Source organism: Marinomonas spartinae, assembly GCF_016461715.1.
Classification (GTDB): Bacteria; Pseudomonadota; Gammaproteobacteria; order Pseudomonadales; family Marinomonadaceae; genus Marinomonas; species Marinomonas spartinae_A.
Genome location: NZ_JAEMUI010000001.1, coordinates 115,344 through 346,029, shown reverse-complemented (window position 1 = coordinate 346,029; position 230,686 = coordinate 115,344). Strand labels below are relative to the sequence as shown.

211 protein-coding genes and 1 riboswitch (2 of these 212 only partly in view) are annotated in these 230,686 nt (G+C 44.5%); of the genes, 92 read left to right on the top strand and 119 right to left on the bottom strand.

Annotated features, from left to right (window positions below; all coding sequences use genetic code 11):
- From eno to JHD45_RS01545, 4 genes are all read right to left on the bottom strand, one after another.
- Nucleotides 1-458 carry the start of a phosphopyruvate hydratase gene (gene eno / locus JHD45_RS01560; RefSeq protein WP_199474396.1) on the bottom strand. 844 nt of this gene lie to the left of the window's left edge, so the window shows 458 of its 1,302 coding nt (coding positions 1-458); its start codon is at nucleotides 456-458; its stop codon lies beyond the left edge, outside the window.
- Between the two features lie 51 nt (nucleotides 459-509).
- The gene (locus JHD45_RS01555) at nucleotides 510-2,144 is read right to left on the bottom strand and encodes a CTP synthase (RefSeq protein ID WP_199474394.1); all 1,635 of its coding nucleotides are present in this window, start codon (nucleotides 2,142-2,144) and stop codon (nucleotides 510-512) included.
- Nucleotides 2,145-2,331: 187 nt separating this feature from the next.
- Nucleotides 2,332-3,288, bottom strand: coding sequence for a PDR/VanB family oxidoreductase (locus tag JHD45_RS01550; RefSeq protein WP_199474393.1), 957 nt, complete (start codon nucleotides 3,286-3,288; stop codon nucleotides 2,332-2,334).
- Between the two features lie 167 nt (nucleotides 3,289-3,455).
- Nucleotides 3,456-4,574, bottom strand: coding sequence for an aromatic ring-hydroxylating oxygenase subunit alpha (locus tag JHD45_RS01545; protein WP_199474392.1), 1,119 nt, complete (start codon nucleotides 4,572-4,574; stop codon nucleotides 3,456-3,458).
- 331 nt (nucleotides 4,575-4,905) lie between these two features.
- Between JHD45_RS01545 and JHD45_RS01540 the strand changes: the two genes are divergently transcribed.
- Complete coding sequence (locus JHD45_RS01540; RefSeq protein ID WP_199474391.1) at nucleotides 4,906-5,625, top strand: GntR family transcriptional regulator; 720 nt, start codon at nucleotides 4,906-4,908, stop codon at nucleotides 5,623-5,625.
- 38 nt (nucleotides 5,626-5,663) lie between these two features.
- Here JHD45_RS01540 and JHD45_RS01535 read toward each other — a convergent pair whose 3' ends face one another.
- Nucleotides 5,664-5,963, bottom strand: a complete 300-nt coding sequence (locus tag JHD45_RS01535; RefSeq protein WP_199474390.1) for a DUF6482 family protein — start codon at nucleotides 5,961-5,963, stop codon at nucleotides 5,664-5,666.
- Nucleotides 5,964-6,166: 203 nt separating this feature from the next.
- Here JHD45_RS01535 and JHD45_RS01530 point away from each other — a divergent pair, with 203 nt between their 5' ends.
- Entirely contained in the window at nucleotides 6,167-6,847 is a 681-nt protein-coding gene (locus tag JHD45_RS01530; protein ID WP_233407495.1) for an AAA family ATPase, read from the top strand.
- Nucleotides 6,848-6,922: 75 nt separating this feature from the next.
- Here the strand turns inward: JHD45_RS01530 and JHD45_RS01525 are convergent, their stop codons facing one another.
- The 22 genes from JHD45_RS01525 to rpsB all read right to left on the bottom strand — a co-directional run bounded on the left by JHD45_RS01525 (nucleotide 6,923) and on the right by rpsB (nucleotide 31,349).
- A complete protein-coding gene (locus tag JHD45_RS01525) occupies nucleotides 6,923-8,968 on the bottom strand; it encodes an FUSC family protein (protein ID WP_199474389.1) in 2,046 nt (681 codons plus the stop codon).
- A gap of 10 nt (nucleotides 8,969-8,978) precedes the next feature.
- On the bottom strand, nucleotides 8,979-9,839 hold the full coding sequence (locus JHD45_RS01520; protein ID WP_199474388.1) for an HlyD family secretion protein: 861 nt from the start codon (nucleotides 9,837-9,839) through the stop codon (nucleotides 8,979-8,981).
- Nucleotides 9,836-10,048: a DUF1656 domain-containing protein gene (locus JHD45_RS01515; protein WP_199474387.1), complete on the bottom strand. Its 213-nt coding sequence runs from the start codon at nucleotides 10,046-10,048 to the stop codon at nucleotides 9,836-9,838. Before JHD45_RS01515 ends, JHD45_RS01520 begins: the two co-directional genes overlap by 4 nt.
- A 249-nt stretch (nucleotides 10,049-10,297) precedes the next feature.
- The gene (locus JHD45_RS01510) at nucleotides 10,298-11,236 is read right to left on the bottom strand and encodes a D-2-hydroxyacid dehydrogenase family protein (RefSeq protein ID WP_199474385.1); all 939 of its coding nucleotides are present in this window, start codon (nucleotides 11,234-11,236) and stop codon (nucleotides 10,298-10,300) included.
- Nucleotides 11,237-11,247: 11 nt separating this feature from the next.
- Nucleotides 11,248-12,591, bottom strand: coding sequence for a tRNA lysidine(34) synthetase TilS (gene tilS, locus JHD45_RS01505; RefSeq protein WP_199474383.1), 1,344 nt, complete (start codon nucleotides 12,589-12,591; stop codon nucleotides 11,248-11,250).
- A gap of 72 nt (nucleotides 12,592-12,663) precedes the next feature.
- Complete coding sequence (accA, locus tag JHD45_RS01500) at nucleotides 12,664-13,611, bottom strand: acetyl-CoA carboxylase carboxyl transferase subunit alpha (RefSeq protein ID WP_199474376.1); 948 nt, start codon at nucleotides 13,609-13,611, stop codon at nucleotides 12,664-12,666.
- A gap of 114 nt (nucleotides 13,612-13,725) precedes the next feature.
- Entirely contained in the window at nucleotides 13,726-17,202 is a 3,477-nt protein-coding gene (gene dnaE / locus JHD45_RS01495) for a DNA polymerase III subunit alpha (protein ID WP_199474375.1), read from the bottom strand.
- A gap of 4 nt (nucleotides 17,203-17,206) precedes the next feature.
- The gene (rnhB, locus tag JHD45_RS01490) at nucleotides 17,207-17,806 is read right to left on the bottom strand and encodes a ribonuclease HII (protein ID WP_199474374.1); all 600 of its coding nucleotides are present in this window, start codon (nucleotides 17,804-17,806) and stop codon (nucleotides 17,207-17,209) included.
- Entirely contained in the window at nucleotides 17,806-18,960 is a 1,155-nt protein-coding gene (gene lpxB, locus JHD45_RS01485; RefSeq protein WP_199474373.1) for a lipid-A-disaccharide synthase, read from the bottom strand. The genes rnhB and lpxB overlap by 1 nt, the downstream gene beginning before the upstream one ends.
- Before the next feature lie 70 nt (nucleotides 18,961-19,030).
- On the bottom strand, nucleotides 19,031-19,807 hold the full coding sequence (lpxA, locus tag JHD45_RS01480) for an acyl-ACP--UDP-N-acetylglucosamine O-acyltransferase (protein WP_199474372.1): 777 nt from the start codon (nucleotides 19,805-19,807) through the stop codon (nucleotides 19,031-19,033).
- A complete protein-coding gene (gene fabZ, locus JHD45_RS01475; protein ID WP_067013819.1) occupies nucleotides 19,808-20,245 on the bottom strand; it encodes a 3-hydroxyacyl-ACP dehydratase FabZ in 438 nt (145 codons plus the stop codon).
- Nucleotides 20,242-21,282, bottom strand: a complete 1,041-nt coding sequence (gene lpxD, locus JHD45_RS01470) for a UDP-3-O-(3-hydroxymyristoyl)glucosamine N-acyltransferase (protein WP_199474370.1) — start codon at nucleotides 21,280-21,282, stop codon at nucleotides 20,242-20,244. The genes fabZ and lpxD overlap by 4 nt, the downstream gene beginning before the upstream one ends.
- Nucleotides 21,283-21,285: 3 nt before the next feature.
- Entirely contained in the window at nucleotides 21,286-21,780 is a 495-nt protein-coding gene (locus tag JHD45_RS01465; protein WP_199474368.1) for an OmpH family outer membrane protein, read from the bottom strand.
- 32 nt (nucleotides 21,781-21,812) lie between these two features.
- Complete coding sequence (gene bamA / locus JHD45_RS01460) at nucleotides 21,813-24,134, bottom strand: outer membrane protein assembly factor BamA (RefSeq protein WP_199474366.1); 2,322 nt, start codon at nucleotides 24,132-24,134, stop codon at nucleotides 21,813-21,815.
- A gap of 10 nt (nucleotides 24,135-24,144) precedes the next feature.
- The gene (rseP, locus tag JHD45_RS01455; RefSeq protein ID WP_199474364.1) at nucleotides 24,145-25,491 is read right to left on the bottom strand and encodes a sigma E protease regulator RseP; all 1,347 of its coding nucleotides are present in this window, start codon (nucleotides 25,489-25,491) and stop codon (nucleotides 24,145-24,147) included.
- Nucleotides 25,488-26,663 carry a 1-deoxy-D-xylulose-5-phosphate reductoisomerase gene (gene ispC / locus JHD45_RS01450; protein WP_199474362.1) on the bottom strand — a complete coding sequence of 392 codons (1,176 nt, stop codon included), beginning with the start codon at nucleotides 26,661-26,663 and terminating at the stop codon, nucleotides 25,488-25,490. The genes rseP and ispC overlap by 4 nt, the downstream gene beginning before the upstream one ends.
- A gap of 1 nt (nucleotide 26,664) precedes the next feature.
- Nucleotides 26,665-27,468: a phosphatidate cytidylyltransferase gene (locus JHD45_RS01445; protein WP_199474360.1), complete on the bottom strand. Its 804-nt coding sequence runs from the start codon at nucleotides 27,466-27,468 to the stop codon at nucleotides 26,665-26,667.
- A gap of 3 nt (nucleotides 27,469-27,471) precedes the next feature.
- Nucleotides 27,472-28,203: an isoprenyl transferase gene (locus JHD45_RS01440; RefSeq protein WP_199474358.1), complete on the bottom strand. Its 732-nt coding sequence runs from the start codon at nucleotides 28,201-28,203 to the stop codon at nucleotides 27,472-27,474.
- Nucleotides 28,204-28,253: 50 nt separating this feature from the next.
- A complete protein-coding gene (gene frr / locus JHD45_RS01435) occupies nucleotides 28,254-28,811 on the bottom strand; it encodes a ribosome recycling factor (protein WP_199474356.1) in 558 nt (185 codons plus the stop codon).
- A gap of 7 nt (nucleotides 28,812-28,818) precedes the next feature.
- On the bottom strand, nucleotides 28,819-29,541 hold the full coding sequence (gene pyrH, locus JHD45_RS01430) for a UMP kinase (protein ID WP_067013801.1): 723 nt from the start codon (nucleotides 29,539-29,541) through the stop codon (nucleotides 28,819-28,821).
- 126 nt (nucleotides 29,542-29,667) lie between these two features.
- Nucleotides 29,668-30,528: a translation elongation factor Ts gene (tsf, locus tag JHD45_RS01425; protein ID WP_199474355.1), complete on the bottom strand. Its 861-nt coding sequence runs from the start codon at nucleotides 30,526-30,528 to the stop codon at nucleotides 29,668-29,670.
- Nucleotides 30,529-30,614: 86 nt separating this feature from the next.
- On the bottom strand, nucleotides 30,615-31,349 hold the full coding sequence (gene rpsB, locus JHD45_RS01420; RefSeq protein ID WP_199474354.1) for a 30S ribosomal protein S2: 735 nt from the start codon (nucleotides 31,347-31,349) through the stop codon (nucleotides 30,615-30,617).
- A 381-nt stretch (nucleotides 31,350-31,730) separates the two neighbouring features.
- Between rpsB and map the strand changes: the two genes are divergently transcribed.
- The 5 genes from map (at nucleotide 31,731) to JHD45_RS01395 (ending at nucleotide 38,146) form a co-directional block, all read left to right on the top strand.
- Entirely contained in the window at nucleotides 31,731-32,588 is an 858-nt protein-coding gene (gene map / locus JHD45_RS01415) for a type I methionyl aminopeptidase (RefSeq protein ID WP_199474353.1), read from the top strand.
- A 100-nt stretch (nucleotides 32,589-32,688) separates the two neighbouring features.
- Complete coding sequence (gene glnD / locus JHD45_RS01410; protein WP_199474352.1) at nucleotides 32,689-35,382, top strand: [protein-PII] uridylyltransferase; 2,694 nt, start codon at nucleotides 32,689-32,691, stop codon at nucleotides 35,380-35,382.
- A gap of 6 nt (nucleotides 35,383-35,388) precedes the next feature.
- Entirely contained in the window at nucleotides 35,389-36,603 is a 1,215-nt protein-coding gene (gene dapC, locus JHD45_RS01405) for a succinyldiaminopimelate transaminase (RefSeq protein WP_199474351.1), read from the top strand.
- A 40-nt stretch (nucleotides 36,604-36,643) separates the two neighbouring features.
- The gene (dapD, locus tag JHD45_RS01400) at nucleotides 36,644-37,681 is read left to right on the top strand and encodes a 2,3,4,5-tetrahydropyridine-2,6-dicarboxylate N-succinyltransferase (protein WP_199474350.1); all 1,038 of its coding nucleotides are present in this window, start codon (nucleotides 36,644-36,646) and stop codon (nucleotides 37,679-37,681) included.
- A gap of 120 nt (nucleotides 37,682-37,801) precedes the next feature.
- Complete coding sequence (locus JHD45_RS01395) at nucleotides 37,802-38,146, top strand: ArsC family reductase (RefSeq protein WP_199474348.1); 345 nt, start codon at nucleotides 37,802-37,804, stop codon at nucleotides 38,144-38,146.
- Nucleotides 38,147-38,236: 90 nt separating this feature from the next.
- Here the strand turns inward: JHD45_RS01395 and JHD45_RS01390 are convergent, their stop codons facing one another.
- A complete protein-coding gene (locus JHD45_RS01390; RefSeq protein ID WP_199474346.1) occupies nucleotides 38,237-38,437 on the bottom strand; it encodes a hypothetical protein in 201 nt (66 codons plus the stop codon).
- Between the two features lie 77 nt (nucleotides 38,438-38,514).
- On the opposite strand from JHD45_RS01390, the gene dapE reads away from it, so the two are divergent.
- From dapE to panD, 4 genes are all read left to right on the top strand, one after another.
- A complete protein-coding gene (gene dapE, locus JHD45_RS01385) occupies nucleotides 38,515-39,651 on the top strand; it encodes a succinyl-diaminopimelate desuccinylase (RefSeq protein ID WP_199474344.1) in 1,137 nt (378 codons plus the stop codon).
- 11 nt (nucleotides 39,652-39,662) lie between these two features.
- Nucleotides 39,663-39,935: a hypothetical protein gene (locus tag JHD45_RS01380; protein ID WP_199474335.1), complete on the top strand. Its 273-nt coding sequence runs from the start codon at nucleotides 39,663-39,665 to the stop codon at nucleotides 39,933-39,935.
- A gap of 3 nt (nucleotides 39,936-39,938) precedes the next feature.
- Nucleotides 39,939-40,313, top strand: coding sequence for a hypothetical protein (locus JHD45_RS01375; RefSeq protein WP_199474333.1), 375 nt, complete (start codon nucleotides 39,939-39,941; stop codon nucleotides 40,311-40,313).
- Nucleotides 40,314-40,464: 151 nt separating this feature from the next.
- Nucleotides 40,465-40,845 (top strand): aspartate 1-decarboxylase, encoded by a 381-nt coding sequence (panD, locus tag JHD45_RS01370; protein ID WP_199474332.1) that lies wholly within the window; start codon nucleotides 40,465-40,467, stop codon nucleotides 40,843-40,845.
- Nucleotides 40,846-40,929: 84 nt separating this feature from the next.
- On the opposite strand, the gene tpx is transcribed toward panD, so the two are convergent.
- Together tpx and JHD45_RS22475 are read right to left on the bottom strand one after the other, a co-directional pair.
- Nucleotides 40,930-41,424, bottom strand: a complete 495-nt coding sequence (gene tpx, locus JHD45_RS01365; RefSeq protein WP_199474327.1) for a thiol peroxidase — start codon at nucleotides 41,422-41,424, stop codon at nucleotides 40,930-40,932.
- Between the two features lie 115 nt (nucleotides 41,425-41,539).
- On the bottom strand, nucleotides 41,540-42,010 hold the full coding sequence (locus tag JHD45_RS22475) for a cold shock domain-containing protein (protein ID WP_325097252.1): 471 nt from the start codon (nucleotides 42,008-42,010) through the stop codon (nucleotides 41,540-41,542).
- Between the two features lie 277 nt (nucleotides 42,011-42,287).
- Here JHD45_RS22475 and JHD45_RS01355 point away from each other — a divergent pair, with 277 nt between their 5' ends.
- A complete protein-coding gene (locus JHD45_RS01355) occupies nucleotides 42,288-42,509 on the top strand; it encodes a SlyX family protein (RefSeq protein ID WP_233407494.1) in 222 nt (73 codons plus the stop codon).
- 39 nt (nucleotides 42,510-42,548) lie between these two features.
- Here the strand turns inward: JHD45_RS01355 and JHD45_RS01350 are convergent, their stop codons facing one another.
- The 9 genes from JHD45_RS01350 to cysM form a co-directional block, all read right to left on the bottom strand.
- Entirely contained in the window at nucleotides 42,549-43,334 is a 786-nt protein-coding gene (locus JHD45_RS01350) for a class I SAM-dependent methyltransferase (RefSeq protein WP_233407493.1), read from the bottom strand.
- A complete protein-coding gene (locus tag JHD45_RS01345; protein ID WP_199474324.1) occupies nucleotides 43,327-43,608 on the bottom strand; it encodes a hypothetical protein in 282 nt (93 codons plus the stop codon). The genes JHD45_RS01350 and JHD45_RS01345 overlap by 8 nt, the downstream gene beginning before the upstream one ends.
- A gap of 212 nt (nucleotides 43,609-43,820) precedes the next feature.
- Complete coding sequence (tsaB, locus tag JHD45_RS01340; RefSeq protein WP_199474322.1) at nucleotides 43,821-44,561, bottom strand: tRNA (adenosine(37)-N6)-threonylcarbamoyltransferase complex dimerization subunit type 1 TsaB; 741 nt, start codon at nucleotides 44,559-44,561, stop codon at nucleotides 43,821-43,823.
- 4 nt (nucleotides 44,562-44,565) lie between these two features.
- Nucleotides 44,566-45,225, bottom strand: a complete 660-nt coding sequence (gene adk / locus JHD45_RS01335; protein WP_199474317.1) for an adenylate kinase — start codon at nucleotides 45,223-45,225, stop codon at nucleotides 44,566-44,568.
- Nucleotides 45,226-45,450: 225 nt separating this feature from the next.
- Nucleotides 45,451-48,081, bottom strand: a complete 2,631-nt coding sequence (gene ppc / locus JHD45_RS01330; RefSeq protein WP_199474315.1) for a phosphoenolpyruvate carboxylase — start codon at nucleotides 48,079-48,081, stop codon at nucleotides 45,451-45,453.
- Nucleotides 48,082-48,164: 83 nt separating this feature from the next.
- Nucleotides 48,165-49,025, bottom strand: a complete 861-nt coding sequence (gene mazG / locus JHD45_RS01325; protein ID WP_199474313.1) for a nucleoside triphosphate pyrophosphohydrolase — start codon at nucleotides 49,023-49,025, stop codon at nucleotides 48,165-48,167.
- A gap of 17 nt (nucleotides 49,026-49,042) precedes the next feature.
- Nucleotides 49,043-51,292: a GTP diphosphokinase gene (gene relA, locus JHD45_RS01320; RefSeq protein WP_199474311.1), complete on the bottom strand. Its 2,250-nt coding sequence runs from the start codon at nucleotides 51,290-51,292 to the stop codon at nucleotides 49,043-49,045.
- Between the two features lie 16 nt (nucleotides 51,293-51,308).
- Nucleotides 51,309-52,625, bottom strand: a complete 1,317-nt coding sequence (gene rlmD / locus JHD45_RS01315) for a 23S rRNA (uracil(1939)-C(5))-methyltransferase RlmD (protein ID WP_199474309.1) — start codon at nucleotides 52,623-52,625, stop codon at nucleotides 51,309-51,311.
- 84 nt (nucleotides 52,626-52,709) lie between these two features.
- On the bottom strand, nucleotides 52,710-53,603 hold the full coding sequence (cysM, locus tag JHD45_RS01310; RefSeq protein ID WP_199474300.1) for a cysteine synthase CysM: 894 nt from the start codon (nucleotides 53,601-53,603) through the stop codon (nucleotides 52,710-52,712).
- 133 nt (nucleotides 53,604-53,736) lie between these two features.
- Between cysM and JHD45_RS01305 the strand changes: the two genes are divergently transcribed.
- Together JHD45_RS01305 and JHD45_RS01300 are read left to right on the top strand one after the other, a co-directional pair.
- Entirely contained in the window at nucleotides 53,737-53,967 is a 231-nt protein-coding gene (locus JHD45_RS01305; RefSeq protein ID WP_199474298.1) for a hypothetical protein, read from the top strand.
- A gap of 55 nt (nucleotides 53,968-54,022) precedes the next feature.
- Nucleotides 54,023-56,875, top strand: coding sequence for a response regulator (locus JHD45_RS01300; RefSeq protein ID WP_199474296.1), 2,853 nt, complete (start codon nucleotides 54,023-54,025; stop codon nucleotides 56,873-56,875).
- Here the strand turns inward: JHD45_RS01300 and acpS are convergent.
- The 8 genes from acpS to glgC all read right to left on the bottom strand — a co-directional run bounded on the left by acpS (nucleotide 56,856) and on the right by glgC (nucleotide 64,791).
- Complete coding sequence (acpS, locus tag JHD45_RS01295) at nucleotides 56,856-57,239, bottom strand: holo-ACP synthase (protein ID WP_199474294.1); 384 nt, start codon at nucleotides 57,237-57,239, stop codon at nucleotides 56,856-56,858. The genes JHD45_RS01300 and acpS overlap by 20 nt on opposite strands.
- 27 nt (nucleotides 57,240-57,266) lie before the next feature.
- Nucleotides 57,267-58,004 carry a DNA repair protein RecO gene (gene recO / locus JHD45_RS01290; RefSeq protein WP_199474292.1) on the bottom strand — a complete coding sequence of 246 codons (738 nt, stop codon included), beginning with the start codon at nucleotides 58,002-58,004 and terminating at the stop codon, nucleotides 57,267-57,269.
- Nucleotides 58,005-58,031: 27 nt separating this feature from the next.
- Nucleotides 58,032-58,934, bottom strand: coding sequence for a GTPase Era (era, locus tag JHD45_RS01285; protein ID WP_199474290.1), 903 nt, complete (start codon nucleotides 58,932-58,934; stop codon nucleotides 58,032-58,034).
- A complete protein-coding gene (gene rnc, locus JHD45_RS01280; RefSeq protein WP_199474288.1) occupies nucleotides 58,934-59,611 on the bottom strand; it encodes a ribonuclease III in 678 nt (225 codons plus the stop codon). The genes era and rnc overlap by 1 nt, the downstream gene beginning before the upstream one ends.
- 13 nt (nucleotides 59,612-59,624) lie before the next feature.
- Nucleotides 59,625-60,449: a signal peptidase I gene (gene lepB, locus JHD45_RS01275; protein WP_199474286.1), complete on the bottom strand. Its 825-nt coding sequence runs from the start codon at nucleotides 60,447-60,449 to the stop codon at nucleotides 59,625-59,627.
- A 59-nt stretch (nucleotides 60,450-60,508) separates the two neighbouring features.
- Entirely contained in the window at nucleotides 60,509-62,314 is a 1,806-nt protein-coding gene (gene lepA, locus JHD45_RS01270) for a translation elongation factor 4 (RefSeq protein WP_199474284.1), read from the bottom strand.
- A gap of 241 nt (nucleotides 62,315-62,555) precedes the next feature.
- The gene (locus JHD45_RS01265) at nucleotides 62,556-63,188 is read right to left on the bottom strand and encodes a riboflavin synthase subunit alpha (RefSeq protein ID WP_199474282.1); all 633 of its coding nucleotides are present in this window, start codon (nucleotides 63,186-63,188) and stop codon (nucleotides 62,556-62,558) included.
- A gap of 349 nt (nucleotides 63,189-63,537) precedes the next feature.
- Nucleotides 63,538-64,791, bottom strand: coding sequence for a glucose-1-phosphate adenylyltransferase (gene glgC / locus JHD45_RS01260; protein ID WP_199474280.1), 1,254 nt, complete (start codon nucleotides 64,789-64,791; stop codon nucleotides 63,538-63,540).
- An 89-nt stretch (nucleotides 64,792-64,880) separates the two neighbouring features.
- Here glgC and glgA point away from each other — a divergent pair, with 89 nt between their 5' ends.
- Nucleotides 64,881-66,314, top strand: coding sequence for a glycogen synthase GlgA (gene glgA, locus JHD45_RS01255; protein WP_199474278.1), 1,434 nt, complete (start codon nucleotides 64,881-64,883; stop codon nucleotides 66,312-66,314).
- Between the two features lie 136 nt (nucleotides 66,315-66,450).
- Here glgA and JHD45_RS01250 read toward each other — a convergent pair whose 3' ends face one another.
- Both JHD45_RS01250 and JHD45_RS01245 read right to left on the bottom strand, forming a co-directional pair.
- On the bottom strand, nucleotides 66,451-67,311 hold the full coding sequence (locus JHD45_RS01250; RefSeq protein WP_233407491.1) for a substrate-binding periplasmic protein: 861 nt from the start codon (nucleotides 67,309-67,311) through the stop codon (nucleotides 66,451-66,453).
- A gap of 109 nt (nucleotides 67,312-67,420) precedes the next feature.
- Nucleotides 67,421-69,697, bottom strand: coding sequence for a transglycosylase domain-containing protein (locus JHD45_RS01245; RefSeq protein ID WP_233407490.1), 2,277 nt, complete (start codon nucleotides 69,695-69,697; stop codon nucleotides 67,421-67,423).
- Between the two features lie 396 nt (nucleotides 69,698-70,093).
- On the opposite strand from JHD45_RS01245, the gene JHD45_RS01240 reads away from it, so the two are divergent.
- The 6 genes from JHD45_RS01240 (at nucleotide 70,094) to JHD45_RS01215 (ending at nucleotide 74,544) form a co-directional block, all read left to right on the top strand.
- Complete coding sequence (locus tag JHD45_RS01240; RefSeq protein ID WP_199474276.1) at nucleotides 70,094-70,444, top strand: Rieske (2Fe-2S) protein; 351 nt, start codon at nucleotides 70,094-70,096, stop codon at nucleotides 70,442-70,444.
- A gap of 103 nt (nucleotides 70,445-70,547) precedes the next feature.
- On the top strand, nucleotides 70,548-71,219 hold the full coding sequence (grxB, locus tag JHD45_RS01235; RefSeq protein WP_199474267.1) for a glutaredoxin 2: 672 nt from the start codon (nucleotides 70,548-70,550) through the stop codon (nucleotides 71,217-71,219).
- Between the two features lie 37 nt (nucleotides 71,220-71,256).
- Nucleotides 71,257-72,000, top strand: a complete 744-nt coding sequence (gene modA / locus JHD45_RS01230) for a molybdate ABC transporter substrate-binding protein (protein WP_233407489.1) — start codon at nucleotides 71,257-71,259, stop codon at nucleotides 71,998-72,000.
- Between the two features lie 75 nt (nucleotides 72,001-72,075).
- Nucleotides 72,076-72,771, top strand: coding sequence for a molybdate ABC transporter permease subunit (gene modB, locus JHD45_RS01225; protein ID WP_199474263.1), 696 nt, complete (start codon nucleotides 72,076-72,078; stop codon nucleotides 72,769-72,771).
- Nucleotides 72,771-73,859, top strand: a complete 1,089-nt coding sequence (gene modC, locus JHD45_RS01220) for a molybdenum ABC transporter ATP-binding protein (protein WP_233407488.1) — start codon at nucleotides 72,771-72,773, stop codon at nucleotides 73,857-73,859. The genes modB and modC overlap by 1 nt, the downstream gene beginning before the upstream one ends.
- Before the next feature lie 238 nt (nucleotides 73,860-74,097).
- Entirely contained in the window at nucleotides 74,098-74,544 is a 447-nt protein-coding gene (locus JHD45_RS01215; protein ID WP_199474255.1) for a MarR family winged helix-turn-helix transcriptional regulator, read from the top strand.
- Between the two features lie 67 nt (nucleotides 74,545-74,611).
- On the opposite strand, the gene JHD45_RS01210 is transcribed toward JHD45_RS01215, so the two are convergent.
- Together JHD45_RS01210 and JHD45_RS01205 are read right to left on the bottom strand one after the other, a co-directional pair.
- Nucleotides 74,612-76,882 (bottom strand): EAL domain-containing protein, encoded by a 2,271-nt coding sequence (locus JHD45_RS01210; protein ID WP_199474248.1) that lies wholly within the window; start codon nucleotides 76,880-76,882, stop codon nucleotides 74,612-74,614.
- A 218-nt stretch (nucleotides 76,883-77,100) separates the two neighbouring features.
- Nucleotides 77,101-77,715: an OmpW family outer membrane protein gene (locus tag JHD45_RS01205; RefSeq protein WP_199474243.1), complete on the bottom strand. Its 615-nt coding sequence runs from the start codon at nucleotides 77,713-77,715 to the stop codon at nucleotides 77,101-77,103.
- A 330-nt stretch (nucleotides 77,716-78,045) separates the two neighbouring features.
- Here JHD45_RS01205 and JHD45_RS01200 point away from each other — a divergent pair, with 330 nt between their 5' ends.
- Nucleotides 78,046-78,924, top strand: coding sequence for a carboxylate/amino acid/amine transporter (locus tag JHD45_RS01200; protein WP_199474241.1), 879 nt, complete (start codon nucleotides 78,046-78,048; stop codon nucleotides 78,922-78,924).
- A 12-nt stretch (nucleotides 78,925-78,936) separates the two neighbouring features.
- On the opposite strand, the gene JHD45_RS01195 is transcribed toward JHD45_RS01200, so the two are convergent.
- From JHD45_RS01195 to JHD45_RS01185, 3 genes are all read right to left on the bottom strand, one after another.
- Nucleotides 78,937-80,352, bottom strand: a complete 1,416-nt coding sequence (locus tag JHD45_RS01195; RefSeq protein ID WP_199474239.1) for a mannose-1-phosphate guanylyltransferase/mannose-6-phosphate isomerase — start codon at nucleotides 80,350-80,352, stop codon at nucleotides 78,937-78,939.
- 119 nt (nucleotides 80,353-80,471) lie between these two features.
- Nucleotides 80,472-81,215 carry a DUF2057 domain-containing protein gene (locus JHD45_RS01190; protein ID WP_199474237.1) on the bottom strand — a complete coding sequence of 248 codons (744 nt, stop codon included), beginning with the start codon at nucleotides 81,213-81,215 and terminating at the stop codon, nucleotides 80,472-80,474.
- Nucleotides 81,216-81,455: 240 nt separating this feature from the next.
- Nucleotides 81,456-81,725, bottom strand: a complete 270-nt coding sequence (locus JHD45_RS01185) for a hypothetical protein (protein WP_199474235.1) — start codon at nucleotides 81,723-81,725, stop codon at nucleotides 81,456-81,458.
- Nucleotides 81,726-82,040: 315 nt separating this feature from the next.
- On the opposite strand from JHD45_RS01185, the gene JHD45_RS01180 reads away from it, so the two are divergent.
- Nucleotides 82,041-82,499, top strand: a complete 459-nt coding sequence (locus tag JHD45_RS01180) for a superoxide dismutase family protein (protein ID WP_199474233.1) — start codon at nucleotides 82,041-82,043, stop codon at nucleotides 82,497-82,499.
- Nucleotides 82,500-82,570: 71 nt separating this feature from the next.
- On the opposite strand, the gene JHD45_RS01175 is transcribed toward JHD45_RS01180, so the two are convergent.
- The 4 genes from JHD45_RS01175 to JHD45_RS01160 all read right to left on the bottom strand — a co-directional run bounded on the left by JHD45_RS01175 (nucleotide 82,571) and on the right by JHD45_RS01160 (nucleotide 90,003).
- The gene (locus JHD45_RS01175) at nucleotides 82,571-83,980 is read right to left on the bottom strand and encodes an esterase-like activity of phytase family protein (RefSeq protein WP_233407485.1); all 1,410 of its coding nucleotides are present in this window, start codon (nucleotides 83,978-83,980) and stop codon (nucleotides 82,571-82,573) included.
- A gap of 133 nt (nucleotides 83,981-84,113) precedes the next feature.
- Nucleotides 84,114-85,919, bottom strand: a complete 1,806-nt coding sequence (locus JHD45_RS01170) for an ATP-binding protein (RefSeq protein WP_199474229.1) — start codon at nucleotides 85,917-85,919, stop codon at nucleotides 84,114-84,116.
- A gap of 261 nt (nucleotides 85,920-86,180) precedes the next feature.
- Nucleotides 86,181-87,785, bottom strand: a complete 1,605-nt coding sequence (locus tag JHD45_RS01165) for an isocitrate lyase (protein WP_199474227.1) — start codon at nucleotides 87,783-87,785, stop codon at nucleotides 86,181-86,183.
- 49 nt (nucleotides 87,786-87,834) lie between these two features.
- A complete protein-coding gene (locus tag JHD45_RS01160) occupies nucleotides 87,835-90,003 on the bottom strand; it encodes a malate synthase G (RefSeq protein ID WP_199474225.1) in 2,169 nt (722 codons plus the stop codon).
- A gap of 167 nt (nucleotides 90,004-90,170) precedes the next feature.
- Here JHD45_RS01160 and JHD45_RS01155 point away from each other — a divergent pair, with 167 nt between their 5' ends.
- On the top strand, nucleotides 90,171-91,703 hold the full coding sequence (locus tag JHD45_RS01155; protein ID WP_199474223.1) for a DUF3612 domain-containing protein: 1,533 nt from the start codon (nucleotides 90,171-90,173) through the stop codon (nucleotides 91,701-91,703).
- A gap of 85 nt (nucleotides 91,704-91,788) precedes the next feature.
- On the opposite strand, the gene JHD45_RS01150 is transcribed toward JHD45_RS01155, so the two are convergent.
- Both JHD45_RS01150 and JHD45_RS01145 read right to left on the bottom strand, forming a co-directional pair.
- Nucleotides 91,789-92,946, bottom strand: coding sequence for an MFS transporter (locus JHD45_RS01150; protein WP_199474221.1), 1,158 nt, complete (start codon nucleotides 92,944-92,946; stop codon nucleotides 91,789-91,791).
- A gap of 21 nt (nucleotides 92,947-92,967) precedes the next feature.
- Nucleotides 92,968-93,858, bottom strand: coding sequence for a LysR family transcriptional regulator (locus tag JHD45_RS01145; RefSeq protein ID WP_199474219.1), 891 nt, complete (start codon nucleotides 93,856-93,858; stop codon nucleotides 92,968-92,970).
- 63 nt (nucleotides 93,859-93,921) lie between these two features.
- On the opposite strand from JHD45_RS01145, the gene JHD45_RS01140 reads away from it, so the two are divergent.
- From JHD45_RS01140 to JHD45_RS01130, 3 genes are all read left to right on the top strand, one after another.
- Nucleotides 93,922-94,947, top strand: coding sequence for an NAD-dependent epimerase/dehydratase family protein (locus JHD45_RS01140; RefSeq protein WP_233407484.1), 1,026 nt, complete (start codon nucleotides 93,922-93,924; stop codon nucleotides 94,945-94,947).
- A gap of 190 nt (nucleotides 94,948-95,137) precedes the next feature.
- Nucleotides 95,138-95,341, top strand: a complete 204-nt coding sequence (locus tag JHD45_RS01135; protein ID WP_199474217.1) for a tautomerase family protein — start codon at nucleotides 95,138-95,140, stop codon at nucleotides 95,339-95,341.
- 183 nt (nucleotides 95,342-95,524) lie between these two features.
- Nucleotides 95,525-96,742 carry a ribose-phosphate diphosphokinase gene (locus JHD45_RS01130; RefSeq protein WP_199474215.1) on the top strand — a complete coding sequence of 406 codons (1,218 nt, stop codon included), beginning with the start codon at nucleotides 95,525-95,527 and terminating at the stop codon, nucleotides 96,740-96,742.
- An 86-nt stretch (nucleotides 96,743-96,828) separates the two neighbouring features.
- On the opposite strand, the gene JHD45_RS01125 is transcribed toward JHD45_RS01130, so the two are convergent.
- Nucleotides 96,829-97,797 carry a TDT family transporter gene (locus JHD45_RS01125; RefSeq protein WP_199474213.1) on the bottom strand — a complete coding sequence of 323 codons (969 nt, stop codon included), beginning with the start codon at nucleotides 97,795-97,797 and terminating at the stop codon, nucleotides 96,829-96,831.
- Nucleotides 97,798-97,921: 124 nt separating this feature from the next.
- Between JHD45_RS01125 and JHD45_RS01120 the strand changes: the two genes are divergently transcribed.
- Nucleotides 97,922-98,818 (top strand): LysR substrate-binding domain-containing protein, encoded by an 897-nt coding sequence (locus JHD45_RS01120; protein WP_199474211.1) that lies wholly within the window; start codon nucleotides 97,922-97,924, stop codon nucleotides 98,816-98,818.
- Between the two features lie 405 nt (nucleotides 98,819-99,223).
- On the opposite strand, the gene JHD45_RS01115 is transcribed toward JHD45_RS01120, so the two are convergent.
- The gene (locus JHD45_RS01115) at nucleotides 99,224-99,808 is read right to left on the bottom strand and encodes a hypothetical protein (RefSeq protein ID WP_199474209.1); all 585 of its coding nucleotides are present in this window, start codon (nucleotides 99,806-99,808) and stop codon (nucleotides 99,224-99,226) included.
- A gap of 227 nt (nucleotides 99,809-100,035) precedes the next feature.
- Nucleotides 100,036-100,299 carry a DksA/TraR family C4-type zinc finger protein gene (locus JHD45_RS01110; protein ID WP_199474207.1) on the bottom strand — a complete coding sequence of 88 codons (264 nt, stop codon included), beginning with the start codon at nucleotides 100,297-100,299 and terminating at the stop codon, nucleotides 100,036-100,038.
- A gap of 287 nt (nucleotides 100,300-100,586) precedes the next feature.
- Here JHD45_RS01110 and JHD45_RS01105 point away from each other — a divergent pair, with 287 nt between their 5' ends.
- Entirely contained in the window at nucleotides 100,587-101,675 is a 1,089-nt protein-coding gene (locus tag JHD45_RS01105) for an outer membrane protein transport protein (RefSeq protein WP_199474205.1), read from the top strand.
- Nucleotides 101,676-101,705: 30 nt separating this feature from the next.
- Here the strand turns inward: JHD45_RS01105 and JHD45_RS01100 are convergent, their stop codons facing one another.
- Nucleotides 101,706-103,022 (bottom strand): MFS transporter, encoded by a 1,317-nt coding sequence (locus JHD45_RS01100; protein ID WP_199474198.1) that lies wholly within the window; start codon nucleotides 103,020-103,022, stop codon nucleotides 101,706-101,708.
- A 211-nt stretch (nucleotides 103,023-103,233) separates the two neighbouring features.
- On the opposite strand from JHD45_RS01100, the gene yiaY reads away from it, so the two are divergent.
- Nucleotides 103,234-104,382 carry an L-threonine dehydrogenase gene (gene yiaY, locus JHD45_RS01095; RefSeq protein ID WP_199474196.1) on the top strand — a complete coding sequence of 383 codons (1,149 nt, stop codon included), beginning with the start codon at nucleotides 103,234-103,236 and terminating at the stop codon, nucleotides 104,380-104,382.
- A 163-nt stretch (nucleotides 104,383-104,545) separates the two neighbouring features.
- Here yiaY and JHD45_RS01090 read toward each other — a convergent pair whose 3' ends face one another.
- Nucleotides 104,546-105,178: a LysE family translocator gene (locus tag JHD45_RS01090; protein WP_233407483.1), complete on the bottom strand. Its 633-nt coding sequence runs from the start codon at nucleotides 105,176-105,178 to the stop codon at nucleotides 104,546-104,548.
- Between the two features lie 117 nt (nucleotides 105,179-105,295).
- Nucleotides 105,296-105,877, bottom strand: a complete 582-nt coding sequence (gene nudK, locus JHD45_RS01085) for a GDP-mannose pyrophosphatase NudK (protein WP_199474194.1) — start codon at nucleotides 105,875-105,877, stop codon at nucleotides 105,296-105,298.
- 265 nt (nucleotides 105,878-106,142) lie between these two features.
- On the opposite strand from nudK, the gene JHD45_RS01080 reads away from it, so the two are divergent.
- Entirely contained in the window at nucleotides 106,143-106,841 is a 699-nt protein-coding gene (locus JHD45_RS01080) for a helix-turn-helix transcriptional regulator (protein ID WP_199474193.1), read from the top strand.
- Between the two features lie 361 nt (nucleotides 106,842-107,202).
- On the opposite strand, the gene JHD45_RS01075 is transcribed toward JHD45_RS01080, so the two are convergent.
- Nucleotides 107,203-108,552 carry a hypothetical protein gene (locus JHD45_RS01075; RefSeq protein ID WP_199474191.1) on the bottom strand — a complete coding sequence of 450 codons (1,350 nt, stop codon included), beginning with the start codon at nucleotides 108,550-108,552 and terminating at the stop codon, nucleotides 107,203-107,205.
- Nucleotides 108,553-109,119: 567 nt separating this feature from the next.
- On the opposite strand from JHD45_RS01075, the gene urtA reads away from it, so the two are divergent.
- From urtA to JHD45_RS01005, 14 genes are all read left to right on the top strand, one after another.
- Nucleotides 109,120-110,400 carry an urea ABC transporter substrate-binding protein gene (urtA, locus tag JHD45_RS01070; RefSeq protein ID WP_199474190.1) on the top strand — a complete coding sequence of 427 codons (1,281 nt, stop codon included), beginning with the start codon at nucleotides 109,120-109,122 and terminating at the stop codon, nucleotides 110,398-110,400.
- A gap of 176 nt (nucleotides 110,401-110,576) precedes the next feature.
- Nucleotides 110,577-112,202: an urea ABC transporter permease subunit UrtB gene (gene urtB / locus JHD45_RS01065; protein ID WP_418903768.1), complete on the top strand. Its 1,626-nt coding sequence runs from the start codon at nucleotides 110,577-110,579 to the stop codon at nucleotides 112,200-112,202.
- Nucleotides 112,199-113,365, top strand: coding sequence for an urea ABC transporter permease subunit UrtC (urtC, locus tag JHD45_RS01060; RefSeq protein ID WP_199474189.1), 1,167 nt, complete (start codon nucleotides 112,199-112,201; stop codon nucleotides 113,363-113,365). The genes urtB and urtC overlap by 4 nt, the downstream gene beginning before the upstream one ends.
- A complete protein-coding gene (urtD, locus tag JHD45_RS01055) occupies nucleotides 113,362-114,234 on the top strand; it encodes an urea ABC transporter ATP-binding protein UrtD (protein WP_199474188.1) in 873 nt (290 codons plus the stop codon). Before urtC ends, urtD begins: the two co-directional genes overlap by 4 nt.
- Nucleotides 114,231-114,962: an urea ABC transporter ATP-binding subunit UrtE gene (gene urtE, locus JHD45_RS01050; protein WP_199474187.1), complete on the top strand. Its 732-nt coding sequence runs from the start codon at nucleotides 114,231-114,233 to the stop codon at nucleotides 114,960-114,962. The genes urtD and urtE overlap by 4 nt, the downstream gene beginning before the upstream one ends.
- 66 nt (nucleotides 114,963-115,028) lie before the next feature.
- Nucleotides 115,029-115,970, top strand: coding sequence for an urease accessory protein UreD (locus JHD45_RS01045; RefSeq protein ID WP_199474186.1), 942 nt, complete (start codon nucleotides 115,029-115,031; stop codon nucleotides 115,968-115,970).
- A gap of 218 nt (nucleotides 115,971-116,188) precedes the next feature.
- Nucleotides 116,189-116,491: an urease subunit gamma gene (locus JHD45_RS01040; protein WP_067013674.1), complete on the top strand. Its 303-nt coding sequence runs from the start codon at nucleotides 116,189-116,191 to the stop codon at nucleotides 116,489-116,491.
- Between the two features lie 24 nt (nucleotides 116,492-116,515).
- Nucleotides 116,516-116,833, top strand: coding sequence for an urease subunit beta (locus JHD45_RS01035; RefSeq protein ID WP_199474184.1), 318 nt, complete (start codon nucleotides 116,516-116,518; stop codon nucleotides 116,831-116,833).
- On the top strand, nucleotides 116,833-118,539 hold the full coding sequence (gene ureC, locus JHD45_RS01030) for an urease subunit alpha (protein WP_199474177.1): 1,707 nt from the start codon (nucleotides 116,833-116,835) through the stop codon (nucleotides 118,537-118,539). Before JHD45_RS01035 ends, ureC begins: the two co-directional genes overlap by 1 nt.
- Before the next feature lie 25 nt (nucleotides 118,540-118,564).
- Entirely contained in the window at nucleotides 118,565-119,011 is a 447-nt protein-coding gene (gene ureE, locus JHD45_RS01025; protein ID WP_067341716.1) for an urease accessory protein UreE, read from the top strand.
- The gene (locus tag JHD45_RS01020) at nucleotides 118,989-119,666 is read left to right on the top strand and encodes an urease accessory protein UreF (protein ID WP_199474175.1); all 678 of its coding nucleotides are present in this window, start codon (nucleotides 118,989-118,991) and stop codon (nucleotides 119,664-119,666) included. The genes ureE and JHD45_RS01020 overlap by 23 nt, the downstream gene beginning before the upstream one ends.
- A gap of 150 nt (nucleotides 119,667-119,816) precedes the next feature.
- Nucleotides 119,817-120,461, top strand: coding sequence for an urease accessory protein UreG (gene ureG / locus JHD45_RS01015; RefSeq protein WP_199474173.1), 645 nt, complete (start codon nucleotides 119,817-119,819; stop codon nucleotides 120,459-120,461).
- 28 nt (nucleotides 120,462-120,489) lie between these two features.
- A complete protein-coding gene (locus JHD45_RS01010) occupies nucleotides 120,490-121,074 on the top strand; it encodes a HupE/UreJ family protein (RefSeq protein WP_199474172.1) in 585 nt (194 codons plus the stop codon).
- 218 nt (nucleotides 121,075-121,292) lie between these two features.
- Entirely contained in the window at nucleotides 121,293-123,512 is a 2,220-nt protein-coding gene (locus JHD45_RS01005; RefSeq protein ID WP_199474170.1) for an EAL domain-containing protein, read from the top strand.
- Nucleotides 123,513-123,656: 144 nt separating this feature from the next.
- Here JHD45_RS01005 and JHD45_RS01000 read toward each other — a convergent pair whose 3' ends face one another.
- The 5 genes from JHD45_RS01000 to ectA all read right to left on the bottom strand — a co-directional run bounded on the left by JHD45_RS01000 (nucleotide 123,657) and on the right by ectA (nucleotide 128,704).
- Nucleotides 123,657-125,096, bottom strand: a complete 1,440-nt coding sequence (locus tag JHD45_RS01000; RefSeq protein WP_199474168.1) for an aspartate kinase — start codon at nucleotides 125,094-125,096, stop codon at nucleotides 123,657-123,659.
- A gap of 87 nt (nucleotides 125,097-125,183) precedes the next feature.
- The gene (gene thpD / locus JHD45_RS00995) at nucleotides 125,184-126,182 is read right to left on the bottom strand and encodes an ectoine hydroxylase (protein WP_199474166.1); all 999 of its coding nucleotides are present in this window, start codon (nucleotides 126,180-126,182) and stop codon (nucleotides 125,184-125,186) included.
- 80 nt (nucleotides 126,183-126,262) lie between these two features.
- Nucleotides 126,263-126,652: an ectoine synthase gene (locus JHD45_RS00990; RefSeq protein WP_067013657.1), complete on the bottom strand. Its 390-nt coding sequence runs from the start codon at nucleotides 126,650-126,652 to the stop codon at nucleotides 126,263-126,265.
- A 185-nt stretch (nucleotides 126,653-126,837) separates the two neighbouring features.
- The gene (ectB, locus tag JHD45_RS00985) at nucleotides 126,838-128,151 is read right to left on the bottom strand and encodes a diaminobutyrate--2-oxoglutarate transaminase (RefSeq protein ID WP_199474164.1); all 1,314 of its coding nucleotides are present in this window, start codon (nucleotides 128,149-128,151) and stop codon (nucleotides 126,838-126,840) included.
- Between the two features lie 64 nt (nucleotides 128,152-128,215).
- Nucleotides 128,216-128,704, bottom strand: a complete 489-nt coding sequence (gene ectA / locus JHD45_RS00980) for a diaminobutyrate acetyltransferase (protein ID WP_325097251.1) — start codon at nucleotides 128,702-128,704, stop codon at nucleotides 128,216-128,218.
- A 494-nt stretch (nucleotides 128,705-129,198) separates the two neighbouring features.
- On the opposite strand from ectA, the gene JHD45_RS00975 reads away from it, so the two are divergent.
- Nucleotides 129,199-130,545, top strand: a complete 1,347-nt coding sequence (locus JHD45_RS00975; protein WP_199474160.1) for a sodium-dependent transporter — start codon at nucleotides 129,199-129,201, stop codon at nucleotides 130,543-130,545.
- A gap of 101 nt (nucleotides 130,546-130,646) precedes the next feature.
- Here JHD45_RS00975 and JHD45_RS00970 read toward each other — a convergent pair whose 3' ends face one another.
- Nucleotides 130,647-130,886, bottom strand: a complete 240-nt coding sequence (locus JHD45_RS00970) for a DUF2061 domain-containing protein (RefSeq protein WP_199474158.1) — start codon at nucleotides 130,884-130,886, stop codon at nucleotides 130,647-130,649.
- A gap of 154 nt (nucleotides 130,887-131,040) precedes the next feature.
- A complete protein-coding gene (locus JHD45_RS00965; protein ID WP_199474157.1) occupies nucleotides 131,041-131,922 on the bottom strand; it encodes a MerR family transcriptional regulator in 882 nt (293 codons plus the stop codon).
- A gap of 183 nt (nucleotides 131,923-132,105) precedes the next feature.
- Between JHD45_RS00965 and JHD45_RS00960 the strand changes: the two genes are divergently transcribed.
- From JHD45_RS00960 to JHD45_RS00930, 7 genes are all read left to right on the top strand, one after another.
- Nucleotides 132,106-133,143 carry an NAD(P)/FAD-dependent oxidoreductase gene (locus JHD45_RS00960; RefSeq protein ID WP_233407481.1) on the top strand — a complete coding sequence of 346 codons (1,038 nt, stop codon included), beginning with the start codon at nucleotides 132,106-132,108 and terminating at the stop codon, nucleotides 133,141-133,143.
- A complete protein-coding gene (locus tag JHD45_RS00955; protein ID WP_199474155.1) occupies nucleotides 133,140-134,138 on the top strand; it encodes a YbgA family protein in 999 nt (332 codons plus the stop codon). The genes JHD45_RS00960 and JHD45_RS00955 overlap by 4 nt, the downstream gene beginning before the upstream one ends.
- 27 nt (nucleotides 134,139-134,165) lie before the next feature.
- On the top strand, nucleotides 134,166-135,569 hold the full coding sequence (gene phrB / locus JHD45_RS00950) for a deoxyribodipyrimidine photo-lyase (RefSeq protein ID WP_199474153.1): 1,404 nt from the start codon (nucleotides 134,166-134,168) through the stop codon (nucleotides 135,567-135,569).
- 225 nt (nucleotides 135,570-135,794) lie between these two features.
- Nucleotides 135,795-136,274 carry a MarR family winged helix-turn-helix transcriptional regulator gene (locus tag JHD45_RS00945; RefSeq protein WP_199474151.1) on the top strand — a complete coding sequence of 160 codons (480 nt, stop codon included), beginning with the start codon at nucleotides 135,795-135,797 and terminating at the stop codon, nucleotides 136,272-136,274.
- Nucleotides 136,275-136,566: 292 nt separating this feature from the next.
- On the top strand, nucleotides 136,567-137,571 hold the full coding sequence (locus tag JHD45_RS00940) for an ABC transporter substrate-binding protein (RefSeq protein ID WP_199474148.1): 1,005 nt from the start codon (nucleotides 136,567-136,569) through the stop codon (nucleotides 137,569-137,571).
- Nucleotides 137,572-137,634: 63 nt separating this feature from the next.
- The gene (locus JHD45_RS00935; protein ID WP_233407479.1) at nucleotides 137,635-138,531 is read left to right on the top strand and encodes an ABC transporter permease; all 897 of its coding nucleotides are present in this window, start codon (nucleotides 137,635-137,637) and stop codon (nucleotides 138,529-138,531) included.
- Complete coding sequence (locus JHD45_RS00930; RefSeq protein WP_199474146.1) at nucleotides 138,524-139,729, top strand: quaternary amine ABC transporter ATP-binding protein; 1,206 nt, start codon at nucleotides 138,524-138,526, stop codon at nucleotides 139,727-139,729. The genes JHD45_RS00935 and JHD45_RS00930 overlap by 8 nt, the downstream gene beginning before the upstream one ends.
- Nucleotides 139,730-139,832: 103 nt before the next feature.
- On the opposite strand, the gene dapB is transcribed toward JHD45_RS00930, so the two are convergent.
- From dapB to rpsF, 7 genes are all read right to left on the bottom strand, one after another.
- Nucleotides 139,833-140,633, bottom strand: coding sequence for a 4-hydroxy-tetrahydrodipicolinate reductase (dapB, locus tag JHD45_RS00925; RefSeq protein ID WP_199474144.1), 801 nt, complete (start codon nucleotides 140,631-140,633; stop codon nucleotides 139,833-139,835).
- A gap of 171 nt (nucleotides 140,634-140,804) precedes the next feature.
- Entirely contained in the window at nucleotides 140,805-142,367 is a 1,563-nt protein-coding gene (locus JHD45_RS00920) for a methyl-accepting chemotaxis protein (protein ID WP_199474142.1), read from the bottom strand.
- 90 nt (nucleotides 142,368-142,457) lie between these two features.
- Nucleotides 142,458-143,834 carry a replicative DNA helicase gene (gene dnaB / locus JHD45_RS00915; protein ID WP_199474141.1) on the bottom strand — a complete coding sequence of 459 codons (1,377 nt, stop codon included), beginning with the start codon at nucleotides 143,832-143,834 and terminating at the stop codon, nucleotides 142,458-142,460.
- Between the two features lie 123 nt (nucleotides 143,835-143,957).
- Nucleotides 143,958-144,401 carry a 50S ribosomal protein L9 gene (gene rplI, locus JHD45_RS00910; RefSeq protein ID WP_199474139.1) on the bottom strand — a complete coding sequence of 148 codons (444 nt, stop codon included), beginning with the start codon at nucleotides 144,399-144,401 and terminating at the stop codon, nucleotides 143,958-143,960.
- Between the two features lie 19 nt (nucleotides 144,402-144,420).
- Nucleotides 144,421-145,287, bottom strand: coding sequence for a hypothetical protein (locus JHD45_RS00905; RefSeq protein ID WP_067013625.1), 867 nt, complete (start codon nucleotides 145,285-145,287; stop codon nucleotides 144,421-144,423).
- A gap of 22 nt (nucleotides 145,288-145,309) precedes the next feature.
- Nucleotides 145,310-145,540 (bottom strand): 30S ribosomal protein S18, encoded by a 231-nt coding sequence (gene rpsR, locus JHD45_RS00900; RefSeq protein WP_067013623.1) that lies wholly within the window; start codon nucleotides 145,538-145,540, stop codon nucleotides 145,310-145,312.
- A 23-nt stretch (nucleotides 145,541-145,563) separates the two neighbouring features.
- Nucleotides 145,564-145,974, bottom strand: coding sequence for a 30S ribosomal protein S6 (gene rpsF / locus JHD45_RS00895; protein ID WP_199474137.1), 411 nt, complete (start codon nucleotides 145,972-145,974; stop codon nucleotides 145,564-145,566).
- A gap of 267 nt (nucleotides 145,975-146,241) precedes the next feature.
- Here rpsF and JHD45_RS00890 point away from each other — a divergent pair, with 267 nt between their 5' ends.
- A complete protein-coding gene (locus tag JHD45_RS00890; protein ID WP_199474135.1) occupies nucleotides 146,242-146,982 on the top strand; it encodes a MipA/OmpV family protein in 741 nt (246 codons plus the stop codon).
- A 212-nt stretch (nucleotides 146,983-147,194) separates the two neighbouring features.
- Here JHD45_RS00890 and JHD45_RS00885 read toward each other — a convergent pair whose 3' ends face one another.
- From JHD45_RS00885 to hldE, 7 genes are all read right to left on the bottom strand, one after another.
- On the bottom strand, nucleotides 147,195-148,067 hold the full coding sequence (locus JHD45_RS00885) for a DMT family transporter (protein ID WP_325097250.1): 873 nt from the start codon (nucleotides 148,065-148,067) through the stop codon (nucleotides 147,195-147,197).
- Between the two features lie 173 nt (nucleotides 148,068-148,240).
- Entirely contained in the window at nucleotides 148,241-148,942 is a 702-nt protein-coding gene (locus tag JHD45_RS00880; protein WP_199474131.1) for an ATP-binding cassette domain-containing protein, read from the bottom strand.
- Nucleotides 148,929-150,533 (bottom strand): thiamine/thiamine pyrophosphate ABC transporter permease, encoded by a 1,605-nt coding sequence (gene thiP, locus JHD45_RS00875; protein ID WP_199474117.1) that lies wholly within the window; start codon nucleotides 150,531-150,533, stop codon nucleotides 148,929-148,931. The genes JHD45_RS00880 and thiP overlap by 14 nt, the downstream gene beginning before the upstream one ends.
- On the bottom strand, nucleotides 150,533-151,534 hold the full coding sequence (thiB, locus tag JHD45_RS00870) for a thiamine ABC transporter substrate binding subunit (protein WP_199474103.1): 1,002 nt from the start codon (nucleotides 151,532-151,534) through the stop codon (nucleotides 150,533-150,535). The genes thiP and thiB overlap by 1 nt, the downstream gene beginning before the upstream one ends.
- Nucleotides 151,535-151,582: 48 nt before the next feature.
- A riboswitch (TPP riboswitch) is annotated at nucleotides 151,583-151,693 on the bottom strand.
- A gap of 22 nt (nucleotides 151,694-151,715) precedes the next feature.
- A complete protein-coding gene (locus tag JHD45_RS00865; protein WP_199474100.1) occupies nucleotides 151,716-152,942 on the bottom strand; it encodes a 3-deoxy-D-manno-octulosonic acid transferase in 1,227 nt (408 codons plus the stop codon).
- Nucleotides 152,943-152,944: 2 nt separating this feature from the next.
- Nucleotides 152,945-154,753, bottom strand: coding sequence for a lipid A export permease/ATP-binding protein MsbA (gene msbA, locus JHD45_RS00860; protein WP_199474097.1), 1,809 nt, complete (start codon nucleotides 154,751-154,753; stop codon nucleotides 152,945-152,947).
- Nucleotides 154,754-156,181: a bifunctional D-glycero-beta-D-manno-heptose-7-phosphate kinase/D-glycero-beta-D-manno-heptose 1-phosphate adenylyltransferase HldE gene (gene hldE / locus JHD45_RS00855; protein ID WP_199474094.1), complete on the bottom strand. Its 1,428-nt coding sequence runs from the start codon at nucleotides 156,179-156,181 to the stop codon at nucleotides 154,754-154,756.
- 97 nt (nucleotides 156,182-156,278) lie between these two features.
- Here hldE and JHD45_RS00850 point away from each other — a divergent pair, with 97 nt between their 5' ends.
- The 7 genes from JHD45_RS00850 (at nucleotide 156,279) to JHD45_RS00820 (ending at nucleotide 162,712) form a co-directional block, all read left to right on the top strand.
- Entirely contained in the window at nucleotides 156,279-157,427 is a 1,149-nt protein-coding gene (locus tag JHD45_RS00850; protein WP_199474092.1) for an AGE family epimerase/isomerase, read from the top strand.
- 51 nt (nucleotides 157,428-157,478) lie between these two features.
- On the top strand, nucleotides 157,479-158,426 hold the full coding sequence (gene rfaD, locus JHD45_RS00845) for an ADP-glyceromanno-heptose 6-epimerase (RefSeq protein WP_199474088.1): 948 nt from the start codon (nucleotides 157,479-157,481) through the stop codon (nucleotides 158,424-158,426).
- Nucleotides 158,419-159,423, top strand: a complete 1,005-nt coding sequence (gene waaF / locus JHD45_RS00840) for a lipopolysaccharide heptosyltransferase II (protein WP_199474086.1) — start codon at nucleotides 158,419-158,421, stop codon at nucleotides 159,421-159,423. The genes rfaD and waaF overlap by 8 nt, the downstream gene beginning before the upstream one ends.
- 251 nt (nucleotides 159,424-159,674) lie before the next feature.
- Nucleotides 159,675-160,361: a glycosyltransferase family 9 protein gene (locus JHD45_RS00835; protein ID WP_199474084.1), complete on the top strand. Its 687-nt coding sequence runs from the start codon at nucleotides 159,675-159,677 to the stop codon at nucleotides 160,359-160,361.
- Between the two features lie 10 nt (nucleotides 160,362-160,371).
- Nucleotides 160,372-161,157: a glycosyltransferase family 2 protein gene (locus tag JHD45_RS00830; RefSeq protein ID WP_199474082.1), complete on the top strand. Its 786-nt coding sequence runs from the start codon at nucleotides 160,372-160,374 to the stop codon at nucleotides 161,155-161,157.
- Nucleotides 161,158-161,168: 11 nt separating this feature from the next.
- The gene (locus tag JHD45_RS00825; RefSeq protein ID WP_233407477.1) at nucleotides 161,169-162,203 is read left to right on the top strand and encodes a glycosyltransferase family 4 protein; all 1,035 of its coding nucleotides are present in this window, start codon (nucleotides 161,169-161,171) and stop codon (nucleotides 162,201-162,203) included.
- A gap of 191 nt (nucleotides 162,204-162,394) precedes the next feature.
- Nucleotides 162,395-162,712: a hypothetical protein gene (locus JHD45_RS00820; RefSeq protein WP_067341754.1), complete on the top strand. Its 318-nt coding sequence runs from the start codon at nucleotides 162,395-162,397 to the stop codon at nucleotides 162,710-162,712.
- Nucleotides 162,713-162,815: 103 nt separating this feature from the next.
- On the opposite strand, the gene JHD45_RS00815 is transcribed toward JHD45_RS00820, so the two are convergent.
- Nucleotides 162,816-163,649 (bottom strand): sulfurtransferase, encoded by an 834-nt coding sequence (locus JHD45_RS00815; RefSeq protein ID WP_199474080.1) that lies wholly within the window; start codon nucleotides 163,647-163,649, stop codon nucleotides 162,816-162,818.
- An 84-nt stretch (nucleotides 163,650-163,733) separates the two neighbouring features.
- On the opposite strand from JHD45_RS00815, the gene JHD45_RS00810 reads away from it, so the two are divergent.
- A complete protein-coding gene (locus JHD45_RS00810) occupies nucleotides 163,734-164,501 on the top strand; it encodes a TlyA family RNA methyltransferase (protein WP_199474078.1) in 768 nt (255 codons plus the stop codon).
- A 16-nt stretch (nucleotides 164,502-164,517) separates the two neighbouring features.
- Here the strand turns inward: JHD45_RS00810 and JHD45_RS00805 are convergent, their stop codons facing one another.
- Complete coding sequence (locus JHD45_RS00805) at nucleotides 164,518-165,900, bottom strand: MATE family efflux transporter (RefSeq protein WP_199474076.1); 1,383 nt, start codon at nucleotides 165,898-165,900, stop codon at nucleotides 164,518-164,520.
- Nucleotides 165,901-166,080: 180 nt separating this feature from the next.
- Nucleotides 166,081-168,519, bottom strand: coding sequence for an endopeptidase La (lon, locus tag JHD45_RS00800; RefSeq protein WP_199474074.1), 2,439 nt, complete (start codon nucleotides 168,517-168,519; stop codon nucleotides 166,081-166,083).
- Between the two features lie 321 nt (nucleotides 168,520-168,840).
- Here lon and upp point away from each other — a divergent pair, with 321 nt between their 5' ends.
- Entirely contained in the window at nucleotides 168,841-169,497 is a 657-nt protein-coding gene (gene upp / locus JHD45_RS00795; protein ID WP_199474071.1) for a uracil phosphoribosyltransferase, read from the top strand.
- A 120-nt stretch (nucleotides 169,498-169,617) separates the two neighbouring features.
- On the opposite strand, the gene JHD45_RS00790 is transcribed toward upp, so the two are convergent.
- From JHD45_RS00790 to JHD45_RS00780, 3 genes are all read right to left on the bottom strand, one after another.
- Entirely contained in the window at nucleotides 169,618-170,238 is a 621-nt protein-coding gene (locus JHD45_RS00790; RefSeq protein ID WP_199474068.1) for a LysE family translocator, read from the bottom strand.
- The gene (locus tag JHD45_RS00785) at nucleotides 170,238-170,885 is read right to left on the bottom strand and encodes a TetR/AcrR family transcriptional regulator (RefSeq protein WP_199474065.1); all 648 of its coding nucleotides are present in this window, start codon (nucleotides 170,883-170,885) and stop codon (nucleotides 170,238-170,240) included. The genes JHD45_RS00790 and JHD45_RS00785 overlap by 1 nt, the downstream gene beginning before the upstream one ends.
- Nucleotides 170,886-171,327: 442 nt before the next feature.
- The gene (locus JHD45_RS00780) at nucleotides 171,328-172,503 is read right to left on the bottom strand and encodes a GGDEF domain-containing protein (protein WP_199474062.1); all 1,176 of its coding nucleotides are present in this window, start codon (nucleotides 172,501-172,503) and stop codon (nucleotides 171,328-171,330) included.
- A 107-nt stretch (nucleotides 172,504-172,610) separates the two neighbouring features.
- Here JHD45_RS00780 and JHD45_RS00775 point away from each other — a divergent pair, with 107 nt between their 5' ends.
- From JHD45_RS00775 to JHD45_RS00765, 3 genes are all read left to right on the top strand, one after another.
- On the top strand, nucleotides 172,611-173,588 hold the full coding sequence (locus JHD45_RS00775; RefSeq protein ID WP_199474059.1) for a glutathione S-transferase family protein: 978 nt from the start codon (nucleotides 172,611-172,613) through the stop codon (nucleotides 173,586-173,588).
- A gap of 177 nt (nucleotides 173,589-173,765) precedes the next feature.
- Entirely contained in the window at nucleotides 173,766-174,698 is a 933-nt protein-coding gene (locus JHD45_RS00770) for a glucosaminidase domain-containing protein (RefSeq protein WP_199474056.1), read from the top strand.
- A 160-nt stretch (nucleotides 174,699-174,858) separates the two neighbouring features.
- On the top strand, nucleotides 174,859-176,775 hold the full coding sequence (locus JHD45_RS00765; RefSeq protein WP_199474054.1) for a beta-ketoacyl synthase: 1,917 nt from the start codon (nucleotides 174,859-174,861) through the stop codon (nucleotides 176,773-176,775).
- A 557-nt stretch (nucleotides 176,776-177,332) separates the two neighbouring features.
- On the opposite strand, the gene JHD45_RS00760 is transcribed toward JHD45_RS00765, so the two are convergent.
- From JHD45_RS00760 to JHD45_RS00750, 3 genes are all read right to left on the bottom strand, one after another.
- Nucleotides 177,333-178,214, bottom strand: coding sequence for a sugar nucleotide-binding protein (locus JHD45_RS00760; protein WP_199474051.1), 882 nt, complete (start codon nucleotides 178,212-178,214; stop codon nucleotides 177,333-177,335).
- Complete coding sequence (locus tag JHD45_RS00755) at nucleotides 178,211-179,008, bottom strand: TatD family hydrolase (protein WP_233407476.1); 798 nt, start codon at nucleotides 179,006-179,008, stop codon at nucleotides 178,211-178,213. The genes JHD45_RS00760 and JHD45_RS00755 overlap by 4 nt, the downstream gene beginning before the upstream one ends.
- A 122-nt stretch (nucleotides 179,009-179,130) precedes the next feature.
- Entirely contained in the window at nucleotides 179,131-180,687 is a 1,557-nt protein-coding gene (locus JHD45_RS00750; RefSeq protein ID WP_199474036.1) for a phosphoenolpyruvate carboxykinase, read from the bottom strand.
- A 498-nt stretch (nucleotides 180,688-181,185) separates the two neighbouring features.
- On the opposite strand from JHD45_RS00750, the gene gndA reads away from it, so the two are divergent.
- Nucleotides 181,186-182,709 carry an NADP-dependent phosphogluconate dehydrogenase gene (gndA, locus tag JHD45_RS00745; protein ID WP_199474033.1) on the top strand — a complete coding sequence of 508 codons (1,524 nt, stop codon included), beginning with the start codon at nucleotides 181,186-181,188 and terminating at the stop codon, nucleotides 182,707-182,709.
- A gap of 120 nt (nucleotides 182,710-182,829) precedes the next feature.
- Here gndA and JHD45_RS00740 read toward each other — a convergent pair whose 3' ends face one another.
- Nucleotides 182,830-183,552: an RNA methyltransferase gene (locus tag JHD45_RS00740; RefSeq protein ID WP_199474031.1), complete on the bottom strand. Its 723-nt coding sequence runs from the start codon at nucleotides 183,550-183,552 to the stop codon at nucleotides 182,830-182,832.
- Between the two features lie 299 nt (nucleotides 183,553-183,851).
- Between JHD45_RS00740 and JHD45_RS00735 the strand changes: the two genes are divergently transcribed.
- Nucleotides 183,852-184,640: an inositol monophosphatase family protein gene (locus tag JHD45_RS00735; protein WP_199474028.1), complete on the top strand. Its 789-nt coding sequence runs from the start codon at nucleotides 183,852-183,854 to the stop codon at nucleotides 184,638-184,640.
- Nucleotides 184,641-184,774: 134 nt separating this feature from the next.
- Here the strand turns inward: JHD45_RS00735 and galU are convergent, their stop codons facing one another.
- Together galU and JHD45_RS00725 are read right to left on the bottom strand one after the other, a co-directional pair.
- Complete coding sequence (gene galU / locus JHD45_RS00730; protein WP_199474026.1) at nucleotides 184,775-185,605, bottom strand: UTP--glucose-1-phosphate uridylyltransferase GalU; 831 nt, start codon at nucleotides 185,603-185,605, stop codon at nucleotides 184,775-184,777.
- A 51-nt stretch (nucleotides 185,606-185,656) separates the two neighbouring features.
- Nucleotides 185,657-186,547, bottom strand: coding sequence for an ArgP/LysG family DNA-binding transcriptional regulator (locus JHD45_RS00725; protein WP_199474024.1), 891 nt, complete (start codon nucleotides 186,545-186,547; stop codon nucleotides 185,657-185,659).
- A 108-nt stretch (nucleotides 186,548-186,655) separates the two neighbouring features.
- Between JHD45_RS00725 and JHD45_RS00720 the strand changes: the two genes are divergently transcribed.
- On the top strand, nucleotides 186,656-187,261 hold the full coding sequence (locus JHD45_RS00720; protein ID WP_233407474.1) for a LysE/ArgO family amino acid transporter: 606 nt from the start codon (nucleotides 186,656-186,658) through the stop codon (nucleotides 187,259-187,261).
- Between the two features lie 69 nt (nucleotides 187,262-187,330).
- Here JHD45_RS00720 and JHD45_RS00715 read toward each other — a convergent pair whose 3' ends face one another.
- Both JHD45_RS00715 and JHD45_RS00710 read right to left on the bottom strand, forming a co-directional pair.
- Nucleotides 187,331-188,614, bottom strand: a complete 1,284-nt coding sequence (locus JHD45_RS00715) for an MFS transporter (protein ID WP_199474022.1) — start codon at nucleotides 188,612-188,614, stop codon at nucleotides 187,331-187,333.
- 533 nt (nucleotides 188,615-189,147) lie between these two features.
- The gene (locus JHD45_RS00710) at nucleotides 189,148-190,080 is read right to left on the bottom strand and encodes a LysR substrate-binding domain-containing protein (protein WP_199474021.1); all 933 of its coding nucleotides are present in this window, start codon (nucleotides 190,078-190,080) and stop codon (nucleotides 189,148-189,150) included.
- A gap of 161 nt (nucleotides 190,081-190,241) precedes the next feature.
- Between JHD45_RS00710 and JHD45_RS00705 the strand changes: the two genes are divergently transcribed.
- From JHD45_RS00705 to JHD45_RS00680, 6 genes are all read left to right on the top strand, one after another.
- Complete coding sequence (locus JHD45_RS00705) at nucleotides 190,242-190,763, top strand: TRAP transporter small permease (protein WP_199474019.1); 522 nt, start codon at nucleotides 190,242-190,244, stop codon at nucleotides 190,761-190,763.
- A 1-nt stretch (nucleotide 190,764) separates the two neighbouring features.
- Nucleotides 190,765-192,063 (top strand): TRAP transporter large permease, encoded by a 1,299-nt coding sequence (locus JHD45_RS00700; protein ID WP_199474012.1) that lies wholly within the window; start codon nucleotides 190,765-190,767, stop codon nucleotides 192,061-192,063.
- Between the two features lie 44 nt (nucleotides 192,064-192,107).
- The gene (dctP, locus tag JHD45_RS00695) at nucleotides 192,108-193,112 is read left to right on the top strand and encodes a TRAP transporter substrate-binding protein DctP (protein ID WP_199474010.1); all 1,005 of its coding nucleotides are present in this window, start codon (nucleotides 192,108-192,110) and stop codon (nucleotides 193,110-193,112) included.
- Between the two features lie 68 nt (nucleotides 193,113-193,180).
- Nucleotides 193,181-194,302, top strand: coding sequence for an NAD(P)/FAD-dependent oxidoreductase (locus JHD45_RS00690; protein ID WP_199474008.1), 1,122 nt, complete (start codon nucleotides 193,181-193,183; stop codon nucleotides 194,300-194,302).
- Nucleotides 194,280-194,606, top strand: a complete 327-nt coding sequence (locus tag JHD45_RS00685; RefSeq protein WP_199474006.1) for a (2Fe-2S)-binding protein — start codon at nucleotides 194,280-194,282, stop codon at nucleotides 194,604-194,606. The genes JHD45_RS00690 and JHD45_RS00685 overlap by 23 nt, the downstream gene beginning before the upstream one ends.
- A 50-nt stretch (nucleotides 194,607-194,656) precedes the next feature.
- Nucleotides 194,657-196,045, top strand: a complete 1,389-nt coding sequence (locus JHD45_RS00680; protein ID WP_199474005.1) for an NAD(P)/FAD-dependent oxidoreductase — start codon at nucleotides 194,657-194,659, stop codon at nucleotides 196,043-196,045.
- 80 nt (nucleotides 196,046-196,125) lie between these two features.
- Here JHD45_RS00680 and choV read toward each other — a convergent pair whose 3' ends face one another.
- From choV to betI, 4 genes are all read right to left on the bottom strand, one after another.
- The gene (choV, locus tag JHD45_RS00675; RefSeq protein WP_199474003.1) at nucleotides 196,126-197,313 is read right to left on the bottom strand and encodes a choline ABC transporter ATP-binding protein; all 1,188 of its coding nucleotides are present in this window, start codon (nucleotides 197,311-197,313) and stop codon (nucleotides 196,126-196,128) included.
- A gap of 2 nt (nucleotides 197,314-197,315) precedes the next feature.
- On the bottom strand, nucleotides 197,316-198,161 hold the full coding sequence (choW, locus tag JHD45_RS00670; RefSeq protein WP_199474001.1) for a choline ABC transporter permease subunit: 846 nt from the start codon (nucleotides 198,159-198,161) through the stop codon (nucleotides 197,316-197,318).
- Nucleotides 198,162-198,265: 104 nt separating this feature from the next.
- A complete protein-coding gene (locus JHD45_RS00665) occupies nucleotides 198,266-199,210 on the bottom strand; it encodes a choline ABC transporter substrate-binding protein (RefSeq protein ID WP_199473999.1) in 945 nt (314 codons plus the stop codon).
- Nucleotides 199,211-199,322: 112 nt separating this feature from the next.
- Nucleotides 199,323-199,910 (bottom strand): transcriptional regulator BetI, encoded by a 588-nt coding sequence (betI, locus tag JHD45_RS00660; protein ID WP_199473997.1) that lies wholly within the window; start codon nucleotides 199,908-199,910, stop codon nucleotides 199,323-199,325.
- A gap of 335 nt (nucleotides 199,911-200,245) precedes the next feature.
- Between betI and JHD45_RS00655 the strand changes: the two genes are divergently transcribed.
- The 9 genes from JHD45_RS00655 (at nucleotide 200,246) to yjfF (ending at nucleotide 209,715) form a co-directional block, all read left to right on the top strand.
- The gene (locus JHD45_RS00655; protein ID WP_199473995.1) at nucleotides 200,246-201,400 is read left to right on the top strand and encodes a MalY/PatB family protein; all 1,155 of its coding nucleotides are present in this window, start codon (nucleotides 200,246-200,248) and stop codon (nucleotides 201,398-201,400) included.
- A 94-nt stretch (nucleotides 201,401-201,494) separates the two neighbouring features.
- On the top strand, nucleotides 201,495-201,887 hold the full coding sequence (locus tag JHD45_RS00650) for a DUF1801 domain-containing protein (protein WP_199473987.1): 393 nt from the start codon (nucleotides 201,495-201,497) through the stop codon (nucleotides 201,885-201,887).
- A 181-nt stretch (nucleotides 201,888-202,068) separates the two neighbouring features.
- Nucleotides 202,069-202,878, top strand: a complete 810-nt coding sequence (locus JHD45_RS00645; RefSeq protein WP_199473985.1) for a sterol desaturase family protein — start codon at nucleotides 202,069-202,071, stop codon at nucleotides 202,876-202,878.
- Nucleotides 202,879-202,915: 37 nt separating this feature from the next.
- A complete protein-coding gene (locus tag JHD45_RS00640; RefSeq protein ID WP_199473983.1) occupies nucleotides 202,916-203,593 on the top strand; it encodes a YceH family protein in 678 nt (225 codons plus the stop codon).
- Between the two features lie 76 nt (nucleotides 203,594-203,669).
- On the top strand, nucleotides 203,670-204,710 hold the full coding sequence (locus tag JHD45_RS00635) for a Gfo/Idh/MocA family protein (protein WP_199473981.1): 1,041 nt from the start codon (nucleotides 203,670-203,672) through the stop codon (nucleotides 204,708-204,710).
- A gap of 241 nt (nucleotides 204,711-204,951) precedes the next feature.
- Nucleotides 204,952-205,941, top strand: a complete 990-nt coding sequence (locus JHD45_RS00630; protein WP_199473979.1) for an ABC transporter substrate-binding protein — start codon at nucleotides 204,952-204,954, stop codon at nucleotides 205,939-205,941.
- Nucleotides 205,942-206,039: 98 nt separating this feature from the next.
- Nucleotides 206,040-207,614 carry a sugar ABC transporter ATP-binding protein gene (locus JHD45_RS00625; RefSeq protein ID WP_199473977.1) on the top strand — a complete coding sequence of 525 codons (1,575 nt, stop codon included), beginning with the start codon at nucleotides 206,040-206,042 and terminating at the stop codon, nucleotides 207,612-207,614.
- Between the two features lie 11 nt (nucleotides 207,615-207,625).
- Nucleotides 207,626-208,747, top strand: coding sequence for an ABC transporter permease (locus tag JHD45_RS00620; RefSeq protein ID WP_233407473.1), 1,122 nt, complete (start codon nucleotides 207,626-207,628; stop codon nucleotides 208,745-208,747).
- Nucleotides 208,744-209,715, top strand: a complete 972-nt coding sequence (yjfF, locus tag JHD45_RS00615; RefSeq protein ID WP_199473975.1) for a galactofuranose ABC transporter, permease protein YjfF — start codon at nucleotides 208,744-208,746, stop codon at nucleotides 209,713-209,715. The genes JHD45_RS00620 and yjfF overlap by 4 nt, the downstream gene beginning before the upstream one ends.
- Nucleotides 209,716-209,789: 74 nt before the next feature.
- Here the strand turns inward: yjfF and JHD45_RS00610 are convergent, their stop codons facing one another.
- Together JHD45_RS00610 and JHD45_RS00605 are read right to left on the bottom strand one after the other, a co-directional pair.
- Nucleotides 209,790-210,743 carry an AEC family transporter gene (locus JHD45_RS00610; RefSeq protein ID WP_199473973.1) on the bottom strand — a complete coding sequence of 318 codons (954 nt, stop codon included), beginning with the start codon at nucleotides 210,741-210,743 and terminating at the stop codon, nucleotides 209,790-209,792.
- Nucleotides 210,744-210,802: 59 nt separating this feature from the next.
- Nucleotides 210,803-211,708, bottom strand: a complete 906-nt coding sequence (locus tag JHD45_RS00605) for a LysR substrate-binding domain-containing protein (RefSeq protein WP_199473972.1) — start codon at nucleotides 211,706-211,708, stop codon at nucleotides 210,803-210,805.
- A 180-nt stretch (nucleotides 211,709-211,888) separates the two neighbouring features.
- Here JHD45_RS00605 and JHD45_RS00600 point away from each other — a divergent pair, with 180 nt between their 5' ends.
- Complete coding sequence (locus JHD45_RS00600) at nucleotides 211,889-212,599, top strand: pirin family protein (protein ID WP_199473970.1); 711 nt, start codon at nucleotides 211,889-211,891, stop codon at nucleotides 212,597-212,599.
- 60 nt (nucleotides 212,600-212,659) lie between these two features.
- On the opposite strand, the gene JHD45_RS00595 is transcribed toward JHD45_RS00600, so the two are convergent.
- Nucleotides 212,660-213,394 carry an alpha/beta fold hydrolase gene (locus JHD45_RS00595; RefSeq protein WP_199473968.1) on the bottom strand — a complete coding sequence of 245 codons (735 nt, stop codon included), beginning with the start codon at nucleotides 213,392-213,394 and terminating at the stop codon, nucleotides 212,660-212,662.
- Between the two features lie 248 nt (nucleotides 213,395-213,642).
- Between JHD45_RS00595 and JHD45_RS00590 the strand changes: the two genes are divergently transcribed.
- On the top strand, nucleotides 213,643-214,407 hold the full coding sequence (locus JHD45_RS00590) for an EAL domain-containing protein (RefSeq protein ID WP_199473966.1): 765 nt from the start codon (nucleotides 213,643-213,645) through the stop codon (nucleotides 214,405-214,407).
- 287 nt (nucleotides 214,408-214,694) lie between these two features.
- On the opposite strand, the gene JHD45_RS00585 is transcribed toward JHD45_RS00590, so the two are convergent.
- On the bottom strand, nucleotides 214,695-215,873 hold the full coding sequence (locus JHD45_RS00585) for a methyltransferase (protein WP_199473964.1): 1,179 nt from the start codon (nucleotides 215,871-215,873) through the stop codon (nucleotides 214,695-214,697).
- Nucleotides 215,874-216,040: 167 nt separating this feature from the next.
- Here JHD45_RS00585 and JHD45_RS00580 point away from each other — a divergent pair, with 167 nt between their 5' ends.
- Nucleotides 216,041-217,237 (top strand): aromatic amino acid transaminase, encoded by a 1,197-nt coding sequence (locus tag JHD45_RS00580; protein WP_199473962.1) that lies wholly within the window; start codon nucleotides 216,041-216,043, stop codon nucleotides 217,235-217,237.
- Nucleotides 217,238-217,364: 127 nt separating this feature from the next.
- On the opposite strand, the gene JHD45_RS00575 is transcribed toward JHD45_RS00580, so the two are convergent.
- The 3 genes from JHD45_RS00575 to prs all read right to left on the bottom strand — a co-directional run bounded on the left by JHD45_RS00575 (nucleotide 217,365) and on the right by prs (nucleotide 220,516).
- Complete coding sequence (locus tag JHD45_RS00575) at nucleotides 217,365-217,985, bottom strand: UPF0149 family protein (protein ID WP_199473960.1); 621 nt, start codon at nucleotides 217,983-217,985, stop codon at nucleotides 217,365-217,367.
- Between the two features lie 181 nt (nucleotides 217,986-218,166).
- The gene (locus JHD45_RS00570) at nucleotides 218,167-219,660 is read right to left on the bottom strand and encodes a nicotinate phosphoribosyltransferase (RefSeq protein WP_199473958.1); all 1,494 of its coding nucleotides are present in this window, start codon (nucleotides 219,658-219,660) and stop codon (nucleotides 218,167-218,169) included.
- A gap of 25 nt (nucleotides 219,661-219,685) precedes the next feature.
- Nucleotides 219,686-220,516: a ribose-phosphate diphosphokinase gene (prs, locus tag JHD45_RS00565; protein WP_199473956.1), complete on the bottom strand. Its 831-nt coding sequence runs from the start codon at nucleotides 220,514-220,516 to the stop codon at nucleotides 219,686-219,688.
- 128 nt (nucleotides 220,517-220,644) lie between these two features.
- Between prs and JHD45_RS00560 the strand changes: the two genes are divergently transcribed.
- Nucleotides 220,645-221,367 carry an NUDIX domain-containing protein gene (locus JHD45_RS00560; RefSeq protein WP_199473954.1) on the top strand — a complete coding sequence of 241 codons (723 nt, stop codon included), beginning with the start codon at nucleotides 220,645-220,647 and terminating at the stop codon, nucleotides 221,365-221,367.
- Nucleotides 221,368-221,437: 70 nt separating this feature from the next.
- Here JHD45_RS00560 and parE read toward each other — a convergent pair whose 3' ends face one another.
- The 4 genes from parE to JHD45_RS00540 all read right to left on the bottom strand — a co-directional run bounded on the left by parE (nucleotide 221,438) and on the right by JHD45_RS00540 (nucleotide 225,427).
- Nucleotides 221,438-223,339, bottom strand: coding sequence for a DNA topoisomerase IV subunit B (gene parE, locus JHD45_RS00555; protein ID WP_199473952.1), 1,902 nt, complete (start codon nucleotides 223,337-223,339; stop codon nucleotides 221,438-221,440).
- A 184-nt stretch (nucleotides 223,340-223,523) separates the two neighbouring features.
- Nucleotides 223,524-224,111: a YqiA/YcfP family alpha/beta fold hydrolase gene (locus tag JHD45_RS00550; protein WP_199473950.1), complete on the bottom strand. Its 588-nt coding sequence runs from the start codon at nucleotides 224,109-224,111 to the stop codon at nucleotides 223,524-223,526.
- Nucleotides 224,112-224,150: 39 nt separating this feature from the next.
- A complete protein-coding gene (locus tag JHD45_RS00545) occupies nucleotides 224,151-224,603 on the bottom strand; it encodes a DUF1249 domain-containing protein (protein ID WP_233407471.1) in 453 nt (150 codons plus the stop codon).
- Between the two features lie 206 nt (nucleotides 224,604-224,809).
- On the bottom strand, nucleotides 224,810-225,427 hold the full coding sequence (locus JHD45_RS00540) for an NUDIX domain-containing protein (RefSeq protein ID WP_199473946.1): 618 nt from the start codon (nucleotides 225,425-225,427) through the stop codon (nucleotides 224,810-224,812).
- Nucleotides 225,428-225,554: 127 nt separating this feature from the next.
- Here JHD45_RS00540 and JHD45_RS00535 point away from each other — a divergent pair, with 127 nt between their 5' ends.
- From JHD45_RS00535 to pseF, 4 genes are all read left to right on the top strand, one after another.
- Entirely contained in the window at nucleotides 225,555-226,124 is a 570-nt protein-coding gene (locus JHD45_RS00535; protein ID WP_199473945.1) for a DNA-3-methyladenine glycosylase I, read from the top strand.
- Between the two features lie 133 nt (nucleotides 226,125-226,257).
- Complete coding sequence (gene pseB / locus JHD45_RS00530; RefSeq protein WP_199473944.1) at nucleotides 226,258-227,253, top strand: UDP-N-acetylglucosamine 4,6-dehydratase (inverting); 996 nt, start codon at nucleotides 226,258-226,260, stop codon at nucleotides 227,251-227,253.
- Nucleotides 227,240-228,427, top strand: coding sequence for a UDP-4-amino-4,6-dideoxy-N-acetyl-beta-L-altrosamine transaminase (pseC, locus tag JHD45_RS00525; RefSeq protein ID WP_199473938.1), 1,188 nt, complete (start codon nucleotides 227,240-227,242; stop codon nucleotides 228,425-228,427). The genes pseB and pseC overlap by 14 nt, the downstream gene beginning before the upstream one ends.
- A gap of 3 nt (nucleotides 228,428-228,430) precedes the next feature.
- Nucleotides 228,431-229,159: a pseudaminic acid cytidylyltransferase gene (gene pseF, locus JHD45_RS00520; protein WP_199473933.1), complete on the top strand. Its 729-nt coding sequence runs from the start codon at nucleotides 228,431-228,433 to the stop codon at nucleotides 229,157-229,159.
- Here pseF and JHD45_RS00515 read toward each other — a convergent pair.
- Both JHD45_RS00515 and pseI read right to left on the bottom strand, forming a co-directional pair.
- Nucleotides 229,145-230,128 carry a PseG/SpsG family protein gene (locus tag JHD45_RS00515; RefSeq protein ID WP_199473931.1) on the bottom strand — a complete coding sequence of 328 codons (984 nt, stop codon included), beginning with the start codon at nucleotides 230,126-230,128 and terminating at the stop codon, nucleotides 229,145-229,147. The two genes, pseF and JHD45_RS00515, sit on opposite strands and share 15 nt — an antisense overlap.
- Nucleotides 230,125-230,686, bottom strand: partial view of a pseudaminic acid synthase gene (gene pseI, locus JHD45_RS00510; protein WP_067013475.1) — the 3' portion only. Its footprint extends 458 nt past the window's final position; only the last 562 of its 1,020 coding nucleotides appear in the window; its start codon lies off the right edge, out of view — the gene reads right to left on this strand; its stop codon occupies nucleotides 230,125-230,127. The genes JHD45_RS00515 and pseI overlap by 4 nt, the downstream gene beginning before the upstream one ends.

Sequence of the window (230,686 nt, the reverse complement as noted above, 5' to 3'; positions counted from 1 at the left end):
ATATTCATCATTGGAACTGGCATAGAAAACACGCCAGGTGTGCCATTGAGATCAGCGATATGTGCGTACAAAGGCACTTTTTTCGAAATTGCAGCGGCTTTAGCGGCCGCTAAAGACACTGCTAAAATAGCGTTTGCGCCAAAAGTCGATTTGTTTTCTGTGCCATCAAGCTCGATCATAATATGATCAAGTTCTTTTTGTGCTGCGGCATCCTTACCGATTAACGCATCACGGATAGGACCGTTGACGGCAGCAACCGCTTTTAGAACACCTTTACCCAAATAACGGCTTTTATCGCCATCACGTAATTCTAAAGCTTCACGAGAACCGGTAGAGGCACCAGAAGGTGCACACGCTGAACCTACTGAGCCATCAGCCAAAATGACATCGGCTTCAACAGTAGGATTACCACGAGAGTCCAAGACTTCTCTGGCTTTGATATCAACGATCTGACTCATAACAAACCTCTTAAAATAAATGAAAAATCACAAACTGCCTGTTTGCTCGACTTATTTTTCTTTACCTGCATGTTTCAATGCTGCGTGAACAAAGGCACTAAACAGGCCGTGTCCGTACCTAGGAGTAGACGTAAATTCTGGATGGAACTGACAAGCAACAAACCAAGGGTGATCGGCAATTTCCACCATTTCCACCAAAGAGTTGTCTTCTGAACGACCGGAGATCGTCAAACCAGCTTTTTCCAACGCTTCAACGTAGAAGTTATTTACTTCATAACGATGACGATGACGCTCTGTAATCACCGCTTGACCATAAGCTTCAAAAGCTTTTGTCCCTTCGACTAGATTACAGTTTTGCGCGCCAAGTCGCATCGTCCCACCTAGATCGGATTCCTCTGACCGGATTTCTTTGGAACCCTCTGCATTGGTCCATTCGGTGATCAGACCAACAACTGGGTTCTCTGCTTTTAAATTAAACTCTGTACTGTGCGCACCAGCAAAGTTAGCCACGTTACGAGCATACTCGATAACGGCAACTTGCATCCCTAGACAAATCCCCAGATAAGGGACTTTATTCTCACGAGCGTACTTAGCAGTGGTAATTTTGCCTTCTACACCACGCTCACCAAAGCCGCCAGGAACCAATATGGCATCCATACCGTTGAGTATGTCCGTGCCGTTTTCTTCTATTTTCTCAGAATCGATGTAGTGCAGTTTTACCTTAGTTCTAGCATGAATACCAGCATGGTCCATGGCCTCGATTAGAGATTTATACGCATCCAGCAACTCCATGTATTTGCCCACCATGGCGATGTTGATCTGCTTCTCTGGGTTCAATTTTGCTTGCGTTACTTTATTCCAGATACTTAAATCTGGCATGTCACAATCTAGATTGAAACGTTCCACAATTAAACTATCCAATCCCTGATCATTAAGCATCTGAGGAATACGGTAAATAGTATCAGCATCAGGAAGGGAAATAACGGCTCGTTCTTCTACGTTCGTGAACAATGAAATTTTCTTGCGCTCAGGCGCTTCAATGGACACTTCAGAACGGCACACCAAAATATCGGGCTGAATACCAATAGAACGCAGCTCTTTAACAGAGTGCTGGGTGGGTTTCGTTTTGGTCTCGCCAGCGGTACGGATGTACGGCACCAAGGTCAGGTGCATAAACAAAGCACGGTGTGACCCCACTTCGACTTTCATCTGACGCACCGCTTCCAAGAAAGGCTGAGACTCAATGTCACCGACCGTTCCGCCAATTTCGACCAAGGCAATATCCGCACCTTGAGCTCCTGCGATAACGCGTCGTTTGATTTCATCTGTAATATGAGGAATAACCTGAACCGTTCCCCCTAAGTATTCACCACGACGCTCTTTCTTCAGAACATGCTGATAAACACGGCCCGTTGTGAAGTTGTTACGCTTGCCCATTTTAGTAGATATGAAACGTTCGTAGTGACCAAGATCAAGGTCAGTTTCTGCGCCATCTTCTGTAACGAAGACTTCGCCGTGCTGGAAAGGACTCATGGTGCCGGGATCTACGTTGATGTATGGATCCAATTTAAGCATGGTGACCTTTAGTCCACGTGATTCAAGGATAGCAGCCAAAGAGGCAGCCGCTAAGCCCTTACCAAGTGATGAAACCACGCCGCCGGTGACGAAAATATATCGTGTCGCCATGAGTATTTAACCCGCCTTAAAATATGAAAAAGTGACATTTAATGATGAAAGGAATTACCCCTTCAGGACGGGAGGATATAATAGCATCGCCAGCCAGTTGGCTCAATGTAAAACACAACGGATTTACGTCAAGCCAACAGAATGTATTACAAACAAAGACAATAAGGATAACTAGCGCGAGTTATCGCTATAAATCCAGCTCAATCACTGGACTTTTCGAGCGCGAACAACAAGGCATAATAAACTTCCCTTCACTATGCTCCTTATCCGTTAGAAACACGTCACGGTGATCAGGGGTGCCACTAATCACCCCCGTTTGGCAAGTGCCACAGACACCGGACTCACAAGAGACGGGAACAAAGATGCCGTTGTTTTCCAATACCTGAAAAATCGTTTGATCTTCTGCCACCTCTAACAGCTCACCCGTGCTGGCAATTTTTACTTTGAAAGCCGTATTGGTCGCATCGCCTTCAGCCAAATCAGGAGCTGTGAAATATTCACGATGCACCCGTTCATCAGGCCAACCTAAATTCTCTGCCTGCTGAATAATATGACTGATAAAATCAGCGGGGCCACAAACATACAACTCACCGTCCATAGCATTTTGAGACAGTACATTGACCACATCCATACGACCGGATGACGGTACTTGACTGTAGTGAAAATGCATTTTATCGGCAAACGAACCGGACTCAAGCGCCCTAGCAAATGCGGCGGTATCAGGAGACTTAGCACAATAATGAAACTCAAACGGCAGCCCCATTTTGTGCAACTGCTGAGCCATTGGAAGCAATGGCGTCACACCAATGCCACCGGCAATTAACAAGGCTTTGCGCTTAGTTTTCGCTAGTGAAAAATGATTACGCGGGGCACTAATATTGAGCTCATCCCCAACCTTTAAGGTGTGCACTTCACGGGAGCCGCCTCGGGATTGGGCATCTTTCAGCACAGCAATCTCATAATATTGCGCTTCTGACTGCATACGACACAAGGAATATTGACGAATCAAACCGCTTGGCAAATGAAGATCAATGTGTGCACCCGCTTCATATGGAGGTAAAGCAGAGCCGTCTTGGCTACCTAGAACAAGACGCACTACATTCTCAGCTTCTTCTACACAATTTCTAACAACAACAGGAATCATCCATCCCCCTACATTTAAAGCCAAACTAAGCAAAGGACCTCATGCGCATCCCTTCACACTCTGACTATAACATTTACACCACTCGTCTAAGGCTTTTACGATAGAAAACCACATGGCTAATATATCGCAAAAGCCCCACCATTTAATCTAGCTCACATTACGTGCTTTTAAAAAGACACTTCTTGTAATGGGGCCGATTGCTGTGCTCCAGACGAACGTTTAGACGGATTTGCCTGCTCTTGCTGAGCTCTTTCTTCATTGATAATACGGTTGATCACACGACGGGATTGTACCCCTCCGGCATCAATATCAAGTTTTAATAGCTGGTAATCAGGAAAAGCCAGTAAATTCTCTTGTTGACGTTCCAACACCTCTAAATCTTCTGCAAAGATTTTGCCTTGTCCTTCACGAATAGAATCCGTTAAGGCTTGATCTTCGGGCTTAAAGTGTCGCGCCATTCCCCAAAAATACCAAATAGAGGTTTCGGTTTCAGGGGTAATGAAGTCCACCACAATACTACCGGCTTTTTTGTTTTCTGGCGCTTCAAAACCACCATGACCGGCATGGGCAACACCAACATCAATTAACACATGGGAAGGCGGAGTAAATCGACAGATTTGCCAACGATCTACTGGCACATCATCAGCTAAACCATTAGCTCGAAGAGCGGCTTTCCAGAACGGCGGAGCCATAATATTTTCCATAAAGCGACTGGTAATAACAGTATCGCCGTCTACTTTGGTTGATACCGGTGATTCATCGATTTCTTTTTGGCCGATACTGGTGGCGTGTACATAGGTTTCGTGGGTCAAATCCATCAGGTTATCAACCATTAAGCGATAATCGCAATTGATATGGTATAACCCACCACCATAAGCCCACTCAGGGTTAACGGCCCATTCTAGGTGCGGAATCAACTCTTTATCGGCTTTGGTTTGGTCGCCTGGCCACACCCAGATGAATCCGTAGCGCTCTTCAACCGCGTAAGATTTCATACAAGGAAAGCCTTGCACACGCTGGAGTGGCATCTCTTTTGTTTTACCATCCGCGCCCATCTTCAAACCATGGTAACCACAGACTAACAGTCCGTCTTCCACATAACCCAACGATAAAGCAGCTCCACGATGAGGACAAAAGTCCAATACAGCCGCGATTTCATTATTATGCGAACGGTAAAAAGCGATATTCTCGCCACAGATCTTGCGACCCAGTGGTTTACTACCCGCCACTTCGTCAGACATCGCAGCCACATACCAAGCATTCTTAGGATAAGTTTGTTCTTTCATGTTTTCTCTCCTTTTTATTTTTCTTTTTAAGCGCTTCACACGACGGCAGTGCATTGAAGCGTCTTACCAGAATACCAAACATTGGATCCAATATAGACAAAAAACAGATAAAATAAAACAGATTAAGCTAAAATGGATCCAATAATAAAGAGAGAAAATAATGTTTTAAACCACAACAGTTTGATTAATAAGCGTTTATTGCACCTTTCTTATTTCTCATCTTTACACTTTTTTTAAGATAAAATAGGAGCACATTGCACTGCCCCCCATACAGCGCATCGACATAGCAATGCATTCAATTAATTTCAACCGATACGAACAAAGGACAACCATGAGCAAACCCGGTCAACAAGTTATTAGCCGCCTACGACAAATGATTCTTTCTGGTGAGCTTCCCGCTGGGCAGCGTCTGGCCGAAATTCCTACATCGGAAGAACTAGGCGTCTCGCGAACCCCTGTGCGTATCGCGTTTCGAACGTTAGAGCAAGAAGGGCTATTAACGAAGCTACCAAGGCGAGGCTATATCGTTAGGCAAGTCACTCAAGAAGAGATAACAGGCTCAATTGAGGTAAGAGGAGTATTAGAAGGCTTGGCTGCTCGACAAGCCGCTGAAATTGGGTTATCTGACGCTCATAAGGAAGAGCTAATCTATTTGTTAAAACAAGGGGATGCACTCTTCCTAAATGGCACCATTGACGAACAAGACCTTGAGCAATACCACGACATCAATAAACGTTTTCATCAAATTATTATTACGGCAAGCCATAATCCAGCCATAGAAGAAGCATTGAGTCGCAATGAACACCTACCCTTTGCCTCCATCAGTGCATTAGCGTTTGATAAAAATAACTTATCACGGGAATATCGACGATTTAACTTTGCTCACATGCAACATCATGCTGCCGTCGACGCCATCATTCATGGACAAGGAAGTCGAGCGGAAGCCATCATGCGAGAACACGCCAATGCCACCCTAGGTTATGCCAAGATTTTCTGTGAACAAGAAGGCAATGAAAACGAAATGCAAGTGATTGGCCGAACTAGCCTGTAGACCTTTTTCAACCATTCATTGCATGACATCATGACAATCTAGGACAGGTTAGGATTGCCTAATGACACCTCAAGAACATTGCTGCCTTCTCGAACGGGTTGTCCCACCATTTCGTCATAGGCACTTTGGTGGATTAACACCATCTTAGCGACTTGCTTGTCTTTAAATAACGACTGTAAATCCAGCTTATTATGACTGGTCAGACAGCGCCCTTTATCATTCATCACAAACACTTCTTCGCCATCTAAAACCACCGATACTTGATATAAATTCGACTCAAGGGAATGGATCTTAACCTTATCAAACATGGCAACCTGACTAATCTCATCTAGAGTCATAACGTCGTCCTATCTTCTAGTGAAAAATAAAACCTTCTTAACAACCAATACGTTGTCATTATGTCGCTGGTTTACTTTTTTTGCGTCACATCAAATGAAATGTAAACCCATCACGTTTTCACAGAATAACCGTTTATCTCATGCTATGGTTAAAGAGTGAATATTAAAAAAAACGTCTACCCACTAGAAAAGGAGAATTCCCTTTGAACAAAGAGCAGCTGCATGAATTATATGCCTACTCTAGCGATGTCGAACACGCACTCAAACGCATGCAATGCGCCATTGAAAAGCCTGAGAGAACGCTAATCGGATTAACAGGTGGCCCAGGGTCGGGGAAAAGCACGTTAGCAAGCTATCTTTCATCACGTCTGGAAGAAATCCAACCGGGGCAAATGATTTGTCTCTCTATGGATGGCTTTCACTACTCAAAAAAAGAGCTCAGCTTATTACCTAATCCAGAAGAAGCCTTTTCGCGTCGAGGTGCCCCATGGACATTTAACAGCGCCGCTTTTATCGAACGCCTTAAGAAAGTAAAGAATGGCTATCAAGAAGAGGATGTGGCTTGGCCAAGTTTCGACCATAAAGTTGGCGACCCTGTCGAAAATGATTGTCTTATTTCAAAAGACATTAAACTAGTCTTCGTGGAAGGCTTATATTTACTTCACCAAGAAGATGGCTGGGCAGAGTCTACTGCACTTTTTGATCAGCATTGGTTTTTAGACGTTCCTCTTGAAATTGCCATAGAACGCTTAGCTCAGCGACACATGAAAGCATGGGGATATACGCACGCTCAAGCGATGTCAAGGATCCAAAACAATGATGGCTTAAACGCTGGCATCGTCGCAAAAAGCAAACCAAGAGCAGATTGGATAATGACTATTTAATCATCGGCTTCTTCCAACATAAGCTAACGAAATTCAGTTAGCTTATTCCACCTGTTAACCTTCACGTTATATGTGTCATGTCTTCTGGTCTGCAATGGTCTCAGCACTGCGCTCAAAGGTGAGATTAAGGCGAATAAACATACCTTTGATGGCTTCGACTTGTGGCGACTCTCCAACAGCGGCAACTAATTCATTGTAGAGCACCGCACTCGTTTTACTAAACTCATCATCATGTTGACCTTTTGTCGCTAGTAAGAAGGCATCGGCTAAGGCATTTTGCCATTGATCTAAGGACGTTAAATGTTTGCCTGCTAGATTTTCACAGATTGCATGCAGACGAATCGAAACATGGCCAAGATTAAGCGCACTCAAAGCAAGATCCGTAATGGCACGAGACTTAGAGCCCTGATCATAAGTAGTTAACCGTAAAAGTCGATCCGCCATGCGTCGGTTATACCATGCCACAGGCGTCGTTTGTTGGTTAATATCCAACAAGTCTTGGTAGGTCGCCTTAAAAATTCGATGCACCAATAACTGAACACTCGGCCCTCTGATTAAGTGAAACACCCAAAACAGAATACATACCCCAGTAAAAATAGCCATGCCTGCACTTAGGGTATAATCAATCGAAAAAGGTCGAGTCATCCCTCGACCTGGACTGACCAAAATGGAAAAAGGTATACAAAAACCCAACCCATAGGGCAAGGTTTGTCGGTCTGCAAGCAGCAACAAGCCAATAAAATAAGGCCCAGCTAATACCAGAAGAAGAATTTCCAATTGCCCCGAGCTTTGTGACAGTAAATTAAGCGCATAAAAAAGCGTGACGAACACCGCTACTACCACGCCAATCAACAAACGCTTCAGCATTACTCGCAATATAATCAGCGGAACGCGAGCCAACATAATAGAAAAGATGACAGGTAAAATCATAATCATCAAGGCTGCATTCGATCCGGTGCTCACCCAAATAGCGGCACCGATTAAAAACACCACACTGGTACGAAACCCAGTCATTAGCCCTGCTAATGGGTCACGGTAACTCTGCATCCTCGGTTCATTAAGTAAGGTACTGTCCCGCGCTTCTAGCGCTCGATAAGCCCTTAATAGTACGGTCAAATCTGAGGTGATTTCCGAACCGATATTGATCACATGTCTCTCAAAAGGTTGGTCTGCATCATTATTGGCGCGAAAATCCGTCAGCTCTCGACGCAGGATTTTTACTTGATCTAAGCAATAATTAAAATCATCAGATTCTGCAATCTGGGCAAATGCGGTTCTCAACCGATCAATCATCTGAGCCAGAGTGGGAGTCATTAACTCATAATGGCGTCGCTGCAAGCGACCAAAGATTTGTATCAACGCCAACAAAGACAGCACTCTCTGACATATCTGATTGGCTGCTCGGGAGCGTCCCGGCCCTTTTGGTCCTTCATAACTCACCGCACTAGAATTCTCACTAACGACCCCGAGCGTCATCATAATGGCATCGATTTGCTGATGTCGTCCCTCATGAGAGCCTTCTTTATCCAGCTCCGTGACAAGATAGCTTAATGTCTGATTAATGACTGATCGAGATTGGTGTTGTAGGCTGGTTTTTACTTTCATTGGCCAAAACAAATGGCTGACAATACCCGCGCAAATCGCGCCTATGATAATCTCACTCATACGAGCTTGCGCCACATTAAAAACCGCCTGACTACTGGCGGCAGTGGGATTGGCCATCACTAAAATAACAACAATCTCTGCGGTTACTGCCGCCATGGCAAACGCATAAATAAAATTCGCTTGACGTACCATCACAGATAAAGCGGAATTAATACCTAACCATAGCGCTAGAACCCCCAACCCCAAATAAGGGTATGGCATCAGCTGAGTCAACACCAAAATGCCAAACAGCCCCCCAACGATTGTGCCGACAATCTGACAAATGGCCTTCTCAACAACCAACCCCGTTTCAGGACGCATTTGTAAAAAGACTGCCGAGACCAATGCCCAGTAGGGTCGATCAAGGTTTAAAAACAGCGAAACGGTGAGCGCCATCGCCATTGCGATGACACCTTTTAACGCAAAAATGACCGCCTGCTTTTCGGGAAAAAACAGATTCCGTAATACGAGGCTCAAATTCGTCTCCTTAGTGCTGCGCGAGATGAATCGTAGCCGTCATACCCGCGCTGAGTTGAACACCTTTAGGCAACGGATCCAATTTGATATCAACCGGAATACGCTGGGATAAACGAACCCAGTTGAACGTTTGCTGAATTTGCGGCAGAAGCTGCCCATTACTTTGTGTATTCGTATCGGCAATGGCTTTACCAATACTCACCACATGACCGGTTAATGGTTTACCACCACTTAATAACGTTATCTTCGCCTTCTGATTTAAATGAATTAACGGTATTTTGGTCTCTTCAAAATAGCCTGTTATATAAAAAGAGTCAGACTTAACAATGGCAAAAACTGGCTTACCTTGGCCAACATAATTCCCTTGGTGTAGGTTTAAGTTAATGATATAGCCAGAGACAGGAGCATAAACTTGTGTACGGTTTAAATTTATTTGCGCCGATTCCTGTTCGGCCTTGGCCAAATCATACTTAGCCTTGTCTACTTCTGCACTGATGCGCGAGGATTGTAAATCTTCTACACTGATGGCTTTTTGCCGACTCAACTCAGAACGTCGCTCGTATTTATGCTTCGCTAGTTGCCAAGAATACAATGCTATTTCAGTGTTGGCCTTACTCTGATCTAGTGCCGCTTGATAGCGTTTTTGATCAATAGAAAAAAGCAAATCCCCTTTTTTCACTGGTTGATCATTGACAATGTCCAGCTTAGTCACCCAGCCAGAGACATCCGGTGCAACCGTAATAATATTGGCCCGTACACGTCCATCACGCGTCCATGGAGAATGCATATAATCATTCCAAACCCAGCGTCCTGACAATATTGCACACACTATCACCAACAAAGTGATCAACATTCTTATTGACTTCGTCATTGAGAAAACCTTCCACCTAATAAATACACGGTTAGAGCCAAATAACAAACAAACAAAGACACTTCAAACCATGCCACTTTCCAAATACGATCATGCCAATCTAAGCGATGTAAAACAAAACGGGTACAAGCCGACATTAAGAAAGCAATAGGACAATAAACGACCAGCGGGCTAAACTCTAATCCACCTAAAACAACAGCCTGAAGCATAATGAATATCCTGTCATTATAGAATTCGGGAGGGAGATCGAGGAAATCAGTCGCTTGCCAATATCAAAACAAGCAGAATAATCTCCCCTCTCTAAGCATAGAATTATATCGGTCTGATACCAAAAAATTGTGCAGCTAACAACGAAATAAAAAACAATTATAAGCGGTATATCATAACCAAATAACAATGGGAAAACGCAACCATCGCTCATGCCATACAATACTAATAATTTAAGTAAAACAGAACGATTAGCTAGTGAAAAAGCGCACGATATTTTCAAATGCCACTCGGCAATATAACTCGTAGCTCTGTTTCTCAACATAACCAATATGTGGCGTTGCCAAGACATTTTGCAGCGATAGCAATGGATCTGCCGCCCCTAGAATAGGCTCTTGCTCAAATACATCCACAGCGGCAAAGCCAGGATGACCAGAACCGAGTGATGCCAATAACGCCCCATGCTCCACTAATTCAGCACGACTGATGTTTACAAACAACGAATCCGGCTTCATTAATGAAAGGTCGGCCTGTGTTACCACACCGGTTGTCGCTTCGTTTAATCTTAGGTGCAAAGACAGTACATCGGCTTGAGCAAAGAAGGCCTGTTTAGACTCAGCCGCTAAATAGCCCATTTCCTCTGCTTTTTGGCGAGAGGATTCACTCCCCCATACCATTACCTTCATACCAAATGCCGTCGCATATCGGGCAACACGCTGACCAATTTTACCAAAACCCCAAATCCCGAATACTAGACCGTCCAGTACTCGTCCTAATCCCAGAGAACCTGCTGCTTGCCATTTCCCCTCTTTTAATCCACTGGCATAAGGCACAATATGACGTGATGCCGCCATCACCAATGCCCAACACAACTCTGCGGGCGCAACAGGTGATCCCACTCCTTCAAGAATGGTAACACCATGACGTTGGCAAGCTTCTACATCAATGTGGTGACTGATTTTTCCGGTTTGACTGATGACCTTTAAGTTGGGCAGAGCGGACAAAAACGCTTCATTAATTTGCGTTCTTTCACGAATCAACACCACCCCATCTACTGAATCTAGCGCTTGAATTTTTTCTTCTTGCGTCAATATATCACTGACAATCATCACCTCATGCTCCACCAAGAGAGACATGCAATTCAGGTCTTTAATCACATTTTGATAATCATCCATAATGGCAATTTTCATACTAGCTCCACTCACATTACATCATTAGGGAAAGGCAAACGAGTATCCATTTGCCATTCAATATTAAGATCCGCATACTCAGGATGACGCCATAAAGATCCGATCGCCACCAGCTTCTTTTCGCCAGTTGCATCACTAATAAAAATATAGGGAAGATGATCTCGCCACCAATTAGGAATCGACAAATCATTAAGCCATTTCTTTAGCTTACGGTGCTGACTGTTATCCATCAATAACTCTCCTCCTTGAGGACGCGCCAGCAACTTACAAAATCGACTTTTACCCAGTCCTGTGATGCGTATTTGATCAAAGGCACGGCGTAACCATTCCCCTTCTAATAGAGGTGCTAGGATAACCGGTTCATCAGCAGGAAGAACGTACATCGCATCATGATGACGCCGAATACGTGCACTGGGTAACACAAACTCTGGCTGTTTATCCTGCTCTCCCATCATCATTCTCTCGATGCTCTCTAACTGGGGGTGTGATAAAGAAATATGCTGTGTTTGCAAGAAACATCTCAACCAAAACAGACGCTCGGCCCGTGTCTTATTTTTCAAGAAGGAAAGAACCAAGCCATTCCACTGATTACACCAGTTATTTAACTGCTGCTCAGAGAGCGCCTCTAACATGGCATAGTCTGTCGCAATACGCTGTGAGCTTGAAACAATGCGTTTCTCAAGATGAGAAAAATGCTCTTCCAGTTTAGGTAATATTTTATGCCGTAAAAAGTTCCGGGAGAAACGGGTGTCTAAATTGGACTCATCTTGAATCCAGTGTAATTTGTGTTGCTTGGCATAACGCAGAATGTCACCTTTTGAGACATCGATAAATGGTCGAATCAATTGCGACGCTCCTAGCTTCCTTTCCATCGGCATACCCGACAAACCTTTCCCCCCCGTACCACGCAATAAGCGAAACAATACGGTTTCTACTTGATCCCCCCGATGGTGTGCCAACAATAGAATATCGTTCTCACCAAGGGTTTGTTGAAACGCTTCATAGCGAGCGTTACGGGCCGCGTCTTCAATTGAGGCCTGAGTCTGTAACTGCACACGGTGGGCAACAAAACGCACCCCTAAGTCTTGGCAAACCGTCTGGCAATGCGTTAACCACTCATCAGCATGCTCGCTTAACCCATGATGCACATGCACTGCTGCCAGTTTTTGGCGTTGCTTATCATTAAGTGACTCACATAAAGCATGCAATAAAACATGAGAGTCCACTCCACCGCTGAACCCGACCCACACTGTATCCGCAGAAGAAAACACGCGGTCTATCCAATCTACGCAAAAACTCAGTGAATCAGATGCACTCATTGGCGAGATGAATAAGGACACATCACACTTCAACATTCTCTCCTAGAAATAAACAAAGCCTACAAAAAAGCCCCCTTAAATTAGGAGGCTTTTCGCGTCACACAATGATTATAAACCGTAAGACATCAAGCGATTATAACGACGAGCTAAGAGCTCCTCTTCTGTCAGAGCATCCATACGCGCCAACGCGGCTAACACGCTTTCTTTTAAACTATGAGCAATTTGCTCATGGGCCACATGCGCGCCCCCCATTGGTTCTTCAATGATGGTATCCACAAAACCTAATTCTTTCAGACGCTGTGCTGTGATTCCCATGGCTTTGGCCGCGTCGGCAGCACGCTCAGCACTCTTCCAAAGAATGGAGGCACACCCCTCTGGAGAGATAACAGAGTAGGTACCATATTGCAGCATCATTAACTCATCACACACCCCAATCGCTAAGGCACCGCCTGATCCACCTTCACCGATTACCGTGGAGATAATGGGTGTTTTAAGACGTGACATCACCGCTAGATTGTAAGCAATCGCTTCGCTTTGACCACGCTCTTCCGCACCGATACCAGGATAGGCCCCAGGTGTGTCTATCAAGGTAATAATTGGCATGTTAAAACGCTCTGCAGTTTCCATCAGACGCAACGCTTTACGATACCCTTCTGGACGAGGCATACCAAAGTTTCGCAACACTTTTTCTTTCACTTCGCGACCTTTTTGGTGGCCAATGACCATCACAGGACGCCCATCTAAACGCGCAATACCACCGACAATGGCACGATCATCGGCATAATGGCGGTCGCCATGCATTTCTTCAAAATCGGTAAACACATGCTTGATGTAGTCCAGAGTGTAAGGACGTTTAGGATGACGTGCCAATTGTGACACTTCCCAAGCACCAAGATTGCTAAATAAACTTTGTGTTAAGGCGATCTTTTTCTCTTCAAGACGACTGATTTCATCACTGATGTTCAGTTCATTATCGTTGCCGACTAAACGCAACTCTTCAATTTTTTGTTCAAGCTCAGCAATCGGCTGCTCGAAGGGGAGATAATCTAAATTCATAGTTAATTACACTGCTGTTTGGTTGCCATCAAATACAAAGGCAAAGGACATTTCGCCATTTGCTCTGTCGGCGCGCTCATTGCCGCGCTCTATTGTACAAATTATAAAATGGGGCTAAGTATACACTAGCTGAACATTTTGTTTACCGTATTGTTTCTGAAGTTCGTGAATTAATTCATCATCTGGACGAATTTTCCAATTCGAACCCAGCCGAATGTCGCCACAGGCCTGATCGGTATCAAAGCCAATCACCACATCACAACCGTCACCACGAAAAGGTTCCATGCATTTCGCCAAATTCTGAATGGCAGATTGGGTAACACTTTGCGCTGTCCACGTTATACGCAATGCTTCCACATAACGCACTCGTGCTTGCGCAATATCTAAGATGTTTCGGGCAATGACTTTTTGTCCACCACGAAACTCATCGACCGTAATTTCCCCTTCTACCACCACCACTTCATCTTTCACAATGACGTTTTTAAAGGTTTCAAAGTTATCAGGGAAGACCGTTACTTCAATTCGAGCCGAACGGTCATCCAACGTTACAAAAGCAATATTGCCTCCTTTCTTACTTTTGGTAATACGAAGATCAACAATCAAGCCTGCCATGACTTGGGTATCCCCTCGTTTCGGTTGTAGATCCACTATGCGGGCACGTGCAAAGCGACGAATTTCCTTTTCGTACTCATCTATTGGGTGGCCTGTTACATATAGACCTAATGTATCTTTTTCACCATCTAAACGCTGACGGCCAGGCCACTCATGTCTAATGCCTATTTCATCGTAGGCATTTTCGGTGGTTTCCTCCACTGTAATACCAAATAAATCCATCATACCGGCATCATTATCTTTAGCGGCTTGATCGGCTCGTTTCAAGGCTTCATCGATAGAAGCAAACAAGGTTGCCCGGTTTGGCCCTATTCTATCAAACGCACCTGAGCGAACCAGTGCCTCCATAACCCGCTTATTTACCTTACGACCAACCCGCTGGCAAAAATCGAAGATATGCTTAAACGGCCCGTCTTTACGCGCCTCAACAATCGCTTCAATCGGCCCTTCCCCGACGCCTTTAATCGCCCCTAGTCCATAAACAATCACCCCCTCTGGGGTAACGGTAAATTTATACATAGAAGCATTTACTGAGGGAAGTTCGAGCGGCAGCTTCATGGATCGACACTCTTCCACGAAGATCACGATCTTATCGGTGTTTTGCATATCAGCTGATAAAACCGCTGCCATGAATGGCGCAGGATAATGTTTTTTCAGCCAAGCCGTTTGATAGGAAACTAAGGCATAAGCGGCAGAGTGGGATTTATTAAAACCATAACCAGCAAACTTCTCCATCAAATCAAAAATGTTACCGGAAAGATCTTTATCTATATTGTTCTTGAGCGCTCCCTCCATGAAAATCTGACGCTGCTCAGCCATGACCTCCGGCTTTTTCTTACCCATAGCACGGCGCAATAAGTCGGCGCCCCCTAGGGAGAATTTTGCCAATACCTGGGCAATCTGCATAACCTGCTCTTGATACAAAATGATGCCATAAGTTGGCTCGAGAACAGGAATCAAATCTTCATGCTGATAATCTGGATGAGGGAAAGCAAGCTCAGCACGGCCATGCTTACGGTTAATGAAGTCGTCCACCATGCCTGACCCCAGCGGACCAGGACGAAACAAAGCCACCAAAGCGATAATATCTTCAAAGCGGGACGGCAATAGTTTTTTAATCAACTCTTTCATGCCACGGGATTCAAGCTGGAACACTGCTGTGGTTTCCGCTCTCTGTAATAAGTCGTATACCGACTTATCTTCTAGATCAATCAGGGCAATATCAAGTGGTGGTTTACCAGCTGCCTCATGGATGGTATTAATGTTTTTTACCGCCCAATCCACCACAGTCAGAGTCTTCAGACCTAAGAAGTCGAACTTAACCAGCCCAGCTTCTTCCACATCGTTTTTATCGTACTGTGTGACGAGACCAGAACCATCTTCTTCACAGTAAAGCGGAGAGAAATCTGTCAATTTGGTCGGTGCGATGACCACCCCACCTGCGTGCTTACCAAAGTTACGCACTACCCCTTCAAGGGAAAAGGCCATTTCCATGACTTCGGCAGCGTCTTCATCCCCGGCAAGAAACTCAGGCAACGCGGGTTCTTCTTCCAAAGCTTTCTTAAGAGTCATACCGATTTCAAACGGAATCAGCTTGGACAATTTATCCCCTAAGCTGTAGGGCTTTCCTTGAACACGCGCCACATCTCGCACCACCGCTTTCGCCGCCATTGCACCAAAAGTAATGATCTGAGACACGGCATCACGGCCATATTTACGGGACACGTAATCGATAACTCGGTCTCGGTTATCCATGCAAAAGTCGATATCGAAGTCAGGCATGGAAACACGCTCTGGATTCAAGAACCGTTCGAATAGCAAATCGTATTCAAGGGGGTCCAAATCGGTAATTTTAAGCGCATAAGCCACCAAAGACCCGGCACCAGAGCCACGACCAGGACCAACCGGAATGTCGTTATCTTTTGCCCATTGAATAAAATCCATTACGATCAGAAAGTAGCCTGGAAACCCCATCTGATTGATGATATTGAGCTCAAAATCAAGACGATCCCAATACTCCTGGCGACGCTTCTCGATCCGCTCTCCGTATTTATTCACCAAAAAATCAAGGCGCTCTTGCAAACCATCATAAGAGATTTTTTTGAAGAAATCTTCCATGGTCATGCCATCTGGTACCGGGAAGTCAGGTAGGAAATATTTCCCGAGTAAGACATCCACATTACAGCGCTTGGCAATCTCCACGGTATTTTCTAGCGCCTCTGGAATATCTTCAAACAACGCCTGCATCTCGTCGGCAGTTTTAAAGTATTGCTCTTCAGAATAAAGACGTTTACGACGAGGATCATCCAGTGTCACACCATCATGAATACAAACGCGCGCTTCATGCGCTTCAAAGTCTTCACGTTTCAAAAATCGTACATCGTTGGTGGCCACAACAGGACACCCTAGCTCATTTACCAACGGCACCACAGCATGGATAAAGCGCTCTTCCCCCGGACGACTGGTACGCTGTAGTTCAACGTAGAAACGATCTGGAAACACCGACATCCAATAAGCCAAGCGCTCCTTGGCTTCCGCTGTATGTTCTTTTAACAACAATAGACCTATGTCACCAAACATCGCACCAGATAAGGCAATAACATCTTCGCTGTTTTCTTCCACCCACTCACGTTTGATAATCGGGCGGCCCTCTACTTGACCAATCTGATATCCTTTGGAGATGACCTTAATGACGTTTTTGTAGCCCTTATTCGACATGGCAAGGAGAGTCAGGCGAGATCGTTCTTCAACCACACCATCGGCTTCAAGAACAATATCCGCTCCGCATATTGGCTTAATGCCTTTGTCCATCGCGCCTTTGTAAAAACGCACAAAACCACAAAGGTTATTCTCATCGGTAATCGCTACAGCGGGCATGGCCTGAGCTTCTGTCGTGCCCAGCAGACCTTTAATTTTCACCAAACCGTCTACTAGAGAAAACTCGGTGTGGACACGTAAATGGATAAACGATGTCGACAAAATACTATCCTTCTAAGATTTTCTTTACAGGACCAAATGATCGCCTATGAATAGGCGTGATACCATGCTCTTTTAGCGCGGCAAGGTGAACCGCCGTAGGGTAGCCTTTGTGCTTTTCAAAACCGTATTGTGGGTAACACTCAGCCATGGCGATAATCGCTCTATCTCGAGTCACTTTTGCTAAAATAGACGCTGCAGAAATAGCCTCATGACGGGCATCGCCTTTCACCACCGCTTCGGCGTCACACTTCAATTGCTTCGGTACTCGATTGCCATCCACCAAAACATACTCAGGCGCCACCGATAATTTGTCAACCGCACGACTCATTGCCAGCATGCTTGCATGCAAGATATTCATCTCGTCAATTTCTTCAATACTGGCACTGGCAATACCATAAGATAATGCCTTTTCCGTGATTTCTTCAAATAACATTTCACGTTTTTTTTCACTGAGTTTTTTAGAGTCAGCTAACCCATCGATTTTGTTATTTGGGTCTAAAATCACCGCTGCCGCAACCACTTCACCAGCAAGAGGGCCACGCCCTGCTTCATCCACCCCAGCCACAAGATCGCCGAAATACACACTACTAACAAAAGGTTCCATTAATTAATTTTTCCTTGCTGCAGGTCCACTATCGCTTTAGCGGCAACCGCCCCAGCGTCTTTACGCAACAATTGGTGCAACTCTCGGTAATGTTGCTGAATCGATTGATCTCCCCAAAAAGACTGCCAAGTTTGCAATAAACGACGAGCTAGATGAGTCGGCGTTGCATCATCTTGTAATAATTCCGGCACCAAGGCCTCGTTTGCTAACAAGTTTGGTAAAGAGACATAAGGTACTTTCACCATACGAGACACGATCGCATAAGTCAGTTTATTAAAACGATAAGCGACAACCATTGGTCTTTTTACCAGCATGGCTTCCAAGGCAGCCGTTCCCGACGCTAATAAAATGGCATCGCTAGCCGCCATTACTACTCGTGATTTACCGTCAATAACAATGGCTTCCATATGCGCTTCGTGTAAGAGTGCCTCAATTTGCTTTTGGCGCTCATTGTTGGCAGCGGGTATCAAAAAAATGGCCTTAGGCTGCTGTTGCTTAACAAGCTTCATCGCCTCAATAAACAAAGGGGCCAAGCGCCCGACTTCCCCACTACGAGACCCAGGCAAAATACCAAAAACTGGCCCCTCAAGATGGGTTGGTAAATTAAGCAGCTCTCTGGCTTTTTTAGCGTCACTTTCTAGGGGAATCTCATCTGCCAGCGTGTGTCCGACACACACAACAGGGATATTATGCTCATGATAAATAGGCAGTTCAAAAGGAAATAAGGCCAACATTAAATCAACCGATTTTTTAATGTTGAAAATACGTTTTTTACGCCACGCCCAGACAGATGGGCTCACATAATGAATGGTTTTAATACCCTGAGCTTTTAGTTTACGTTCTAGGGGTAAATTAAAATCAGGCGAATCAATACCAATAAAGGCCGTCGGCGGGTTCATCACACAATCATTGTATATACGTTTGCGAATTTTTAACAATTCACATAGACGTCCCAGAACCTCGATCAACCCCATGACCGACAAGCGCTCCATAGGCACTACAGTCTTTAACCCCTGGGCCTCCATTAACGGCCCACCAATTCCTTCAAATACGGCATCAGGTTGCAATTTCTTTAAATGAGCAATAAGACTCGCTCCTAGAATATCACCTGAAGCCTCACCAGCCACTATTACATAACGTGTCACTGACGCCATTTCATATCTTCCATCTTTAATAATAAAAAACCCCGAAATAATCCGGGGTTTTTATAGAGCGATTATTGGGCTATCGGATGATGCCACGTTTAGAGCGCCGAATTGACAAGACAAATTCCGCCACATCCGAAATATGATGAATATCATCTTGCTCAATGTCGTGCAAAGCCTGCTCTAAGGTTAAACCTTTTAAATAAATGATTTTATACGCTTTTCTTAAAGCTCTAATAACATCTTGCGGCACACCGCGGCGACGCATCCCTTCGAAGTTCATTCCATGCGCCTTTGCTGGACTACCAGACACCATCATAAACTGAGGGATATCTTTTGCTACCATGGACCCCATGCCGCACATGCTATAGGAGTTAACCTGACAAAACTGGTGGATTCCCGTGTAGCCACCAAAAATCACAAAATCCCCCACTTTTACATGTCCTGCTAAGGCAGCATAATTGGCAAAAATATTATTATTGCCAATAATACAATCATGCCCAACATGAGTGCTCGCCATAAAGAGATTATGGTCACCGATCTGAGTTATACCATTATCTTGGATCGTACCACGATGTATTGTTGCGTTCTCTCGAATGACATTATGGTCACCAATCACGAGCTTAGTCGGCTCACCTTTGTACTTCTTATCTTGGTTTGCTTCACCAACAGAGGCAAATTGATAAATTTCATTATTCTGACCAATGGTCGTATGGCCGTTGATCACCACATGAGATTTAACAATGCTATTAGAACCAATCTTTACATCAGGCCCAATAACGGAAAAAGGCCCAATCTCTACACTTGGGTCGATTTCGGCTTTTGGGTCAACTAAAGCTGTTGGGTGTATTGCCACTTAAATCTTCCTATCTGCACACATGATCGTTGCGGCACAAACTAACTCACCATCAACCGTTGCTTCACATTCAAATTTCCAGATACCACGCTTTTGCGTGAGAATCTTTGCTTCTAATTGTAGACGATCTCCAGGCACAACAGGACGTTTAAATCGTGCTTTGTCTGATCCAACAAAATAATAAATCGAACCATCAGCGGGTGTTTTATCACTCGTTTTAAAGCCGAGGATACCTGCAGCTTGCGCCATGGCTTCAATGATCAACACCCCAGGCATCACAGGGTGATTAGGGAAATGACCATTAAAAAATGGTTCGTTAATAGTAACATTTTTATAAGCTATAATGGACTCATTCAAATGCAGTTCAACAACACGATCCACCAGTAAAAACGGATACTTATGAGGTAAGTATTGGCGGATTTCATTCACGTCCATCATTTATTATCAACCTTCTCTAAAAACTTATTAACTTGTTGTTTCAGTTGCGCAAATTGCTTTGCCATGTCATCAATTCTTCTAATACGAGCCACGGTACGACGCCATTTACTCGTTGGTTCCATTGCAATTCCAGAAGAGTAAGATCCTGCTTCTAAAATAGAATTAGTGATCATACTCATACCCGTGATATGTACTTTATCTACAACCGTAAGGTGTCCAGCAATACAAACGCCTCCTGAAATAGTACAAAACGAACCAATTTTTGTACTACCAGCTACCACTGTACACCCAGCAATGGCGCTATTATCGCCAATTACAACGTTATGAGCAATTTGTACTTGGTTATCAATTTTGACCCCATTACCAATAGTGGTATTATCTAGAGCCCCTCGATCAATAGTCGTACTAGCACCGACTTCTACATTATCACCAATAATAACGCGACCAATCTGGCTGATTTTCTCCCAACCGTCTTTTTTTGGCGCAAAGCCAAATCCATCGGCACCTATGACAGCACCACTGTGTATGATAGCGTTAGCGCCTATAGTAACATCATGGTAAATGGTCACATTAGGATAAATCGTGGAATTGGCACCAATTTTGGAGCCTCGACTGATCACACAGCCGGCACCTATGACACAACCATGCTCAATCACCACATCATCATCAAGTACTACATTAGGGGCCAACACTACATCTTCTGCCACGGTTGCCGTTTTGGATACAACACAGGTCGAATCTATACCAGACCAACCATGTGTTGCGGGCGCAAATAAGTGAGAAAGTTTAGCAAAGGCTAAATAGGGATTCGCGACAACAATTGCGTTATTGACCAACTCAGCAACCTCATCACTTTTCACTAATACAGCCCCTGCCGAGGTATCGTAAAGTTGGCTTTGATACTTAGGGCTCGCCAAAAAACTTAGCTCATGACTTAGCGCTTTTTCCAACGTCCCCAATCCAGAAATCTGGAGATCGGGATTTCCCTTTACTTTACCTTGAACTTTTTCTGCTAACTGCGCCAAAGTATAGCCCATGATTTACTTACCTTTATTCAGACGATCAATTAATGCTTTTGTAATATCGGAATCGGGTGCAGCATACACTGCAACGTCGCGGTTTATCACTAAATCCAACTTACGTTCTTTAATGATGGCTTTCAGTGCCGCTTCACCTTGTGGTGTCAACTTCTCAATGACACTTTGTTCCAAACCTTGGGCCTGATGTTGCATACCAGCTGCCATAGAACGCAATTGGTTTTCACTTTGCATCAACTCCATACGACGTTTTTTTAAATCTGCTGGACTTAAAGTTAGTTCATCTCGCTTTAATGCGTCGGCTTTTTTCTGAACTTTTTCTTGTTCACTTTTCAAGCGCGCATCCATTTCAGCAACTTGTTTTCTTGGTTCGGCTGATGCTTTTTGACCGATATTGCTTTGCAACAACGCTGCTCTAAAATCCACAACCGCAACATTGTTTGCATGCACACAACCAACCATGAATAAACCAACAAGAGCACCCAATACTTTTTTCATTCTTTATCTCCTCACATACCCATTAGTAATTATTAAAATGTTGTCCCTAACTGGAACTGGAAGAAGTCGGTTTTGTCACCTTCTTTCGCATTCAATGCTTTGGCAATATTAAAGGACAGTGGAGCGATAGGCGTAATCCAAGTCCAACTCAACCCCAAACTGTACCTCAATTCGGAGGGATCAAACCCCTCTTTACACATATTATTTGAAGGCAAACAATGGGATGCAAAGACGTTACCCGCATCTAAAAATAATGCCGTCCGAACCGATTTGTGATCTTCAACACCAGGCATTGGGAAGATCAACTCAGCTGTCGCTGTGGTTAAAATATTTCCCCCTAATGCGGAAGGTGTACTCGTCGATCCTGGTGGATAAGAGTTTTTAGGCCCAAGTGATGAGGCGCTATAACCGCGAACAGAATAACTACCACCAGCAAAATAGTTTTCAAAGAATGGTAATTCATCGCTTGACCCATAGCCACTACCATATCCCAAACGTCCTTTTAAGTGGAATAACCAGAGGTTTGAATGGTCAATATTCCAATACCTCTGGGAATTTAGTCCTACTTTATAATATTCTTGGTCACCCAATGGCGTTGACACTTGCAAACTCGCCGAAGTCGAATAACCGTTCGTCGGCAGTACACCACCAATCAAATCACTATCTGACCAAGTAATGGACCCCAACACATCATTATAAGTATTGCCGTATTTATCGATATAAGAACTGGTTTCAAGCGACGGCGTAGAGCCAAGCTTAACGGTGGTTTTCTTCACCGTTGTACCAAAGGTCAAACGCTGCGTATCAGAAATAGGATAACCGTAGCTTAAACCCAGCCCAATTTCATCTAATTGATAATCCTCAACATCATCAGCGGCATAATCACTGGTTTGATAGAACAGCTGTACGCCTCGGCTAACCCCATTCACGGTAAAATACGGATTAGTGTAATTAATCGCATAGTTCGATGTTTTATTCGATCGCTGCGCATTAAAAGCCAGCTTATTACCTGTGCCTAAGAAATTGGATTTAGAAATACCAAAACCTAGTACAACCCCATCAGAGTCAGAGAAACCAATACTCGCCTGAATACTCCCGGAAGCCTGCTCTTCTACCGATACATCCAAATCCACCTCATCGGTTGTTCCAGGCACACGACGTGTTTTAACATCCACATTACTAAAGAAACCAAGACGCTCAATTCGACGCTTCGAGTCTTCAATTTCAGAGCGTGTTGCCAATGCCCCTTCAAACTGTGTCATTTCACGGCGCAATACTTCATCTTGTGTCTCACTGTTACCGCTAAACACGATGCGGCGAACATACACTTTTGGTCCTGGCGAAATTTGGTAGGTCAGATTCACCTTATGATCAGGTAGCTTTTCCGGAATCACATTCACATTAGCAAACAGATAGCCAAAATCCCCTAACTTATTGGTAATATCTTCAATGGTCTTAGTCACTTTACTGCGCGAGAACAAATCCCCTTTTTTCTGATCGATCTGTTTCCAGACCAAATCTTCTGAAATCGGCAAGCTACCATTCAGTGAAACCTTATTAATTGTATAAGGCTGACCCTCGCTCACATTGATAACGATGTAGACATTACGCTTATCTGGAGACACACTCACTTGGCTCGACACAATCTGGAAATCCAAATAGCCGCGATCAAGGTAAAAACTTTTAAGACTGTCTAAATCCCCTTGCAGCTTCGCTTTAGTGTATTCATCCGCAGAACTAAAGGGGTTCCAAGAAGCACCTTCAATACCGGACTTAAAATCTTTTGTGAGTTGTTCATCAGTAAAATGCTTATTACCAATAATATTGAGGTGAACGATTTTGGCCGTTTTTCCCTCATCAATTTTAATAGCAACATCGACACGATTACGCGGCATTTTTGTTGTCGTCACATCGACTTTGGCACTATAACGTCCCAGCGCATAGTATTGGCGCTGAAGCTCTTGCTGAATTTTATTCAAGGTTTCGGGCTTATAAATTTCCCCAACCTCTAAGCCAGATAATTTTAAACCGCGCTTTAAGTCTTTGGTTTTTATCAGCTCATTACCCTTGATGGTTAAATTACCGATAGAAGGACGCTCCACCACTTTAAAAATCAGCACGCCCTTTTTATTTTCGTAAGCATCAATATTACTGAAGTACCCCGTACCAAAAAGCGATTTAATCGCTTTATAGACTTCATCAGAATCATAAGGTTGCCCTTGCTGAAAACCGATAAGATCAAAAGCCCTAGTTGATGGCATTTGAACCAAGCCATCAATACGAACATCCTCTACATTTTTCGCGACACTTTGCACGCTTATTAAAGCCAACAATACAGCTGAAACGACTTTCACAAATACCTCTCTACAAACGGGCAATATCGTTAAAAATGGCGATTGCCATCAAAGTAAACAATAGAGAAGCCCCAACGCGATAAGCCAGCCCCTGAACTCTCTCAGATACCGGCTTACGACGAATCGCTTCAATGCCAAAAAATACCAAATGCCCCCCATCTAACACGGGAATAGGTAATAAATTAAGCACACCTAAACTCACACTTAGATACGCCATAAACGTCAAAAATGATTGCAAACCAGACTCGGCAGAAGCACTTGCTACTTTTGCAATGGTGATAGGGCCAGACAAATTGTCAATAGAAATTAGCCCATGCAGCATTTTCCCAATAGAAGAAACTGTTAACGATACCATCTTCCATGTTTGATCGGCACCATAAACAAGTGACTGAAGCAGACCAAATTCACGCTCTCGAATCAATCCCGGATCCCACGTTGGAGGAACGACCGCCAACCCAGCATACCCAACATCGGTATTACCCCGGGCGACAGATTGAGGTATCAGGGTTAAATTCACCTGACGACCTGCCCGATCGACCGTTACCGACAAGCTTGAACCTGGGTGATTCTGAACCAGCTGAACAAATTGCTCCCAATCCGTCACGGGCTGATTATCAACCTTTATGACCTTATCCTTGACTTGAAAACCCGCTTTTTTCGCGGCACCATCCTTCAATACTTGCGCAATAACGGGCTCCACTTTAGGCTGCCAAGGCTGTAACCCAAAAGAGGCAATCAAGTTTGTTGGCTCTTTACCCGCCATCCAACGATTTAAAAGGATTTTATCTTCTTGCTTTGCTGACTTTTCATCAGCTTGGTAGCGAACGGTAATGGTTCCACTATCACCAATCAAGTCCGCTAACACTAAATTTACATCTTCCCATGAAGAGACAGGCTTATTATCAATCGCGAGCAACTCATCACCGGGACGCAGATGAGTTTGCGAAACAGGTGAATCGGGCAGCACATTACCGACTTTTGGGACCAGATACTGAATCCCCATTAACGCGACTAAGGCGTAGATGAGGATGGCCAAAATAAAATTAGCAATGGGACCTGCGGCGACAATCGCAATTCGCTGCCAAACAGGTTTATGGTCAAAGGCCTGTTCTTTTAGCGATTCAGGAACATTGCCTTCGCGTCCATCCAACATACGAACATACCCGCCTAACGGGATCATCGCCAAGGTATACTCTGTTCCAGTTTTTCCTACATAACGAAGAATGGGCTTGCCAAAACCGACCGAAAAGCGCAGTACTTTCACTCCACAGCAGCGCGCGATAAAAAAATGTCCAAATTCATGAAAGGTGATCAACACCCCTAAGGCAACGACAATCGACAAAATACTTTCGATCATATCCAGTTTCTCTCAGCAATATACTGTTTCGTCATTACCCGTGCTACTTTATCCGCTGCAAACACAATATCAAGGGAATCAACGGATTGAATGTCAACAGAATGTAAAACCGCCCGATTTACCGTAGCGATATCCAAAAATCGGATATGGCCCTTAGCAAACGCATCAACTGCAACCTCATTTGCTGCGTTAAGAACCGCCATTGCGGTCCCACCAAGATACCAAGCCTCCGCCGCAAGCTGTAAGTTAGGAAAGCGTTCTAAATCGGGCGCTTCAAAATGCAACGACGCCACTTTCACAAAATCCAATGGTTCAACATTGGTTTCCACTCTATTGGGCCAAGTCATGCCATAAGCAATAGGCACCCTCATATCAGGATTACCCATTTGCGCAATCACAGACCCATCTCGATAAGACACCATGGAATGAATAATGCTTTCTGGGTGGACAACTACATCCACTTCTTTTGGCGTGACATTAAATAGCCAACACGCTTCGATTAACTCAAGGCCCTTATTCATCAAACTGGCCGAATCAATGGAAATCTTTTGTCCCATAGACCACTTGGGATGAGCACACGCTTGCGCCAATGTCACCTCTTTCATCGCCTCTAATGACCAGCGTCGAAATGGCCCACCGGAAGCAGTCAAAATAATTTTACTAAAGTCTCGCTTATGGGCCCCATGTTCATCCTGAGGTAGGCTCTGGAAAATAGCGTTATGCTCACTATCAATCGGCAACAAAGTCACACCATACTTAGCCACCTCATCCATAAATAACTGCCCAGCAGTCACTAACGCTTCTTTGTTCGCTAACAAAATGCGTTTTTTGGCTCGAATACCCGCGAGGGTTGGCTTAAGCCCAGCAAACCCCATAATAGCGGCCATCACTTGATCAACTTGACTGTCTTCAGCAATACTGTCTAACGCGTCACTGCCAAACTCAAAAGAAATAGGCAAACCATCGCACAGAGCTGCTACGCGATCTCTAGCCGCCTGCGTCCCCATGACAATCCGCTTTGGCAAAAAACGGCGGCAAATATCTGCCATTTTCTCAACACTTTCGTTGGCCGACGCGCAAGCCAAGAAAAATTTATCAGGGTGCTGCTCAATAATATCCAGTGTGCTTTGACCAATAGAGCCAGTCGCCCCTAACAAACAAATACCTTGCATATTACAGCCACCCAAAGATCGTTAAAAGCAAAACAAAAATGGGAGCGGCGGCAGTCAGGCTATCCACTCTATCCATTACACCGCCATGGCCCGGAATAAGATGACTGGAATCTTTCATGGACTCATGCCGTTTTAACAAGCTCTCCATTAAATCGCCCAATATAGACACAAATACCGTCACTAAGCCGATTATAACCAAAATCCCCCATGCTCTCACATCAAACCCAACTTGATAGGAAAACAGTGCCACACCGATTTGAGTAAAAACCAAACCACCAAGCACACCCTCCCAAGATTTGCCTGGGCTTACTTTAGGGGCTAATTTATGTTTACCAAATGCTTTACCAGAGAAATACGCGCCCGAATCCGCTCCCCAGATAAGTCCCATTAACACCAGAACCCACACAACAAAATTATTGGACTCTTTTAACACCACCATAGCAGACCAAGTTGTAGTCAATACTAAAGCCCCCAAAACAATCCGACTCAAACTAAATCGCCACAGTTTCAAAGAGGGGTAACAGACCACCCAGTAAAGGGCAATCAACCAAACAAGAGGTGCAACATATAAAATACTTTTTTGCCATCCCCACACATGAACAGCAAAACATAACCCAGCGATTACAATGGCGAAGACAAGGCGGGCCAACACTGATTGCACACCGGATAAACGCGCCCACTCCCAGCCAGCAACCAAGACAACCGCTCCCATCGCCAACATAAAACTGGTTGGCCCAAGAATAAACACTGCACAGATAAAGAGAGCGGCCATCACAATGGCGCTTAGAATACGAGGAAATAACATGGTTTACCGACCACCATAACGACGTTGGCGATTTTGATAAATCGAAATGGCATCATCAAAATGCGTTTGATCAAAATCCGGCCATAAAACAGGCAAAAAAACAAACTCGGTATACGCAGTTTGCCACAATAAAAAATTACTTATTCTCTGTTCACCAGAAGTACGAATGAGTAAATCCGGTGCCGGCAAATCCGCCAATTGAATATGCTTTGCCAGCATAGTTTCGTCAATATCATCCACGTTAATATGACCAAGGACAGCCTGTCTAGCCAGCTCTTTGGCAGCTTGGGCTACATCCCAACGCCCCCCGTAGTTAGCCGCAATCACCAATACCATCCCATTATTATCAGCGGTCAACGCTTCAGCCTTGGCAATCTCTTCTTGTAAAAGAGCACTAAAGCCAGAGATTTCCCCCATAATTCTTAGGCGAATCCCATGCTGATTCATACGCTTTACCTGCTTTCTCAATGAACGTACAAACAATCTCATCAAGCCGTCTACTTCGGACTTAGGACGCTTCCAGTTTTCACTGGAAAAAGCAAACAAAGTTAATACCTTAACGCCAGCTTTGGCTGCTATTTCAACGACACGTCTTACCGCCCCCCCTCCCGCTGAGTGGCCAGCGATACTCGGAAGGTGTTTCTTTTTTGCCCAACGATTATTACCATCCATTATAATGGCAATATGAGCAGGAACGACGCCAGAACGATCTTCTGACTCAGCCAAATCTGACATAACTCTACCTTAGTCAATAAAAAGGGCAGGACAGTACCTGCCCTTTTTATTTAGATTTCCATCAAGTCTTTTTCTTTCGCAGCAAGACGCTCTTCTACCAAAGCAACGTACTTATCTGTGACTTTTTGAACTTGATCCTGACCACGACGCTCGTCGTCTTCGGAGATCTCTTTCTCTTTGACTAAATCTTTCAAACTGCCGTTCGCATCACGGCGAATATTGCGGATTGCAATACGACCGTTTTCCGCTTCTGCTTTGGCTTGTTTGAAATAGTTACGACGTGTCTCTTCGGTTAGCGCTGGCATAGGAATACGAATCAAACTACCGTTAGTAGCAGGATTCAAACCAAGATCCGATTTCATAATGGCCTTTTCAATCTCAGGCACCAAGTTACTCTCCCAAGGAGAAACCCCCAAGGTACGAGCATCTTCTACCGTGATGTTTGCCACTTGATTTAACGGTGTTTCAGAACCGTAATAATTCACTTTTACAGAATCAAGAATACTGGGATGCGCACGGCCTGTACGAATTTTATTAAAAGAAGACTCAACCGCTGCAACAGCCTTGGCCATTCTCTCTTCTGCATCTTTAAGAATGTCGTTAATCATAATTTCCTCACTTAATTAGCGTACCTTCATTGCCACCCACAATGATATTAACCAAAGCACCTGGCTTACTCATATTGAATACACGAATTGGCATCGAATGGTCACGAGTCAAACAGATTGCTGTTAAGTCCATGACGCCTAACTGTTTTTCCAAAACCTCATCATAGCCTAATGTATCATATTTCATGGCGGATGGATCTTTCATTGGATCAGAAGAGTAAACCCCGTCGACTTTTGTTGCTTTCAATACAACATCAGCATCAATCTCAATGCCGCGTAAGCAAGCAGCAGAGTCTGTTGTAAAGAAAGGATTCCCTGTACCCGCTGAAAAGATCATCACCTCACCTTCTTTCAGCAAACGCATTGCTCGGCGACGATCATAAGGCTCAACTATCCCCGTCATGGTAATAGCCGACATGACTCGGGTTCGAATATTCGCACGCTCCAAGGCATCACGCATAGCCAAGGCATTCATTACCGTTGCCAACATCCCCATATGGTCACCTGTGACGCGATCCATACCCGCTTGACTCAGAGCTTGACCACGGAACAAGTTACCACCACCAATGACGATCCCAACTTCGACGCCAATACCACGCAATTGACCAATTTCTAACGCAATGCGATTTAATATTTTAGGATCAATACCAAACGGCTCTTCACCCATCAAGGCTTCACCACTTAGTTTCAACAAAATTCGTTTGTAGTTTGGATTTTTTTCTTTTGGCATCTCAATCTCCGGCAATGGTGTTATCTAAAATAACAGACGTGGGCCACTTTCACGACTATCTATAACGCTTGTTTCATAAAAAGGGGCAGATAAACTGCCCCTTTTATAAAAACCTTACAGCAAAAATTAACCTTTAAGCTGAGCCGCCACTTCGGCTGCGAAATCGACTTCGGCAACTTCGATACCTTCACCCACTTCTAAGCGAACGAAAGAAGTGACTGTTGCACCAGCGTCTTTCACAAGTTGACCCACTTTTACTTCTGGGTTTTTAACGAAAGGTTGCTCAACAAGGCTGTTCTCTGCCAAAAATTTCTTCATCCGACCAACAATCATTTTGTCAACAATTTCTGCAGGTTTGCCAGCCATATCAGGCTGAGCACGGATAATTTCTTCTTCTTTAGCCAAAACATCAGCAGGCATATCATCCCCACGGACAACACGAGGAGCCACCGCTGCAATGTGCATAGACACATCTTTAGCTAGCTCAGCATCACCACCTTCTAGCTGTGTCAATACAGCGATTTGACCATTACCGTGCAGGTAACCATTGATCAGACCACCTTCAACAATCACAGCACGACGAGGCGTAATGTTTTCACCGATTTTTTGAACCAACGCTTCACGAGCTTCAAGCATCTCACCTGAAATCACTTTAGCCATATCGGTTTCTTTTGTTTCAAACACAACGTCAGCGACTTTGTTTGCAAAAGAAATAAAACCTTCATCACGAGAAGCAAAGTCAGTTTCAGAGTTCACTTCAACCAACACACCGTAAGAAGCATCGTCAGCCACACGCATGATAATGGTACCTTCAGCAGCAGTACGACCCGCTTTTTTAGCTGCTTTCATACCACTTGATTTACGTAGCTCTTCAATTGCCACTTCAATGTCAGCGTTTGCCGCTGCAAGTGCTTTTTTGCACTCCATCATACCCAAGCCAGTGCGTTCACGTAGCTCTTTTACCAATGCTGCAGATACTGCCGCCATGTCCAAATCCTCTTAATACTATTTCAAATTTAAAAAAGGGGGCGAGATGCCCCCCTTTAGAAACCAGAGCAAACTATAGGGTTCGCTTATGCTTCAGCCGCTTCGTTTACTTCAACAAACTCATCTGCATTTCCAGCCGTCGCAGCGCGACCTTCTAGAACTGCATCAGCGAAAGCGCCAACGTACAACTGAACAGCACGGATAGCATCATCGTTTGCAGGAATAACGTAATCGATACCATCTGGATCACTGTTGGTATCTACAATACCGATAACCGGAATACCAAGCTTGTTTGCTTCTTTGATTGCAATACGCTCGTGATCAACGTCCACAACAAACATAACGTCAGGAAGACCGCCCATATCTTTGATACCACCCATAGAAAGCTCTAGTTTTTCAAGCTCACGAGTACGCATCAAGGCTTCTTTCTTAGTTAGTTTATCGAAAGTACCATCAGACATTTGAGTTTCAAGGTCACGAAGACGCTTGATAGAAGCACGAATGGTTTTGTAGTTTGTCAACATACCACCCAACCAACGGTGGTTAACGTATGGCATACCAGAACGAACAGCTTGTTCTTTGATCGTTTTAGATGCGGCACGTTTTGTACCAACAAACAAAACCTTGTTTTTGTTTTCAGCCATTTTCTTAACAAGCTCAAGCGCTTCGTTAAGAGCTGGAACAGTGTGCTCAAGGTTGATGATATGAATCTTGTTACGAGCACCAAAAATGAAAGGCTTCATTTTTGGGTTCCAGTAACGAGTTTGGTGACCAAAGTGTGAACCAACCTGCAATAGGTCGCGCATAGAAACTGTAGGCATTTTACTATCCTTTAAATTTGGGTTGTTTAAGCTTACCAACCAAGTGCGTCAGCCAGACAAGGTTTCAAGCAACCATTGGCACCCCAGACACACTCACTTTAATGCGGCAAGATCGTTAGTTTTCGTCATTAAGTTTTTGCTTTACTCAGACACAAGTCCAGCAAGCGGGCGATTTATACCATATTTCACCCCAAACCTAAAGACTAAAAGCGAGCTTTTATTCCCCAAGAGTTTGTGTTTTTTTCACTCTAACAGGGGCGATTCTAGGCATTAAGTCATGTAGAATACGATCTATATGTGACAATTTTTACGTTGTGTTATTGCTTGCCGCTAAATCGCAGCAAAACACCAACCCTACATTTAAAAGATATATTACTTATTATGAGCAATGAAATACTAAACAAAATTGAAGAATTAACCCGCAACGGCCGTAGTGATGTACCCAGCTGGACTCCCAAAGCCCCTTCCACGCGATTTACTGATATTAGCGATATCGAAGGCATGCGCGTAGCAGGCAAACTGGCGGCAGATGTACTGGTTATGCTCGAAGAGTTTGTCGTGCCAGGCGTCACCACGGAACAATTGGATATTATTGCCCACAACTACACAGTCGATGTACAAGGGGCCATTCCAGCGCCATTAAACTATCACGGCTTTCCTAAATCCTGTTGCACATCGGTTAATGATGTCATCTGTCATGGCATTCCTAATGACAAGCCACTGAAAAAGGGTGACATTGTTAACATTGACATTACTATCATTAAAGACGGCTACTATGGTGATACCAGTCGCATGTTCTTTGTCGGTCCAGTCGCACCTCATGCAGAACGCCTTTGCGCCGTCACTCAAGAATGCCTTTACTTGGCCATTGACATGGTCAAACCTGGCGTACGTCTTGGTGACATCGGCGCTGCTATTGCCGCTCACGCCCATAAAAATCACTACTCAGTAGTCGAGGAATACTGTGGGCATGGCGTTGGAACGACTTTTCATGGGGAACCACAAGTGGCTCATTACGGCAAACCTGGTACGGGCGTCGTGCTAGAAGAAGGTATGACGCTCACTATCGAGCCCATGATCAATGCAGGAAAAAAACAGGTAAAACACACAGGACCAGACAACTGGATTGCTAAAACCAAAGATGGACGACTTTCTGCACAGTATGAACACACGTTATTAATCACCCAGACTGGCGTCGAAGTATTAACAAGACGTCCTGAGGAAACACGCTTCTTTTAAGAGAAGCGTGGGCTCTTTAATCGTGAGTACTTTTTAAGTATAAGTACTGTAATCACCATAGCCAAACCGTCATCTTGATAACGCTTTTCTGAGGCCTCATATGGATTTTCCTGCTTTTCCTGATGCTCCGCCGCTGCTAACTCCTGAAGAGAAACAAGAGTTATCACAACCTAATTGCTCGGTTTCTCGCTACAAAGCAATTCTGGAAGAAAAAACGGCCGCTTATGATGACCTATTCCATGCTCTTTATCCGATCGAGAAGCTAGTAAAAGGGCTAGCAGCAGTCTACGATGAAGCCTTACAGGCCGCTTGGATTGCCAAAGGGTTAGCCCTAGAGAACAACATAAGCTTATTGGCTGTTGGCGGCTATGGTCGCAGCGAACTCCACCCCAAATCCGACATAGATCTACTCATTTTACTCGATGATGATGCCTCACCCGAAAATGAGAAGATCGAATCCTTCATTACTTTTTTGTGGGACATCAATTTAGATGTCGGCCATAGTGTCAGAACGGTAACTCAATGTACAGAAATGGCGGCCCATGACATCACCATCATCACCAACCTAATCGAATCCAGGACACTGATTGGCCCTGCCGATCTATTGGCAAACCTAAAACTCAATATTGATGTCGCCCACATGTGGGATGGCCACACGTTTTACAAAGCCAAAATAGAAGAGCAAAAACAACGTCATGCAAAATATCAAAATACCGCCTACAACCTTGAACCTAATCTGAAAGAATGTCCAGGTGGCCTCCGCGATATGCAAGTCATCGACTGGGTAGCTAAACGCCATTTACATACCCATCGACTCAGCGCCCTGATTGATAAAAACTTCCTTTCCGAAGATGAGTATATTCAGCTCAAAGGCGCGGTAGGCCATTTATGGCGTATTCGCTGGGCCCTCCACATGATTGCCGGCCGGAAAGAGGATCGCCTTTTATTCGATCACCAACGCACCCTATCAAAAGTCTTTGGCTTTGAGGATGACGACCTAAAACGCAATGTAGAACGCTTTATGCAAGGCTATTATCAAAGCGTGGCCGCCATCCAGCAACTTAACGACTTACTACTTCAACACTTTGAAGAATCGTTTTTGCTGATTGATGAAGAAGACACCATCGAGATCATCAATGAGCGTTTCCAGATTTGCAATGGCCAACTTGAAGCCACCAGCCCCACTCTTTTTCAAGATACACCATCCGCTATGCTCGAAATGTATGTCTTAAGAGGCAATCGAGAAGATATCAAAAGCATTCGTGCCAACACCATGCGCCAATTACGCGACAGCTTAGATCTAGTTGATGACGATTTTAGAACCAATCGCCAGAATACTGATTTCTTTTTAGACATTATATCAAGCCGTTATCGACTGACCAGCACACTTCGTTCCATGAAACACATTGGTTTGTTAGGCCGCTATCTTCCCGAATTTGGTGCCATCATTGGGCAAATGCAGCATGACCTTTTTCACATTTATACGGTTGACGCTCATACCCTACAATTAGTAGAAAACCTGCGCCGCTTGTGGCTACCGGAAGCCAAGCAGCAGTTTCCCATTTCAACTCAAGCCATGCGCCATATCCCGAAACCTGAGCTGCTATACATTGCCGGCCTCTACCATGACATTGCAAAAGGACGCGGCGGAGACCACTCGGAGCTTGGCTGTGTTGATGCACAAGCCTTTTGCGAACGCCACAGACTGCCAAAAAAAGACACAGATCTCGTCGTTTGGCTTGTTCGCAACCACCTATTTATGTCCGTAACCGCACAACGTAAGGACATCTCTGATCCTGAAGTCATTTGGGAATTTGCAAGTTATGTTAAAGATCAAGAGCACCTAGATTATCTCTTTATCTTGACAGTCGCCGACATCAATGCCACTAACCCAACCATGTGGAACAGTTGGCGAGCTTCCCTGATGCGCCAACTGTATTTAGAAACCAAACGCGCTTTGCGCCGTGGGCTTGATTACCCTATTGATGCCGACATGCAAAGCGACGAACACAAACAGCGTGCTTTGGAAATCATTATTGAGCGCAACGTTGATATTGTGGATGCGGAAAATGTTTGGAACAAAATAGAGGAAGAATATTTTATTCGCTCCAATGGTGAAGAAATCGCCTGGAACACGGAAGCCATTCTTCGTCACCGCCCGAGCGAAAAACCTCTCGTCGCAATCAGTCCACTAGGCGGAAGAAACTTTTCAGGGGCAAGCAAAGTCTTCATTTACACAAAAAACAACAAACACCTGTTCGCGGTGACAGCTACCCTATTCGAACAGCTCGGGCTCACCATATTAGACGCAAAAATCAGCAACACCACGGACAACTATACACTTGATAGCTTTGTGGTCATGGACATTAACGACAACGAAACCAGCTTACATCTGGACAAAGGACGCATTACCTTTATCCGCGAAACCCTAACCGAGCAATTGGACAACCCATCTTTATACGAAAGTGTGATTCAGCGCTATACACCACGCATCTTAAAAATATTTAATTCACCCGCCACCGCACATTTTGTCAGCCAACCTGAAGAAGTTTGGTCCGCAATAGAAGTAACCGCACCAGATCGACCAGGGCTACTCGCCTTAATTGGGCAGCTTTTTATGAACCAGAATATTATGCTACATAAAGCGAAAATTGCTACATTAGGTGAACGTGTAGAAGATACCTTTTACGTGACAGAAGAAGATGGCAGGTTGATTACCGATCCAGAAAGGATGGACACCATCTGCACTCTATTAAAAGAAAAAATTGACCGTTTTTCACAAGCCATGGATTGAGACAAAATGAACCCATTTATTCGCTCTTTACACCCATACCCTTTTCAAAAACTTGCTGAGCTTTTGGAAGGACTAACACCCAATCCAGAGAAACCGCTTATTCGGCTGACCATTGGCGAGCCCCAACACGAGTCGCCTCAGTGCGTACTTGATAAGTTAGCAGACAGCCTAAAAAGCGGTGTCAGCAAATACCCCAATACAAAAGGCGAACTGCCTCTACGCAAAGCCATCGCAGAATGGGCAAAAAAACGTTTTCACTTGAGTGCAATCGACCCTGAGAGTCAAATTTTACCCGTAACAGGCACACGAGAAGCCCTTTTTGCCATTACACAAACTTTAGTCGGCGAAAAATCAAACGCCCTTGTGGTTAGCCCAAATCCATTCTATCAAATCTACGAAGGCGCAGGCATTTTAGCGGGTGCAGAACTGCACTACTTACCTTGCGGCCCTGAAACGAATTATCAAATTAATTACCAAGACATCAGTGATGACGTGTGGCAACGCTGCGAAGTGCTATTTGTCTGCTCACCAAGCAACCCCAGCGGCAGCGTCACAACACTCGATGACTATGCTTACCTACTTGAAAAAGCCAGAACATTTGATTTCACCATTGTTGCCGACGAATGTTATTCGGAAATTTATTTTGACAATAAACCACCACTGGGCCTCCTTGAGGCCTGCCAACAATTAGGTAATACCAGCTACGACCATTGCTTAATTTTTCAATCGCTATCGAAACGCTCCAACCTCCCCGGCTTACGATCCGGTTTTGTTGCTGGTGATGCCAACATTTTAAAACCTTTTTTACTCTATCGCACTTATCAAGGCTGTTCGATGCCGATTCACCATCAAGAGGCCTCGATAGTCGCTTGGCAGGATGAAGAGCACGTCGAGAAAAACCGTGACATATATACGCGAAAATTTACTAGTGTGTTAGAGATATTGGCCCCTATTATGAAAGTCAGCAAACCCGAAGCAGGCTTCTATTTGTGGCCAGAACTCGAAATAGATGATGAAACATTCTGCACCGAACTCTATCAGCAAGAAAGTGTACTGGTACTGCCCGGCAGCTATCTAGGACGCCAAATTAATGGCTACAACCCTGGCAGCAAGCATATACGCATGGCTCTGGTTGCAGAGGAAGCGCAATGTGTTGAAGCGGCACAACGAATCCGCCATTTTATCACCAATAATCAACATCTTATAACCAAACATCAATAACTTAACCCTATCCCCTTAAAGCAACTCAACGGAGAACATAATGAGTGATCAAATTTTTGCATTCGGTCTTGGTATCGGAACACAAAACAAAGAAGGCAATTGGCTAGAAGTCTTCTACTCCGCACCCTGCATTGATGTAGAAAAAAGCACCCTCGATGCACTACTAGAAAGCACAAATTACGAAGGTGGCAACAGCACTTTAGTACTAGATGACAGCGACCTAAACCGCCTACACATGAGCCTACTAAAAGCGGGCAACATTGAGCAAGCCGAACTGGCCTCACGCCTGAAAGCGTCTTCTCAACCGATTGTATTGTGCATCCTAGCAACCGATGAGGCCCCAACGAATCCTGCTGAAGTTTACTTAAAGCTCCAACTGATCTCTCATCGTTTGGTAAAACCTCACGGCACCGTGCTTGATGGCATGTTTGGTCTACTGATCAACACTGCATGGACCAGCGAGGGCCCTATCGATGTGCGCGAACTTGCTGACCGTCAACTAACCGCCCGTATGCAAGGCCGCACTATTGAAGTATTCAGCGTTGATAAGTTCCCTAAAATGGCCAACTTTGTAGTACCAAGCGGTATTCGTATCGGCAACGCCGCCCGTATTCGCTTGGGGGCTCACCTTGGCGAAGGCACAACCGTCATGCACGAAGGATTCTGCAACTTTAACGCAGGCACATTAGGCAACAGCATGGTTGAAGGACGTATTTCTGCTGGTGTCGTTGTTGGCGAAGGCTCTGATCTTGGCGCTGGTTGCTCTACTATGGGCACGCTTTCTGGCGGTGGCAACATCGTCATAGGCATTGGCGAAAAATGCCTTGTTGGCGCCAACGCGGGCATCGGTATCGGCCTAGGAGATCGCTGTACGGTTGAAGCTGGACTGTATGTGACAGCTGGCCAAAAAGTACTGGTTCGTGACAGCAATGGCGAGCACGTTGCAACCGTTAAAGCTCGCGAGCTTTCTGGCAAATCAGATTTGCTCTTTATCCGTAACTCCGAAACCGGCGCCGTTGAATGCCGCACGAATAAAACAGCCATTGCCCTAAACGAAGAGCTACACACTCATAACTAAATCCAAGTCATGATTTTGATTTGACTGCTCAACGAAACAAGCTTGAGCAGTCAATGATGACCAGCACAAAAACCAACATTCGACTAATGACTAAACAGATATAAGATAAGGAAACAAAACATGGTCGACATTTACGGCATTAAAAATTGCGACACCATGAAAAAAGCATTTCACTGGTTAGACGAGAACAACATCGAGTACACCTTTCACGACTACAAAAAAGAAGGTGTGGATGAAACACAGACAAAACAGTGGCTTGAGCAATTAGGCTGGGAAAGCATCATCAACAAACGCGGCACCACATGGCGAAAACTAGACGATGAAACCAAACATGCCATGAATAATGAACTGGCGCTAAGCACCATTCTAGAACAACCTTCGATCATTAAGCGTCCATTGCTAATTAAAAACAATGAGATTATCTTAGGATTCAAGCCATCTGATTATCAAGCTATCTTTCAATAAAATAGGACTCAGGTTTATCCAATCACAGCATTTGTTAATACAGCTAAGCGCCAATGAGGTGACAATGATCCATTGGTAAAATGGTCGGCTTTAGCGAAGGACTGGCGTGTATATTTGTGGAGATGACGACGGTTGTCTTACAACAGGCGTAATACTGGGTGTATATCCATTAATCGAGTCATCAGAGCGTATAACAGGAACATAATAAGATTGCTCAACAACGGGCTGGGGCATAAGCCAGCTACAGCCACTGGCCAACAGCCCTAACATAATAACCATACTAAATTTCATAACCCACCTTGTGATAACACCCGAGCTAATACAGTAATGTTATTATAAGGTAGCTAAATCGAACGCAAAGGTAAAGAATGTCTAACTTGTCACCCACGTTAAAACTAGCTCTGGATCTCATATCCCGACCTTCCGTCACCCCTGAGGACGCAGGTTGTCAGGATGTCATGATCGAGCGACTTAAACGCATCGGATTCCACATCGAAATGATGCCATTCGGCGACGTAAAAAACTTTTACGCCAAACGCGGCACATCAGGCCCTAACCTCTGCTTTGCAGGCCATACAGATGTGGTACCAACCGGCCCGGAGAAGGAATGGAAAGTCCCTCCCTTTGCCCCCGAAATTATCGATGGCATTCTCTACGGACGCGGTGCCGCAGACATGAAAGGCAGCCTAGCGGCGATGGTCACGGCCGTTGAGAGCTTTATTGAGACCAACCCTAATCACACTGGACAGATCTCCTTTTTGATTACCAGTGATGAAGAAGGGCCATTTGTGGATGGCACGACACGAGTTGTTGATGCTCTTATGGCAAGAGAAGAAAAGATCGACTGGTGCATCGTTGGCGAACCATCCAGCACCCATACGCTGGGAGATGTGATTAAAAATGGCCGTCGAGGCTCATTTAGTGGCGACTTAACAGTTTATGGCAAACAAGGCCATGTGGCCTATCCCCATTTAGCACAAAACCCCATTCATTTGGCAGCGCCTGCCATAGCCGAACTGGCAAGCACCCACTGGGATGACGGTAATGACTTTTTCCCCCCTACCAGCTTTCAGGTATCAAATTTAAACGCTGGTACTGGAGCGACTAACGTCGTACCGGGCACATTAAAAGCGCTATTTAACTTCCGTTTTTCATCCGAGTTGGATTTTGACGCATTAAAATCCCGTGTTATTGAGATTCTAGACAAACATCAGCTGCGATACGATGTGGAATGGACTTACAATGGCCTACCTTTCCTTACTCGTCCTGGAGAACTGGTCGATGCCATTAAAAATGCCATTGAAACCACCGTGCAAATTACGCCAGAACTATCGACCTCAGGTGGCACATCGGATGGACGCTTTATCGCCAAAATGGGCACCCAAGTGGTCGAGCTTGGTCCTATCAACGCGACCATTCATCAAATTAACGAATGCGTTGAAGCCGAAAGCCTAAACCAGCTCAGTACCATTTATGAGCGTATTTTACATAATTTATTTAGCTAAATAGCCCCATTATGACTCTAAAAAACCGCCTTCATAAACTTGCGATGAAACTTGGTAATAATCCTCGACTCGCATTGCTCAAAATGATACAAGGCGGTCTTTTATTTGCTTTTGGCTCATTAATGATAATGGTCGCAAATCGTGTTTTGAAAGACTCCATACAAGCAGAGCTAATTGCTCTGCTTGGGCTGGTGATTGCGGGAGCTGGTGTCATTTGGACACTAGTAGGCTATTTATCCATGAGCATTTTGCGGCTCTACAATATGATCAACAAAAAGGATTAAACGATGCAACCTGACATCGAGATTTACCTTTTATCCTGCCCAACTGAGAAAATTATCGCTTGGCTGAACGACAGGTTCACCTTGTTAGACAAGCAAACGCCATCGACGATTTGCACCAAACTGGTCATGGCAGACAAAAATCAAGTTATTCCAGTGACCATCATAGAACAGGCAGCAGGAAAGCGCTTTACCTCGGTCCTGTTTGATACCGACAAAACACCTTGGGATGACGACATCAGCTGCGCAAAAGAAGCTTACCGCGCTCTACAATGTGAAATTCGCTGCAACCTTCAGAGCTGGTCTGAAGACGACAATCAAGACCCTGATCAATGGTGGAAAATCAACGATTACGAAGAAGGCCCATTTATTTGGAAATAACAGAACAGCTCATCTCAATCAACCATAGCTAAACACCAATACGCACTATCAATGCTGAGAAAGACACTTTTTTTCATAAGCGAACGTTAAGTTAAGCTGATTATGATGATCTTACAACACAACAAACCATTATTTAAAAGGGAAACTATTCATGCAAATTACACTCTTAAAAGGCAAACTCCATATGGGCAGCGTCTCGCAAGCAGAACTTTGGTACGACGGCTCTTGCGCGATAGATAAAGACCTTGTTGAATTGGCAGGCTTTCGTGAGTTTGAACAAATTGACATTTATGATGTGGATAATGGTGAACGTTTTCATACCTATATTATTCTTGCGGAAGCAGGCTCAGGCACTATTTCTATGAATGGCGCAGCTGCTAGAAGAGTACAAGTCGGTGACCGAGTCATTATCGCAGCATATGGCACCATGGACGAAAGTGAGGCAGATAATTTTAAACCCAAATTGGTCTACTTAAATAAAGACAATACCGTTGAGCGCACCACCAATACTATCCCAGTGCAGAAAGATTAATGCCTTCTATCCTGAGCAAAAAAAAACCAGCTATGTCGACATAGCTGGTTTTTTTAAAAGCGCTAAAAGTCTTAACCAACCTACTTAGAGAACCGCAAGTGCGGCATCATAATTCGGCTCATCAGCAATTTCAGCTACCTGCTCGCTAAAAAGCACTTTGCCATTCTCATCCAATACAATAACGGCACGAGACAACAAACCAACCAGAGGGCCAGTTTTAAAAGTTAACCCGTAATCATCGCCAAACGTTGAACGAAAGCTGGATCCCATATCCACATGATCAATCCCCTCCGCGCCACAAAAACGAGCCGCCGCAAAAGGTAAATCTGCAGACACACAAAGCACATTTACGCCCTTTAACGAGGCAGCCGACTCATTAAACTTACGGACAGAGGTCGCGCAAGTTGGCGTATCAACTGACGGAAAAATATTTAGTACAAGTTTTGTACCTTGATAATCTTTTAAAGACACCAATGACAAATCGGTTTTCACTAATTCAAAATCTGGTGCCATGGATCCCACGGCAGGCAGTGAACCAACGGTTTCAATTGAATTACCTTTCAATGTAACAAATGCCATACTATCCTCTTGCTATTAATGAATGTGATGATTAATAAAAAAACGAATTATTGAGCGGCTTACTCTACAAAAAGCACAACGAAAGACCCAATAAGCGCTACCCACATACTAAACCTTAGCCTCGCACAATAGACACGTTTTCGGCTTGTTTTCCTTTCTCACCCTCTGTCACGTAAAACCGAACCAACTGGCCTTCTACCAGAAAACGACGGCCACGCCCCCGAATGGCACGGTAGTGAACAAACACATCGTCGCCATTTTCCATGGTTAAAAAACCAAACCCTTTTGAAGAGTTAAACCATTTCACTGTTCCCTGCTCGCGGTCGTCGTCCTCATCCTCATCGGATTGAGATTGACTAGCAGAGGCATTGCCTTGACTAATAATGGCACCGACATAAACAGAAACCAAAGTAAATGCGAAGTAAACTAAATAGTTTGTTCCAAGCACTTCACCTAATACACCGGCAATCAGCAAAGGAACAATAAGCGCAATAACTAAACTTGTAATAAATGCACGTACTGAAAACAAGCTTGAACCAACAGAAGAGCCTTTCGTACTTGCAACATTATCCTGATGATCATTCATAACTGTATCTCTTATTAATGTGTTGAGTTGTTGATACGAGGCGATTATTTACCAAAACAAGACACCTCGTTTATTTTATACAAATGTGGAAAATTAAAAATTTTACTACACTCTTTCAAAATTGCCATGTGAAGCGAAAGGTGATCGTAGTAAGATAATCACCTTGTTTAAAAGAGCAATTTTTCGCCTTTTCTATTTTTACGCGCAATCAATTGCAAGTAATCCATAGAGAATGGCTCCCAAATTAAGAGCTTAGCTCATTAAGGTTACCATACTGATGCCATCCATGAACACCTCAGATATCGAGCAGCGGATCGATGAACTCGAATACCAACTACAATTCCAAGAAGACACAATCGATAGCCTAAATAAAACCATCGCCCTTCAGCAAAGAGATCTTTTATTGATACAAGAAAAATTATCTTTTCTCGCCAGACAATTAGAAAACTATCGACAACAACAAACTATCCACGGCGACGACAAACCACCCCATTATTAGACATAAAGCGAACTCGCGATAACAACGCAGATAATAGGATTAACTGGCCTCTAATGATTTTAGAACATGGACGTCAAATCGCCCAGCTTTTCCCTCAAGTTGATAGGTTGGCACCATCCCATTTAAAAAAGGCGCCCCTTTAGGTCGCTTTACAACGACTCGATATTCTGCCAATTCAAGCGCCTTTGGCAAAAGTGCATCAGCATCCTCATCTTTACCCACCAAATCACGAAAAAAGGCCATTTCTTTTTTAGCAGCCGCAGACGATTTATCAGTATGCGGATACATAGGGTCGAGATAAATCACATCAAACGTTTGTCCGGTAATGGAATGAATGTCTCTATCCAGTAACGCCATTCTAGCGACTATCTCACCCACCTCCTGATGATCTAAAGCACGAGTTATGCCATCCTCCAGCATTGCCCTAACAAAGCCCACACGCTCACACAAGGACAACTGACAACCAAGGCTAGCTAACACAAATGCATCACGTCCCAATCCCGCCGTTGCATCCAATACATGGAGCCCATTACGCTTATTCAAGCCAACCGCTTTGGCAATATCTTGACCTTTTCCACCGCCAAATCGTCGTCGGTGGTCCGTCGCACCGGAAGTGAACTCAACCTGCACAGGTTTAGGTGCCCCCTTACCCGTTTTAGCCAGACTTACGCCATTTTCTCCCATTAATAACAAATAATCGTATTCATCCACATATTTCAGCGGCTTATCAAGGCGATAAAGCGGTACATTTAATTCATCAGCAAGTTGTTTGATAGAGAGATCGAATCCAGCCTCTAATGAGGCGACAGCAAAACGACTAAGCAAAAACATCTACTCCAATTAATTGATTTCGAGGATTATCCGCTGCCATTGCCTCGGTATTATGGTACGCCTGAAGAGCGGATTGCGCTTTGGCCGATAACCCCTCTATACGCCGAAAACGAGAAGCATTGTCATGAGAATGTACTTTTTCAAGGCGCGATACTGAGGCGGAGACTGATAAATCAGCGGCACCTGATGGCTTTTTTATTATAGAGGAATCAAGAGACGGCGCATTCTTATTGCTTATCGCTGCAGGAAGCGGAGGACTAATTCGCATGGTAAAAAGTACTCGTAATTCACATCAATGGTAATGAAGTATAAGTAATCAATATAGCTTTTTCTCATGAAAACACCTATTTAACAGATGCCAAAAAAACATCTACAAATCGGTATTTACTACTCCAATAAAAGACACTTTAAAAAAATCACCTCTAAAGAGGTGATCACAAAATCATTACAAATCGCGAACTAAAGAACAATAAAATCCAGTTAGCGCTTGCCTATTCTAGGTGCCTGCTTCTCCCAGGTAATTTCATCCCTTAAATAAATAGGAATAGCATCATAAGCCGACACCGTTTCCCCTTTTTCAAAGGCTGTAACAGCCAGTTGTGCGATGCAAGCGGCTCGGGGAGCAACCTCCATCAGCACCTGCTCAGGTTTAACTGGCAATAAACCATTGAGTATCTCATCATATCGCCAACCAGACCCGACACCTTGATAGGGTAACGAAAGAGCCTCCAGACGTTCCGGATGAATCACACGCTCATCGAGTAAGGTCTTCACACTATATTGCTCAGTTGCTTTATCACCCCGAGCTACTTTATCGACACTCACTTTATCAACAAAGTACCCTGCCACATAGATTTCGCCCATGCGAGCATCCAGTGCAGATAACCAATGATGCAGCCCGGTTTTCTGGAAGCCCTCCAATGCTTGAGCGGCCAACGTCGAGATAGGAATGACTGGTAAATCCGCACCATAAGCCAATCCTTGCACAATGCCGGCACTGATACGAAGCCCCGTAAAGGATCCTGGACCTCGTCCAAACGCAATGGCATCCAAATCCTGCAAAGCCATCCCAGATTGCTGCAAAATTTGTTCTACCATAGGTAGAATCAAATCATTATGCTGGCGTGGTGCCATACGAAAGTCTTCCAGCACCACACCATTTATGTTCAATGCAACAGAACAAGCCGAGGTTGATGTATCTAACGCTAAAATTGCCGCCATCGAATCATGATGCCTTTAAAGAAGTCAGCAAGCTTTGCTTAATGTCGTTTAATTCACCAACACCATTGACTTTGACAAATTGTGGCGCCGTCGCAGGATCTTCTTTCAACCATTGTTGATAATACCCAATCAGTGGCGCTGTTTGCTCATAGTATACTCCTAAGCGTTTACGCACGGTTTCTTCCGTATCATCAACACGCTGAATAAGATCTTCACCCGTTACATCATCTTTACCTTCCACTTTAGGTGGATTGTAAATCACATGATAAGTACGGCCTGAGCTTTCATGAACTCGACGGCCACTCATACGCTTCACAATCTCTTCATCTGCAACGTCAATTTCCACCACATAATCAATTTGAACACCCGCTTCTTTTAGCGCATCGGCCTGTGGAATAGTACGAGGAAAGCCATCAAATAGGGCACCATTGGCACAGTCTTCTTCTGTAAGACGCTCTTTAACAAGACCAATAATAATATCATCGGACACCAATTGACCGGCATCCATAACCGCTTTCGCCTTTAAACCTAACTCCGTTCCGGCCTTAACCGCTGCACGTAACATATCACCAGTTGAAATTTGCGGGATACCAAACTCTTCAGTGATGAATTGAGCCTGAGTCCCTTTACCAGCGCCTGGGGCACCTAATAATATTACTCGCATAACATGTCTCCAAAAGTCAGTCTATAAACTGGAAAGCAACCATCTGCCACATGAAAAAACACGCACAAAAAAGGCGCAAAAAAAGCAACAAAAAACAGATGACTTGCGTTGTAAAAAATCGAATGGCCGCTTAGCATACCCAAGCAAGCCTTCAAGATGCAAATTTACTGTCTTATTTTCGCTATTTTAGCGCCTATATTGAATGTTTTTTAATCAAATGCTGATTTAGCCCGTATTTTGCATACCACTGGCAATACCAGCCATTGTAATCATTAACGCCTTATTCACTTCTGGGTTATCTGGGTTTTTACGGCTTCTATACAGCAATTCGGCCTGCAGATAATGCAACGGATCAATGTAGGGGTTACGAACATCAATCGACTGGCGAATGGTTTTATTGTCTTCAATCAGTCGGTCTTGTTGCTTCAACTCTTTGACCAACTCACTCACTTGTAATAACTTGCTACGCAACAAACGGCCTAACCCTTTAAGCTCTTCATCCACGAGACGCTTCTCATAGTACTCGGCAATATCTGGCTCAGCCTTGGCTAGTACCATATCAAGCATATCCAAATAAGCCCCAAAAAATGGCCATTTTTTATGCATTTCCCGCAGTTTATCTAAATTACCCGACTCGATGGCTTGCTCTAACGCACTTTCAGCTCCTAACCAAGCCGGCAACATAAGACGAATTTGCATCCACGCGAAAATCCAAGGAATAGCTCGCAAGCTCTCGACACCACCGTCAGAACGCCGACGAGCAGGTCGGGATCCCAAAGGCAGCTTAGCCAACTCCTGTTCCGGTGTAGTCGCCCTAAAATACGCCACAAAATCCTCATGACCTCGAACAATAGAGCGATATTGGTTCATCCCAACTTCTGCCATCTCATCCATAATAGCTCGCCATTCTTCTTTTGGTGGTGATGCTGGAATTAGGGTCGCTTCCAATACGGCGGAACAATAAAGCTCCAATGAGCGAACGGCAATATCAGGGATACCGAATTTAAAGCGAATCATCTCCCCTTGCTCTGTGACGCGAATCGAGCCATTTACCGAACCAGGAGGTTGGGACAAAATGGCTACGTGAGCAGGACCGCCACCACGCCCCACAGTACCGCCACGTCCATGGAACAAGGTTAAATGCACCCCATGACGCTTACACAGCCCTGTTAAGGCCTCTTGGGCGCGATATTGCCCCCATGTTGCGGCAATTTGTCCCGCATCTTTGGCAGAGTCAGAATAACCAATCATGACTTCTTGACGACCATTGATATAAGCCTTATACCATGGGATGGTGAAGAGCTGTTCAATGATTGGCTCAGCATTATCCAGATCCGCTAAGGTTTCAAACAGCGGCACGATACGCATAGGAAAACGTACACCGGACTCTTTTAGCATTAAAGCCACTGCCAACACATCTGACGGTGCACTGGCCATTGAGATCACATAGGAACCAAATGAGCTGGCTTCACCTTTGGCAATCATGGCAAATGTGTCCAATACCTCTTTAACCTCAGGCGTTGGTGACCAATCTAACGGCAACAAAGGACGTTTGGAGTTCAGTTCTGTTAACAAAAACGCTTGGCGAGAAGCCTCATCCCACTCGGCATAATCTCCGACGCCATAAAAACGAGTAATCGCCGACAAGGCCTCAATATGACGAGAGGCATCTTGACGAACATCTAACTTCACTAAGGTTAAACCAAACGTGGCAGCACAGCGAATCAAGTCTAACAGGGCCCCATTCGCGATCACTTTCATGCCACAGTCGATAAGAGACTGATAACACAAAGTCAGGTCATTCATTAATTCCTGACTGTTCAGCATAATATTCTCGGCGCTCTCCGGGCGACCATCCAAGCGTGCTTGAGCCCACTCTTTAGTCGCGATCATGCTTTGCTCTAAGCGACGTAATACTTCTCGATAAGGCTGTGGACTATCACCCACACGCTCACGTAATGCCGCGTTACACTGGGTCATCGAAAACTCAGAACGCAAAACGTTCAAATCTTTAATATATAAGTCAGCGGCCATCCAACGAGCCAGTAACGTGACTTCTTCAGTAATTTTGTGGGTGACATTAGGGTTGCCATCTCGATCTCCCCCCATCCAGGTCGCAAAGTGAATAGGAGCTAGATTTAGCGGCAAATGCTCCATATCAGAATACTGACGATACTGTTTGTCTAATTGACGGAAAAAACCAGGTACCGCTTCCCATAAAGATTGTTCTATTACCGCGAAGCCCCATTTTGCTTCATCAACTGGCGTAGGACGCTGTTCACGAATTTCATCGGTATGCCATGCTTGGGTAATGATTTCTTTAAGGCGACGAATGTGTTTCGCTTCTTCTAAAGGGAGAATATTATCTTTATCTAATGCTTCAAGTTGCGTTGAAATATTATCGTATTTGCGGATAAGAGAACGGCGTACTACTTCGGTTGGATGAGCAGTGAGCACCAACTCAATTGACTGCCCTTGCAAGGCGTTAAGCATTTGTTCCGATGAAAACCCTTCTTTTGACAAGCGTCCCAGTAAATCTCCTACCGGATTTTGATAGATGCCAAGGCTTTCGTTAGTACGGCGACGATGAACACGATGATATTGCTCAGCGATGTTTGACAAGTTCAAAAACTGATTAAACGCACGGGCCACTGGCACGATGTCTTTTTCATCCAGCGCTTCCAGTGCTTCAATCAATGCCGCTGAATCCCCTGAGTGACGACCATCTTTTGATAACTGACGGACCTTCTCGACAGTTTGTAAAAAATCCTCTCCCAAGTGATTGCTCATGGTTTCCCCTAAACAATCTCCTAGTAATCTCACATTTTCACGCAATGATGCTTGACGGTCACTCACTTCACCCCTCCTTTCAAACAAAAGACAACACAAGATATCTGCGCCTTTTGGCTTCAATAGTTATCATTATTGTTAACGAGAGCTTATAAGCCTTCTCGTTTCGCTTGCTCCCATAAAACATCTAACTCTTCAAGAGAACAATCAGTTAGGCTTTTTCCACTCTCTGATACTAACGTTTCTATGCGAGCAAAGCGACGACGAAATTTTACATTGGTACGATTTAAAGCCACATCAGGTGACACGTTCAAATGACGCGCCAAATTACTCATGGCAAACAAAACATCGCCCATTTCAGCTTCGATGTGCGCTTGCTCTGCTTGCTGAATGGCTTCTTCTAGTTCGGCTAACTCTTCACGAATTTTGGCAAAAACTGGCGCTACATCTGGCCAATCAAAGCCCACTTTAGCGGCTTTTTTCTGCAATTTATCAGCTTGCATCAACGCTGGCATGGAGACAGGAACCGCAGACAATAGACTCTCTTCTTCATAGGAATGATCTTTGAGAATACCATCGTTAGGAACATTGAGTTGAGAGCGCTGACTTTTTAGCCGTTTTTCTTCTGCTTTGATGCGGTCCCACTGACCTCGTAATGCCTCTTGTGAAACTGGGGGAGCCTCTCCAAAACGCGCTAAATCCCCATCAGGAAAAATATGAGGATGGCGACGCAGCATCTTATTGATGATTTCATTGACGACATCATCAAAATCAAAGCGCTGTTCCTCTTTACCTATTTGTGCGTAAAACACTACTTGAAAGAGTAAGTCGCCAAGCTCTTCCTTTAGATGCTCGTAATCACGACGCTCAATCGCGTCTAACACTTCGTATGCTTCCTCCAAAGTGTAAGGCGCAATGGTCTGATAGGTCTGCTTCTTATCCCAATCACAGCCATGCTCTTTATCCCGCAAACAGGCCATGAGTGTTAATAAGCGATCCATGGACGTCATAGTGGACCCTAACGCACTCAAAAGTCTTTTTCCCTAAACACGTTCAGCACATTGGGTAGCTGATCAATACGATGTAACAGCTTACTCAACACGCCTAATTCCCCCACCTCTATAGTGAAACGAATTACCGCCGTATGACTTTCTTTTGTCGATAATGTGTTCATGGACAGCAAGTTGACTTTTTCATTCGCCAACAGCGCGGTGATATCATTGAGCAGACCCGTTCGATCATAGGCTTCCACCTGAATGTTCACTGGGTAAAGATTATCCACCTCTTCACCCCAGCTGACTTCTACCATACGTTCAGGCTCTTCACCACTCATCTGAATGATATTCGTGCAATCTTGTTTGTGAATCGATACGCCCCGACCTTGTGTGATGTAACCGACAATCTCATCCCCTGGCACTGGCGAACAACATTTCGCCATTTGTGTCAGCAATTTGCCGACTCCCAAAATATGCACATCATTATCGGAGGATTTATGACGACTTTTCTTCAGTCTAACTGGACGTACGACAGGGGCATTACCATCTAGACTCATCAGGTCATCAATCGCATGAAGCACACGAGATAACTGAATATCACCAGCCCCTAAAGCCACGTAGACTTCATCTGCGTTAGAAAAATTAAAGCGAGAAGATAACTTCATTAAATCAAGACGACTTTCATCTACACCAAGTCGTTTGATCTGCTTATCGAGAATCAGTTTCCCTGCCTCTAAGTTTTTCTCACGATCTTCTTTTCGAAACCAATTTTGAATTTTCGCTCTAGCACGATTGGTTTGCACATAACCAAAGGTAGGATGCAGCCAATCTCGACTAGGTGATCCTTCCTTCGAGGTAAGAATTTCAACTTTATCGCCAGTTTTAAGATGGGTAACCAAAGAGGCTATTTTGCCGTTTATTTTGGCGCCACGGCAACGATGGCCAATTTCCGTATGCACCCGATAGGCAAAATCGACAGGGGTAGCATTGACTGGCAAATCCACAACATGCCCATCTGGGGTGAACACATAAATACGATCTTGCTCAATTTCACTGCGAATTTGCTCTGATAAAGATTCAAAGTCGTCTTGAACTTCATGGAAGTCCAAAATCGTTCTTAGCCACTGAAGCTTTTCTTCATAGCTTGTGCTATTAGAACTTAAATCCGTTCCCTTGTACTTCCAGTGGGCACACACTCCCAACTCGGCATCTTCGTGCATGGTTTTGGTACGGATCTGAATTTCTAATGCTCGGCCCTGTGGCCCAATAACCGCCGTATGTAAAGACTGATAACCGTTACTTTTTGGGTTACTAATGTAGTCATCGAATTCCTGAGGGATGGGCTTCCATAAATTATGCACCACCCCTAGAACCCCATAGCACTCCATGGTTTCATCCACCAAAATGCGCACCGCTCGTACATCGTACACTTCATCAAAGCCGATGTTTTTGCGCTTCATTTTGCGCCAGATGCTGTAAATATGTTTTGCACGGCCCATTAAATCCGCATGAATATTAATACCTTCTAGACGCTTACGTAGTACGTCAATCACGTCATCGATGTATTGCTGACGATCAAGACGCTTTTCATCCAACCAAGTAGCAATACGCTTGTATTCCAGTGGATAAAGATAGCGAAACGATAAGTCTTCCAACTCCCATTTAATATGACCAATCCCCAAACGATGGGCCAACGGGGCATAAACACTTTGTACTTCTAGGGCAACGGCAACACGACGCGCTTCATCTTGGTGCTTAGCTTCCTTGATGGCGCAGGCACGCTCTGCCAGCTTGATCAACACCACACGCACATCATCGATGATCGACACCAGCATCTTACGCAACGATTCCAGCTGGTTTTCACTGCTACCTAATACTTCCGCGGCGGAATCAAGGGTTAGGTTTTTCGACACCTCTCCCATTCGCACTACGCCTTCAATGATAGAAGCGACTTTACGCCCAAACATATCGACCACACGAGAAATTGGCAGCTGATCTTCTCGAACCACACGGTATAAAGCCGCTGCGACCAAAGAGTCCTGATCAGCACGGAAGCTAGACAGTATCTCGACCATCTCAAGCCCAGCTCGGAAGGTGCTCGCTTGCGGCCCCCAGTAAGAAGGGCGAGGAGACTGAAACTCAGCTTTACGGGCCAGCTCACATGCCATACGTAGCGGCACTCTTGAGCCGTCATCAACTGTATTGGCAAACTGCGCCATCCATAGATCAATATCAACCGTTCCGTCTGCTGAAATCGGGTGATCTTTTCTTACTGTTACCATTGCCTTACCCTTAAAATTACTTCTTTTGCAGTAACATCATAGTCTCTACATGTGAGGTTTGAGGAAACATATCCATCAAACCTGTACGTAAAACACGATATCCTTTCGTGACTAAATATTCAGCATCTCTTGCTAAGGTAGAAGCATTGCAAGAAACGTACAAGATTTGCTTAGGATGCATATTAATTATTGCCTCCAAAAACTCAAATGCCCCCGCACGAGGCGGATCTAACAATACTTTCGTAAACGACATATTAGCAAGTTCTTGATGCACTGGCTTGGTTAAATCGGCGGCAACAAAACGTGCATTGTCAAGATGATTAGCCAACGCATTTTCCCTCGCCGCCACAACCATCTCTTCTTGAAGCTCAACCCCCACTACCTGTTTTGCACGCTTAGCCAAAGGCAAAGAAAAGTTACCAACTCCACAAAACAAGTCTAATACGGTATCTTGCTCGCTGGGAGCCAACCAATCCATAGCCTGTGCAACCATTTTTTCATTCATGGGCGCATTAACTTGAATAAAATCTTGAGGATGATAATGCAGTGTTAAACCATCAAGCTGATAAAAACGTCTAGCCCCATCGCCAATCAAGGCCCTTTTCATCTCAGGTGGTTGCCAATACAGTGCGACTTGCTGTTGTTGAGCCCATGCCTCCCACTGAGCTTTGAGGCGATCGTCCAACGCATGAGTTAAACGAAACGTCACGGCAAGGCCTTTGCTGTCCTCTAACAATTCGATATGACCCAATTTTTTGGCCAGATCATCATCAATAAGCGATGTTTTAAGGGACTCGAAAACCGCTTGCAAAGGTGTCGTTAGCACCAAACAACGATCAATTGGAACAATATCACTAGAGGATTTTCCACGAAAACCAAACAGCACCTTCTGTTTTTTGACCTGTACCGATAAACGAGCACGTCGACGATATGCCATCGGCTGATCCGCTAGCACCGATAAGGCATCGTCAGAGTCAACCAATTTTCGAACCTGCCCCTTTAGCCAATCATACTTGGCCTCCAGTTGCTTTTCTTGAACCAAATGCTGAAAGCTGCACCCGCCACACTGTGAAAAGTGTGGACAAGCAGGCGTGATCCGATGCGGACTTTGGCGGACAATCTGCTTGAGTGACGCCTCATCAAAACGACGCCCTGCTTTGCTGACTTGTGCCTCTACCGTTTCACCCGGTAAGGCACCCGAAATGAAGGTGACTTTACCCTGTTGACGAGCCACCCCCTTTGCATCATGCGTTAGCCCGTCAATCTCAAACAACTGGATAGGACCAAGTGACGGGGGACTAGGTGGGCGTCGCGTTGGGTGTCTTCTTCTCAAGGGAATGTCTCTTCAACAAGATAAATATAAAGGATGCCCTATTCTAACGCATATTGGCGCAATACCCTACCTTGCTACATAACGTCACGAGTCAAACACTCCTGTGGATAAATAGCGGTCACCACGATCACACACAATCGCAACAATCACCGCATTATTAAGGACTTTAGACAACTCTAACGCTGCATAAACAGAGCCACCAGACGATACTCCCGCAAAGATCCCTTCTTCTTTAGCTAAGCGTCGCATGGTTATCTCCGCATGGTTTTGCTCGACATCCATCACTCGATCAACTCGTGTTTCGTCAAAGATGGTCGGTAAATACTCTTTCGGCCAGCGGCGAATTCCAGGAATACTGGCCCCATCGGCAGGCTGCAAACCAACAATTTCAATGCTTGGGTTTTGCTCTTTAAGATAATGAGAGACCCCCATAATGGTGCCAGTTGTCCCCATTGAGCTAACAAAGTGAGTGACCGTGCCTTGAGTTTGCTGCCAAATTTCAGGACCCGTTGTTAAATAGTGCGCATTAGGATTGTCCTGATTACCAAACTGATTCAGCACTTTACCAAGGCCTTGCGCTTGCATCTCCATGGCCAGATCCCGCGCTCGCTCCATACCTTCTTCTTTTGTCACCAGATGCAAAACAGCACCATAGGCTGTCATAGCAGATTTACGCTCCTGGCTCATATTGTCAGGCATGATAAGGTGCATTTTATAACCTTTTATCGCCGCTGCCATCGCCAAGGCAATCCCTGTATTACCACTGGTTGCTTCGATCAAGCTATCACCTGGCGCAATCTCACCACGCAGTTCTGCTTGTAAAATCATATTTAATGCGGGACGATCTTTAACCGATCCTGCAGGATTTTGTCCTTCGAGCTTTAATAACACCGTGTTGTTTGGGTTTGGGTTGATTCTTTGCAATCGCACTAAAGGCGTTTGCCCAACAATAGACTCTATACTAGGATATTCAATCATAAAAAACTTCATTGACATTAATGATGTAGGAAAAGAAACTTAACGTTATAACGCATTAAAAAACACTTCATTAAAAGAATAAAATAAGAAAGCGTTATAAACTTAGCTCACACTCTCTTTTCTGGAGCCACTAATGACGAACAACGTCCTAAAATCAGGCACTTTGATGTTGACCATCGCCTTACTAGCAGGCTGTGATTTATTTGAGAGCGATATGGATAAACTATCAGATGACACTCTCAGAGCCAAATGGAAAGAATGCCAAAGCATTAAAGACATATCGCGACTCAAAGCCACGGCCTGTAGTAATTATGAGAAACAATGCAATAAACGCAAAAAAGCAGGAACACTTGCTTGCTACTAGTCAGCTTGCTGACTAGTAGCCACAAAAACAGCAAGCCAAAACGGATCATGACAATATGAAGCCACTGGGAAAGATCAAAACACTTTCACCAAGCAAGACACTCTTTTGGGTCATTTTTACGCCCCCTCTTATCCTTTCATTGGCTGCTGTGTGCTTTTTATTTTTTTCAAGAATAAGTGATTTAGAGCAACAACTCGACAATAAAGCGCTGATTATTTCCGATTTATTAGTCTCTACCAGCCAAGTAGCGTTGGCTTCAAACAACACCCCTATTTCGCCTCAGCTATTGCAAAATGCCCTAAGCTACGGCGATGTCCACAATATCGAGATTTTTAACAGCAAATACCGCATCGTTGCCGAAACAGGGGCTGCGCCTTACTTACCTTCCCCCACTCTAACAGAGCAGGCAGTCAGTGAGCAAAAAGACGATGCTATTATTCGCATCACTCCGATCTATCATATTATCCCTACAGAAGTTGATGAAATCAGTGGCCAACCCGATTTTGTCAATTTGCGCACCCCAAATCATTTAATTGGCTGGGTTAAAGTGGAAATAAGCAAAGACAAGCTTGCCATACAAACCTATCAGCTCATTAGTCTTTTGGCCTTGTTCTTCGCGTTTTTCAATAGCATCACCGCCTACATCGCTTGGCAAGCGTCCAATTACTTGGCTCGTCCATCAGAAATCATTACTGGGGCAATCAACAACCTCGTCAAAGGACAATTTGCGTCGGCTAAATCCCTTAAACTTTCTCCCCAATTTAGCTTACTGGAAAAAGGCATTCGAGATTTAGCCGAGCGCTTAGAAAGCCACAAAGAGGAACTTAATGCTGGCATAGAGCAATCTACTGAGGATCTCAGAAGCAATTTGGATAGCCTCGAAGAAAAAAGCGCCCAACTTCATATTGCTAATAAAGAAGCCATGGAGTCCAATCGCCTTAAATCGCAATTTTTAGCCAATATTAGCCATGAAGTTCGCACCCCTCTCAACGCCATCTTGGGCTATACAAAAATACTGCAAAAGAACCTAGTCGACGATCAGCAAAAGATCTATATAGACACTATAGAACAATCGACGAACAGCCTATTAGCCATCATAGGCGACATTCTTGACTTCTCAAAAATCGAAGCTGGCAAACTCAGCTTAGACCATGGCGACGTCAATCTAAGAGAATTAGTTGATGATGTGTATCAAATTCTGAGTGCTAGCTTACTGACCAGTGAAAAACAAATAGACCTCGTGCCGGAATTTTCTGAAGATGTGCCACAGTGGGTTACTGGTGACGCAGTACGCATCAGACAAATCCTTAACAACTTAATCGGTAATGCCATCAAATTCACCCACAAAGGCTCCATTCGAACCAAAGTCACAGTTGTTAAACAAACCAGCGAGCAGCTTTTACTCTCTTTTAAAGTCATCGATACTGGTATCGGCATTCCTGAGAATAAATTAAATCGCCTATTCAAACCCTTCTCTCAGGTCGATAACAGCACAACACGCCAATTCGGCGGCACAGGGTTAGGACTTGTCATCACCAAAAAGCTCGTTGAACAAATGGATGGCAACATCGATGTTTACAGTGATCAAAAAAATGGCTCCACTTTTTACTTCACGTTGAATCTTCAACCCTCTGAAAAAACCGACCAAACACCGGAAAAACTGAATAAGCAGTTTATTCTACTTGAGCCAAGCCATCTCTATCGCCTTTATCTTACCCATTACCTAAAAAGTATTGGGGTGCAGTGCACCGCTTGCTCCACTTTAGAACAAGTCATCGCCAAATTAGGCCAACAGGACACTGACATTGACGGCCTTTTAATCAGCATCACACCGTCAGACAAAAGCGCCAACGAAGCACATGAGCTAATCAGCTACGCCAGCTTACAATTTCAGATACCCAGCATTTTGATGATCCAACCACCTGGGCAAACAACACACTACCCTGCTCTCAAAGCCATTTGCAGCAGCACGCTACTTAAACCGATCAGTCATAAGCACTTATACCATGCGCTAAAAACCATTTCGTTGCCGATACAAATTGACGCGGCGACGCCTTTATTGCCAAAGCAACAACCCAACATTGCCGAAGCACAAACACCAATAGAGTCTCAACCAGCCATAGATTCCCAAGCACAACAAACTGAGTCAGAGCAGCAAACACATGGTTTGAAAGTGCTTGCTGTAGACGACACCCCCATTAACTTGCAGCTTATGTCTCATTGGCTAACCCCTAACGGCATTGAAGTCACCTTGGCATACAGTGGACAACAAGCCATCAATATTGCCAAAGAAAACACCTTTGATCTTATCCTCATGGACATCCAGATGCCAGAAATGGATGGAATTGAAACCACAAAACAGCTACGTACTCTTGAAGCCTACCAAGACATTCCCATCATTGCCGTCACCGCCCATGCCCTCGGTATAGAACGAGAAAAAATGCTGCTTAGTGGCATTAACGCCTATCTAACAAAGCCCATTGATGAAAATATTTTATTAAACACCATCGTGAAATGGTGTACCAAAAAAGGCAATTATCAAGAACAACTCAATAGCGAAATAGCCAACGCCTTTGATGTAAACAAAGCGCTAGAGATTGTGAATCATAAAACCGACATTGCTAAAGAAATGTTCGATATGCTGGCAGATACCCTAGAAGATGAGAAACGCCTTATTAAGCACCATTTCGAACACCAAGACCTTGAAAAACTAATCCATGTTGTGCACCGCATCCATGGTGCGTCCAAATACACGGGCACCATCAATATGACACGACACGCAGGCTATTTAGAAACACATTTAAAAGAGTTGGGGTTTGAGGAGGTCGAGGGTGTCCTTGAAGACTTCTTGGACGCCATCGATCAGGTCATTAATGCCAGACATTGGATTAAATGGCCTCAAGAATAACAAAGGCTTGTGCATAGGCCTTTTCGTCGGTCAAACTCAAATGCCAGTTTATAGGATGATCAAAACGTGCCGCTATTTCATCATCAACCCATAATGTAGGCTGACCTGACGGCAAATTGCGCACAGAAAAATGCTGAAAGCTCACACCACGGCCAATCCCAGTGCCAAGTGCCTTCACCGCCGCCTCTTTTGCAGCAAAGCGCTTAGCAACAAAGGCGTTCCCATTGTCTACATTGCTAATCGCCGACCACTGGGCTTTTTCTTCAGCGGTTAAAATACGATCAATAAACCGCTCTCCTAAACGCTCAATTGACTTTGCCATCCGCGCAATATCCACTAAATCGGTACCTATACCAACAATCACCTTCAACCTCTATCAATATCAATGTCTTTATATAGCACGGAAGATGGGCACCCCTAAAAGCCGCTCCCCTTGAAAGAGTTGCTTTGGCAGTAAACGACGAGCATTAACAGGCTTGCCATTTAATAGACTGTCCAACCAAGCCCTATGCAACTCCTTCGCCAAACTCAGCACCTGCTTATCCGACCAATGGCCAGCATGATAATCTAGTGCAACTTTCCCCTCAACAAACAACAGTGGTGTCAGTTTTGGAATATCCCCAAAGTAAGGACGTAAACCAAATTTTTCATGGAATTGATACAGCTGCTTGGGATCAAGCGGTTCTCCACGCCCTGTAGCCGACAAGTTAATCGCCGACCCCAACTCACTAAACAGACCCACTTCAAAACGCCGCAGTAAAGGGGCAATTGCTACCCCAGAATGCAAGTTTTCAATCAGCCACTGATAGAGGTAATACACATCCGACAAAGGTAAGTTCAAAGGCAGCAACTTAGACAGAATCTCATGAGCATATAAAGCCGCATACAGAGGCATACCCTCTAATGATCTCTGTCGTTGCAGACTTTCCATGCTTTTCAAGGTTTTAAGCTCACCTCGTCCGGTTAACTCAACTTCAAAACACAAAAAAGGCCCAGGTATAACCCGAGCCTCTTTTTTTGGTAAGCGCCATACACCACGCACTAACCCTTGCTCAAGACTCAACAAATCCACCAGAATTTTACTGTCTTGAAAAGGACGTGTATGAATAACATACGCACTGGCGCGCATTCTACCTACCCTTCTTAAACATCCACACTACTCTTCTTGATACCCTAAGCTCGCCAAGGCGCGCTCGTCATCGGACCAGCCAGAACGAATTTTAACCCATAAATTCAACATCACTTTATGCTGAAATAAGTTTTCCATGTCAATACGGGCTTCTTTGCCAATCAGTTTAATTTTCTCACCACGCTCACCGATAATGATGCGCTTTTGCCCATTTCTCTCAACCAAAATTAATGCACTGATGTGTATTGCCGTTTCTTCATAGACAAACTCTTCAATCTGCACCGCAACTTCATAAGGCACTTCCTGCCCCAATTGGCGAGTAATTTTCTCACGTACAATTTCGGCCGCCAAAAAACGTGAGCTGCGATTGGTAATTTGGTCTTCTGGATAAAACGCAACCCCTTCAGGGATATAGCTTTCCACCAAGCGCTCAAGACGGTCCAAATTATTGTTGCGCAATGCAGAAATAGGCACAACTTGCGCAAATTCCATACGCTCAGATAAGTTCGCTAAACGCGGTAAAATCGTTTCCTTTTCTTTAACTTGATCCACTTTATTGACCACAAGAACCACAGGGCAGCGAGCATACTTCACTTTTTGCAACACGGATTCGTCTTCTTCGGTCCAACGATCGACATCCACCACAAACAAAATCACATCCACGTCTTTCAGAGCGGCCGTGGCGGTTTTGTTCATAAAACGGTTGATTGCTTTGGTTTCACCAAGATGCAATCCTGGGGTATCCACATAAATTGCCTGAATATGACCCTCTGTTTTTACCCCTAATATCTGATCACGAGTTGTCTGAGGCTTACGAGAGGTAATCGATAATTTTTGCCCAAGAATATGATTGAGTAAGGTTGACTTACCAACATTAGGACGACCGACTATCGCCACATAACCACAATGAGTAATCTCAACTTCAGACATTATTTTTGTTCCAATAATTTAAGGGCGGCTGCCGCAGCATTTTGCTCCGCAATGCGACGACTATTACCTGTACCTTCTATCGCCTGATCACAAAGCTCAACCAGACAGTGCACATGAAACGTTTGATCATGGGGCTCCCCCAAAATTTCGACGACCTCATACTGTGGCAAGGCGTGTTTACGAGCCTGTAAAAACTCCTGCAAACGTGTCTTGGCATCCTTGGTTACTACCTTAAGAGAGGTTGCATCCAAGCGATCTTTGTACCAAGCTAATATATGCTGACGGGACACATCCATCCCGGCATCCAGATACATGCCACCGATAATCCCTTCTACCGCATCGGCTAAAATAGAGTCCCGACGAAACCCTCCGCTTTTCAGCTCTCCGGCTCCCAACTTTAAAAAGTCCCCTAGCTGAAATTCGCGAGCTAACTCCGCTAAGGTGTCGCCTTTTACCAAGGAAGCTCTTAGTCGACTTAACTCGCCTTCCTTCGCCTTTGGAAAGCGATGGAACAACTCTTCAGCTATGACATAATTTAAAATGGAGTCACCCAAAAATTCAAGGCGCTCATTGTTTTTGCCACCAAAACTGCGGTGCGTTAGCGCCAATTCGAGTAATCCAAGGTCGGCGAAAAAGTACCCTATTCGCCGACACAACTTCTGATACAGTGAACTCAAAATCTCTCCAACATTATTTAATCAAACCGTTATATTCAAAACTTGGAAGACTGAAAAACTTATTCCAATACAGCCATACATAAAAAGCTCGACCTTTTAGATCAGACTCTGGCACAAATCCCCACACTCGACTATCAGCGCTATTATCACGATTATCACCCATCACGAAATAGTGGCCTTTTGGCACCACATAATCCCCTTGGAGTGGATTTGGATAGTGATTGTTATAGATATAATGAACCGTGCCGTCTAAGTCTTCTTTAAACAAACTCACCGCCTCTTGGTTTTGGTCTGGTGAGGGTGGTAAATCCGCAATAAACTGTTTGCTGACCTGTTTGCCATTGATCTTAAGAATTTTATTGTGATAGCTAATATGGTCCCCAGGCAAACCCACTACCCGTTTAATATAGTTGATACTCGGATCTCGTGGGTATTTAAAGACAATCACATCGCCACGCTTTGGCTCCGTTGTTTTGATCAAGGTGGTATTCAATACAGGCAAACGAATACCATAATCAAACTTATTCACTAGAATAAAATCACCAATTTTCAATGTCGGCAACATTGAACCAGACGGGATCTGAAAAGGCTCCACTATAAAGGATCGCACAATAAAGATGACCGCAATGATGCCAAAATACGACTTCACTTCTAATACAAATTTCGGTGTATTCGCTAATCGCTCTTTTTCCGCTTTACTCAGTGCTGAGCGCGCCTCTTCTGGCATACCAGCCAACAAGGCTTTACGTTTTGGCGCAAAAACCAGTCGATCATACAACCAAAACGCCCCGGTAATTAAAAAAGCCAAGGTCAGTATCAACTCGAAATCAAAACTCATACATCTGTCTCCATTACGGCGCACACTGTGGGTGGGCCAAATCTAGGTTCATGCTGCGCTTAGCTATCTATTTGCAATGCTGCAAGGAAGGCGGATTGTGGAACTTCCACATTACCAACCTGCTTCATGCGTTTTTTACCTTCTTTCTGTTTCTGTAACAGTTTCTTCTTACGGCTTACATCGCCACCGTAGCACTTAGCAATTACGTTTTTACGCAAGGCTTTTACAGTTGTACGAGAAATGACTTTGGCGCCAACGGCCCCTTGAATCGCCACATCAAACATCTGACGCGGAATCAACTCTTTCATTTTTTCACACAAAGCACGGCCTTTATATTGCACATTATCTTTATGCATGATCAACGCCAAAGCATCCACACGTTCACCGTTAATCAGAATATCTAAACGGCATAATGGAGCGGGTGCAAAATGCGAAAAACTGTAATCCAGCGACGCAAATCCACGGCTACAAGATTTCAACTTATCAAAGAAATCCATCACCACTTCGTTCATCGGTAATTCATAACGCAATTGCACCTGCTTACCAGCAAACTGCATATCTTTTTGGACACCGCGCTTTTCGACACATAAGGTAATCACACTACCCAGGTATTCCTGCGGCACTAAAATATTGGCTTCTACAATCGGCTCACGCATTTCCTTGATCGAACCGGGGTCTGGCATCTTAGAAGGGCTATCAACATTAATGACCTGACCATTTGCCAATTCGACCTCAAAAATAACCGTCGGTGCGGTCGTAATTAAATCAAGATCGTATTCACGTTCTAAACGCTCTTGAATGATTTCCATGTGTAGCATCCCCAAGAAGCCACAACGGAAACCAAAACCTAATGCATCGGAACTTTCGGGTTCAAAGAAAAGTGAGGCATCATTCAAGGTTAATTTATCCAGAGCCACACGAAAATCTTCATAATCATCAGCACTGACAGGGAACAGACCGGCATACACTTGAGGTTTCACCTTTTGGAAACCCGCTAATTGGGCAACGTCCGGAGTGGCAGCGTGGGTAATAGTATCCCCCACTGGTGCACCATGAATGTCTTTGATCCCAGCAACAACAAACCCTACTTCACCCGCTTTGAGAACATCGGTTTCTTTACGCTTCGGAGTGAAAATACCTGCCATATCCACAAGGTGCGCTTGCTTAGTCGATTTAATAAAAATCTTGTCTTTTTTGCGCAAAGTACCTTGTTTAATACGCACTAAAGACACAACGCCTAAGTAGTTATCGAACCAAGAGTCAATAATAAGAGCTTGTAATGGCGCATCTATATCCCCTTCCGGTGGCGGAATGGTTGCGACTAATCGCTCTAATACATCCTCAACTCCCATTCCTGTTTTGGCAGAACAGGTTACGGCATTCATAGCATCGATACCGATGATTTCTTCAATCTCGCCGCTCACACGCTCAGGTTCAGCTTGAGGTAGATCGATTTTGTTCAATACAGGCATAACCTCAAGGCCTTGATCAATCGCAGTGTAACAGTTCGCTACGGATTGAGCTTCCACGCCCTGCGCTGCATCCACCACCAAAAGCGCCCCTTCACAGGCTGCTAATGAACGGGAGACTTCGTAGGAAAAATCCACATGTCCCGGCGTATCGATGAAGTTCAGTTGATAGGTTTGACCATCTTTGGCATGGTAATCCAAGGTCACACTTTGTGCCTTAATAGTAATGCCACGCTCGCGCTCAATGTCCATAGAGTCAAGAACCTGCGCCGACATTTCACGCTCACTCAACCCCTCACAGATTTGGATAAAACGGTCTGCTAGGGTCGACTTTCCATGATCAATATGGGCAATAATACTGAAATTGCGTATGTGCTTAAGATTTTTTGAAGACACTATTTACTCACACTTTAAAAGCGATATTTGGTTGAATACGGCGTTCTTTATTCGAGATTGCTGTCCTTGGGTCGCTTATTGCCAAAATAAAAAAACACTATGACGGCAAGCGTCACAACAAAATACGAACCAGACGGCATTCGGATCAGAAATTGGCGAGCATTCTACCGAAAATCAACCAAGGACTCCATTTATTTAAATGAACAAACAGACAAAGTCATCATAAATAACACAGTTAAAATCAGGGTAAAACGATCCCCCGTTGTTTTAAGACACGTTCAACCGTATCCACTGTCGCTTGTGTATGAGCATCAATTTCTAAATTCACTTTATCGCCCGCGTTGAGCTGACCAAAGGTGGTTAAACGAAGGGTTTCTGGAATCAACGACACTTCAATCCAATCATCCCCTATGTCACTAATGGTTAAACTGGCACCATTGAGGCCAACATAACCTTTATCGAACAAGTAACGTCGTGCATCCACTTCATCTTGACGATCAATCACAAAACGAATATGCACACTTTCGTTGATCTGCTCTACTCGCGACACGGTTACCGTGGTCATGATATGCCCAGACATAACATGCCCGCCCACTTCGTCGCCCATTTTGGCTGCACGCTCAAAATTAATGTTGTCGCCGTCATTCAATAAACCGATATTGGTTAATTTGAGGGTGGTATCAATAACATCAAAGGATAAAACATCCTGCTTGATTTCAGAAACGGTTAGGCAGACACCATTGATCGCGACACTGGCGCCCAACTGTTGATCTAACATCGTGCCCATCGGAAACTCTATGGCCAGTTTTTTATTCCGGCCGTCCGCTTTAAGAGATTTAACGACCGCAACACCTTGAACAATTCCGGTAAACATAAGAAGCCTTTCACACCATTTATCATTGATCAGAACCTATACAATACGGGCAACTTATGCTCAACTGGAGAAGAATTAATCACCTCCGCACAAAGCACCGCCAACTCTACCTTCACAAGAGTTATCATAGATTCACTAATAGGGTTATCCACAGCATGCGGGGATAACAAATTGTAACACTCATTATCTTGAGTTATGCGTCTAAAATCCTCTTTTTCAAGCTGCTTTATTTGTCAAACACCCTAATGAACCATTCATTTACTTTACTATTTAGACCAGCCCTGAGACGAAAAAGCCGCTTTAGTTAGCGGCTCAATCTCTGCAACATGACAAATGAAGCTAAGAGGACTTATTTATTCAACGCCTCAATCATATCTTGAGTCACTAAAGTAATACCGTCAGAATTACGATAAAAACGTGCAGAATCCGCAGCTGGATCTTCCCCAATGATGGTGCCTTCTGGAATCCGACAGTCAGAATCCACAACCACACGATGAAGACGGCAATGACGCCCAATATCACAGCGAGGCAGTATCACAGATTTATTCACATGAGAGTATGAATTCACACGTACGTTATTAAAAAGAATCGACTGCTCGACCGTTGAGCCAGAAACAATACAACCAGCAGACACCACGGAATTTAGCGCGGTACCGATGCGTTCTTCATAATTATAGTTAAACTTCGCTGCCGGACGCTGATACTGTGCAGTACGAATTGGCCAGCTTTCATCATACAAATCCAACTCAGGCACCAACTTAGTCAAATCCATATTTGACTCCCAATAAGCCGTCAAAGTCCCCACATCTCGCCAATAAGGCTTTTGTGGATAACTTTCGTTTGGAATAACACTATGGGAAAAGTGATGGGCTTTTATTTTAGAACGGCCAACAAAGATCGGAATAAGGTCTTTACCAAAATCATGGCTGGAGTCGTCATCCTTTGCATCAGAGCGTAAATTGTCACATAAGAACTTGGTATTAAAAATGTAGATTCCCATACTCGCAAGAGCAACATTGGGATTACCAGGCATGGTTGGAGGATGGGTCGGTTTTTCCTCAAAAGCGATGATATTATCGTCCTCATCCACATGCATAATGCCAAATTGATCGGCTTCTTGGATGGGGACTTCAATACAGGCCACAGTCACATCAGCACCGCTTTCGATATGTTCTTTCAACATCAAACTGTAATCTTGTTTGTACACATGATCACCCGCAAGAATGAGCATGTATTCACTCCCCAGACCATCAATCATGGCTAAGTTCTGATACACCGCATCGGCCGTTCCGCGATACCAATCTCCCCCCGTTTGTTGCTGGGCTGGCCAAAGTTCAATAAATTCATTGAAGTCTGAACGTAAAAAGTTCCAGCCTCGCTGTACATGCTGATTCAAAGTATGGGAACGATATTGAGTCAGCACGGCAATTCGGCGCATGCCCGAATTGATGCAATTAGAGAGTGGAAAATCAATGATCTTGTACTTACCTGCAATGGGAACAGCAGGCTTCGCACGGTTGTCGGTTAATTGCTTCAGCCTTGAGCCACGCCCACCCGCTAAAATAATTGACAGGGTTTTCATGCATGCAGTGTTTAAATCCATATTTCACCCTTAAATATTATCTGCTAACTCTACATTGTTTTATATTTAGGTATACTCTTGAGACTGTGCTAAATCAATAAGATACTTATATGAAGAAGATTCTATTTGCTGCATCCGAAATACATCCTTTAATCAAAACTGGTGGGCTTGCTGATGTTGCAGGCGCACTCCCCATAGCGCTTAGAAAAAAGGGTCTCGATGTCAGACTCATAATGCCAGCTTACCAAGGCATACTCGACCAAGTCGAGCCTATTTATCATAGCACCAACTTGGGAAATCCGTTTGGTGTTGGCGATATTATTCTCTTAGAAACTCGCCCCCATAAGAATGACATTCCTATTTGGCTTGTTCAATGTCAAGCACTTTATGAACGTGATGGCGGGCCTTACCTAGATACGAATGGCCTAGATTATGTCGATAATCACTTGCGTTTTGGCGCCTTTTCTTGGGCGATTGCCATGCTGGCTCAGCATGGCAATCTGTTCGGATGGCAAGCCGACATTCTTCATCTAAACGATTGGCAAACTGGATTTGCCGCAGCCTATCTAGCAAGCTGGAAGCTCGATCACCTGCCCATTGTCAGCACCATTCACAACCTACGTTACAATGGCAGTTTTGATATGGCTAAATACGGTGACATGCGCCTCTCCAACGAATTATTAGACATACACGGTATGGAGTTTTATGGTCGTTTTTCTGGACTTAAAGCAGGGTTAGTCTACGCTGATCGCATCACCACCGTCAGCCCAACTTATGCAAAAGAAATTCTCACCAGCGAATACGGCGATGGAATGGATGGCACGCTGCGGGCCATGCGCCATAAACTATCAGGCATTCTAAATGGCGTAGACTATGATCAATGGTCACCAGAAAAAGACGATCACATTACCACACGCTATTCGCCAGACACCATTGAGAAAAAATTGGACAATAAACTGGCTTTATTAAGAGAAAACGGCCTTTCAGAAGACCCAACTAAACTGGTCTTTGGGGTGGTGAGTCGACTCACGGAACAAAAAGGCTTGGATCTGATCCTTGAGGCCATTCCATCAGTACTTAACAAGGGAGCCCGTTTAATCATTCTTGGTTCGGGTGATAGCGCTCTTGAGACAGCCTATCAAGCCTTACAAGCGTCCTACCCTGAACAAGTGACCATTCGCATTGGCTACGACGAAGCGTACTCACATCGTATTCAGGCTGGCGTTGACGCACTTCTGATACCATCTCGATTTGAGCCCTGCGGTTTAACACAGTTGTATGCGCTAAAATACGGCACGCTTCCTGTTGTTAGAAAAACAGGAGGATTGGCTGACACTATCTTTGAGGACACCGAACAAGCCAATGGTTTTGTCTTTGAAAACGCCACGGCCCTGGATTTAAGTAAAGCACTTGAGCGCTGCTTAACTTGCTTTGCTGATATGCAAGCATGGCGAACACGACAATTCAACGCCATGCAATATGATTTCAGTTGGGAAACCGTCACCGATGAGTGGATAGAACTTTATAATCAGCTTATTCGATAAAGCGTCGACAACGGAGTTATTTCTGTAGGAAGAAGCACAATCGAATTGTGTTTCTTCACATTTTCCTACTGCTATTCTTTTTCCAACCTTATACTCTGCGTCAACCATAGGCCCATTCCTGAAGCTTCAGACTCGTTTAAGGAAGGGATTGAAATGCTTTTGCCTCTTTTACATGGGTTGCATCCCACTCTTTTAAGCCTTTCATCAAAGACGCCTCTGCGACGCCGTCCTGACGCATATCCCGCAGTGCCTTCGCAATTTTTTGTTTCAGTTCATCTGTATTACAAGGCGAATCTTTAGACATGGTCAAATACAAGCCTTCACTGCTAATAGATGGCTCGACGGGCACGATTTTCCCACTCAAACCAAGCATTGCGACATAAGCCTCTCCAGGGTTTTTCTCGTATAGCACATAATCGACACGATCTGCAGCGAGCATCAAAAACGCCTGAGACAAACTGGCCACACTGAGAATATTGAGGTGGCGCTGGGCAAATTCATCAAACACCTGCCCAAAACTGTTATTAATCACCGTCACACCCCATTTTCCAATCAGGTCCTCTTTGGAGTGAAACGGAAATTGATTGCCTTTTCTCTGCCAAACGACACTCGTGGTATGCAATATTACCGGGGAAAAATAGTCCATATAATCCGCACGGGCACTGGTATAAAAGGCGCCAGCCATCAAATCAATACGACCACTTTTCACTTCCGATTGCGCTCTGGACCACGGACCAACATGTTCCAACTTAATTGGCACACCAATGCGCTTACTCAATGCCTCGATAAAGAAGGCATTCGCCCCTAATAAATCATGATCATTGTTCGGGCTACGCCATAAAAAGGGTGGATACTCAGAGTTGCCCGTCGCAGTCAACGAGTGGCACTGCTCTTTACTCGTTGACGTCTGAGCCAAAACGCTTTGGGCCCCCAATAAGACCCCTAAGAGTCCCATCAATGGCACAATGCGCAAAAGCTGTTTATTGTGTAAACGCATAACCTGAGAACACTCCTCAAACAAACACCAATTAGGTGGCAAACTCATCAGCAACAAATAAAGCATACAATGAAAATGAATTTATGCATTACTTTGTATGACATCTTTTCTAAAAAGGCCAGAAGCACGAACTCGAACTGGTGGGTTGAGTCCCCTCAATAAAGGCTAAGGACTCACGATTTTTACAACGTTTTGCGGCTATTTCAAACGAATCATCCAGAACATCATACCTTACCGCGCCATTAGGCAATGTTTCAGGTAAGGAGCGAGGGTTCATGTGTTGAGTAAAATCAATCCACACCTTTTGTGCTCCAGTGGCCCCCGTAATATCCAAAGGCGCATTATCATCATCTCCCAGCCAAACCGTACTGGCATAATCCCCCGTAATCCCCTCGAACCAACTATCCCGCTGGCCATTAGACGTCCCCGTCTTTGCTGCAAACGTCAAATCAGGAAAAGCATGCTGAGCCGCCTGAGCAGTACCAATTTCCGGAACTTTGGTCATCCCATCCAACGTGACCGCCAATAAAGCATCCGTGAAAGGTACTTTGGTTGAGCGGTCAAAACGCTTTAATAAATGATCATGTTGATCCATGACGGCCAACACCACCCCAAGCTCACTACTTTTTCCACGAGAGGCAATCGGTTGATACATACGCGCCACCTCAAAAGGCGATAACTCAAGTGCGCCCAACGCCATGGCCGGATGCATAGTAAACGGGCGCTTCACCCCCAGTTGTCGAAGGGTATCACCGACTCGATCAAAGCCAATTTGCTGAGCCAAATTCACCGTCGCTAAGTTATAAGAGTGGGCCATGGCCTCATATAGATGCACCACACCATGAGTCTTACGCGAGTAATTTTCAGGTTCCCAAATCTGACCATCAACGTTAAAGCGCATGCGCTTGTCATCGATGCGACTCCACCAAGTATAGTGCCCTGTGGCTAATGCAGCCATATACAAAGGTGGTTTCACCAAAGAACCAATGGGCCTTACCGCCCCCAGCGCTCGATTGAACCCTGAATACTGTTTATCGCTAGACCCCACCACAGCACGTACCTGACCATTTTGCCGATCCGTCACCACCATGGCCCCTTGCAAGCCAGCCAAACGTTTGTCATGTTTTTCAAGAAGTGCAACCTGACGCCGCATAGCTCGCGTCGCTGCTAACTGAGCACGAATGTCAACACCAGTATAAATGCGCAAGTTTTTCGTCGCTAAGGTCTCTTTGTCAAAATCCCGAGACAACTGCAAAGATACAAGGTCTAAATAATCACCATAAATTGAACGGGTCCTACGTTTGTCCGCTAAACGAATGGGCTGCTTCACCAGTATTTGATAGTCTGTGGGCGTCAACCGTCCTTGATCTTTTAAAATCGCTAAAACAGTATTACGTCTTGATAGCGCTCTTTTGGGGTGACGCTCAGGGTTATAGTAAGAAGGTCCTTTCACCATGCCCACCAGTAGCGCCATTTCGTCAATATTCAGCTCTTTTAGAGGTCGACCAAAAAAGTGCTGACTGGCTGCTGCAAAACCATGTAACCCTTCATTGCCCACTTGCGCCAAGTACACTTCATTCATATAAGCGGTAATAATCTCTTGCTTGGAGTAGTGATACTCCAACAATAAACTCATGACGACCTCTGTCAGCTTTCGCGTGTAAGTGCGCTCAGAGCTTAAAAACATGTTTTTTACTAACTGCTGGGTCAAGGTAGATCCCCCTTGACGACGAGAGTCATGAGTAAGGTTGACCCATGCCGCCCGCGCAATCCCCGTCAAAGAAATCCCCCAGTGGTGGAAAAAATCTCTGTCTTCCACCGTGGTTAAAATATCAATTAAGGACTTAGGAATATCATGATAGGTTAAGATTTGCCGGCGCTCAGTGTTACCACCATATAAGAAGCCAATACGCTGAGGTTCAATACTGGCTTCTGCCACTGGCTCACCGCTTAAGGACTGAATTTGTAGCTTGCCATCCACAAACGAGAAAATACGCCTTTCACTAGGATGAAAGCCGTTGTAGTAGACATAAGATCTTAAGTGGGCACTCACTTTTGTACGACTTCTTGCCGCCCAGCCGACTTTTTGGCTGTTACGACCAAAACGATAACCCGTTTCTTTCAACAATGCTTCAAGTTCCGCTTTTTTCCAAGGGGCGCCACTTTTCAAATAAATCGGTGCACTCAGTACTTCAGAAGGCACTTGCCATTTTTGGCCTTCAAAACGCGTCACCACCTTTTGATCCAGCCACCAGACCCAAATAGCAAAAGGAATACTGCCGATCAAACAAAGCACTAGCCCCCATTTAAAAAATGCACGCCATGCTCGCCCCAAAAATCCACGGGATTTTTTCGGGGGAGATTTCTTTTTCGTTTTTGAAGTCATAGACTTACGAGAAGGTTTCGAAGGGGGTTTAATAGCCATGGTGCCAAGTATAAGTAGCTTGGCAAAGGCAAGCAACATGACAGAGCAACAAACAGAAACTCTTTATACCAAACGTAAAAAAAGATACCTTTGTTACCTTGATATTGACAAGGTATAGGGTAATCTGACATTTTCACCCCCTAGGGAAAATAACAGTCATGGAGAGTAAGGACGTGATGAGCGACACGAAACGACAATACATTAATGCCATAACCACACAATATGATGGCTTGATTCAGTACAATAGTATCAGTATGACAAGAGTAATGTTCCTTATGAGGAAACACTCAACGAACAAAGTCTCTGCCCATAACAGGCATAAATAGTACTTTTTACTTGGAAGAATGTGGTGAATGTATGTTTTATAAGCATCTAATCCCTAATGCACAACGATTATCTGAAGGTAAAGCGCTTCACTTCAAAGTAAATCAAAGCGAATTTGTTATTATCAAACAACAGGGTGAGTTGCGCGCCTACGAAAACCGCTGCCCACATCAAAAACGTGCGCTAAACTGTCATACAGAAGAGATTTTTGATGACGATGGTGATTACATAAAATGCCATCATCATGGTGCTCTTTTTTCACCAAATGATGGCCAGTGTATTGCTGGGCCATGCCAAGGCAAAACCTTAAAAAAAGCCACGCTTGGTGTAGAAAAGGGCAATTTTTATATACTGATCGGAGAAGGCAGTCCTGCCGTGGCGTAACAAGTAATGAGATTTTGCTTGTTTCCACTATGATGACACCTAAATACAGCCTAACTGTGTCGTATGCCTTAGACCAATCAGCATAATGCTTGCGGAGAGTACGATGCAGTTATATCAGTATGATCATTGCCCAAATTGTGTTCGTGCCGATATGGTGGCCAATTACAAAGCGCTTTTCCATGAAAAAATTTATCTTCTTCATGGTGACGATGACGAATGTTATGCCTTATTAAAAAAGCTCCCCTCTTCGAAAAATAGGCAATTACCCATTTTTAAAAGTGACGATAACACCATCATCACGGATGGATTAAAAATTGCCCGATATTTAGATAAAATTGGCGACTCAGAAAAACCGATCCGCCCCTCAGCTCAGGATATCACCGCACACAGCATCCTTGAGGAAGCAGAACTTCATATCAATTGTCTTGTTTTTCCCCGTAACATTCTATTAGGGCTCCCTGAGTTTTCATCACGTCAGTCTCGCGATGAGTTCCGCATCAAGAAAGAAAGTGAAATACGTCGCTCCTTTGAGAAAGCCCTCGAAGAAACTCAGCACCATAAAAAAATCGTTGAAATGGCATTACAAAGGCTCCCCGAACAGACGTTGCCTTCAGATCATAGTCACACCATTAGCTGGGATGATGTGATGCTATTCCCAAAACTTAGAAACCTAACCATGGTATTAAATCTACAATTCCCTGATCATCTACGCCAATATATCGACGAGGTAGCACACGCCACTTCTATTCATACTTACTACCACTTTGAGATCTAATTAAATGCGTTTTCTAACCCTTTTATTAAGAGTACGTTTGCTGAGCCCCACTATATTGCTCGGCAGCGTCTTCATCATGCTAACCAACAATGTGTTTGCTGCTCCTCTGCGTATTGCAGTTGCCTCTAACTTTACCGCCCCTATGCAAATACTAGCGCCTCTTTTCGAACAAGAAACGGGTCAGAAACTGCAGTTATCCTTTGGCTCCTCAGGAAAATTTTACGCACAAATACGTAACGGCGCGCCTTATGATGTCTTTTTATCAGCCGATCAAGCCAAACCAGATAAATTAATCAAAGCAGGTTTAGCTCAAAAAAGCAGTAAAATCATTTATGCAAAGGGAATACTCGTCTTATGGTCCGCGACTCAACAGCGTGTAGAACCCGTTAAAAGCGCCTTAGAGCAAGCCCGCAAAATAGCCATTGCCAACCCCAAACTGGCCCCATATGGTTTAGCTGCCAAAGAAACCTTAACCAAATTAGGCTTATGGAACGTTCTACAAAGCAAACTAGTACAAGGCGAAAACATAGGACAAACCTATCAGTTTGCTTATTCGCAAAATGCCGAATTGGGGTTCGTTGCCTTATCCCAAGTTTTGGCTGGGCCTGTCAAAGGCCATTACTGGCAAGTCCCAAATAACGATCATAGCCCCATCAAACAAGCGGCAGTCTTGTTAACTCACAGTCAACATAAAACACAGGCCCAAAAATTCCTTAACTTTTTAGTACGAAAGGATATTCAAAAGCGTATTAAAAACTTTGGTTATGACTCTGGTCAGTAAGTCACCCTAGACAAACACCAATGATACGATTCACTTATCTTCTTCAATATAGTCTTGCCTTAAGGTGATAACCCTATGTTATTAAGCTCAGGAGATTGGACGGCTATATGGTTAACGCTCAAATTAGCGACCAGTGTCACCATACTGCTGCTTATTCTTGGCACGCCATTAGCTTGGTGGCTTGCGAGAACATCCTCTTGGCTTAAGGCACCAATCAGTGCCATTGTAGCAATGCCCCTTATTCTCCCTCCTACGGTACTGGGGTTTTATTTGTTAATATTCCTAAGCCCTAACGGAGCGCTAGGCCACTTTTTGACAAACATTGGGATATCGCCTCTGCCCTTTAGTTTTACTGGCTTAATCTTTGCCTCAATAATCTATTCTCTTCCCTTTGTGATTCAGCCTTTACAGAATGCCTTTGTCGCTATGGGAAACCGTCCTCTGGAAGTGGCCGCTACCTTAAGAGCCTCTGCATGGGACCGTTTTATTCATGTTGCTCTCCCCATGGCAAAGCCTGGTTACCTTAGTGCGGCGGTCTTAGGTTTTGCTCATACTGTCGGTGAGTTTGGTGTGGTACTGATGATGGGCGGTAATATAGAAGGGGAAACTCGCGTGCTATCGGTTCAAATATACGATCATGTAGAAGCTCTTGAATATGCCCAAGCCCATACATTGTCTTTACTCATGGTGTTGTTTGCTTTTGTAGTATTAGCCTTTTTATATGCAACTCAAAAAGTGAATAAGCAAAAAGCAAACATAGGATCATGGTGATGAACGCAATAAACATTCGCTTGAGTCGATCTAAGCAAAGCAGGTCAGACTTCGCTTTAGAAGTTGATCTCACTTTACCAAACCAAGGCGTCACAGCGTTATTTGGCCGCTCCGGATCGGGTAAAACCACCCTATTACGCTGTTTAGCGGGTTTAGAGAAAAACCATCAGGGCCAAATCGCCTTTAACGAGGCTATTTGGCAAAGTGAAGCTGGGGATTTTTTGCCCGTTCATAAACGTCCCATCGGTTATGTCTTTCAAGAAGCCAGTCTATTTCCCCATCTTTCCGCTCGCGATAACCTCGCTTTTGCTACGAAAAGGGCTAACAAAGAAGAGAGTGTCATCGCTTATCAAGACGTGATTGATCTATTAAATATTGCCTCGCTACTGGAACAATTCCCCCATCAACTCTCCGGTGGTGAAAGGCAACGCATTGCCATCGCACGTGCCTTATTGATTCAACCAAAGCTTCTCCTTATGGACGAGCCATTATCTGCCCTTGATGAGGGCCTAAAAAAGGACATTCTTCCTTACCTAGAAGCCGTTTGCTCAAACATGTCCATTCCGATTCTTTATGTGAGCCACTCTTTAGACGAAGTCATTCGCTTAGCTCAATATACGGTCATTATGGATCAAGGGAAAATCGTCGATCAGGGAGAAACGCAATACCTTCTTGGAAAATTATCAACGTCCCGATATACCTATCAGAACACGCGTTTTATGATCATCGGTCAGATCACGCAACAAGATGAACAATGGGGATTATCCACCTTATCCTTTGGTCAACACAGCTTGATGATTTCACGTACACACGAAGTCATTGGCGACACAGTAAAGCTGCAAATTCAAGCACGAGATGTCAGCATCGCACTCTCAGCTAATGAAGACTCTAGTATCATCAACCGACTAGCGGTTTATATTGATGATATCAGCCACAATGAAGCTGACCCAAACACAGTATTGGTCAGAATGATGGCAGGTCAAACCCCGATTCTCGCAAGCATTACGGCCTATTCTGCCCAAAAACTGAATTTAGCCATTGGCCAACATGTCATAGCACAAATCAAATCCGTCGCGGTATTAAGGTGAGACCTTTGCTCGATGTCACGAGCGACGCCAAGACGCGGCAAAAACAGATGAGAAAGCGGAGTTTATACCTATAAATGAGCATTTTGAGTCGGTTTTTAACAAAGTATTGGCAAGCGCAGTAGTCGTGAAAAAGTCTCAAGGAAATAGTTAATACTAATGAGTTCTATGTATTCTTTAGATGAGACAAACCTGAAACAAAAAATAATAATGATACAAATTAATAAAAAGACAGTATTCTATGGAAGATCAAGCATTAGCAATTAGATCCCTCTTTATTGGATCAATCGATAGCCTAAAAATCGCGATGAAAAAAGCCATGGTAGAAAAAAACCTCTCTGGTTCACCACTGCTTTTTTTTGTATTAGACCATATCCAAAATACCCCAAACTGCACCGCCCAAGATGTCAGCCAAAAAATGCATCGTGATAAAGGACAAATTACGCGGATTATCAAAGAGCTGATTACCAAGGGATTAATCACTAAACAACTCAATCAGAACGACAAACGTAGCCACTTTATTTTCCTAACAGAGCAAGGTCAGGCGTACTATCAAACACTAAAGAATGCCGACAATGAAGCCATCGCCCTGATGAAAGCCAGCATCAGTCAGGAAGAGCTTGATACTTTTCTAAGAGTAGGGCAACGCATGCTGCAAAATATTCAAAGCCACATTAACGAGCCATAAATTGGCGACGTTGACGCTATAGTCTGCACTAAACCAATGAAATGAATTATTCATTCATCGTTTTTTTCTATGATGAGTGCTTATTGGCTAAGTGATTTTGTTGAAGTGGAGCCCCTGTTAATGGATTCAATCGACTAGCTGACGCTTTTTTCGATAACATATAAAAGGCTAACATCTCCTTTTTCATAGGTTTTGAGTACAAATACCCTTGCCCAATATCGCACCCATAATGATTTAATAATGCGACTTGCGTATCCCGTTCAACCCCTTCCACGACCACTTTCACGCTCGCTCTATGGGCAGCAGAAATAACACCACTCACTAGACGTTGCTGCTCTAGAGAACTTTCTATATGTCTTATGAATTGCGGCGCAATTTTGATCATATCGATTGGTAACCTTGTCAACGTTGATAAAAGTGTGCCTTCTGTACCAAAACTATCTATCGAAATTGAAATGCCCATTTCCCGTAGCGCCTTCAATGTCGAGATCACCGACGTTGAACCATTTATCACAATGGACTGATCTAACTCAAATATGAAGTAATGAGCAGGCAAATTACGAGTCTCCAGCATAGAAGCAATGACATCAATAAAATTAGGATTAATTAAATGGTCAAAGGCAATGTTTAAACAAACGGGTTGAGCAACGCTGCCTTCTTTCGCTAATTGAGATTGAACCATTAAACAGGCCTGTTCAAACATCCAAAAACCGACATCGACGACCTTCCTCGATTCCTGAACCAAAGCCCAAAATGCTGCATGATGGAATACACCTTTTTCAGGATGATGCCAACAGATTAGCGCTTCGCATGCCACCACGTTTCCCTCTTTCATGTTAATTAGAGGCTGGTAGCAAAGCGTTAACTCATGGTTTTCTACTGCTGAGATCAACTCGTCATCAATGTTCTTCAAACAATCCACGCACTTTTGTTTTCGCCCATCTTGTTTGAACTCTTTCTGTTTCAGCCCTTCTTTGAAAAAGTAAACGTTATTGCGTCCTGACTCTTTCGCCTTGTACATGGCCATATCCGCACGACCAAGCACCTCTTCCGATGAATCACCATCTTCAGGAATCAAAGTAACACCAATGGAAGCAGATACAGAATAGTTTTTCCCTTGTAAAACGACAGGCTCATTGATGGATTTAAGCAGTCCTTGAGCGAATAACTTAATCGTTTGACGATCATGGTAATCGGACAGCAGAATAGCAAACTCATCCCCCCCAAGACGAGCGACTACCCCTTTTCCATTCACAATATTTGTTAAACGTGACGCCATAACCGTTAACAGCAAATCGCCAGCACCGTGCCCAAGCCTGTCGTTGATATCTTTAAATCCATCCAAATCTAAGTACATCAGTGCACAACGACTCTTATCACTGTTTAAACAGGCGATGAACACCTTTTCAAGAAAAAGACGACGATTTGCTAACTGTGTTAGAGGATCATAAAAAGCGAGTTTTTCCAACTCACGGGTTTTAAGGCGAATAATGGCCTCAAGCCTTTCTGGTTGTAGCAAGATATAACGCAGACTCCCGCCAACGAACAAGGCGACGAGTAAGGTGACTCCGTAGCCAATCACATAGACCATTAAGCCATTGGATTCTTTTTGTGATAAAAACAACCTCCACATATTATTGGACACATTGATATTGCTCCAAGCCACAATGCCATCTAGAGGCTGAGCAGACTTCGCAAACACATTATCCTGCCCTTTATCTGGGTCAAAATAGCTAAGCTGATAACGAAACCCCTTCTTTTCAAGAGCGGGTAAACTGCTTGCCTTGATCAAACCATCCAAATTAATCAGAACAGAAATGACACCCCAAAATTCTTCAACCCCATTTTTTTGGATAAAGACCGGATTATAGCCAGTGACTGCTTCCCCTCCTTGAGTCAAATTAAACGGGCCATCTAAAGTGAGAGTTTTATTTCTAATGGCATCAAGCACACTTTTTCGATGCTTATCATCTTTTAAAATATCGTGCCCTAAGGCGGCTTCATTACCTTTTAATGGATAAATCATTGACACCACACCATTAGGTGCCAGCTGTAAGTTGGATATGCCTCCAATGGACTCAATCATATGATGGGCATAATCAGCAAAGCGTTCAGGAGAGTCTAAGCTCTTTCGCTCCAGCGCTAAAAAATACGTGGCGGATAATGCGCTAAGCAGACGACGTTCAATGACACGAGCCTGTGAGACCGCAACTTCCTGAATCAATGCGGCCTGTTCTTTACGCTTAATATCTTCTGTTTGCTGGGTAAAAAACACGCCAACACATAACAGAGAGAAAAAGACGCCATAGCAGATAAAATTTCGTTTGCGTCGGGTCAAGAATACGCTCCCACCCCCATAAAAAAGTAAAGGAAGTATGAAACAGAACCGGCATATTCTCGTTATAGAATTAGTGAAAAGATGTAGCGAGAATTACATATCAATACGTAATACAACATCTTGTGGCGGAATAGATTAAAATCAACAAAGCTCTGATAACAAAAACCCTGACCTCTTTCGAGTATCAGGGTTTCCAGACTTAACTGTGTAACGACTGCTTAGAAGGTATAACCAACACCCACCATAACAGCAAGAGGGTTCACTTTGGTACTGATTGTCTGATTAGGTATATGAACATCGGTATCAATATTCATGTACCAAACAGAAGCATTGGCAAACAGTTTATCGTTAATCTTCATATCGACGCCCGCTTGTGCAGCAACCCCCCAAGTACCATCCACACTCACATTCTTGCCAGCTAACGCTCCTTTGCCTTTCGCATCAAAAAATACTGTGTGGTTTAAACCCACCCCTAAATAAGGGCGAATATCACTGTTTGACTTGCCAAAATAATACTGTGCCATTAAAGAAGGTGGTAGTTCAGAAACCTCTGCCACTTTTCCGAGACCAGAAACGGAGACATCGTGTTTAAAAGGCGTCGCCAATAACAACTCAGTCCCAATATTATCAGTTATCATATAAGTCAATGTGGCAGCCAATTGGGTATCATTACTGATTTTTAGTTCTTGGTTAGTTCCAGCAACGTCATCACTGCTTTCGTTTGGCATCACGGTAGCGACACCACCACGAACGAAGAAATCGCCTGCTTGATGCGCCAAAGCAGCGGTAGAACAAAGAGCAGAAACAAGAGCCACAGGTAGTAAAGCTTTCATGATAGATTCCTTTTTTTTCTTGATCAAACAAAGTTTCAATGACAAGAAAAGTAACAAGGATCTAACATTAAAATATTAATCTAGATCAATTTTTCTCTTTCCCAGCTTTTTTATAGATAAGAAATACCCACCCAGATCAATAAAATACAACTTGATAACCCAGAAAACATCGATTCATCATCTCTCTTTGTCATACAGCCGAGGCTCATATCTCTTTTTCCAAGCTTGAAAAAACAGCCAGTAAACCTAAAAAAATTTATGAGTTTACTAATTTACCTAATATACTGAAATCGGTAAACTTACGCCATCATCACACTGGAAACCAGATTCATGCCAATACTACTTGCCGTCACCCTGTTATGGGCTTTTTCCTTTAGCTTAATCGGTGTCTATCTTGCTGGGCAAGTTGATGCCTGGTTCTCTGTATTAATGCGAGTATCACTTGCGACCTTGGTGTTTTTACCCTTTTTGAAATTACGTCAAATTGAAGCCAAAGTAGCACTACAGCTCATGGTGTGTGGCGCATTGCAACTTGGCATCATGTACGGTTTTTACTATCAATCCTTTCTCTTTTTGACGGTACCCGAAGTCTTACTCTTTACCGTCATGACACCTATTTATGTCACCTTACTGAATGATCTGTTAGACCGTCGTTTGAATATTGGCTTTATTATCAGTGCCTTACTTGCCATCCTCGGTGCCGTCGCCATTCGCTACCAAGAAGTGAATGATGGATACATAAAAGGTCTTTTGATCGTTCAAGGAGCAAATATATGCTTTGCCGCTGGTCAAGTGGGCTATAAGCGCATCATCGCCAAAGAGCGTCCAGACCTCCCCCAACGCACAGTATTTGGTTGGTTCTTTCTTGGTGCTCTTGCCGTCGTGATTCCTTGTTTCTTAATGCTGGGGAATATCAACAAACTCCCCACCACCCCTTTACAATGGAGCATCCTTGTTTATCTTGGAGTGGTCGCCTCAGGAGTCGGTTATTTCGCTTGGAACAAAGGGGCGACAATGGTCAATGTGGGAACCTTAGCCGTTGCCAATAATCTACTGATTCCTGCTGGTATTTTTGTCAATGTGGTTTTTTGGAACCATAATGCCGACATACTGCGGCTCTCTATTGGCGGTTCAATCATCCTATTAGCCTTAGTCGTGAACGATAAATTCAACCAGAGGTTCCACAAAAACCTTACCAAAATGGCGTAAAAAGACGATGCTTTAACGTCCATAGTGATCATGGAATCGAACGATATCATCCTCGCCAAGGTAACCTCCAGACTGTACCTCGATCAGTTCTAGGGCTATCTCTCCTGGGTTTTCAAGAGAATGAGTTTCCCCTAAAGGAATATAGGTGGACTCATTCTCCGAGAGAAGAAAGCTTTCATCACCCTTGTAAACTCTAGCCGAACCAGAGACCACAACCCAATGCTCAGCTCGATGGTAATGCATCTGCACACTGAGTTTTCTCCCTGGTCTGACGACAATACGCTTCACCTTGTAACGCTCACCCATCGCAATAACTTCATAAGTCCCCCAAGGACGATGCACTTTTTTATGAAAACGATGCTCCTCACGACCACTGGCCTGAATACGTTGCACAATTTTCTTCAGTCCTTGTGAGTGCTGCTTATCCATTACCAAAACGGCATCTGCCGTTTCAATCACCACCAGATTGTCAACGCCGACCGTTGCCACTAAACGACTATCTGCTCTGACCAAACTATTTGAGGTAGTTTCAAGCATCACATCCCCCATTAGAGCATTATGACGTTCATCTTTCTCAGCGTGGTCGAATAGTGCCTCCCAAGATCCTACATCACTCCAATCGCCCTTATAAGCAATCACTTTGGCTCGTTCGGTTTTTTCCATAAGCGCATAATCCATGGACTCATTGGGGCAGGTCGAAAAACTCGCTTCATCAACACGAATAAAATCTAAGTCTTCTTTACGCTCCTGATAAGCCAAGCTCACCGACTGAAGTATCTGTGCTTGATGTAATGCCAATTCAGTTAAGTAACACTCTGGTTTAAAAACAAACATGCCACTGTTCCAAAGATACTCTCCAGATGAGTAATAACGCTGAGCAGTGTCTTTATCTGGCTTTTCAACAAAGGCAGTAACGGATGCGCCATCCAGTGACTGAATATAGCCATAACCCGTTTCAGGTCGGGTAACTTCTATACCAAAGGTCACCAAATTCCCCTTTTGGGCTACTTCAATGCTTTGCTTGATGGCCTCACCAAAAGCATCCAGATCCTTAATAAGGTGATCTGCAGGCAGCACTAACATGATGCACTCTTGCTCCGAGTCATTGTCTTGCAGATGTCGTCGCTTAGCTTCTAGCGCCGCCAATGTAATAGCTGGTGCTGTATTACGCCCCACTGGCTCTAGCATAATACTGGCATTTTTTATGCCAACTTCTTGTAACTGTTGAGCTACTAAGAAACGATGCACCTCATTGCAAACAATGATAGGCGCATGCCCAGATAGCCCCTGCACGCGTAACAAGGTTTCTTGAAAAAGCGTATAAGTAGAACCGAATAAGTCAATAAACGGCTTGGCGGTATGGTGACGAGATAACGGCCATAATCGCTCGCCACTTCCCCCCGCTAAAATCACAGGAATGAGAACCACATTTGCTCCTTGTACACACAACGTAAGCCACTATTCTACCTAGATATAAAAAAACCCTGTCAAAACAGGGCTTTTTATACAAGCGCATTGGCGTTTATCACCTAAGCTATTATTTCATTTTATTGAAGCAACCAAACCTGAAAAGCTTTACGCTCAGCCTTATTAGCTTTGTTATACCAGAACTGCAACATTTCATATTGTGTATTCTTCACTTTAGTTTGATAGGTATGATCCACTATCCAAATACGAAAATTTTTGCGGGTCTGCTCGTCTGACTTATTAAACCAAAATTGCATCATCTGGAATTCGTTAGTCTGCGTAACAGACTTAGGAGCCGGAGCAGGAGCCGAATAAGAGGCATTAGCAGAGGTATTCGCTTGCGGCTTCGTAGCACCTTCACCGGTAAACTCTTTGATTTCTTCTCGATAATTACGTAGGGGTTGGAAACCTGGCTGAAGCGGCAACATACTGACTTTATATTGAACCTCATCGCCTTTGCTGTTGACAATGTCAAATGTTGGCTTTTGAGAATACTTCTCTGCTCGGTCTTTTTGGTGAATAAAAGGCGCTTTTAATTCAAGATTTGCGCCTTTTTTGACATCCATATCAATGATCAGTGGCTCAGACTTAATCATATCAACATCGCCACCATGACGAAGCGATTGGTTATAACGAACAACGATTTGGTGATGACCTGATGGAATGGTCACTTCAAAATCATCGCCATAATTATTACCATCTTTTAGGTCGATGTACATGATTTGATAAGATGTTGGCACTTTAAATGTGGCCGCCATAGCATGGGTGGTAACAGCTCCAAGAAGAAGTGAGCTGGCAAGGAAAATTGATTTTTTAAAGCGCATATATTGGCTCCCTAAAAAGCGCGATCTGTGTTATCACGAACTTATATAGTAAAAATATTATTATTCGAAACTGGTTCGAACTCCGTATCGAGCGTCAATTTATCACAAACAGATGGCAAGTTAAGAGAAAACAGCACTTTTTATACACGCTTTCCCAATTTTGACTTGATTCGATACTACAAGCTATCCTGATAAGACTATCTTTTATAATATTTTTTTATAAAATTAAGAGCATTCAACTTAACCCAGCGGGCCGTGTGGGCCACCACCACGGTGATCTCCCCCAGTATAAATGTCCTCTTGCACTTGCTTAGCACTTTCTTTTTTCTCTACTTTGCCCGAGGTCTCAGGACTGGCCTTAGCATCAGGTACACCATAAGCCCCTGCTGGACCACCGCCACGATGATCTCCTCCTCTATAGCCAGTGTTATCCATAGACGCGCATGCCGTTAACCCAAACATCGCAGCGGCCAATATGATCACCTTATTCATTTTTAAACAATTTGTCATTTCAACGCCTTATTCCATTTTTCATAAAGCGAATCCTAAGAGGCTTAGTCGGTAAAAGCAAACAATCAAAACCGCTCCTCAAGTGTCGTTTTTTTGACAAACAAGCTCCATTAGAGACAAATCTTGCAAAAAAATCGTACAGACAATGAAAGAACATCAGCACCGCCATTAAGAACATGCAAACAGGGTAAAAGAAAGCGTAGTGTGATGGAGGTTGAACGATTTTCAGAAAACCATAGGATCAATACTCGTTATGGCTGAAGACATTCTTCAATCTCATTAACGTTCATATCAATGATTCAAGGAGTGCTTATCATGATGATATCTCGCAACCGGAAACTGACCATTCTTGGAGTGGGCTTGCTTGCCAGTACGCTGTCTTTTGCTGTAAGTGCACATTCACTACACGCTAAGATAGGTGCTTACCCTGGAACGAAAACAACGGTAACAGGCCATGTCTCAGTCCATTTTGATAAAAAAGATATGACGGTCAAATACAACTTAAAAGGATTGAAGCCCGTTAATGACGGCGGTCTTCATATTCATGTTGGTACCAGCTGTAAAGAAGCTGACAAAGTTGGTGGTCACTATTTCTCTCCGAAATCTGGTGGCGACTACTGGAAAAGCGCTCAATGGGTATCTGACTCTAAAGGTCGTGCAAAAGGCAGCTTTCGCTTGATATCAGGATTAGATTACAAAGCCAATTTGGGGCACGCTGTCGTGATTCATGATGCAAGCGGGGCTCGGATTGGCTGTGGTATTTTAGAAAAGTAATCCTCCCTAAGGTAGTCAATGTCAAAATGGGATGCCGAAACATCCCATTTTTGGTTAATCACTAACAGCCGTTAGTTCCCCATCAAATTTGCCTTAATAATATACAATTGCGCTGCGTCTATTGTATTACCATCCAAGTACTTCTGTTCTAGCTTGCCCTTGGTAGACCAAGTGGCAAAATCATCGTCGTTTAATACCCCTAAATGATAGGGATCAATCACCCACATACCTTCCATTTTATCATGTGGATAAGAGACCGCTTTGGCCACATCGACAACCAGTGACTTACTAACAGGATAAATGCCTTTTTGGGCCAACGCCTCCCAGCCATTTTTCTCCGTATACTGCTCAAGGGTCAGACCATCAATCATCAAGCCATAGCTGGCATCGCGGGTAATGGATGATGACAAAGCCACTGTGGACAAGGGGGTACCACGGTTAAGATCAATTCGATAAATTTTCTTTTGCACATTAGGGTTCGCCTTACCATCTGGGCCGCCCAACAAGAACCCTCCGTCGCGCTCATCAACCAAAAACTCATGGCTATTTAAATCTGCTAACTCAGAGTTCGAATTTTGCGCTTTATCTTGACGATAGAGGTATTGCTCCGTTTTACCTGTTTCAAGGTTCACTGTAACAATACGCGTTAGATCCCCCTTTTGGGCCGCTTTATTTGGATTGCGCATTGTTGATTGCATAATGCCGACCAAGGTTTTCTGATCTGGTGTCACAGCCAACCCTTCCATACCTCGGTTAGGGCGACGATGGGCAAATACTTCAGGCAAATGGAAGACATCGCGGGCATCATTTTTAAATGGGTTAATACGACCAATCTCAACACCATTACTATCGTAATGCACGATATGTGGCCCATATTCATCACTCACCCAAAAGGTGCCATCTTTCAAGGCAACAAGGCCTTCACTGTCTAATCCGTAATCGTCCACTTTTATCGGATTAGTGACTTTGTTATAAGGTTTAGAGTCGTCCATTAAAATAGGCTTACCATCAACATGATAAGGGGTCTCTCCAGTACCACCCAGTGCAGGAGAGTTTGGCAACCCAGTAATAGGCTGCCCATCAGGGCGGCGCAATAAAATCGTATCCACTTGACGAATTTGGCCGTTATCTTCTACCTCAAACAACCCAATCCGAGGAGTATAATTTGGCACAGGGAAAATCTTGCCTTTGCCATAGTCCCCATTATAACTTGCATTCGGGCCGCGATCCGTCAGGGCGTAAAACTGATTGGCTTGATTTGGGTTGCCTGTCATGGAAGAGCCATAACCGCCATTTCGAATCTCAAATGGCTTATGGGTTTTGTCATCAATCAAATCATGACGTAATACGGTATAGGGTAAGTAACTCCCCGTTTTCGGAAAAGACTCAACAAACTGGGGAGTTTTTGACATAGAAGACTGACTAGCACAACCTGATAACACGCCTGCACAAAGCACACCAGCAAACCACAACTTATTCATAACGCTTCCTCTTATGTTTATAAGGCGTTTGAGCGAACGCCAATTTGTCAACATAAAGTAAAGAGTTAGCATGACAGTTTGATTAAAAAGCCAACAGATGTGTTAAAAGCACGCTCATAACACTGTATACGGTCTAAAAAAATGTTCCCATTCGAATACGGTTAATAATGGCCTCTAGATCTTCAAACAAAAAAGGTTTACTCAAAAAATCGTTCATCCCAGACTCTAGGCATTTGCGTTTTACCTCCTCTTCAACATGAGCAGTCAGAGCAATGATCGGCGTTTCACTCCTCCCAGCATTTTTCTCCGCTCCTCGAATAGCGGCTGTGGCTAAAAAGCCGTCCATATCAGGCATATTACAATCCATAAAAATGGCATCGTAGGGCTTATTATCAGTAACCTTTTCCAGCGCAATCCGTCCGGTTTCAACCACATCAACAACACACCCCAATTTTACGAGCAGTTGTTCACAGATCATTTGATTGATTCGGTTATCTTCCGCTAACAATATATGTAAAGTGTGCAATGAATCAGTATGAATACCTGATTCACACCCTAAAGCGGGTAATAATCCCTTTTGAATCTCATCCGTTACAGTAAACGGAAGTTCAACCGTAAAAACACTTCCCACACCAATGGAGCTCTCTACGGAAATTGTCCCCCCCATAAATTCAACTAGGCGTTGCGTAATACTCAACCCCAATCCAGTCCCACGAATATTTGAATTAAATTGATTGACTTGGTAGAACTGATCAAAAATATGTTGCCGATGTTCTGGAGCAATACCAATCCCCGTATCACTCACGGTAAAATTGAATGTCAGAGTATTATCATCATGATTTTTTTGACAAGAGACCTTAATGGTTATTTCGCCTTCATCAGTGAATTTGAAGGCATTGCCAATAAGATTATAGAGCACTTGATGAAGTCGATAAGGGTCACCCTGCACCCATTCAGGGATATCATCCATTATGCAATTCAGCTTTATCGGCTTTTTTTCAAACTGTACTGACAATAACAACACCGCCTCATTAACCACATTACGAGGGTTAAATAGCAGCTGTTCTAATGCCAGTTGTTTTGCATCCATTTTAGAGTAATCAAGAATATTATTAATAATGTGCATCAATGTTCGACCAGCATTATTGATCACATTTACCTGTTGCTGTTGTTGCTCATTCAGATCACTCAGAGCCAACAATTGAGCCATACCAAGCACACCATTCATGGGCGTTCTTATTTCATGGGTCATCGACGCGAGAAAATCCGCTTTCGCCTGAGCCGCCTGCTCGGCGGCAATTTTCGCCTTTTCCAATTCAGCGGCCTGAGCGGATAGGCGCAAATTATCATTCAGTGCTTGCCAGTAAGTGCGATGTTGCTGCTTTCCTGTCTCGAAAATAAACAAGCCATAACCCAATATTAAACAAGCAATGGTATAGCTCCCAGGTGCCTCTAAAAATATTCCGGCGGCTAAAGCAAAGGGGACACAGATAAGAAAACAATAGAGGCGCAATATTTTATAACTAGGAGCCAAGACATTAACGCCCCCAATACTGAGACAGGCCGCTGACATCATATTAATCGTCACCGCGAGATCAACTGAGGGATTAACAAAAAACAACCATGCAGAACAGCTCCCCCACACGATTGCAGATGCCAAATAGAGAAAACAGTAGTGCGTGTAGTAAGGAGAAACGTTTATCTCATTGGCTGAAAAGAGCTTATTAAACAAAGCCAAGCGATAAATCTGCAATACCAAAAAGCACACAGAAAAAACACCAATAATAAATAGGTGCTCGCGCGCAGTTGTTGAGCTAAAAACCGCTCCCCAAAAGGCAAATAGATAAAATATCCCGCCGTACCTGGAACGTCTGGCAATATCTTTTAAGCTAATATCACTAACTTGACTATCATCAAGCCTATAAAATGCATTCTTCAAAAAAGTTCTCAGAATTTCATGGGGGTTAAGAGTCTTACCTGCATCAACAAAAAGATACCAATGGACTCAATCATAGAACATTTCAAAAATATTGAGAACTAATAAGTCAGTTTTCCCTTCTTAAAAAAAGCCACTTTGATTGACTGACGATAGTAAACATGGCACTGGAAACGATCCACAAAAAAAGGCTAACTGAGGGGAAACAGCTAGCCTTTTGCTTACTTGCACACTTCGCTAATTTGTATTGGACTCACTATCCAATCAAATGGCCGCGAATTGGTTCATGGTATTATCTTTACCAGACGCTTTAAGCGCTTGTTCACCAGAGAAATACTCTTTGTGATCATCCCCAATGTTGGAACCAGACATGTCTTGGTGTTTTACACAGGCCAAACCTTGACGAATTTCTTGACGCTGCACTTCCCTGACATACCCCAGCATACCCAACTCTCCGAAGTAATCTTTTGCCAGATTATCCGTAGACAACGCAGCAGTATGGTAAGTTGGCAAGGTAATCAAATGATGGAAGATCCCAGCCTGAGCGGCGGCGTCTTTTTGGAAGCGGCGAATACGCTCATCTGCTTCTTCTGCCAATGCACTACCATCGTAATCTTCTGACATCAGTCTTTCACGTTGATACTGACTCACGTCTTTGCCTTCTTCCAACCAAGCATCAAATACTTGTTGACGGAAGTTCAATGTCCAGTTAAAAGACGGACTGTTGTTGTAAACCAACTTAGCATTGGGAACAACGTCACGGATACGATTCACAAGATTAGCAATTTGCCCAATATGCGGCTTCTCTGTTTCAATCCATAATAAATCCGCCCCATTTTGCAAAGACGTGATGCAATCCAGCACTACACGATCCTCACCTGTATTAGGTTTAAAACGCACCAACCCATTGGCTAAACGAGTGGGTTTGATCACTCGATCACCCTGTTTAATAGCCATATCGCCAGATTTCATTTGCTCAAGGGAGGTCACTTCTTCTCCATCAATAAAAGCTGTGTATTGCTCTGCCAAATCCCCAGCACTGCGAGACACAGGGATTTTTTGAGTTAGACCTGCGCCCAAAGAGTCGGTACGGGCAACAATCACACCATCATCCACCCCTAGCTCCAAAAAGGCATAGCGAACGGCATTAATTTTTGCCAGGAAGTCTTCATGAGGCACGGTCACTTTCCCATCTTGGTGACCACATTGTTTTGCATCAGACACTTGGTTTTCGATCTGAATACAACACGCCCCTGCCTCAATCATCTTCTTCGCGAGCAAATACGTGGCTTCTTCGTTACCAAATCCCGCATCAATATCGGCAATAATCGGCACCACATGAGTTTCAAAGTTATCGATTTTTTGCTGAGCCGCTTGCTCACGGACTTGATCGCCCGCCTCTCTCGCCTCGTCCATTTCTTTAAACAAATGTTGTAACTCACGCGCATCGGCTTGTTTCAAAAAGGTGTACAGTTCTTCGATTAAAGCCGGTACAGACGTTTTCTCATGCATGGATTGATCAGGCAGAGGACCAAATTCAGAACGCATGGCGGCCACCATCCAACCAGACAAATACAAGTAACGACTGCGCGTGGTACCAAAATGCTTCTTAATTGAAATCATTTTTTGCTGTCCGACAAAGCCATGCCAGCACCCTAAAGACTGGGTGTAATTCGCTGGATCTTTATCATAGCTTGCCATGTCTTCACGCATGATCTTAGCTGTGTACCTGGCAATATCTAGCCCCGTATTAAAACGGTTTTGTAATTGCATTCTCACCACATATTCTGGGTTCATCGCCGCCCAAGTTGGGCCTTGTTGAGAAAGACTTTGGCTTACTTGTTGAGTTTTATTTTTATACGTCATCATGTGATTTCTCGCTCTTCAGGTTGTTTAAGATAAAATTAATGTATTTGGATCAAACTTTTGCTCTTAGACGATAAGCATGTAACAAAGGCTCGGTGTAACCGTTAGGCTGATCCGTTCCTTTAAAAATCAAATCTTGCGCCGCTTGGAAGGCATAACTGGTCGATGGATTTGCAGCCATCGGTTGGTAACCGTCAGTGGCTTTATTTTGCTCATCCACGACTTGAGCCATGCGCAGCATTACCTCATCAATTTGCTCTTTAGAGCACACGCCATGCAGCAACCAATTAGACAAATGCTGACTGGAAATTCGCAAAGTGGCGCGGTCTTCCATCAAACCAACGTTATTGATGTCTGGCACTTTGGAACACCCCACACCAGCCTCAACCCAACGCACGACATACCCTAATAAGCCTTGTACATTGTTCTCGATTTCTCGGTCGATTACTTGGCGAGACAAGGTTAAATTGCTTGGAATCGTCGGGATAATGAGTAGATCCGTTAGACTCGCTTGCGGACGGTGCTTAATACGTTCTTGCACTTCAAACACATCTACTTGGTGATAATGCAAAGCATGCAATGTCGCTGCGGTAGGAGAAGGCACCCAAGCCGTACTCGCCCCCGTTTTTGGATGCGCAACTTTTGCCTCCATCATGGCAGCCATCTCATCCGGCATGGCCCACATGCCCTTGCCAATTTGTGCTTTTCCAGACAAACCACATTGCAAGCCAATGGTGACATTGCGATCCTCGTAGGCTTGGATCCAAGGCTGATGCTTGATTTGTTCTTTTGGTAAAAAAGGCCCCGCTTGCATACTGGTATGAATCTCATCGCCAGTGCGGTCCAAAAAGCCGGTATTAATGAAAAACACCCGAGATTTCGCTTGACGAATACATTCTTTTAAATTCACTGTCGTGCGACGCTCTTCATCCATAATGCCGATCTTAATGGTGTTCTCTGGTAGCGCCAGCATTTGCTCAACTCGACCAAACAGCTCACAACTAAACGCCACCTCCTCGGGTCCGTGCATCTTAGGTTTCACAATATAAATGCTGCCTGTACGACTATTGCGAATGCCCTCTGATCTTTGCAAATCCAACGCGCCGATTAACGCCGTGACGACCGCGTCCATGATGCCTTCGGGGGCGAAGTTGCCCTGCGCATCCTGCATCAAGTCACATTCCATCAAATGCCCAACATTGCGCACCAACAACAAAGCGCGGCCTGGCAAACGATATTCATTGCCCTCTAAATCTGTATACACACGGTCTGGATTCATTCTGCGAGTTTGTGTTTGACCCCCCTTCTCAAAGGTGGCTTCTAGGGTACCTTGCATCAAACCTAACCAGTTTCGATAAACTTCAATCTTATCCTCTGCGTCCACGGCGGCTACCGAATCCTCACAGTCGATAATGGTGCTTAGAGCCGACTCAATAACAATGTCGTTGATATTCGCTTTATCCTTAGCACCGTTCAGACCATTACGATCAAACTGAATTTCCACATGCAAACCATGGTTTCTTAACAGGATGGCTTCCGGCTCGCTACGCTGCCCATTCACCGCGACCAACTGACAGGGTTGTTTCAAGCCCGTTTGACTGCCATCCTCAAAAAAGGCCAATAGGTGGCGGTAGTACACCATGTAACTGATCACGTCTTTATGGGAGCCAGACTCCAGTGGAAAGACGTCATCTAAAAACCCTTTGGCTTTCGCAATGACCCGTTCACCACGAACCGCGTTATAACCTTGACGGCTGCCTAATTCCGCGTTTTTTGGGATCACATCAGTGCCGTAAAAGGCATCGTACAAGCTACCCCAACGAGCATTGGCCGCATTCAACGAAAAACGGGCATTCTTCGCAGGCACCACTAATTGAGGTCCTGCCAAAGTCGCGATTTCATCGTCCACATTCACTGTGGTAATAGTGAAATCTTCCCCTTCAGCGACCAGGTAGCCAATCTCCCGTAAAAAAGCCTCATAGGCAGGTATATCCAATGGTTGTCCTTTATGAGCAAGGTGCCATTGATCAATCTGACGTTGCATCTCATCTCGAGTCGCCAACAATTGACGATTCACAGGCGATAAATCGGTAATCAACTGATCAAGATCACGCCAAAATTTATCAGGCTCGATAGTATGAAGGGGCAACACGTCGTCATTGATGAAACGGTAAAACCCTGAGTGAATCACACTGTTATTTTTTGGTAAGGGCATAGTCATCTCACTTTCCTTCTTAAATCGGTCTGTTCATAGTTACCTACGGCAAAACACCAAGGTTTATCAGGTAGCAAAGGGGTCACTCGTGTTAACCATTGCTTGATTTATAGACTACTCTCTAATAATCTAAAATTTCACAATAAGAATTACACAGTGTAAATTTCACAAAAATGAAAAATAAAAATAGCCTCAACCGTAAAGCCCATTTTTTGGGCACTAAGATCCGCAACCTGCGTAAACGTAACCGTTTGACAATGGAAGACTTATCCGCCCGCTGTATAAAAATGGATGCAGAATCTGCCCCATCGGTGTCTTATTTATCCATGATCGAAAGGGGAAAACGCATTCCTAGTGAGGAGGTATTGGAAGTCATTGCCAGTGTTTTTCAAAAAAATGTGGCTTGGTTTTTAGACGATATTCCCGAGGAAGAAGCCATTACCCCGACAAAAGGCTCGGGTGGCGGCATCAATGGCATGGCATTAGAGCCAAACTTTCTCTTCTCCAAAGAAATTTTACAAATCGCCATTCCAGAAATGCTTTCTCAAACGGGCACCAGTGGCCGTCAATTTGCCCATTTGCTGATTCGTGCTCACCAAGAGCATCATCAAAATCACTTTCCGGATCTAGAGCGAGCTGCCGAAGAAGTAGGGCTCAAGCGCTTACCCTTAAGTCTCGATGACCTGATCGCTATCACCAAGCAAATGGGGCTACAAATCAAATGGTTCCGAAAAACGCCCATAGCAGTCCTACAAGACATGGGCATTGATGGAAGCCATGTAGTGACCTCATTTTTTGATCCGCCAAGCACCATCTACATCAATCAGATTATGAAAAACCAACCGCAACGTTTGAAATACAACCTTGCGGTACACATCGGTCACACGGTATTACACGATAAAGACGGGATGAAAAACGTCTTAGTCACTGGACGTAATGAAATCTCGCCACTTCAATCAAAAAGCACTAAGACCCACTCATCAGGCGCTGGTATGGATGCCCAGGACATTCTGTATGCCTGGCGAGACTTCGAGTGCAGCTTTTTTGCTGGCGCCTTACTGTGTCCTAAAGTGCCCTTTCGGCAAATGCTGGATCGCAATGGCTATGAAATCAATACCGCAAAGCTGGCAGATGTGTCTGAATCGGTCACCATGCGGCGCATGACCGCTGCTTCGCCTTATCCCCATTGGCATTACTTTGACGCCTACGCGCCAGGGAAGCTCAAAGCCGTGTATCGAGGCAATGGCATCCCTCTGCCTTGGGGAAATATGAGTATGGTGGAAGACCCTTGCCAGCATTGGTCGGTGTTTCGCAAAATCAGCGAGCCAAGTACTGGCACCTCCGCGCAAATATCCATACTCAATGTTGGGGATGAGCCACGGATTTATGCTTGTGAATCCATTAAAGTGCACGACCTAGCGGGCAACAGTCATGTACTTTGTTCCGGCATCGATTTAAACCCAGCCATTGACGCTCAGAGTAAAGATGCCCTAAGCATTGCCGCCGATTTACGCCAAGCCTGCGTAACCAAAGGAGGCTCCTCAGCCATTCCGAGAAGTATCAAAAAAGACTTAATGAGCGTGGCGAAAATTCTCAATATTAATTGGATAGAACGGGGAATAGACAATGATGCACGATTGATTTGCTCCCGTGGCGCCGTCTGTCCAAGATCGCCAAGTTGCTATCAGAAATGTGAGGCGAAGTAGTTGACTCGTTTGGGGAAGTTGATCTTGGAAGCCAATACAATAAAGATTTAATTTTGTCAAAAGCTAGAACGACTCGTTACTGTAATTAAATGCTTCGATAACGCCTTAATCGCTCGGTGGTCAGCAATATTATAGCCGTCATGATCATTAGAATGACGGGCAATGAGGCGAAGGTGAAAAACCTTGCAACCGCCCCAAGAACGGGGGGCACTAACATAAGCCCAACATAAGCAGAAGCCATGGATAACCCAATGATGGCTTGGGAAGCGGAAGAGCCAAAGCGTTTTGGCGTCATATGAATAGTATTTGGAAATATAGAGGCACAACCTAACCCAATCAATATCAAACCTATTTTTGCCAGCGCACTGGAAAACGGCAGAGCTAACAAGAGACAGCCGAACAATATAATGAGCCCCCCAGATCGAATAAGGGTTTCTTCCGCGATTTTTTCAGCAATCAGCCCACAAGCAAAACGCCCAGCGGTGATCCCCAAATAATACATGGCGACCCAAAAGGCTGCGGTCGAAGGCAGGATGTTTTTTTCTGTCGTGAGATAGCTTGCTGACCAAAGGCCAGTACTCATTTCGATTGAGCAATAACAGAAAAATACCGACATTTGCAGGGAAACACCTTTCATCTTCAGAACGCTAATATTCGAGACCAATGGAGAGTTCGTTTCATGACTTTCTAACGGTTTAACGACAAACTTTTTCCACAGCGGAAGCGCTGCAAACAAAACAATGACAAGTAAAAATTGCACCACTGCAATTGCCATATAACCATCACGCCAGCCCTGCTTTACCGCTAAAAAATTGGCCATCAGCAACGGTCCTGCCGTTGCTCCCACGCCCCAGAATGAATGCAGATAATTCATGTGCTTGGCTTTATAGTGCAATGCGACGAAGTTATTTAACGCCGCATCCACAGCACCAGCACCAATACCCAATGGAACCGCCAAGAACACAAGCACCACGGTCATATTGGCTATACTGAAGCCAAGTAATGCCACCGCAGTCAGCAATACACTCAATGCAACGACCTTACCGATTCCCAGATAATGAATGGCTTTCGTCACATAAAGGCTAGATATCACAGTGCCAGCACTGATGATAAAAGAAATCCCCCCCGCAAATTCTAACGAGGCATCTAAATCATTTTTCATTACAGGCCAAGAGGATCCCAACACGGCATCCGGCAGGCCTAAACTAATAAAAGCAATATAGATAATAAAAAGGAGCAGCATGATGACGTATACACATTGAAATTAATAAACATATCCTTGTAAGCCAGCAACCAGCTCTCTGAATACCGTTTTACAAGCTGGACTTTTTCTTAGATCCTCATGCATCGTCACCCAAGTATCCATTTCAAAACAAAAATCCTCGGCCAATAAGCGTACCAAACTCTTGTCTCGCTCTGCCAAACCTATCTGACAAAGGCCAATTCCCGCCCCCGCACGAATCAAAGCCAATTGCGCGACATTGCTATCGGTACGCAACACAAAACTGTCTTTTTCTAAGGGAAAAGGAAGCTTTTTTGCCACAGAACGAATGTAATCCGTTAGTCTGTCAAAGCCAATCAAACGATGCGCTTCAAGATCCGCCAGAGTGGATGGCGTACCATGTTTTGTTAGATAACACGTATGAGCAAAAAAACCGACGCCTATATTACCAATACGTCGTGCAATCAACTGGGTTTGCTTAGGACGAAACATACGTATCGCTATATCAGCCTCCCGACTCAAAAGATCTTGCACCTTATCCGACAATGCCAATTCTAGATGAATATTCGGAAAACGCTCGGCAATATCGGCAAAGATCGTCGGCAAAATTTCGATTCCTATTACATCGCTGGTGGTGACACGTACCGTACCTTGAATATCGTCACCATGACGACTCGTAACACGCTCCATAGCAGCGGCGATATTCGCCATTTCACTAGCAGGCAGTAATAGAGCATTGGCGGCATCGGTAGGCGTTAATCCCCCTTGAGTACGAATAAACAGAGTGATATTCAGTACCCGCTCTAACTCAGCAATATGTCGCCCAATGGTTGGCTGAGTGGAACCAAGGGCACGGGCTGCTGCCGATAAAGACCCCTCTTGCATGACGCCAAGAAAGGATCGATACAATTCCCATCCAATGTCTTTATTCATACAAAAATGTATAGCCACTCTATTGTTTTCGTTAATTTCATTTAGCTAGAAGAGTATCTAACCTTGCTTGATCAAGCTACTTATTTAGAAAACCGTCACTTGGAGAAAATGATGATTCAGCAAAAAAATGACACACCAAAGGCCTTAATACTTGGCGCAACGGGCGGTATTGGACGCGAAGTCACACATCAACTAAGCAAAGCCGGATGGCTCATTAATGCCCTCAAACGTGGCGCTTACCACCCTACGGAAAACGACAATATTACTTGGTTTCAAGGGGATGCACTCAATCAAGCAGATGTGGAAGCCGCAGCTCAAGGTTGTTGCGTGATATTGCATGGCGTCAATCCACCAGGCTATAAACATTGGGAAGACTTAGTGTTACCTATGCTGAACAACACGATTGCTGTCGCTAAGAAAATCGGCGCTTGCATCATACTCCCTGGTACGGTCTACAACTACGGACCAGATGCTTTTCCTTTATTGAATGAGCTATCCTTACAAAACCCAGTGACTAAAAAAGGTCAAATTCGCGTAGAAATGGAACGACGCTTACAAGATTTTTCCGAACAAGGTGGACAGGTAATCATAGTCCGAGCAGGAGATTTCTTTGGGCCAAATGCCGCCAACAATTGGTTTTCTCAAGGGTTAATCAAGCCAAACAAACCAGTAAAAAACATCAAAAACCCTTCAACCACTAATGTGGGGCACCAATGGGCTTACTTACCCGATGTCGCAGCCACCATGCTCAAATTGATTGAAACTCGCCACACATTAGACGCCTTTGCCACTTTTCATATGAGTGGATTTTGGGATCAAGATGGTACGCAAATGGCAAAAGCCATTCGTCGGGTAGTAGAAAAGCATACCCGAAAAGCGCCTAATATTTCGGTCTTTCCTTGGTGGCTAATGCCCCTCATTGCCCCCTTCAACGAAACCCTAAGAGAAATGATGGAAATGAAATACCTATGGCAACAACCTATCCGAATGAACAACAGTAAACTGCTAGCACAGTTAGGAGAAGAGCCCACCACCCCCATAGATCAAGCCGTAGAGAACACATTAAAGGGGTTAGGCTGTTTACCTTAAGGGAGCAGGGACTTAGCTAGCAGAAAATAACAAAACGCTTTAGTATCGTTGAAGCTCTTGTATTGCCCTACTTTATTCCACAAGGGACATAAAGACATTATTTAGTGTTAGCGAAAATAGAACCATTAGGAAGCCGTACTACCCACAACGAATCAAATAACAGCAGTATCCTTCAGTAGGGAGATAATCTATGCCAGTCATCACCATCCAGCAATCACCTGGTCGAAGCAAAGAGCAGAAGCAATTGTTAATAAAACGTATAACAGAAGCGTTTGAAGAAGCCTATGAGTTACCTCCTGAAGCGGTGACGGTCTTCTTTCAAAATTTCGATGATGAACATTGGGGAAAAGCAGGAAGGTTACATTGCGATAAAAAAGCCGCTCAACAGGACTAAGCTATAAGATTTATCCGCTGAATGGGCTCCGTTTACGCTCATTGACAGATGCTTTAGATGTTTTGTGGATAGCGATAGGAAAACGCCATTTATTGGTAATTGGCTCTATCGACTCTATCAAAATAAACCTACAAGTATTAAAATTGTCGCAAACTCCCCTCCCTTCAGTTAAGGATTTTTTTCATGACTTTGTCGACCGGCCAGTCAACGAATGTTGTCGTTGTTAGTAACTCTTCCGATAATCCATTTGCTATTGATATTGCCTATGCAATGGGTCAGTACGATGATATTGATGATATTATCAGTATGAAACAATTCATGAACTCCGAGTTCTGCCCGCGTTTCATCTCTGACGAACATGACTTCGACAACATTGGTCGCAAACTAAGAGGCAAGTCTGTGATCATTGTGAGTACCACCAGCCATGTAAAAAGTCGCCAAGAATTGGCCATGGCAAACTTGATCATCGCTCGAGCAGCAAAAGAGAACGGAGCGGCTCGCGTGATCCTTGTCGAGCCAGACTTATTTTACAGCGCACAGGATCGTGGACCTCATCTGAGCTTAGGCGAAACCAGTTTTCAACGTGACATTAAAGACGTAAAGAAATTCGATGGCCAACCTTTTACCGCTAAGCTCTATGCCCAAATGCTCAAGCTATCGGGCGTCGATACGGTTATGACGATACATAATCACTCCGATTCAGTACAAAAGATGTTTAACGAGGTCTTTGAGGGAGACTTTCATAATCTCATTCCTTATGAAATTTACGCCCACTACTTGTTAAACTCCGATATGTTGGATTACGGTGAAAACGGTGAAGGCTTGGTATTGTGTGCACCTGATAAAGGCGCTCGTGATTTCGTCAAACAGATGTTCCATACCCTTGGCTTACCAAAAGCGAAGTTCATCATGCTAGACAAAGAGCGAACCGATGAGCGTAAAGTCGAAATCACCCTACACAAAGAAAGCGAACACACCTTTGATGGGTTGGATGGTGCCAGCATTGTCTTATTCGACGACATGGTTCGAACCGGTTCTACGGTGGTGAAATCCTGCCAATTCCTACAACAAATAAACCCCAAACGTATGGTATTCGCTGTATCACACTTTTATGCCAGCGACGAAGGCCGCCAACGTATGGCGCACCCATCCCTTGGTGAAATCCTTACCTTGAACACTCTACCAACAATTCTAAACCGTGACGAACAAGGTCGCTTGCGGAAAAAAATGGTGGTGCTAAAAGTCGAAAAATGGCTGGCCCAAGAGCTTTGCAATATCCTTGATTTGCCACAGAACCATGAGCCAAACCCTTATAAAATCGACATGTCGTCTAAAAACCCTCGCTTCAAACGTAAAATCTGGTTTAGCGAAGAATTACAAGAACTAAAAAATAAAAAGTAAGCCTTTTAAAATCACGCCTTACTATTGAACAAAAAAAGCCCAGATAAGACTTTGTCTAATCTGGGCTTTTTGTTCAAAGAAGACCCTTAAGAAAATACTAATTCACGCTGTAAAGTAATGCCATAATAGTAAGCATAACGAGTGATAACATAAGCAACAACAAACGTAGCGATGACAAGCTCTACCTCTGCGATAACCCCCAAAAGTTGAATCACAGCAACATCCATTCCCCATGCAATGCACTGCGCTTGTACTTTAAACAAAGCCGTCGCACCAATCGCTAAAGGAAAAGTAAAAGCGGCATAACCTGGGCTAAAAGGCAGTCTTAATAAACGCAGGGCAAATCGATAAATCGTTGCTGTTTTCAGTAGTGCTATTCCTAATAAAACCAACACAAACCATTTAGAGGGTACATCCACAACGGTTAAATAGCCCGCCAAACAGACACTGGCAGGTGCTGCCATAATGGCAAAAGTGGGTTTGGCGTTATCCGGTAATTCTCCACAATACCTCAAGCGATACACCATGAGAGGCAAAAGAACCAAATAACAAGCAATGCCAAACCAAAGAACGCCTTCTGCCAAGGGCTGAAATAAAGACGTTGGATAACTAATCGCTGCGACGATAATGCCCACTGGCGGCACAAACCAGCTTGGCACCATATCCGCCAAAGTAAACCCTTTGTATCTGTGATACACAAAAGTCACAAGAAACACCGTATGAATCGCAATCGCAAACAACCACAAAGCGACCGCCAGCTTCGGCATAAAATGATGAAGCGACATGGTAATCACCATCAATGCCATCGCGAACGTTGGCACCACACTTCCCACGACAGGATGCTGTAGATCCTGTACCAATAATCTCGGGTGCAAGGAGAATTTCCCAACCAGCAACATCAATAAAAAGGCGCCAATAGTCGCAGAGAAATACGGTAAAAAAGAAGACTCTTGAACAACAAAATGCCAGCTACACCCTAAACTGGCAATACCCAGAGCAAGACCCGCTATGGGGGTTGGCGCAAAAGACAATCGATGACGCAATAATGTAAACATAACCTGACTCCAAGCTATCAATTAGGAATAAGATTATGGTAAAAGGATATATGTAATCGTAAAATCTAAATGTTTTTAATAAGTCGTTCGGTTTTACTAAACAACACATATAAGATTCAATCAGATGAAAATCACACTACAACAAATCCGAGTGTTTTCCGCTGTGGCTCGCCACGGTAATTTAACCACTGCGGCAGACATTCTTTGCCTTAGTAAAGGTGCCCTATCTCAATCCCTGCAGCAACTTGAAAGCCATTTAGATACCCCTTTGTTTGATCGCGTTCACCCAAGGCTGCAGCTCAATCAACAAGGTAAACGCTTATTACCCATGGCTGACGAATTAATTGAACGGGCAGGCGAAATCGAGCACACCTTTGGCAAACACACAGATAACCTAGGAGCCCTTCACATTGGTGCCAGCCAAACAATCGGGAATTATTTGTTACCCCACTTGTTAGCAGAGCAAGGTATCGAGCAACAACAGGAAACCAAAGTTACCATCACCAACAGCCAAACCTTATGCCAAATGCTGCTCAACTTCGAATTAGACATGGCATTAATTGAAGGACAACACGGCTATCAAGAACTCGTCACAACAAAGTGGATTCAAGATACTATGCTACTGATTTGCTCAGCAGAGCATCCTTTAGCACAAAAAACATCGCTAACACTCAATGACCTAAACGATCAAGATTGGGTGTTGCGAGAAACGGCCTCTGGTAGCCGACAACAATTCGAACGACGTATTCGTCCATCCCTGAGTAATATCACATCTGTTTTGGAGCTAAGTAGTTTAGAGTCCGTACTATTAGCGGTAGAACGAGGCTTAGGAATCAGCTTTATCTCCAACCTCGCAGCGAAAGACAAACTAGCAATAGGACGAATTCATAAAATAAACATCGAGCAAAATTTTCCCCGTCAATTACACCTTGTCTGGCATAAACAAAAATACTTAACGGGACGATTACAGCATTTCAGTCAATTTTTAAAAGACTGGGGGGAACATCACAACCTGTCATAATGTTATAGAAACAGGCTTGTCATGATTGATTCAATTAATAGTGATAAAGGGCAACTTTTCATGCTGACGATCAAAATAAATTTATCATATAGCGCTTTCTCTTCTTCCCCAATAAGCACATACTCATCTCGTTACATAGCCCCGTAACACAGCCCTTAGGTTGGCCTAAAGCGACTTCAGGTTTATTGAGTGATAACAAATGGTGACTATCATGAGTAAGGGTCAAGACAGCAAAAAGAACGCTAAGAAAAAGCCTCTTTTAACAGCAAAAGAAAAAAAAGCGGCTAAGAACACTAAGAAAAACGAAACCAGTATCTTAGGCAGCAAATAAGAATCAAAAGGCCACCACAATATTGTGATGGCCTTTGTTATATAACCTTGCTAATCAGCACTCACGCAGGTATGTCACCCACGAAATGCCAGTAATAAAATATCTTTGATTTTTCGGTCTATTTCTATGTCTGCGCTCTCAAAATCCACTTTCTCAACTAGATACAAAAAAGGCTGAATAGCACGCAATTTTTTCACTGCCTGAGGGTCATCACTCAGTAGCACCGACACATATGAAAAAGCATCATAATAGGCAAAAGCCTGTTTTTTTAGTGCATTAAGATAGGAGTCAACCGCTTCATCGCCAAATACCTGTTTAATCGCCATAATCGAGCCATAAACAGTAGCGCCTTCATACAATGCATTCGTCTCAGCGCCTGCTTTCCCCACAGGATTCAAGCCACGAACCATTTCTTGAATCACGTCTGCAAGTAGCATCACATCATTGGTGAAGCTTCTCGCGGGTATTTGAATTTTATATTGATAAGGGGCATTATCATTTTCGAACAACAGCACAGGTTTAGCCGAGTTATCATCGATTTCAAAACCCACAAACTCTGCTTGGGAAGGCGCTTTGCCAAATAAAAATTCAACCGCTGGCAACCAAGCCGTACGTAATTTTTCTAACTGTTCAATCTGTACCGATTTTGACTCAGTCACAACCTCTTCCTTCTTCAAACTTTTATACAATGGGTGTCATCAACTTGGCTGACACCTTAGATGAGCAGAACCTTATCACATACACAAGATTTCGGCAGTTGAAATTGTCCCATGGTCTCACCCTACTACGATGCATCGGAAGCCAATGACATAAGCCATTCATTTGCCACTATTGGGGACTCTTCTTCAAGAGTGAACAGCGGCCACGACAGTCATAGCCCAAAAAACTACCTTAATTGGCTATCTTTACTACCAGCACGGTTATATAAAGAAGAACGACCTTTCTTCTCCTGCTCGGACTGACACGCTATACACAAACGGACACCAGGAATCGCCTTGCGCCGTTTCTCAGGGATTAGGGCATCACACTCTTCACAATGGGTCAAACTCTCTCCTTTGGGCAGGCTTTGCTTAGCACGCTCAACTTCAGAATCTACCGTTGCATCTATTTGATCTTGTACTGCGCCATCTTGCGCCCACCCACTGGCCATGATCCCCCCCTTACTAACGTACCTTGATGAATATCTTACCGCCCTTTTCTCACGACAAGATAGGGGCATTCACACTATCGCCATCAATAAAATGGCCATATAATACATATTTATAACACTATTTTTACACCAATCTTTCCCCTCTCGTTCGACTAAACACACAAGAATACATAAATGAAACATAATACACTTAGAATTCACTGCATACGCTCGTTGTCCTCTCTCATAAAAATGCTCTCGGTAATTATTAAGCGGTTGTGGATCGTCAACAAAACAGGGGAAATATAATGAAAAAAACACTTTTAGTGGTTAGCTTAGGCAGCCTCAGTATAACAACTGTTTATGCAGGTGGTATGGACCGCTCAGGTCAGCCCATTACAGCCCTGTTTGAAAAAGGCACCTATTTAGAGCTCAACTCTTATACCGTTAAACCCAATATCTCTGGTTCTTTGGGTCCTCTCCACTCTGGTGATGTCAGCAAACGCTTTACACAATTTGGCGGTGCTTATAAACAAGATCTTTCAAACGACTGGTCGATGGCAATCATAGTCGATCAACCCTATGGCGCCGACCTTCGCTATCCATCAGGGACTGGTTATCCACTTGCAGGCACCACCGCCTCGGTAGACTCGGTGGAAGTAAGCGGCATCTTGCGCTACAAAATTAATACGCCTTTTTCGGTCTACGCAGGCGCACGAAATCTGACCTCCAAGGGAAAAGTGCATTTACCCAGTGCAACCTACTCGATGAAGACCGACACTCAAAACGATTGGGGCTACTTAGTAGGGGTAGCCTATGAAATTCCCGACATAGCTCTACGGGCCGCACTGACATATAACTCACCAATAAAGATCCACTTTCACAATAAAGAAGCCATCACAAGCAATTCACTGGCCGCCGAAACACCACTTAATGTCACCATGCCGAAATCCATCAATTTTGACTTTCAAACGGGCATCACTCCCACCACATTATTACTGTTTTCAGCACGTTGGGTCGAATGGAAAAAAACGCAAATTACGCCCCAGTTTTACACAAACTTTGTCAGTCCAGGAGAAAATATCGTTGATTACAGCGAAAATACGATTTCTTACCGCTTAGGCATTGGCCAAAAACTCACAGACACTTGGTCCGGCTCCTTGGCGGTGGCCTATGAAAAATCGTCCGGTAATATCGTCAGTAACCTTTCCCCAACCGATGGCTATAAAGCCTTAATTGCCGGACTGAAATATCAAGCAACACCAAGTACAGCCATTGCGGCAGGAGTCAGCTACTCATGGATTGGTGATGCCAAAACCAGCCTATCGGGAAACGAAACCAAATTCGATAATAATCATGCCACTGGATTGGGGATAAAAGTGTCCCATCATTTCTAAACACACTCACGTTAGATTTATGAAAAGACCTCAGGCGAGGTCTTTTTTTGCTTCACGATCGGCCATCACCAACACCACGCCACCGACGATAAAAAAGACCATCAACGACAACACGCCAAGTGAATATCCTGTAAACTGCAGGCCAGCGAACGCAAGTACATGCCCCTTCATAAAATAAGTAAACAACGCAATCAAAGCGGGCCCTAAAATAGCGGCAAACTTACCAAAGATATTAAAAAAACCAAAGAATTCCGCCGATTGCTCAGGCGGAATCAAAGAGCCAAAATACGATCGACTCAAAGACTGAACCCCGCCCTGCGCGGTACCAATCAACACCGCCAGTAGAATAAAAGCGCCATTAATCCAAGACGATGGCATAGACTCCATCAAAGCCGCCACAAGGGTAATCACCCCATAGGTAGCAATGCCAAAAAGAATCATGGTGCGCGTTCCAAGGGACTCAGATAAGCGACCGTACAACAAGGTACTAGGCCAAGCGATAATCTGGATAGCTAATACGATCAGCACTAAATCCACCTGTCCCATGGTCGAGTTTTTCATACCAAAGTCCATCGCCATAACAATGATGGTATCGACCCCATCAATATAAAGAAAATAGCCAATTAAAAAGAGATAAATCGCCCGTTGTTGTTTGATTTTTGCCACTGTCTGCGCCAGTCGACGCCAAGTATCTTTTAAAGGGGTTGTAGAGGGCGGGATACCGTACTTTTGTTCGACATTTTTTAGCAAGGGTACAGTGAAAATCAGCCACCAAACAGCGGTAATCAAAAACGCCGAGGCAAATCCCATCATCGTAATGCCATCGTCATTTTTGAAAAAAGCAAAAATAATACCTAGCGCGATAACAAACGGAATGGTCGAACCGATATAGCCCCATGCAAACCCTGCCGCAGACACTTTATCCAAACGATCTTTGGGTGAAACATCCAACAAAAAGGCATTATAAAAAATATTCGCCCCAGCAAAACCCAACATGGCAATATTGTAAATCACCGCCGCTAACAACCACTGAGTATCCCCCACTAATATCATGGAGGTAACACTGATAATTCCTAAAAAGGCAAACACACTAAATAGCTTTTTCTTATTCCCTTGGTAATCAGCAAAGGTGCCAAGCAACGGAGAAATAATAGAAATCAATAAAAATGCGGCTGCATTAATCAGACCAATAGCGGTGGTACTGTCTTCCGGTGCCAAGCCAGCACGCTGACTGATGGTATTAAAAAAAATCGTATAGATCGTCGTTGAGATGATTAACGCAAAAGCCGAGTTACCGACATCATAGACAACCCAGCTACGTTCAGTTTTCGTAAAAGCATTGGACACAATGCGACTCCCTTAATAAAGATGACAGATCTTTAGAAAATGACAAAACATGTCGACCCTATCATGTACTACAGCCAACCACCCCAATCAGATGTCCCTCTTTATGCTGAGTTCTTGTCATAAATCAAATCATTCTGTGGCCAGCAGGGCCACAATAGCATCAAAGATCACGAAAAAACATGTGGCCTAAATATACAAAGAGGTAAACATCATGAGTAGTACATTCTATATACCTGCTGTAAACATCATGGGCGAAAACGCGCTTAATGATGCCGTCAAACAAATTCAAGCATTAGGTTTTACGCAAGCGCTGATAGTGACGGACCCAGGCATGACCAAACTAGGCGTGACAACCGAAGTCCAAACCCTTCTGCAAGAACAGGGGATACAAAGCTTGGTATACGATGGCGTTCAACCTAACCCAACGGTTGAGAATGTGAATGCGGGTCTTGATGTTTTGCATACGCACAAATGTGACTGTGTTATCTCTCTTGGCGGTGGCTCTGCCCATGATTGCGCCAAAGGTATTGCACTGGTTGCGACAAATGGTGGTCACATTAGTGACTACGAAGGCGTGGATGTTTCTAAAAAGCCACAGCTACCATTAATCAGTATCAATACCACCGCAGGCACCGCCTCTGAAATGACACGCTTCTGTATCATCACAGACCAAGAACGTCATATAAAAATGGCCATTGTCGATCAAAATGTCACACCAATCCTATCGGTTAACGACCCAAGATTGATGGCGGGAATGCCCTCAGCTCTTACCGCAGCAACGGGGATGGATGCCTTAACCCATGCCATTGAAGCCTACGTATCTACCGCAGCCGATCCGATTACTGACGCTTGCGCCATTAAGGCCATTGAACTCATCCGTGACAACCTACACGAAGCGGTTCACAACGGATCTAATATGGAAGCTCGCACTCAAATGGCTTATGCACAGTTTCTAGCGGGGATGGCCTTTAATAATGCCTCTTTGGGCTATGTACATGCCATGGCGCACCAACTTGGTGGATTCTATGACCTACCACACGGCGTTTGTAACGCTGTTTTATTACCCCATGTGCAACGCTACAACAGCCAAGTGGCGGCCCCTCGTCTGAAAGACGTTGCGAAAGCCCTAGGTGTGGAAGTACAGGGAATGAGTGACAAAGAAGGCGCGGATGAAGCCATTGCTGCCATCGTCAAGTTATCTCAGAGCGTGAATATCCCTGCAGGCTTAAAAGAGCTAGGTGCGAAAGAAGAAGATTTCGCCACATTGGCAAGCAATGCGATGAAAGACGCCTGTGGATTCACCAACCCAATTCAACCAAGCCATGAAGACGTCGTCGCCATCTTCAAAGCGGCTTTCTAACCCAACCGCGACGAAAACACCGGCCTTGTAGCCCATCTACAAGGCCTTTTTTCCAAAATTTGATATGTGCCTTTCATTCCGTTTCCAAGCACCGAAAGCCTTTCCTATTAAGCATATACAAGAGCACTTTTAAGTGTCACGCCTCATTTTTTCAGGATAAAGCTTAGCGATTACTTAACAAAATCCCACCGCCCATAGTGATAAATAAACCACCTGTCACTTTAGATATTTTGGTTTCCATGTTCTTCAAAGAGAAGTGTTTCCCTAAACGAGCTATGCCAAAAGCGTAACCGATGTGGACGCAGGTAACGATAGCGCAAATGGTGACAAACATAACGGAAAACTGTTGGTAGGCAGGCGAATCAAGCGTTAAAAACTGAGGTAAAAAAGCCGATAAAAAGATCAATGTTTTGGGATTACTTGCGGACACCAAAAAAGCTTCGACAAAAAGGGCTCCGCCTGTTTTCGTTTGAGTGACTGTTGTCTCCAATGCATCAAACGCTGACTTTTTGTTCGACCTAAGCGCCTTGATACCAAGATAGATCAAATAGGTTCCACCCATGATCTTCATCACCAAAAACCAAGTGGGTAACGTTTGCAAGAGAGCACCCACCCCCAACGCCACAAGACAGACAATAATAAACTGACAAGAGAGATTCCCCAAAATGGTAATAAAAGCCGACTTCCAACCAAACTGGATGCTATTTTTAAGCACCAATAAAACGTTCGGGCCAGGAGAAAGCGTGGTTACTAAATACGCTAAGAAAAACACCGTCCATATGTGAAATGCCATCATTCATCCCTCTCTATTGATAAAAATCCGCTAAAAATATAAAACCAAAAATCCAGACCGACAGGTTAAGATAAGGCACCATGACCGACATAATCGTGGTCATGATCCACTATTTACTGATCACCCAAATAGACTATTCAACTTGGCATATTGCAATAACATGATGGTTTTCCCATCTTTGATTTCGCCAGAATCCACCATATCGCAAGCCTGCTTGAAGTCCAACTCCAGCACGTCGATGTTTTCTTGCTCGTGCTCAAGACCACCGCCTTGGGATACTTTCATCTCGTCTGAGTATTCCGCCACAAAAAAATACAACAACTCCGTTACAGCACCAGGGGACATATAGGCTTCAAACACCTTCTTCACCTTGTCCACTTTAAAACCAGTTTCTTCTTCTGTTTCTCGTTTAATACACTCTTCGGGATTGTCTTGATCCAAAAGTCCGGCACAGGTTTCGATCAACATACCATTGGCATTACCATTCAAATAGGTCGGTATCCGAAACTGACTCGTCAGAATCACGCTTCTTTTCTTCAGGTTATAAAGCAAAATTGTCGCCCCATTGCCCCGATCGTAGACTTCACGCTCTTGCCGTTGCCACTGCCCTCGCTGATTCTGCAAGTCAAACGACACCTTATTTAAGGTGTACCAGTTATCAGATAAAAGCGTCTTTTCTAGATTACGAATATCCACACCCATAGTTTTCCCTTTCATTCATACGATAGATACCAGATGAGATTAATAACACAAAAAATTGACTTTGTAGCCTGCCTGACACCACCAAGGGTGAAACAAAAAATAAGAAAATCACCAATAAAAGCAGATACTTCAACAGTTTTTTCTAAAAAATATCATATAGAGATTTTACTATTAGTTAAGTAGAGAGTAAGTTAATGAATCCCATTCTCTTTAACGCTTTGCCTGACTTAAGTGAACGGCCAATAGACTACAATAACGGTGATTTATGAGCGAGCCACATCCAACGGAAGAGTTTGAGCAAGAGCTGTTTTCGCTCATTCATCGGTTGCTACCCGTTGATGGCATCCGTTTTTTTATCTACGTGCCATGGGCACAATTAAAGCAGGAACTCAGCTCAGACCACGATCTTGATGATATGATGGAGGATTATCCAAAGAAGTATTGGTCCATCGATCCCATGCATCCCTCTCATTATGAGGGTACTGATAAAGCCGTCATTAGTAATTCTCAACTTATGAGCCATGAAGCATGGTCGCAAACCGAAATTCTCAATAAGTTCTACCGCCCAAATGGCTATTTCCACAACTGTGATATGTTTTTCCGACAAAAAGATCGCATTGTCGCGATTCTATCCATGGTACGTAAAAACCCTGCTTCGCCCTTTACAGACGCAGAAATGGATCTGCTTCGCCACACCCAACCCTTTATCGAATATTGCTTGGAAAAGATGTATATCTCTGAACGAGCGCATAACCGCTCAAGTTTAATTGACGAATACCATCTCACGGCCCGCGAAGTCGACGTGATCGAAATTGCCCTCACAGGAGTCAGCAATAAGGTTCTCTGCCGACATTTGGGGATATCATTACCCACCCTTAGAACCCACATGCAACGCATCTATAGCAAATTAGATGTTCATTCAAATGCAGAACTGATCTCAAAACTCGCCAAATACGCTCTTTAACCTTTGTAACGGTTCGTAACCTTAATCAGAGATGAAACAGAGCATTATCCTACCAGCGTCCGCCACTTTCAAAAGGCTATTTGCTTGGTACTCAAGCGTTAGAGAAAATCTTAATTAAAAACCAAAAGTCTACGAAAAGGTACTAGCAGAAGGCATGAAAAAGCCATACTGGAATGCGAAGAAGATGAACAGCATAACTGCCGACCGACCTGAAAACGAATACTAGGAATAGAAACCTCCCTTCCATCACCACAAAATGAAAATCGCATTTTTTTGTGATGGAAGGGAGTAGCTCGCATCATTTGAAACAATAATATCCTAGAGTTTTACGACTCTAGCTTAATTACTTGACAGGGATTCCCTAATGAGAACTGTCGATTACATTTTTAATTGTATCATCTTCATCTTTATTGATGAAAAAACCATAGTCTTCCAAGAAAAAGCTCGTTCTTATCTGTCTATTTTTATCTTGACTGTCATGACAGGCAATCATTTTAGCATCCCCTGATAGCGAAAAATAAAGCGTCGCTGCTGGGACTTTTTTCTCGACAACACAAACAGTCACTTCTGGTTTTCCGTAATCTAACCCTGCAACACTGGTCGCCATATTTCTAGTCACTTGGTAACTGATATGACTGCCCACAATCATATCCTTCCAATCCCCCTTTAATACAAGGTTAGATAAAACAGTGCTGTCAGAATTCCCATCACCATAATCTGTTGTTGAACTCAAGTTAATTAAACCCAAAAAGCTTAATTGTACATTTTTATAGGAGCTGGTATTAGTTTGTGTTTTTATTTTCCAAACGCCATTGGTTGTGGTCGATGACAACTCTCTCGTATCGCTAAATGAACTAGACTTACCTTCGAATGTTGATGTCCCTGTCATCCTATATTGTGAGATTTGCTTGATAGGCTCTTTCAACTTTTGTGAGGTTATTTCTCTCAACACTTCCTGCGGAATAGCCGTAAGAGTTTTAGTATCAACGATAGGCTTTTTAACGGGAGAAAAAAGAGGTTTATCTCTTAACTGATCTTTGGATCGACAAATCGCTTTTGCTATTACGTTTCTATAATCACCTGGATCTGAGGAAATGGCTTCGTAGTCAATACGATTCATGACAAGACCATCTGTAACACGAAATTGATCATCTACATCATAACCAACAAGTTGAGCGATTTTTTTTGAGGAGCAGTCTATTAGATACTCCTCAAACTTATATCCATATGGTGCCTGAAATGGAAGATCATAAGCTACTACTGGTTCACTGGATGCACTCCATAAAAAAATACTACCACTTCTCGTTTTATGGAGACTATTAATATCCATTAAAATACCAGGTGTATTATTTTTCTTATCTCCATAACGAATAACTCGCCAGTCACTTTTGGACTTACAGGCATTCGATATATAAGGTGACGAGTTTAATATTTCAGAAGAATAATCATCTAATCTTTTTGGCAAAGAGTATTTATCATAGCCTCCAGGATAAGGATAGACACGTTTAGGAGTAATTCTATAGTTCCAATACACTTTATCATTATTGCAAGAAACAGAGACCTGTACTAAACCAGACGGAGTAACAACAGCAGCACTAACTTTGTTACCAATATGTAAAACACTATAAGGAATAATGTGAATTTTTTTCGTCAATTCCACTGAATAATCACTAGAAATGGAAGAGCTTTCATCACTTTTTTCTACAGCCATAGCAATACATGAACTTAATAATAGAAAAACAGTTAGCAGCAGCCTAACAAAATACCTTTGTCCTATCATAAAACCTATCTCACTCTTTTAATCACCAAAAATCAATTAGTTATAATAAAAAATATAATAACTAACTCATTAAACCTTATGCTTTATAAGAAATAAAACCAGTAACATAACTCAACATTAAATGCATTTTTGATAGGCTAAGAGAGGTTGTTTGATATGAAAATCCTTCTCATTAACACCATCCATGACAATAAATGAACGATACTATAAAAATATAATAAAAACCATAAAAAACCTAACCCATCGTAAACATGGAAGCGTCTCTCTCTATAGATCGAAAGGGCGTCCTTGACGCTTGATAAGCCTACGCGGGGATATACGAGAAACGCCCCTATACGTCATTTGACGTATCCCCCTGGGTCATTCTGCGAATACATTTCTTGACGATTTCTATAGATACTGACTTGGCTTACTTAATTTGATTCAAGCCGTGTTGAACACGGTATTTAGATCATTAGCTCTCTCAAACGACAAGCCCATTAGAAGGAAGACTCGAACATGAAAATGAAGACGTTAGTTTCCGCTATAGCCTTAACTGGGGCGACGCTGATCGCCCTACCATCGTTGGCCGCCGATACGATTAAGGTCGGGGTGTTGCATTCGCTTTCTGGTACCATGGCGATTTCTGAAAGTACGCTAAAAGATACCGTATTAATGCTGATCAAGGAGCAAAATGCCAAAGGTGGTTTGCTGGGTAAGAAGCTTGTTCCTGTGGTCGTAGACCCTGCTTCTAACTGGCCATTGTTTGCGGAAAAAGCCCGTGAGTTAATCAGTAAAGACCATGTGAGTGTGATCTTCGGTTGCTGGACGTCCGTCTCCCGTAAATCAGTGCTGCCAGTATTAGAAGAACTCAATGGTTTGATGTTCTACCCGGTGCAATTCGAAGGGGAAGAGTCCTCTAAAAATATTTTTTACACTGGCGCCGCGCCAAATCAGCAAGCGATTCCTGCGGTGAATTACCTAATAAACGATTTGGGTGTGAAACGTTTCGTTCTTGCCGGTACAGATTACGTTTACCCTCGTACCACCAATAAAATTCTTGAAGCCTATTTAAAGTCGAAAGGCATTCCGGCCAAAGACATTATGGTCAATTACACCCCATTTGGTCAGTCTGATTGGCAGTCTATCGTTTCTCAGATCAAACAATTCGGTAGCCAAGGAGTAAAAACGGCCGTTATTTCCACCATCAATGGCGATGCGAACGTACCTTTCTATAAAGAGTTAGCAAACCAAGGAATTTCCTCTGAAGACATTCCTGTGGTTGCCTTCTCCGTGGGAGAACAGGAATTGTCTGGTATTGATACCAAACCCTTGGTGGGGCATTTAGCGGCATGGAACTACTTTGAAAGTGTCGATACACCAGAAAATGAGAAATTTATTAAAGAATGGAAAGCCTATAAACACGACCCGAATGCCGTCACCAACGACCCAATGGAAGCTACCTATATTGGCTTTAATATGTGGGTCGATGCCGTGAAAAAAGCCGGTACGACGAATGTCGATGCGGTGGAAAAAGCCATGATTGGCCAGAAATTTCCAAACTTAACGGGCGGTATGGCTGTAATGGGTAAAAACCATTACCTCAGCAAACCGGTTCTGATTGGCGAAATCCAAGACGATGGTCAATTCGAAACCGTCTGGCAGACAGATAAAACCGTTCCTGGAGACGCTTGGTCCAACTATTTACCAAGCTCTAAAAACATCATTGCCGACTGGACCTCGCCAATTAACTGTGGCCATTACAACACAGTCACCAAGCAATGTTCTGGCGGAAACTGATCATTTGTCACTGGATATGACCTATTGAATGAATGCATTTGACCCTCCCAGGTTAATGTTGGCTCTCTTCTAAGCGGTTAGCAGAGAGCCCTTTTTCCTCACGGTACGAGGTCATTACTACATCCTATTCATCTCGATCTTTTTGCCCCTTTATAACCATTCCATGGAGTATCGCTTTGAGACATTTACTTGCCTTTTTCTGTTGCCTTTTTGGGTTGTTGGCCCCACTGGCGCAAGGCGCTGAATCCGATACAACAGCCAATCAACCACCAGCAAACATCGCCCCTTTGGTGCTTGATCTGACTCAAGCAAAACTCAATAAATTATTGCCCATCCTGAAACAGCTAGAAGCTGTCAGTGATGAATCCATGGTGCCACTGTTCCATGCCATGATGAATGGTGATTTGTACTTTATTAAAGCCAATCGTCAACTTGTTGTCGCAACAGAAGAGTCAGGACAACGTCTTTACAAAGGTTTATACAGCCATGCCATGATGCCCAGTATCAGTGAAGACGACCTGAAAAAAATACGCGTTAATAATCGCTTGCGCGGGTATTTGCGTAATGCCATTGCGCGAGTGCATTTAACCGCCGCTTCTCCAGACGTCAGAGAAGCGGCGGTACGCGAGCTATTGGCCCATTTGGATAAAGATACGATCACCACACTGGAGCGTTTGTATCCGAATGAACCCAATAAAAAGGTGAAAGAGACAATGGGCTTGGCCTTAGCCATGAATACCGCATCGCAAACCAATCTCCCTGACTCAACCCGTATCGCTGCCATTGACCGTTTGTCCACCAGCTTGGAAAACGATGTACGTAATACGCTGACGACCTTAACCTATCAAGATAATCCTGCCATTAAGAGCGCCGCCCAAACGGCACTTAAACACATTGCCCAACGAGTGGAACGCTTTAACTTTTTAAACCAATTATTCTTTGGTCTGAGCCTTGGTTCTGTCTTGTTGCTAGCCTCCATTGGCCTAGCGATTACCTTTGGTGTCATGGGAGTCATTAATATGGCCCACGGCGAGATGATCATGCTTGGCGCTTACACCACCTATGTAGTGCAATTGATGATGCCAAATTACATTGACTATTCTATCTGGGTGGCGATCCCAGCAGCCTTTTTGGTATCGGGATCAGTCGGCGTATTAATCGAGCGATTGGTGATTCGTCATCTTCATGGCCGTCCATTGGAAACCTTACTGGCAACCTTTGGTATCAGCTTGATTCTGCAACAGCTGGTGCGCACAATTTTCTCTCCATTAAACCGTCAAGTGTCCTCACCCAGTTGGATGAGCGGCTCTTGGGAAATCAATCCAGTGTTTTCCCTTACACTAAACCGTTTGTACATTTTGGCTTTTTCACTTTTGGTGTTTCTTGTTCTGGTGATGGTGCTGAAGAAAACCTCATTGGGTTTAAACGTTCGAGCGGTATCACAAAACCGCAATATGGCAAAAGCCATGGGGGTTCGGACCGCTTGGGTGGATGCCATGACATTCGGCTTAGGTTCCGGTATCGCTGGCATTGCAGGCGTGGCCTTAAGCCAACTGACCAACGTCGGGCCAAATTTAGGACAAGACTACATCATCAACTCTTTTATGGTAGTGGTGTTTGGCGGAGTCGGCAACTTGCTGGGCACCTTGGTGGCGGCTTTTTCATTGGGGATTGCCACCAAGTTCTTAGAACCCATCACAGGTGCGGTATTGTCTGCCATTTTAGTACTGGTGTTCATTATTCTCTTTATTCAAAAACGTCCTAAAGGACTCTTTCCACAAAAAGGGAGGGCCGCAGAATGAGCCGTCTTAGTCAGTATTTTTCCGCTGGACGTACCTCTGGCAAGCACACTATGCCGTTTGTGGTGATCTTGTTGGCGCTCACCGCTTTTGCTTGTTTGTCTAACTTGTTACTGCCTGCGGACTCTGTCTTCCATGTGAGTACTTACTCCATTACCTTGCTGGGTAAGTATCTGTGCTATGCCATGCTGGCATTGGCTGTGGATATTATCTGGGGCTATTGCGGAATATTAAGTTTGGGCCACGGCGCCTTTTTCGCCTTGGGCGGTTACGCCATGGGGATGTATTTAATGCGTCAAATTGGTGACCGTGGAGTGTATGGCAACCCTAATCTACCCGATTTTATGATCTTCCTGGGTTGGAAGCAGTTACCTTGGTTCTGGCACGGCATGGATCACTTTTGGCTTGCTATGATCATGGTAGTGCTCGTCCCTGGCCTATTGGCGTTTGTGTTCGGTTGGCTGGCGTTTCGTTCCCGTGTGACGGGCGTCTATTTGTCCATCATGACACAAGCACTGACTTACGCACTGATGTTGGCGTTCTTTCGTAACGAAATGGGCTTTGGTGGCAATAATGGCTTAACGGATTTTAAAGACATCCTTGGTTTTGATTTGCAATCGGATCATACCCGTGTGGCGCTCTTTGCCATTACGGGTGTCATTCTGGCGTTGCTGTTTGTCATCAGCCAAAAAATCCTCTCCTCCCGTTTTGGTAAGGTAATTCTAGCCATTCGCGATGCCGAAGCCCGCTCGCGTTTTATTGGCTATCGAACCGATCATTATAAAGTGTGGTTGTTTGTCTTCTCCGCAGTCATTGCGGGTATTGCCGGAGCGTTATACGTGCCACAAGTGGGCATTATTAACCCGGGCGAATTCTCTCCCATCAACTCCATTGAAATGGTCATTTGGGTAGCAGTAGGCGGTCGAGGCACCTTGATTGGAGCAATCATTGGTGCTCTATTAGTCAATTATGCGAAAACCCGCTTTACCGCCATTATGCCGGATGCTTGGCTGTTCGCTCTGGGAGCAATGTTTGTGCTCGTCACCTTGTATTTACCCAAAGGACTGGTAGGCGTATACGCACAACTTATGAGTAAACGCGGCTCAAAAACGCCACCAACCCCACCCGCCAACACCACCGCATCTGTCAAGGAGTCTAACGCATGAGAGCGATTGATAACGCTGTAGGCAGCTTACGTGAGACGTTTCGCCCCGATCAAGTGTGGCCGTTTCTTGCCCCAGAAAACAACAAAGTGAATGTGGACAAGAACATCATTCTCTATGTAGAAGGTTTGAACCTGAGTTTTGATGGCTTTAAAGCCCTCAATAACCTTAACCTCTATGTGAACGATGGTGAATTGCGCTGCTTGATCGGCGCCAATGGAGCCGGCAAAACCACCCTGATGGATGTGATCACGGGCAAAACCCAATGCGACAGTGGCACAGTGTATTTTGGTCAAACCCAAAACTTGCTGAGCAAAGACGAAGCGCAAATAGCACAACTCGGTATCGGTCGTAAATTCCAAAAACCCACGGTATTTGAAGAGCAAACCGTATTCGATAATTTGGAACTATCACTGAAAACCGATAAACGTGTGCTACCGACCCTATTTTCCCGTTTAACTCCCACGCAAATAGATCGTATTGATGAGGTGTTAAAAATCATCGGCTTAGCGCAGCAACGCTTTATGCTGGCTGGTGCTTTATCTCATGGGCAAAAACAGTGGCTGGAAATCGGCATGCTATTGGCATCTGATCCAAGACTTTTGCTGATTGACGAACCCGTCGCTGGTATGACACCACAGGAAACCGAGCGCACGGCTGAGCTACTAACCTCCCTTGCAGGCGAACGCACCGTCATTGTCGTCGAGCACGATATGGAATTTGTGCGCAGCATCGCACGAACGGTCACGGTCCTACATCAGGGCTCGGTACTGGCTGAAGGCACGATGGATCAGATTCAAAACAATAAAGACGTCATAGAGGTCTACCTTGGCGAAAGTGAAGACGGCACAGCGACAGGAGAAGAAGTATGATATCCATTAACAATGTCGATCAATTATACGGTGGTACACAAATTCTCTGGGGATTAAATTTAACAATCAAACCGGGCTCTATTACCTGCATCATGGGCCGCAACGGTGTTGGAAAAACCACGCTACTCAAAGCCATTATGGGATTACTCCCCATCCAAAGTGGCGAAATCACCATGGATGGTGAGGTGTTAAATAAGCAGAGTGCTGAAAAACGCGCCTACGCTGGCATAGGCTATGTACCACAGGGACGCGATATTTTCCCCATGCTCACCGTAGAAGAAAACCTACGCATCGGTTTGCCCGTTCGCAGAAAGCGCGCTAAAGGCTCTCTACAAGGAACACTACAAGATAGTCCAAAGGACATCCCTGATAAAATTTTTGAGCTTTTTCCAGTATTAAAAGACATGCTGCATCGCCGTGGTGGCGATTTGTCCGGTGGTCAACAACAGCAACTTGCCATCGGTCGAGCTTTAGTACTTGAGCCCAAAGTACTGATTCTAGACGAGCCTAACGAAGGGATTCAGCCAAACATTGTAAAGCAAATTGGTGATGTCATTCTCAAGCTCAATAAAGAAGAAAACCTCACCGTTATTCTGGTGGAGCAGAAGTTAGGCTTTGCAAAACGTGTTGGTAAAGAGTTCCGTTTAATGGAAAAAGGTCGTATTGTCGCGTCTGATGATATGGACAAACTTGATGAGAAACTGATAAAACAGTATCTCGCCGTGTGAAAATTTTATTTCATACCCCATGTTTGCAAAGACTAGACCCGCAATATCCAAAACATTAGGGAATCGATGAACAACAAACACAATCTTGCCTTGGTGGATGAAACCGCTCTCCAAGATGGAACCGATCCCCAAGGCAACACATCACCAGTCACAAGGCCAGATAAGCAAGCCTCATCTTGGCATGCTTTTTTAACCTTAGGGCTAGCCAAAACCGCCCGTGGTACAGTGCTGAAAACCTGCGATCACCAAGGCCCACTCTATGTTCAAAAACCCTTTTACCCTGAAGGCCCAGCAGTCGCCCATATTTATCTGCTGCATCCTCCTGGTGGTATGGTCTCGGGAGATCGCTTAACCATCACCGCCCATCTCGCGGAAAACACCCACACGCTCATCACCACGCCAGGTGCTGGGCGTGCTTATCGTGCCCGTGAAGACAAAACCCTACAGCATCAAATCATTGAGTTGAACGTTGCTCACGACAGCATTATGGAGTGGTTACCTCAGGAGACCATTCTCTACCCAAACGCCCATGTTCGCCTAGAAAACCGTATTAATCTCACCGGTAATGCAACCTTCATTGGCTGGGAAATTACCTGTTTTGGCTTACCAGCTAACCAAGAAACCTTTGAAGCAGGCCACGCCGAGCAAGGCTTGCAGATTTATCAAAATGGTCGCCTAAAAGTACGTGAACGACTCGTTATTGACGACCAGAGCCGAGAGATATTCACGGCGAAAGCGGGGCTAGACAACAAACCAGTAAATGGCCTGATGATTGCAGGCCCTTTTGACCAAAAACACAATTATGATGAACTCATCGATGCGTTACGTGGCTTGTGCCAAGCCCATCCGGCATTAAGCGGCGCAACCCTGGTTGACGACTTTATCATGGTGCGTTGTATTCATCATGATAGCGAACAGGTAAAACAATTGTTCACCCAATGCTGGCACCTCCTTCGCCCAGCTTTGATTAACAAAGAGGCCTGTGAACCGAGAATTTGGGCAACTTAACACTCCTCCCCCTTTTTAAGGAGGAGGTTGGGAGGGGGTTAAAGCAAATAGAACCCCACCCTAGCCCTCCCCTTATTAAGGGGAGGGAACCGTTTACTCCTCCCCCTTTATAAGGGGGAGGCAGGGAGGGGGTTAAAACAAATACCCCTCCTTGGCCCTCTTAGTCAGGGTTAAGAAATTAAAAACTAATAACGAAAGACAGAAAAAAGGCATTTAAGATGGAATTACTCCCAAGAGAAAAAGACAAACTTCTTGTTTTCACCGCTGCTCTGCTTGCCGAACGTCGCTTAAACCGTGGTTTGAAACTGAATTACCCTGAAGCCATGGCTTACATCACCATGGAAATCATTGAAGGCGCGCGCGATGGTAAAACCGTTGCCGAGCTAATGAGCTATGGCAAGACTTTATTAAGTGCCGATCAAGTGATGGACGGTGTGGTGGATTTGATTCATGAGGTTCAGGTGGAAGCCACCTTCCCTGATGGAACGAAGTTAGTCACTGTTCACAACCCTATCAACTAGGTTCTTTTTTAAAAGGAAAGCATCATGATTCCAGGTGAAATACAAGTTGCTAAAGGGGACATTGAGCTCAATGTTGGCCGTAAAACCGTCAAAGTTCGTGTCGAAAATACTGGAGACCGCCCTGTTCAAATTGGCTCCCATTACCACTTCTACGAAGTTAATCCTGCTCTCTCTTTTGATCGCGAGTCAACCAAAGGCTTTCGACTCAACATCGCCTCAGGCACAGCCGTTCGCTTTGAGCCAGGCCAAGGCCGGGAAGTGGAATTGGTGGAATACGCAGGTACCAAAACCATCTACGGTTTTCGTGGTGACGTCATGGGCACATTGGTAGGAGCAGAATAATGGCAAAGATGGACAGACAAAGTTACGCTCAAATGTTCGGTCCCACCACGGGAGATCGTGTACGTTTAGGAGATACAGACCTTTGGATTCAAGTGGAAAAAGATTTCACCACCTATGGTGATGAAGTGAAATTTGGCGGTGGTAAAGTCATCCGTGATGGTATGGGACAGAGCCAAGTCACCAATGACATCGCCGTAGATCTAGTCATCACCAATGCTCTAGTGCTAGACCACTGGGGCATTGTAAAAGGCGATGTTGGCATCAAAGAAGGCCGTATTGTCAAAGTCGGCAAAGCGGGGAACCCAGATGTTCAGGACAATGTAGACATTGTGGTTGGGCCAGGGACGGAAGTGATTGCTGGGGAAGGCTCGATCCTCACCGCAGGTGGCATCGATGCACACATTCATTTCATTTGTCCGCAGCAAATTGAAGAAGCGCTGACCTCTGGCGTCACAACCATGTTCGGCGGAGGTACAGGTCCTGCGACGGGGACCAATGCAACCACTTGTACACCAGGGCCTTGGTACTTAGGCAAAATGCTACAAGCAACAGACTGTATGCCCATGAACCTAGGCTTCCTCGGCAAAGGCAACGCTAGCCTACCAGAAGCTCTAGAAGAACAACTTGAAGCCGGCGCCTTTGGTTTAAAACTTCACGAAGACTGGGGCACCACACCTGCCTCTATTGATTGCTGTTTAAGTGTCGCGGAAAAATACGATGTACAAGTGGCAATACATACTGACACCTTAAACGAGTCCGGCTTTGTAGACAGCACCATTGGTGCCTTTAAAGACCGTGTGATTCACACTTATCATACAGAAGGCGCAGGTGGTGGACACGCACCAGACATTATCCAAGCGTGCTCTAACCCCAATGTTTTGCCTTCCTCCACCAACCCAACTCGACCCTACACACGCAATACCGTGGATGAGCATTTGGATATGTTGATGGTGTGTCACCATTTGGACAGCAATATTCCAGAAGACGTAGCCTTTGCCGATTCTCGTATTCGTAAAGAGACCATTGCTGCCGAAGACATTCTTCATGACCGGGGGGCGTTCAGTATGATTTCGTCTGACTCCCAAGCTATGGGCCGTGTTGGCGAAGTGATTACTCGCACATGGCAAACTGCCCATAAGATGAAACAGCAATTTGGTTTGCTACCAGAAGATGAAGAACTGGGAGCGGATAACTTCCGTGCTCGTCGTTATATCGCCAAGTACACCATTAATCCTGCTATAGCCCATGGCGTCAGTCACGAAGTAGGCTCCATCGAGCCGGGGAAATTAGCGGACTTGGTGCTATGGAAGCCCGCATTCTTTGGTGTCAAACCGTCAATGATTATTAAGGGCGGCATGATTGCCAGTGCGCCGATGGGTGACCCAAATGCGTCTATTCCAACACCGCAACCCGTTCACTACCGCCCTATGTTTGGTTCATTTGGCAAAGCAGCGGCAGCGACTTCTGTGACCTTTGTCTCGAAAGCCGCACTGAATAATGGTCTAAAAGAAAAACTGGGGCTAGATCGTACTTTAGTAGCTTGTCAAAACACCCGCAACATTTCCAAACTGGACATGGTGCATAACGATTGGTTGCCCAATATTACGGTCGACCCACAAACCTATGAAGTCCGTGCCGATGGGGAGTTGCTGACCTGTGAGCCTGCTGAGGTGTTACCGCTTGCTCAACTCTATTGTTTATTCTAGGAACGTCTATTTAAAGGAACACAAGATGCTGGATATTTACGAACGCTTAGGCACACACTGCCACGATGAAGTCTACACCAAAGTCATTTTGACCCACGAGCAACGAGATCGTGGTCGCTTAAAGTTAGTAGGCGAAAATGGCGAAGACATTCGTGTTTTTCTAGAACGCGGCAAACCGCTCCAAGTTGGGGAGTTTCTCAAATCTGAATGCAACAAAATAGTGCAGATAGAAGGTGCCGTTGAAGACGTAGCCCACGCAAGTTGCGACGACTGGGAAGCCTTTTCCAAAGCTTGCTATCACCTTGGTAATCGTCATACCAAAATCCAAATTGGCGAACGTTGGTTACGCATTAAGCCAGACCATGTGCTAGAAGAAATGTTACACATGCTGGGGTTGGTGATTAGCCATGAAGAGGCGGTGTTTATCCCAGAGTCTGGAGCCTATAGCCATGGTCATCACCACCACGGATAGCAGCTTACTGCGCCTCTTGCAGTTAAGCAGTGTCAGTCTGCCTGTGGGTGGCTATGCGTTTTCTCAAGGTATGGAGTACGCCATTGACCAAGGTTGGGTCAAGCGCAAAGCGGATGTGTCCAACTGGATCAGTTTACAGCTTCAACAATCGGTTGCTCGTGTGGATTTACCTATTTTACGACTCTGCATGGTAGCCGCGAGAGAACAAGATATACCACGTTTGCAGGAATTGAATGACTTAGCCTTGGCCTGTCGTGAAACCAAAGAGCTGCGCTTAAACGATACTGCCATGGGCGAAGCACTGGCTCGATTAATGCGCAGCCTTCAGATTGAAATCCCCTTTGTTCGTTTGGAAGACATCAGCTTTGTCACTTTATTTGCCATTGCAGCGAACCATTGGCAGATAGATTCCGACCTAGCGGCAGTGGGATTCACCTGGTCTTGGCTAGAAAACCAAGTGGCTGCTGCGACTAAGCTGGTTCCTCTTGGACAAACCCAAGCACAAGAACTGCTTGGCGAGCTACAGACGGATATCAATGAGGCCATCGCACACGGGAAAAACATTGAGGAAGACAGAATTGGTGCAGGCTTACCAGCCATTGCCATCGCCAGTTCGCTTCACGAAACACAATATTCACGGCTGTTTCGTTCTTAACCCCCTCCTAAACCTGCTCGATGAGGGAGAGGAACTGGGAATTTCAGGTCTGAGAAAGATCGTTCCCTCCCCTTTATTAAGGGGAGGGCTAGGGTGGGGTTTTAGAACAAACAGACTATTTATTATTCAAGTGACAACAAGGAAAAGATTATGAGTAAAAAACAAACCTTACGCGTTGGTGTCGGCGGCCCCGTCGGTTCAGGCAAAACCGCCCTACTACGCTCGTTATGTTCTGCCCTTCGCGACCATTACAATATTGCTGTCGTCACGAATGATATTTATACCCAAGAAGACGCAAAGTTTTTAACCGAGCACGAAGCCTTGGATGCTGATCGTATTATTGGTGTTGAAACCGGTGGTTGCCCGCATACGGCGATTCGAGAAGACGCTTCAATGAACCTTGCCGCCATTGATCAGCTTCTAGAGCGTCACGGTGAGTTGGATGTGATCTTTGTGGAAAGCGGCGGCGATAATTTGAGCGCAACCTTTAGCCCTGAATTATCCGATTTCACCATTTATGTGATCGACGTTTCCGCTGGAGATAAAATCCCACGTAAAGGCGGCCCTGGTATCACCAAATCTGATTTGTTGATCATCAATAAAACCGATTTAGCTCCTTTAGTTGGCGCTTCTCTAGAGGTCATGGATCGAGATGCGAAGATGATGCGTGGCGAACGGCCTTTTGTCTTCTCTAACTTGAAAAATGCCCAAGGCTTAGACCAAATCATTCAACTCATTATTAAAGAAGGTATGTTAGAATCCAAAACCATTCCAGCCGCAAGAGCGGTGGTTTAACCCATTGATTTTATTCAGGAGATTTACTATGCGTCGTTCTACGCTAAAAATAGGATTAACCGCTCTTATCACGATGCTACCCACGCTTGCCCTAGCTCACCCAGGACATGATGGATCAACCAGTTTTTCCACAGGGTTCATGCACCCAATGGGCGGCTTAGACCACTTACTCGCTATGATCGCTATTGGACTTTGGGCTGCTAGCATGGGAGGTCGTGCTTTATGGGCCGTTCCTGCTGCGTTTGTGGGGACAATGATTATTGGCGGTGCGTTAGCAATGGCCGGCATGCGAGTTCCTTTTGTTGAAGAAGGTATTTTACTGTCCGTTGTACTAATGGGGGCCCTTTTAATTGGCTCTGTTCGCTTTGATGTGAAAGTTTGTATGGCTATTGCGGGCGTTTTTGCCTTGTTTCATGGTGCCGCCCACGGTATGGAAATGCCACTAAACGCACATGGTGCTGAGTATGCGCTGGGCTTTGCGCTAGCAACGGCTTTATTACACGTGGTCGGTATGGGATTAGGTTTGATTCTTGCCCGTCTTGAAATGCCAATCATAACGCGTGTAACAGGCGGCATGATTGCAGCAGCTGGCGTGTTTATGGCAATCGCTTAACCCTCTTATCGACTTTAACAGCAGATTAAGCTGTTTTCAGGAAAACGTTGTCTAGTCAAACTAGTCAACGTTTTTCTTTTACTTATCACCCATTTTAGCTAGATTAAAAGCATTATATTTCATGTACCATAAGATAAGATGATTTTATAGGACGAAAAATCCTCTGTACTCATGATCGTTAGCTCATTCTCTTTAAAATACACGGGCGAGGACTGTCTTTGATTTTACCTAAAATTCGTTTTCCTTTTGTCGCCGCCATCTGTTTGTGTCTATTTACACTGTTATCAACTGCTTCTATCTATTTCGTTCATACCTATAACAGCTACTTCACCCATGAACAGAAAATTTTACTCGATAGCGTGATTCAGGATCAAAAAGCGATTCTACAGCGCCACTTATCGCTTACCTTTACCAGCACTCAGATACTGGCTTACAACATCCAGTTGAATCAGGGTTATATGCCCTATTTTAATAAATACGCAAAAAACATAATTGACTCTATCAGCAGTATATCGAGCCTGCAGTTAGCACCAAAGGGCATTATCGAAAAAATTTATCCGCCAAAAGGAAACGAAGCGGCTATCGGACTAAATATCCTAAAAAGCCCTCCATATAACGAATTGACAGACATTTCAATTCGTTATAATAAAGCCATTCTAACAAGCCCTGTTCAACTTATTCAGGGAGGAAGAGCGGTAATCTACCGAGTCCCTGTGAGCATCACAAACAGTGAGCACGAAAACTATTTTTGGGGCTTTGTGTCCGCCGTTATCAATCTCAATGTACTTATTTCAAATAGCCGTTTTAGCGATTTGGAACAACAAGGTTACCAATACAAAATACTCTACTTTAAAACGCCTTCCCATCCCATTGTAGTAGCTCAGTCCTCCGAACCAATCGGCAAACTGTTTTCAACCAGATACCTTTCTCTACCATCTGGTCAATGGCAATTAAGAATCAGCCACAGCATACCTAAAAACGTCCTTGGTGAGATGCAGTTTCGCTATACACTGGCACTGGTGATACCGGCTTTAATTTCCTTATTTTTCTTTTATATGCTGCTGCAGCCTACTCGCCTAAAACGGTTGGTGAATGAAAAAACCCAAGAGCTTGAAAAGCTTGCTTATGAGGATCCATTAACGGGTCTGCCCAATAGACGTTTTTTAACCGATAAACTGCAACACACCATTTTCAAACAGAAAAAGAAGGTAAGACGCTCCGCTTTCATCTATTTCGACTTGGATAATTTTAAAAGAATTAATGACTCCATTGGACACGATATTGGAGACCAAGTTTTGGTACTAGTCGCAGAAAGACTGCTTAGCATTCCTCATCAGAAAAGTCATGTCGTTCGTCTTGGCGGTGACGAGTTTTGCATCTATTTAAGTGATGTCGATGGTCATCACGAAGTGAGTCAATACGCCGAGCAGGTTTTACAAATCATTCAAAAACCCGTCACCATTTACAAACATCACTTTATGATGAGCACATCATTAGGGATTGCAATGGTCCCAGATGATGGGCAAGACTTAATCAGTATCATGCAACACTCAGATATGGCTCTATACCGAGCGAAGCAATTAGGAAAAAACCAGTACGCTTTTTATACAAAAAACATTAAAGACAATACCATGAAAGATATATTGGAGGAGGATGAGTTACACAGAGCCTTAAGCAAAAATGAGTTTGAGTTGTTTTACCAACCGCAATTTAACTTATCCAATGGCAAGATCTTTTCTGCTGAAGCCCTGATTCGCTGGCATCATCCAGAAAGAGGGCGGATTGGGCCTGACGCCTTTATCCCTCTAGCAGAAAGAACAGGATTGATTATCGATATAGGGTATTGGGTCATTGAAACCAGCATTGCATTTATTGCCCAACGACATCAAGACAGGTTAAGTCCCATCTGTATACACATCAATTTATCCGCCTTACAACTCAGGGATGCCAAACTGGTCAAACAAGTCTCCAAGCTACTGGATCAATACCAAGTATCGCCAAAAGAAATAGGTTTTGAAGTGACAGAAACCGCGTTACTCAGTGATATCACCTTAGCAAGTAATATTCTACAAACCTTTAAAAATATGGGGATTAGCATCGCTATTGATGATTTTGGTGTAGGATTCTCCTCTCTTGGTCAGTTGAAAAACCTACCCGTCAACGTGCTAAAAATAGATAAAAGCTTTGTTGATGATTTAGAAACCAACCCAAATGACAAAAAAATTGTCGAAGCCATTATCGCCATGGCACACAAGTTAAGCATTCATGTGGTCGCAGAAGGGATTGAAAATGAAACTCAGTGGCGTCTATTAGAAGATTATTCATGTGAGTATGGTCAAGGTTACATTGTTAGCCGCCCCTTACCCAAAGACGCATTCAACGCATTAGTCGAAAAAAACAAACAAGCCTATAGAAAAAACCTTGAACAAGATGCCTAAAGGGGAAAACGTCAGATCTACTCTGAGCTAGTACACGTCAGAGAGTAAGAGCAAGCTCTCACTCTCTTTTTAACCTTTTTAACGCATCCCCTTTAGACAGGCAATAACAGGTAATCAATGACCACCGGTGATATCAGGCTTGCTTTAGGAAGCAAGACAGATAGCCCGACCATGTTCGTGCACTTCGACAAGTTCTTTGTGCAAACTACAAATTGCTTGCTCGTAGTCTTCCTCTTCCACAACAAACTGCATATCCACCTGGCGCATAGATTGGTGCATTGCAAGCACGTTAATCTCTTGTTCAGCAATGGCTTTCACTGCTTTTGCCAACATACCTGTGGTTTTCATATCGCTACCAATAGCAGATACAATGGCAACTTTACGCTGAGAGATTTCCGCATCAGGGAATTTTTCATGCAATACTTTCATCACCCGTTTCAAGGTATTTAGACTCACGCCTAAATAATGAGTGATAGTGTTGGCATTAATGTCTTTGGCAATGATGTGAGCTTTAAACTGACGCATCACTTTCAGTATCGCCACATCGAACTGATCAATATCGCCTGCCATGTCTTGGTCAAAGATCTCAACCGCAAACACACCACGAGAACCGGCAATAATCTCAACACAAGGCTCATCACTGACGTAATCCCCCGTAATCAAGGTACCTGTATGTTCTGGCTCAAAGGTGTTTTTCACACGTAACGCGATATTATGCTGACGTAACCCTTTTGCCGCTTTAGGGTGAATCGCTTCCATCCCCAAATTAGCCAGTTGATCGGCAACATCATAGTTAGTTCGGCCTATTGGCACTGCCTTGTTCTCACCTACCAGTCGAGGATCCGCACTGCTTAAGTGAAACTCTTTATGAATAACTGCTTCACGAGCTTCGGTCAAAACCGCAATTCGACTAAAGGTCATTTCACTGTATCCCCGGTCGAATGTTGACATTAAACCTGTTTCACTATGAGCATAGCCTGTTGCAATAGGCAGCTGAGTAGACAGGTCAATGTCCTTAAATGTATCGATTATTCGCTCGTCAAGAGACATATGGCAAGGGCTATTCCACCCCGTCAAGTCAACAAATACCGCATTAACACCATCACGTTTTAATAAGGTTGCAGTATTCCAAGCACTATGTGCCTCACCAAGACTTGCCAACATTTCGCGCACCGTTGCCAAATGCTCGCTGATCGAAAAGTGACCATGTTGGCACAGGCGATGGAGGTCTTCTAAACACTCTTGGGCATCTTGCAAACGGCGATTCAAAAAGTAATTCGCTTCTTCCAGCAAAGTACCTTCAAATAACGAGTGATTAATTTCTAGCATGGCAGCCCGCACATCTTTCAGCGCTTTTGACCAAGACTTTTGATTTCGCTCTTTGGCAAAATAAGCATAAACACCAGCGTCACCGGTTTTTTTATGTTCAAGCAATTGGTCCGTAATACCACCATAAGCCGATACTACAAAAATGCGGTTATATAAGTCATTCGTTTGAGCTGGTTTAAACACGATATTATCGCGTACAGAGTGGTAGTCGCTCATGGACGTGCCACCGATTTTTTCAACTGTATGTAGTCCCATCATTAAACCCAATTTATTAAGGGGCTGAAGAGCAATCTCCAGCCAAAATCTAAACTGCCGCTATATTGTCATAAGGCTGCAAAAAGTTTAAGTATTAATCACTTTTTTCAACGGCCTAATGCTGTCTCTGGCGGCTATATATTCTGGTCTTACCTTAGTATCACCAAACGGTTTGCCAACACGATTGGATAAAGCATTGTAAACAAAGAACAAATTTGAGCGAGGCGCGGGGGTAATGTTACCGTTGGAGCCATGCAATAAATTGCAATCAAATAAAATAATTCGCCCCGGTTGCCCCACGGCGGCCTCAATACCATATGACTTCACCAAATTTTGTACGGTTTGATCATCTGGGACGCCTACTTCTTGTCTTTTTAACGATGACAGATAGTTATTGTCTGGTGTTTCCCCCACACAAGAAATATAAGTATGGTGTGACCCTGGAATGACAAGAAGAGGACCATTGTTATGGTCGTTAGGAGTGAGGGTAATGGACATACTCAGAGCTCGCATTCTCGGCATACCATCTTCCACATGCCAGGTTTCAAAATCAGAATGCCAATAGAACTCTTTCCCTCTAAACCCCGGCTTGTAGTTTAAGCGGGTTTGATGGAGATAAACCTGATCTCCTAATATGTATTCCGCGATTCTTACCAGTCTCGGATCTTCGGCAACGCTTTGAAAAAAATCATTCAGTTTATGAACATCAAATACCGAACGAATGTCGCCACTGTTGGCTTCGGTGATACTCTCTTCACGTTGTTTAATAAACTCATCATCTCGCAAACACTGCATGTATTGCTGCATTTTTGCGACTTCATCTTCGCTAAAAAGATGATCTAGAAATAAAAAGCCGTTTTTTTCATAGTGATCTAAAAGCGCCTCATCTAAAGGCGCTTTTTGTCGATCATCAGAGAAAATAACGGGGTCTTTGCGATTGAAATACGTAGGCTTCTGATATTGTCTAGATGGATAATCATCGACTACCCTATCTTTTTTCAATACTTCATCAGTAGTAACACTCCATTTAGTTTGCCCCAATACTTCAGGAGACCCACTATCTAGAACATACGCCGACGATGACATTATCGCTCCTCCTTCTATACTCCTCTATGTTAACGAAATGAGCTTTGTACCTTTACTTGAGTAGATTAAAAGATGTTTTATTAATCTAACAACTCGTAAGCGCCTTCTGAGTTGTGCACTTCTTTGCCTGTAATCGGTGGATTAAACACACATGCCAATTTAAGCTCTTTAAAAGCTCGTAAAGTATGAGCATCGTGTTTATCTAAGACATATACAACACCGGGTTTGATATGGTGTTTTTGACCCGTTTCGCGGCTTTCCACTTCCCCTTCACCGGAGATGCAATACACGGACTCTAAGTGATTTTGATAATGCATATCAAAATCTTTGCCTTCATAAATCGTCGTAATGTGGAAAGAAAAACCCATGTTATCTTCTTTTAGCAGTAAACGAGTGCTTTCCCAATTTCCATCAGGGGAAACGACACGACGTTCGGTCTTTTCGCATTCAGCTAAATCACGTGCAAACATTGTATTCTCCTATAAACGATCTTCACAATTTAAATCAGGTGGTCAACAACCTTAATAACCTAAGGTTGTTGACCTACCCCTTTAACTCACTCTTAAGCTCGGTGTGTCATACCAATTCTTACGGTAACATTCGCCACTTACGACAGCGCTTTTTAAAGAGTGTGTAGCCTTTTTCAACAACGACGTTATACGGCGATGTCGTAGTTTTCATCAAAATAGCTTTTCGCTTCTGGCATGTCGTCTTCTTTAGCACACACTTCTTTGATTGCGTTCTCAAGAATGTCAATACCTTGCTTGAGGTCCTCGTCGCTAATAATCAAAGGACAAAGGAACTTAACAACATGATCATCCGCACCAGATGTCTCAATCATTAGGCCATTTTGGAAACATTTGTGGGTAATTTTTCCGGCAAGCTCACCACTTACACAATTGATACCGCGCATCATGCCTCGTCCATGTAGAGTAAAGTTACCTTCACCATATTTATCCACAATGGCTTGAGTACGTTTCAGGATGTAATCCCCTTTGCGCTGAATCTCTTTTTCAAAGGTATTGTCTTGCCAAAAAGTATCAATGGCGGCTTTTGCTGTGACAAATGCCAAATTATTACCACGGAAAGTACCGTTATGCTCACCTGGTTTCCATTGGTCCAATTCAGGTGTCATAAGGACAATGGCAAATGGCAGACCATAACCACCAATTGACTTCGACATGGTAACGATGTCTGGCTTGATGCCCGCAGGCTCAAAGCTAAAGAAAGTACCTGTACGACCACAACCGGCTTGAATGTCATCAACAATCAGTAACACTTCGTGTTTTTTACAAACGGCTTCAAGGTTCTGTAACCATTCAAAGCTGGCTGCATTAATACCGCCCTCGCCCTGAACTGTTTCAACAATAACCGCAGCGGGAAGGTCAACACCACTGCTTGAATCCGACAATACTTTGTCTAAATATTCCGTGGTTTCAATGCCATCACCAAGGTAGCCATCAAAAGGAACGGTTGAAACACCGGCACCTAAACTGGTACCAGCGGCGCCACGGTGATGAGAGTTGCCCGTTACCGATAGGGCACCCAAGCTACAACCGTGGAAACCGTTCGTGAAACTCACAATGTTTTCACGGCCCGTTACGTTTCGAGCAAGCTTCAATGCGGCTTCAACGGCGTTTGTTCCTGTGGGCCCAGTAAATTGAACCATATACTCCAGATTACGGGGTTTTAAAATATACTCATTAAAACTCTCCAAAAAGGCGGCTTTCGCTTTGGTATGCAAATCCAAGCCGTGAGTTACGCCGTCTTCCATAATGTATTCAATCAGTTTTTCTTTGAAAACAGGGTTGTTATGGCCATAGTTCAACGTACCAGCCCCTGCTAGGAAGTCGATGTATTTGTTGCCATCCTCGTCAAACAAATGGGCACCTTGGGCGCGATGAAAAACACGAGGGAATGAACGTGCGTATGATTGTACTTCCGATTCAAGCTCTTCAAAAATTTTCATGCTAATACTTCCTCTTAATTAAATTTATGCAAATCAACAAACAGAACAGGGAACAGAGGCCTCATCAAAAAGGGCCGATACGAACCAAAAATTCTGTGTCATGTTTTCCTTGAAAGTGACTATCTTTATCGTATTGAACTGAGTCTTCTAACGGTGCGCCTAATTGCTTAGCCATACTGCGAAACAGTGCCCAAGACGCCCCATTGGATTTAGTAATAGTGGTTTCTATATAAGCCACATCGGAACAAATTGGGCGCTCTAATAAAGCCGATAGCATTTTTTTCGCCAAACCTCGACCTCGTGCAGCTTCACCAACCGCCACCTGCCATACAAACAAGGTATTTGTTCGATTTGGAATCAAGTAGCCAGAAATAAAGCCAACTAAACGACCCTCTAGCATTGCTGAGACACTTGTCTCACTAAAGTGATCTGCTTGCAGCAAGTTGCAGTACACCGAATTGGTATCCAGTGGTGGACAACTAGCAACCAACTGGTTAATCAACATACCGTGCTCTGCTCTTGGTTTAATAAGCTCTATGTTATTCAAAACCACACCTCAATAAATTAGAAAACAAAGTATCTCTTTAATGAATGAGTGTTCTCAAATACACAAACACCCATTAACCCCCCGTATCACGGAGGATAAATAATTCATTTATCACTCAACACCCAGAAAAGTGATTTGATGTCTAACCATTTTAGACAGATTAAAACATATGTCCAGCTTTTATTTAGAGAACTAATGTTTTGTTGAGTAATATTTTCTTCAAGAGAACTTGGTGTATTTACGGAACCCCTTAAGGCATAAGGCATTGCAGAAAGATCGACTTAAAATAAAAAATGTCGTTTTTTTGTTGCATGAACGAGACAAAATTTGGAGAATCCTGCCCCTTAACAAAGCCAGACCCCACAAATCGAACCGATCACCATTTAATGGTAATGAGAGAACCTTGCATAACAACATGACTCGCAACGCTCTCAATGTAAGTTGTTTGTAGGGGGCGGCGTGATATTGCTGTTTAACTTTCAACTTTTTTAGAGATTATTATGCAAGAAAAGACATCTAGTCAGGGCTCATGGGCGAGCCGATGGGTATTTATTATGGCGGCAACGGGTTCTGCTGTCGGCCTTGGAAATATTTGGAAATTTCCCTACATCACGGGGGAAAATGGCGGCGGAGCCTTCGTTCTAGTCTATCTAGTATGTATTTTGTTTGTGGGCATTCCTATCATGATGGCTGAGGTCTTTATTGGTCGTCGTGGTAGAAAAAACCCCGTCGACTCTCTGGAGGATGTTGCAGAGGAGTCCGGTCAGACTAAAGCATGGGGCCTCATTGGCATCGTTGGTATGTTCACGGGCATTATGATTTTTTCTTTCTACTCCATTGTCGCAGGGTGGGTATTGAACTATATCAAAGCCATGGCCACAGGAGAGCTAGCTGGACTGACATCCGATCAGGCCAATGCCACTTTTAAAGCCCTACTAGCCGATCCCATGACCCTACTTGGCTGGCATACCTTGTTCGTTGTTATGACGGTGTTTGTGGTAGCCAGAGGTGTCAATAAGGGACTTGAAATGGCAACTCGTATTATGATGCCTGCGCTTTTCATCCTTCTGCTTGTTCTGCTTGGTTATGCCATGAGCACAAAAAGCTTCTCCGCTGGTTGGCATTTCATGTTTGATTTTGACTTCAGTAAATTAAGCTGGAGTGCTGTGTTAGTTGCCTTAGGCCATTCTTTCTTTACCTTATCTCTTGGCATGGGCACCATGATGGCTTACGGCTCCTATATGCCAAAGAAAGCGTCTATTGGTAGTACCGTGATCGCCATTGGCGCTTTGGATACATTGGTTGCGCTGGTTGCTGGCTTGTGTATTTTCCCTGTGATCTTCGCTAATGGAATGGATCCTGCCGCAGGCCCAGGCTTGATGTTTATGTCCTTACCCGTTGCCTTTGGGCAAATGCCTTTTGGTCAACTGTTTGGTTTCCTATTCTTTGTTCTTGTAGGCATCGCCGCTTGGACATCCTCTATCTCACTGATGGAGCCAACCGTTGCTTTTATCGTGGAACGCATGAAGATCAAACGCATTACTGCTTCCATCGCCATCGGTTTCATCGTTTGGTTACTTGGCATCGCTTGTCTTGGTTCTTTTAACTTTATGAGTAACATTACCCTCTTCGGTAAGAATATCTTTGACTTCTTAGACTATGCGACGGCGAATATCATGTTACCTCTTGGCGGTATCTTCACCGCACTATTCGCTGGCTGGGCTGTTAAATCAAAATTCTCTGAAGAAGAGCTATCGGTCTCTAAGCTATTTTTTTCATATTGGAAAATAAGCGTGATGGTCATAAGTCCCATCGCTGTTGCTATCGTTTTTGTTCTAAACCTTTAACTAAAAACGGTTCAGCAAACACATCAAAGCCTCATTTGCCTATAGGTAAATGAGGCTTTTTTATAAAAACGTCAAATCACATGATCAAACAAGCACCCAGATTACATGGATCTTAGCGCATAACTCTCACTGGCTGATTCGACAATATTCACTAACATGGCCTGACTCTTTGATCCTGAATAACGTGCCCAAATTTTCTCGTGAAAGTAAAAAGCCACGGTGTTAATGGCAGGCTCTATAAGAGCCACCGCACCACCAACCAACACGCTTCCGGTAATAACATAGGCAACCGTAAAGGCAATGGTAAAGTGCATCACGGCAAAAGTAAGTGTTTTCGTCATGTGAATCTCCTCTGTTTTTCTAAGCTCTTTTGATAGCTTTGATAATAGAGGAGATTTTTTAATTAACTAAATACATTGTATGCATAGTTCTAATAGATATTTTATTAAAATAATTCATGCATATCGATCATTGATAGAAGAAGCTATGCCTCAATTAATAAGACTTGGATAAGGCAAATCCTAAAATCCCTTCTAATGGCTCAGAATATGCACAAACCGACTTGGCTAATACTGATTTGCTCTCTTGCAACGCCACCCAGAAACCGGCCCCAATAACAGAAGTGCGTCTATTCCAGGAAGACATCATAGTTACCGAGTCATCAATATTGCTAATAAACTCTCCTTCTGCAAATACAATCACGCCCTGAGGATCAACCCCCAATACAAGCTCATTAAGCTCTTGATAAGTGGTCATCATGGGCATAACAGCACAGGAATAACCTTGGTCATTGAGCATGGCGGCGGCGACAAAACACCACAAAGTGCGTTGCCCCAACAACCCAGTGATCAACACCTTAGGAGCCGCTTTTTGTTGATCCTTTAATGTCATTAACCGAGAGGACAAGCAAGCCGTCAGAACGGTTTCGCAAAAGCGACCAGCCGCTAATCGGGCCAGCTTATCAAGACTGGGAACGAGCCAATTGCGCACAGCGATTGATGTAGGATATTGAGAGAAAATCTGTTGGTATAAGCGCTCTATTTTGTACTCATCAAATACACATGAGGCTGTTACCAACTGATCTTGCCAATCTAACCACTCGTTGGAAAGTTCCAGATTCTCCAACGATGCCCCTTTGTCCAATAAAGAACGTACTTTGCTAACAGAAACACCTTGCTGAATCCAATGGACAATGGCTTCAACACGTTGCACATCATTTAGATTGTACAAGCGATGGCCTTTTGCAGTTCGTTTTGGTTTCAACAAACCATAACGCCGCTCCCAAGCCCTCAAGGTCACAGAATTTACTCCTGTCTTTTCCGATAAAGTACGGATAGCAAATAGGTCTACGTCCTCTTCATTCAAATCATTTTTCACCTAACGATCTCTCCTTCAAGCCTATTAAGCCAAGATCTTCGAACTAAAAACTATACAAAAATATATTTGTACAAGATATATTGCATTTCTTGTACAAGCATCTATATTGTATAAATAATAACTTGTACAAGCAATTTTATCGTACAAGTCTTACAAACAGACAATACAGATCAAGGTGACATCATGAGAGAGCAAAAAATGCCCAAGGACACCCTATACAACTCGCCATCATACTATGACGTTGCGATTATCGGGGCAGGTCTTTCCGGCAGTTTATGCGCTCAGCAGCTCTCTCGTATGGGATGGTCTGTCTGTGTTATCGAAAAGAGTCGCGGCTCTGGTGGCCGTGCCAGTAGCAAACATCTCGACCAAAACACAAGCTGTGAGCTTGGCACGCCATTTATTTCAATTCACCACAAAGACACTAAGCCGCTTTTTGCGTCATTAGTCGAACAAGGTATTGCCGCCTACTGGCCCGATGCACAGGCGTATGTTGGCATTCCTAAAATGAGCGCCATTACTCGCCATTGGTTAACTAACAGTGACTTAATCACTAATACACGCATCAATTCTCTTGAACAAATCGATTACGTTGAGCAAGGCAGTCTAGCGACAACAGATATCTGGCGACTTTATGATGAACAACATCAGGCCATTGCTCAAGCTAAATTCCTCATTGTTACTATACCAGCGTCTCAGGCGGTGACACTATTATCGACAACTCAGCAGATTGATGAGCTAATCGCATGCGCCCATCAGGCGGCCCAAACGACCCAGCCTCAATGGGCAATGTGCCTAGACACAGAACAGTCAACGCTACCACCGATTCTCATACCTAAATCATCGACATTGCAGCGACTTGTCAAAGACAGTGCCAAACCCAATAGAAGACAAGGACATAACGGCTCAGAAAGATGGGTTATACAAGCTTCCCCTGAGTGGACACAACACTACTTGGACGAGGATAAAAACACCATTGCCACCTTACTCATCCAAGCATTTTTCCATGAGACCCAACTCATACCGAAAAAAACAAGCGAGCCCCATCGCTGGCTGCTGGCACGAACCGACGTCTATAACCATCAACAGCCGTTTATGTGGCACTCCCCAAAAAACATCGGCCTGGCGGGTGATTGGCTCTGTCAAGGCGATGCTGAAGGAGCCCTGATAAGTGCTTTGGGTTTATGTGACTATCTCAATCAGATGAGGATAACAAGATGACAACCATTGAACAGCTTCCACAAAAGCAATTTCATGCGGATCATTTAAATCACCGAATTCCTGTGGGCATCAGCGCCTGCTTGCTGGGGGATAACGTTCGCTTTAATGGCGGACATAGCCGATCCACTTATTGCGATCAACATCTGAGCGACTATTTTGATTATCAAAAGTTCTGCCCAGAAGTTGCCGCAGGTTTTGGAACACCACGGCCAACACTGCGTCTTGAAGGAAACCCAGAGGCCCCAAGAATGACCTATTCCAATCAAAAAGGAGGCGATGTTTCCGATGTATTCATGGCCGCCAGCCAACCCTATATTGAGCAGCTAGGTCACTTGGATGGCTATATTTTGATGAAAAACTCCCCAAGCTGTGGGCTAGAGCGTATCAAGGTCTATCAAGAAAATGGTCACCCTCATATGCAGCGCACAGTAGGATTATTCACCCGCGCCTTAAAAGCTCGTTATCCATTCTTACCAGTCGAAGAAGACGGTCGACTCAACGACCCTATGCTACGTGAAAACTTTTTAACACGCGTGTTCGCTCACCATGAATTTCGCCACTGCGTGAACGCCAAACCAAGCATGAAAGCCCTGATTGCTTTTCATAGCCGCTACAAATATTTGGTCATGGCCCATTCACAATCTGCCTATAAACAATTGGGCAAAATGCTCTCAGGTAATGACCCCAGAACACTAGATGAACTAAAAGCCGCGTACTTTGAGGTTTTCATGACGGCTCTGTCACAGCCTGCTAAACGGAAAAACCACTGTAACGTGTTAATGCACCTTATTGGCTATCTAAAACGCTCTGTTGATTCCTCGATTCGTCAAGACATATTAAACGTAGTTGAACAATATCGGCGCGAAGAGGTAAACCTCGCCACGCCCGTCGCCCTGTTGCACCACTACTTGAAACATCATGGCAGTCAATATGTGCAAGAGCAACGTTATTTTGCCCCCTACCCAAGTGCGCTTGGCATCCGCAATACCATCTAGTTAGTCGTAGAATAGTAGGAGGCCATTATGGTCATAGAACAACTCGTCTGGATCCGGAACGATCTACGTTGGCAAGACAATCCAGCCCTATATTTTGCCTCCCTAAAAGGCCCCATTCGGGTGCTTGTGATTGCCACACCAAAACAATGGCAAAAGCATCATGAATCCGAGGCAAAAACAGGACTGAGAGCCGGCCTGATTCGCTGCTTGTTTAGCAAACTGGCTAGTCTAGGTATTCCAGCAGATCTCATTGAAGGAGAGTATTTTGAGCAAGTACCTGATATTCTGCGCCAATATTGTCAGGACAACGCCATAAAGCATGTCTGGTACAACCAAGACTTGCCGATCGATGAAAGACAGAGAGATCAGGCGGTGAATCAAGCACTCCAAGGCATTCATATTGAAGTCCATCCACAAAAACCGGACTTGATTGTTTCCCGTCCTGTACTAAGTCAGCAAGGCACACCGTTTAAAGTTTTTACACCATTTTATAAACGCTGGCTCACCATGCTTAATGAGCAATCTATTGAGCCTCTACTCGCCCCCAAACAACAAGCAGATGCACTTGACAAGCAGCCCCTGACCATGGCGTGGCAGCGGCCATTTCGAGACGACCTTTGGAAGCCAGATCAAGACAAAGCCAGCCAGACACTTTGGCAATTTTGTCACCGTAAAGAAGGCCAGTATGACGAACAACGTGACTTTCCCATGACGCCGGGCACCAGTACTTTATCCCCTTACCTAGCCCTTGGCGCGCTGGGGCCAAGGGAATGTGTGTATGCCATAACCTATGTTTGCAATGAGCAAGGCCGATCATGGCAAGACAGTGTTTGGTTAAAAGAATTGGCTTGGCGAGACTTTTACCGTCAACTTATGGGACACTTTCCTACGCTATCAAAACACCACCCCTTTAAACCGGAGACAGACCAGATTGTGTGGCGCGATAATAAAGCGGAGCAGCTCGCTTGGCAAAAAGGCCAGACGGGATTTCCTATCGTCGATGCGGCCATGAGACAGCTGAATAAAACAGGTTGGATGCATAATCGCTTACGGATGATTACGGCAAGCTTCTTCAGCAAATTATTATTTGCAGACTGGCGAAGAGGAGAGCAGTACTTTATGAGTCAACTCATTGACGGCGAATTTGCGGCTAACAACGGTGGCTGGCAATGGAGTGCCTCAACGGGATGCGATGCGGCGCCATATTTTCGTGTTTTCAATCCCACAAGACAGTCGGAACGCTACGATACAAACGGTGAGTTTATTCGCCGTTTTGTTCCTGAGCTAAAAAGCTTGGATAACAAATCGATTCATAATCCGTCAACTGAGCAACGAAAAGCACTGGGTTACCCGAGCCCGATTGTAGATTATCAAGCCGCTCGAAAAGCAGCCATCGAAGCGTTCGATCGATTAAAAAATCATTCGTCCTAAGCCGTTAAATACTCTTAAAAACGGCCCTGCGACTTTTCGGGTCTAAACACCAAGAGGCTCTTTTGCAATAAAACTTTCGTAATGATTGGTTTAGCACTATAATTAGAGCTATAATATTTTATAATTGAGTCTATTTGATGTGTATTTTCTCACATATAATATAGGATTCTAACTTGCCAACATTGGCGATTATCTGTCACCTTTTTTATGAGTCGCTCTAGCAATATGCCTGAATCACAACATTTACATGATGTCCTTGTTCATTTACGCCGTATCATTCGTGCGACTGACTTACAGTCGAAACGAGTCGTAAAAGCTTGTGGGTTAACGATCCCTCAAATAATGGTGCTACGCTCTATTGAGAGCTTGGGCGATGTTACTGTTCGCAAAATATCCGACAGCGTCTCATTGAGCCAAGCCACAGTAACCACCATTTTAAATCGGTTAGAAGATCGCAAACTGGTTGAGCGTGTTAGAGCACAAAAAGACAAACGTATTGTAAACGCTAGACTAACCGATCAAGGTCGCACTTTACTGCACTCTGCTCCCCCTCTGCTACATGAAAAGTTCATTAGTGAGTTTGAAAGTCTACAAGGCTGGGAGCAAACTCAAGTTCTCTCCTCTTTACAGCGTATTGCCATCATGATGGACGCAGAACACATTGATGCTGCACCTCTTCTGGATATTAATTCTCCCAATCAATAACGCACGCACATCCTTAGATCACAAATCTTATAAAAACTCGACTGTGCAATATAGTCGAGTTTTTTTGTCAATAGACGAGCTTCCCAGGTCACCCTAACTTCACACTAACACCACTATTTTGGCCTCTCTGAGCGCCTATCTCAAACGTCTATTACGACAGTTTTCACGATATCGAACCGATAATAAATCCTTAATTTTTGATAAATCTGACAAAAATTTGCTATAAATACTTAGATATGTAAACTTAATTAATACAATAAAAATGCCACATCACATTCAAAAGGAAATTATTATGTATAAAAAAGCACTCCTTGCGGGGTTAATGACCCTTGCAACCACCTCTGTTTTCGCAGCAAATAGCCAATGCGGAAATGTCACTATCGCAAACATGAACTGGAACTCAGCGACATTAATGGCGAATGTAGACAAGTTCATCCTGAATCATGGTTATGGCTGCCATGCTGAACTCGTTCCTGGTGATACCATGCCGACGGGCACTTCCATGATAGAAAAAGGAGAACCAGACATAGCGCCAGAAATGTGGACAAATTCCATGAAAGACGCCATTGATCGCGGCGTTAAAGAAGGCCGCCTTAAAATTGCGGCGAAATCCCTCTCTGACGGTGGCGAAGAAGGGTTTTGGGTGCCTAAATATATGGTCGACAAGGATCCATCACTCGCCACCATCCAAGGAGTCATTAAACACGCGAAAGATTTTCCAAACCCTCAAGATAGCTCAGTCTCTGCATTTTACGGCTGCCCTCCTGGTTGGAACTGCCAAATATCAGCACAGAACCTTTTTAATGCATTACATCTAAAAAAAGCTGGGTTTGTTCTCGTCAACCCAGGTTCTGGAGCAGGCTTAGCAGGCACCCTAGCACATGCTTATGAAAAAAAAGCACCATGGTTTGGCTACTACTGGGCACCAACAGCCATTTTAGGGAAATATCAAATGGTGAAGGTAGATTTTGGTACTGGCGTCAATAAAAAAGAGTTTACAAGCTGTATCACGCAGGCAAACTGCTTAGATCCAAAACCCACCATGTACCCACCTTCCCCTGTTTATACGTTGACAACGGCTAAATTCGAGAAAAGATCCCCTGAAGCCTTTGCGTATTTACAGCATCGTTCATACACCAACAAGCAAATGAACAGCTTATTAGCTTGGATGGAAGACAACCAAGCTGACGGCCAATACGCTGCAGAAGAGTTCATGCTAAAACATAAAGATATTTGGTCGAAATGGGTTAGTAAAAAAGTGGCAGCTAAGCTCGATAAAGCACTTAACAATCTATAAATCTTGTATTCAGAGGGCTTCGTAAAGCCCTCTCTTATTTTATTTCGTCAAGAGACCCATATTATGTCTTCCAATTGGCTAACACAATTTCCTGATATGAGCCGTCGAGACTTACTCACCATTCGACAAACGTTAGATGGCGCTTATCGACATTTTTCACGCGAATACGGTGACGCAATCGAAGCGGCTTTTCATCCTCTTTTAAAATTTCTTATATGGTTTGATAATCTACTGCTTCAAACTCCTTGGTGGATCATCATCATTGCCATCACAGGCTTAGTTTATGCCGCTACCCGCTCTTGGAAATTGAGCTTAGGCGTCGTTATCTCATTGTTACTCATTGGCTACTTTGGTATGTGGGAAAACACGATGCGAACCCTAAGTATTATCACAGTGTGTACTCTTATTTCTATCGCTCTGGGTATTCCAATTGGCATCTTAATGGCACGTTCTGATCGAGCACAATCCATCATCACACCACTACTTGATGTCATGCAAACCATGCCTGCATTTGTTTACTTAATTCCAGTGGTTATGCTCCTTGGCATAGGTAAAATTCCAGGTGTGATAGCAGTGGTTATTTATGCGATCCCCCCCGTTATTCGCTTAACAAACCTAGGCATTAGGCTCGTCTCGAAAGAAACCCTTGAAGCGGCTACTGCCTTTGGGGCCACATCAACGCAAAGATTGCTAGGTGTGCAACTCCCTCTTGCCATGCCTACCATTATGGCGGGAATAAACCAAACCATCATGATGGCTCTCGCCATGGTTGTTATTGCCTCCATGATTGGGGTTAATGGACTTGGTCAACCGGTTCTCAGATCCATTACCAATCAATATTTCACGCTTGGACTTTTAAATGGCTTAGCCATTGTTGCGCTAGCGATTATCTTTGACCGAGTGTCACAAAGCTACGCGAAACGTACCCAAAAACACTTAGAGAGCGCCCACAATGACTGAACATAAAAACGACACTAGTGAGCCTTCTCTAGAAAAAAGTACAACCTTGATTGAAATAGAAGGCCTTTATCAGATCTTTGGCAACACCCCCAAAGAAGTGCTCCCTAAAGTCAAAGAGGGAGCAAGCAAAGAGGAGGTTCTTGCCGAAACGGGTCACACCGTTGGCTTACAGGATATTAATCTAAACATAAAACGCGGTGAGATCTTCGTGATTATGGGCCTATCAGGCTCAGGAAAATCAACCCTTATCCGTCACTTTAACCGCTTGATAGACCCAACGGCAGGTCTCATTCGGGTGGATGGTGATAACATCATGGAATTTTCCATGAAAGACTTAACAACTTTTCGCCGTCATAAGATGTCGATGGTCTTTCAGCATTTCGGCTTAATGCCTCACCGAACCGTACTAGAAAACGTTGGTTATGGTCTATCCATCAAGGGTGAAAGCAAGAAGGACTGGGAAGAAAAGGCCAATCAATGGCTTGATACGGTTGGTCTCACAGGATACGGAGAACAATACCCATCACAGCTCTCGGGTGGACAACAGCAACGTGTCGGCCTCGCTCGAGCGTTGTGTACAGACGCAGAAATATTGCTCATGGACGAAGCTTTCTCAGCATTGGATCCGTTAATTCGCAGTGAAATGCAAGAGCAGCTCTTGGATCTACAGGAAAACCTGCAAAAAACCATCATTTTCATCACTCATGATCTAGATGAAGCTCTTCGACTTGGTGATCGAATTGCAGTATTGAAAGATGGCAAACTGGTTCAAGTCGGCAATCCTGTTGATATCGTACTGAAGCCAGCGGATGCGTATGTTCGAGCCTTTGCAAAAGATGTCAACCGAGCCAGAGCGCTCAGCGTACAAACCATCATGACTGCTAATACTGAAAAACTAACAGGCAAAACAGCAGGTGATGTGAGAGCTGATTTTCCCAAAGATAAGGACCATGCGTTTGTTTTCGATGAAGAAGGCTATCAAGGCATATTAAGCAGAGCAAAGCTGGATGATATGGACGACGGCATGCTTATCAAAGAAGCATTGCAACCACTCAAGTCTGTACGTCAAAGCACACCATTGCAAGATGTGATTCCGATCGCCCTCACTTCCCCCTTCGATATTCCGGTGATTAATAAGAAAGGCGTATTAAAAGGGCGAATAGAGGCGAAAAAACTAGCCGACGTGTTGTCTCCTTAGCATTCTTAATGCTTTCCTAAAACCATTCAGTATCTCACAAGCGCAAAAATGGCCGCATAAGCGGCCATTTTTTGGCTTAACACCTCTATGAGTAAGCTTGTTGCTACTTAAGATTCAACACATCCTGCATGTCGTACAAGCCTGCAGCTTTGCCTTCTAGCCAATTCGCTGCACGCACAGCGCCTTTGGCAAACGTCATACGGCTACTGGCTTTATGAACAATCTCAATGCGCTCACCTTCGGTCGCAAACCAGACACTGTGTTCGCCTACCACATCTCCGGCACGAATGGTTTCAAATCCAATCTCTTTTTGAGTACGGGGGCCAATTTGACCTTCACGCCCGTAAACCGCGCATTCTTTCAGGTCTCGCCCTAATGCTTCCGCCACTACTTCCCCCATACGCAAAGCCGTACCTGAGGGTGAATCGACCTTGTGTCTATGATGCGCTTCAACGATTTCCACATCATAATCGTCGCCTAGAATCTTCGCAGCGGTAGAAAGCAGCTTCAATGTTAGATTCACACCAATACTCATATTAGGAGCAAAAACCACTGATGTTTTTTCTGCATAACTGGCCAATTGCGCTTTTTCAGCATTATTTAGACCGGTAGTGCCCACCACGATGGCTTTATTATGTTCTGCACAAAACGCCGCATTTTCAAGAGTTAGGCCTGGCGTAGTGAAATCGATCAATACATCAAAATCCGCCACACAATCGGCAAGTGAGGCGGTAGCCAAAACACCAAGCTTACCGATACCTGCTATCTCACCAGCATCCGCTCCCACAAGAGAACTATCTGATCGCACAATGGCAGCCCCTAAAGACACCCCATCGGTTTCATTGGTCGCGATAATTAGATTTTTACCCATGCGCCCAGAAGCGCCAATTACTGCAATTCTCATCCAACTCTATTCCTTAACCATCAATTGCATAAACCATAACAAATACGCACTTAAAACTCAGCTATAACCCACAACAAATAGCGACGAGAAAGCAAAAAAAGCCCGAATACTGATTAACTTCATCCAAGTAAATCTGCATTTGGGCTTTTTCATCGCCAACAAGGCCTCTAGTTAGGCTTTCATTCGCTCTGCTAAGTTGCCTTGCTCATAAGCTTCTTCTTCAATATGGGCAATATTCGTCACAATGCTTTCCGCGCTTTCAATACTTCTTAAACTTAACCCATCAACTTCTTGCATTTGATTATTCAAATCACGAGCTACCGACGCCTGCTCTTCTGAAGAGACATTGATTTGCGAAGTCATCTCAACAATTCGACTAATCGACACCTCAATATCTTTCATCTTTTCCGCTACAAGCGTCACTTTATCGACACCATCATGAGCAACCGCCGCCCCTTTATCGATGGTTTTAGTAACTTCGACGGTGTTGCTCTTCAAGGTTTCGGTCATTTTATGAATATTCTGAGTCGCCTCTTGAGTACGAATCGCCAACGCTCGTACTTCATCCGCCACAACGGCAAAACCACGTCCTGCTTCGCCCGCACGCGCAGACTCAATAGCCGCGTTCAATGCTAATAAATTCGTTTGTTCCGCAATATCACTGATGGAGTTGACCACGGTGTTAATACCATCACTTTGTGATGCCAAGATTTCCACAACTTTCTTCGCGGCTAAAATTTCGTTATAAACCTCACGCATGGTATCACCCGTTACCTTGGCAAGAGATTGACTTTCTCTGGAAGCCACTTCTACTTCCCCAGTCGCCTCAACGGCTTTCCCTACATGATCAGACACATCGTTTGCACTGGCCAGCACTTGTGAACTGGCCGATACAATACTCTGAAAAGTGTGGCGCTGCTGATTAAAGTTTGCCAAATTGCCGGTGACGCTTTCTTTGGCACCTGCTGCTCGCTTACGCAATTGTGCCGCCCCTTCTTTTAAACGATAGCGAAATGTGTCCGCCGCCGCTTGTTGATGAATATGAGCGAAGGGAATCGCCGCCTTTAAACCCACACTTTTTGTATAAAGATACTGGCCAATCGGATTATTGGCTTCCACGGGTAAAGCAGACGCTGTAGCATTGAGAGACTCACTTTGTACCCAAGACAGAATAAAACCTAGCAAGGCTACTACTGGGCCAGCTATTTGCAGCGCAAGTGAATTGGTTAACAGACTGATAACCCCTAGTAACACAAAGAAAAACAGTACAGGCCAAGTATGGTTGGTCAAATAAGCAAGTAGTTTTGTCTTAGTGGGTAACAGGCCTTTGCCAGCATTGATACGATCATAAATACTTTGTGCGTGATGAATTTCTTCCCTTGTCGCCTTACGACGGACGGATTCATAGCCAATAATCTTTTGATTGTCTATCAAAGGACTAACGTGGGCACTCACCCAATAGTGATCACCGCTTTTGCAGCGATTTTTTACGATCCCCATCCAGCTGTTGCCCTGCTTTAGATTTGCCCACATATCGGCAAATACAGCTGGAGGCACATCAATATGGCGAATAAGGTTATGCGGTGCTCCAATGAGCTCTTCCCTAGTGTAACCAGCTACCTCACAAAAGGCATCATTGACAAAGGTTATTCGCCCCTTCACATCCGTACTAGAGACAAGCACATAGTTGCTCGGATAATCACATTCCTTGTTGGTAACAGGCATCTTACGCATACATTCATCTCGTTTTATAATAATTAGAGCTTGTAACTTTATGTGTCCAATTGCATTTTATCAATCAATTAATATCGATATTAAAAAATATCACTCATCATCAAAATCACGATAGGCATCAGGCGCCAAATCTTCAAAGCGCGTGTATTTACCGACAAAAGCAAGTCGGCAGGTGCCAATCGGGCCATTACGCTGTTTACCGATAATAATTTCGGCGATCCCTTTGTGTGGTGTATCTTCATGGTACACCTCATCACGGTAGACGAAGGAAATCACATCGGCATCCTGCTCAATGGCTCCGGATTCACGCAAATCCGAGTTGACTGGACGCTTATTCGGACGGTTCTCCAAGCTACGGTTAAGCTGAGAAAGCGCCACCATTGGACACTCCATTTCTTTAGCAATGGCTTTTAAAGATCGAGAGATTTCAGAGATCTCATTGGTTCGACCTTCTGTGAAACCGGGTATTTGCATCAATTGAAGGTAATCGACCATGATCATGGCCACACCGCCATGTTCTCGAGCGATACGACGCACACGAGAGCGCATCTCTGTCGGGCTAATGCCCCCAGTGTCATCAATGAACAGCTTACGGTCTTTAAGCATTTTCACCGCTGACATCAATTTGTCCCAGTCTTCTTGCACTAACTGCCCTGAACGCATGCGCGTTTGGTCAATCCGGCCAAGGGAGGACAACATACGCATCATAAGTGCTTCCGCAGGCATCTCCAAACTAAAGACAATCACGGGCTTCTCACTGATCATGGTGGCATTTTCAACCAGATTCATCGCAAACGTCGTTTTCCCCATGGAAGGACGACCCGCGACGATAATTAAATCCGCTGGTTGCAAGCCTGCTGTCATGTTATCTAAATCCGTAAAACCAGTGCTCAATCCAGTAATTGCCCCATCCTGATGATACAGTTCATCAATCTTATCCACGGTGGCACTTAGAATATCAGAAGCGATTCTAGGCCCACCTTTTTTCTCCCCTCCTTCAGCGATTTGGAAGATTTTCCGTTCCGCTTCATCTAATACTTCTGCCGCCGTCATCCCTTCGGGATGAAAAGCACGAGCAGAAATATCACTAGTGGTCATAATCAAACGTCGTAGAATCGAGCGTTCACGCACAATATCTGCATAAGAGGCGATGTTAGAGGCACTTGGTGTCGCCTCAGCCACTTCGATAAGATAAGCCATGCCGCCAATGGACTCTAAATCACCTCGTTTATCAAGACGCTCCCCAATAGTGACAACATCAACGGGCTCACTGTCATCCACCAAACGAGCAATGACAGAAAAAATAAGCTTGTGTTCGGGACGATAAAAATCGTCTGCTATAACCAACTCAGAGACTTTTTCCCACGCTTGTGGATCCAGCATTAGACCACCGATAACAGAACGTTCTGCTTCGATAGAATATGGTGGTAACTTGATAGAAGCGACTTCAGAATCGTTTAATTGCACGTAAAAACACCCAAGGAAAAATGGAAAAATGACAGGGAAACAAGCTTACCATGACCATAAAAAAAGGGCATCTTGCATTAAACAAGATACCCTTTTTCAGTGTCAGAGATTCGTTAAAACGAATTACTGAGCAACTACTTCCAAAGTCACGGTTACAAGCACTTCTGGGTGTACTTGAACGTCGATTTCGAAAGAGCCAGTATGACGGATCGCACCTTCTGGAAGACGGATTTCTGCCTTCTCAACAGCCACTTCTTTAGAAATAGCTTCAGCGATATCACGTGTACCGATAGAACCAAAAAGCTTACCTTCATCACCAGCATTTGCTTCGATTTTGAAAGTTTTGCCTTCAAGTGTTTGAGCACGTGTTTCAGCTGCTGCTTTACGCTCAGCCGCTTGAGCTTCAAGCTCTGCACGACGCTCTTCAAAAGAAGCTAAGTTAGCTTTTGTTGCCATCACAGCTTTTTTGTTTGGAATCAAAAAGTTACGAGCATAGCCTGGTTTAACGACAGCAACGTCACCAATACCACCTAGCTTGTTTACTTTGTCGAGTAGAATAACTTCCATCTCGATCACCTCTAATTAATCATTCGCTATCACTTGAGTTGGATGACGTATCCCGGATGCGTTTTCGTATGTCAACGAAGCTATCAATCACGCTCAGCGTAATCAAAATATTCACAAATAACATATGCAAAAAAACGATACCAACTAGATAAAACGCAATCAGTCCAACAACCCCAATTCTTTTTTTTGCTAGAACACCGTGCACTAATGCAAGACCCGATAACACCAACGCTGGAATAGCTGCTTGAGATAAAATAAGGTATTGGCCACCTAGACCTTCGCCTAGTAACACCATTGCCCCCAAAATCAAACTAAATGCTATTGGCAACCTTAGTTCATGGAATTCTTTACGTAATCCACCAGGATTATAGAGCCCCGCCTGCCATTTTCTCGCTAAAAATAACGAGCCAACTGCAGCCATCACTTGGACAATAGACAATGCCATCACCGCCTGATGGTAAATAACACTTTTATCAGGTAAAGCCGCTACTTTCTCTTTAACCAAGACTTGTTGAATCATGTTAGTAACAAGCGTCAACATATCATGCATAATGAGTGGTAACAGCATGGCACTAATGACAGCAAGAAAACTGCTGACCAATAACACCCAACTCCACGACGTCGTTGATCTAAGTAAATAGGCCAACACCGTCACGTCAATCAATACCATTATCGCACTTGCATCACCTTGGATGACTGTCAACACGAGTATAGGAAGACAGCCCCAGGCTAATACAGGTATTCCTTCTTTTACACCGCGGCGAAGCACTACCAACCCAACAATGGCGGCAGCTATCCAGAATAAGAGAGGAATTATACTAAACGCCATCACACCAATAATGGCATTACGAGGACGTTGCATAACCCATTTTGCTAAACCACTCATTCTGTTACTTCAGCCCTGCCAATTAATTAAAGTGGCTATCAGTGTAAGGAAGTAAAGCAATGTAGCGAGCGCGTTTGATCGCAGTCGCTAGCTGACGCTGGTAACGTGCCTTAGTGCCAGTAATACGGCTAGGTACGATTTTACCAGTTTCAGTGATGTAACCTTTTAGTGTTTCTAAATCTTTGTAATCGATCTCTTTAACGCCTTCTGCTGTGAAACGGCAGAACTTACGACGACGGAAAAAACGAGCCATGAGTATCTCCTAGTTCAAATAAATTAATCTTCTGATTCTTCAGAAGACGTTTCTTCAGTATGTTCAGACTGGTTACGCTCTTCACGTTGAGGAGCAGAACGACGATCTTCACGACTTTCAGAAGCTTTGATTGGAGAAACGTCAGTTACCGCTTCTTTACGACGAATAACCAAATTACGGATAATCGCATCGTTGTAGCGGAAAGTGTCGTTTAGTTCGTTCAAAACACTATCAGAACACTCAACGTTCATAAGAACGTAATGTGCTTTGTGAATTTTGTTGATTGGGTAAGCTAGTTGGCGACGGCCCCAATCTTCTAGACGATGAACTTGACCACCATCTTCAGTGATTAGATTAGTATAACGCTCAACCATTGCTGGTACTTGTTCGCTTTGATCTGGGTGAACCAGAAAGACGATTTCATAATGACGCATTTAAGCTCCTTATGGGTTCTTAGTCTCCACACTTCCCCTGTTATAAAGCTGTGAGACAAGGAGTATTGATTTACAGGGACGCGAAGTATATAGCAGATCGCACAATAAATAAACGTTTTGCTAATGCTTTGATGGATAAATTTCCCACCTTCTCTATAAGAAAGACAACATGCTCTTAATTTATTTACAAAACACCATAATACTCATAGCATACAATTTCTTTACTTAATTTGTCGTTGATTCATTGTTATGAAAGGATTTACACCCATGTTGCGTTCTCTTCCTCCTCTAACCGCCATAGTGACGCTTATGGTCTTAAGCAGTAACGCACTTGGTGCCGACTTTTCATTTGGTGTAGTAGGCACTCGTACCTCTTCTGTCTATAAAGACACCCCCCCTCAAAATGCTGCGTTTCCTTTTGTTTCCATTGTCAGCGAACGCGGCTACTTAAAAGGCACTGAAGTGGGCTACAGCCTTTTACCGAATGACTCCCGTCAAAACATATCGGCTATTGTCGAATACAACATGGATAGTTTTGATCCTAAGGACTCTAATAATAAACAAATGCAACTGTTGGATCGACGCAAGGCCGCTGCGATGGCGGGGATACGCCTCAAATACAATTTTTTGTTTGCCAAACTTGTGACCGATATTAGCAATCGACATGATGGTTACTATGGACTAGTAGGCGCGGCCTACCCTGTCAACGTCTCAGCTTGGAGAATTACCCCATCGATTACCTATAAATATTTGGATAAAAAGATGAGCAACCACTTGTACGGTGTTAGCCAAGCAGAATCCATCAGAACAGGTGGTGTCATCCCAGAATACGACTCAACCAGTACACACAAAATGACCATTGCCGTGCGTGGTGACTACAGTGTCAATGCTTCTTTAAACTTATTTGTAGGGGTCAGTCATTCGGACTACAAAAGAGTGTTAGACAGCCCAATGGTGACGAAAGATTATAGCTATTCTCTTTCTACTGGGATTATTTACCACTTTTAAGTGAGCATAGGTTTTCGAATGTCGAATATTCCAAGCCATGATGTTATGTGGCTTGGGAACCCATGAGAGATCGGCCTATCAGTATTGATCTTAAATAAAACGCTTCATATCTTCCATTATGTTGGCATGATATTCATTTTTACCGAAATTAGCATCGCCACACTTTTAAACCCTAGCAAGCAAAAGGCAGCCAAAGCCTAACAAACATAGCGTTATCGTCGTCGAACCATGCGTGCACTGATCAGTACACTGAAAAAAATAAAGACAATACCCAACACCGCAAGTGCATTAGGCACATGCCCCCAAATTGCCCACCCCCAAAGACCACTAAAAATCACTCCGACATAACTAACAGGAGAAACAATACTGGCTGGGGCAAAGGAATAGGCTTTGGTATACAAATACATACCCAAATACAGAGTTACACAAACCGTCAATACCAAAGGCCAAGTCGACATTGGTAAAATCAGGGAATCACCACGCACCAGTACCAACAAAAGCGATAATAACGCTGAGATGATAAAGTAAACGATCATAGTTTCTTGACCACTCACCTGGTGGGAGAGCATTCGTGTCGTTACCATAGAAAATGCCAACCCTACCGCCGATAACAACCCAACAATTTGCCAAGGATCAATATGGTCAATACTAGGCTGAATAACCAAAGACACCCCAATAAAACCAATGATTAACGGCAACCAGCGCGCTTTAGGTATGGTAATTTTATGCATCACCAACACCACAAAAGGCACACACAGTGGCGCGCAATAACGCAGTAAGGTGGCTTCAACAAGAGGAATATGATTCAGAGCCAAATAGTAAAATAGAAAACCAGAAAAGCCCCCGACACTGCGCAGAAAATGAATTTTCCAAACCTCTTTTGAACGACGTTGCCAATGTCCATAAAGCTGAGGGTAAAGCACAATAATACAAAATACACTCTGCCAAAATACCAAAACAGGCACCGGGATCGTTTGCTGAACCTGTTTTGCAGCCACCCCCATAATAGACATGATGAAGGCATACACAACGGTGGCAATAATCCCTTTTTTGAGTAAGTCCGCCTCATTCGCTAAGCCAGCCACGATTGCACTCTCCATCTATTAAGTATTAAGTCACCCAAATCCTCACAAATATACTGAGACTGCTGCAACATGTCACGAGACAAGTGAAGGCAAAAGCATTTTTAATCAAAACAAGCAAATAGCATCACCTCGAGACAACCCGACTCTGACTTTATCCAGTAGAATAAGCCGTTTTAGGAAGCTATGGTCATCCTTAAGTAATGCGAAAACGCCTCGGGAATCCGACCGCCGGACAAGACTGACGCCTCTTCATTTGCCATAATTTTGCCCTTTTCAATCAACATCACCTTTCCACCAACAAAAACCGCCTCGCTGGGCATATGAGACACAAGCAACGTCGTCATGCCGAAACGCTCAGTCACATCGTTCACCAAGGCTAACATTTCCTCTCGCAATGCTGGGTCGAGAGCGCTAAACGGCTCATCCAATAATAAAATAGGTTTTTCTCTCACCAGAACTCGGGCAATGGCAACACGCTGCGCCTGTCCACCAGACAAAGCTTGTGGGTATTGATCCGCTTTATCCGATAATTGTGTTTGCTTGAGCGCCCAACTGACCTTAGCCTTTTGTTCAGCCTGCAATGACAACGAAGGGGCGATCCCCACGGCCACATTCTGCCAAACCGTCAGTTGAGGAAACAAGTTATCACTTTGAAACAAGGTCGAAATAGGACGCTCATAAGGCAATAAATGCTCTAAAGCCTGCCCCTGAAAAGACACACTACCACGACCTTGCAGAAAACCACCCAGCAAATGCAACAAGGTACTTTTCCCTTCTCCACTGGCACCCAACAATGTCGTCATACCCGGCGCTAAAGACGTTTGGTAATGAGCATGGAACGCGTCCCAGTCATAATATAAATCAATACTTAACATGTGTTTTCCCGCCAATAAAACGCACTGATAGATAAAAAAGCAGCAAACACAGACAAATCAAAATAACCGCGATGCAAGAGCCCTCTTGTAGTCGATAGGAGCCGATCAATTGAAAGAGATACAAAGGCAAAGACACCAAGCCTTGGCTACCAAATAACGCAATCACCCCCATATCCCCGAGGGAAAGCAATACGGCATAACCAAATGCCTGAGACACACTTTTCCGAATCAGCGGCCACTCAATCACTAGCCGGTTCGCCCCATGAATGCCCAAACTTGTATACAGGTTACGAAAGCGTTTTTCTTGCTGATATAACACCGGCATCAAAGCACGCAATACAAAGGGCAAAGCCATCACAGCATTGACCCAAACCACTACCCAATATCCAGATAGGGAGCTTAAACCAATGCTTCGCAACCATAAAAACAGCCCCGTTGCCAACACTAGCCCTGGCACCATAAGAATCATGCTGCCTAACTGTTCGATTTTACTGGATAAAAAAGCCAGCCGCCCTCGATCCATAGTCATGCGCGCCAACACACCAAAACAGCCGCCTAAAAACAAACTTAACAGAGCGGCTGGAATAGCAATTTTCAGCGACACCCATACGGCCTGCCACGTCGCATCCGCCATAAGAGTCTGATAAAACGTTACCGAGAAAATGGGATCAAAAATCGCCAAAAAAGGGGGAATCACTAAAAAGACCGCTAGCGCCATAGCCAGACAATCCCCAAACAGAGCCAAAATACTGTCTTTTAAAGGGTATAGGCGAGCATCCAGTAAGCTAACATCTTGCTGATTTGCCGGGGCAAACCGATACACCATTAAGGCAACGAGACTACAAATACTCACCTGCAACAAAGACAAAAAACTCGCCTTATTAAGATCAAAATCGAACCTTAGTGCCTGATAAATAGCCACTTCTAATGTGCTTGATTTCGGGCCGCCCCCTAAACTTAACACCACCGAAAAACTCGAAAAGCACAGCATAAAAATCAAGACAAATGCACCCGGCAAGGCTTTTTTAATATAGCTCCACTCGATTAAGCGAAACGCTGTCCAGCGAGAGAACCCAAGCTGAGACGCTAAACGCCATTGACCAGACGGTACCAAACCATAACTTTGCAATAGCAAGCGAACCGCCAATGGCATATTAAAAAACACATGGGCCAATAAAATCCCAAGCAATCCATAAAGCGGTGTCTCAACACCAAACAAGGCATGCAACCAACCTGAGTGCCCATAAACCACCACGATTCCCAAGATCGCCACGATGGTCGGAACAACCATAGACACTGCAAACAGCTGCAACAGTACCCCACGCCCCTTAAATTGACGATGGGTTAAACAGGAAGCAACGGGCACCGCAATCAATAAGCTCAGTACACTACTCAGCAGGGCTTGCCAAAGAGAAAAGCGAACCACACGCCAAAGATAGATATTGTGTAAATAACCAGACCAAGACTCGAACTGACTAAAACGCAAAAGAGCTGCCAGACTGGCCGCTCCCACCAACACAAATACCAACAAGCCAAGCAATGCAGGCGTTAGCCGAAACCAAGTAGCGAGATGATAACCCTTTCCTGGCATTAGCGAGTCGTCGCCTCAAGCCATTCGTTGGTCCACTGTGCACGGTGGCTGGCCACCTCAGCCGCAGGCAGCGTTAGCACCTTAGTAGGTCGTTGTCTGCTCGCAAAAGCTTTAGGCAGCCCTTCGGGCAACTTGATCACTGGCAACATCCAGTTTCCCGTCGCCACAGTCGACTGAAAGCCAGGAGTCAGTATAAAGGCCATAAACTCTTTAGCCAGTTTGGGGTGCGGCGCATGTTTCATCATCGCCGCGACTTCCACCTGAGGATAGTAACCTTCACTGGCCGGAGCAGCTTTATATTTGGTCACCCCCTCTTCCATAATGTGGTAGGCAGGAGAAGTGGTATAGCTCAACACCACATCCCCTTCTCCCTTTAAGAACAAGCTGTAAGCGTCTGACCAGTTTTTACTAACCGTGACCGTATGTTTTGCCAAGGTCGCCCACGCCTCAGCGGCTTTGTCCCCATAAACAGATTTCATCCACAACAATAGCCCCAACCCTGGAGTGCTGGTTCTAGGGTCTTCATAAATCACCCGTAAGTGTTGATTATCAACGATATCTTTTAAACTTGTCAGTGGCGTCTTAAGCTTGTCAGCGTTATAAACAAAAGCAAAATAGCCATGATCAAATGGCACAAAAACAGGATCATGCCAACCGCCGGGTAAGGTGACTTTGCTGGTATCCACCCCCGACTTGGCTAACAACCCCGTTTTTTCCGCTTTATGCATCAGGTTTAAATCCAGCCCTAGCACTACATCAGCATTGGAACTTGACCCTTCCAACTGCACACGCGATAGAATTCCAACGGAGGAATCAACAGAAACAAAATTCAGGGTACAGCCGCACTCTTTTTCAAAATTGGCCTTTACCGCAGGTCCTGGCCCCCACTTTGACGCAAAAGAATCATAAGTATAGACATTTAGGGTTTGTGCCGTCGCACTGGCAGATAAAGATGATAGCGCCCCAGCTACCAAAGAGGCTAAGACAAAAGATTTATTCATAAGTGTCGCTCCTAAAAAATGAGCGGCGTACGGGAGGGAAAAGGCAAGTGTGACTTGCTATCTCGATTCCTACGCCAGCATGATCTGGATCAGGTTCAATGGGTTGGCGTAAGCCTCTCAGCGTTCATAACAAAAATGAACACACCCCATGAGATAATGTGTGGGTATTGTAAAGAGTCGTTCAGCGGAAGTCTATTTCTGATAACACTCGGGTTACCGCCCCCTGGTTTTGTTGAGCAAATCGCATCGCGGCTTGACCAAGACGATGACGCTGACTGGCTTTTCCTGACAACGATAGTACCACCTCAGCTAACTGAGCTTCATCCTGACAACGAATCGCTCCATTGGCGCGCAGCAGCTGCTCAGTAATCTCAGCGAAATTAAACGTATGTGGTCCCACTAGGGTTGCTTTCCCCAACAGCGCAGGCTCGATCGGGTTATGACCACCACGACGAATTAAGCTACCGCCGACAAAAGCCAAATCCGCCGCCTGATAGTAATGCATCAACTCCCCCATGGTATCGCCAATAACCACATTAAAATCGGCCCACTGAGATAACTCAACGCCACTGCGTAATGCCACTTTATCAAACATGCTTTTTGCTAACTCGAAAGTTGCGGCAAAGCGTTCCGGGTGGCGAGGTACAAGCACCAAAAGTGCGCCAGGTATTTTCTCCACCAGCTGTCGATGGACAGTTAATAGGATCTCATCTTCCCCTTGATGGGTACTGCCCGCCACCCAAACAAACGGACTGGTCATCTGAGTTTGCCAATTATCTGCGACAACCGCTTCTGGCACCGTCAAATCAAATTTAATACTACCAGTGACAATGACTTGTTTTGCTCCTAAGGCCGCAAAGCGATCCGCATCGGCTTGAGCGTGAGCAAGAAACGTATCCGGTAATTGCATCAGGGGACGTGACACCATTGAAAACTTTTCATAACGACGAAACGAGCGCTCACTCATGCGAGCATTCACAATATCAACCTTGATCCCCTTGCGCTTAGCCTGACGTAAGAGATTCGGCCAAAGCTCCGTTTCGACAATCAGCAAATGGCGACACTCAAGACGCTTAAGCGCTCGCCTAACACTGCAACGCCAGTCCATGGGTAAATATCGATGCTCAGCAAATGGAAAGGTCTTTGCCACTTGCTCCGCCCCAGTTGGCGTCATGGTCGTAATCAACAAGGGGCGATTGGGATATTTAGCTCGCCATTGCTCCACTAATGGACGAACCGCTAACACCTCGCCAACAGAAGCGCAATGAATCCAAAGGTCTGCCTTCACTGAAGGCCAAACACCTAAGGCTTCTTTCGCTCGATAGTGCGCATAGTCTTTTTTAAAACGCTGCACTTTGACGAGAATAAGCGGCGTAGCAACCCATAACAATAAGCGATATAGCCACATAATCAGCTCTTATCGTCAGCAGCTTCAACCGCTGGTGAGTCATTAAACTGCTGATTGTGTAACTGTGCATATGCCCCGTTCTTTGCTAATAACTCTGCATGGGAGCCTTTTTCGATGATCGCCCCATGATCGATCACTGCGATGATATCGGCATTTTCAATGGTAGAAAGACGATGGGCGATGGCAATGGTGGTTCGGTTCTCCATCAATTTATCCAATGCTTGCTGAATCGCTCGTTCCGATTCCGTATCCAACGCCGAAGTGGCTTCGTCTAAAATCAGAATGGGAGCATTTTTCAAAATGGCACGGGCAATGGCAATACGCTGACGCTGACCACCCGACAGCAAAACACCGTTTTCTCCAACCAGAGTCTGTAAGCCCAACTCCAATTCTTGAATAAAGTCCCATGCGTTTGCTGCTTTCGCAGCCTCAATCACATCTTCTTCTGAGACCCCTTTTAAACCGCCATAAGCAATGTTTTCTTGAATCGTTCCGTTAAACAGCACCACTTGTTGGTTAACGAGTGCAATGTTTTGACGCAGACTACTCAAGTCATAATCATTGATATTGACCCCATCAATCAACAACGACTGCCCTTCTACGTCGTAAAAACGCGGAATCAGGTTTGCCAAGGTGGACTTACCACTGCCAGAGCGTCCGACCAAGGCCAACTTCTTACCTGCTGGCAAAGATAAGTTCACATCCGTTAATGCATTTTTATCAACACTTGGGTAGCGGAACGTCAGACCTCGCCACTCAATATTGCCCTGCATACGTTCAACCACTTTTGTTCCTGTATTCTTCTCACTTTCAAGGTCTAAGAAAGTAAAGATACTCTGGGCTGCCGCTATGCCTTTTTGTAGGATACTGTTCACTGAGGTAAGTTGACGCATCGGACGACTTAACATACCTGCTGCACCAATAAAGGCCACGAAATCACCAGCCGACATACTTGCCGAAATATTGGGATCAAGTGATAACCAAATTAACAAAGACAAAGAAACCGCTACAATAAATTGAATAATGGGCACATTAAGTGCTTTGGTCATTTCCATTTTTAACTGTGAGCGACGGTTTTCTTGAGCTGCTTTATAAAAGCGCTGCACTTCATATTCTTTACCGCCGAACACTTTTATGACTTCATGACCTTTGATCGCCTCTGAAGCCACATCGGTTACGCCACCCATGGCATTTTGTATTTTTAAACTGAGCTTGCGGAAGCGCTTCGACGCGTAACGCACCACGGCACCAATCAACGGCAATACGAATAAGAACAACAAAGACAAACGCCAGTTAATGAACACCATATAACCCAGCAAGCCAACAACGGTTAAACCTTCACGCAAAATAACCTGAATAGCCTGAGTAACAGAGTCGATTACTTGCTCCGTATCATAAGTCAATTTGGCCAACAACCGCCCACTGGGCATATTATTGAAATAGCCAGATGGCAAGGTCACCATTTTATTGAACATACTGGTACGCAGGTCAAACACGACATTATTAGCCACTTTAGCCATGCCATAAGAGCCTAAAAAGGTCCCCAAACCGCGCACTAAAAACACACCAAGAATAGCCAATGGAATCAAAGCACGACTTTCCGTTACCTTGCCATGGGATACCACATCCACAATATGTTTTAGCAATGCCGCCAAGGCTGGCTGCATAGCAGAATACAAAATGTAGCCAAGGACACTAATCAGAAAATAGGCCATGGATGGCTTAACGTACCCTAATAATCTGAAATAGAGCGTCATGCCTGACATATCTTTGGCGGTTTTTTCTGACTTCGTTTTTTCTTTGTCTTGCATTTAGAGATTTGCCTTTTCAATAATCGACGTTGTCGAATAACCATCCACAAAGGTAAGTACTTTTACTTCGCCACCATGCTCAAGTACATGCTGTGCACCAACGATCGTGTCAATGGTGTAGTCGCCACCTTTGACCAGTACGTCTGGGGTCAATTGTTCAATAATACGTTGCGGTGTATCCTCATCAAACCAAGTCACCCAATCAATAGCCCCTACTCCTTCTAACACCGCCATACGATGTTCTAAGTTATTGATTGGGCGCTTCTCGCCTTTTAGTCGCTTAACCGAGGCATCCGTATTGACTGCAACAATAAGACGATCCCCTAGGGCTTTTGCTTGCTTTATATAAGCCACATGTCCTGGGTGCAAAATATCAAAACAGCCATTGGTGAACACCACTTTCTCGCCACTCATCTGCGCCAGTTTAATTTGCTTTAATAACTCTTCAGGTGCTAACACACCAAAATTCGTCGTATGGGAACGCTGAAACATAATGGCACCTAAATGCTCAGCATCAATAGAGGCGGTGCCTAATTTACCAACAACATAGCCAGCGGCCTGATTCGCGTATTCCACTGCGTCGATAAAACGCTTGCTAGTAACATAAACCGCCGTTAATACCGCGATCACAGTGTCTCCCGCTCCCGTCACATCAAACACTTCTTTGGCGGCAGTCGCCAATGAAAAAGGTGGCTTACCTTCACTTAGTAACACCAACCCATCTTCACCACGGGTAACCAACAGCGCTTTCCAGCCAAACTGTTCACGTAATGCTTTGCCTTTTTCCTCTAACTCTTTCACCGAGCGGCACTTGCCGACGATGTTTTCAAACTCAAGCAAATTTGGCTTTACCAAGGTTGCCCCTTGGTAAATGGAAAAATCATTGCCTTTAGGATCTACAAAACTCGGCACATTTTGCGCATTAGCAAGACTGATGAGTGACCGAACATCCGCCAAGCACCCTTTTGCATAATCGGAAAAAATCACTGCATTGGATTCTGGTAAGCAAGCAGCGACTTCTTTTGCCAGCGCTTCATTTTGCGACAGACTGTCTTCTCGCTCTTCAAAATCTAAACGGATCAATTGTTGATGGCGACTCATCACTCGTAGTTTGGTGATCGTTGGCAAGGTATCAGAATAAACAAAACGACAGTTCACCCCTGCTTCTTCTAAACAACGGGAAAGGACAGCCGCATTATCGTCTCTGCCTACCACGCCGATAAGCGTCACAGACACACCAAGTTTAGACAAGCCGAGTGCAACGTTCGCGGCACCGCCTGGGCGATCTTCAATATTTGAAACCTTCACCACTTGGACTGGCGCTTCTGGAGAAATACGTGACGTGCCGCCATACCAGTAGCGGTCTAACATAACATCCCCAACAACGAGAATGTGTTTATCCTTAAAATTTAGATACGAAGAGTTCATAGGCACATAATAATCGATTTTTGAGAGCGCCCATCTTATCATACTCCCTATATAAGTTGGACATACCTAAAACACACGAAATAAGGCTGTTTACCCCATGCTGAATTCCGCACTATCTTCTTGTCAGGCTTTTGTTTTTGACAAGCTACTTCCCCATTGGGCCAATTATGGTTTAGATGCCACCCAAGGATACAGCTACGAAAGCATGCATCACGACTGGACAAGAAATCAGACGGGACGTCTTCGCCTTTTAACCCAATGCCGCCAACTCTACACTTATAGTCATGCGTGTCTTTTAACAAACAATGACGAGTGGCAGGCAAAACTCACCCCTTTGTTCGACTTTATTACCCACCATTACTTTGTCGATAACCGCTGGATTTTCTCTCTAGATGACAACTTAAGCATTCAAGATACTCAATCGGATGCTTACGCCCTCGCGTTTATCTTACTGTCTTTTAGTTATTACTATCAGTTTAGCCAAGACGAGCGTGCTTTGCCCTATATGGAGAAAACTCATCATTTTCTGCTGGCTAATATGACAGCCCAGACTGGTGGTTTTTATGAATCCTTTCCTGTGGATGAAAAACAAACACGCCGTCAAAACCCCCATATGCATCTATTGGAAGGCTATATCGCGGCTTTCAACGCCACAGGAGCGAACGACTACAAAGACACCATCCGCTCACTACTCGATTTAGCCCTAGAACATTTTTACCATAAAAAGAGTCAAACCTTACGCGAGTTCTTTACAACGGATTGGCAACCGGATCCAAATACAGGTCATCAGGTCGAGCCGGGGCATCATTTTGAATGGGTCTGGTTGCTCTATCAAGCCAACGCCATTTTACCTAACAGCGACTATACCGATCTAGCACAGCAACTCTGGCTAACCGCCGCCCGATACGGCATGGCCAGCAATGGCGGCATCTACAATCAGATTGATGGTGATCACTATCAGGCCATCGATAAAGAAAAGCGTATCTGGCCGATAACAGAGTACTTAAAAGCCATTACTGTGATACCCATCGGTAAGGAAGAAAAAATAGACCGTTTAACAAAAGCATTAGACTTTATGCAATGTCATTATTTCTTAGAGAACGGACGCTGGAATGAATACCTAGATGAGCATAACCAAGCAAAAGATTACCCCTTACCAGGCACAAGCAGCTATCATATTTTTCTAGGTCTAACGGAAGTGATAACATGGGCTCAACTGAATACTGGCTTTAACGGATTTCGTTAAATAGTAGCCACTTAATTCGATGAGACTTCTTTATTAGCAGGACAAACTATTATGTATATTGTAACAGGCGGCGCTGGCTTTATTGGCAGTAACATTATTCAAGCCTTAAACCAAAAAGGCATTAAAAACATTCTTCTTGTCGACGATTTAACCGATGGCAAAAAATGCCTAAATCTATCGGATCTTGATATCGCCGATTATATGGACATGTACGACTTCCTTGATGCCATTAAAAACGATACGCTCGGTATCATTCCTACCGCCGTTTTCCACGAAGGCGCCTGCTCTGCCACAACCGAATGGAATGGTAAGTTTGTGATGGATGTGAACTACCAATACTCTAAAGCGGTATTGGACTTCTGTTTACGTCATAAGGTCCCTTTTTCCTACGCGTCTTCAGCCTCTGTCTATGGCTCTGGTCCTGTTTTTAAAGAGGCGCGAGAAAATGAAAAACCTCTGAATATGTACGCTTACTCAAAATTCCAATTTGACCAATATATTCGTGCGGTTCTTCCCACAGCTAGCAGCCAAATTGTTGGCTTTCGTTACTTTAACGTATATGGCCCTCGTGAACAGCACAAAGGTAGTATGGCCAGTGTTGCTTTCCACCTTCGTAATCAGGTATTGGAAGGTGAAAATCCAAAGTTATTTGGTGCTTACGATGGTTATGAGGCCGGTGGGCAAAGCCGAGACTTCATCTATGTTGAAGACTTAGTCAAAACCAAACTGTGGTTTTTAGACAATACCGATAAATCTGGTATTTTTAACTTGGGGACAGGTAAAGCAGAACCCTTTAGAACTATCGCTGAAACCGTTATTGACCATTACCAACGTGGCGAGATCGAATACATTCCTTTTCCTGAACATTTAAAAGGAGCCTACCAGAGCTTCACACAAGCGGACATCGGCAAACTTCGTGAAGCGGGCTATCAAGGTAGCTTCCGTGGTTTAGCACAAGGTGTTCAAGACTACCTGAACTGGTTGGATACGAATGGCTAAATACCTAATCGTCGGCCCTTCATGGGTAGGTGACATGGTCATGGCTCAAAGTCTCTTTATTACGTTAAAACAGCGTGATAAAGAGGCAATTATTGATGTTATTGGCCCTAACTGGTCCTCACCGATACTGGCTAGAATGCCGGAAGTTCGCCGCGCTATTACACTACCGACAGGGCATGGGGAATGGGGCATTAGTACACGCCGCAAGCTCGGTCATTCCCTTCGCGATGAACAGTATGATCACGCCATTGTCATGCCGCGCTCATGGAAATCGGCTTTAGTCCCATTCTTTGCTAAAGCAAAACATCGCGTAGGCTTTTTAGGCGAGCAGCGCTATCTGTTGCTCAACGAACGCCGTAAGCTCGATAAAAAGCTCCTTGACCAGACAGTTAAGCGCTTTGTCTCCCTTGGACTGCCAGAAAACTTACATAGCGCGCCAAGCACTATCCCCCACCCGTCACTTCGGGTCGACTTAGACAATCAACAAGCACTTTACCACACCTACCAACTATCAGATCGTCCTGCCATTGCCCTTATGGCTGGCGCGGAATATGGCCCATCGAAACAATGGCCTCTTGCCTATTTTCACGATTTAGCAAAAAGAGTTATTGAAGCAGGCTATCAGGTCTGGGTCTTAGGGGGGCCAAAAGATGTGGAAGGAGGAGAGCAAATCATACAAGGACTGGGACAGTACGCGGTTAATTTATGCGGAAAAACCAAACTCGTCGATGCCATCGACTTGCTGGCCGCCGCCGATAAAGCGGTCAGTAATGATTCTGGTTTAATGCATGTTGCCGCCGCAGTGGGGACCGAAGTCCATGGTATTTACGGTTCGACCAGCGAGAAGTTCACTCCTCCTTTAACACAGAACAAAACCATCCATAGTCTTCATCTGGACTGCTCACCCTGTTTTAAACGAACCTGCCCTCTTGGGCACACAAACTGTCAAAACCAACTCACTCCTGACATCGTTATAAGGACCATTCTCCCACAATGAACGTCGTCTTACTCAGGAACAGGCCGCACTTTGGTGCTCAAATCACAACGATTCCAGTACTCCACTTTTTTAGTGAGCACTATTGTCAAAAAAAGCCACTGGTACTCTTATCTAAAAACAATGTGTCTTGGATTTATAGCCAGTTGCCCTGGGTACAGGAGTGTATCCATTCAAAACATCGCATGGACGACTTAAAACAACTCAACAAGTGCGACAACCTGTTGAATTTACGCCCCAACAATCGATTCCTTATGATTATGTATAAAGCGCTTAAGGGGGGGCAAGTCTTTGATTTAGTAGCTAATGACTTTTTGATTGAATTAACGGCTACGCAATACAATAAAATGTGTGACGATGAATATCGAGCCCTCAACTACTTAAAGATATTCATAAAAGAAGAATCGGCACTTTTACCAGCTCTGGCGGCCCCATTCCAAGTTCTGGCTCAAAGCTCTTCTTTGCAGGTAGCGACAACACAACTCAATCTGTTATTAATGCCAGGAGGAGGAGCAGGCGAGATCAAAAAATGGGGCATTGATAACTTCATCGCAGCAGGCAATGCCATCGCAACACAACTGAATAAAACCTGTCATCTTCATGTTTTATTAGGGCCAGACGAAACAGAAGAAATCAATATCATGAAAGCATTAATGGCCGAATCCAATAATTTGTCGTTGCACACCAACATACCGATTAAAGACATTGCCCAATTAGCCAGTCGATGCAATTTGACCATTGCCAACGATTGTGGTCCATCTCATATTGCTCAGTGCTTACAAAAACCCTATATCGGTATCTACAGAGAACCCAACCCCGAATGGTTTCTTAACCACGCATTGTCTCGTAAAGTGATTCCACAAACAGGCCAAGATATTAAAACCATCGACATCGAAAGCGTGACAGAACACGCTGTTCATCTATTAGAGAGTCAATACTAAAGAGCCCATCATGAAGATTTCCGGCAACATTATTACCCTAAATGAAGAAAGAAACATCGCCGCCTGCATAGAATCAATGCAAACTGTTTGCGATGACATCGTCGTTGTCGATTCAGGCAGCACGGACAAGACAGTGGAAATCGCTACTGAACTCGGAGCCACCGTAATACACCAGCCTTATCTCGGCGACGGCATACAAAAAAACGTTGCTCTGGCCCACACTCAACACAGATGGGTACTCAGTTTGGATGCCGATGAGCGCCTTACACCAGAAATGACGCAAGCTATCCAACAACTGGATTTAGCTGCCTCAACGGTCGAGGGCTATTCCTTTCGTCGACAAAACCGCATTGGCAGCCGCTGGATAAAGTACTGTGGCTGGTACCCTGACCGCTGTATTCGCCTTTACGATACGGATAAAACCCGCTTTTCTGACGTCAAACAACATGCCAGTGTGCAAGCGAAAACGACTCAAGACATTAACGCAGACATTATCCACTTTTCTTTCAATCACATCGGCGAGTTGTTTGCCAAGCCAGGGCGCAATTTCAGTGGTCGTGCGGCAAAAATCATGTATGCCAAAGGCAAAAAAGCCAATGCCTTTTCCCCTTTCCTTCACGGGCTCAATGCGTTTATTCGCAAATATATTTTTCAACGGGGCTTTTTAGGTGGGGTCGATGGTATGACCATTGCCCTTAGTTCCGCGATTAATAGTTACTTAAAATACGCAAAACTGCTTGAATATCAGCGCGACCCTAGTGTTACCAAGCAAGACGACTTCAATAATATCTGGTAAGTAGGCTTATTTTGACTAAAACACCGACAATCATGCACGTCAACCTTGCCAAAGGCTTTCGTGGTGGAGAAAGACAAACAGAGCTACTTATCAAAGCGCTTGCCAAACATTTTGAGGTTAAACAAATTGTTGCCTGCCGTGACGACTCCCCTCTGAGAGACCGACTAGCAAGCGTGCCAAACGTCTCATTTTTAACCGCTAACCATCAATTAAGCGGGCATTTCGCCGCTCCTCATGTAGATATCGTTCACGCCCATGAAGCCAAAGCCGTTCATTGGGCTTATCTTCACAAGCTTTTGCGACAAGTTCCCTACATATTGACGCGCCGCGTGGATACACCAATCAAAGAAAAATGGTCGAACAAAGCGTCTTATCGCAACGCCAAGATGCGTGTCGGGATTTCCACTTTGATTGCGGAACATATTCGCGATAAGCACTGGGGAGAAGTTGAACAAATCCCCAGCACCTTGGCACACCTAGAAGCGAACCGCCAAGAAGGCGAGGCCTTTAAAGCCGAGTTTCCCAATAAAATTCTCATTGGACACGTAGGCGCTTTGGTGGATCGTCATAAAGGGCAAACAGTCCTGATAGATGCCGCCAGCCTGCTTGAAAAAAGCCACCCAGCGCTACACTTTGTATTCTTTGGCGACGGTGCTGATAAAGAAGAACTCAAAGCATACGCAAAACACCTTGGTAATATCACTTGGATGGGCTTTAAGAACAACATTGGAGATTATCTGCCTTTCTTGGATATGTTTGCGTTCCCCTCTAGAAATGAAGGGTTAGGCTCTACTTTATTAGATGTGATGGATGCAGGGGTGCCGATTATAGCCTCCCGCGTAGGCGGCATTCCTGACATCATCTTAGATCAAGAAACAGGCCTACTCGTACCGCCCAATGACAGCAAGGCACTTAAAGAAGCCATTGTCACTTTATACGAAAGCCCTTCTCTACAAGAACAGTTGAAAGCTGGTGCGACCGCAAGACTCATCAACTATACACCACAAAAAATGGCCGAGCGCTATATGGCAATATACACCCGTTAACCCAGACTCCTCGGGCTTCGGCTATGTGGTACCCTAAAGCCATCATGCTTCCCTTAAAAAAATAAGCGAAAGATCAAACTTTTGCTTATTTTTGTCACACCCAGCCCTTCTCTCATGCTAACTTGTGATGAGGGATGAACAAGACTCCCCCTAATTAAGAGATGACCGACAATAATAATGAGGAGTGATATATGAAGTTTGAACTAGTTGACCGACAAGGCTATATCCCAGACCTAAATTACGGCAGCGCAGGCAAAGAACTCGCTTGCTTTGTACCTGCAGATTACCCATTTGAACAATTAAGCTATAGCAACGGCGAAGGCGAAGTTCGCATTGACGGCCACACTTGGCATTTTTTCTTTACTCAAGAAGGTGTGGGGATAAAACTAATAGACGGCGTGGTGTCCTTAAAAGAAGCGGAAAAAATGTTACAAGCGATCAAAACGCACATTTGGGGAGAGAACCACCAGCAAGTACAAATCTTCATCGCTGGTATTACCCCCAAATAATACCTAGAGAACACTCTTCCTAAAAAAACAAAAAGCCCACCCTCCTGAATTAAACCTAGGAGGGTGGGCTTTTTGAAATCTGCAGTAAAAAAAAGGTAGTTATTTACAGGCCTGCGGCTTGCACCATTCTTTTTGACCACTGACTCCATGAGCCCACATACACTTGATTAAAATCCAACCCAGCATGATTCAACGCCAAAACATTGTGACAAGCCGTGATTCCTGAACCACAGTAGTTAACCAATGTTTTATCTTGCTCGACAAGGTCTTGCCAGACACCACGCAGTGCTTCAGGACTTTTTAGGCAACCATTTTCATCAAGGTTTTGCGAGTATGGATGGTTCAACGCTCCAGGAACGTGGCCAGCCACCGGATCGATGGTTTCCTCTTCTCCTTGATAACGACTTTCTCCTCTGGCATCCACCAACTGAAAGACATCCGTTTCCATGTTTTCAATCACTTGAGTCACATCTACAGCCCATGGAAAAGCAACAGAAATAGACACTGAGGATGCGACAGGTACTTCGTTTCTATCCGACAAGGGTAGGCCTGAACGAACCCAAGCGGGTAGGCCACCATCCAATACTCGTACATCGATTCCCTGCTGCGATAGCATCCACCAAGCACGTGCAGCAATAGCACCACTCGCATCGTCATAAACCACCACATGACTATCGAGATCCACACCCCACTGCTGTAGCTGTTTAGCAAACACCTCTTCACTTGGTAAAGGGTGTCGTCCGCTGGTTGTCGTTTCTGCACTAGCTAGCTCGCGATGGACATCAACAAAGATCGCTTTCGCTATGTGTCCCTTATCGTACTCACGCTTTGCTTTCCCGTGATCCGTTAGGTAAAAACGACAATCTAAAATCACTACATTGTTATCGTCTGCACACGCCTTCAACTCATCAACGGTGATTAATGTTTTTAATGGCATATATTGGCTTCCTTAAAATCTACTGCGGATTAGAACTTTTTGTTAGTATGACGTCTTTTTACCATTAACCACTGAGCTTTACCAATGACCCGAATCGACTTATTACTGACTGAACGTGGCCTCGCAAAATCACGCTCGCAAGCCCAAACCTTTATCAGTGAAGGTCGAGTGACCTATTGTCAGGATGGCAAGTGGTTAGCCGTTACCAAACCCAGCTTAAAATTAGACGCAGACTGTGAGTTACATGTCACCGCAACGGACGCTGATAAATATGTCTCTCGAGGCGCGCTCAAACTGGAAGGCGCCCTTGCCCATACTCAACTAAATATTCAAGGCTATCGAGTTTTGGATGTCGGCCAATCGACCGGAGGCTTTACAGACTGCGCCTTACAACATGGAGCAGCCCAAGTCGTCGGAATTGAAGTAGGTCATGACCAACTGGATCAACGATTAAGAGAAGACCCCAGAGTCATTTGCTTAGAAGGCATCAACGCTCGCCACTTAAGTCAACAGGATCTTGGTGCGCATTTCCCAACGGGAGGCTTTGATATCGCCGTGATGGACGTATCATTCATCTCTCAAACCAAAATATTACCGCAACTTCCTGCCCTATTAAGCCTTCAAGGGCAACTCATTACGTTAGTAAAGCCTCAATTTGAAGTCGGCAAAGCCTTCATTGGCAAAGGTGGCCTAGTCAAAGACAAGCAACGTATCGAGCAGCTGTCGGAAGATATGCAACACTTTGTGCAATCCTTGGGGTTCCAAGTAAAATGCTATATTGAGAGCCCTATTAAAGGTGGCGATGGCAACCAAGAGTTCTTACTTTGGGCAAGCAGATCCATACAAAACTAGCAAAATTAACATCTATCTAAAGAAGAGGTTCATCATAGGCTAGACTGCCATTAATCCGGAGTTCCCGAGTTTCTTTTTTCTCAAGGGTATGAATATAACGACGACCTAAAAAGAACCCTAGACAACCGAAAATAACCGACCCAACAGCCTGCCCTAACAGCACCCCTTCGGCTCCCATAAACCAGCCAAAAACAATGATCAACGGCCAAGTCCCCAAGATGGCGCGGCCAAAATTCAACAAGGTGCTGTTAAAAGGCTTACCTAGGTTATTAAACACCGCAATGCCGATAAACAACAAACTCTGAAAAAAGAAACTAAAGGAGACATAGGTCGCAAAAAAATGAATCAAATCCGCCGTCCCTTTCGTAGCATGGAAAATCGCCACCAACCAATCCTGAGCCAAATATAAAGCCGTACACAAAGCCAAACAATAAGCAAAAGCATAGAGCACAGCACTGCCTATGGCTCTGTGCATACGGTCAAAATGTCCCGCCCCATAGTTTTGCCCAAGTATGGGTCCTACCGCACCGGATAAAGCAAATAGTCCACCGAATACCACTGGAATAATACGACCAATAATGGCTATCGCAGCAACAGCATCGTCACCAAAGGTCGCAGTATGTTCCATAACAATCGCATTAGCCAAGGGTGAGGACATATTGGTTAACATAGTCGGTAAGGCAATAACACAAATCGGCCGTATATCATTGAAAAAGTGGGAAAAATGAAATTTTCCCAACATATTATGAACAGACACCACACCATAATACGACACCACGACCATCGAAAGACGAGCAATCAGAGAAGCCAACGCCGCTCCTTCTACTCCTAGCCCAAGGGAAAAAATAAAAATCGGATCCAACACCGCGTTAATAATGCCACCAACCAAAGTGACATACATTGCTCGTCTCGCATCGCCTAGCGCACGCATAATGCCAGAGGCTATCATACCAATCATCACAGCAGGCATGCCAAGTATCAAAATATGCAAATAGCCAGATGCCAAAGATAAAGAGCGACCGCTTGCGCCAATAAAAGACAAAATCATCGACACATTAGGCCATAGCAAAGCCACAATCGCGGTGGAAAAAAGTACCCCAAACACCAATACACTAACGGCTCGCTGCCTAGCTTCCTCAACCCTGCCCTCACCAATGGCTCTTGCCACTAATGCGGTGGCCGCAACCGACACCGCAATGCTGATGGAAATAGTAAAAAACATCACGGTACTGGCATAACCAACAGCAGCCAAAGCCTCTTTCTCATCCAGAAAGGACAGAAACAGCATATCCACCAAATCCACCAAAAACATGCACATCAAGCCAAGCGCATTGGTAAAAGACATCACCACCACATGCTTTAACGTCGAACCTTGTGTGAGTTTTGCCTGATCAGGCATTCATTTCCCCTATACGATTAATTGAGCCGCAAAATTATAGCTCAAAGACATGAAAAAGCCGGACAAGCTCTCGCCTGCCCGGCTGCGATATTTTCTCATGTCTCTAGCTTAGTGAGAACGCATTCTTTGTGAATATATCACAAGACAATCATGACACTCAGCCCACATTTTCTGGCGGCTTTAATGGATATCATTACTGCGGCGATCAAACACCACTTTTTCCACATCCGCAAAACGTTCTGCAAAATGCACGGTCATGCCTTCTTTTACTGACTCTGGCAGCTCTTCATAATCACGACGATTGGGCTCAGGGAGAATTACTTCGCTGATTTTACTGCGCTTGGCAGCGATGATTTTCTCGCGAATACCACCAACAGCAAGCACCTGACCGGTGAGTGTTAACTCCCCTGTCATCGCCAACCCTTTACGTATCGGTTTACCTTTCGCTAAGGACAATAAAGCCGTTGCCATGGTCACCCCAGCACTTGGGCCATCTTTTGGAGTGGCGCCTTCTGGCACATGCAAATGCACCAAACACTTATCGAAAAATTCTGGATGGCTTTGGTAGCTCTTGGTATGAGAAAAAACATAGGAATACGCAATGTCAGCCGACTCCTTCATCACATCCCCTAGCTTCCCGGTGAGCTTTAGACCACGGGTTAATTCGTGCACTTTATTGGCTTCAATAGACAAGGTCGCGCCCCCCATAGACGTCCACGCAAGCCCCGTTACTACGCCCACACCTTGCAAGTTTTTTTCTGGGCGGAAGTAAGGCATACCCAATAGGGTTTCTACGTCTTTCACCCCCACATTGATGGTTTCCTTTTCTCCGGTCAGTAACTCCACGACTGACTTACGCAATACTTTTTGCAGTAATTTATCCAAGCCTCGCACACCTGCCTCACGGGCATAATACTCAATAATATGGCGCAATGCGGCATCGGTAATGTTTAGCTGTTTTTTCAACAACTTGTTTTTCTTTAACAGTTTGGGCCACAAATGCTGCTTGGCAATCATCAATTTTTCGTCAGCAATATAACCTGACAAACGAATCACATCCATACGATCCAGCAATGGTGCGGGTATGGTATCCAGCTGATTGGCTGTGCACACAAATAAAGCTTTAGACAAATCGATGCGCATGTCTAAATAGTGGTCTAAGAACTCACTATTCTGTTCAGGGTCCAGAGCTTCTAGAAGTGCTGATGCTGGGTCGCCTTGAAAAGAAGAGCCAATCTTATCCACCTCATCCAACATGATCACAGGGTTTTCCACTTCAACGTCTTTTAATGCCTGGACAAACTTTCCGGGTAAGGCCCCGATATAAGTTCGACGGTGTCCCTTAATTTCTGCTTCATCGCGCATTCCCCCTAAACTAAAGCGGTAAAACTTACGATTGAGTGATTCTGCGATGGACTTACCAATGGACGTTTTGCCCACACCTGGCGGGCCAACCAATAGCAAAATGGAGCCGCCCATTTCTCCTCGCTGCGCACCCAAAGCTAGGAACTCAACAATGCGGTCTTTAATATCTCCTAGACCAGAATGATGAGAGTCCAATACCTCACGAGCCGCTTTAATGTCTAAATTGTCTTTTGAATGAACCCCCCATGGTAAGGCGGTCGCCCAATCCAAATAATTACGAGTCACACCGTATTCGGGTGATCCGGTTTCTAAAATGCTCAGCTTATGAAGCTCTTCTTGAATTTTTTCCCGCACAGGGTCTGGGACAGTTTTGTCTTTCAGGCGCGCCTCAAAGGCTTCTACATCCGCCGTTCGGTCATCTTTGGAGATACCCAGCTCTTTTTGAATCACTTTTAACTGCTCTTTCAAAAAGAACTCTCGCTGATGCTCACTGATCTTAGTATTCACTTCAGCGCTGATCTCATGCTGCAAACGCGCAATTTCCAACTCTTTGCGCAGCAATGTCAATGACAAATGCATACGAGGCTGCACCGGAATGGTCTCCAAAATCTCGTACAGATCCCCCCCATCAGCTGAAGTAATCGAGGCCGCGAAATCCGCCAACAAGCCGGGCTCACTAAAGGAAAAACGGCCTAAATATTGACGTAAATCTTCACTGAATAAAGGGTTCAAGCGAATAAGTTCTTTAATAGCATCTAAAATAGCTATCGAGTAGGCTTTCGACTCTTTGTCCGTTTCCTTTGAGTCCGTTAAATAACGCACCCGCGCCAAATAGGGTGTACTATCACTTAGCCATTCTACAATTTCAAAACGCTTAATCCCTTGTGCTAAAAAAGTGATTTTATCGTTTTGTCTTTCTGCCTTATGAACCCTTGCCACGCAACCAATAGTGCGGAAAGAGTCAACTGGTGGCGCACCGCTTGCGACTTTATCGGTATACACCAACCCCACAGCGGTTTGTGGATTATCGGCAATACGCTCTAATGATTCTTCCCATGGATCTGCATCCACCATAACCGGTTGCACTTGGGCTGGAAAAAACGGACGACTAGAAATCGGCAAAATGTACAAAGTATCTGGCAGCACGTCGTCCGGCAACGCCAACGCACGTGGGTCGCTAATAACCACCTCTTCATTAGTATCATCCATCAATGACTCATCATGTTGATCTGGGTACTGTTCATCGTTACTCATATATATTCCCAATACGTCAAGATTAGTGTGTCTTGCTTTGCGGCAAACAATTCAATAAAAACAGCCGTTAAGTTTGCTTATTTATGTAGTGACAAACTGAATAAAAACAATCCCTAGGGAAACGGGATGGACTCCTAAGTTCTTATCCATTGATCAGAAAACAGATATGTCACTACTCATCCACATAATGATGGATCGATTATGACTGAGTAGACAGGATTGTTTATTCAGAGGGAAAGCATTGTGGTATTATTCCTGCAAGCAACCTGAAATAACGGCCTAACATCCGCTTGGTTCTCTATTCGAAAAAAGGACACCGACATGACTCGTGACGAGATATTAAGTACTTACACTGACATTTCAATCATTGAACACCCCTTCGTCAAGCATAAGCTAACCAGTCTTCGAGACAAAAACACCAGTACTCGTGAATTTCGCATGTTGGTTGAAGAACTCGGCACACTCATTGGGTATGAAGCAACACGGGATTTGGAAACAGTTGATACAGAAGTAGAAACCCCTTTAGAGACTACCTTAAGCCCAGTCCTCAAAGGCAAAAAACTGTGTATCGTCACCATCATGCGCGCTGGAAATGGTTTAGCAGAAGGAGTATTAAAGCTATCCCCTTCTGCCCGTGTCGGTCACGTGGGCATGTATCGCGACCCAGATACTAAACAGCCCGTTGAGTACTACCTTAAAATGCCGCATTCCATCAATGAGCGAACTATTATTGTTGTCGATCCGATGCTCGCAACGGGTAACTCTGCCATTGCCGCAATTAGTAAAATGAAAGACATGGGTGCGAAAGACATTCGTTTTATTTGTCTATTTGCCGCACCAGAAGGCATCGAAGCATTCAAAAAAGCGCACCCTGATGTCCCCATGTTTATCGGCACGATTGACCGTGAGTTAGACGACCATGCTTATATTCGGCCAGGTGTCGGGGACGCAGGTGACCGCATTTATGGCACTCGTTAATCACACTCTTTAATCAGACGAAATCTATAAAACATAAGGTTAGCGACATAAACGCAAAAAGCGCCCGACGATATCGACAGGCGCTTTTTTATTGATGAAAAACTGAAAGCTTAAGAGCGCCTAGCCTTTCATCCCAAGATAGACCCCAGCCAAGGCCATAATACTACCAGCAGAGCGATTCAATCCTTTCATCGCTTTTTCAGATTTCATGTAACGACGGGCCTGGGAGGCACTCACCGCGATCAAGGTTAACCCCAGCATCAAAGCAGAAAAGGCCAATGCTGCGGCCAAGACAATATCCGTCCCATGCAAGGCTGTCACATCCATAAAGCTGGGTAAAAATGCCACATAAAACAAAATGACTTTCGGGTTAGAAGCCGAAATCAGGAACCCCTGAAAAAAACTCGCGATTCCCTGCTTAGCCATTTTTTTATCTGTGCCGGACATATCCTGAGAGACCGGAGTGGTCCACATTTTCCAACCAAGGTACAACAGATAAGCCGCACCGCAATAGCGAATCACAGAAAATAATAGATCCCATTTGGCGGCAATGGCGGCTAAGCCATAGCAGGCCATGATCAAATACACGATATCACTTAAGGCCATGCCAGCACACAGGGCGATGGACTGCCTTGCTCCTTTCACTAAGCTTCGACCAATAATTGCGAACACTCCAGGGCCTGGAGTGATACTAAAAATAAAAATCGCCACAAAGAACGTCAATGCACTCTGAATGGTCATCAGTTTTCTTCCTTCACACCACAACCCGCCAACACCATACGAGTCAAAAATTGCTTCGCTTCATCATAGTCAGACTCTTCAAGCTGATCTTTCTGCAGAATAATCTTTACTTGGGCATCAAAATCCGCGTAGGTTTGTGTCATTGCCCACAAACTGATAAAAAGATGCTCGGTAGAAATGGGGTCCATTAACCCTTGCTCTACCCATGCTTGAATTGTCTTAGATTCTCGACTTAATTCAGAGACAAAATACTCACGAAGAAAATCCAGCACAAAAGCTTCTTCGCCGATCAAAGCCATCGCAAAGACTTTCGAAGCACTCACATTCATACGCGATTGGTCAATTTTCTCACTGATATAGCGCGTCAAATTGGCTTTAGGGCCTTCTTCTAGAGTGAAACGACTCACCGAATCCAACCATAAAGTCAGGATTTTTTCGAGTACTGCCTCTAATAAATCTTTTTTAGAGCGATAGTAATAATGAACATTTGCCTTCGGCAAACCTGCCTCATCAGCAATCATTTGTGTCGTGGTTTTAGCCAATCCCTGACGTGCAAACACACGCTCCGCGGCATCCAAAATTAAGGTTTGATTGTGCTCACGGATATGAGTTTTTAATTGATCTTTTGGTCGTTTTGCTTCTGACAAAATAGAACCTCTTTAACTGGCGTCATGAAATAGGCAACTAGCATTATAACGCGAAGATCGGTGGCTTTGGCACTAGAGAAATCATTGGATAAGAAGACAATTGATTAGAAATCACCTAAACGAAGGTGAAACGCGATAGTAAGGCATAAAAAAAGGGAGCCAAAGCTCCCCATTTCCCCTCACAGCAGAGACGAAAAACAATGATTAGGCATTCATCATTTACGCTAACTGCTGCACCACGTTGGCTCTTTTATGTGTGCTATTAAGTCATTTATCACTTATAACACCATATTCTGCTGAGACAGATCGCCTCAAACCACCTGACACTTTTCTTTGCAATAAAAAATAACCAAATGGTCAATAATTCAATTTTTAAGAATTATAGAGATCTTTTTGTCCAACGCAATAGCTACGAAACAAAAAGTTGACCAATCGTACAAATTTACACATTTGCCTTATTTTTACTCGACCGATGATTAGTCGGCTTAGAGAACACAACACAATTTCGCCCTTTGCGCTTGGCCTGATACAACGCCTTATCCGCGCGCATTAACACTTCATCAGCCAGTTCCCCTGGTGTCGACAACGCCACACCAAAACTGGCCGTTACACTGGTCTCAATGGTTTTCTTCTTTTTAGGGTCATAGACTTCAACTGGCATGGTTTCAATCTGAGTTCTAACCTCTTCTAAAATCGGCTCAATATCGCTCAGTACTTTGGCACGAAAGACCATAGTAAACTCCTCACCACCAAAACGATACGCCCGCCCAGGGTGAGAAAATCGCTGTAATTGACGGGCCACATGAGCTAGTACTCTATCTCCCATATCGTGCCCATAAGTATCATTAAATGACTTAAAATGGTCCACATCTGCCATTACCAAGGCATACTTCCCAGATAATCCCAACAAATTTTCATTTAAAGCTCGTCTACCTGGCAACGTTGTCAGCTCATCCAGGTACGCCATTCGATGACTTTCCATTAATAAAAAGAACAGCCATACAAGACACTGTGCAGACAACAGCACATCGACCTGATTCGAAGAAATAGAAAACAGGGTCATGACCATTAAGCCAACGATACTCATCAATGCACTGGCACAAAAAGCATCATTGGCGAGCCACCACGTACAGCCAGTAACCACCACACTAACCAGCAAAACACACCACAACAACAGCGTAGACCATGTGATCTGGAAAGATAAAAATGACTGATCCAGAAAGGAAAAAGACACCCACTTAGCATCAACGGCGTAACACCAAGCCAGCAACATGGCAATGAACAAAAAACGGTTCACAACAAAGCGATTGAAAAACCCGCGTTCACGAACAAAGCTTAATAGCGCAATGCAAAAGCAGGAGACAGCCAAATAAGCGTTCACCGATTCCGTACTGGAATGCCCATATACCTTGGGTATCAACAACAAACAGATCACAACAAGTACACGCCCTTTGTTGAAGTGCCAAGCTAGCAACACCGCAACAGCCGATAAAATGACAGGCATCCACGGCAACAACGCAAACCAAAGAGGTGGCAGATGGCTGATATATAAACTACCGTACACACTGGCCAGCAGAATAAAGCACGGTATCAACAAAGACTGAAAACGCTCAATCATAAGCACCAACACATCGAATCATTCGATTAAAAAGGATCAATATTACGCTCCGAAACTACTCGATATTCATTGATAATAAACAGATTGATACTCACAAGGAGAACCACATGGGATTACTCATTGACGGCCAATGGGCAGACAAATGGTACGACACTGACAGCACTGGCGGAAAGTTTGTACGCAGCGAAGCGGTATTCCGCAACTGGATCGTCAGTCCGGCCAATTATGACAGCACCAACTCAACTCACTTTCCGGCAGAATCAGATCGATACCATCTTTATGTTTCTCTCGCTTGTCCTTGGGCTCATCGAACACTTATTTTTCGACAACTTAAAGACTTAGAAGATCTCATATCCGTCAGCTGTGTCCATCCTGATATGCTGACAAACGGCTGGGAGTTCAAAGAAGACGCCACCTTTCAAGACCCCTATATCGACATGGGCGATCCACTCTATCACTCAAGCTTCGCTCATCAACTTTACACAAGAGCCAAAGCGGATTACAGCGGACGTGTTACCGTTCCCATCTTATGGGATAAACGAACGCAAACCATTGTCTCAAATGAATCCGCCGATATTATTCGCATGTTCAACTCAGCATTCAATGATCTCACAGGTAACACATTGGACTTTTATCCCAGTGAGCTCTCATCTGAGATAGATGCTATCAACCAACGCGTTTATGATACGGTCAACAACGGTGTATACAAATGCGGCTTTGCCACCACCCAAAAAGCTTACCAGGAAGCACTGAAACCATTATTCAGCACTCTGGATGACATCGAAGAGACACTAAAACACTCCACTTTTCTCGTTGGCGATAACCAAACAGAAGCTGATTGGCGCCTTTTTACCACCCTCATTCGCTTTGATGCCGTGTATTTTGGTCACTTCAAATGCAATCTAAAAAGAATAATAGACTACCCTAATCTAAACAGGTACTTACAAAAACTTTTCAATACAAAAAATGTCTCTAATACCGTCAATTTACAGCATATAAAACGCCATTATTATTACAGTCACCATATGATAAATCCGACTAGGATCGTCCCTGAGGGCCCAACTACGCTATTTCGTCAAACATAGTGAAAGATAACGAATATTAAGACAAAGCCAAGGAGATAAATGATAAAGCTATTAAAATGTGCTTTTTTTCGAGATAATGGACTCACTTTTTTATAAAAAACACACTAATTAGAAAAGTCTCATTTAAAATCAATGAACTTTGCATGTTATAAAAAGAATCGAGACCCTTAGTCATTTATGGAAAGAAAAATTCTCTGGCTTATATCATTTGCGCTTATTTTTATCCTCTGGTTAAAAATAGAATCCGTCGGCAAACTGAACGAAAATAACACATCGCAGGCCTCATCTGGACAAGTGTCTAGTGAACAGTCTTCTAATGGGGAAGCCGAGGAGGAAGCAGACCTACAGGATCAGGCCAATCTATCAGGAGAAAGCTCAGCAGAAGAAAAGGATTACTTCAAGAAGCATCCGGTGACAACTAAAACACCTGACTTTTCAGCCATAAAAGATGTGAATGAGCGCAAACAAGCCTTTTTCAGCTTTATTAAACCTTTTGTTGATGAAAAAAATGCCCAAATCCTTCGACAAAGAAAGCGTTTATTCTCCTTGTTAGCAACGCTGAAAAAAGGGGATTCTTTGTCAGCAAAAGATAAAGCTTGGCTTTCGGACTTAAGATCCAGTAGTGGTCTTGATAAAGTAGACAGCCCGAGTGCCGATGACATAAAACAACTGCTTAACTACGTTGACATTGTACCAAGCTCCTTAGTACTTGCTCAGGCGGCAAACGAATCGGCTTGGGGAACTTCTAGATTTGCGACCGATGGAAATAATTATTTTGGTCAGTGGTGTTTTAGAAAAGGCTGCGGCCTAGTACCTGAATCGAGAGATGATGGTGCTGCACATGAAGTGAGAAAGTTTAACGATGCAAGAGAGTCCGTGTTTTCCTACATTGATAACCTTAATCAAAACGCCGCCTACAAAAAGCTAAGAGCGATCCGAGCTAACTTGCGCAAAGACCACGATCCCATTACAGGGCTCGCTCTTGTTCATGGCTTAGATAACTACTCGCAACGCGGGCAGGCCTATGTTGACGAAATAGAAGGACTTATTGAATACAATAAACTGTGGCGTTTTAATACCCAAAATGACCCAAAAGTAAGTGTTAACTAATATACTAAAATAAACACAATAGAGACCAAGCAAAAAAGTCTCTTAAAAACCTGTTGAGCCGATTGGAATAACATCTATTTCCATATAGTAGGGTGGCTAACTAAGCCCTCCTTCATTACAATAGCTCTAACTTTTACCCATTTAAAACGAGGAAATTCAATTGGCCCGTTTACCTGTTATTATTGGCTTTGGCGGAATAAATTCAGCTGGTCGCAGCTCTTCACATCAAGCCTATCGCCGTATTGTTTTTGACCTCCTACCCAGTCACATGCAACAAGATGTGTTACTCGATCTTGCGACATTAACGAACGCAGCTGACTATCGAAATGGCTTATGGCACACCGATGATGGCGAAGCCTTAGATGATATCGCGCTAATCGACAGCATTGGCGAGACGTTACTCGCTCAAACGCTGATTCGTCGTATCCACCCAAGTTTATTTGATGTTGATCACGTCACGCTTCATAAGAAATCTGTTCTTGCACCCAACAGCCAAGAAGAAAAACTCAGTTTTACGATCAAAACGCGCTCACTGCCCGATGATCGTCCAGCCAACTGGCATGTTGCTGCGATTTCAGACAATCTTTCACGCGTCACAGTAGATGGCAACCTAGAAGCCTTTATCAAAGATACCAGACCATTATCAGTCAAATCTGCAGGACAACTTCCCACTGGGTTTGATGCGGCCAAGCTTTACCAAAGCCGCAACCATCCTCGAGGTTTGCAAATGACGGTTTATGGTGCTTCGGACGCATTACAAAGCACAGGTATTGACTGGGAAGTAATTCGTAGCAAAGTAGCTCCCGATGAGATGGCCGTTTACGCTGCTAACTCCATTGGGCAAATGGACGATTTAGGGTTTGGCGGCATGCTCAAATCCGCACTAATGGGAAAACGTACCACGTCTAAGCATTTGCCATTAGGCTATGCCCAAATGCCTGCCGATTTTGTGAACGCTTACTTACTAGGCAGTGTTGGTAATGTAGGGACATCCATTGGCGCTTGTGCAACCTATTTTTTCAACCTAGAAAAAGCCGTTGAAGGCATTAAGACCGGAAAATTCCGTGTCGCCATGGTAGGGGGAAGCGATGCTCCGATTACCCCAGAAATCATCGAAGGCTTTCGAACCATGGGAGCCCTAGCAGAAGACACCGCCCTGCTCGCGCTTGACCAGATATCCAACCAAGCAGAACCAGATCATACTCGTAGCTGTCGCCCATTCGCGCAAAACTGCGGATTTACCATTGGCGAATCTAGCCAATGGACACTGCTCATGGACGATGAGCTAGCAATAGAGCTTGGTGCGGAAATTTATGGCGCCATCCCTGCTGTTTTCTCACACGCCGATGGTCATAAAAAATCCATTTCGGCACCCGGTATCGGCAACTATCTCACCATGACCAAAGCCATGGCTTATCTACAAAACATGATCGGCAAAACAGGCCTAACCGAACGCACGTTTATTCAGGCTCATGGTACCAGTACTCCTCAAAATCGAGTCACAGAATCTCACGTTCTGAGTAAAGCAGCGACCAGTTTTGGGGCGAAAAATATGCCCGTTACTGCAGTAAAAGCCTACATCGGCCACTCTCAAGGCACCGCTGGTGGCGATCAGTTACACCTCTCTTTGGGTGTGTGGAAAGACGGCATTCTTCCTGGGATCGTTACCTCTCAAGCCCTAGCAGATGACGTATACCAAGAAGGCCTGCACTTCCAATTGAAACACCAAGAATATGGCAGCCAATATTTTGATGCCGCTCTTCTCAACTCAAAAGGATTTGGTGGAAACAATGCGACAGCCGTCCTCATCGCACCTCACAAGGTGATGAATATGCTAAGCAAACGTTATTCACAAGAGCAAATGGCCGACTATAAAGAGAAAAACCAGCAAGTCCGAATCGCCGCAGAAGCGTATAACCAAGCAGCCATTCACGGTGAAAGCCATCCTATATATAAATTTGGCTTCCACGTTCTCGGGGGCGAAGACTTAATCATGTCAGAGTCTGAAATCCGTTTACCAGGCTACGACATCCCAGTCTCGTTAAAGGTTAATAACGATTTTGATGATATCTGCTGATCTATAGCCGCCTAATCAATCTCTCACAACACAAAAAAAACGCAAAGGCCTTAAAGCTCTTTGCGTTTTTTTATAAAGTCTATTCAGAATATTTGCCAGACTAACCCACCTTGAAAATAGCGCCCGCTTAGCCTTTAAAAATAGATCGAGAAGAACGCCACAAAGGCAGCACAATAGAAGATATCAAGCAACTGACAGCACCAAATGACAATAAGTAAATACAGGTAGACTCCGTTAAGTGCAAATACACACTTATAAAGACAAAATTAGGCAGCACGCAACATACCCAAACCCCAATAATTACCAGCATCATAGAAAAGCTTGATGGAGGCTTCACTTTTATTAATAACCACGCGCTAAAATACACATACACAAAAGCAGCCAGACAGAAAAACATAACCGTTTTCGGATTTGGCAAAGGCGCCGCACTTTGACCGCTGCTTAGCAGCGAAGTTGGCGCGGCTGAGTACCACAAAAATCCAACCAGAAGTTGCAATAAAAAAACTAATATGACCGCTTTGTGATTGATTCTATTCACGTCAGACCCTAACTAATGATTAATTCGTTTTATAAAGCTCTTTGACTAAATTTCGCAGGTTAGATCGCCAAGGACGCTGCTTAACACCATAATGGTTAAACACCCTACGACAGGACAAAGACTGCCTTTTTATTTGTGCCACCTCGCCATCCATGACCATCAGAGAGTCCTCTATTGACTCCACTTCAACATTGACCTTGGGGTCCATTTGACCAGACGTCGCTAAAATCGCCTCAACCAAACCAATCCAGCTAATTTCTTCAGCACAACAATAATGATAAATTCCTGTGTTTTTTGCCCCATAATGGCGTTGCTTGATCACAGACAATGCCACGCGAGCAAGGTCTGATACGGGGGTAGGACAGCCTACCAGATTGTCTTTATAAGCCAGATTGACGCCATCCTGAATCAAACCAAGTGTGCGGCAAACAAAATCATCACTGTGCCCACTAAACAACCACCCTGTTCGCAATACAATATTTTCTTCATGACGCAGTACGATCTCTTCGGATGCAATCAACACCCGAGCATACGAGTCTGTTCCGTCCGGCTCATCTGTCTCTAAATATGAAGCCGACTTCTCACCTGAAAACACTCTTACCGAACTGATCATCATAATCGGCGCAGTCTTCTTTTCACTTAACAAAGACAAAACATGTTGCACTTTGGAATAGTCATCCTGCAACGCATGACGCAGACTTAAAGCATCAATAACCACATCGTACTGCAGCGTCTCCAGTTCAGTCTCAACCTGACTTCCCAACAATACACTCTCTGAGGGACAAAGCCATTCAAACTCATTTTGATCTTTCGAAAAGGCTAATAAGGCGCTGCCAATTTCCGTGTCTGACCCTAATAGTAAAATACGTATAGGTGCATTAATATCGTCTTGGTTACTCAACGTTCATCCTCATACCACTTAGGAAACAATCTAAGTAGATTCTTTTTCGCTTGTTTAGCAATATCATTTACGATCCGACCTCTTAACTCAGCCAGACAAAAAGCCACTTTAGGAATACTCAAAGGCGTGTTTATTTGCCCCTGAAAACCATGCAACGGCATATCAGGCGAGTCCGTTTCCAACACATACGCATGATCTCCTAATTGTTGCACTACTCGATGGGCCTTTTTGGCCCGAGGATAAGTTATTGTTCCGCCTATCCCTAGCAAAAAGCCCCGCTCCACAAATCGATTGGCCTGCTCTAGACTACCATTAAAGGCATGAATAATCCCACCGCTGGTATGATTTGCGTCACGAATCATCTTTAGAACCACATCATAGCTTTTACGGGCATGTAAAATCACTGGCAAATTCAATTCTCTTGCGACACTTAATTGAGCCTCAAAAAAGCGCTTTTGCACCTCTACAGCCACCGCATCAGGCCAAAAATCGAGACCAATCTCGCCGATAGCGACTGCTTTTTCTTGCTCACAGACATCGCCAAGCTTATCAATATTCTCAATACATTCGCTACGCAAAAAATAAGGATGCAAACCAAATGCCACTCGCCACATAGGGTAAACAAGAGCAAGTTGCGCTACTTTTTGCCAACTCATATAGGTTGTCGAAGGCACCAAAAAATGCCGAATATTACTTTCCAGACAAGCAGACATCAGCTCAGAACGAGAGCCATCAAAAGCAGCAAAATCTAAATGACAATGAGTATCCACATACATCAGTAAAGAGTACAACATGAGACGTCATCAGGCCAGATAGACCGACATAAGAAAGCAAAAAGCCGTGCTAAAAACACGGCTTTTAAGATTATTAAGCAAAAGAAAAATTCAACTTAATAAACAACACAATAGACAGGCTATTACAAAGCAGGACCAGCCTTAACGATTTTCTCTGAAACACTGTCAAACTTTTTAAAATTCTCAACGAATTGGCTGATCAACGCCTTTGCCTGAACATGATAAGCGGCCTCATCAGACCATGTCTTACGAGGGTTTAACAGCACACTATCAACACCAGGCACCTGAGTCGGAACATCCAAATTCACGTCCTCTAAATGCTCCGTTTCCACGTCCACTAGTGCACCTGACTGGATAGCTGAAATCACCGCACGAGTCGTAGGAATGCTAAAACGCTTACCACCCTGACCATGGGCGCCCCCTGTCCAACCTGTATTCACTAAATACACTTTACTACCAAATTCTTCGATGCGCTTAATCAACAAGTCCGCATAAACATCCGCAGAACGAGGGAAGAAAGGCGCGCCGAAACAAGTCGAGAAGGTAGATTTTATGCCAGTGCCAGCCCCCATTTCCGTAGAACCAACCAAAGCGGTATAACCACTTAAGAAGTGATAAGCCGCCGCTTCTTTTGACAAGATAGAAACCGGTGGAAGAACCCCAGTAAGATCACAGGTCAAGAAGATAATAGCATTTGGCTCGCCTGCACGGTTACCAGCAGCACGTTTCTCTATATGTTCACGTGGGTAACCCGCGCGACCATTTTGCGTTAAAGACGTATCAGCATAATCCGCCACACGTGTCTCTGGGTTCAATACCACGTTCTCAACGATTGTACCGAACTTAATCGCATCCCAAATAATAGGTTCATTCTTTTGAGAAAGATCGATGGTTTTCGCGTAACACCCACCTTCAATATTGAAGACAGTATCTTTGCCCCAGCCGTGCTCGTCATCACCAATCAAAAAGCGCTCAGGATCCGCTGACAAGGTTGTTTTACCAGTGCCAGACAAACCGAAGAATAAAGTTACATCGCCTTCTGTACCCACGTTCGCTGCGCAGTGCATAGGCAACACATCGTAAGCAGGTAACAAATAGTTCTGCACAGAGAACATGGCTTTTTTCATTTCACCCGCATAGCGCATACCTGCAATCAGCACTTTACGCTCAGCAAAGTTCAAAATCACACAACCATCTGAATTGGTGCCATCGCGTTCTGGTTCACACACAAAGTTTGGCGCATTAAGAACCTGCCACTCGCCCTTTACACTAGGGTTATACACTTCTGGGCGAATAAATAGATTACGACCAAATAGATGATGCCAAGCTGTCTCTGTCCGCATAATCACTGGCAAATAATACTCATCGCCCGCGCCAACATGAATCTTAGAAACAAACGACTCTTTCGCATTTAAATACGCTTCCACACGATCCCACAAGGGGGCGAACTTCGCCTCTGGGAAAGGTCGGTTGACAGGCCCCCAATGAATGCTGTCTTTGCTAGATGCTTCTTCCACAATAAAGCGATCCATAGGAGAGCGGCCCGTACGTGCACCCGTTTCTACGACAAGTGCACCATTGTCAGCAAGCACGCCTTCGCCATTTTGCAGGGCCTTTTCAACTAACTGCGGTGTCGTTAAATTTAAATGAATGGTTGTAACCTCTGATGCGGCGCTCATTTGTATTAAATCCTCTGAACTAAAAAAAGTTTACCTGTACTGGGGCATTCCCATTTATTATAGGAAATTAAAACTGGTAAGATCGATAGTAACAAAACAATCTAAGAAAAAGTATTGTTATAACAACATGTTATTTTATTACTGTTTTGTAATTTTATAAATCAATACAACTGTTTGATTTTATTAGCATTACATTAAAAACACAGATAATAATACAAAGCAAATCGGCATGATTACGATATTTTTTTGTTATTTTCTTTCTTTTTGGTGATTATGTGACTAAATAGTAAGTAGTCTCTTTGTGTGATTCGCTTTTTTGATCGTTTCATTTCAATGACAGCGTGTCTTTTTTTAGCGAAATAAGGAGCATTTATCGCCAACAACATTAAAATTTCACAATTATTAAGTTTTTTCTTATGATTCTGCCCCTTAACTTCGGGGCTTCATGATAAGATTGGTTCTCGAATCCCCCCTATTCTAAAAGGTTGATCGAAGCTTATGTTAAACACAAATCAGAACTGCAATATTGGATTTGTCGGACTAGGAGTCATGGGTAAAAATCTCGCCCTTAATCTAGCCGACCATGGCTATCGAGTTGCAGGTTTTGATCTTGACGCCAACAAAATTAAAGACGTTCTGGATAGAGAAGAACGTGAGCGTCCAGATACTCAAAAGGAAGCCCGAATCATCGGCTGTCCTAATATGGAAGACATGTTAAGCAACCTTGCCAAACCTCGAGTGGTCGTTTTGCTCGTTCCTGCAGGCAAACCGGTTGATATCGTCTGTAACGATCTAATTAAAGCGGGAATTGAATCGGATGATATCGTTGTTGACTGTGGTAACAGCCAATGGACGGATACCATTCGACGCGAAGCAGAATATAAAGACTATTTCAAATTCTTCGGTACCGCCGTTTCCGGGGGTGAAGTCGGCGCTCGTTTTGGCCCGTCCTTGATGCCTGGTGGTGATGCGGACTCATGGAAACACCTGCAACCTATGTGGGAAGCCGTGGCTGCAAAAGTAGACAAGAATGGCAAACCAATTATCAGCAACACACCAGGCAAACCCGTCACTGAAGGCGAGCCTTGCACCGCTTATCTTGGGCCCAATGGCGCTGGCCATTATGTCAAAATGGTACATAATGGCATCGAATACGCTGACATGCAGCTCATATGTGAAGCCTACCACTTGCTTCGCTCTTTGCTAGGCTACGAGCCTGAAGAAATAGGCAAACTGTTTGAAAAATGGAATCAGGGTGATCTAGACAGCTATTTAGTTGAAATCACCGCCGATATTCTGCAGCAATATGATGCAGCTACGGGTGCACCACTGGTCGATATGATACTGGACAGTGCTGGCCAAAAAGGGACGGGGCGTTGGACTTCTATTAGTGCAACACAGATGGGTGTCCCTGCCGGTATTATTAGCGAGTCCGTCTATGCTCGCGCATTAAGTACGCTCACAACGGAACGCGAACATGCTGCCGGCATTCTGACGGCAGAAGTAGAAAGTGGCGAGATTGCTGCGGAGGAAGTTGAAAAAGCAATTGAGGAAGCTCTATATTGCGCTAAAATTTGCGCCTATGCACAAGGCTTCCAATTAATGCGTGCAGCGGAGAAAGAATATGACTGGACACTAAATTTCAGCGACATTGCGAAAATTTGGCGTGGAGGCTGCATCATCCGCGCGTCTTTCTTGCAAAGAATTGCCGATGCGTTTGATGGTAATCGTGAACTTGAAAACCTGTTATTAAGCGATTACTTCGCCGATACAATGGCCAAAAAACAAGCAGGACTCCGCAAAGCCGTAGTATTAGCGGCTCAATCAGGCGTACCTACTCCCGCTTTCTTCTCTGCTCTGGCTTACTTCGATGGTTACCGTTCAGAGGTGTTACCAGCGAACCTACTACAAGCCCAACGGGATTACTTTGGAGCTCACACCTATGAGCGTGTCGATGGCGAACCAGGTCAGAAATACCACACTTTCTGGCAAGAAGAAGGTCGTCCTGAACGCAAAGTGTAAGTAGCAACCTACTGTAACACTTTAGAAAGCGAACAAACGCCACTTATCAACGGGTGTTTATACCTAAAAAAGCCCAAACATTGTTTGGGCTTTTTTATTTAATTTTGGCTTTTCCTTTTCCTACTCTTTCATCTGCTTTTCCATAGCCGTTAGCATTCCCCGCAACATGCCTAATTCTTGTTGATCCAACTGCGCTCGTTGAAACAAACGACGAAAGCGTGTCATCACTTTTCCAGGCATTTTCGGCTCTAAAAACTCCGTTTTTACCAAGACGGTTTCCAAGTGATCAAGCAGAAAGTCAATTTGCTCTGCTGTCGCGGCGGGTAAATCCCACTTAGAGGCCACAACGGGCTCATCCTTCATTAACAGAGACTTCATCCTCAGTTCGTAAACAATCACCTGCACCGCTGCCGCGAGATTTAGCGAGCTGAAAGTATCGACTGAAGGAATATGCACATGATAGTGACAACGCTGCAATTCTTCATTGGTCAAACCACGATCCTCACGACCAAAGACAAAGGCTGTTTCCAACCCTTCATCAAAGACCAAATCAGCCGCCTGACGAGGGTCGACTAAAGGCCAAGGAATATGACGTTCACGAGCACTGGTACCAATCACCAACTGGCAATCTGCAATCGCTTCTTCTAAGGTGTCTACCACAACCGCATTGTCGAGCAAATCGCTCGCACCGGAGGCTCGGCTAATCGCTTCATCACTTGGGAAATGTTTTGGGGCAACCAGATACAAATCGGCTAGTCCCATGTTTTTCATTGCCCGTGCGGTCCCTCCAATATTGCCGGGGTGGGAGGTATTAACAAGGACAATTCTTACTTTATTCTGCATGCTAGACACTATCCATTTTTCTAAAAACGAAGGTTGCCGCGAATGTTAACAGTTTTTTCAGCAAAAACCTTAAACTGCTCAGTTTTTCACCAATTATTCACTAGCCAACGCACAACCTTTACGCTAGAATCCGCCCTCTTATTCAAGCAGATCCAGAGCGTCTTATTAAGAAAGCTGCAAACCATTCGTTTCGCTCTCTTTTTCAATCTGGGTAGGCCTACGCTCTTTAACACTTTATTGGCAACTTCTACTGCCCTTTTTAGGCAGTGGACGCATTCTCATTAGAAAGACGGTAACTTATGCAACCTAGAATTAATGTCGCAATCAAAGCCGCTCGCGCAGCAGCTGAATACATCATCCATTCTCAAGAAAAGCTCCTTTTCGACAAAGAGCAGGGCCAAAATGCCGCACAGGTCTACCAAACCGTATGCACTGGTGCTGAACGCAGCATTGTTTACCACCTTGAAAAAGCCTACCCTGGCGACACCATTACCACTCGTCTACAAGGTAGCGTACAAACAGGTGAAGAAGGCGAATGGATCATCGATGCGATCCAAGGACAGCATCTGTTCACACGTGGTCTAACAGGCCATGTTATTACCATGAGTTACTTAGTTGCTGGTAAAGTAGAGCATGCATTAGTGCTTAACCCTCATACTAAAGACGAATTCTACGCTAGCAAAGGCCGTGGAGCTTATCTTAACAATTCTCGCATTCGCACCAGTACAGCCCGTGATCTGGATAAAACGACTCTAGCAGCACAATTTCCTGCCACCGATCGCACGGCCCCTTATTTGGCTGGTCAACTGGCCCTTTTATCTGATCTTGCACAAAAAGGCGCCCGCGTTGTGATGCAAGATGCACCCGCGTTGATGCTGGTAAACACGGCGGCGGGTCGTTTGGATGCCGCTTGGGGAATAAAACTTCAAGAATGGGAAATGCAAGCGGCTTTGTTTATTGCCAAAGAAGCAGGTTGCCTGTACGCCACCTTTGATGGCTCACCTAACATTGAAAGCGGCGATGTTTTGTGTGCAAACGCACGCCTTTTCAAAGTGTTGCTGCCTGCTTTAAACAAACACCTACTTTAAAATCTAAAAAGCTAACTGACATATACTGGACTGAGTCTCCTATCCGTCTATGTCAGTTAGTCGATACAACGCAAAAGCCCGTTTATAACATCGTCATAAACGGGCTTTTTGCGTTTAACTAGTTAGCCAACCAATTATGCTTTGTAAACATTTTGGTAGCAGTAATTGGTCGCTTCGACAAAACCATCCACACTACCACAATCAAAACGACGACCCTTAAATTGGTAAGCCAATACACAGCCTTCTTTTGCTTGCTGCAAAATAGCATCGGTAATTTGTACTTCACCATTTCGACCAGCTGGCGTATTACGAATTTTATCGAAAATATCAGGCGTCAAAATGTAACGACCAATAATCGCTAAATTAGACGGGGCTTCTTCTTTGTTAGGTTTCTCAACCATGTCCGTCACACGATATAACCCCTCCATCATAGAATCACCTTTAATCACCCCATACTTGTGCACTTCGTCTTCAGGCACTTCTTCAATGGCAACAATGGAACAACGGAACTGGTTATATAGTTTCACCATTTGTGCCATGACCCCATCACCTTCCCCTTCACCAAAGCACAAGTCATCGGCTAATACGACGCCAAACGCTTCATCGCCAATCAATGGTTCACCTGTCAGAATGGCATGACCAAGACCTAACATGTTGTTTTGACGAGTAAAAGAGAAGTTAACATTATCAATCAAATAACGAATACCATCTAAATACTGTTCTTTGCTGGTACCAGAAATCTGATGTTCAAGCTCATAGCTGATATCAAAATGATCAGCAATAGCACGCTTACCACGGCCAGTCACAAATGTGACATTATCCAGACCCGCCTGTACGGCTTCTTCCACACCATACTGAACCAGTGGCTTGTTGACGATGGGAAGCATCTCTTTTGGCATCGACTTAGTCGCTGGCAAAAAACGTGTACCGTAACCAGCAACAGGGAACAAACATTTGCGAATCATACTCTTTCCTTAAATAAACAAATTTATCAGCAACCACAACCATGGTTATTTTTAACTTAACACCCTTTTTGAGACCTTCTGAACAACAGAAGAGAGTCGCTCCAAAACAGGTGAGTTCAACTTAAACCAATGCCAATAAACTGGCACAGATAATTTTTTTTGTGGAAATAGAGACACAAGCCGACCAGCCTCCACCGCTTGCCTCACTTGTATACTTGGAATTAATGCACAGACTGTACCACCAAGTACCATAGAGACAAAGCCATGAGAAGACGGATACCAGTGGCTCGTATCAGAATCCAACGGCATTCCTAAGCACTCTTTCACATAACGCGCCCATAACTCATCATTCTCATCATAAATCAATGACGGCGCACGAGCCACCGACCTAACACTAATCTTACATCTATCACATCTCAGTACATTTTCTATAAACTCAGGTGAGGAAAACAACTCATAGTGCATATAACCTAGCAAGATGGAGGTTCCACCAGAAACAGGGGTACCAATTTGACTAATACAAGCTACCACCTCGCCACGCTGCAGTAACTCTCGCGTTTTACCTTGATCCGCTGCCTTAATGTGTAAGCGCGTCTCATCCAATCGCGAAAAATCCGTCACCACATCGCTAAACCAAGTCGCCAGCACATCGTTATTTACCGCAATAGACAATGGCTGACGAGCATTCTCACCTGTTAGGTTGCCAAACAAACCGTCTTCTAACATCGCCACTTTATTAGCATGGGCAAGCAGTTGCTCTCCCAACATCGTGAGTTCAATGGGCCTAGCCCGAATCAATAGCGGCCCTGCACACTGTTCCTCTAAACGCTTCACCCTTTGGGACACAGCCGATTGCGTTAAGTTTAAGTGCTGAGCTGCTTTTTCAAAACTTTGAAAGCGCACGACCGAACAAAAACAAGCAACAGAGTGATAATCCAACATAATATATTCTAATGTAATTAAAATTTTATTAATTTATTTTTATCGAAAAATCCGTTTAAGATCAAGCTAAACGTATCAGCAAGCAAAAACCTACAGAGAAACAATATCATGGCATTCATAAGTGGATTGATTACGGGCGGCGGTCTCATTGTCGCCGTGGGCGCACAAAATAGCTTTCTATTGGAACAAGCCCTAAAGCGACACATGGCTTTTCCCATCGCTCTACTATTTATCCTAAGTGATGCACTAGCGATTTCCTTAGGTGCTTTTGGAGTTGGCGTGTTAATACATCATCAAGCAAATCTTCTGGAACTCTTTCGCTGGCTTGGAGTGACCTTTTTACTTTGGTTTGCTTACCAAAAATGGCGAAGCTCTTTTCAGGAAGAACACCTTATTGTACAGCACATTACATCAAGGCTATCGATATGGCCCCTGTTTTTAATGGCATTGGCCGTCACTTGGTTAAACCCGCATTTTTATTTAGATACCATGGTCTTAATGGGCAGCTTGGCCAATCAGTTTCCAGACAGCACACTATTCTTTGTTATTGGGGGGATTAGCGCCTCCATTATATGGTTTCTATCACTATCCATTCTCGGCCACCTATGCGCCAACTGGCTAAGCTCTGTTCGCTTCTGGCGCTGGTTTAATCGCGCAAATGCCCTGCTCATCAGTATCATCGCCATAAAAATCGCCACACAATCATCGTTTTAGTCGCATCAAAAAAAAGCGCGATTGACGATAAGAGTGTGGCGTTTTGAAAGAGCCAATGAGTAACAAACCTTATAGTTTGATCTCTACCTCATGGCTCTCTTCCACTGGCGAGATAGATGAATCGGCTTCGACCAACATTTCTGCTGTCACCACCGGACTGACAGCCAAAGCCACTTGAATCTGATCCCCTTGATCCTCGATGATCATTGGTGGCTGGTAATTTATGCGATACAAAGCAACTAGAGCAACCGTTAAATTCATCGCTGAAATGAACCAAAACAATGCGTCAATACGCACCAGATCCATCAAGGCGGATGCGAACAAAGGCCCGAAAATCCCACCAATCCCATTGAGTAAAATCATCCCACTACTCGCTGAGAGAATTTGCTCAGGTCGTAGTTGGTCATTAATATGAGAAGAGGCCAACGAATACATAGGGAAGGTAAAGGCACCAATAAAGAACATGCCAACCATCATAACAATTTCACTCTTCATCGATGCGCCAAGCGGCACAATAAAGGCACCGATAGCCCCCATTATACCAACCCAGAGAATGGTCACTCGCCGATCCTGACGATCAGACAATTTACCAATTGGCCACTGTAAAAGCATACCACCGATATAACTGGCCCCAATAAAGAGGGAAATTTTCCCAACATTCATCCCCATTCGCTGGGCATATAGGGCCCCTAACCCTAATATCGCGCCAGAAGTAACACCGGCAATGGTGACACCCGTTACCCCCAAGGGAGCTGTTTTTATCAGACCAAGAATATTAAGTTTCTCAGGCACAAGAATGGTCGGTGATGGTGTACGCACCAACAATAAAGGCACCAACGCAAGGGAAATTAATACAGAGGTTAAAATAAATAATCCATACCCACTGGGCGAGGAGACATTAAGCAAAAACTGCCCCATCGTTTGACTGGCCCATATTTCGATGATGTAAATTGAAAACAAACGCCCACGGGTATTGTTGGTAGCAATATCGTTCAGCCAACTTTCTGTCACGATAAACAAACCTGCGTAACACAAACCAGTTCCCATACGCATCAGCATCCAGAACCAAGGATTTACCACTACAGATTGCATTAAGATGGTAACAGACGCTAAAGAAGCCACGGCGGCAAATACTCGAATATGTCCGACGCTCTTAACCCAAGTAGGCACCAACTGAGACCCAAGAATAAAGCCTAAATAGTAGGCCGACATGATCAGACCCGTTGCCGTCGTATCGAACGATTCAATCGCAGCACGAATACCAATTAGCGAGCTCTGTAAGGCACTCGCCATTGTAATAATGGCAATACCAAAAAGTAGACTCCAAATTGGAAAAAGGGTTTGCTTGATCATGCAGATTCCTTTTAGCTAACAGTTAAAAACGACGTTCACTTATAATTTGAGCAGACTATACAGGCAGAAATTTGGAATGCAACACCAATTGACGTTACAAAAATAACGACTAGCTCCCTGTCCATTTAATGACGAATACAAAATTAAGGAGCGCCTTATAAATAGATAAAAAAGAGCCTTTTCAACTTTTAATAGCCATTACCAAACAAAACGTGGGGGTGTGAAGTAAAGCACATTAAAACAGCTCCAATACACTGTAGCATCTGCCATCGCAACCCACGACGGAACAATAGACCCACACGTCTCATACAGTATAGACATTGAATGCAAGAAAGTTTGTTCGTATATTATTAAGAGACCTTTGCACGATGTCGCGAGCGACGCCAAGACGCGGCAAAAACAGACGAGAAAGCGGAGTTTATCCCTATAAATGAGCATTTTGAGTCTGTTTTTAACAAAGTATTGGCAAGCGCAGCAGTCGTGCAAAAGTCTCTAAGTGTTAAAGATCTAAATTAGAACTAAACAGCTTTGTCCTAATCGATAAACTCCAGAATGCCATTACTATTTTCTCGCAATATGCCGAGCTCCTTCCGAAGCAACGTAACAAAAGATTGCACCAAGCTCGATTTGGCTTTGTGGGCGGGGTAAATCAAATTGTAACGATATTCAATCAGCGGTTCAAAAGGCTTTAATAACAAGCCTAGCTTTTGATAATGCAACGCTGCAATAGGCTCTACAATTGACACTCCATCTCCTTGTAAAACCATGGCACAGGCACTGTGCACGAGTTGAGTATCCATCGTTTTTTTGACATACACATTAGCACTTTCAAAAACATTATCTATCTTAGAACGAATACTTTGCTCGATCCCAAGAGAAATAAACGATTCCCCAGCTAAATCTTCTGGGGAAATTACGGCTTTATTGGCCAATTGATGATTCGGAGGAAGAATACAAATCATCCGAGCTTTCGCCAATATCTCGGAGCCAACCGCTCTATCAGCAACCGGAATAGCCGACACAATCCCCACATCATATTGTTGACTGGCGACAAGATCCACAACCTGTTGAGTACTTCTAACTTGAAATGACAGAGAAACACCTTGATGTGCAGTATTAAAAGCATGGATGACTGTAGGAATAAACTCAATGGATACAGCAGGCATGGAAGCAATACGGAGAAAGCCAAGGTGGCACTCTTTCAAATCGTCGGCCGCTCTCGCTAAACGCTCAAGTGAGATAAAAGAGCGTTCTACTTCGGCATAAAATACATGAGCTTCAGGCGTCGCAATTAACCTTTTTTTGTGCCTTTCAAACATGGTAACGCCCAACTCTGCTTCAAAGTCGCTCAATAAGCGGCTCACTGCTGGCTGACTAATACACATCATATCGGCAGCACCACTGGTCGTGCCGTTTAGCATCACAGCACGAAATGCTTCTATTTGACGATAAGTAAGACGAGCCAAAACTCTCTCCAGTTCATAACAAAATATGATCAACTCATACTTATAAACGATTTGATGCTATTAATTCAAGCCATCATTATTGATCAATCACTAAACTAATAAGAAAAACATGACGGTCAGATAACCATCTAATTAAAAAATATGACAATCAAGAGGTCACAATGGAACAAGTCTTTAAATATGTCTTAACCATACTCATTAGTATTGTTGCGGCAAGCCAATTTGTACAAGTCGTCACCCGCTATGTGCTTCAAACTCCCGTAATGGGGTTAGAAGAAATAGTTCTCATACCAACCATATGGCTCTATATTTTAGGCAGTGTAAATGCTTCACGTGAAGACACACAAATACGCGCAAATGTGCTGGAGATTTTTCTAAAAACAGACAGAGCGAAGTTAGTTTTACACATCATTTCCGATTTTCTTAGCATCATGGTTTCTCTATGGCTAACATGGTGGGCTTGGCGTTACTTTGCATACTCAATTCGCATCTGGAAAGAAACGCCAACACTCTATATTCCTACCTTTACCTACGAATCATCCTTATTCATAGGCTTGTCTTTAATGACGTTATTTACCATTAGCCACTTATACAAAAACACCCTTAAGCTGATAAAAAATCAAAATCCCCCTAATAACTCCTCATCAATATCCTCTCTCTCCATGACAAAAAAGGACCATTAAAATGATCGAAATAGCCATATTGGCCTTTGTAGTATTGGTGCTATTTTTATCACTTGGCGTACCTCTTCCTTACTGCTTTGGTGCAGCCTTAATGGTCATGACCCTACTAGGCGAATCCACAATGCGCGGTATGATGCTCTGGGGCTTTAGTCAGCTAACTAACCCCGTATTGTTGGCCATTCCTCTGTTTGTTTTTGCCGGAACCATTATGAGCGTAAGCGGCATTGCTGGAAGTTTATTGAATTTTGTAAATGTCTTTGTCGGCAGAATACGTGGCGGATTAGGAGTGGTTGCCACAGTATGTTGTGCGATTATTGGCGCTATATCTGGAAGTGGTCTCACGGGTATCGCCGCTATCGGCCCTCTATTGATTCCAGAAATGGAAAAAAAAGGCTACCCGAGAGCCTACGCTACCGCCTTGATTGCTAATTCTTCTGTTCTTGGCCTACTCATCCCCCCAAGTGTCACCATGATAGTGTATGGGTGGGTCACAGATACTTCTATTCTAGCGAGCTTTCTTGCCACCTTAGGACCTGGACTGCTCATCATGCTAGGCTTTGCGATTGTGAATTTAGTGATGGTGCGTAAGTTTCCTTTAGTATTAGATGAATCACTCGATACTTCTGAACTGGTCAAATTGGCTACCAAGCGAACTATTCACGCTGGCCCAGCCCTGCTTATGCCACTTATCATTTTAGGAGGCATTTATGGTGGCATCATGACACCAACCGAAGCAGCCGCTATTGCCGTTATTTACGCTCTTCCCGTTGGCTTTTTCATATACAAAGGACTAACTCTAAAAAGTTTCTTTGAGGCAGGTAAAGAGTCTGCGACAGCAGTTGGCAGTATTTTGATCATGATTCTTTTCAGTCTTATGCTCAGCCAAATCTTTGTTATGGAAAATATCCCCCAAGCAATTGTTAATGGAATTTTTCATATAACTGAAAACAAAATTATCCTGTTGATACTCGTCAATTTGTTCCTATTTGTCATAGGAATGATAGTAAACGATATTACTGCCATCATTTTAACCGCCCCACTGCTCCTGCCTTTAATGACAGCATTACATATTAGCCCAATCCAATTTGCAGCCATCATAGGCGTTAATACGGCTATGGGAGGTGTGACGCCGCCTTATGCAAGCATTCTATATTTGGGGGCTCGCATAGGTAAAGTGAAGTTCACTGAGGTGGTTAAACCCTCCATGATACTTTTACTGTTTGGTTACATTCCAGTGGTGATCCTAGTATCCGCCTGGCCTAGCCTATCAGAGTACATCCCCAAAGCATTTGGTTATTAAAAAAAGCATGAATAACAACTCATAATCACAACTGGAGAAAACAAATGACTATCAAGAAACTTAAAAAATGGACACTTATAACATCGGTTTGTCTTTTTGCTGCTGCACCCTTGTATGCAACAACATTAAAGCTTTCCCACGTTCGTCCCGAAGGCGCCACAATAGATGTAGACGTCAGACACTTTGCTGATGATGTCGCCAAAGCCACAAACAACAAGATCAAAATTCAGGTTTACCCTGCCAGTGCTCTGGGGGATTACACATTAGTGCAACAACGGGTGGGACTTGGTGCTGTCGATATGGCAGTTCAACCCCCTTCATCTTCTGTAGATAAGCGCTTTCAGATAGTGTATCTACCTTACCTTGTCAATAACTGGGCAGAGGCTAAAAAGGTCTTTGCCCCAAATTCCCCCCTTCGTAACACAGTCAGCCAGCTGTATGCCAAACAGGGTATTAAAGTTCTAGCGGGATGGCCTGTTTACTTTGGAGGCATCTCACTTAATAAATATGTCGCTAACGCGGCAGATCCTAATGTTAAAAAAGGGATTAAATTACGTGTTCCACCAGTCAAAGCTTTCCAGCTTACCGCTGACGATATCGGCTATATTGGTTCTCCTCTCCCCTTTTCAGAAGCCTTTACAGCAGTACAAACAGGTGTTGTAGACGGTGTAATGGGATCAGGAGCGGAAGGATATTACGCCTCTTTTAGAGACGTCACCAAATACTACCTTCCACTCAATACGCATTTTGAAATGTGGTACCTCATTATCAACCAAGAGACCTTTGATGACCTGAATAAGCAAGAACAAAATGCGCTTATGACAGCAGCAGCAAAGTTTGAGAGTGCTCGTTGGGAATCTGCGGAAGCAGATCAGAAGCGTAACGAACAACTGTTGGTAAAAGCGGGAGCCACTATTTTACCCGTTACAGATCAGCAAATTGAAGAGACCTCAAAAATTGTTCGTCAAAAAGTATGGCCCGTGGTGATTAAAGATATGGGGGCGAAATGGGCAGATGGTGTTTTAGATAAAGCCATCGGTACTCATTGATTTAGCACCATTTAACATGGTGGTTCGATATTTTTCGAACCACCTATAATATAAGGACAATTCAAATCATGTATATTTCTGAGAATCAAAAAAGCTCAGATACCTGCGTAATCGGCGGTGGTATTGTGGGTTTAGCCATCTCACTAGGCCTATTACGTAACGGACACAATGTTACCTTGCTTGATGAAAACGACAATGGACTTCGAGCCTCTCGTGGTAATTTTGGTTTAGTGTGGGTTCAAGGGAAAGGAGATACTCTACCTCAATATGCAACCATTACTCGCCAATCCGCCAAATTATGGAAACCATTTGCTGATCACCTAAACGCAGAAACAGGCATCGACATTCAGCTAGAACAAAAAGGTGGATTGTATTTATGCTTGAGCGAAGATGAACTGCAAGCACGTCAAGCAATGCTTACAAAAATACAGCAAGCGGCGAAAAATGATTACCCATTTTCTACCCTAGATTTAGCACAAGTTAGAGAGTTTTTTCCAGAAGCTGGCCCAGAGGTAACAGGAGCCACTTGGTGTCCAGAAGACGGGCATTTAAATCCATTGCTTTACCTGCGAGCCATGACAGAACTTTTTCTAAAACACGGTGGAAAATTGGTTCACCAAGGCCAAGTTATCAGTCTCAAACAACAAGACAAAGACTTCACCATTACCACGCAAAATAATACTGTTTTTCACTGTGGAAAAGTCATATTAGCCGCTGGTTTGGGTAATCAAAGATTAGCCCCTATGGTAGGCCTAAACGCACCCGTTCAGCCTAACAGAGGACAAGTACTGGTCAGTGAGCGAGTTCGGAACTTTCTCCATTATCCAACAGGCCATGTTCGCCAAACGGGAGAAGGTACAGTGCAAATTGGCGATTCCAAAGAAGACGTTGGGCTTAATCAAGGCACAACACTCGAAACGATGGCCCTGATTGCTTCACGCGCCCGCAAGATGTTTCCCATTCTCAAAGATCTCCGTCTTGTCAGAGCATGGGGAGCTTTACGCGTAATGACACCAGATGGCTATCCTATTTACCAACAGTCTCTATCCAATCCAGGAGCGTACCTTGTGACTTGTCACAGTGGCGTCACCTTGGGCGCTTTCCACCAAGGACCACTGGCTGACTGGATTGCTAATAATGACTTTGATCCTGCTTGGGAGGTGTTTAATGCCAACCGATTCACACTTTAATAGACAAGCCATCCGTGAATCTTCACCTATTCCAGTCACTATCAATGGGCAAACAATTATGGTTCAACCCAATGACAGTGTCGCAGCTGCTATTTTATTGTCCGGTATAGAGATGAATCGCAGAACCCCTATCAGCGGAAAAAAACGCGCACCCTATTGCATGATGGGCGTGTGCTTTGATTGCTTAGTACAAATCAATGGCAAAGAAAATATCCAAGCGTGCATGACTAAGGTGGAAGCTAATATGGACATACGCACCCAAAATGGCGCCAGACTCATTCATCATGATCTGAACCCAAGCTAATTTGTATAGAAGAACAATACATCACACCAAACAACATGAAAGCAAACGATATGAAGCAAAAAAACTATGACCTCATCATTATCGGGGCTGGCCCTGCTGGAATGAGTGCCGCCATCACTGCGGCCTCCAAAGGCCTATCCGTTGCCATACTAGACGAACAAGCATCCCCCGGAGGACAGATCTATCGTGGTATCAAAGATGCCCCTCTAAGTGACTCCAAAATACTAGGAAAAGACTATTACGTTGGAAGAACGTTACTCCAGCCATTTGAGGCAAGCCAAGTAAACTATTTTTCCAGTAGCATGGTGTGGTCGATCGACGAAAAAAATCAAATTGCGTTTAGCTGCAACGGCAAAAGCCAGCTTCTTAGCGCTAAGAAAATTCTCATAGCTACTGGTGCTCTAGAACGTCCTGTACCTTTTGCTGGCTGGACATTGCCTGGTGTAATGACCTGTGGCGCTGCACAAATACTGTTAAAAACAACTGGCATCACTCCTAAAACCCCCTTGGTTCTAGCTGGCAGTGGCCCTCTTATGTTATTGGTTGCGGTGCAGCTTATGCAAGCAGGTATCCCCATCTCCGCCATTTTAGACACGACTCGAAAAGGGCAACTATGGCAAGCCTTTCCCTACTTCCCTGATGCATTAAAAAACCTTCCCCTGTTGTTAAAAGGCACAGGGTTACTTTGGAAACTTAAAAAATCCAATATACGCATCATCAAACAAGTAAACGAACTGACAGCCTTGGAAGGCGATACCGGACAATTAGCTCAAGTTATTGCAACAACCAAAAACACCAGCATAAAGATTGACTGCCAAACTCTGCTGGTTCATCAAGGTGTTGTTCCCAATGTACAGTTAAGCCGAGCACTAGACCTTGAGCACAAATGGGACCACTTGCAAATGTGCTGGAAACCTGTTGTTAACGACTTTGGAGAAAGCTCTAGAAAGGACATCTTTATCGCTGGTGACGGCAGAGGTATTGCAGGCGCGATAGCCGCCAAATGGCAAGGAAAATTGAGTGCATTAACAATACACCAGCAAATAAATAACATCCATGACCAAGACTTAAAAGGCGAGATTAACGAAGCAAAAAATGCCCTCAATAAACACCAAGCCATAAGGCCTTTTTTAGATAAACTCTATCAACCTGCTCAAACCTTTCTAACACCGCCAGATAATGTCATAGTATGTCGTTGTGAGGAAGTCAGTGCTGGGGAAATTAGGCGGATAGCCAAACAAGGTTGCACGGGGCCCAACCAAGCAAAAGCATTTTGCCGAGCGGGAATGGGACCTTGTCAAGGTCGCTTATGCGGTCTAACAGTCAGTAACCTCATTGCACAGACCCTCCAAGTAGAAGAAGAGCAAGTCGGCTACTACCACATTCGTATGCCAATCAAACCCCTCACACTCGACGAGCTAGCGGACCTAAGTGACTAACCTCATACCATAAACACTGATCGATTAAAGACCTTTACTCGACATCGCGAGCAAAGGTCTCATCTAACGACTTCTCGCAGTTACACACCATCACGACTAAAATGTTTACCCAGCAAAGCATGATAGAAATTATGATCGGTTAATAAACCGACACATTGTCCTGCGTTTTCTAGTAAAAGTGGTCGTTTCGATTGATAGCGAATTTCCACCGCATCACGCATTTTAATGGTTTCTGGCACACGAACGATAACCCCTTCTTGAAGATCCTCAATGCCCATTCCTTCTTCCCATTGGGCAGTTGCAACACTCTCCCCCTGCGCCGATTGCACATTAACAAATTCACCCTCTTTCAATGTCATCCAAAGATTTTCCGTTAAAGAATAACGATCATCCTTTATTGGTAGCTCTGCGATTGGCGTCATCAATGAATTGCCACACAACACATGCAATGGGTTTGTATGAGCAACAAATCGCTCAACGTACTCAGTCGCCGGGTTAAGGACAATTTGTTCTGGGGTATTTTGTTGAACAATACGAGCCGATTCCATAATGGCAATTTTGGAACCAATTTTCAGTGCTTCATCTAGGTCGTGGCTCACAAAAATGATGGTTTTCTTCAGACGCTTTTGCAACTCAATCAACTCATCCTGCAACTGAGAACGAATCAGTGGATCCAATGCTGAAAAAGGCTCATCCATCAACAACACATCGGTGTCCATCGCAAAAGCGCGGGCCAAGCCTACCCGTTGACGCATCCCACCAGACAACTCATCTGGATATTTAGAAGCCCACTTATCAAGCCCCACCATTTTTAACTGCTCTTTCGCTCTCTCTAAGCGTTTGTTTTTTGGCATACCTTGCATTTCTAAACCAAACGCCACATTTTCTAATACCGTTAGCCAAGGCATCAAAGCAAAGCTCTGAAAGACCATTGACACGCGATGAGTTCGCATACGGCGCAAGGTTGTATCATCACAAGAAGCCATATCGACCATTTTGTCCCCGTCACGAACGAGGCAGCGACCACGGGCAACTTTATTGAGTCCATTCACAGCGCGCAGCAAAGTCGATTTACCAGAACCGGACAAGCCCATCAAGACGCAAATTTCGCCTTCATTTACTTCAATATTGGCATCTCGTACACCAACCACATCCCCCGTTATGCCGATAATCTCATCGCGGCCATGACCTTTATCCATGAGCGGTAACGTCTTAGCCAGGTTTTTACCAAACACAATGTCTATATTTTCAATTTTAACAACAGCCATGATTATCCCTCACGAGTCATTGATGGTGTTTTACAAATACGATCCAACATGATCGCCACCAAAACGATGGATACACCCGCCTCAAAACCTTGCGAGATATTAATCGTATTCAATGCTTGAACCACTGGGCGTCCCAAACCATTGGCTCCCACCAATGCCGCGACCACAACCATAGACAGAGACAACATAATACATTGGGTGACTCCCGCCATAATGCTTGGCATTGCGGCTGGCAACTCCACTTTGTACAGTAGCTTTGATTTCGTACAACCAAAAGCGAGCCCCGCTTCCAACAATTCATTAGGCACTTTACTCACCCCTAAATAGGTCAAGCGAATCGGTGCGGCAATGGCAAAAATAATCGTAGAAATCAAACCAGGCACATAGCCCAGTCCAAATAAAATCAAGGTAGGAATCAAATACACAAACGTCGGAATGGTTTGCATCAAATCTAAAATGGGTCGTAATATTGTATATAACCAAGGTCTATGGGCAGCGGCAATACCGATAGGTACGCCAATTAGGACACTAAATGCCGTCGCCGATATCACCATCACCAAGGTTTCAACCGTATCCTGCCAGTAACCTAAATTCATAATGAGCAACATGGAAGCGGCGATAAACACCATCAAACCAATGTTCTTATGTAAAAACCAAACACCCACGACAACAATCGCCACCACGGCCAGCGGAGGAATCCACATCAGAGCGTCAACCATAGATGTAATCATGGTTCCTAATACATTAGAAATCATGTCAAAAAAACCGGAGGCATTATTTACTAGCCAATTAACAAATGTTTCCATCCATGCGCCAAGAGGAATTTTATGGTCCGTTAGCCAATTCATAGTTTTCTCCCGAATTAATATTTTTTTATTGACGGTTCATGGCGAACCGTCAATACATACCTTTCACTAATAACCTTATGTATTACTTCAGATGCATAAGGAAACTAGTTCACACCAAGATATTTTTTCACAGCTGCAAGACCGTTACCGCCAGACTTAGTTTTGACACCAGCCAGCCAGCTAGTCAGTACTTCGGGATTTGCTTTCAGCCACTTTTTAGCGGCTGCAGAGGGTTGCTGACCATCATTCATGATGTAACCCATAACTTGGTTTTCCATTGGCAGTGAGAACTTAAGATTGGTGAGAAGCTTGCCAACATTAGGACATTCTTGAAGGTAGCCTTTGCGCACATTCGTATACACTTTTGCACCACCATAATCTGGACCAAAGAAAGCATCGCCTCCTTTTAGATAATTCATTTTGAATTCAGTATTCATTGGGTGCGGCTCCCAACCCAAGAAAACAATCCACTTATGACGACGGACATCACGTTTTACTTGAGACAACATCCCCGCTTCACTGGATGACACTAGTTGGAATTTACCCAGACCAAAGGCATTTTCATTGATCATTTTGGAAATCAAACGGTTCCCATCATTACCCGGCTCAATACCATAAATGCGGCCGTTAAATTCTTTACGGTATTTGGCAATGTCTGCAAAACTGTGCACACCACCATCATAAGCCTCTCTATTGACAGCCAATGTATATTTCGCCCCCACAAGGTTAGGGCCGATAACTTGTACCGCACCAGATTTTTCATAGGGCTCAATAATGCCTTTCATGGTTGGCATCCAATTCCCTAGGAAAACATCAATATTTTTATTTTTTAATGACGAGAAAGTCACCGGAACGGACAAAAGATCTATTGTCGTTTTGTAGCCTAAGCCGTGAAGCACTTGAGTTGTTAATCCAGTTGTTGCAGAAATATCAGTCCAACCCACATTCGAAAATCGCACTGTCGAGCAACTGTTATCTGCTGCCATCGTTAAGCCAGAAATACTGGCAATACCAACCATCAATGCGGTTTTAGTAGCCTTCTTTAACATAACTTATCCTCTTTTTTAAAAACTCATCATGAAGCAATAAGCACCAACGCTTACCCTAGGTTGCAATGCAAGAAGAAACCTCTTGCTACACCTTTCTAGACCAACCCTCGACCTAGAAAACTTGTTTAAAAACAAAATCTAAATAAGTTTGAATTTGTTTCGCAGACCGCGCTTTATCAATACCGCCAGACAAAGACCCTCGTAGCCACATGCCGTCAATCAAAGCGGCAACCGTCTGCGCAATGTTACGCGCCTCGTTAATATCAAAGTGATCTCGCAACACCACTACCAATGAAGTATGCAAACGACGGCTATAAACATTTTGCAACCGGTATAATGACGGTGTATGCATGGCCGAAGCCCAAAACCCCATCCAAGCTTTAACCACTTCAGGGTTGGTTTGAGATTGACTAAAGCTGGCTCGAACGATGGCCATTACCCTTTCTTTTGCGCTGGCATTGTGTGCCTGTTGCACTTGCTCTCTCAAAATATCAAAAAACTCACGAATCAAACTTTTCATGGTTTCTTCGAATAGACCATTTTTTCCACCAAAATAATGATTAATAATGGCAGGAGAAACACCGGCGTTTTTACCGATAATACTGACCGTTGCACCAGAAAAACCGTATTCATTGATGGCTTCAATCGCCGCCTGAATGAGTTGAGGTTTACGAATTTTTTGCATTCCAACTTTTGGCATAATGCATCCTTTTTTATTAAACGGTCGTTTAATGAAAACATACTAGGCTCTTTATATAATAAGGGTCAACCCTTGACAAATCTAAATATTAGTACACTAACAAACATAACCATTTGATTTTTATAATAAAAACTACATTTTAAATTTTTTACATCTTTTTTTTGGCATACAATGGACGCTTAAGGATAAAAAATAAGGAAATAAAACTAAAAAACACTCATTATGTGTTTAAAAATTCAACAAAAATGTGACATAAAGCATTGAAAAATCTACAAAATACGTGTTGACAATATAATTTTTAATAGAGTTCAAATAATTTAACAAGGAAAATTTGTATGAAAAAGCCACATTTTGATTTCGACACCCTCATAGATCGCACCCAAACACAAAGTGATAAGTGGGCAAAATACCCTGAGCATGTCATCCCAATGTGGGTCGCAGACATGGACTTTGACTCACCAGAATGCATCAAAACCGCCCTAAATAACCGTATTAATCAGGGGGTTTTTGGTTACACTCACGCTTCCAAATCCCTAAACAATGCCATCCTAAACCATCTAGTTCATCGATATCATTGGTCCATCTCTCCTGCAGCTCTCTCTCATCTGCCCGGGTTGGTTTGTGCCTTGCACTTGGCAGTCAGGGCGTTTTCTAACGAAGGCGATGGTATCGTCGTACCAGGCCCAGTGTATTATCACCTGAACCGAGCCCCACAGCTCGCAAAGCGCCAGCTAATAACCGTCGACATGACCATCCAACAAGACCGTTGGGTGCCGGATTTCACTCAATTAGAAAAGGCCTGCGCGCAAGCTAACGCTAAAATGATTCTCCTATGCAACCCTCACAATCCTGGCGGCACCGTCTATACAAGAGAAGAATTAACGCAAATCCATACACTCGCGGAAAAATATAATTTACTTGTTGTCAGTGATGAAATTCACTGTGACCTGATTTTTGATGGCCTGCAGCATATCCCTTTTGCCAGTCTAAACGACGACGCGGCTAAGCGAACCATCACGTTAATGGCCCCCAGTAAAACCTTCAATATCGCAGGATTAGGCTATGCTTTTGCCATTATAGAAAACGCGAAACTAAGACAGACATTTAACGACGCCAAAAGCGGCTTAATTCCTTACCCCAATATGCTTGGTTTAGTTGCGGCCACGGCCGCTTACCAAGAAGGCCAACAATGGCACCAAGCATTGTTGAACTACCTCACCAAGAACCGTAATTTTTTGCAACAATGGCTAGAAAAAACGCCGTTTTCGATGCAAAAACTTGAGGCAACCTACCTCGCTTGGATCGATGTTTCGGCCTTAGATGTTGATAATCCTCATCATTTTTTTCTTGAGGCAGGTGTTGGTGTCTCGGATGGTAAAGAATTTGGTAATTCTGCCTTTATTCGATTAAACTTTGGGTGTCCCATGCGTCAACTTGAACAAGCAATTGAGCGCCTTGAAGTCGCCTTAAAAAAGAATAGAGATTTATAAAATTATTCTTTAAAAACAGGTTGTTAGGCAAAAATAAACTCTATTAAAAGAGGTTGTTAGGCAAAAATAAACTCTATTAAAAGAGGTTATTGCGATGACGTCACCTGCAAGTAATTTTATCGATTATTATATTCAGCATGCCGCCTCAGCAATGCGTGATGATTTGCATGAAATCATTGATATAATGACTCTAATAGCGCCGGATGCCGAGCTCTCTTTTGACCTTGGTATCCCTTATTTCCAACAAGAATCGGACTGGCTTTTTGGTGTGGCGGCCCGCCAGGATCACCTGTGTATTTATTTTTCAGATACCAGCCTGTTTTATTCCTTTGCCCAGCGTCTGAATCATGCTCAGTTTGGCGAAAATTGCCTACGCTTTCATCGCCTTAATGAGATCAATGTCAATGTCTTTACTGAGCTACTCAGCCAAATCAAAGCCAGCGCGGTAAAACGCAATCGTGAGCGACAGGCGCATCATTTACATTGACCTGTTACCTATAATATTGACCTACTACAGCGTAATCGTCATATTAACCGCTGCCCTTTCGATACCAATCAACCAAAACGCAATTAAAGCGTGTCATTGCTGATCGGTACGTTTAAGATAGAAATCACTGATAAAACAAGATAACGAAAAAGAAAGGTCCGCATTAAAGGCGACACGCTTGATGATCGATTTTACCGTACGCATAGGTATTTTCTTGGCGCTGCTTAGTGTATTGCTGGTTTGGCAATGGCAACGCCCGCGCAAACCATTGCGCCTATCGCTACCGCGTTGGCGACACAACGCTGCCTTAATGCTAACCAATGCTCTGTGTGTGCGCCTCCTGCAGCCACTGTTACTTTCCCTTATCGCACTACTCAATACCCATAACGGACTCCTGCATAGTCTTAATCTACCCTATTGGTTCATCTTTATTCTCAGCTTAGTGTTTCTAGACGCCCTTATTTACTGGCAGCACAGACTATTTCATCGTATTCCTTGGTTGTGGCGTATTCACAAAGTCCATCACAGCGACCCAGAACTGGATGTCAGCTCCGCCGTTCGCTTCCATCCAGTTGAAATTATCCTGTCGTTGATGATCAAAGCCTGTGCAATTTGGCTATTAGGCGTGCCCCTCGCTGCCGTTTTAGTATTTGATATTTTGCTTAATGGTTTTGCCATGTTTAACCACACCAATATCCGATTACCCAACAGGCTTGAGCCTTGGGTACGCGCACTCATCGTCACACCTGACATGCACCGCATCCATCATTCGCGACGTCCACAAGAAGCCCATAGCAATTTTGGCTTTTGCTTAAGCATTTGGGACAGATGTTTCCAAAGCAATACACCACGCGCTCAGGACGGCGATGGGCAACTGAGCATCGGCCTACCCAGCCCCTCTTATTCTCCCCCGCCTTCTTTTATCAGCCTTATTGTTATGCCCTTTGATGCCTCTTCAGTCGCAACAGGCCATACCACATCCAACAACTAGACCCCAATAAAATGGGATAAATAGTATAAGGAGCACTATGAGTTATCACGCTATAAACCAAATCGAAATGCGTATTATTGGGTGTTTGATCGAAAAAGAAATCACCACACCAGACCAATACCCATTAAGCCTGAATGCCCTGATCAACGCATGCAATCAAAAATCCAACCGTGAGCCTGTCACCCAGTACAGCGAATTAGACGTGCAAGACGCTCTGGATGCATTGGTGGATCGCGGCTTAGTAACTGAAATATCGACCTCCCACAGCCGTGTCAGCAAATATCAACATCGCTTTTGTAATACCGAATTTTCAGACTTACAACTTTCGCCTGCGGAAACCGCGATTATCTGCTTATTGTTTGTACGTGGCGCACAAACTCCGGGGGAGTTACGCTCACGCAGTGGCCGCTTATACGGCTTTCAAAGCCGTGACGAAGTGGAAAGCGCCTTACAAAGTCTTCACGAAAAAACGGGCGGTCCTTACGTTGAACAACTGGCCAGGGAACCTGGAAAAAGAGAGTCACGTTATCGGGAATGCTTCTGCACTGAGCATAATGAACAAGACAGGGCCGTGGCCGCCACCTTTGGTGAGACTCACAACCACCAGCAAAGCGATCAAGATCCCTCACTTATCAAACGTATTGCTGACTTAGAAGAACAAGTCTTAAGCTTAATGGAACGAGTAGAACACCTTGAAAATGGCAGTGGACTATAATGACGATTAGCGTCAGACTAGCCGCTTTTAACATAAACGGCTCTGCTCACCAGACATTCACATTAAGGAGATACCCATGAATCAGATACGCTGGGGAATCATTGGAACAGGCAATATAGCCCGCCTATTTGCAAGCGACTTTTGCCATGCAAAATCCGGTGAATTGCGTGCCGTTGCCTCTAGGGAAAAAACCTTAGCCGATGACTTTGCTGCCGAATTCGACATTGAACTGGCCTTTGTCGATTACTTCTCCTTAATCCACAGCAATGAAGTCGACGTGATTTACATCGCCACGCCACACATGTCTCACTTTGACCTAACCAAAGCCTGTATTTTGGCGGGCAAATCCGTTTTGTGTGAAAAACCTTTCACCATCAACGAAGCACAATCTCGAGAGCTCTTTGAATTGGCAGCGGAAAAAGAAGTCTTTGTCATGGAAGCCATGTGGACACGCTTTAACCCCGTTATAGAGCAAGTGATTGAATGGGTCGAAGAAGGGGAAATTGGTACGCTTCACAGTGTTCAAGCCAATTTCAACTTTCTAGCACCAACCGATCCAGAGCATCGCTTAATGAACCTAGAAATGGGCGGCGGCGCTTTGCTCGACATTGGTATCTACCCTGTCTTCTTAGCGCAACTACTGTGTGGTAAACCCGACTTTATCCAAAACCAAGCCGTTATTGGGGATACCAATGTGGACGTTTTTGAGCAATTGCTCTTAGGTTGGAACAGCGGACAACTGGCCTCCTTGGAAGCGTCATTAATCTCTTGCAACCCCAACCGAGCGGTCCTATCGGGGGCTAAAGGCTACATCGAGATTGATTCCCCTTGGTATATGGCAAAATCCTGTCGTTTGATCAATCACGAAGGACAAGAACGCGCTGTGGAATTTGATTTTCCTGGGCGCGGCTATCAATTCGAAGTGGATGAAGTTAACCGTTGTTTGATGGAAGAGTTACTAGAAAGCCCAAACCATCGTTGGGAAGACACCCTAGAACTGATCGCTACCCTTGACGAAGTCCGTCAAGACATCGGTCTTCAATATCCTGGAGAACCGGATTTTTACGAAGAAGACTTGGAACATCACCATCATGAACACCACCATCACAAGCACTGATTAAGCAAAGCGGTGCTATCTAACCTAGGTATCTGACCTAAGCCTCCTGCTCTTTGGGAGGTTTAGACCATCTTCTGCAAAGCACTCTCTCATACCCTTCTCGTTATACCAATATTGATATATTCATTCCCTCAACTGGCATTTGAATCACACCATAGAGAACTCTATCCTCAAAGCGTCAGAGAATTTAGCAAGTCGCTAACTCTCTCACGGAAAATAATAAAAATAAGAGGAATTTCGTATGATCGATCGCTCAATACGTCAACATTTGTCATGGTTTGACACTCTCAAGCAACACCTCCTAACGACCGTACTCTGTGTCGCACTGCCTGTGTGTTCTGTCTCTGCCAGCGCAGAAAACTTAACCATTGGCTTTTCGCAAATCGGCTCCGAAAGCGGCTGGCGTACATCAGAAACCGAATCCATCAAAGCCGAAGCGGAACGCCGTGGCTACAATCTAAAATTCTCCGACGCCCAACAAAAGCAAGAAAACCAAATCAAAGCGGTGCGCTCTTTTATTGCTCAAGGGGTTGATGGAATTTTACTTGCCCCTGTCGTCGAAACTGGCTGGGATCAAGTGCTCAAAGAAGCAAAGCGTGCCCATATCCCCGTGGTATTAGTAGATCGTGGTGTGGATGCTAACCCAGACCTATACCTCACCAAAGTTGCTTCCGACTTTAGGGAAGAAGGCGCCCTTGCTGCTTCTTGGTTAGCTGCGAAAACCAACGGCAAATGCAATATCGTCGAATTGCAAGGCACGGTGGGTTCTTCTGCGGCCATTGATCGCAAAGCAGGCTTTGATGCGGTTATCAGCAATTTCCCAAATATGAAAATCATCCGTTCTCAATCTGGAGATTTCACACGCGCTGGTGGTAAAGAAGTTATGGAAAGCTTCCTGAAAGCCGAAAGCAATCCTAAAAAAGACATCTGTGCCCTGTTCTCCCATAACGATGACATGGCCTTAGGTGCCATTCTTGCCATGAAAGAAGCGGGGATCAAACCTAGCAAAGACATTCTTGTCGTCTCGATTGATGGTGTGCCAGATATTTTCAAAGCCATGATGGATGGTGAAAGTAACGCCACCATTGAGCTTAATCCACATTTAGGGGCGCCTGCCTTTGACGCCATTCTTGCCTACCGTGCGGGAAAAACAGTGCCTAAATGGATCAAAGCCAACGGCCCGCTGTACTTACCTGATACCGCCGCCGCAGAGTATAACAAACGCAAATAATGTGGCTTCCCCTTGAGCGTGCGTCATCTGTTTCTCATTAGGATGCCGCGCGCTCACAGGCGTGAATGACGTTTGAAGTAGGCCAAACAGGAGCGCTCATGACACCTCATAGCAATGTAAAAGACCACTCAAGAACGACAAGCGATCACAGCTCTGCCTTGTTACAGATTCGTTCCCTCTCTAAATCCTTTACGGGTGTGCAGGCACTAAATGCTGTCTCTCTGCAAGTCAATAAAGGCGAGATTCATGCTTTGCTCGGCGAAAACGGCGCGGGGAAATCGACCCTCATCAAAGTCCTCACAGGCGTTCACCCAAGAGACGAGGGGGACATTCAGTTAGATGGCCGAGCCATCCATGCCCGTGACAGCGGCCATGCTCAGCAATTAGGCATAAGTACTGTCTATCAGGAAGTCAATTTAATCCCCAGTATGTCGGTCACTGAAAACCTAACCCTACAGCAACAGGAAAAATCCTTTGGATTGATCAATTGGAAAAAAGCCGATACACGCGCCAGAGCCCTATTAGCCAGAGTGGGACTGGAAAACCTCGATCCATCTCGACAACTCGACCGCTACTCCATTGCCATACAACAGCTTATCGCCATTGCCAGGGCCCTAAGCAGTGAGGCAAAACTGCTGATTTTAGACGAACCAACTGCCAGCCTTGATGCCAGTGAAATCAAGCAGCTCTTTAGCTTGATGACTCAACTCAAAAACCAAGGCATGGGCATTATTTTTGTCACCCACTTTCTCGACCAAGTGTATGACATCACTGACGTTATCACGGTATTACGCAATGGCGAATGCGTGGGGACTTTTCCCACCGCCTCATTAAGCCGTTCCGATCTTGTCAGCCATATGGTTGGTAAATCGTTAGACGATCTTGCCACCTCTAGCGACCATCAAACCACTGGAAAGCCTCAAAACACACTACTGACCATGCAACATGTCGGAAAACAACGTTTTCTACATCCCCTTGATTTGACCATACATGCCGGTGAGATTGTCGGTGTGGCCGGCTTACTGGGCTCGGGACGAACCGAGTTATGCGAACTGGCCTATGGCTCGACAAAGCCAGACCAAGGTCACATTACACTCCACCCAGACTCATCAGCAACACCGGCAGCTGAGCCCACCTCACTAACACAAAAGTCGCTGCGTCAGGCGATTCAATCGGGAATGGGCTATTGCCCAGAAGATCGTAAATTAGACGGCATCGTGGCCGAGTTAAGTATACGTGAAAACATGATTCTGGCCTTACAAGCCAGCAAAGGCTGGTGGCGCTCTATTGCCATGTCTGAACAGAAAAAACTGGTTGACGATATGATTAAACGCCTAGCCATAAAAACCCCAGATATGGACAAACCCGTGGGCGAATTAAGTGGTGGTAATCAACAGAAAGTCATTCTCGCGCGTTGGCTAATTACCCATCCAAAACTGCTTATTCTAGACGAACCCACCCGAGGCATTGATATTGGCGCGCATCACGAAATTATCCAAATCATGCAAGAGCTTTGCGAACAAGGTATGGGCCTATTAGTAGCCTCATCCGAACTCGAAGAGTTAGTCATGTTTGCTCACCGTGTGGTGGTCATGAAAGATCATCACAAAGTCGCTGAGTTGCGCGGTAGCGATGTCTCAGAACAAGCTATCCTTCATACCATTGCGAGCTAAATGGACACGCTATGATAGACATTAGACCTCCCATAAAAGCCACCAATATGAAAAAACATCACGCATTACAACACCTATTAAAACGGCTGCAGAAGCAGCCTAAAACCCTTGCCCCCTTTGTCTCCCTGTTGCTGATTCTTAGCGTTACCGCTCTGATCACACCCGGCTTTTTAGAGATTAAATTTGTCAACGGTCATCTATATGGCAGCTTAATCGATATTCTCCATCGCGGCACCCCAACGGCCTTAGTGGCTCTGGGCATGGCAGTCGTTATTGGAACACGAGGCATCGATTTATCTGTCGGTGCCGTCATCGCTATTTCCGGTGCAGTCACCGCCGTACTCACGGTAAACACAGATTGGCCTGTCTGGATCGTCATTGCCTGCGCACTGGGCAGTGGCTTAGTCTGCGGACTCTGGAACGGCCTGTTGGTATCGATCTTTAATATTCAACCCATTGTTGCCACGCTTATTTTAATGGTGGCTGGGCGAGGCATTGCCCAAATGATTACCGAAGGACAAATCGTTACCTTTCATTCAACGGTGCTTAATGCCATTGGTAATGAATTCTTTTTAGCCTTTCCCATTCGTGTGTGGATCGTCCTTGGTATGATCATACTGACCATAGTCGTGATGCGTAAAACCTCACTGGGGTTGTTTATTGAAGCCGTCGGGGCCAATGTTAGAGCCAGTCGATTAGTCGGCATTGAAGCACGCCTATTGGTACTATCCGCCTATATGTTTTCCGGCTTTTGCGCCGCCTTAAGTGGCATTATCATCGCAGCCGATATTCGCGGAGCGGATGCTAATAATGCTGGCCTGTGGCTCGAGCTGGATGCCATTCTTGCCGTCGTGCTCGCGGGGGCCTCCCTCGCGGGTGGACGCATCTACCTAGGGCTCACCATTATTGGCGTATTAATTATTCAAACCCTTACCACCGCAATTTTAACCAGCGGTTTACCTGTACAATACAATCTGGTTGTTAAAGCCACCATCATTCTGGCGGTGTTGCTTATTCAATCCCCCACCACAAGGCAATGGTTAGCAAAACGCTTTCAATCTAAAAGAGGGCAAAACGCTAAAAAAGAACAAAACAGTACATCATCTCAGAATCATGGGAGAGCAGATCAATGATCAACGAGCGTAATCTTCCTATTTTCGCCACACTCACTGTGTTTCTCTTACTTTATGGGTTTGGCATGTATGAATACAAAGGCTTTCGCGACACCCTTGTCTTCACCAATCTATTAACAGACAACGCTTTTTTAATCGTCACCGCAGTGGGAATGACTTTTGTCATTTTATCAGGTGGAATCGACCTTTCCGTCGGTTCCATGATCGCCTTCATCGGTGTGTTAATGGCCTATCTGATCACCAGCTTGCACATTCATCCCATCCTTGCCATCGCTATCTCATTGATTGTCGGCATCGCCTTTGGCGCCATCATGGGCATGATTATCTCTGTATTTGAGATTCAGCCCTTTATTGTCACCTTGGCAGGTATGTTTCTCTTTAGAGGGCTCGCCTATTTAATCAATTTGGACGCCGTCCCGATTAACCACCCTTTTATCACTGCCTTGTCTGACATCTATGTCAGTGTGCCAGGGCGTGGCGGTTTAACCTTTATCGCCATGGCCATGTTGGTGCTCTTGGTAGTAGGGATTTTGATTGCTCGTCGCACACGCTTTGGCATGAACGTCTATGCCATTGGCGGAGACAAACAGTCGGCCGCCTTACTGGGAGTCCCCATCAAAAAAACCACCGTCAAAATCTATGCATTAAGTGGTTTATACAGCGCTCTGGCTGGGGTGATTTTTGCCATCTACACCAGCTCCGCCTACCCTTTGGCCGCTGTGGGAGTGGAATTAGACGCCATTGCTGCGGTCGTCATCGGCGGCACGTTGCTGACTGGCGGAGTCGGCTATGTCTTTGGCTCTTTTTTAGGAGCCATGATCCAAGGCGTGATTCAAACCCTTATTACCTTTGATGGCAGCCTCAATAGTTGGTGGACTAAGCTCGCCATTGGTGGCCTCTTGTTGTTTTTTATCTTGCTGCAAAAAGCCATTGTTTTTTGGGCTAAAAAACGTAGTCCTGCCACGTAACAACAGATCACACCTGATACATATTCACATATTATGTCGCAAGTAAGCGTTAGGATGGCAAATACCCCGCCATCCTAACCAAAGATGTGCTGGCTCAATAACACACTCACGGGCAAGGTCACCACACAAAGTAACGTTTGTAAGGTGATAAACGCCGCCATACGCTCACTGTCTCCACCTAACTGCCGCGCCAAAGCATACCCAGAGGCCGCCGTTGGCACCACACCAAACAAGATCGCCACCAAGGCAGGCACACCGGTTATATCCAGCCACCAACATGACAAAGCCACTAACCCGGTAAAGACCACAAAGCGAGCCACAGCTGACCACACAAACGTCATGCCTACAGAACGAATCACCTCAAAGCGCACACTGGCGCCCACCGCCAATAACACCATTGGCAACGCCGCCTTCGCTAAAATGGACACCGTATCCGAGACCAGCGGTATGGGCGTTAGCCCAGCCAAATTCAGCCCCGCTCCTAGCACGATAGAAACAATCAGAGGATTACGTATTAACGCATTAATCACCAATTGAGAAAGGGACGGCGCGGCTTTTCCTCGCTGTAATGCTGCTGATTTGCCATGCAGCAACACCATCGACACCACCACAAAGACATTAATGGATGGAATCAATACAGATGCCCCGAGCACCGCCAACGTTAAACCTTGTGTACCATACAAACTGGACGCCAATGCCAGCGTCAAAAACGTATTAAAGCGTACCCCAGCTTGCAGCATAGATGAGGTGACAGGCGCTTTCACCTTAAGCATAAAAGCACAAGCAAAGACAAACACCGCCGTCCCTGCCATAGCCAACAATAAGATCAACCCATAACGAAACAACAGAGGGTTCGAAAAATCCATTGTCGAGGTGTTACTGAATAGCAGAGCAGGAAATAGCACCCAGTAAGCCAGCTTATCGACACCACTCCAAAAGCCGTCTGCTGGAAAACGCCAACGCTGACACAATGCGCCTATCATCAGCAATAAAAAAATCGGAACAATCGAAACAGACAACGACAACATGACACGTCCTTCTTATCATTAAGCAACCATTTTATCATCAAGTAACAATGCGTTAACGTCTATTCAGCCTTCAACAATTGCCAGTCTTGTGCTGCTAAAGCCTCAATAAACCAGCTCAATCCTCGGCCTGGATCATCTTTGCGCCAAGCGATATAACTCATGTGATTCTGTCTTGGTAGTTCACACTCTCTGATAACCAGCCGTCCAGACATCACTTCATGATCGACAAAGTGCCTCGGCAAATATCCTACGCCCAACCCTAAACACAAGGCCTGAACTTTACTCATCATATTATCGACTCGAAGCACCTGGCGGCTTTCAAACAGGCCAGAATCCCGTTGTGGTAAAATCTTGGTTGAATCCGCCACCACAATCGACGGATGTTCACGCAGCTGAGCTGCAGTAATGGGGCCTTCTGTTAATGCCAGCGGATGAGTCGGTGCCACTGTAAAGACAAACTCAAGTTCGCCAATTGGGCGAGTATGAAAGCGTCCTTTAGGCAAATCCCCCGATGCTCCGACGACCAAATCCACCCTATCATCCTGCAAAGCATCCCAAGCCCCCGCGATGGCTTCTTCTGATAAACTGATCTGCACTGGACGATTTTGCGCCAAAAACGCCCCCACTACCGTCAATAATGGCAACTCTGGCAACGCCGTATCACGGGCAATACGCAGCTTTGGCTCCCAGCCAGACTCTAACTGCTTAACCGAATCCTCCAAACGCGCCGCGGCGTCTAATATCGTTCGCCCTTTATCAAGCACAAGCCGTCCAGCAGGGGTAAGTACCGCCCGTTGGCGAGAGCGATCAAACAAACTGACACCTAAATCTTCTTCTAATTTTTTCATCGTATAGGTCAAGGCAGACGGCACTTTATACAATGCATCCGCAGCGGCAGCAAAACTGCCAAACTGTTCAATCGCCTCCAACACCCGTAATGCCTCTAACGTAACCGCATGAGCCATAAACACACCCTTATCCATTGGCCTTCAATATTTTTGAAATACTACCTCAAAAGCTTCCGATTTTCTTTGCATTTCTTAACGCCTACACTGCTTCTATACCTTAGGCGACGTGACAGAACACACAAGCTCACAACAGGCATACATCCTGCTCGCCACAAACACACTATTAGGAGAAGCAGTATGATTACCATCAGAAAAGCAGAGGATCGTGGCACTGCAAACTTTGGCTGGTTAAACAGTCACCACACTTTTTCATTTGGCCATTACTATGACCCTAAACACATGGGATTCTCACATCTGCGTGTTATCAACGACGATACCGTCACCCCAAGCGCTGGTTTTGAAACCCATGGTCACAAAGACATGGAAATTATCAGCTACGTATTACAAGGCCGTATAGCTCACAAAGATAGTACTGGTAATATCAAAGAGCTACCCGCAGGGGAATTCCAGCTGATGTCCGCTGGCAAAGGCATCTACCATAGCGAATTCAACGCCTCCGACTCGCAGACGCTAAAATTCCTACAAATTTGGATTCAACCAAACGAATTTGGTGGCACACCTGGTTACCAACAAAAGGATTTTGGTCAACAAGAAGGCCTAACCACCGTCATCACCCCTGATGGCCGCAACGGCACCTTAAGCATCAAGCAAAATGCCAGCCTTCATCAATTGATCTTATCGGCTGACAAAGCACTGGATCTAAATGTGGAAAACAAACGCAGTCTCTACATTCATCAAATTGAAGGCGAGCTGACTCTACAAGATGGCACAGTGCTCCATCCTGGCGACGGTGCAAAAATCACCGAAGAGGGCAAAGTGCAACTTCACAATACAGGCCAAGACACTGTCAAAGCCCTAATATTTGACCTAGTGGAAGCGGCGCACTAACCTCCTTATATCGGACGACTTTGACCAGTCTGACAGAAATAAAAAAAGCCTAATTTATTATCAAATTAGGCTTTCTCTTTCTTTATTTGCTTGATTAAGCGCTAACCAAGCTTGCAACTGACTGACCACCGCCTGCGGCTGCTCCATCGACGTCACATGCCCCGATTCCTCGATCACATGCAACTCGCCATCCGGCACCAGCAACAACATCGCCTCATGCAGCGAAACAGGGGTCCAACTGTCCTGACGACCACACATCAATAACACAGGGCACGCCACCTCACGTAACACACAAGTCGCATCGGGACGCTGTACCAATGCATTGACCTGAGCCGTAAAGGTTGCCAACGTTTGCCGCTCCATCATCGCTAATATAGACGTGACCAAAGGATCGTCCTTTAAGCGATCTGGATGAACCATCTCCGCAAGCAATTGGCGCCCCATCGCCGCCATCCCTTTCTCCTTAGCCAGTGCCAAAAAAGCGAGCAGAGAGGCTTTTTCCTGCTCCCCTTTGTGATCTTTCGGAAGCGCCTTATAGCCCGTATCCAACAAAACCAAATGACTCACACGCTCCGGTGCTTGGCGATAAACCTCTAACGCTACCAAGCCTCCCATAGAATGCCCCACCAGAACAAAACATTCTGGGGCCGATTGCAACACGACCTTCGCCATGGCTTCTATGGAATCGGCATCCCCATAATCCACCACTGACACCTCATCACGAGGAAACTGAGACAACACCGACTGCCAAACAGCAGCATCGCATAACAAACCAGGTAGGAATAGATACGACATCGCGCCCTCCTTTTTATCAAGTTTTCATGGTAAACACTGCCCTACTCATGTTTCACTTAACCATTCACCCCTGTCCATAAAAACAAAAGATCACACAAAACAAAAGGACAATCCGCTAAAAGGTCACTTACAATTTAAAAGACTCTTGATTCGCATCACAGGCACAACCACCCTAGAATCTTGTCGAGGTAAAAAAGGCAGCATCACCAGATAAAGCGTCACCACTTAACAAAAGAGGCTCAAACTCAATGAGACAAACGGACTTTAAACCACTTGGCTGCACCCAATGCGCCAACGCTTGCGATCTTGAGTTTGACTTCACTATGGCGTTCCAGCCCATTATTAACACCAAGAACAAAACCATCTACGCACAGGAAGCGCTCGTGCGGGGGCTCAACCAAGAAAGTGCTTATCAAGTCCTGCAAAACGTCAACCAAACCAACCTTTATCGTTTTGACCAGAGCTGTCGCGTGAAAGCCATCAAACTGGCTTCAGAACTGGGCATACAAACAACCGACAGCCGCTTAAGCATCAACTTTCTACCCAACGCCATTTACAAGCCGGAACTGTGCCTGCGCACCACACTAGACGCTGCCGAGTTATACCAATTTCCGCAAGAAAAAATCATCTTTGAATTCACCGAAAACGAACAAATTATCGATAGCCAGCACCTAAAATCCATCATCGAATACTATCAAGACCAAGGCTTTCTCACTGCCACAGACGACTTTGGCGCTGGCTTCAACGGCCTCAATCAACTTGCTGACCTACAAACCGACATCATCAAAATTGACATCGCCTTGATCAGAAACATCGACCAAGACAAAACCCGACAAACTATCGTCAAAAACCTCATCAACCTATTTAACGATCTTAATATCACCATCATCGCTGAAGGCATCGAAAAACAAGCCGAATACCACACCCTAGAAGACATGGGAATCCACCTATTCCAAGGCTACTACTTTGCCAAACCCAGCTTCGAATCCCTTGCCGAAATCAACTGGGGGTAAATCGATATAGCCTAAGCCGCATCTGCGGCAGCGAACGTATCACCGCAGTTCTACTGGCTCATAGATCAATCTCGTTACTCCCGCACGTTCGGAGGAACGCTTATTTCTATTGTTGTAGGTTTTGATAGCTCACAATTTATCCCCATGTGTTCGGGGAACGCACTGGCTTGCCACCTTTCGCTTTTGAAAAGTGCGGTTTATCCCCGTGTGTTCGGGGAACCAAAGGGCAATTGGCGTCCCTTAGCATTTAGATCAATCCATGCTTCGTTTACCCATTGACTTACTCATCAACGAGTTGCCCTGATCATCCAGTTTCTTGGGGTGAGGCTTTTCTCGCAGAATGTGCCGATCTCCACTTGATAGCCGTTTTCTTCTAGGTACATAGAACGGTCTAGTATAAGCCAGTATTCCAGTGCAGGGCGAAACAGTTGGCTGATGGTTTCCAGCTTTTGCACCTGTTTTGCTCTGGCTTCGCCGATAGGTTCGAATTCTGAGAATGGATTGGTTGCAATGAAATCCGTAAGACCTTTTTGCTTGGCGGCCCAGTGACAAAAAGCATTGAAGCCTTGTGTCAGTATGACTTTTTGTACCGAGGGCACAGGCAGGTAATCATCTTGTTGACGGGCGGCTCGCTGCCAGGAATCAAATCCTAGTCGGTAGGTCAGTTCGAGTTGTTTGAGGCGCTGTTCCCGTGCGCCAGCGGTGGCGACTTCTTTAACAGCAAGTTTCAGGTCGGTTTGGCGCAAGATCAATGGCGATTGTTGGGCGGTTTGCGATAACGGCTGATAAAATTCATCTTTAGTGAGGTGATAACAACAGGGAGAAAGGCACAAAACGGGGGTCTTAGCGGCCACGGCTTGTTTGATCAGTTCAAGATGCAAATCCCCACAAGCATGAAGCGCGACAGCACAGTGAGCATTCGCTAATGCTGAGCGCCCTTCTCCTTTGAGCACATCTGCATGGCTGAAGGTTTGACGTAGGTTGAGACGCTCTGCATCTTGTTTTCCTGCATCACACAAGCTTTGTTGCCATTCCAGGCTGTGGACTTTTTTATTGCCTTGAAAGGCCAGTAATTTGCCTAAATGCCCCTTACCTGCACACCATTCAAGATAGTCCTCAGCAATGGGGGTAACGTTAGCAAAAGCGGTTATCTGCTGCCACTTCCGCCCTTTGATGCCCACAGAAAAATAGCTTGGTACGGCTTTGTTGCGCTCCATGATGCGGCTCAAGGAAGGAGCTCTCAGCCAGGTTTGACAAGGAGCAAGAAAGGGAAAGTGTTCGATCAAATCCGCTTTACGATCGGCGTCCCTCTCAGCTAAATGAATGTGTGCCAGATAGTGTGCCAGTTCGGGATAGTCCCCCTTCCAAGGAATGTCTAAATCAACAAAGGTATCGATTTTCCAAAGAGGCTGATGGGTTCTTAGCCAACCATCAATGTGTTGGAAGGTGGCAGATGACGGCGACATAATTTGGCTCTTATTGGGTTGTCTTTATTTCTTTACAGATGAGGAAATATTTCCGCAGATTTTACATTGTATTTTGCCATAAAAACGGCAAAATGAAGAGGCGATTTAAGCAACGACCTATTCGCAGTCATTTTGCTGTGACCAACAACAAGGACCCCATATTTATCATGTTCAAGCACCTTAAAGCCGTTTCTGGCGACCCTCTTTTAGCTCTTATCATTGCCCATAAGAATGACCCTAATCCTAAGAAAATTGACCTAGGTGTGGGTGTCTTTAAAGACGATTTCGGTAATACGCCTATTTTAAACACGGTAAAAAAAGCCGAGGCTATGCTGCTTGAGCAAGAAGATTCAAAAAGTTATTTGGGGATTTTTGGTGCGTCTGAGTTTGAGCCCATTATTCAGAATCTGGTGTTAGGTGAAGGTAATGAGTTGATCAGTTCTGGTCGTATTCGCTCAACACAAACACCTGGCGGTACGGGCGCCCTAAAAGTGGCGGCGGACTTTATCAGCGCGAATTTGCAAGATGCACGTTTATGGGTGAGTGATCCGACTTGGGGAAACCATAAGTCTATCTTTCATTCTGCTGGTGTCGAGGTCAAAGATTATCCTTACTACGACCCTGAAACAAATGGACTGCGTTTTGACGATATGATGGCCACTCTGGAAGCAGGAGTAAAAGAAGGTGATGTTCTGTTAGTGCATGCTTGCTGCCATAACCCGACGGGGATAGATCTGCAGTTTGATCAATGGAAAGTGCTGACTGATTTTGTCAATAAACGAGGCTTGTTACCCTTAGTAGATGCGGCTTATCAAGGCTTTGGCGATGGATTGGATGAAGATCTAGCTGGCCTTCGTTATATGGCTGCCCATGTGCCAGATATGTTGATTGCCAACTCATTCTCGAAGAACTTTGGCATTTACCGCGAGCGTTGCGGTGGTTTAAGTGTGATTGCCGAAACAAAAGACGAAGCTGATGCGGCGTTGTCTATTATTGGTCAAGCGATTCGCGCTAACTACTCTATGCCACCCGCTCACGGTGCGGCGGTAGTGTATACCATTATGAGCAATCCAGAACTAAAAGCAGAATGGGTACTGGAAGTCGCCGAGATGCGCAATCGCATCAATGGCCTACGTGAAAAGCTGGTTGCGAAACTAGCTGCTTCTGGTGTGAGCAAAGACTTCAGCTTTATCAAAGATCAGCGCGGCATGTTCTCTTATTCTGGCTTAACCCTGGAGCAAGTACGTACTTTGCGCAGCGAATATTCTATCTATATCGCTGACACTGGCCGCATGAGTATCGCTGGTGTGAGTGATAACAATATAGATTACTTGTGTGAAAGCATTGCGAAGGTTGTTGGTTAATTTTACTCAAAAATAGCAAAAAACCGCGAAGGTCAACTGAGCCTCTCGCGGTTTTTTTATGATCGATATTCAAATACAGATTTAAACAGCACACTATTATCAGCCAAGACAGCTGACTTGAAATGCTTCAATGCAAGGTATGAGGTTTAGCATTCTGTTGTTGTGCCCCTTGGATTTCAGGGTGGTTAAATTGCGCTAAGCGTAAGATTGACGGCTCGATGGTATCACGCCAAAAGTCCACTTCCTCTTCGACCATATTCTCCAGCTTTTTCCAGCCAGTTGAGGTGCCAAACAGCCGCACGGGCGCCAGTACTTCGTTGTAAAAATCTCGATTGCTTTCGTCTAAGCCTAAGCCTGCCAAGCGAGCGCCACGTACAAAACCAAGACACCACTCTTCGACGACTAATTGAAATTTACCATCAAATTCTTGTTCTAAATAAACAGGCGAGATCTCACCATGAACCAGGGCATTCATGGTTTCCATATACATGATTAACACAAGACTTAGGAACTCATCTTCTTCCTCTTGGGTTAGCCATTCAGGTTGGTCTTCTTCCGTTCCCCAAATGGTGGTGAGCCATTGATCTGGTGCCAGTTCTTGTGCACTGCAACCGATTGCGGTTAAAAAACCATCTAACTCAGACACACACAGCAAGGAACGCTCACACCCGTAGGCAGACAGGTAATAGTCCAATCGCTCGTATAACTCTTCTTCACTTATGACGCTTTGGTCTTCATTCTCAGACATTGACTGCATTCCGCTTCATGTGTGTTTCTTTTATTTTAACGCGATTCACGTAAATTTGCCTGCAGAAAAATGCTATCAATAAGATAAACCGCTTATAAAGGTAACGACCATATTTCCCCCTGTTGGGCTGATCATTCCCTAGAATATATAAAAACTTGATTAAAAGGCCGAATAACGCGCTCTAAATGGCCTTGTCCTCCCCCATTAAACGTTCTCTAATCTCCATAAGAGATTGCTCTACAACCAATGAGCCGTTTTTAAATACCGTTTTCAACTCCCCTTGTTTTTCCTGTTCGGGTGTTTGCTGATCGAACAACTTAAAGCCATTCTCAGTTTTTTCTACTCGTAATAGGCCCCTTGCTGACTTTTTGGTACCACTGTCGGTAATTGGGTCCTTGAAGATTTCCCTTCCTTCGCCATTTACCTGCCCCCAGGTGGCCTTCATGGCAAAGCCAAAGCTGTCTCGGGTCAGGTACTGATAGGTGAACCCTCCCACTCCCAGCACAATATTGCTTGAAGCAAAGCCTTTTTCTTCCATGACGTTAAGAATGGCTTGCGCTTTTTTCAGTGTAATGGAATCGCCATAAATCAATCCGACTCTTGGGTTCAGCATTTTGTAGCCTTTGTCGGTGATGTCGCCACCAAAAATATCCCACAAACACTCTACAGCACCTTTGTATTCAGGAGAGCCAGGCTCAGCCTCTGGGTCACCACCGATGATTTTGACAGGATCACCACTGTCGGGTCTGAAAACCACTTTTGCTAGGCCTAGTGCATCCTCTTCACGCGCTAGAATGATTGCTTTCAACTCACGAGCGTAGCAAGAAATTACCTGCCAAAAATCCCACGTGTCAGACACGATGCTAACGACGCCCCGTGGGTATAACTCTGTGATTAAACGACGGAAGGTTTCAATTTCCCCCTCTTGGGTGCCCATGCACATGACACTGTGTTCGGTGGCTGGCACTGAGACGCCTATCACCCCTTGTGCGTTGTAATAGTCTTCTGCGTAGTCAATCGCGGCCACGGTATCAGTACCGATAAAGCTAGTCAGGTGCCCCATACCGGATTGGGCGGCGTCCATCATGCCACTCATGCCACGAAAGCTAAAATCATGCCCTTGTAATGGTACAAATGCCATTGGCGCACCTGTCTTTTGCGCGTAGTCGGTTAATAGACGTTTGTACTCATAGGCAACGGTTGCGGTGGTGCATATTTTCCATATCTCGGCACTTAGGCTGGTTTCCAAATAATTGGTTAGCCAATAGAACTCTGGCAAGGTATTCACAATGGTGAACATGGGCACTTTAATGTTGACTCGGCTGCCTTCAGGCAATGCCTTAATCTCCAATGGTAAATAGCCCAGATCGTGCAGTGCTTCGATATGATCCACTGGAATAGCCCCTTCCCCCAATGACGTGTCCATACGACGTTTGTATTTCGTCACTACCTTCTCTTTTGGTTGGTTAAAGAAGTGTTCGTTCCAGGTGTCTATTAAAAAGCGCTTGATATAGCCTTGTAACCCGACAAATACCACACGATCATCAAACCCTTCTAGAACAGGGGCTAAACGAGAAGATCTGGGCGTAAAATTGGAATACACATACTCTGTCCCCGCAGGGTATTGGCGTCTGTGATCGGCTTTGTAAAAGTCAATTGCAGTTAATGGGTTCATAAAAACCTCCTGTTTTACTGTGACATTAATACTGTATAACGTTGATTTTTGGGCTGACGACTGTCCGCTCGATACTGTTGCTGGTGTAAATGTCGTCGATCAGGCCATCAAAGACTTCGACACCTTTGCTGAAAATACCATGGGTGACATAGAGTACGATTCTTTCTGCTCCTTTGGCTTTAAGCTGTTCTGCAATCTTGATAAAAGTGAAGCCACCATCGCAAATGTCGTCAGTGATAATGGCCGTTTTTCCTACAAGACTGTCAACATCCACCGTCGTTTGGGTAATTTTCCCGGTACTTGGATCACGCTGCTTGGTGCACTGGATCATGCTAGGCAAAGCAAAAAACGCTTTAATAGCAGAGCAACGCGCCTTAGCACCATTATCAGGACAAACCAATACACTGTTTGCGGATTTTAATAACGTTACCAGAGCAGGGCTTGCCGCAATGATTTTCTCAGGCGTAATGTTTTCCGCTCGAGTCAGATCAATACCTGTCTGACTATGGCAATCCCATACTGTTATGTTACTGAACTCCATACTATTCAGTAGCCCTGCAAATACTTCTAATGAGAACGCTTGCCCTTCTGCACACACCCTGTCCTGCCGAGCATAAGGTAAGTAAGGTAGAGTAATGTTTATCACAATATCCGCGCCAAATTTGTGACGTAGCGCGTTCACTAGCAATAACAAATCCATAATATCGGTTGCACTTTGAAGACGAGCGCTCAGATCTATTTGTCGGACGATAGATCGAGAGGGTTCTGGCAACTGAACATGTCGCTCACCACCCGAAAAGGTAAGGAAGGTAACATCCAATATTTCATGTTGATTTGCTATGACTAGAATACTCATTTTGACACTCCATTATCTCTGTGTTTTTAATAGTGTCTTAAAGACACTATGTGTGTCAAGATATTTTTTGTCTTAAGGACACTATTTGCTACAATAAGTATTAAATACACCGTTTTATTGAGAAAAAGATGCAAGAAACAGAAGCTGAGTTTTTACAAAAGTATGATCGCAGAGAATATCTTGCCCCTTTGATGACCGTGGATGCTGCGATTTTTACTTTTCATGGCGGAAAGCTGTTAGTACTACTAACGAAACGCTGTGAACATCCCGAAAAAGGTAAATGGGCCTTACCTGGCGGCTTTGTGGATGAAGAAAAAGACGCCTCTTTAGAAGAGGCCATACAACGCAAGCTACAAGAAAAAACCGGTGTGAAAGCCCCTTATATAGAACAGCTGATGAGTGTCGGCAATAATCAAAGAGACACCAGAGGCTGGTCTGTGACCGTCGTTTACACCGCCTTAGTGGCTTTGCAATCTTGTCAAAGCTTTGTGGATAACGTTTCTGAGGTTCGCTGGGAAATTTATGAAGAAGCGTTAAAAATGGATCTGGCGTTTGACCATATAGAGATCATGAAAGCGGCAAGAGAAAGATTGAAACAAAAAGCCCTCTATTCCATGGTGCCAGCCTACGCACTGCCCGAGGAGTTTACTTTACCAGAGCTGCAACATTGCTTAGAAGTCCTGATTGATAAGCCAATCCAGAAAAAATCCTTCCGCCGACGTGTCGAACAAGCCGATTTAATGGAAGAAGTTGGGTTGCGGTCAGCCGACAAAAAAGGACGACCTTCTATGGCGTATCGCTTAAAAGAAGGTGTTAAAGATTTTACGTTTATTAGAAACTTAGATGCCTAGTCGTTAAGAGTACAGGGTATCACTGAAGACCTTCGCCATATAGCCAATGGCAAAGGTCTCTGTTTTTTTATTACACTTCTACGATGGCTAGGTTACCGTAGGTTTCTAGCCAGTTTTTGCGATCCCCAGCACGTTTTTTGGACAGCAGTTTATCGAGCAATTCGCCAGTATCGACAGGATCATCCATGGTCAGTTGAATCAAACGGCGGGTGTCTGGTGCCATAGTGGTTTCACGCAGTTGCGATGGATTCATTTCACCCAAGCCTTTGAAGCGCTGTACGTTTGGTGTACCACGTTTATTCTCTACCGCCATTTTATGTAGGATGATGTCTTTTTCTTCATCATCTAAGGCGTAGGACACTTCTTTACCCAAATCGATACGGTATAAAGGCGGCATGGCAACAAATACATGGCCCGCTTTAACGAGGCTGGAAAAATGGCGTACAAATAAAGCACATAACAAAGTGGCGATGTGCAGTCCATCCGAGTCTGCATCGGCTAGGATACAGATTTTGCCATAGCGTAGACCAGATAAGTCTTCTTCTCCAGGATCCACCCCAAGGGCAACAGAAATATCATGTATTTCTTGGGAGCCAAGAACTTGGCTAGATTCCACTTCCCACGAGTTGAGTATTTTACCGCGCAATGGCAAGATCGCTTGAAAGTCTTTATCACGGGCTTGCTTGGCAGAGCCACCTGCGGAATCCCCTTCCACTAGGAACAATTCACTTCGGCTGGAGTCTTGTCCCGCACAGTCGGCCAATTTACCGGGGAGCGCTGGTCCTTGGGTGATTTTTTTACGCACCACTTTTTTGCTGGCTTTCAGACGCTTTTGTGCGCTATTGATGACAAGATCAGCAATTTTCTTCCCATCCTCCACATGTTTGTTTAGCCATAAGCTAAAGGCATCTTTTGCAGTGGCTGAAATAAAAGGCACAATCTGACGAGATGATAAACGCTCTTTGGTTTGGCCTGAAAACTGTGGCTCTTGTAACTTTGCCGATAAGACGTAGCTACAACGATCCCACACGTCTTCTGCGGTCAACTTTACACCACGAGGCAGCAAGTTATGGAAATCACAGAACTCTCGAATGGCTTCCAATAGGCCCGTACGTAAACCATTTACGTGGGTACCGCCTTGAGCGGTAGGAATCAAGTTGACATAGCTTTCGGTAATCAGCTCTCCCCCTTCGGGAAGCCACTGCACGGCCCAGTCTACTCCTTGTGTTTTTTCTGTTAACCCACCAAGGAAAGGCTCTTCTGGCAATAATTCAAACCCTTCATTGGCTTGAGCTAGATAGTCTTTTAAACCATCTTCGTAGAACCATTCCTCGCGCACTTCTTCGCTGCCACTTTGATCGATAAAAATAACATGTAAGCTAGGACACAAGACGGCTTTAGCTTTAAGCAAGTGTTTTAGGCGCGATAGGGAATATTTAGGACTATCAAAATACTTACCATCAGCGGTAAATTTCAGCTTGGTACCCGTGTTCTTTTTACCGACCGTACCGACTTCATTTAATTCAACGGTTTTAAAACCGTCAGCAAAGGCAATATGATGAATTTTTCCATCGCGTTTTACCCAGACTTCTAAAGACGAAGATAAGGCATTAACAACGGATACCCCAACACCATGCAACCCCCCGGAAAACTGGTAGTTATCACCAGAGAATTTACCACCTGCATGCAATTTAGTCAGGATCAGTTCGACACCTGAAACTCCTTCCTCAGGGTGAATGTCCACGGGCATCCCTCGTCCGTTATCTTCCACACTTAACGAACCATCCTTATAGAGAATGACTTCAATGCGATCAGCATGGCCAGAAATCGCTTCATCCACCGAGTTATCAATCACCTCTTGAGCCAAATGGTTAGGGCGGGAGGTGTCGGTATACATTCCTGGGCGTTTTTGGACAGGTTCTAAACCGCTTAGAACCTCAATCGATCCGGCATTATATTCTTTAGCAGACATGCGTGTTTGTTCTTCCAATTTGAGATTGCGACAGTGGGGTAAAGCACACTATCGAGTGGCTATATAAAAATATGATCCGAAGTCTATCACTGCTGCTTAGTACTGTGAAATAACTAAACACGCTGCGAGAATCCTCTTTCATGTTTTCTAGGCCATTAAATAGACAATGAGGTAAAATGACGTGTTAGACAATGAGATTGGCAAAGCGAAGAATATCGTCTGTAAAGCGTTCAAAACCCTCAAAACGGTGACTGCCATTTGGCTCATGGGTTAATCGAGCGGTTTCAGGAAAAGCCCGTAAAGCCGCGCGAAAATCCAATGTCTCGTCACCTTCTTGTAGCATTAACCAGTAAAGAGAAGCGGTTGGCTTATCAATTATCATGGCTTGCAGTTCAGCCATATGGGCCTGAGTCAACACATAATGCTCATCTGTATACGGGTTATACTGAGGTCCAAGATGCTCGGTCAATAAGATCGGCGCCTGCACAGCAGGGTTCACTAAAATACAGCGTATTTGATATTTTTCCGCTAAATAACAGCCATAAAAGCCGCCAAGTGAACTGCCAATTAAGGTCACTCGATTACCTTGGGAATGCTGTTCGGTTATCATCGCCTCTAACTGAGCCAAAGCCTTGGCTGGCTGCCATACCAAACGAGGCGCTAAAAACGCCGTCTCTTGCACGCCATGTTGACGCATCGCTTGTGCCAATAGGGTGGCTTTTTCAGACAATTCCGAGCTATTAAAACCGTGAATATACAATAAGGTATTCATACTACAACCTTTAAGACTCGCGGTTATGCGAACAAACCATTATGCAAATTGAAAATATGTGGTTTCGTATAAACGATGGCCATGCTTTAAACACAGCTCTAGTAAATCCGCTAGTTGTTGGTTCAAACGGAATTTTTCATCCCTATGGTACATTGCATCATTGGGATAAGGATAAGCCCCACTGTATTGACGATGTCCATCGGTAATTTCCGCAATACCCACATCGTGATAAAGCCGAATGGTCATATTCAGTTTGCTTTCAAACAACAGCTTATTTTCGATTTCAGGGCCAAACTCTAATGCAACGTCTGTGGTGAAGCGACTCTCGTTGCCAAGCGTCAAACGTAAGCGGCTTTCTTGATCTCCTGCACTATGAATAGAGAAATGCCACTGGGTATCACTTTCATGCCCGCGCATCAGTTTCGCTACGCGGCGATAGTTTAATTCGCCGAGCATCTGCAAACTGGTTAAATCAGGCACATATTTTGACATTCTCTTCATCACCTTGGTCATTATAAAAACGACTTTCCTTCGTTACATTATTTGGGGTTAAACATTTAGAAGTTAAACACATTGACTAAAAACTGATCGCTTTATGATTAGCTTAGCATGTTTGAATCCTATCTCATAAAACATGTCTATATCGAGACAGTATAGTCAAATTCAATCAGACAAGCTTAGCAAATGTTCGCTGTCTTTTATTTCCAACAATCAAGCAAGCGCTGCTTATTCAGTGCAAACCATTGTAATCCCATAATAGTACTGGCATTTTCGATATCATCATCCAATAGAGCAATCGCCTCTCCCGCACTCATCAAATGCAGTTTAATGTCTTCATGCTCACTGTCTAAACCATGGGTTTCATCTGGGTTGACTTTGCTCGCATCAAACTCTCCTGCGTACATACGAATGTATTCCACCAACCCGCTTGGAGATGGCACAAATTTAAACATGTATTCAAGACGCTTAATAGTCACTCCCGCTTCTTCAAGCGCTTCACGGCGCGCTACGTCTTCATCACTTTCCCCTTTCTCAACCATACCCGCTACCAGCTCAATCAACCAAGGGGAGTCTTTTTGATAGACTGCTGGGCGAAATTGTTCGATCAATAGCACCTTATCTGCCACTGGATCAAACAACAAAACACAGACGGCATCACTGCGTACCATCATTTCTCGCACCATGGGTTGGCTCCACTCCCCATTGTACTTTTTGTGTTTTAACGTCAATTTACGAAACTCGAAAAAACCTTTGTAAACGCACTCGTCGTTTAGAATTTCCACATCGTTTTTAGTATAAGTTGGCTTAAAGCTCATGATTTATCCCGTTAGTCTCTATCCATTGATGCCACGCAATCATTTTTCTTTACGAATTTTCATAACAGGGTATGCTGATTCAAAAAGCAAGACAGCGCCAAGAAAATACAATTAAGAGGTCAAGTCAATGGAAGCAATACGCTGTAGTTGGTGTTTAAGTTCACCCGAATACATAGAGTATCACGACAATGAATGGGGAAAGCCCATTTATGACGACCCAACCTTATTTGAATGCATTGTACTGGAAAGTGCCCAAGCAGGTCTAAGCTGGATAACGATTTTACGAAAACGTGAAGGTTACCGAGCCGCCTTCCATCAGTTTGATCCAGAAAAAGTGGCCAAAATGACCACAGACGATGTAGAGAGACTGGTGCAAGATCCTAGTATCGTCCGCCATAGAGGAAAAATCGAAGCAACGATTGCCAATGCACAATCCTTTTTAGCCATCGCCAAAGAGTTTGGCTCTTTTAGTGACTATTATTGGGCCTTTAGCGATCACCAAGTAATCGACGCAGCCCCCTCTTCACTCTCTGACGTTCCTGCTGTAACCGAATTATCGACTCGTCTTTCGAAAGATATGAAAAAGCGTGGTTTCCGTTTCTTCGGGCCCACAACCTGCTATGCTTTTATGCAAGCCTCAGGCATGGTGAATGATCATGTTGCTGACTGTATCGCGCGTCAAACGAATGATGCTTAAAAAGTCTGATTTATTGGTTATTTAATTTTCCAAGATTTAATCGGAAAACGGTATCAGTTTCTTGATTTTATTCATGTTTTTAAACGGTTTGCCGATATATCATTTAATACACTCTGGTTTGGTATTGTTTTTCATGTTTAACAACAAAAGTATTCTTATTACCGGTGGTACAGGTTCTTTCGGCCACCAATACGTCAAAACGCTTTTGGCGCTCTATAAACCAAAGCGCTTGATTGTCTACTCCCGTGACGAGTTAAAACAATATGAGATGCAGCAAATTTTCGATGCATCTTGCATGCGATATTTTATTGGTGATGTACGTGATAAAGACCGTTTAACACAAGCCATGCGAGATGTGGATTATGTGATTCATGCTGCTGCCCTTAAGCAGGTTCCTGCGGCGGAATATAACCCAATGGAATGTATTAAAACCAACATTCATGGAGCCGAAAACGTGATTGCCGCCGCCATTGCAACCAATGTGGAGAAGGTGATTGCGTTGTCAACCGACAAAGCCGCTGCGCCAATTAATTTATATGGTGCAACCAAACTTGCCTCTGACAAACTTTTTGTCGCAGCGAATAATATGGTTGGTCAAGGTCGAACACGCTTTTCTGTGGTGCGCTATGGCAATGTGGTGGGTTCCCGTGGCTCCGTTGTGCCTTTCTTTCAGAAATTGGTCAATGAAGGCGCACAAAGCATTCCCATTACTCATCCGGATATGACGCGCTTTTGGATTACTTTGCAAATGGGCGTTGATTTTGTGTTAAGCAACTTTCAGCGCATGCACGGCGGTGAGATCTTTGTGCCGAAAATTCCTTCTGTGCGCATTATGGACCTTGCGACCGCTTACGCCCCAGAGATTCCCACAAAAGAAGTCGGCATTCGACCAGGTGAAAAACTCCACGAGGTGATGTGTCCTTCTGATGATTCTTACCATACTTTCGAGTTTGCAGACCATTATGTGATTGCCCCCAGCATTAAATTTTATCAAGAAGACATTCGTTTCGATTGCAACAAACTGGGAGAAAGAGGTTCCTTAGTTGAAGCCGGTTACGAATACCATTCGGGTAATAACCCGCACTTTTTAACGGTTGACGAGATATTAACCTTCGATGACTCACTCTGATTTTATCCCTTATGGCAAACAATCCATCAGCGATGACGATATTGCCGAGGTTGTTCGGGTTTTAAAGTCGGACTTTCTCACTCAAGGTCCAAGTGTCACAGCGTTTGAGCAAGCCATTGCCGAAAAAGTCGGGGCTCAATTCGCCATTGCTGGCAACAGCGCCACTTCCATTTTACATTTGGCCTGTTTGGCGTTAGGCGTAGGGGCTGGGGATCGAGTCTGGACATCTCCTAATACCTTTATTGCCTCCGCTAATTGCGCCCGCTACTGTGGTGCTGAGGTGGATTTTGTCGATATCGACCCACGTACTTACAATTTAAGCGCAGAAAAATTAGAAGAGAAGCTAATCTCAGCAAAACGTCTTAATACCTTGCCAAAGGTGGTTATCCCTGTACACTTTGCTGGGCAGTCTTGTGATATGGAAGCTATCCATCGCTTATCTCAAGAATATGGCTTTGCTATCATTGAGGACGCCTCTCACGCCATTGGAGGCCAATATCAAGATCACCCTATCGGAGATTGTCGCTATAGCGATATCTGTGTGTTTAGTTTTCATCCGGTGAAAATCATCACCTCAGCAGAAGGCGGCATGGCCATCACAAACAGCACCACACTTGCCAAGCATATGCGCACCCATGCCCAACAAGGTACTACTAAAGCGTCAGATGAACTGACACAATCCCCTGGTGATTGGTACTACGAGCAACACACATTGGGCTTTAATTACCGCATGACAGAAATGCAAGCGGCCCTTGGCTTGTCTCAACTCTCTCGACTTGATCAATTTATCGAGAAGCGCCACCAGCAATTCAAATATTACGAAAAGCTGCTAAAAGACTTTCCGATCACCTTGCCCTACCAAGCGGAGGACGCGCACTCCTCCCTGCACTTGTATCCTATTTTATTGCCAGAACACAATAAAGCCGCCCGAAAAGGGGTGTTTGAGGTTTTGCGTCATGCTGGCATTGGTACGCAGGTACACTATATTCCCGTACACACACAGCCCTATTACCAGGCACTGGGCTTTCAGCTGGGGGATTTTCCGGTTGCAGAAGATTATTATTCACGAACCCTGAGTTTGCCGCTTTTTGCTGACCTAACCACGGCACAACAGGAACGTGTCGCGCTGATTTTAAAACATGCGTTGATTGCTAATCGAGTCATGAGTGCCTGACCCATGAAAGACATCGCCCTTCTACAAGAAAAGCACCATCGGGTAGCCGTGATTCCAGCCCGTGGTGGCTCCCAACGGATACCAAGAAAAAACATTCGTTTGCTAAACGGCAAACCTTTGTTGGCTTATTCCATCGAGGTGGCGAAAGCGTCTGGCCTATTTGATCGCATTGTCGTATCGACAGATGATGAGGAAATAGCTGAAGTCGCACGAGAATACGGTGCTGACATTCCATTTATGCGCCCACGCGACTTGGCTGATCACATGACAGGAACGACCCCAGTAATGCAACATGCTCTACGTATGTTGATCAAACAATCGTCCCTTGATGACTCCAAACGCCCTACCCAAGCTTGCTTGATCTATGCAACCTGCCCACTTTTAACCCCAGAAGACTTACAACAAGGCTTTAATGGCTTGGAAAATGCCACATTTTGCTTCTCTGCTTGTACCTTTGACTTTCCTATTCAGAGAGCATTGCATCTCGATCAGAATGGCCAACTTGCACCAATGTTTCCAGAGCACATTGCCAAACGTTCGCAAGATTTAACGGAAGCCATTCATGATGCAGGGCAGTTTTACTGGGCAAGTGTTCAAGACTGGCTAGAGGATGGTGTTATTTTTGGCGCAAAATCCAAACCTATCATGTTACCAAGACATCGCATTCAAGATTTGGATACAGAGGAAGATTGGCAACGATTAACACAACTAATGGCGCTATATCATCCCTAAGAATTCTTGGTGGACCGTTTTGGCAACACGATCAGCTCCTTTGCCATCAACAAGACTCCGAGCGATCTTCCTGGCCTTGGTCAGCCAAGCATCATCCTGCCAATAGATCATCACTAGACGAATAAGATGCTCGATGCGTTCCACTTGCTGTTTTTCGCTAACGTCATCAAACCGAACAGCATCACACCAAGTCATTGGAACATGTTGCTCTAGAGAGCGAGTTTGATTCTCTGCCACTTGAGCAAATACCGTTGGTACCCCCATACAAGCCAATTCAAACAAGGTACCACCCGCCGCAGAAATGGCCATTCTTGCTTGACGCATTAATGGAGTGACATCACTCACGCCTTGCTGCCAAGCGATGTGTTTTTCCTCGCAATAAGCAAGCACCTCTGCGCTATTTCTGGCGTTCTTACCCAGCATCACTTGCACCTTGTCTAATAAAAATCCGGTCTTTTCTAAAGCCTTGAGAAAAGGTAAGGTCAGCGCCAATGGATCAGTCCCCCCCAGGGTCAAGAGCAATCTATCTGGGGTGATCGACTCAGAGTAATGCTGTGAGAAAGAGGGACGTAACAAGGCGTATTGTCCGCCAGTAAGAGGCATGGCAACTTGGGAGGAATACACTTGATTGAGTGGATTGACTAGCCACTTAGCGGGAAAGATTCCTCTGTCATTCATATCGTCTACGACCAACAGGTTTGGCTGTACTTGAAACAAACGCGCTATATTATCCGCTTGATAACCATAGTGGTCTAAAATCACCAAATCTGCCTGTTCCGCCAATGACAACAAATCCTCTTCGCAGTCAATCAAAAGATCGTGATCCGAGGCGAACTGCCGGTAACGATGGTGAACAACAAACTGGCACGTCCAGCCTAATCGCTCAAAGGCGCTGGCCAACGCCTGACAACGAACACGATGCCCCATGCCTATTTCTACGGCCGCATCAGCTCGAATCAGCGCTTTCATTCCATCATATTCCACGCCAGTGGCTGACCTTTTATAGCATCCACTTTCAGCACTTTTCCTAACACCTCTGGCCAATACTTAGGCGCTAAACCAAAAGACGGGCGGATAATTTTTAAATGGGTCTCGCCAAGTACCGTCCCTGCTGGCAAGTCCTGTGCGATATAGATTGAACGACGATATTTTTTCGCTGCTTGCTCGGCTTCAGAACCACCATAAACAACACGCCCCAATGCGGCTTTCGCATCACGACATGCTTTTACTAACGCTGCCATTTCAGACGGCTCCATAGAGAAAGCCGCATCGACACCACCAGCACAACGATCCAATACAAAATGTTTTTCTATTGCGGTTGCACCTAGTGCCGTCGCAGCAACAGCCGCCCCTAATCCCTGTGTATGATCGGATAACCCCACTTGGCAGCCTGTACGCTTAGCAAGATCCGCCATGGTCATCAGGTTTGAATCCTCAATTCTTGCCGGGTAAGTACTGGTACATTTTAGCAATGTCAGGGGGTTATTACCGATTGCACGAATGGTTGCAATGGCTTCTTCTATTTCA

Coding starts and splice junctions, on each gene's coding strand:
- rnhB (WP_199474374.1), bottom strand. CDS start 17,806: ATGGAACCTTTTGTTAGTAGTGTGTATTTCGGCGATCTTGTGGCTGGG.
- JHD45_RS01540 (WP_199474391.1), top strand. CDS start 4,906: ATGAGCAAACCCGGTCAACAAGTTATTAGCCGCCTACGACAAATGATT.
- urtE (WP_199474187.1), top strand. CDS start 114,231: ATGATATCCATTAACAATGTCGATCAATTATACGGTGGTACACAAATT.
- dapB (WP_199474144.1), bottom strand. CDS start 140,633: ATGAGAATTGCAGTAATTGGCGCTTCTGGGCGCATGGGTAAAAATCTA.
- JHD45_RS00605 (WP_199473972.1), bottom strand. CDS start 211,708: ATGGCTCATGCGGTTACGTTAGAGGCATTACGGGTGTTGGAGGCGATT.
- JHD45_RS01110 (WP_199474207.1), bottom strand. CDS start 100,299: ATGGCCAGTGGGTGGGCGCAAGATGGCGCAGTACAAGATCAAATAGAT.
- thpD (WP_199474166.1), bottom strand. CDS start 126,182: ATGTCATCGTCGGCGTATGTTCTAGATAGTGGGTCTCCTGAAGTATTG.
- ureG (WP_199474173.1), top strand. CDS start 119,817: ATGAGTAAAAAACAAACCTTACGCGTTGGTGTCGGCGGCCCCGTCGGT.
- JHD45_RS01390 (WP_199474346.1), bottom strand. CDS start 38,437: ATGAAATTTAGTATGGTTATTATGTTAGGGCTGTTGGCCAGTGGCTGT.
- JHD45_RS01550 (WP_199474393.1), bottom strand. CDS start 3,288: ATGATTCCTGTTGTTGTTAGAAATTGTGTAGAAGAAGCTGAGAATGTA.
- map (WP_199474353.1), top strand. CDS start 31,731: ATGAGCAATGAAATACTAAACAAAATTGAAGAATTAACCCGCAACGGC.
- lpxB (WP_199474373.1), bottom strand. CDS start 18,960: ATGGCGTCAGTGACACGTTATGTAATAGTGGCTGGTGAGGCTTCAGGT.
- JHD45_RS01465 (WP_199474368.1), bottom strand. CDS start 21,780: ATGAAAAAAGTATTGGGTGCTCTTGTTGGTTTATTCATGGTTGGTTGT.
- recO (WP_199474292.1), bottom strand. CDS start 58,004: ATGCGCGCCAGTGCGTATGTTATTCATACACGTCCTTTTCAAGACAGT.
- JHD45_RS01010 (WP_199474172.1), top strand. CDS start 120,490: ATGCGTCGTTCTACGCTAAAAATAGGATTAACCGCTCTTATCACGATG.
- JHD45_RS00775 (WP_199474059.1), top strand. CDS start 172,611: ATGGGATTACTCATTGACGGCCAATGGGCAGACAAATGGTACGACACT.
- JHD45_RS01265 (WP_199474282.1), bottom strand. CDS start 63,188: ATGTTTACCGGAATTGTTCAAGGTGTTGCGGTCGTTAAATCTCTTAAA.
- JHD45_RS01300 (WP_199474296.1), top strand. CDS start 54,023: ATGAAGCCACTGGGAAAGATCAAAACACTTTCACCAAGCAAGACACTC.
- choW (WP_199474001.1), bottom strand. CDS start 198,161: ATGAATTGGCTAACGGACCATAAAATTCCTCTTGGCGCATGGATGGAA.
- pseB (WP_199473944.1), top strand. CDS start 226,258: ATGTTTAACAACAAAAGTATTCTTATTACCGGTGGTACAGGTTCTTTC.
- panD (WP_199474332.1), top strand. CDS start 40,465: ATGCAAATTACACTCTTAAAAGGCAAACTCCATATGGGCAGCGTCTCG.
- JHD45_RS00955 (WP_199474155.1), top strand. CDS start 133,140: ATGACAACCATTGAACAGCTTCCACAAAAGCAATTTCATGCGGATCAT.
- rseP (WP_199474364.1), bottom strand. CDS start 25,491: ATGATCGAAAGTATTTTGTCGATTGTCGTTGCCTTAGGGGTGTTGATC.
- JHD45_RS00545 (WP_233407471.1), bottom strand. CDS start 224,603: ATGTCAAAATATGTGCCTGATTTAACCAGTTTGCAGATGCTCGGCGAA.
- JHD45_RS00720 (WP_233407474.1), top strand. CDS start 186,656: ATGGCATTCATAAGTGGATTGATTACGGGCGGCGGTCTCATTGTCGCC.
- glgC (WP_199474280.1), bottom strand. CDS start 64,791: ATGGATTTAAACACTGCATGCATGAAAACCCTGTCAATTATTTTAGCG.
- JHD45_RS00905 (WP_067013625.1), bottom strand. CDS start 145,287: ATGAGTGGTTTAGCAAAATGGGTTATGCAACGTCCTCGTAATGCCATT.
- JHD45_RS00835 (WP_199474084.1), top strand. CDS start 159,675: ATGATTATGTATAAAGCGCTTAAGGGGGGGCAAGTCTTTGATTTAGTA.
- JHD45_RS00590 (WP_199473966.1), top strand. CDS start 213,643: ATGAGACAAACGGACTTTAAACCACTTGGCTGCACCCAATGCGCCAAC.
- JHD45_RS01355 (WP_233407494.1), top strand. CDS start 42,288: ATGCCATCCATGAACACCTCAGATATCGAGCAGCGGATCGATGAACTC.
- JHD45_RS00635 (WP_199473981.1), top strand. CDS start 203,670: ATGAATCAGATACGCTGGGGAATCATTGGAACAGGCAATATAGCCCGC.
- JHD45_RS01245 (WP_233407490.1), bottom strand. CDS start 69,697: ATGACTTCAAAAACGAAAAAGAAATCTCCCCCGAAAAAATCCCGTGGA.
- dctP (WP_199474010.1), top strand. CDS start 192,108: ATGACTATCAAGAAACTTAAAAAATGGACACTTATAACATCGGTTTGT.
- JHD45_RS00690 (WP_199474008.1), top strand. CDS start 193,181: ATGTATATTTCTGAGAATCAAAAAAGCTCAGATACCTGCGTAATCGGC.
- JHD45_RS00790 (WP_199474068.1), bottom strand. CDS start 170,238: ATGACCATTCAGAGTGCATTGACGTTCTTTGTGGCGATTTTTATTTTT.
- rpsR (WP_067013623.1), bottom strand. CDS start 145,540: ATGGCTCGTTTTTTCCGTCGTCGTAAGTTCTGCCGTTTCACAGCAGAA.
- JHD45_RS01180 (WP_199474233.1), top strand. CDS start 82,041: ATGATGATATCTCGCAACCGGAAACTGACCATTCTTGGAGTGGGCTTG.
- JHD45_RS00560 (WP_199473954.1), top strand. CDS start 220,645: ATGCAAGAAACAGAAGCTGAGTTTTTACAAAAGTATGATCGCAGAGAA.
- JHD45_RS01075 (WP_199474191.1), bottom strand. CDS start 108,552: ATGGCTGTAGAAAAAAGTGATGAAAGCTCTTCCATTTCTAGTGATTAT.
- JHD45_RS01345 (WP_199474324.1), bottom strand. CDS start 43,608: ATGCGAATTAGTCCTCCGCTTCCTGCAGCGATAAGCAATAAGAATGCG.
- JHD45_RS01535 (WP_199474390.1), bottom strand. CDS start 5,963: ATGACTCTAGATGAGATTAGTCAGGTTGCCATGTTTGATAAGGTTAAG.
- JHD45_RS00865 (WP_199474100.1), bottom strand. CDS start 152,942: ATGTGGCTATATCGCTTATTGTTATGGGTTGCTACGCCGCTTATTCTC.
- parE (WP_199473952.1), bottom strand. CDS start 223,339: ATGTCTGCTAAAGAATATAATGCCGGATCGATTGAGGTTCTAAGCGGT.
- upp (WP_199474071.1), top strand. CDS start 168,841: ATGACTCGTGACGAGATATTAAGTACTTACACTGACATTTCAATCATT.
- JHD45_RS00570 (WP_199473958.1), bottom strand. CDS start 219,660: ATGAACCCATTAACTGCAATTGACTTTTACAAAGCCGATCACAGACGC.
- JHD45_RS01120 (WP_199474211.1), top strand. CDS start 97,922: ATGAAAATCACACTACAACAAATCCGAGTGTTTTCCGCTGTGGCTCGC.
- JHD45_RS01440 (WP_199474358.1), bottom strand. CDS start 28,203: ATGTCAGATTTGGCTGAGTCAGAAGATCGTTCTGGCGTCGTTCCTGCT.
- mazG (WP_199474313.1), bottom strand. CDS start 49,025: ATGACGTCCATGGATCGCTTATTAACACTCATGGCCTGTTTGCGGGAT.
- JHD45_RS00625 (WP_199473977.1), top strand. CDS start 206,040: ATGACACCTCATAGCAATGTAAAAGACCACTCAAGAACGACAAGCGAT.
- JHD45_RS01150 (WP_199474221.1), bottom strand. CDS start 92,946: ATGCTGCTCCTTTTTATTATCTATATTGCTTTTATTAGTTTAGGCCTG.
- JHD45_RS00595 (WP_199473968.1), bottom strand. CDS start 213,394: ATGTCGTATCTATTCCTACCTGGTTTGTTATGCGATGCTGCTGTTTGG.
- urtC (WP_199474189.1), top strand. CDS start 112,199: ATGAGCCGTCTTAGTCAGTATTTTTCCGCTGGACGTACCTCTGGCAAG.
- JHD45_RS00990 (WP_067013657.1), bottom strand. CDS start 126,652: ATGTTTGCACGTGATTTAGCTGAATGCGAAAAGACCGAACGTCGTGTC.
- waaF (WP_199474086.1), top strand. CDS start 158,419: ATGGCTAAATACCTAATCGTCGGCCCTTCATGGGTAGGTGACATGGTC.
- JHD45_RS00750 (WP_199474036.1), bottom strand. CDS start 180,687: ATGAGCGCCGCATCAGAGGTTACAACCATTCATTTAAATTTAACGACA.
- JHD45_RS01105 (WP_199474205.1), top strand. CDS start 100,587: ATGAAAAAAACACTTTTAGTGGTTAGCTTAGGCAGCCTCAGTATAACA.
- JHD45_RS00725 (WP_199474024.1), bottom strand. CDS start 186,547: ATGTTGGATTATCACTCTGTTGCTTGTTTTTGTTCGGTCGTGCGCTTT.
- yiaY (WP_199474196.1), top strand. CDS start 103,234: ATGAGTAGTACATTCTATATACCTGCTGTAAACATCATGGGCGAAAAC.
- JHD45_RS00550 (WP_199473950.1), bottom strand. CDS start 224,111: ATGAATACCTTATTGTATATTCACGGTTTTAATAGCTCGGAATTGTCT.
- pseF (WP_199473933.1), top strand. CDS start 228,431: ATGAAAGACATCGCCCTTCTACAAGAAAAGCACCATCGGGTAGCCGTG.
- JHD45_RS01200 (WP_199474241.1), top strand. CDS start 78,046: ATGCCAATACTACTTGCCGTCACCCTGTTATGGGCTTTTTCCTTTAGC.
- dapE (WP_199474344.1), top strand. CDS start 38,515: ATGTCTAACTTGTCACCCACGTTAAAACTAGCTCTGGATCTCATATCC.
- galU (WP_199474026.1), bottom strand. CDS start 185,605: ATGATTCGCAAATGTTTGTTCCCTGTTGCTGGTTACGGTACACGTTTT.
- pyrH (WP_067013801.1), bottom strand. CDS start 29,541: ATGCCAAAAGAAAAAAATCCAAACTACAAACGAATTTTGTTGAAACTA.
- JHD45_RS00935 (WP_233407479.1), top strand. CDS start 137,635: ATGTCTTCCAATTGGCTAACACAATTTCCTGATATGAGCCGTCGAGAC.
- JHD45_RS00680 (WP_199474005.1), top strand. CDS start 194,657: ATGAAGCAAAAAAACTATGACCTCATCATTATCGGGGCTGGCCCTGCT.
- ureE (WP_067341716.1), top strand. CDS start 118,565: ATGCTGGATATTTACGAACGCTTAGGCACACACTGCCACGATGAAGTC.
- JHD45_RS01515 (WP_199474387.1), bottom strand. CDS start 10,048: ATGCTTCAGGCTGTTGTTTTAGGTGGATTAGAGTTTAGCCCGCTGGTC.
- JHD45_RS22475 (WP_325097252.1), bottom strand. CDS start 42,010: ATGAATGATCATCAGGATAATGTTGCAAGTACGAAAGGCTCTTCTGTT.
- JHD45_RS00705 (WP_199474019.1), top strand. CDS start 190,242: ATGGAACAAGTCTTTAAATATGTCTTAACCATACTCATTAGTATTGTT.
- JHD45_RS00685 (WP_199474006.1), top strand. CDS start 194,280: ATGCCAACCGATTCACACTTTAATAGACAAGCCATCCGTGAATCTTCA.
- phrB (WP_199474153.1), top strand. CDS start 134,166: ATGGTCATAGAACAACTCGTCTGGATCCGGAACGATCTACGTTGGCAA.
- glgA (WP_199474278.1), top strand. CDS start 64,881: ATGAAGAAGATTCTATTTGCTGCATCCGAAATACATCCTTTAATCAAA.
- tpx (WP_199474327.1), bottom strand. CDS start 41,424: ATGGCATTTGTTACATTGAAAGGTAATTCAATTGAAACCGTTGGTTCA.
- JHD45_RS00920 (WP_199474142.1), bottom strand. CDS start 142,367: ATGCGTAAGATGCCTGTTACCAACAAGGAATGTGATTATCCGAGCAAC.
- rfaD (WP_199474088.1), top strand. CDS start 157,479: ATGTATATTGTAACAGGCGGCGCTGGCTTTATTGGCAGTAACATTATT.
- JHD45_RS00815 (WP_199474080.1), bottom strand. CDS start 163,649: ATGCCATTAAAAACATTAATCACCGTTGATGAGTTGAAGGCGTGTGCA.
- JHD45_RS01080 (WP_199474193.1), top strand. CDS start 106,143: ATGAGCGAGCCACATCCAACGGAAGAGTTTGAGCAAGAGCTGTTTTCG.
- JHD45_RS01135 (WP_199474217.1), top strand. CDS start 95,138: ATGCCAGTCATCACCATCCAGCAATCACCTGGTCGAAGCAAAGAGCAG.
- JHD45_RS01555 (WP_199474394.1), bottom strand. CDS start 2,144: ATGGCGACACGATATATTTTCGTCACCGGCGGCGTGGTTTCATCACTT.
- betI (WP_199473997.1), bottom strand. CDS start 199,910: ATGCCAAAAGTTGGAATGCAAAAAATTCGTAAACCTCAACTCATTCAG.
- pseC (WP_199473938.1), top strand. CDS start 227,240: ATGACTCACTCTGATTTTATCCCTTATGGCAAACAATCCATCAGCGAT.
- ureC (WP_199474177.1), top strand. CDS start 116,833: ATGGCAAAGATGGACAGACAAAGTTACGCTCAAATGTTCGGTCCCACC.
- JHD45_RS00640 (WP_199473983.1), top strand. CDS start 202,916: ATGAGTTATCACGCTATAAACCAAATCGAAATGCGTATTATTGGGTGT.
- JHD45_RS00575 (WP_199473960.1), bottom strand. CDS start 217,985: ATGTCTGAGAATGAAGACCAAAGCGTCATAAGTGAAGAAGAGTTATAC.
- JHD45_RS00960 (WP_233407481.1), top strand. CDS start 132,106: ATGAGAGAGCAAAAAATGCCCAAGGACACCCTATACAACTCGCCATCA.
- JHD45_RS00945 (WP_199474151.1), top strand. CDS start 135,795: ATGCCTGAATCACAACATTTACATGATGTCCTTGTTCATTTACGCCGT.
- urtA (WP_199474190.1), top strand. CDS start 109,120: ATGAAAATGAAGACGTTAGTTTCCGCTATAGCCTTAACTGGGGCGACG.
- JHD45_RS00975 (WP_199474160.1), top strand. CDS start 129,199: ATGCAAGAAAAGACATCTAGTCAGGGCTCATGGGCGAGCCGATGGGTA.
- JHD45_RS01205 (WP_199474243.1), bottom strand. CDS start 77,715: ATGAAAGCTTTACTACCTGTGGCTCTTGTTTCTGCTCTTTGTTCTACC.
- JHD45_RS00515 (WP_199473931.1), bottom strand. CDS start 230,128: ATGAAAGCGCTGATTCGAGCTGATGCGGCCGTAGAAATAGGCATGGGG.
- JHD45_RS01155 (WP_199474223.1), top strand. CDS start 90,171: ATGAAAAATAAAAATAGCCTCAACCGTAAAGCCCATTTTTTGGGCACT.
- JHD45_RS01045 (WP_199474186.1), top strand. CDS start 115,029: ATGAACAACAAACACAATCTTGCCTTGGTGGATGAAACCGCTCTCCAA.
- JHD45_RS01000 (WP_199474168.1), bottom strand. CDS start 125,096: ATGGGACTACATACAGTTGAAAAAATCGGTGGCACGTCCATGAGCGAC.
- JHD45_RS00585 (WP_199473964.1), bottom strand. CDS start 215,873: ATGTCGCCGTCATCTGCCACCTTCCAACACATTGATGGTTGGCTAAGA.
- JHD45_RS00540 (WP_199473946.1), bottom strand. CDS start 225,427: ATGAGCTTTAAGCCAACTTATACTAAAAACGATGTGGAAATTCTAAAC.
- JHD45_RS01185 (WP_199474235.1), bottom strand. CDS start 81,725: ATGACAAATTGTTTAAAAATGAATAAGGTGATCATATTGGCCGCTGCG.
- JHD45_RS01520 (WP_199474388.1), bottom strand. CDS start 9,839: ATGACGAAGTCAATAAGAATGTTGATCACTTTGTTGGTGATAGTGTGT.
- adk (WP_199474317.1), bottom strand. CDS start 45,225: ATGCGAGTAATATTATTAGGTGCCCCAGGCGCTGGTAAAGGGACTCAG.
- JHD45_RS00735 (WP_199474028.1), top strand. CDS start 183,852: ATGCAACCTAGAATTAATGTCGCAATCAAAGCCGCTCGCGCAGCAGCT.
- modB (WP_199474263.1), top strand. CDS start 72,076: ATGTTATTAAGCTCAGGAGATTGGACGGCTATATGGTTAACGCTCAAA.
- JHD45_RS01145 (WP_199474219.1), bottom strand. CDS start 93,858: ATGAATAAAGACATTGGATGGGAATTGTATCGATCCTTTCTTGGCGTC.
- JHD45_RS01125 (WP_199474213.1), bottom strand. CDS start 97,797: ATGTTTACATTATTGCGTCATCGATTGTCTTTTGCGCCAACCCCCATA.
- JHD45_RS01375 (WP_199474333.1), top strand. CDS start 39,939: ATGCAACCTGACATCGAGATTTACCTTTTATCCTGCCCAACTGAGAAA.
- JHD45_RS00665 (WP_199473999.1), bottom strand. CDS start 199,210: ATGTTAAAGAAGGCTACTAAAACCGCATTGATGGTTGGTATTGCCAGT.
- rpsF (WP_199474137.1), bottom strand. CDS start 145,974: ATGCGTCATTATGAAATCGTCTTTCTGGTTCACCCAGATCAAAGCGAA.
- gndA (WP_199474033.1), top strand. CDS start 181,186: ATGTTAAACACAAATCAGAACTGCAATATTGGATTTGTCGGACTAGGA.
- JHD45_RS01160 (WP_199474225.1), bottom strand. CDS start 90,003: ATGACTATGCCCTTACCAAAAAATAACAGTGTGATTCACTCAGGGTTT.
- JHD45_RS00930 (WP_199474146.1), top strand. CDS start 138,524: ATGACTGAACATAAAAACGACACTAGTGAGCCTTCTCTAGAAAAAAGT.
- choV (WP_199474003.1), bottom strand. CDS start 197,313: ATGGCTGTTGTTAAAATTGAAAATATAGACATTGTGTTTGGTAAAAAC.
- JHD45_RS01090 (WP_233407483.1), bottom strand. CDS start 105,178: ATGATGGCATTTCACATATGGACGGTGTTTTTCTTAGCGTATTTAGTA.
- tsaB (WP_199474322.1), bottom strand. CDS start 44,561: ATGGCGGCAATTTTAGCGTTAGATACATCAACCTCGGCTTGTTCTGTT.
- JHD45_RS01240 (WP_199474276.1), top strand. CDS start 70,094: ATGTTTTATAAGCATCTAATCCCTAATGCACAACGATTATCTGAAGGT.
- JHD45_RS01035 (WP_199474184.1), top strand. CDS start 116,516: ATGATTCCAGGTGAAATACAAGTTGCTAAAGGGGACATTGAGCTCAAT.
- frr (WP_199474356.1), bottom strand. CDS start 28,811: ATGATTAACGACATTCTTAAAGATGCAGAAGAGAGAATGGCCAAGGCT.
- hldE (WP_199474094.1), bottom strand. CDS start 156,181: ATGAACTCTTCGTATCTAAATTTTAAGGATAAACACATTCTCGTTGTT.
- urtD (WP_199474188.1), top strand. CDS start 113,362: ATGAGAGCGATTGATAACGCTGTAGGCAGCTTACGTGAGACGTTTCGC.
- grxB (WP_199474267.1), top strand. CDS start 70,548: ATGCAGTTATATCAGTATGATCATTGCCCAAATTGTGTTCGTGCCGAT.
- era (WP_199474290.1), bottom strand. CDS start 58,934: ATGTCTGAAGTTGAGATTACTCATTGTGGTTATGTGGCGATAGTCGGT.
- JHD45_RS00650 (WP_199473987.1), top strand. CDS start 201,495: ATGACGTCACCTGCAAGTAATTTTATCGATTATTATATTCAGCATGCC.
- yjfF (WP_199473975.1), top strand. CDS start 208,744: ATGATCAACGAGCGTAATCTTCCTATTTTCGCCACACTCACTGTGTTT.
- JHD45_RS00645 (WP_199473985.1), top strand. CDS start 202,069: ATGATCGATTTTACCGTACGCATAGGTATTTTCTTGGCGCTGCTTAGT.
- lon (WP_199474074.1), bottom strand. CDS start 168,519: ATGAGTAACGATGAACAGTACCCAGATCAACATGATGAGTCATTGATG.
- JHD45_RS00630 (WP_199473979.1), top strand. CDS start 204,952: ATGATCGATCGCTCAATACGTCAACATTTGTCATGGTTTGACACTCTC.
- JHD45_RS01445 (WP_199474360.1), bottom strand. CDS start 27,468: ATGTTATTTCCTCGTATTCTAAGCGCCATTGTGATGGCCGCTCTCTTT.
- lpxD (WP_199474370.1), bottom strand. CDS start 21,282: ATGGGCTATACTTTGGCGCAGTTAGCAGAAAAAGTTCAAGGTAAAGTA.
- JHD45_RS00600 (WP_199473970.1), top strand. CDS start 211,889: ATGATTACCATCAGAAAAGCAGAGGATCGTGGCACTGCAAACTTTGGC.
- JHD45_RS01395 (WP_199474348.1), top strand. CDS start 37,802: ATGGTCGACATTTACGGCATTAAAAATTGCGACACCATGAAAAAAGCA.
- JHD45_RS01250 (WP_233407491.1), bottom strand. CDS start 67,311: ATGCGTTTACACAATAAACAGCTTTTGCGCATTGTGCCATTGATGGGA.
- JHD45_RS01175 (WP_233407485.1), bottom strand. CDS start 83,980: ATGAATAAGTTGTGGTTTGCTGGTGTGCTTTGTGCAGGCGTGTTATCA.
- JHD45_RS00940 (WP_199474148.1), top strand. CDS start 136,567: ATGTATAAAAAAGCACTCCTTGCGGGGTTAATGACCCTTGCAACCACC.
- JHD45_RS01510 (WP_199474385.1), bottom strand. CDS start 11,236: ATGAAAATTGCCATTATGGATGATTATCAAAATGTGATTAAAGACCTG.
- JHD45_RS00770 (WP_199474056.1), top strand. CDS start 173,766: ATGGAAAGAAAAATTCTCTGGCTTATATCATTTGCGCTTATTTTTATC.
- JHD45_RS01130 (WP_199474215.1), top strand. CDS start 95,525: ATGACTTTGTCGACCGGCCAGTCAACGAATGTTGTCGTTGTTAGTAAC.
- JHD45_RS00890 (WP_199474135.1), top strand. CDS start 146,242: ATGTTGCGTTCTCTTCCTCCTCTAACCGCCATAGTGACGCTTATGGTC.
- JHD45_RS01190 (WP_199474237.1), bottom strand. CDS start 81,215: ATGCGCTTTAAAAAATCAATTTTCCTTGCCAGCTCACTTCTTCTTGGA.
- nudK (WP_199474194.1), bottom strand. CDS start 105,877: ATGGGTGTGGATATTCGTAATCTAGAAAAGACGCTTTTATCTGATAAC.
- JHD45_RS01215 (WP_199474255.1), top strand. CDS start 74,098: ATGGAAGATCAAGCATTAGCAATTAGATCCCTCTTTATTGGATCAATC.
- JHD45_RS01040 (WP_067013674.1), top strand. CDS start 116,189: ATGGAATTACTCCCAAGAGAAAAAGACAAACTTCTTGTTTTCACCGCT.
- dapC (WP_199474351.1), top strand. CDS start 35,389: ATGAACCCATTTATTCGCTCTTTACACCCATACCCTTTTCAAAAACTT.
- ectB (WP_199474164.1), bottom strand. CDS start 128,151: ATGAAAATTTTTGAAGAGCTTGAATCGGAAGTACAATCATACGCACGT.
- JHD45_RS00655 (WP_199473995.1), top strand. CDS start 200,246: ATGAAAAAGCCACATTTTGATTTCGACACCCTCATAGATCGCACCCAA.
- JHD45_RS01380 (WP_199474335.1), top strand. CDS start 39,663: ATGACTCTAAAAAACCGCCTTCATAAACTTGCGATGAAACTTGGTAAT.
- msbA (WP_199474097.1), bottom strand. CDS start 154,753: ATGCAAGACAAAGAAAAAACGAAGTCAGAAAAAACCGCCAAAGATATG.
- thiP (WP_199474117.1), bottom strand. CDS start 150,533: ATGCCAGGAAAGGGTTATCATCTCGCTACTTGGTTTCGGCTAACGCCT.
- JHD45_RS00700 (WP_199474012.1), top strand. CDS start 190,765: ATGATCGAAATAGCCATATTGGCCTTTGTAGTATTGGTGCTATTTTTA.
- glnD (WP_199474352.1), top strand. CDS start 32,689: ATGGATTTTCCTGCTTTTCCTGATGCTCCGCCGCTGCTAACTCCTGAA.
- thiB (WP_199474103.1), bottom strand. CDS start 151,534: ATGAATAAATCTTTTGTCTTAGCCTCTTTGGTAGCTGGGGCGCTATCA.
- fabZ (WP_067013819.1), bottom strand. CDS start 20,245: ATGATGGACGTGAATGAAATCCGCCAATACTTACCTCATAAGTATCCG.
- tilS (WP_199474383.1), bottom strand. CDS start 12,591: ATGTTGAAGTGTGATGTGTCCTTATTCATCTCGCCAATGAGTGCATCT.
- JHD45_RS00755 (WP_233407476.1), bottom strand. CDS start 179,008: ATGTTGTACTCTTTACTGATGTATGTGGATACTCATTGTCATTTAGAT.
- cysM (WP_199474300.1), bottom strand. CDS start 53,603: ATGATTGAATATCCTAGTATAGAGTCTATTGTTGGGCAAACGCCTTTA.
- JHD45_RS01020 (WP_199474175.1), top strand. CDS start 118,989: ATGGTCATCACCACCACGGATAGCAGCTTACTGCGCCTCTTGCAGTTA.
- JHD45_RS00740 (WP_199474031.1), bottom strand. CDS start 183,552: ATGCAGAATAAAGTAAGAATTGTCCTTGTTAATACCTCCCACCCCGGC.
- rpsB (WP_199474354.1), bottom strand. CDS start 31,349: ATGCCTACAGTTTCTATGCGCGACCTATTGCAGGTTGGTTCACACTTT.
- JHD45_RS00610 (WP_199473973.1), bottom strand. CDS start 210,743: ATGTTGTCGTTGTCTGTTTCGATTGTTCCGATTTTTTTATTGCTGATG.
- lepB (WP_199474286.1), bottom strand. CDS start 60,449: ATGAGTTTTGATTTCGAGTTGATACTGACCTTGGCTTTTTTAATTACC.
- JHD45_RS00820 (WP_067341754.1), top strand. CDS start 162,395: ATGAAGTTTGAACTAGTTGACCGACAAGGCTATATCCCAGACCTAAAT.
- prs (WP_199473956.1), bottom strand. CDS start 220,516: ATGAGTATTCTAGTCATAGCAAATCAACATGAAATATTGGATGTTACC.
- relA (WP_199474311.1), bottom strand. CDS start 51,292: ATGGTAACAGTAAGAAAAGATCACCCGATTTCAGCAGACGGAACGGTT.
- dapD (WP_199474350.1), top strand. CDS start 36,644: ATGAGTGATCAAATTTTTGCATTCGGTCTTGGTATCGGAACACAAAAC.
- JHD45_RS00805 (WP_199474076.1), bottom strand. CDS start 165,900: ATGCCTGATCAGGCAAAACTCACACAAGGTTCGACGTTAAAGCATGTG.
- JHD45_RS00880 (WP_199474131.1), bottom strand. CDS start 148,942: ATGTTAAGTATTGATTTATATTATGACTGGGACGCGTTCCATGCTCAT.
- JHD45_RS00580 (WP_199473962.1), top strand. CDS start 216,041: ATGTTCAAGCACCTTAAAGCCGTTTCTGGCGACCCTCTTTTAGCTCTT.
- JHD45_RS00535 (WP_199473945.1), top strand. CDS start 225,555: ATGGAAGCAATACGCTGTAGTTGGTGTTTAAGTTCACCCGAATACATA.
- JHD45_RS01545 (WP_199474392.1), bottom strand. CDS start 4,574: ATGAAAGAACAAACTTATCCTAAGAATGCTTGGTATGTGGCTGCGATG.
- JHD45_RS00970 (WP_199474158.1), bottom strand. CDS start 130,886: ATGACGAAAACACTTACTTTTGCCGTGATGCACTTTACCATTGCCTTT.
- rplI (WP_199474139.1), bottom strand. CDS start 144,401: ATGGAAGTTATTCTACTCGACAAAGTAAACAAGCTAGGTGGTATTGGT.
- JHD45_RS00780 (WP_199474062.1), bottom strand. CDS start 172,503: ATGATTGAGCGTTTTCAGTCTTTGTTGATACCGTGCTTTATTCTGCTG.
- modC (WP_233407488.1), top strand. CDS start 72,771: ATGAACGCAATAAACATTCGCTTGAGTCGATCTAAGCAAAGCAGGTCA.
- tsf (WP_199474355.1), bottom strand. CDS start 30,528: ATGGCGGCAGTATCTGCAGCATTGGTAAAAGAGCTACGTGAACGCACT.
- JHD45_RS01305 (WP_199474298.1), top strand. CDS start 53,737: ATGACGAACAACGTCCTAAAATCAGGCACTTTGATGTTGACCATCGCC.
- JHD45_RS00830 (WP_199474082.1), top strand. CDS start 160,372: ATGAAGATTTCCGGCAACATTATTACCCTAAATGAAGAAAGAAACATC.
- JHD45_RS00810 (WP_199474078.1), top strand. CDS start 163,734: ATGACCCGAATCGACTTATTACTGACTGAACGTGGCCTCGCAAAATCA.
- accA (WP_199474376.1), bottom strand. CDS start 13,611: ATGAATTTAGATTATCTCCCCTTCGAGCAGCCGATTGCTGAGCTTGAA.
- JHD45_RS00620 (WP_233407473.1), top strand. CDS start 207,626: ATGATAGACATTAGACCTCCCATAAAAGCCACCAATATGAAAAAACAT.
- JHD45_RS00850 (WP_199474092.1), top strand. CDS start 156,279: ATGCTGAATTCCGCACTATCTTCTTGTCAGGCTTTTGTTTTTGACAAG.
- ispC (WP_199474362.1), bottom strand. CDS start 26,663: ATGCAAGGTATTTGTTTGTTAGGGGCGACTGGCTCTATTGGTCAAAGC.
- JHD45_RS00715 (WP_199474022.1), bottom strand. CDS start 188,614: ATGATCAAGCAAACCCTTTTTCCAATTTGGAGTCTACTTTTTGGTATT.
- JHD45_RS01165 (WP_199474227.1), bottom strand. CDS start 87,785: ATGATGACGTATAAAAATAAAACTCAACAAGTAAGCCAAAGTCTTTCT.